The 223,349-nt window shown below is 72.1% G+C and carries 210 protein-coding genes, 4 tRNA genes, 1 other RNA gene and 2 pseudogenes (2 of these 217 cut by a window edge); 107 read left to right on the forward strand and 110 right to left on the reverse strand.

The genetic code is table 11. The features are described from left to right. On the reverse strand, positions 1 to 758 hold the beginning of the coding sequence (locus ACWEEU_RS11615; RefSeq protein WP_451731119.1) for a bifunctional [glutamine synthetase] adenylyltransferase/[glutamine synthetase]-adenylyl-L-tyrosine phosphorylase. Its footprint begins 2,242 nt before the window's first position; the window shows 758 of its 3,000 coding nt (coding positions 1-758); its start codon is at positions 756 to 758; the stop codon falls past the left edge of the window. 329 nt (positions 759 to 1,087) lie between these two features. Between ACWEEU_RS11615 and ACWEEU_RS11620 the strand changes: the two genes are divergently transcribed. Together ACWEEU_RS11620 and ACWEEU_RS11625 are read left to right on the forward strand one after the other, a co-directional pair. Then, positions 1,088 to 1,594 carry a pyridoxamine 5'-phosphate oxidase family protein gene (locus ACWEEU_RS11620; RefSeq protein ID WP_451731122.1) on the forward strand — a complete coding sequence of 169 codons (507 nt, stop codon included), beginning with the start codon at positions 1,088 to 1,090 and terminating at the stop codon, positions 1,592 to 1,594. Then, entirely contained in the window at positions 1,591 to 2,001 is a 411-nt protein-coding gene (locus tag ACWEEU_RS11625) for a VOC family protein (protein WP_385746670.1), read from the forward strand. Before ACWEEU_RS11620 ends, ACWEEU_RS11625 begins: the two co-directional genes overlap by 4 nt. A 21-nt stretch (positions 2,002 to 2,022) precedes the next feature. On the opposite strand, the gene ACWEEU_RS11630 is transcribed toward ACWEEU_RS11625, so the two are convergent. The 4 genes from ACWEEU_RS11630 to ACWEEU_RS11645 form a co-directional block, all read right to left on the reverse strand. Then, positions 2,023 to 2,460, reverse strand: coding sequence for a type II toxin-antitoxin system VapC family toxin (locus tag ACWEEU_RS11630; protein WP_385746672.1), 438 nt, complete (start codon positions 2,458 to 2,460; stop codon positions 2,023 to 2,025). Next, on the reverse strand, positions 2,457 to 2,726 hold the full coding sequence (locus ACWEEU_RS11635) for a ribbon-helix-helix domain-containing protein (RefSeq protein WP_451731126.1): 270 nt from the start codon (positions 2,724 to 2,726) through the stop codon (positions 2,457 to 2,459). The genes ACWEEU_RS11630 and ACWEEU_RS11635 overlap by 4 nt, the downstream gene beginning before the upstream one ends. 45 nt (positions 2,727 to 2,771) lie before the next feature. Then, positions 2,772 to 3,599, reverse strand: a complete 828-nt coding sequence (locus ACWEEU_RS11640) for a M55 family metallopeptidase (RefSeq protein ID WP_451731129.1) — start codon at positions 3,597 to 3,599, stop codon at positions 2,772 to 2,774. Positions 3,600 to 3,827: 228 nt separating this feature from the next. Then, positions 3,828 to 4,271 (reverse strand): hypothetical protein, encoded by a 444-nt coding sequence (locus ACWEEU_RS11645; RefSeq protein ID WP_451731132.1) that lies wholly within the window; start codon positions 4,269 to 4,271, stop codon positions 3,828 to 3,830. Between the two features lie 70 nt (positions 4,272 to 4,341). Here ACWEEU_RS11645 and ACWEEU_RS11650 point away from each other — a divergent pair, with 70 nt between their 5' ends. Next, positions 4,342 to 4,656 carry a hypothetical protein gene (locus ACWEEU_RS11650; RefSeq protein ID WP_451731135.1) on the forward strand — a complete coding sequence of 105 codons (315 nt, stop codon included), beginning with the start codon at positions 4,342 to 4,344 and terminating at the stop codon, positions 4,654 to 4,656. A gap of 273 nt (positions 4,657 to 4,929) precedes the next feature. Then, positions 4,930 to 5,667, forward strand: coding sequence for a PH domain-containing protein (locus ACWEEU_RS11655; protein WP_451731138.1), 738 nt, complete (start codon positions 4,930 to 4,932; stop codon positions 5,665 to 5,667). 124 nt (positions 5,668 to 5,791) lie between these two features. Here the strand turns inward: ACWEEU_RS11655 and ACWEEU_RS11660 are convergent, their stop codons facing one another. Beyond that, positions 5,792 to 7,153: a glutamine synthetase family protein gene (locus ACWEEU_RS11660; protein ID WP_385746678.1), complete on the reverse strand. Its 1,362-nt coding sequence runs from the start codon at positions 7,151 to 7,153 to the stop codon at positions 5,792 to 5,794. A gap of 732 nt (positions 7,154 to 7,885) precedes the next feature. On the opposite strand from ACWEEU_RS11660, the gene ACWEEU_RS11665 reads away from it, so the two are divergent. Beyond that, the gene (locus tag ACWEEU_RS11665; RefSeq protein ID WP_451731141.1) at positions 7,886 to 8,932 is read left to right on the forward strand and encodes a hypothetical protein; all 1,047 of its coding nucleotides are present in this window, start codon (positions 7,886 to 7,888) and stop codon (positions 8,930 to 8,932) included. Continuing rightward, complete coding sequence (locus ACWEEU_RS11670) at positions 8,920 to 9,534, forward strand: hypothetical protein (RefSeq protein ID WP_451731144.1); 615 nt, start codon at positions 8,920 to 8,922, stop codon at positions 9,532 to 9,534. Before ACWEEU_RS11665 ends, ACWEEU_RS11670 begins: the two co-directional genes overlap by 13 nt. A gap of 76 nt (positions 9,535 to 9,610) precedes the next feature. On the opposite strand, the gene ACWEEU_RS11675 is transcribed toward ACWEEU_RS11670, so the two are convergent. Further along, complete coding sequence (locus ACWEEU_RS11675) at positions 9,611 to 10,012, reverse strand: hypothetical protein (protein ID WP_385746684.1); 402 nt, start codon at positions 10,010 to 10,012, stop codon at positions 9,611 to 9,613. Positions 10,013 to 10,207: 195 nt separating this feature from the next. On the opposite strand from ACWEEU_RS11675, the gene ACWEEU_RS11680 reads away from it, so the two are divergent. The 4 genes from ACWEEU_RS11680 (at position 10,208) to ACWEEU_RS11695 (ending at position 15,538) form a co-directional block, all read left to right on the forward strand. Continuing rightward, positions 10,208 to 10,906, forward strand: a complete 699-nt coding sequence (locus ACWEEU_RS11680) for a DUF3105 domain-containing protein (RefSeq protein ID WP_451731147.1) — start codon at positions 10,208 to 10,210, stop codon at positions 10,904 to 10,906. After that, positions 10,903 to 11,529, forward strand: coding sequence for a DUF305 domain-containing protein (locus tag ACWEEU_RS11685; RefSeq protein ID WP_451731150.1), 627 nt, complete (start codon positions 10,903 to 10,905; stop codon positions 11,527 to 11,529). The genes ACWEEU_RS11680 and ACWEEU_RS11685 overlap by 4 nt, the downstream gene beginning before the upstream one ends. Before the next feature lie 203 nt (positions 11,530 to 11,732). Further along, positions 11,733 to 13,700, forward strand: a complete 1,968-nt coding sequence (locus ACWEEU_RS11690) for a S53 family peptidase (RefSeq protein WP_385746690.1) — start codon at positions 11,733 to 11,735, stop codon at positions 13,698 to 13,700. An 83-nt stretch (positions 13,701 to 13,783) separates the two neighbouring features. Next, on the forward strand, positions 13,784 to 15,538 hold the full coding sequence (locus tag ACWEEU_RS11695; RefSeq protein ID WP_451731153.1) for an NAD+ synthase: 1,755 nt from the start codon (positions 13,784 to 13,786) through the stop codon (positions 15,536 to 15,538). 70 nt (positions 15,539 to 15,608) lie between these two features. On the opposite strand, the gene ACWEEU_RS11700 is transcribed toward ACWEEU_RS11695, so the two are convergent. From ACWEEU_RS11700 to ACWEEU_RS11720, 5 genes are all read right to left on the reverse strand, one after another. Beyond that, positions 15,609 to 16,385, reverse strand: coding sequence for an MHYT domain-containing protein (locus ACWEEU_RS11700; protein ID WP_385750939.1), 777 nt, complete (start codon positions 16,383 to 16,385; stop codon positions 15,609 to 15,611). A gap of 165 nt (positions 16,386 to 16,550) precedes the next feature. Then, positions 16,551 to 17,792: an MFS transporter gene (locus ACWEEU_RS11705; protein WP_385750941.1), complete on the reverse strand. Its 1,242-nt coding sequence runs from the start codon at positions 17,790 to 17,792 to the stop codon at positions 16,551 to 16,553. 104 nt (positions 17,793 to 17,896) lie between these two features. Further along, positions 17,897 to 18,946 carry an endonuclease/exonuclease/phosphatase family protein gene (locus ACWEEU_RS11710; protein ID WP_385750942.1) on the reverse strand — a complete coding sequence of 350 codons (1,050 nt, stop codon included), beginning with the start codon at positions 18,944 to 18,946 and terminating at the stop codon, positions 17,897 to 17,899. Positions 18,947 to 19,127: 181 nt separating this feature from the next. Next, positions 19,128 to 19,763, reverse strand: a complete 636-nt coding sequence (locus ACWEEU_RS11715; protein ID WP_451731157.1) for a TetR/AcrR family transcriptional regulator — start codon at positions 19,761 to 19,763, stop codon at positions 19,128 to 19,130. 115 nt (positions 19,764 to 19,878) lie between these two features. After that, positions 19,879 to 21,465, reverse strand: coding sequence for an MFS transporter (locus ACWEEU_RS11720; RefSeq protein ID WP_385750946.1), 1,587 nt, complete (start codon positions 21,463 to 21,465; stop codon positions 19,879 to 19,881). A 185-nt stretch (positions 21,466 to 21,650) separates the two neighbouring features. Here ACWEEU_RS11720 and panB point away from each other — a divergent pair, with 185 nt between their 5' ends. Continuing rightward, positions 21,651 to 22,514: a 3-methyl-2-oxobutanoate hydroxymethyltransferase gene (panB, locus tag ACWEEU_RS11725; RefSeq protein ID WP_451731161.1), complete on the forward strand. Its 864-nt coding sequence runs from the start codon at positions 21,651 to 21,653 to the stop codon at positions 22,512 to 22,514. Between the two features lie 92 nt (positions 22,515 to 22,606). Here the strand turns inward: panB and ACWEEU_RS11730 are convergent, their stop codons facing one another. Next, the gene (locus tag ACWEEU_RS11730; RefSeq protein WP_385750951.1) at positions 22,607 to 23,341 is read right to left on the reverse strand and encodes a helix-turn-helix domain-containing protein; all 735 of its coding nucleotides are present in this window, start codon (positions 23,339 to 23,341) and stop codon (positions 22,607 to 22,609) included. A gap of 254 nt (positions 23,342 to 23,595) precedes the next feature. Between ACWEEU_RS11730 and ACWEEU_RS11735 the strand changes: the two genes are divergently transcribed. From ACWEEU_RS11735 to ACWEEU_RS11750, 4 genes are all read left to right on the forward strand, one after another. Next, entirely contained in the window at positions 23,596 to 24,261 is a 666-nt protein-coding gene (locus ACWEEU_RS11735) for a DUF4097 family beta strand repeat-containing protein (RefSeq protein WP_385750954.1), read from the forward strand. Between the two features lie 175 nt (positions 24,262 to 24,436). Further along, complete coding sequence (locus tag ACWEEU_RS11740; RefSeq protein ID WP_451731164.1) at positions 24,437 to 25,267, forward strand: alpha/beta fold hydrolase; 831 nt, start codon at positions 24,437 to 24,439, stop codon at positions 25,265 to 25,267. An 89-nt stretch (positions 25,268 to 25,356) separates the two neighbouring features. Next, positions 25,357 to 26,394, forward strand: coding sequence for an ATP-binding cassette domain-containing protein (locus tag ACWEEU_RS11745; protein ID WP_451731167.1), 1,038 nt, complete (start codon positions 25,357 to 25,359; stop codon positions 26,392 to 26,394). After that, positions 26,391 to 27,215 (forward strand): ABC transporter permease, encoded by an 825-nt coding sequence (locus ACWEEU_RS11750; protein WP_451731170.1) that lies wholly within the window; start codon positions 26,391 to 26,393, stop codon positions 27,213 to 27,215. The genes ACWEEU_RS11745 and ACWEEU_RS11750 overlap by 4 nt, the downstream gene beginning before the upstream one ends. Before the next feature lie 11 nt (positions 27,216 to 27,226). Here ACWEEU_RS11750 and ACWEEU_RS11755 read toward each other — a convergent pair whose 3' ends face one another. Both ACWEEU_RS11755 and ACWEEU_RS11760 read right to left on the reverse strand, forming a co-directional pair. Then, positions 27,227 to 30,505: a BTAD domain-containing putative transcriptional regulator gene (locus ACWEEU_RS11755; protein WP_451731173.1), complete on the reverse strand. Its 3,279-nt coding sequence runs from the start codon at positions 30,503 to 30,505 to the stop codon at positions 27,227 to 27,229. Then, positions 30,502 to 30,984, reverse strand: coding sequence for a DUF6578 domain-containing protein (locus ACWEEU_RS11760; protein ID WP_451731176.1), 483 nt, complete (start codon positions 30,982 to 30,984; stop codon positions 30,502 to 30,504). Before ACWEEU_RS11760 ends, ACWEEU_RS11755 begins: the two co-directional genes overlap by 4 nt. A gap of 155 nt (positions 30,985 to 31,139) precedes the next feature. On the opposite strand from ACWEEU_RS11760, the gene ACWEEU_RS11765 reads away from it, so the two are divergent. After that, positions 31,140 to 31,940 (forward strand): site-2 protease family protein, encoded by an 801-nt coding sequence (locus tag ACWEEU_RS11765; RefSeq protein ID WP_451731179.1) that lies wholly within the window; start codon positions 31,140 to 31,142, stop codon positions 31,938 to 31,940. Positions 31,941 to 31,952: 12 nt separating this feature from the next. Here the strand turns inward: ACWEEU_RS11765 and ACWEEU_RS11770 are convergent, their stop codons facing one another. Both ACWEEU_RS11770 and npdG read right to left on the reverse strand, forming a co-directional pair. After that, positions 31,953 to 32,138, reverse strand: coding sequence for a hypothetical protein (locus tag ACWEEU_RS11770; protein ID WP_385746887.1), 186 nt, complete (start codon positions 32,136 to 32,138; stop codon positions 31,953 to 31,955). Between the two features lie 75 nt (positions 32,139 to 32,213). After that, positions 32,214 to 32,939, reverse strand: coding sequence for an NADPH-dependent F420 reductase (gene npdG / locus ACWEEU_RS11775; protein WP_451731182.1), 726 nt, complete (start codon positions 32,937 to 32,939; stop codon positions 32,214 to 32,216). A 115-nt stretch (positions 32,940 to 33,054) separates the two neighbouring features. Here npdG and ACWEEU_RS11780 point away from each other — a divergent pair, with 115 nt between their 5' ends. Next, the gene (locus ACWEEU_RS11780; protein WP_385746891.1) at positions 33,055 to 33,651 is read left to right on the forward strand and encodes a hypothetical protein; all 597 of its coding nucleotides are present in this window, start codon (positions 33,055 to 33,057) and stop codon (positions 33,649 to 33,651) included. A gap of 118 nt (positions 33,652 to 33,769) precedes the next feature. Here ACWEEU_RS11780 and ACWEEU_RS11785 read toward each other — a convergent pair whose 3' ends face one another. Further along, positions 33,770 to 34,003, reverse strand: coding sequence for a hypothetical protein (locus tag ACWEEU_RS11785; RefSeq protein ID WP_385746893.1), 234 nt, complete (start codon positions 34,001 to 34,003; stop codon positions 33,770 to 33,772). Positions 34,004 to 34,061: 58 nt separating this feature from the next. On the opposite strand from ACWEEU_RS11785, the gene map reads away from it, so the two are divergent. After that, a complete protein-coding gene (map, locus tag ACWEEU_RS11790) occupies positions 34,062 to 34,919 on the forward strand; it encodes a type I methionyl aminopeptidase (protein ID WP_385746895.1) in 858 nt (285 codons plus the stop codon). Between the two features lie 20 nt (positions 34,920 to 34,939). On the opposite strand, the gene ACWEEU_RS11795 is transcribed toward map, so the two are convergent. Next, on the reverse strand, positions 34,940 to 35,584 hold the full coding sequence (locus ACWEEU_RS11795; protein ID WP_385746897.1) for a PhzF family phenazine biosynthesis protein: 645 nt from the start codon (positions 35,582 to 35,584) through the stop codon (positions 34,940 to 34,942). A gap of 214 nt (positions 35,585 to 35,798) precedes the next feature. Here ACWEEU_RS11795 and efeO point away from each other — a divergent pair, with 214 nt between their 5' ends. From efeO to ACWEEU_RS11815, 4 genes are read left to right on the forward strand one after another with little or no spacing between them, the layout of a single operon-like run. Next, positions 35,799 to 36,935, forward strand: coding sequence for an iron uptake system protein EfeO (gene efeO, locus ACWEEU_RS11800; protein ID WP_385746899.1), 1,137 nt, complete (start codon positions 35,799 to 35,801; stop codon positions 36,933 to 36,935). 23 nt (positions 36,936 to 36,958) lie between these two features. Then, complete coding sequence (efeB, locus tag ACWEEU_RS11805; protein WP_451731186.1) at positions 36,959 to 38,221, forward strand: iron uptake transporter deferrochelatase/peroxidase subunit; 1,263 nt, start codon at positions 36,959 to 36,961, stop codon at positions 38,219 to 38,221. Between the two features lie 3 nt (positions 38,222 to 38,224). Beyond that, complete coding sequence (gene efeU / locus ACWEEU_RS11810; RefSeq protein WP_385746903.1) at positions 38,225 to 39,073, forward strand: iron uptake transporter permease EfeU; 849 nt, start codon at positions 38,225 to 38,227, stop codon at positions 39,071 to 39,073. A gap of 32 nt (positions 39,074 to 39,105) precedes the next feature. After that, entirely contained in the window at positions 39,106 to 40,089 is a 984-nt protein-coding gene (locus ACWEEU_RS11815) for a hypothetical protein (protein WP_451731189.1), read from the forward strand. A 17-nt stretch (positions 40,090 to 40,106) separates the two neighbouring features. Here ACWEEU_RS11815 and ACWEEU_RS11820 read toward each other — a convergent pair whose 3' ends face one another. The 5 genes from ACWEEU_RS11820 to ACWEEU_RS11840 all read right to left on the reverse strand — a co-directional run bounded on the left by ACWEEU_RS11820 (position 40,107) and on the right by ACWEEU_RS11840 (position 45,979). Beyond that, positions 40,107 to 40,850 (reverse strand): bifunctional DNA primase/polymerase, encoded by a 744-nt coding sequence (locus ACWEEU_RS11820; RefSeq protein ID WP_385746907.1) that lies wholly within the window; start codon positions 40,848 to 40,850, stop codon positions 40,107 to 40,109. Between the two features lie 168 nt (positions 40,851 to 41,018). Next, a complete protein-coding gene (locus ACWEEU_RS11825; RefSeq protein WP_451731192.1) occupies positions 41,019 to 42,011 on the reverse strand; it encodes a small ribosomal subunit Rsm22 family protein in 993 nt (330 codons plus the stop codon). A gap of 34 nt (positions 42,012 to 42,045) precedes the next feature. After that, entirely contained in the window at positions 42,046 to 43,095 is a 1,050-nt protein-coding gene (locus ACWEEU_RS11830) for a serine hydrolase domain-containing protein (protein WP_451731195.1), read from the reverse strand. Between the two features lie 77 nt (positions 43,096 to 43,172). Next, entirely contained in the window at positions 43,173 to 44,582 is a 1,410-nt protein-coding gene (locus ACWEEU_RS11835; protein WP_451731198.1) for a multidrug effflux MFS transporter, read from the reverse strand. A gap of 125 nt (positions 44,583 to 44,707) precedes the next feature. Next, positions 44,708 to 45,979, reverse strand: a complete 1,272-nt coding sequence (locus tag ACWEEU_RS11840; RefSeq protein ID WP_451731201.1) for a D-alanyl-D-alanine carboxypeptidase family protein — start codon at positions 45,977 to 45,979, stop codon at positions 44,708 to 44,710. Between the two features lie 236 nt (positions 45,980 to 46,215). Between ACWEEU_RS11840 and ACWEEU_RS11845 the strand changes: the two genes are divergently transcribed. Both ACWEEU_RS11845 and cutA read left to right on the forward strand, forming a co-directional pair. Continuing rightward, complete coding sequence (locus tag ACWEEU_RS11845; RefSeq protein WP_385746917.1) at positions 46,216 to 46,761, forward strand: DoxX family protein; 546 nt, start codon at positions 46,216 to 46,218, stop codon at positions 46,759 to 46,761. Between the two features lie 57 nt (positions 46,762 to 46,818). Beyond that, positions 46,819 to 47,142 (forward strand): divalent-cation tolerance protein CutA, encoded by a 324-nt coding sequence (gene cutA / locus ACWEEU_RS11850; RefSeq protein WP_385746919.1) that lies wholly within the window; start codon positions 46,819 to 46,821, stop codon positions 47,140 to 47,142. Positions 47,143 to 47,170: 28 nt separating this feature from the next. On the opposite strand, the gene rnpB is transcribed toward cutA, so the two are convergent. Next, positions 47,171 to 47,570, reverse strand: an RNA gene (rnpB, locus tag ACWEEU_RS11855) — RNase P RNA component class A. Between the two features lie 105 nt (positions 47,571 to 47,675). Between rnpB and yaaA the strand changes: the two genes are divergently transcribed. Both yaaA and eda read left to right on the forward strand, forming a co-directional pair. After that, the gene (gene yaaA / locus ACWEEU_RS11860) at positions 47,676 to 48,458 is read left to right on the forward strand and encodes a peroxide stress protein YaaA (RefSeq protein WP_451731205.1); all 783 of its coding nucleotides are present in this window, start codon (positions 47,676 to 47,678) and stop codon (positions 48,456 to 48,458) included. Between the two features lie 64 nt (positions 48,459 to 48,522). After that, the gene (gene eda, locus ACWEEU_RS11865; RefSeq protein ID WP_451731208.1) at positions 48,523 to 49,161 is read left to right on the forward strand and encodes a bifunctional 4-hydroxy-2-oxoglutarate aldolase/2-dehydro-3-deoxy-phosphogluconate aldolase; all 639 of its coding nucleotides are present in this window, start codon (positions 48,523 to 48,525) and stop codon (positions 49,159 to 49,161) included. Positions 49,162 to 49,230: 69 nt separating this feature from the next. Here the strand turns inward: eda and ACWEEU_RS11870 are convergent, their stop codons facing one another. From ACWEEU_RS11870 to ACWEEU_RS11880, 3 genes are read right to left on the reverse strand one after another with little or no spacing between them, the layout of a single operon-like run. After that, complete coding sequence (locus tag ACWEEU_RS11870; RefSeq protein WP_451731211.1) at positions 49,231 to 50,631, reverse strand: bifunctional RNase H/acid phosphatase; 1,401 nt, start codon at positions 50,629 to 50,631, stop codon at positions 49,231 to 49,233. A 47-nt stretch (positions 50,632 to 50,678) separates the two neighbouring features. After that, entirely contained in the window at positions 50,679 to 51,422 is a 744-nt protein-coding gene (locus tag ACWEEU_RS11875; protein WP_385746943.1) for a zinc ribbon domain-containing protein, read from the reverse strand. Beyond that, positions 51,419 to 52,285 (reverse strand): Nif3-like dinuclear metal center hexameric protein, encoded by an 867-nt coding sequence (locus ACWEEU_RS11880; RefSeq protein WP_451731214.1) that lies wholly within the window; start codon positions 52,283 to 52,285, stop codon positions 51,419 to 51,421. The genes ACWEEU_RS11875 and ACWEEU_RS11880 overlap by 4 nt, the downstream gene beginning before the upstream one ends. A gap of 197 nt (positions 52,286 to 52,482) precedes the next feature. On the opposite strand from ACWEEU_RS11880, the gene ACWEEU_RS11885 reads away from it, so the two are divergent. From ACWEEU_RS11885 to ACWEEU_RS11920, 8 genes are all read left to right on the forward strand, one after another. After that, entirely contained in the window at positions 52,483 to 53,685 is a 1,203-nt protein-coding gene (locus ACWEEU_RS11885) for a hypothetical protein (RefSeq protein ID WP_451731217.1), read from the forward strand. 103 nt (positions 53,686 to 53,788) lie between these two features. Continuing rightward, on the forward strand, positions 53,789 to 53,983 hold the full coding sequence (locus ACWEEU_RS11890) for a hypothetical protein (RefSeq protein WP_385746930.1): 195 nt from the start codon (positions 53,789 to 53,791) through the stop codon (positions 53,981 to 53,983). A gap of 319 nt (positions 53,984 to 54,302) precedes the next feature. Next, positions 54,303 to 55,541 carry a sensor histidine kinase gene (locus ACWEEU_RS11895; protein WP_451731582.1) on the forward strand — a complete coding sequence of 413 codons (1,239 nt, stop codon included), beginning with the start codon at positions 54,303 to 54,305 and terminating at the stop codon, positions 55,539 to 55,541. 25 nt (positions 55,542 to 55,566) lie between these two features. Next, positions 55,567 to 56,178 carry a response regulator gene (locus ACWEEU_RS11900; protein WP_451731220.1) on the forward strand — a complete coding sequence of 204 codons (612 nt, stop codon included), beginning with the start codon at positions 55,567 to 55,569 and terminating at the stop codon, positions 56,176 to 56,178. Positions 56,179 to 56,328: 150 nt separating this feature from the next. Further along, a complete protein-coding gene (locus tag ACWEEU_RS11905; RefSeq protein WP_451731223.1) occupies positions 56,329 to 58,074 on the forward strand; it encodes an MFS transporter in 1,746 nt (581 codons plus the stop codon). A 104-nt stretch (positions 58,075 to 58,178) separates the two neighbouring features. Continuing rightward, on the forward strand, positions 58,179 to 58,826 hold the full coding sequence (locus tag ACWEEU_RS11910; protein ID WP_451731226.1) for a class I SAM-dependent methyltransferase: 648 nt from the start codon (positions 58,179 to 58,181) through the stop codon (positions 58,824 to 58,826). A gap of 57 nt (positions 58,827 to 58,883) precedes the next feature. Then, the gene (locus ACWEEU_RS11915) at positions 58,884 to 59,792 is read left to right on the forward strand and encodes an N-acetylmuramoyl-L-alanine amidase (protein WP_451731229.1); all 909 of its coding nucleotides are present in this window, start codon (positions 58,884 to 58,886) and stop codon (positions 59,790 to 59,792) included. A gap of 83 nt (positions 59,793 to 59,875) precedes the next feature. Continuing rightward, complete coding sequence (locus tag ACWEEU_RS11920; RefSeq protein WP_385746941.1) at positions 59,876 to 60,664, forward strand: DUF5336 domain-containing protein; 789 nt, start codon at positions 59,876 to 59,878, stop codon at positions 60,662 to 60,664. A gap of 99 nt (positions 60,665 to 60,763) precedes the next feature. Here ACWEEU_RS11920 and ACWEEU_RS11925 read toward each other — a convergent pair whose 3' ends face one another. Beyond that, positions 60,764 to 61,312, reverse strand: a complete 549-nt coding sequence (locus tag ACWEEU_RS11925) for a hypothetical protein (RefSeq protein WP_385746945.1) — start codon at positions 61,310 to 61,312, stop codon at positions 60,764 to 60,766. A 170-nt stretch (positions 61,313 to 61,482) separates the two neighbouring features. On the opposite strand from ACWEEU_RS11925, the gene ACWEEU_RS11930 reads away from it, so the two are divergent. Continuing rightward, a complete protein-coding gene (locus tag ACWEEU_RS11930) occupies positions 61,483 to 61,773 on the forward strand; it encodes a hypothetical protein (protein WP_385743885.1) in 291 nt (96 codons plus the stop codon). Between the two features lie 70 nt (positions 61,774 to 61,843). Here the strand turns inward: ACWEEU_RS11930 and ACWEEU_RS11935 are convergent, their stop codons facing one another. Genes ACWEEU_RS11935 through ACWEEU_RS11945 form a run of 3 tightly spaced genes read right to left on the reverse strand, consistent with a single transcriptional unit; the run spans position 61,844 to position 65,075 of the window. Then, on the reverse strand, positions 61,844 to 62,914 hold the full coding sequence (locus ACWEEU_RS11935; RefSeq protein WP_451731234.1) for a prenyltransferase: 1,071 nt from the start codon (positions 62,912 to 62,914) through the stop codon (positions 61,844 to 61,846). Then, entirely contained in the window at positions 62,911 to 63,651 is a 741-nt protein-coding gene (locus ACWEEU_RS11940; RefSeq protein ID WP_161179124.1) for a class I SAM-dependent methyltransferase, read from the reverse strand. Before ACWEEU_RS11940 ends, ACWEEU_RS11935 begins: the two co-directional genes overlap by 4 nt. Further along, entirely contained in the window at positions 63,645 to 65,075 is a 1,431-nt protein-coding gene (locus ACWEEU_RS11945; RefSeq protein WP_385743882.1) for a glycosyltransferase family 4 protein, read from the reverse strand. The genes ACWEEU_RS11940 and ACWEEU_RS11945 overlap by 7 nt, the downstream gene beginning before the upstream one ends. 474 nt (positions 65,076 to 65,549) lie before the next feature. Between ACWEEU_RS11945 and ACWEEU_RS11950 the strand changes: the two genes are divergently transcribed. The 7 genes from ACWEEU_RS11950 (at position 65,550) to ACWEEU_RS11980 (ending at position 72,767) form a co-directional block, all read left to right on the forward strand. Further along, entirely contained in the window at positions 65,550 to 66,764 is a 1,215-nt protein-coding gene (locus ACWEEU_RS11950) for a prenyltransferase/squalene oxidase repeat-containing protein (RefSeq protein WP_451731238.1), read from the forward strand. After that, positions 66,761 to 67,408 carry an SCO2322 family protein gene (locus tag ACWEEU_RS11955; RefSeq protein WP_451731241.1) on the forward strand — a complete coding sequence of 216 codons (648 nt, stop codon included), beginning with the start codon at positions 66,761 to 66,763 and terminating at the stop codon, positions 67,406 to 67,408. The genes ACWEEU_RS11950 and ACWEEU_RS11955 overlap by 4 nt, the downstream gene beginning before the upstream one ends. Then, on the forward strand, positions 67,401 to 68,480 hold the full coding sequence (locus ACWEEU_RS11960) for an energy-coupling factor transporter transmembrane component T (RefSeq protein WP_385743877.1): 1,080 nt from the start codon (positions 67,401 to 67,403) through the stop codon (positions 68,478 to 68,480). The genes ACWEEU_RS11955 and ACWEEU_RS11960 overlap by 8 nt, the downstream gene beginning before the upstream one ends. Beyond that, positions 68,477 to 70,159, forward strand: a complete 1,683-nt coding sequence (locus ACWEEU_RS11965; RefSeq protein WP_451731244.1) for an ABC transporter ATP-binding protein — start codon at positions 68,477 to 68,479, stop codon at positions 70,157 to 70,159. The genes ACWEEU_RS11960 and ACWEEU_RS11965 overlap by 4 nt, the downstream gene beginning before the upstream one ends. After that, complete coding sequence (locus ACWEEU_RS11970) at positions 70,156 to 71,031, forward strand: ECF transporter S component (RefSeq protein WP_451731247.1); 876 nt, start codon at positions 70,156 to 70,158, stop codon at positions 71,029 to 71,031. The genes ACWEEU_RS11965 and ACWEEU_RS11970 overlap by 4 nt, the downstream gene beginning before the upstream one ends. A gap of 364 nt (positions 71,032 to 71,395) precedes the next feature. After that, positions 71,396 to 71,809, forward strand: coding sequence for an aggregation-promoting factor C-terminal-like domain-containing protein (locus ACWEEU_RS11975; RefSeq protein WP_385743871.1), 414 nt, complete (start codon positions 71,396 to 71,398; stop codon positions 71,807 to 71,809). A 262-nt stretch (positions 71,810 to 72,071) separates the two neighbouring features. Continuing rightward, complete coding sequence (locus tag ACWEEU_RS11980) at positions 72,072 to 72,767, forward strand: YoaK family protein (protein ID WP_385743869.1); 696 nt, start codon at positions 72,072 to 72,074, stop codon at positions 72,765 to 72,767. 232 nt (positions 72,768 to 72,999) lie between these two features. Here the strand turns inward: ACWEEU_RS11980 and ACWEEU_RS11985 are convergent, their stop codons facing one another. After that, the gene (locus ACWEEU_RS11985; protein WP_451731251.1) at positions 73,000 to 75,069 is read right to left on the reverse strand and encodes a bifunctional glycosyltransferase 87/phosphatase PAP2 family protein; all 2,070 of its coding nucleotides are present in this window, start codon (positions 75,067 to 75,069) and stop codon (positions 73,000 to 73,002) included. A 391-nt stretch (positions 75,070 to 75,460) separates the two neighbouring features. Between ACWEEU_RS11985 and proP the strand changes: the two genes are divergently transcribed. Continuing rightward, entirely contained in the window at positions 75,461 to 76,834 is a 1,374-nt protein-coding gene (proP, locus tag ACWEEU_RS11990; protein WP_385743866.1) for a glycine betaine/L-proline transporter ProP, read from the forward strand. A gap of 166 nt (positions 76,835 to 77,000) precedes the next feature. Then, a complete protein-coding gene (locus tag ACWEEU_RS11995; protein ID WP_385743865.1) occupies positions 77,001 to 77,672 on the forward strand; it encodes an O-methyltransferase in 672 nt (223 codons plus the stop codon). Between the two features lie 368 nt (positions 77,673 to 78,040). Here the strand turns inward: ACWEEU_RS11995 and ACWEEU_RS12000 are convergent, their stop codons facing one another. Then, positions 78,041 to 78,430 carry an FHA domain-containing protein gene (locus ACWEEU_RS12000; RefSeq protein WP_385743863.1) on the reverse strand — a complete coding sequence of 130 codons (390 nt, stop codon included), beginning with the start codon at positions 78,428 to 78,430 and terminating at the stop codon, positions 78,041 to 78,043. A gap of 97 nt (positions 78,431 to 78,527) precedes the next feature. On the opposite strand from ACWEEU_RS12000, the gene ACWEEU_RS12005 reads away from it, so the two are divergent. Beyond that, a complete protein-coding gene (locus ACWEEU_RS12005; protein ID WP_451731255.1) occupies positions 78,528 to 78,935 on the forward strand; it encodes a DnaJ family domain-containing protein in 408 nt (135 codons plus the stop codon). 41 nt (positions 78,936 to 78,976) lie between these two features. Continuing rightward, positions 78,977 to 79,498 (forward strand): GNAT family N-acetyltransferase, encoded by a 522-nt coding sequence (locus ACWEEU_RS12010; protein WP_451731257.1) that lies wholly within the window; start codon positions 78,977 to 78,979, stop codon positions 79,496 to 79,498. Here the strand turns inward: ACWEEU_RS12010 and ACWEEU_RS12015 are convergent. Beyond that, positions 79,482 to 81,521 (reverse strand): MDR family MFS transporter, encoded by a 2,040-nt coding sequence (locus ACWEEU_RS12015; protein WP_451731260.1) that lies wholly within the window; start codon positions 81,519 to 81,521, stop codon positions 79,482 to 79,484. The genes ACWEEU_RS12010 and ACWEEU_RS12015 overlap by 17 nt on opposite strands. 125 nt (positions 81,522 to 81,646) lie before the next feature. Here ACWEEU_RS12015 and ACWEEU_RS12020 point away from each other — a divergent pair. After that, positions 81,647 to 81,762: pseudogene (locus ACWEEU_RS12020) on the forward strand (prevent-host-death protein); the annotation flags it as partial. Between the two features lie 198 nt (positions 81,763 to 81,960). On the opposite strand, the gene ACWEEU_RS12025 reads toward ACWEEU_RS12020, so the two are convergent. Both ACWEEU_RS12025 and ACWEEU_RS12030 read right to left on the reverse strand, forming a co-directional pair. Further along, the gene (locus tag ACWEEU_RS12025; protein ID WP_451731263.1) at positions 81,961 to 82,629 is read right to left on the reverse strand and encodes an HAD-IA family hydrolase; all 669 of its coding nucleotides are present in this window, start codon (positions 82,627 to 82,629) and stop codon (positions 81,961 to 81,963) included. 277 nt (positions 82,630 to 82,906) lie between these two features. Next, positions 82,907 to 83,488 (reverse strand): TMEM165/GDT1 family protein, encoded by a 582-nt coding sequence (locus tag ACWEEU_RS12030; RefSeq protein ID WP_385743854.1) that lies wholly within the window; start codon positions 83,486 to 83,488, stop codon positions 82,907 to 82,909. 524 nt (positions 83,489 to 84,012) lie between these two features. On the opposite strand from ACWEEU_RS12030, the gene ACWEEU_RS12035 reads away from it, so the two are divergent. Further along, the gene (locus ACWEEU_RS12035; protein WP_451731585.1) at positions 84,013 to 84,657 is read left to right on the forward strand and encodes an HNH endonuclease family protein; all 645 of its coding nucleotides are present in this window, start codon (positions 84,013 to 84,015) and stop codon (positions 84,655 to 84,657) included. 304 nt (positions 84,658 to 84,961) lie between these two features. Beyond that, the gene (locus tag ACWEEU_RS12040; RefSeq protein WP_451731267.1) at positions 84,962 to 85,423 is read left to right on the forward strand and encodes a DoxX family protein; all 462 of its coding nucleotides are present in this window, start codon (positions 84,962 to 84,964) and stop codon (positions 85,421 to 85,423) included. 87 nt (positions 85,424 to 85,510) lie between these two features. Here ACWEEU_RS12040 and ACWEEU_RS12045 read toward each other — a convergent pair whose 3' ends face one another. Then, positions 85,511 to 86,047, reverse strand: coding sequence for a superoxide dismutase family protein (locus ACWEEU_RS12045; RefSeq protein WP_451731270.1), 537 nt, complete (start codon positions 86,045 to 86,047; stop codon positions 85,511 to 85,513). A gap of 187 nt (positions 86,048 to 86,234) precedes the next feature. On the opposite strand from ACWEEU_RS12045, the gene ACWEEU_RS12050 reads away from it, so the two are divergent. Then, positions 86,235 to 86,813 (forward strand): YrhB domain-containing protein, encoded by a 579-nt coding sequence (locus tag ACWEEU_RS12050; RefSeq protein WP_451731273.1) that lies wholly within the window; start codon positions 86,235 to 86,237, stop codon positions 86,811 to 86,813. 107 nt (positions 86,814 to 86,920) lie between these two features. Next, a complete protein-coding gene (locus tag ACWEEU_RS12055) occupies positions 86,921 to 87,538 on the forward strand; it encodes a DedA family protein (protein ID WP_385743846.1) in 618 nt (205 codons plus the stop codon). A 126-nt stretch (positions 87,539 to 87,664) separates the two neighbouring features. Here the strand turns inward: ACWEEU_RS12055 and ACWEEU_RS12060 are convergent, their stop codons facing one another. Further along, positions 87,665 to 87,898 (reverse strand): DUF2277 domain-containing protein, encoded by a 234-nt coding sequence (locus tag ACWEEU_RS12060; RefSeq protein ID WP_451731276.1) that lies wholly within the window; start codon positions 87,896 to 87,898, stop codon positions 87,665 to 87,667. Between the two features lie 129 nt (positions 87,899 to 88,027). On the opposite strand from ACWEEU_RS12060, the gene ACWEEU_RS12065 reads away from it, so the two are divergent. The 3 genes from ACWEEU_RS12065 (at position 88,028) to ACWEEU_RS12075 (ending at position 90,166) form a co-directional block, all read left to right on the forward strand. After that, a complete protein-coding gene (locus ACWEEU_RS12065; RefSeq protein ID WP_451731279.1) occupies positions 88,028 to 88,933 on the forward strand; it encodes a ketopantoate reductase family protein in 906 nt (301 codons plus the stop codon). A 140-nt stretch (positions 88,934 to 89,073) separates the two neighbouring features. Further along, the gene (locus ACWEEU_RS12070; protein ID WP_385743839.1) at positions 89,074 to 89,412 is read left to right on the forward strand and encodes a hypothetical protein; all 339 of its coding nucleotides are present in this window, start codon (positions 89,074 to 89,076) and stop codon (positions 89,410 to 89,412) included. A 91-nt stretch (positions 89,413 to 89,503) separates the two neighbouring features. Continuing rightward, positions 89,504 to 90,166 (forward strand): HAD family hydrolase, encoded by a 663-nt coding sequence (locus ACWEEU_RS12075; RefSeq protein ID WP_451731282.1) that lies wholly within the window; start codon positions 89,504 to 89,506, stop codon positions 90,164 to 90,166. An 86-nt stretch (positions 90,167 to 90,252) separates the two neighbouring features. Here the strand turns inward: ACWEEU_RS12075 and ACWEEU_RS12080 are convergent. Beyond that, positions 90,253 to 90,324, reverse strand: a tRNA-Val gene (locus ACWEEU_RS12080). A 181-nt stretch (positions 90,325 to 90,505) separates the two neighbouring features. Here ACWEEU_RS12080 and ACWEEU_RS12085 point away from each other — a divergent pair. The 3 genes from ACWEEU_RS12085 to ACWEEU_RS12095 all read left to right on the forward strand — a co-directional run bounded on the left by ACWEEU_RS12085 (position 90,506) and on the right by ACWEEU_RS12095 (position 93,044). After that, positions 90,506 to 91,987 carry a hypothetical protein gene (locus tag ACWEEU_RS12085; RefSeq protein ID WP_451731285.1) on the forward strand — a complete coding sequence of 494 codons (1,482 nt, stop codon included), beginning with the start codon at positions 90,506 to 90,508 and terminating at the stop codon, positions 91,985 to 91,987. A 182-nt stretch (positions 91,988 to 92,169) separates the two neighbouring features. Further along, a complete protein-coding gene (locus ACWEEU_RS12090; RefSeq protein WP_451731288.1) occupies positions 92,170 to 92,790 on the forward strand; it encodes a DUF4383 domain-containing protein in 621 nt (206 codons plus the stop codon). A 38-nt stretch (positions 92,791 to 92,828) separates the two neighbouring features. Continuing rightward, positions 92,829 to 93,044, forward strand: coding sequence for an FmdB family zinc ribbon protein (locus tag ACWEEU_RS12095; protein WP_451731291.1), 216 nt, complete (start codon positions 92,829 to 92,831; stop codon positions 93,042 to 93,044). 85 nt (positions 93,045 to 93,129) lie between these two features. Here ACWEEU_RS12095 and ACWEEU_RS12100 read toward each other — a convergent pair whose 3' ends face one another. Genes ACWEEU_RS12100 through ACWEEU_RS12110 form a run of 3 tightly spaced genes read right to left on the reverse strand, consistent with a single transcriptional unit; the run spans position 93,130 to position 97,741 of the window. Beyond that, positions 93,130 to 94,017, reverse strand: a complete 888-nt coding sequence (locus ACWEEU_RS12100) for an HAD family hydrolase (protein WP_451731294.1) — start codon at positions 94,015 to 94,017, stop codon at positions 93,130 to 93,132. Continuing rightward, positions 94,017 to 96,521, reverse strand: a complete 2,505-nt coding sequence (locus tag ACWEEU_RS12105) for a phosphoribosyltransferase (protein WP_451731296.1) — start codon at positions 96,519 to 96,521, stop codon at positions 94,017 to 94,019. The genes ACWEEU_RS12100 and ACWEEU_RS12105 overlap by 1 nt, the downstream gene beginning before the upstream one ends. Before the next feature lie 53 nt (positions 96,522 to 96,574). Then, on the reverse strand, positions 96,575 to 97,741 hold the full coding sequence (locus ACWEEU_RS12110; protein WP_385743815.1) for an HpcH/HpaI aldolase/citrate lyase family protein: 1,167 nt from the start codon (positions 97,739 to 97,741) through the stop codon (positions 96,575 to 96,577). A 176-nt stretch (positions 97,742 to 97,917) separates the two neighbouring features. On the opposite strand from ACWEEU_RS12110, the gene ACWEEU_RS12115 reads away from it, so the two are divergent. Then, complete coding sequence (locus ACWEEU_RS12115) at positions 97,918 to 98,796, forward strand: TerD family protein (RefSeq protein ID WP_385743813.1); 879 nt, start codon at positions 97,918 to 97,920, stop codon at positions 98,794 to 98,796. A gap of 16 nt (positions 98,797 to 98,812) precedes the next feature. On the opposite strand, the gene ACWEEU_RS12120 is transcribed toward ACWEEU_RS12115, so the two are convergent. The 6 genes from ACWEEU_RS12120 to ACWEEU_RS12145 all read right to left on the reverse strand — a co-directional run bounded on the left by ACWEEU_RS12120 (position 98,813) and on the right by ACWEEU_RS12145 (position 103,564). After that, on the reverse strand, positions 98,813 to 99,550 hold the full coding sequence (locus tag ACWEEU_RS12120; RefSeq protein WP_385743811.1) for a TerD family protein: 738 nt from the start codon (positions 99,548 to 99,550) through the stop codon (positions 98,813 to 98,815). Positions 99,551 to 99,748: 198 nt separating this feature from the next. Continuing rightward, a complete protein-coding gene (locus ACWEEU_RS12125; RefSeq protein ID WP_385743809.1) occupies positions 99,749 to 100,894 on the reverse strand; it encodes a DUF475 domain-containing protein in 1,146 nt (381 codons plus the stop codon). Positions 100,895 to 101,071: 177 nt separating this feature from the next. Continuing rightward, a complete protein-coding gene (locus ACWEEU_RS12130; RefSeq protein WP_385743807.1) occupies positions 101,072 to 101,650 on the reverse strand; it encodes a TerD family protein in 579 nt (192 codons plus the stop codon). Positions 101,651 to 101,774: 124 nt separating this feature from the next. After that, positions 101,775 to 102,350, reverse strand: a complete 576-nt coding sequence (locus tag ACWEEU_RS12135; RefSeq protein WP_385743805.1) for a TerD family protein — start codon at positions 102,348 to 102,350, stop codon at positions 101,775 to 101,777. 154 nt (positions 102,351 to 102,504) lie between these two features. Beyond that, entirely contained in the window at positions 102,505 to 102,963 is a 459-nt protein-coding gene (locus ACWEEU_RS12140) for a peroxiredoxin (protein ID WP_199583643.1), read from the reverse strand. 160 nt (positions 102,964 to 103,123) lie between these two features. Continuing rightward, positions 103,124 to 103,564 (reverse strand): DUF3052 domain-containing protein, encoded by a 441-nt coding sequence (locus ACWEEU_RS12145; RefSeq protein WP_018545328.1) that lies wholly within the window; start codon positions 103,562 to 103,564, stop codon positions 103,124 to 103,126. 443 nt (positions 103,565 to 104,007) lie between these two features. Here ACWEEU_RS12145 and aceE point away from each other — a divergent pair, with 443 nt between their 5' ends. After that, positions 104,008 to 106,755 carry a pyruvate dehydrogenase (acetyl-transferring), homodimeric type gene (gene aceE, locus ACWEEU_RS12150; protein ID WP_451731303.1) on the forward strand — a complete coding sequence of 916 codons (2,748 nt, stop codon included), beginning with the start codon at positions 104,008 to 104,010 and terminating at the stop codon, positions 106,753 to 106,755. A gap of 145 nt (positions 106,756 to 106,900) precedes the next feature. Here the strand turns inward: aceE and ACWEEU_RS12155 are convergent, their stop codons facing one another. Further along, complete coding sequence (locus ACWEEU_RS12155; RefSeq protein ID WP_385743800.1) at positions 106,901 to 108,517, reverse strand: MFS transporter; 1,617 nt, start codon at positions 108,515 to 108,517, stop codon at positions 106,901 to 106,903. 114 nt (positions 108,518 to 108,631) lie between these two features. Between ACWEEU_RS12155 and ACWEEU_RS12160 the strand changes: the two genes are divergently transcribed. From ACWEEU_RS12160 to ACWEEU_RS12170, 3 genes are all read left to right on the forward strand, one after another. Continuing rightward, complete coding sequence (locus ACWEEU_RS12160) at positions 108,632 to 109,258, forward strand: TetR family transcriptional regulator (RefSeq protein ID WP_451731307.1); 627 nt, start codon at positions 108,632 to 108,634, stop codon at positions 109,256 to 109,258. 146 nt (positions 109,259 to 109,404) lie between these two features. Continuing rightward, positions 109,405 to 110,625: an alpha/beta hydrolase gene (locus ACWEEU_RS12165; RefSeq protein WP_385743796.1), complete on the forward strand. Its 1,221-nt coding sequence runs from the start codon at positions 109,405 to 109,407 to the stop codon at positions 110,623 to 110,625. A 66-nt stretch (positions 110,626 to 110,691) separates the two neighbouring features. Next, positions 110,692 to 111,564: a DUF4429 domain-containing protein gene (locus ACWEEU_RS12170; RefSeq protein ID WP_385743794.1), complete on the forward strand. Its 873-nt coding sequence runs from the start codon at positions 110,692 to 110,694 to the stop codon at positions 111,562 to 111,564. A 28-nt stretch (positions 111,565 to 111,592) separates the two neighbouring features. On the opposite strand, the gene ACWEEU_RS12175 is transcribed toward ACWEEU_RS12170, so the two are convergent. Next, positions 111,593 to 112,609 carry an aldo/keto reductase gene (locus ACWEEU_RS12175; RefSeq protein WP_385743792.1) on the reverse strand — a complete coding sequence of 339 codons (1,017 nt, stop codon included), beginning with the start codon at positions 112,607 to 112,609 and terminating at the stop codon, positions 111,593 to 111,595. Then, entirely contained in the window at positions 112,606 to 113,073 is a 468-nt protein-coding gene (locus ACWEEU_RS12180) for a MerR family transcriptional regulator (protein WP_451731311.1), read from the reverse strand. Before ACWEEU_RS12180 ends, ACWEEU_RS12175 begins: the two co-directional genes overlap by 4 nt. 96 nt (positions 113,074 to 113,169) lie before the next feature. On the opposite strand from ACWEEU_RS12180, the gene ACWEEU_RS12185 reads away from it, so the two are divergent. Both ACWEEU_RS12185 and ACWEEU_RS12190 read left to right on the forward strand, forming a co-directional pair. Then, positions 113,170 to 113,652 carry a GNAT family N-acetyltransferase gene (locus ACWEEU_RS12185; RefSeq protein WP_451731314.1) on the forward strand — a complete coding sequence of 161 codons (483 nt, stop codon included), beginning with the start codon at positions 113,170 to 113,172 and terminating at the stop codon, positions 113,650 to 113,652. 10 nt (positions 113,653 to 113,662) lie between these two features. Further along, positions 113,663 to 114,484 (forward strand): serine hydrolase domain-containing protein, encoded by an 822-nt coding sequence (locus tag ACWEEU_RS12190; protein WP_451731317.1) that lies wholly within the window; start codon positions 113,663 to 113,665, stop codon positions 114,482 to 114,484. A 106-nt stretch (positions 114,485 to 114,590) separates the two neighbouring features. Here ACWEEU_RS12190 and ACWEEU_RS12195 read toward each other — a convergent pair whose 3' ends face one another. Next, positions 114,591 to 115,250 (reverse strand): pirin family protein, encoded by a 660-nt coding sequence (locus ACWEEU_RS12195; RefSeq protein WP_451731320.1) that lies wholly within the window; start codon positions 115,248 to 115,250, stop codon positions 114,591 to 114,593. A 104-nt stretch (positions 115,251 to 115,354) separates the two neighbouring features. Here ACWEEU_RS12195 and ACWEEU_RS12200 point away from each other — a divergent pair, with 104 nt between their 5' ends. The 5 genes from ACWEEU_RS12200 to fabF all read left to right on the forward strand — a co-directional run bounded on the left by ACWEEU_RS12200 (position 115,355) and on the right by fabF (position 120,332). Then, positions 115,355 to 116,560, forward strand: a complete 1,206-nt coding sequence (locus tag ACWEEU_RS12200; protein ID WP_385744781.1) for a PucR family transcriptional regulator — start codon at positions 115,355 to 115,357, stop codon at positions 116,558 to 116,560. Positions 116,561 to 116,649: 89 nt separating this feature from the next. Continuing rightward, a complete protein-coding gene (locus ACWEEU_RS12205) occupies positions 116,650 to 117,597 on the forward strand; it encodes an ACP S-malonyltransferase (RefSeq protein WP_451731323.1) in 948 nt (315 codons plus the stop codon). 16 nt (positions 117,598 to 117,613) lie between these two features. After that, positions 117,614 to 118,645: a ketoacyl-ACP synthase III gene (locus tag ACWEEU_RS12210; RefSeq protein WP_385744777.1), complete on the forward strand. Its 1,032-nt coding sequence runs from the start codon at positions 117,614 to 117,616 to the stop codon at positions 118,643 to 118,645. 78 nt (positions 118,646 to 118,723) lie between these two features. Continuing rightward, positions 118,724 to 118,972, forward strand: coding sequence for an acyl carrier protein (locus tag ACWEEU_RS12215; RefSeq protein WP_018545314.1), 249 nt, complete (start codon positions 118,724 to 118,726; stop codon positions 118,970 to 118,972). Between the two features lie 97 nt (positions 118,973 to 119,069). Beyond that, positions 119,070 to 120,332, forward strand: coding sequence for a beta-ketoacyl-ACP synthase II (gene fabF, locus ACWEEU_RS12220; RefSeq protein ID WP_385744775.1), 1,263 nt, complete (start codon positions 119,070 to 119,072; stop codon positions 120,330 to 120,332). An 82-nt stretch (positions 120,333 to 120,414) separates the two neighbouring features. Here the strand turns inward: fabF and ACWEEU_RS12225 are convergent, their stop codons facing one another. From ACWEEU_RS12225 to ACWEEU_RS12240, 4 genes are all read right to left on the reverse strand, one after another. After that, positions 120,415 to 121,005: a hypothetical protein gene (locus ACWEEU_RS12225; RefSeq protein ID WP_385744773.1), complete on the reverse strand. Its 591-nt coding sequence runs from the start codon at positions 121,003 to 121,005 to the stop codon at positions 120,415 to 120,417. A gap of 4 nt (positions 121,006 to 121,009) precedes the next feature. Continuing rightward, positions 121,010 to 122,326: a DUF7224 domain-containing protein gene (locus ACWEEU_RS12230; RefSeq protein ID WP_451731328.1), complete on the reverse strand. Its 1,317-nt coding sequence runs from the start codon at positions 122,324 to 122,326 to the stop codon at positions 121,010 to 121,012. Further along, entirely contained in the window at positions 122,317 to 123,063 is a 747-nt protein-coding gene (locus tag ACWEEU_RS12235; RefSeq protein ID WP_385744769.1) for an ABC transporter ATP-binding protein, read from the reverse strand. The genes ACWEEU_RS12230 and ACWEEU_RS12235 overlap by 10 nt, the downstream gene beginning before the upstream one ends. A gap of 208 nt (positions 123,064 to 123,271) precedes the next feature. Beyond that, positions 123,272 to 123,766 carry a DUF3145 domain-containing protein gene (locus tag ACWEEU_RS12240; RefSeq protein WP_199583661.1) on the reverse strand — a complete coding sequence of 165 codons (495 nt, stop codon included), beginning with the start codon at positions 123,764 to 123,766 and terminating at the stop codon, positions 123,272 to 123,274. Between the two features lie 266 nt (positions 123,767 to 124,032). On the opposite strand from ACWEEU_RS12240, the gene ACWEEU_RS12245 reads away from it, so the two are divergent. From ACWEEU_RS12245 to ACWEEU_RS12255, 3 genes are all read left to right on the forward strand, one after another. Further along, positions 124,033 to 124,914: an SGNH/GDSL hydrolase family protein gene (locus tag ACWEEU_RS12245; protein ID WP_385744767.1), complete on the forward strand. Its 882-nt coding sequence runs from the start codon at positions 124,033 to 124,035 to the stop codon at positions 124,912 to 124,914. 15 nt (positions 124,915 to 124,929) lie between these two features. Further along, a complete protein-coding gene (locus ACWEEU_RS12250; protein WP_451731333.1) occupies positions 124,930 to 125,907 on the forward strand; it encodes an aldose epimerase family protein in 978 nt (325 codons plus the stop codon). Between the two features lie 110 nt (positions 125,908 to 126,017). After that, positions 126,018 to 126,452, forward strand: a complete 435-nt coding sequence (locus tag ACWEEU_RS12255) for a CBS domain-containing protein (RefSeq protein WP_451731336.1) — start codon at positions 126,018 to 126,020, stop codon at positions 126,450 to 126,452. 192 nt (positions 126,453 to 126,644) lie between these two features. On the opposite strand, the gene ACWEEU_RS12260 is transcribed toward ACWEEU_RS12255, so the two are convergent. Continuing rightward, positions 126,645 to 127,448, reverse strand: a complete 804-nt coding sequence (locus ACWEEU_RS12260) for an EI24 domain-containing protein (RefSeq protein ID WP_385744761.1) — start codon at positions 127,446 to 127,448, stop codon at positions 126,645 to 126,647. Between the two features lie 43 nt (positions 127,449 to 127,491). Next, entirely contained in the window at positions 127,492 to 127,947 is a 456-nt protein-coding gene (locus ACWEEU_RS12265; protein ID WP_385744759.1) for a MarR family winged helix-turn-helix transcriptional regulator, read from the reverse strand. Positions 127,948 to 128,041: 94 nt separating this feature from the next. Between ACWEEU_RS12265 and ACWEEU_RS12270 the strand changes: the two genes are divergently transcribed. Further along, complete coding sequence (locus tag ACWEEU_RS12270) at positions 128,042 to 129,064, forward strand: NADP-dependent oxidoreductase (protein ID WP_385744756.1); 1,023 nt, start codon at positions 128,042 to 128,044, stop codon at positions 129,062 to 129,064. A 90-nt stretch (positions 129,065 to 129,154) separates the two neighbouring features. Here ACWEEU_RS12270 and ACWEEU_RS12275 read toward each other — a convergent pair whose 3' ends face one another. Further along, entirely contained in the window at positions 129,155 to 130,312 is a 1,158-nt protein-coding gene (locus ACWEEU_RS12275; RefSeq protein ID WP_451731340.1) for a serine hydrolase domain-containing protein, read from the reverse strand. A gap of 357 nt (positions 130,313 to 130,669) precedes the next feature. Further along, entirely contained in the window at positions 130,670 to 131,725 is a 1,056-nt protein-coding gene (locus ACWEEU_RS12280; protein ID WP_451731343.1) for an SCO2400 family protein, read from the reverse strand. 234 nt (positions 131,726 to 131,959) lie between these two features. Between ACWEEU_RS12280 and ACWEEU_RS12285 the strand changes: the two genes are divergently transcribed. Beyond that, positions 131,960 to 133,801 carry a pyridoxal phosphate-dependent aminotransferase gene (locus ACWEEU_RS12285; RefSeq protein ID WP_451731346.1) on the forward strand — a complete coding sequence of 614 codons (1,842 nt, stop codon included), beginning with the start codon at positions 131,960 to 131,962 and terminating at the stop codon, positions 133,799 to 133,801. A 29-nt stretch (positions 133,802 to 133,830) separates the two neighbouring features. Here ACWEEU_RS12285 and ACWEEU_RS12290 read toward each other — a convergent pair whose 3' ends face one another. Next, a complete protein-coding gene (locus tag ACWEEU_RS12290; protein ID WP_385744749.1) occupies positions 133,831 to 134,481 on the reverse strand; it encodes a DUF4360 domain-containing protein in 651 nt (216 codons plus the stop codon). Positions 134,482 to 134,668: 187 nt separating this feature from the next. After that, entirely contained in the window at positions 134,669 to 135,127 is a 459-nt protein-coding gene (locus ACWEEU_RS12295) for an RrF2 family transcriptional regulator (RefSeq protein WP_385744747.1), read from the reverse strand. 75 nt (positions 135,128 to 135,202) lie between these two features. Between ACWEEU_RS12295 and ACWEEU_RS12300 the strand changes: the two genes are divergently transcribed. The 4 genes from ACWEEU_RS12300 (at position 135,203) to ACWEEU_RS12315 (ending at position 141,561) form a co-directional block, all read left to right on the forward strand. After that, a complete protein-coding gene (locus ACWEEU_RS12300; RefSeq protein WP_451731350.1) occupies positions 135,203 to 138,175 on the forward strand; it encodes a glycoside hydrolase family 35 protein in 2,973 nt (990 codons plus the stop codon). A gap of 140 nt (positions 138,176 to 138,315) precedes the next feature. Continuing rightward, positions 138,316 to 138,912, forward strand: coding sequence for a toxin-antitoxin system, toxin component family protein (locus ACWEEU_RS12305; protein ID WP_385744743.1), 597 nt, complete (start codon positions 138,316 to 138,318; stop codon positions 138,910 to 138,912). After that, positions 138,909 to 140,141, forward strand: coding sequence for an MAB_1171c family putative transporter (locus tag ACWEEU_RS12310; RefSeq protein WP_385744741.1), 1,233 nt, complete (start codon positions 138,909 to 138,911; stop codon positions 140,139 to 140,141). The genes ACWEEU_RS12305 and ACWEEU_RS12310 overlap by 4 nt, the downstream gene beginning before the upstream one ends. Then, on the forward strand, positions 140,134 to 141,561 hold the full coding sequence (locus ACWEEU_RS12315) for an FAD-dependent oxidoreductase (protein WP_451731354.1): 1,428 nt from the start codon (positions 140,134 to 140,136) through the stop codon (positions 141,559 to 141,561). The genes ACWEEU_RS12310 and ACWEEU_RS12315 overlap by 8 nt, the downstream gene beginning before the upstream one ends. 198 nt (positions 141,562 to 141,759) lie before the next feature. On the opposite strand, the gene ACWEEU_RS12320 is transcribed toward ACWEEU_RS12315, so the two are convergent. From ACWEEU_RS12320 to ACWEEU_RS12335, 4 genes are all read right to left on the reverse strand, one after another. Continuing rightward, positions 141,760 to 142,797 (reverse strand): rod shape-determining protein, encoded by a 1,038-nt coding sequence (locus ACWEEU_RS12320; protein ID WP_385744738.1) that lies wholly within the window; start codon positions 142,795 to 142,797, stop codon positions 141,760 to 141,762. A 197-nt stretch (positions 142,798 to 142,994) separates the two neighbouring features. Further along, positions 142,995 to 144,443 carry an acyl-CoA synthetase gene (locus tag ACWEEU_RS12325; RefSeq protein WP_451731357.1) on the reverse strand — a complete coding sequence of 483 codons (1,449 nt, stop codon included), beginning with the start codon at positions 144,441 to 144,443 and terminating at the stop codon, positions 142,995 to 142,997. A gap of 70 nt (positions 144,444 to 144,513) precedes the next feature. Further along, entirely contained in the window at positions 144,514 to 146,238 is a 1,725-nt protein-coding gene (locus tag ACWEEU_RS12330) for an insulinase family protein (RefSeq protein ID WP_451731360.1), read from the reverse strand. 56 nt (positions 146,239 to 146,294) lie between these two features. Next, positions 146,295 to 147,263, reverse strand: coding sequence for a hypothetical protein (locus tag ACWEEU_RS12335; RefSeq protein ID WP_451731363.1), 969 nt, complete (start codon positions 147,261 to 147,263; stop codon positions 146,295 to 146,297). Positions 147,264 to 147,438: 175 nt separating this feature from the next. Here ACWEEU_RS12335 and ACWEEU_RS12340 point away from each other — a divergent pair, with 175 nt between their 5' ends. After that, positions 147,439 to 148,311 carry an ATP-grasp domain-containing protein gene (locus ACWEEU_RS12340; RefSeq protein WP_385744729.1) on the forward strand — a complete coding sequence of 291 codons (873 nt, stop codon included), beginning with the start codon at positions 147,439 to 147,441 and terminating at the stop codon, positions 148,309 to 148,311. A gap of 6 nt (positions 148,312 to 148,317) precedes the next feature. Here ACWEEU_RS12340 and ACWEEU_RS12345 read toward each other — a convergent pair whose 3' ends face one another. From ACWEEU_RS12345 to ACWEEU_RS12370, 6 genes are all read right to left on the reverse strand, one after another. After that, positions 148,318 to 148,875: a hypothetical protein gene (locus ACWEEU_RS12345; RefSeq protein ID WP_451731366.1), complete on the reverse strand. Its 558-nt coding sequence runs from the start codon at positions 148,873 to 148,875 to the stop codon at positions 148,318 to 148,320. Between the two features lie 232 nt (positions 148,876 to 149,107). Beyond that, complete coding sequence (locus ACWEEU_RS12350) at positions 149,108 to 149,986, reverse strand: class I SAM-dependent methyltransferase (protein ID WP_451731369.1); 879 nt, start codon at positions 149,984 to 149,986, stop codon at positions 149,108 to 149,110. A 78-nt stretch (positions 149,987 to 150,064) separates the two neighbouring features. Continuing rightward, the gene (locus ACWEEU_RS12355) at positions 150,065 to 150,316 is read right to left on the reverse strand and encodes a chorismate mutase (protein WP_451731372.1); all 252 of its coding nucleotides are present in this window, start codon (positions 150,314 to 150,316) and stop codon (positions 150,065 to 150,067) included. Between the two features lie 26 nt (positions 150,317 to 150,342). Then, entirely contained in the window at positions 150,343 to 151,323 is a 981-nt protein-coding gene (locus tag ACWEEU_RS12360; protein ID WP_451731375.1) for a DMT family transporter, read from the reverse strand. Continuing rightward, the gene (locus ACWEEU_RS12365; RefSeq protein ID WP_451731378.1) at positions 151,313 to 152,851 is read right to left on the reverse strand and encodes a class I adenylate-forming enzyme family protein; all 1,539 of its coding nucleotides are present in this window, start codon (positions 152,849 to 152,851) and stop codon (positions 151,313 to 151,315) included. The genes ACWEEU_RS12360 and ACWEEU_RS12365 overlap by 11 nt, the downstream gene beginning before the upstream one ends. Beyond that, a complete protein-coding gene (locus ACWEEU_RS12370) occupies positions 152,848 to 153,867 on the reverse strand; it encodes an FkbO/Hyg5 family chorismatase (protein ID WP_451731381.1) in 1,020 nt (339 codons plus the stop codon). Before ACWEEU_RS12370 ends, ACWEEU_RS12365 begins: the two co-directional genes overlap by 4 nt. A gap of 145 nt (positions 153,868 to 154,012) precedes the next feature. Between ACWEEU_RS12370 and ACWEEU_RS12375 the strand changes: the two genes are divergently transcribed. After that, a complete protein-coding gene (locus ACWEEU_RS12375; RefSeq protein WP_451731384.1) occupies positions 154,013 to 155,002 on the forward strand; it encodes a LuxR family transcriptional regulator in 990 nt (329 codons plus the stop codon). A 157-nt stretch (positions 155,003 to 155,159) separates the two neighbouring features. Here ACWEEU_RS12375 and ACWEEU_RS12380 read toward each other — a convergent pair. The 3 genes from ACWEEU_RS12380 to ACWEEU_RS12390 all read right to left on the reverse strand — a co-directional run bounded on the left by ACWEEU_RS12380 (position 155,160) and on the right by ACWEEU_RS12390 (position 155,564). After that, positions 155,160 to 155,236, reverse strand: a tRNA-Ile gene (locus ACWEEU_RS12380). Between the two features lie 176 nt (positions 155,237 to 155,412). Then, positions 155,413 to 155,485, reverse strand: a tRNA-Asn gene (locus ACWEEU_RS12385). Between the two features lie 6 nt (positions 155,486 to 155,491). Next, a tRNA-Asn gene (locus ACWEEU_RS12390) sits at positions 155,492 to 155,564 on the reverse strand. A gap of 170 nt (positions 155,565 to 155,734) precedes the next feature. On the opposite strand from ACWEEU_RS12390, the gene ACWEEU_RS12395 reads away from it, so the two are divergent. The 4 genes from ACWEEU_RS12395 to ACWEEU_RS12410 all read left to right on the forward strand — a co-directional run bounded on the left by ACWEEU_RS12395 (position 155,735) and on the right by ACWEEU_RS12410 (position 161,655). Next, the gene (locus ACWEEU_RS12395; RefSeq protein WP_161182250.1) at positions 155,735 to 156,040 is read left to right on the forward strand and encodes a YtxH domain-containing protein; all 306 of its coding nucleotides are present in this window, start codon (positions 155,735 to 155,737) and stop codon (positions 156,038 to 156,040) included. A gap of 326 nt (positions 156,041 to 156,366) precedes the next feature. Continuing rightward, a complete protein-coding gene (locus ACWEEU_RS12400; RefSeq protein ID WP_385743593.1) occupies positions 156,367 to 157,818 on the forward strand; it encodes a xylulokinase in 1,452 nt (483 codons plus the stop codon). A 175-nt stretch (positions 157,819 to 157,993) separates the two neighbouring features. Next, positions 157,994 to 159,727, forward strand: coding sequence for an ABC transporter ATP-binding protein (locus ACWEEU_RS12405; RefSeq protein WP_451731388.1), 1,734 nt, complete (start codon positions 157,994 to 157,996; stop codon positions 159,725 to 159,727). Beyond that, a complete protein-coding gene (locus ACWEEU_RS12410; protein WP_451731391.1) occupies positions 159,727 to 161,655 on the forward strand; it encodes an ABC transporter ATP-binding protein in 1,929 nt (642 codons plus the stop codon). Before ACWEEU_RS12405 ends, ACWEEU_RS12410 begins: the two co-directional genes overlap by 1 nt. A 117-nt stretch (positions 161,656 to 161,772) precedes the next feature. Here the strand turns inward: ACWEEU_RS12410 and ACWEEU_RS12415 are convergent, their stop codons facing one another. The 5 genes from ACWEEU_RS12415 to ACWEEU_RS12435 form a co-directional block, all read right to left on the reverse strand. Then, on the reverse strand, positions 161,773 to 162,999 hold the full coding sequence (locus tag ACWEEU_RS12415) for an RNA polymerase sigma factor (RefSeq protein WP_451731394.1): 1,227 nt from the start codon (positions 162,997 to 162,999) through the stop codon (positions 161,773 to 161,775). Between the two features lie 75 nt (positions 163,000 to 163,074). After that, positions 163,075 to 164,982: a DNA primase gene (gene dnaG, locus ACWEEU_RS12420; protein WP_451731397.1), complete on the reverse strand. Its 1,908-nt coding sequence runs from the start codon at positions 164,980 to 164,982 to the stop codon at positions 163,075 to 163,077. A gap of 47 nt (positions 164,983 to 165,029) precedes the next feature. Beyond that, positions 165,030 to 166,295, reverse strand: a complete 1,266-nt coding sequence (locus ACWEEU_RS12425; protein WP_451731400.1) for an NAD(P)/FAD-dependent oxidoreductase — start codon at positions 166,293 to 166,295, stop codon at positions 165,030 to 165,032. Between the two features lie 156 nt (positions 166,296 to 166,451). Further along, positions 166,452 to 167,735: a deoxyguanosinetriphosphate triphosphohydrolase gene (locus ACWEEU_RS12430; protein WP_385743583.1), complete on the reverse strand. Its 1,284-nt coding sequence runs from the start codon at positions 167,733 to 167,735 to the stop codon at positions 166,452 to 166,454. Positions 167,736 to 167,786: 51 nt separating this feature from the next. Then, entirely contained in the window at positions 167,787 to 167,969 is a 183-nt protein-coding gene (locus tag ACWEEU_RS12435) for a hypothetical protein (RefSeq protein WP_385743582.1), read from the reverse strand. A gap of 166 nt (positions 167,970 to 168,135) precedes the next feature. Here ACWEEU_RS12435 and ACWEEU_RS12440 point away from each other — a divergent pair, with 166 nt between their 5' ends. From ACWEEU_RS12440 to ACWEEU_RS12450, 3 genes are all read left to right on the forward strand, one after another. Beyond that, entirely contained in the window at positions 168,136 to 168,825 is a 690-nt protein-coding gene (locus tag ACWEEU_RS12440) for a SanA/YdcF family protein (RefSeq protein ID WP_385743581.1), read from the forward strand. 346 nt (positions 168,826 to 169,171) lie between these two features. Beyond that, positions 169,172 to 169,744 (forward strand): hypothetical protein, encoded by a 573-nt coding sequence (locus ACWEEU_RS12445; RefSeq protein WP_385743579.1) that lies wholly within the window; start codon positions 169,172 to 169,174, stop codon positions 169,742 to 169,744. 129 nt (positions 169,745 to 169,873) lie between these two features. Continuing rightward, complete coding sequence (locus ACWEEU_RS12450; protein ID WP_385743577.1) at positions 169,874 to 170,500, forward strand: class F sortase; 627 nt, start codon at positions 169,874 to 169,876, stop codon at positions 170,498 to 170,500. A gap of 12 nt (positions 170,501 to 170,512) precedes the next feature. Here ACWEEU_RS12450 and ACWEEU_RS12455 read toward each other — a convergent pair whose 3' ends face one another. From ACWEEU_RS12455 to ACWEEU_RS12485, 7 genes and pseudogenes are all read right to left on the reverse strand, one after another. Beyond that, positions 170,513 to 171,346 carry a carbohydrate ABC transporter permease gene (locus ACWEEU_RS12455; protein WP_451731407.1) on the reverse strand — a complete coding sequence of 278 codons (834 nt, stop codon included), beginning with the start codon at positions 171,344 to 171,346 and terminating at the stop codon, positions 170,513 to 170,515. Further along, positions 171,339 to 172,241 carry a carbohydrate ABC transporter permease gene (locus ACWEEU_RS12460; protein ID WP_385743573.1) on the reverse strand — a complete coding sequence of 301 codons (903 nt, stop codon included), beginning with the start codon at positions 172,239 to 172,241 and terminating at the stop codon, positions 171,339 to 171,341. Before ACWEEU_RS12460 ends, ACWEEU_RS12455 begins: the two co-directional genes overlap by 8 nt. Further along, complete coding sequence (locus tag ACWEEU_RS12465) at positions 172,238 to 173,485, reverse strand: ABC transporter substrate-binding protein (protein WP_451731410.1); 1,248 nt, start codon at positions 173,483 to 173,485, stop codon at positions 172,238 to 172,240. Before ACWEEU_RS12465 ends, ACWEEU_RS12460 begins: the two co-directional genes overlap by 4 nt. A 198-nt stretch (positions 173,486 to 173,683) precedes the next feature. After that, positions 173,684 to 174,190: pseudogene (locus tag ACWEEU_RS12470) on the reverse strand (N-acetyltransferase family protein). Between the two features lie 2 nt (positions 174,191 to 174,192). Beyond that, positions 174,193 to 174,606, reverse strand: coding sequence for an arsenate reductase ArsC (locus ACWEEU_RS12475; protein ID WP_451731413.1), 414 nt, complete (start codon positions 174,604 to 174,606; stop codon positions 174,193 to 174,195). Continuing rightward, positions 174,599 to 175,699, reverse strand: a complete 1,101-nt coding sequence (gene arsB, locus ACWEEU_RS12480; protein WP_451731416.1) for an ACR3 family arsenite efflux transporter — start codon at positions 175,697 to 175,699, stop codon at positions 174,599 to 174,601. The genes ACWEEU_RS12475 and arsB overlap by 8 nt, the downstream gene beginning before the upstream one ends. Continuing rightward, positions 175,696 to 176,103: an ArsR/SmtB family transcription factor gene (locus tag ACWEEU_RS12485; RefSeq protein ID WP_385743563.1), complete on the reverse strand. Its 408-nt coding sequence runs from the start codon at positions 176,101 to 176,103 to the stop codon at positions 175,696 to 175,698. The genes arsB and ACWEEU_RS12485 overlap by 4 nt, the downstream gene beginning before the upstream one ends. Positions 176,104 to 176,181: 78 nt before the next feature. On the opposite strand from ACWEEU_RS12485, the gene ACWEEU_RS12490 reads away from it, so the two are divergent. Continuing rightward, on the forward strand, positions 176,182 to 176,652 hold the full coding sequence (locus tag ACWEEU_RS12490; RefSeq protein ID WP_451731420.1) for an ArsI/CadI family heavy metal resistance metalloenzyme: 471 nt from the start codon (positions 176,182 to 176,184) through the stop codon (positions 176,650 to 176,652). 172 nt (positions 176,653 to 176,824) lie between these two features. Here the strand turns inward: ACWEEU_RS12490 and ppdK are convergent, their stop codons facing one another. Next, a complete protein-coding gene (gene ppdK, locus ACWEEU_RS12495; protein ID WP_385743559.1) occupies positions 176,825 to 179,545 on the reverse strand; it encodes a pyruvate, phosphate dikinase in 2,721 nt (906 codons plus the stop codon). A gap of 692 nt (positions 179,546 to 180,237) precedes the next feature. Beyond that, positions 180,238 to 181,467, reverse strand: a complete 1,230-nt coding sequence (locus ACWEEU_RS12500; protein WP_385743557.1) for an ROK family protein — start codon at positions 181,465 to 181,467, stop codon at positions 180,238 to 180,240. 120 nt (positions 181,468 to 181,587) lie between these two features. Here ACWEEU_RS12500 and ACWEEU_RS12505 point away from each other — a divergent pair, with 120 nt between their 5' ends. The 3 genes from ACWEEU_RS12505 to ACWEEU_RS12515 all read left to right on the forward strand — a co-directional run bounded on the left by ACWEEU_RS12505 (position 181,588) and on the right by ACWEEU_RS12515 (position 187,468). Then, on the forward strand, positions 181,588 to 183,036 hold the full coding sequence (locus tag ACWEEU_RS12505; protein ID WP_451731424.1) for an amylo-alpha-1,6-glucosidase: 1,449 nt from the start codon (positions 181,588 to 181,590) through the stop codon (positions 183,034 to 183,036). Then, positions 183,033 to 184,976 carry an amylo-alpha-1,6-glucosidase gene (locus ACWEEU_RS12510; RefSeq protein WP_451731427.1) on the forward strand — a complete coding sequence of 648 codons (1,944 nt, stop codon included), beginning with the start codon at positions 183,033 to 183,035 and terminating at the stop codon, positions 184,974 to 184,976. Before ACWEEU_RS12505 ends, ACWEEU_RS12510 begins: the two co-directional genes overlap by 4 nt. A gap of 911 nt (positions 184,977 to 185,887) precedes the next feature. Then, positions 185,888 to 187,468: an alkaline phosphatase family protein gene (locus ACWEEU_RS12515; RefSeq protein WP_385743595.1), complete on the forward strand. Its 1,581-nt coding sequence runs from the start codon at positions 185,888 to 185,890 to the stop codon at positions 187,466 to 187,468. 66 nt (positions 187,469 to 187,534) lie between these two features. Here the strand turns inward: ACWEEU_RS12515 and ACWEEU_RS12520 are convergent, their stop codons facing one another. From ACWEEU_RS12520 to dusB, 3 genes are all read right to left on the reverse strand, one after another. Then, complete coding sequence (locus ACWEEU_RS12520) at positions 187,535 to 189,859, reverse strand: FdhF/YdeP family oxidoreductase (RefSeq protein WP_451731429.1); 2,325 nt, start codon at positions 189,857 to 189,859, stop codon at positions 187,535 to 187,537. Positions 189,860 to 189,944: 85 nt separating this feature from the next. Then, positions 189,945 to 190,463 carry an SRPBCC family protein gene (locus ACWEEU_RS12525; RefSeq protein WP_385743549.1) on the reverse strand — a complete coding sequence of 173 codons (519 nt, stop codon included), beginning with the start codon at positions 190,461 to 190,463 and terminating at the stop codon, positions 189,945 to 189,947. 347 nt (positions 190,464 to 190,810) lie between these two features. Next, positions 190,811 to 191,944, reverse strand: a complete 1,134-nt coding sequence (dusB, locus tag ACWEEU_RS12530) for a tRNA dihydrouridine synthase DusB (RefSeq protein WP_385743547.1) — start codon at positions 191,942 to 191,944, stop codon at positions 190,811 to 190,813. A 226-nt stretch (positions 191,945 to 192,170) separates the two neighbouring features. Here dusB and ACWEEU_RS12535 point away from each other — a divergent pair, with 226 nt between their 5' ends. After that, positions 192,171 to 193,619, forward strand: coding sequence for an MFS transporter (locus tag ACWEEU_RS12535; RefSeq protein WP_385743545.1), 1,449 nt, complete (start codon positions 192,171 to 192,173; stop codon positions 193,617 to 193,619). A gap of 58 nt (positions 193,620 to 193,677) precedes the next feature. Here the strand turns inward: ACWEEU_RS12535 and ACWEEU_RS12540 are convergent, their stop codons facing one another. Beyond that, complete coding sequence (locus tag ACWEEU_RS12540) at positions 193,678 to 194,565, reverse strand: helix-turn-helix transcriptional regulator (protein WP_451731434.1); 888 nt, start codon at positions 194,563 to 194,565, stop codon at positions 193,678 to 193,680. A gap of 179 nt (positions 194,566 to 194,744) precedes the next feature. Between ACWEEU_RS12540 and ACWEEU_RS12545 the strand changes: the two genes are divergently transcribed. The 3 genes from ACWEEU_RS12545 to ACWEEU_RS12555 all read left to right on the forward strand — a co-directional run bounded on the left by ACWEEU_RS12545 (position 194,745) and on the right by ACWEEU_RS12555 (position 197,772). Next, positions 194,745 to 196,175: an MFS transporter gene (locus ACWEEU_RS12545; protein WP_451731437.1), complete on the forward strand. Its 1,431-nt coding sequence runs from the start codon at positions 194,745 to 194,747 to the stop codon at positions 196,173 to 196,175. A gap of 168 nt (positions 196,176 to 196,343) precedes the next feature. Then, the gene (locus ACWEEU_RS12550) at positions 196,344 to 196,571 is read left to right on the forward strand and encodes a hypothetical protein (RefSeq protein WP_385743539.1); all 228 of its coding nucleotides are present in this window, start codon (positions 196,344 to 196,346) and stop codon (positions 196,569 to 196,571) included. A gap of 61 nt (positions 196,572 to 196,632) precedes the next feature. After that, positions 196,633 to 197,772 carry a serine hydrolase domain-containing protein gene (locus ACWEEU_RS12555; RefSeq protein ID WP_451731441.1) on the forward strand — a complete coding sequence of 380 codons (1,140 nt, stop codon included), beginning with the start codon at positions 196,633 to 196,635 and terminating at the stop codon, positions 197,770 to 197,772. A gap of 22 nt (positions 197,773 to 197,794) precedes the next feature. Here the strand turns inward: ACWEEU_RS12555 and ACWEEU_RS12560 are convergent, their stop codons facing one another. The 3 genes from ACWEEU_RS12560 to ACWEEU_RS12570 all read right to left on the reverse strand — a co-directional run bounded on the left by ACWEEU_RS12560 (position 197,795) and on the right by ACWEEU_RS12570 (position 201,016). Next, positions 197,795 to 198,385: a TetR family transcriptional regulator gene (locus ACWEEU_RS12560; RefSeq protein WP_385743535.1), complete on the reverse strand. Its 591-nt coding sequence runs from the start codon at positions 198,383 to 198,385 to the stop codon at positions 197,795 to 197,797. 77 nt (positions 198,386 to 198,462) lie between these two features. Then, positions 198,463 to 199,473: an aldo/keto reductase gene (locus ACWEEU_RS12565; protein ID WP_385743533.1), complete on the reverse strand. Its 1,011-nt coding sequence runs from the start codon at positions 199,471 to 199,473 to the stop codon at positions 198,463 to 198,465. A 160-nt stretch (positions 199,474 to 199,633) separates the two neighbouring features. Beyond that, positions 199,634 to 201,016 carry a glycine--tRNA ligase gene (locus ACWEEU_RS12570; protein ID WP_018545240.1) on the reverse strand — a complete coding sequence of 461 codons (1,383 nt, stop codon included), beginning with the start codon at positions 201,014 to 201,016 and terminating at the stop codon, positions 199,634 to 199,636. Positions 201,017 to 201,254: 238 nt separating this feature from the next. Here ACWEEU_RS12570 and ACWEEU_RS12575 point away from each other — a divergent pair, with 238 nt between their 5' ends. The 4 genes from ACWEEU_RS12575 to ACWEEU_RS12590 all read left to right on the forward strand — a co-directional run bounded on the left by ACWEEU_RS12575 (position 201,255) and on the right by ACWEEU_RS12590 (position 204,365). Beyond that, positions 201,255 to 202,217, forward strand: a complete 963-nt coding sequence (locus ACWEEU_RS12575; RefSeq protein ID WP_451731446.1) for a metal ABC transporter substrate-binding protein — start codon at positions 201,255 to 201,257, stop codon at positions 202,215 to 202,217. Next, entirely contained in the window at positions 202,214 to 202,993 is a 780-nt protein-coding gene (locus ACWEEU_RS12580) for a metal ABC transporter ATP-binding protein (RefSeq protein ID WP_451731449.1), read from the forward strand. The genes ACWEEU_RS12575 and ACWEEU_RS12580 overlap by 4 nt, the downstream gene beginning before the upstream one ends. Beyond that, positions 202,993 to 203,886 carry a metal ABC transporter permease gene (locus ACWEEU_RS12585; protein ID WP_451731451.1) on the forward strand — a complete coding sequence of 298 codons (894 nt, stop codon included), beginning with the start codon at positions 202,993 to 202,995 and terminating at the stop codon, positions 203,884 to 203,886. Before ACWEEU_RS12580 ends, ACWEEU_RS12585 begins: the two co-directional genes overlap by 1 nt. Before the next feature lie 62 nt (positions 203,887 to 203,948). Continuing rightward, positions 203,949 to 204,365: a Fur family transcriptional regulator gene (locus ACWEEU_RS12590; protein ID WP_307814894.1), complete on the forward strand. Its 417-nt coding sequence runs from the start codon at positions 203,949 to 203,951 to the stop codon at positions 204,363 to 204,365. 179 nt (positions 204,366 to 204,544) lie between these two features. On the opposite strand, the gene ACWEEU_RS12595 is transcribed toward ACWEEU_RS12590, so the two are convergent. From ACWEEU_RS12595 to ACWEEU_RS12640, 10 genes are all read right to left on the reverse strand, one after another. Then, positions 204,545 to 205,069: a YcxB family protein gene (locus ACWEEU_RS12595; RefSeq protein ID WP_385743525.1), complete on the reverse strand. Its 525-nt coding sequence runs from the start codon at positions 205,067 to 205,069 to the stop codon at positions 204,545 to 204,547. 14 nt (positions 205,070 to 205,083) lie between these two features. Beyond that, entirely contained in the window at positions 205,084 to 205,629 is a 546-nt protein-coding gene (locus ACWEEU_RS12600; RefSeq protein WP_451731454.1) for a YcxB family protein, read from the reverse strand. Positions 205,630 to 205,882: 253 nt separating this feature from the next. Further along, on the reverse strand, positions 205,883 to 206,737 hold the full coding sequence (locus ACWEEU_RS12605) for an isoprenyl transferase (protein WP_385743521.1): 855 nt from the start codon (positions 206,735 to 206,737) through the stop codon (positions 205,883 to 205,885). Between the two features lie 32 nt (positions 206,738 to 206,769). After that, positions 206,770 to 207,516 carry a DNA repair protein RecO gene (gene recO / locus ACWEEU_RS12610; protein WP_356096972.1) on the reverse strand — a complete coding sequence of 249 codons (747 nt, stop codon included), beginning with the start codon at positions 207,514 to 207,516 and terminating at the stop codon, positions 206,770 to 206,772. 49 nt (positions 207,517 to 207,565) lie between these two features. Continuing rightward, on the reverse strand, positions 207,566 to 208,525 hold the full coding sequence (locus ACWEEU_RS12615) for a hypothetical protein (RefSeq protein ID WP_385743519.1): 960 nt from the start codon (positions 208,523 to 208,525) through the stop codon (positions 207,566 to 207,568). 44 nt (positions 208,526 to 208,569) lie between these two features. After that, on the reverse strand, positions 208,570 to 209,535 hold the full coding sequence (locus ACWEEU_RS12620; protein WP_451731459.1) for an SCO2521 family protein: 966 nt from the start codon (positions 209,533 to 209,535) through the stop codon (positions 208,570 to 208,572). 1 nt (position 209,536) lies between these two features. Further along, complete coding sequence (locus ACWEEU_RS12625; protein WP_451731461.1) at positions 209,537 to 210,523, reverse strand: SCO2522 family protein; 987 nt, start codon at positions 210,521 to 210,523, stop codon at positions 209,537 to 209,539. Continuing rightward, the gene (locus ACWEEU_RS12630; RefSeq protein WP_385743513.1) at positions 210,520 to 211,437 is read right to left on the reverse strand and encodes an SCO2523 family variant P-loop protein; all 918 of its coding nucleotides are present in this window, start codon (positions 211,435 to 211,437) and stop codon (positions 210,520 to 210,522) included. The genes ACWEEU_RS12625 and ACWEEU_RS12630 overlap by 4 nt, the downstream gene beginning before the upstream one ends. 3 nt (positions 211,438 to 211,440) lie before the next feature. Beyond that, positions 211,441 to 213,282 (reverse strand): SCO2524 family protein, encoded by a 1,842-nt coding sequence (locus tag ACWEEU_RS12635; protein WP_451731464.1) that lies wholly within the window; start codon positions 213,280 to 213,282, stop codon positions 211,441 to 211,443. A 62-nt stretch (positions 213,283 to 213,344) separates the two neighbouring features. Continuing rightward, positions 213,345 to 214,094, reverse strand: coding sequence for an SCO2525 family SAM-dependent methyltransferase (locus ACWEEU_RS12640; RefSeq protein WP_385743509.1), 750 nt, complete (start codon positions 214,092 to 214,094; stop codon positions 213,345 to 213,347). A 289-nt stretch (positions 214,095 to 214,383) separates the two neighbouring features. On the opposite strand from ACWEEU_RS12640, the gene ACWEEU_RS12645 reads away from it, so the two are divergent. Continuing rightward, positions 214,384 to 214,845: a GNAT family N-acetyltransferase gene (locus ACWEEU_RS12645; protein ID WP_451731467.1), complete on the forward strand. Its 462-nt coding sequence runs from the start codon at positions 214,384 to 214,386 to the stop codon at positions 214,843 to 214,845. A gap of 98 nt (positions 214,846 to 214,943) precedes the next feature. On the opposite strand, the gene ACWEEU_RS12650 is transcribed toward ACWEEU_RS12645, so the two are convergent. Continuing rightward, entirely contained in the window at positions 214,944 to 215,396 is a 453-nt protein-coding gene (locus tag ACWEEU_RS12650) for a protein-tyrosine phosphatase family protein (RefSeq protein WP_451731470.1), read from the reverse strand. A gap of 110 nt (positions 215,397 to 215,506) precedes the next feature. Between ACWEEU_RS12650 and ACWEEU_RS12655 the strand changes: the two genes are divergently transcribed. The 4 genes from ACWEEU_RS12655 (at position 215,507) to ACWEEU_RS12670 (ending at position 217,334) form a co-directional block, all read left to right on the forward strand. Next, a complete protein-coding gene (locus tag ACWEEU_RS12655) occupies positions 215,507 to 215,881 on the forward strand; it encodes a PadR family transcriptional regulator (protein WP_451731473.1) in 375 nt (124 codons plus the stop codon). Next, complete coding sequence (locus ACWEEU_RS12660; protein ID WP_385743500.1) at positions 215,878 to 216,474, forward strand: HAAS signaling domain-containing protein; 597 nt, start codon at positions 215,878 to 215,880, stop codon at positions 216,472 to 216,474. The genes ACWEEU_RS12655 and ACWEEU_RS12660 overlap by 4 nt, the downstream gene beginning before the upstream one ends. 180 nt (positions 216,475 to 216,654) lie before the next feature. Beyond that, complete coding sequence (locus tag ACWEEU_RS12665) at positions 216,655 to 216,960, forward strand: hypothetical protein (protein WP_451731476.1); 306 nt, start codon at positions 216,655 to 216,657, stop codon at positions 216,958 to 216,960. Further along, positions 216,957 to 217,334, forward strand: coding sequence for a hypothetical protein (locus tag ACWEEU_RS12670; RefSeq protein ID WP_451731478.1), 378 nt, complete (start codon positions 216,957 to 216,959; stop codon positions 217,332 to 217,334). Before ACWEEU_RS12665 ends, ACWEEU_RS12670 begins: the two co-directional genes overlap by 4 nt. Positions 217,335 to 217,511: 177 nt before the next feature. On the opposite strand, the gene ACWEEU_RS12675 is transcribed toward ACWEEU_RS12670, so the two are convergent. Together ACWEEU_RS12675 and leuA are read right to left on the reverse strand one after the other, a co-directional pair. Continuing rightward, positions 217,512 to 218,180, reverse strand: a complete 669-nt coding sequence (locus tag ACWEEU_RS12675; RefSeq protein WP_385743494.1) for a TerB family tellurite resistance protein — start codon at positions 218,178 to 218,180, stop codon at positions 217,512 to 217,514. Between the two features lie 212 nt (positions 218,181 to 218,392). Continuing rightward, positions 218,393 to 220,114, reverse strand: a complete 1,722-nt coding sequence (gene leuA, locus ACWEEU_RS12680) for a 2-isopropylmalate synthase (protein WP_451731481.1) — start codon at positions 220,112 to 220,114, stop codon at positions 218,393 to 218,395. 323 nt (positions 220,115 to 220,437) lie between these two features. On the opposite strand from leuA, the gene ACWEEU_RS12685 reads away from it, so the two are divergent. The 3 genes from ACWEEU_RS12685 to ACWEEU_RS12695 form a co-directional block, all read left to right on the forward strand. Next, positions 220,438 to 221,505, forward strand: a complete 1,068-nt coding sequence (locus tag ACWEEU_RS12685; RefSeq protein WP_385742894.1) for a M4 family metallopeptidase — start codon at positions 220,438 to 220,440, stop codon at positions 221,503 to 221,505. A 21-nt stretch (positions 221,506 to 221,526) separates the two neighbouring features. Beyond that, positions 221,527 to 221,793, forward strand: a complete 267-nt coding sequence (locus ACWEEU_RS12690) for a protealysin inhibitor emfourin (RefSeq protein ID WP_451731484.1) — start codon at positions 221,527 to 221,529, stop codon at positions 221,791 to 221,793. A gap of 313 nt (positions 221,794 to 222,106) precedes the next feature. After that, a protein-coding gene (locus ACWEEU_RS12695; RefSeq protein ID WP_385742898.1) for a GH1 family beta-glucosidase crosses the window boundary here: on the forward strand, positions 222,107 to 223,349 show its 5' portion. The gene runs 86 nt beyond the window's last position; 1,243 of the gene's 1,329 nt are visible here — the first part of the coding sequence; its start codon is at positions 222,107 to 222,109; the stop codon falls past the right edge of the window.

A 223,349-nucleotide genomic window follows, 5' to 3' on the forward strand; every position in this document is an offset into this window, starting at 1 on the left:
GTGGTCTCCGAGCAGATGCGCATCATGTGCGAGGCGAGTTTCGTGGCGGATCTGAGGGCCTTCGCCTCGTCCGTTCCCTCCGCCGCCTCCGCTACGAAGATCACGTCCACGTCCGAGACGTAGTTCAGCTCGTGACCGCCGCACTTGCCCATCGCGATGACGGCGAGTCTGCAGGCCGCCGCGTCCTGAGGTGCGGCGGACCTCGCCATCGCCAGTGCGGCGCGGAGGGTCGCCGTGGCCAGATCCGCGAGTTCCGCCGCCGTCTGGGCCAGGTCCGTCGTGCCGCAGACGTCCCTCGCGGCGATGGACAGGAGGCAGCGGCGGTACGCGACGCGGAGGGTGACCGGGTCCGTCGCCTCCGCCAGTTCCCGCTCGAACTCCGCGACTCCCGGGTGCAGGTCCCTCGGTTCGTACGTGACCAGGGTCTGCCAGTCGTGCGGGTGGCGGGCGAGGTGGTCCGCGAGGGCCTCCGAGGCGCCGAGGATGCCCAGGAGGCGGTCTCGCAGGGGCTTGGACGCGATCAGGGTGTCGAGGAGTTCTCTTCTGTCCGTGGGCGCGGGCTGGGACTCCAGGAGTCTGACCAGGCCGTGCAGGGCGAGGTCGGGGTCCGCGGTCTCGCCGAGTGCTTCCAGGAGGACCGGGTCGTCGCGTACGGCCGCCAGCTCCGGCGTGTCCAGGCTGCGTTCCGCGGCGGAAGGGTCGGTGAAGCCGTGCCTGAGCAGTCGGGTGAAGGTGCTGCTTCTGCGGCCCGGCGTCATCTTCTTGGGCTCCCCATCTTCTTCGGGACGATCTGTTTCGGGACGGTCCTGGCCAGAGCGTAACGCCCGCGGCGCTTCGGGGTTGGGGGCCGTACGCCCACGTCGCGGCTGTGGGTCGGGGACGCGGCGGGGGGTATCCGTCCTCGGTCCGGCGCGCTGTTCGCTGAACAGGTGCTGTCCGCTTTCGCCGGCCGCTGCGGGCGGACACCCCCCGCCACGTCCCCTTCTCGCCGTACGCGGGTGCGGGTTCCGGTCCCCTCCGCCGGTTGCGATGAGTTTCGGGGGCGGGCAGGGTCCGAATTGGCGGGATTTCCTTGGAGGTGTTGCCCATGGCCGGGCCTGTCGGTGAGCTGGACGTGCGGTACAGCAGTGAGGGGACGGTCGCTCACTCCTGGGACGAAGTGGTGGAGGTGCTGGAGGCCGCGGAGTTGTTCTGGGTGTCCAGCGTGCGGCCGGACGGGCGGCCCCACGTCACTCCGACGCTGGCGGTGTGGAACGAGGGGGCCCTGCACTTCGGGACCGGGCCCGGGGAGCGCAAGGCCCGGAACCTCGCCGAGAATCCGCATGTCGCCCTGACCACCGGGGTCAACACCTGGACCGTCGGGTTCGACGTGGTCGTGGAGGGTGATGCGGTCCGTGTCACCGACGAGGGGCGCTTGCGGGAACTGGCGGCTGCCTGGGAGGCCAAGTACGGGGAGTTCTGGCACTACGAGGTCCGGGACGGCTGCTTCCAGCACGGGCCCGGTCCCGCCTACGTCTTCGCCGTCTCCCCGGTCACCGTCTTCGGCTTCGGCAAGGGCGAGCCGTTCAGCCAGACCCGCTGGAGGTTCTCGTGAGCGGGCTCGCCAGGGGGACAGTGGCTACGCGGCTGCCCGCCCAGGACCTGGAGCGGGCCCGGCGGTTCTACGCGGAGAAGCTGGGGCTGGAGCCCGTCGACGAGCGCCCCGGTGGGCTCCTCTACCGCTGCGGCGGCACCGACTTCGTCGTCTTCCGGTCCACCGGCGCCTCCCCCGGCACCTTCACCCAGATGGGCTTCCAGGTCGACGACCTCGACGCCGTGGTCTCCGAGCTGCGCGCCAAGGGCGTCGCCTTCGAAGACGTCGACTCCCCCGGCTTCCGCACCCGGGACGGCATCGCCGAGATCGAGGGCAACTACCCGAGCAAGGGAGCCCGGGGCGAGCGGGGGGCCTGGTTCCGGGACAGCGAGGGGAATCTGCTGGGGGTGGGGGAGCTGGTGCGGTGACGGCCGTCGACCATGGTGGGCTCAGAGGTCGTCCGGTAGCACGCGGAAGTGGGTGTGTCTGCCGTCCAGGGGGCGTACGGTCCGGAAGTCGCGCAGGTCCCGGGTGAGGACGGCGTCCGTGGCGTACTCGGCGGCCAGGGCTACGTTCACCGCGTCCACCAGGTCCAGGTCGAGGTCGGTGTAGCGGGCTCTCACCGTCAGGGCGGCGTCCAGGATCTCCGGGGTGGGGGGCGCCAGGACGAGGCGCAGGTCGCGTACGCGTTCGGTGAGGCTGCGGAGGATCGCGTCGGCCGCGCGGCGTCCGGCCCTGCTCGTGGCCACCTGGTGCACCTCGGTCAGGGCCAGGGGCGTGGCCACCAGGAAGCCGCACTGGTCGGCTGCCTTGCGGGCCGCGTGGTGTGCCGGGTCGGAGCGGTTGTACAGGGCGAGGATGCCCGAGGTGTCGGCGACGGCGATCACGCGGCGTGGCCCCGGTTGCGCCGCTCGCGTGCCTGGTGGCCCTCGGTGACGGCCCTGCGGATGTCGTCCGCCTCCACGGGACCGCCCAGGTCGAAGGTCTCCTCGTCCCTCACGAACGGCTCGTCCCAGACGCGGTGGGCCAGCGCGATGCGGTGAATGCCCTCGCGGATTATCTCCGCCTCCGAAAGGCCGAGGCGGCCGGCCGCCTCCTTGATCAGCGCCAGGTCGCTGTCGTCGGCGTAGACGTTCGTGCGCTTCAGTGCCATGAGTCAATGGTACAGGTCGTGTACCACCTGAGGCGCACCCGCTCGTCAGCAGTACGGCGCCTGGTTCGTCAGGGCCGTCGCCACCCGCATCCACACCCCGAACAGCCGGTACAGGTCCGGCAGTGTGCCCTCGGCGTGGACCGTGCGGCTGTCGGCCTGGGTGACGCCCGGGATGCCGAGGAGGGTCGAGGCGACCGAGGCCGACTGCCAGCGGACCGTGAGGGTGGAGGGGGTCGGCGTCTCCGACAGCGCCGGTAGCGAGGAGAGGCTGGCGGCGACCGCCTGTTCGATGGCCGTGCGCGCCTCGTCCACGGGGCGGAGGGCGGCGGTGAAGCGGTCGTGGGCGTGCTTCACGGGGACGGTCGTGACCGAGGGGTCCCAGTCGGTCATCTCCGTGCAGGCGTGGTCGTCGCCGGTCAGGGCGGCCACCGGGACACCGAGGGCCGCGGCCGTGGCGTGGGCCAGGCCGATCTCGCCCACGGGGCGGTCGTCCAGCCACATGTCCTCGATCTCGTGGCCCATGAAGCTGTGGCTCAGTACGCCGAGCGCGCCGGCCCGCGCGTGGTAGCCGACGCAGATCATGGCGTCGTATCCGGGGCCGAGCCCTTCGAGCATGCCCATCTGCTTGGGCCTGCCGCGGATGAGGCGGGCCGCCGGGTGCAGGGATTCGGGGAGGATGTTGCGCATGGGGCCGTGCGCGTCGTTGACGGTGATGTGCGTGGCACCGGCCGAAATGGCGCCCCGGACCGCCGCGTTGACGTCCTCCGCCATCATCCGGCGCCCGCGCTCGTAGTCCCTGCCGCCGGGCTGGACGTCGTCGGAGTCCACGAGCCCCGTGATCCCCTCCATGTCCGCGCTGATGTAGATCCGCACCGCACCGTCTCCTCACGCTTGATCACCAGGGAGACGTGGGGTGGTCTCCGGACGGTTCCCGCGCCCGCATCGCCGCCGGGCTCCGGGGCCACGGGCCCGTTTCCACGGCGGGGTCCCGGCCGGCGTTGCCGAGGACGAGCCCGGCCACCGCGACCTGCTTGCCCGCCCGAACCGCACGACCGGTGAGCTCGCTGGATGCCCAGCCCCTCGCGATCAAGAGCTGGACCGCTAACGCCATTCGGCCACCAGCCACTTTCCGTCGACCTTCGAAAGCAGCAGCTCGCTGATCTGGAGAGGGTTGTCGTCGAGGTTCACGTGTCCGAGGCCGCTGTCCCTTGCGAAGAACCGGGACGCGTAGGCGTCGGCCAGCCTGCCTCGCTCCGCGCCGCTCAGGGGTGACACCAGCGCTTCGACGGCCTGCGGACACGTGTCCTCGTGCTGGGCGGCGGCGAGTCCGGACTGCGCGGTCCGGGTCATGAGGGCGCAGGTGGCCTCGCCGTCACCTGAGCCGAGGGCTCCGAGGAACGCCTTGCCGGAGTCCTCCAGCGCCGCGAGGTCCCCTCTGGTGTCGCGGATCGTGAGGAAGATCCCTCCTCCTCCGATCGCCAGCGCTACCGCCACTCCCCCCAGGACCAGCCGGCGTCCCCTGTCCCAACCGTTCGTGTCGGTCAACGTGCCTCATTCCTCCGTGCCGTCGCGACGGTTGCCGCACCTCGCCGCCGTACGGCAGGAAGGGCTCTGCTTGGATCTGCCCATGATTTCCCTCGGCGCCCCGGACGAGACGCGAGAGAAGGCAGAGCTTGCGGTCTGGTTCGGCGGAGCGTCCTTGGCGTTCTGGTTCTGCTGTCCGTTCTGGATACTGGTCAGCTTCGTCGCGCTGCCTCTGGCACTCGTCGGCCTGGTGCGGGCCTTTGTCGAGCATCGCGCGTCGAAGTCGGGGCGAGCGAACGGGACACGAGCCGTGGTGGGAGGCGTGTTGTCCCTCGCGGGAGCGGCAGCGGCGATCGCCTACATGATCTTTCTCGCCACCCATCCTGATCTCCCGGTTCAGGGATAGCCGCCTCGCTTCCCTTCCCGTGCTGTCGGCGCTCGTCGGTACACCCCTCGCGCGAGACGACCAGGTCCGGGGGTGGAGACGAGACGGCTGATCGGTTGGTTCCGACGGGAGCAGCTCTCCTCGGCGGCCCGAGCCCGCGCGGTCTCGTCGCCGTCCTCGGCGGCACCCTGTGCTGACCTGCGGTCCACCCCCCGGGGTACGACTCTGCGGGAACGCCCCTATCCTCTGCCCAGTCGCGTACGTGTTCGTGCGCACCGGGTGGGGAGAACAGCGGTGGACAACAGCGCCATACCGTCGGCCGGCGTCGGGATCGTGCGGGAGTACCGCAAGTACAGGAAGACGCCCTTGGCGAGGATTCTGGGGCCGTTGGTCATTCCGGTCCTCGCCCTCTCCCAGACAACGCGGCACGGCGACCCGTTCCGGTGGCCGATGCTCGTCGTCGCCGTCGTGGTCGTGCTGACCCTCGCGCGGGTGGCGCTCTACATGCAGCGCGGCCGCACGCTGGTCGACCCGGACGGCATCACGGTCCGCCGCGCCCTCACCGAGCGCACCCGCACCTGGTCCGCCATCTACGACATCCGCGCCGAGCCCGTTCCGAACGCCGGCGGTTCCGGACGCCGCTGGCTCGCCTACCTCTACGACACCGAGGGCCGGCGCCTCCTCCTGCCGCACATCGACGACTGGCAGCTGGACAACCCGCCGGCCGAGGTCGCCGGTCTGCTGGCCGTCGGTGCCCCGTACCGCGGCAGGGCGTGGGAACGCCGGCCGGAGGTGGAGGCGCTGATCCGGCAACGGGCGGCGCACCGCAGGGCCTGGCTGTGGGCGGCCTACGGGGCGCTCATCGTCTTCGGCTGCATGACCGTGCTGTCGATCGGACTGCTGTTCACCTCGGACGGCTCGCCCGTGGTCCTGCTGACGACGCTGGTTCCGCTGGGCTCCTTCGTCCTGTTCGCCGCCCTCTTCCACGCGGGCTGGAAGTACCTGGTCCCCCGCGAGACGCGGGAGTCCTGACACCCGACGGCGATGCGGCCCTCCGGAAGCGGTGCGATCGGGCGCCCGCGAGACGCGCAGGGGCCGACGGTCCGCGACCGTCGGCCCCCGAGGTCGTCTCGGCGGTCACCCGCCCGACCTGCGCCTACAGCACCGGCAGGTTCTTCCGCAGCTCGAACGCCGTGACCTCCGAGCGGTACTCGTGCCACTCCGCGCGCTTGTTGCGGAGGAAGAAGTCGAAGACGTGCTCGCCGAGCGTCTCGGCGACCAGGTCGCTGCGCTCCATCAGGGTCAGCGCCTCGCCCAGGTTCTGCGGGAGCGGCTCGATGCCCATCGCGCGGCGTTCGGCGTCGGAGAGGGCCCAGACGTCGTCCTCGGCGCCGGGGGGAAGTTCGTAGCCCTCCTCGATGCCCTTCAGACCCGCCGCCAGGAGGACCGCGTAGGCCAGGTACGGGTTCGCGCCGGAGTCCAGGGAGCGGACCTCCACGCGGGCGGAGCCGGTCTTGCCGGGCTTGTACATGGGCACGCGGACCAGGGCGGAGCGGTTGTTGTGGCCCCAGCAGATGTACGAGGGGGCCTCGCCGCCCGCGCCCGCCGTGCGCTCGGAGCCGCCCCAGATGCGCTTGTAGGAGTTGACCCACTGGTTGGTGACCGCGGAGATCTCGGCGGCGTGGCGCAGGAGGCCGGCGATGAAGGAGCGGCCGACCTTGGAGAGCTGGTACTCGGAGCCGGACTCGTAGAACGCGTTCCGGTCGCCCTCGAAGAGGGAGAGGTGGGTGTGCATGCCCGAGCCGGGGTGCTCGGAGAACGGCTTCGGCATGAAGGTCGCCTGGACGCCCTGCTCCAGCGCGACCTGCTTCATGACCAGACGGAACGTCATGATGTTGTCGGCCGTGGAGAGCGCGTCGGCGTAGCGCAGGTCGATCTCCTGCTGGCCGGGGCCGCCCTCGTGGTGGGAGAACTCCACCGAGATGCCCATCGACTCCAGCATGGTGATCGCCTGGCGCCGGAAGTCCAGTCCGATGCTGGTCGGCGTGTGGTCGAAGTAGCCGGAGTTGTCGGCCGGGATCGGGCGGGAGCCGTCCAGCGGGCGGTCCTTGAGCAGGAAGAACTCGATCTCGGGGTGGGTGTAGAAGGTGAACCCGAGGTCGGAGGTGCGGGCGAGCGCGCGCTTGAGGACGTAGCGCGGGTCGGCGAAGGACGGGGAGCCGTCCGGCATGAGGATGTCGCAGAACATGCGGGCCGTGCCGGGGCTCTCCGCGCGCCAGGGCAGCATCTGGAAGGTCGACGGGTCCGGCTTGGCGATCATGTCGGACTCGTAGACGCGGGCGAAGCCCTCGATGGCGGAGCCGTCGAAGCCGATGCCCTCGTCGAATGCCTGCTCAAGCTCCGCGGGGGCCACGGCGACGGACTTGAGGAAGCCCAGCACGTCCGTGAACCACAGGCGTACGAACCGGATGTCGCGCTCCTCCAAGGTCCGGAGCACGAACTCCTGCTGCTTGTCCATCTTCCGCTTCCCCATCCTTGCTGGTCAGGCCGCCTTCCCCCGGTGCCGCGGGACGCGGTCGGGCACCTGAGCATCCCACCACAACCGCGTTTCGCGCGCGTTGCGGACCTCGGTCGCCCGGGCTTCCGCGGCCTGAACGGCTCTCGTACGGCGGGTGTACCGCTCTGCCGCCCATCTTGCCTGCTCGGACCCGTATCCGTAATGGCCGGCCGGATGGACGGAATCCATCGGATCACACCGCCGCGTGAGCGAGGACGGGCCCGCCGAACCGGATCGCGTCACCGGACCGACGACGACCGGACCGGCGCCTCGCCGGATCGCTCCTCCCGGTGACGGCCGGGACGGCACCGGCGGTTTCCGTCGGGCCCGACACGCCCCTCGGCGCGGATTTCCACCCCGGCATACCGGTCGACCCGTTTACGGGTCCACAATCGACACACCCCGCTCCGGATCACGCCGGACTTTCGCCGGCCATCTTTCCGGCATATCCAGAAAGCATACGCGGAGAGCATCCCGCGCCTTCCCCGGGCAATCCTCGGCCGCAAAAGATCGCACCAAAGAGCCGGAAAGATTTCTTTGCAGGAAGGAATGAATCCGCACTTGATCTTCACTTTTCACCGCCCCTACGGTTGGCGCCGGTTCAAAGGGGGGGGCGTCTCACAGCAGGCGCACAGTCCGCTCTGAATCATTCGCACGGTTCCATTTCATCTCCCACACGAGCAAAGGAACCTGATGTCCCGATTCAGACCACGCCGAGTGGTCCCGGTCGTGTTGTCCGCCTCGCTGCTCGCGCTCGGGGCGCCGGCGATCGGCGCGCACGCGGCGCCCAGCGTCTGCACCGACATGACCGACGCGTTCGCCCCGAGCACGGCGGGCCCCGGCTGCCCCGGGTCCACTCCCACGCCGACCCCCACGCCGACCCCGACGCCGTCCTCCACGGGCATTCCCGGAGTGAGCATCGGCAGCGACGGGTGGATCACCTACTCGGACGCCGCGACCGACCAGCTCGGCGTGACGGGCACCGTCACGACCCTCGACGGAACGGTCCAGGACGACGGCAGCTGCCAGTTCGACTACACCCACACCCTCACGGCGGCGGCCACCACCTATCAGCAGGAGGTCGGCTACAACCCGGCCACCTGCCAGGACCGCATCCTCACCGGCTCCATCACCCCCAGCCAGGAAGCCACCCTGATCTCCCCCGCCGACTCCAACACGGTGGACCCCGAGGTGCCCCAGAACAGCTCCGCCACCGGTGACGCCAGCGCCGGCGTCACCCCCGTCGTGCAGCCCTACAACGAGAACGGCGCGGCGGTGACGCCGGACTCGACGTCGTACAGCAACGCGCACACCAAGACGGCGTGGATCGACCCGATCAACGTCACCATCACCTCGCTCGCGACCAACCTCAAGTGGCCGCTGTACGGCGCCAGCGGCAGCGTCACCGCCCGGAACAACGCCTACAAGTTCAAGTACGACGGCTGGTCGACGTCCGGCACGCCGAAGCCGTCGATCAGCTCGGTGAGCGGAGGCTGGAAGACCGGGGGCGCCGAGACCTTCAAGAACACCGACTTCGAGGACCTGGTGATCGCCCTCCTGGGCCTGGCCGGGTACGCCGCCTGCGGCTTCAACTCCGACACCGCCGTCTTCAAGCACAACGTGCACGTCTACGGCTACCGGGACGGGTCCTCCTACCACACCTGGAGCGACAGCAAGTCCGGCGGATGCTCGAACCTGGTGCACCACCGCACCTCTCACGGCCACGGATGGACGAGCTGACCATGAGCCCGCTCGCCGGGCCGTCCCGCGCGCCCCGTCCTCGACGGGCGGGCGCGTGGGGCGTCGCCCCTCTCCTGACCTCGCTCCTCGTCGCGGCCACGGGCTGCTCCGCCGGCACCGGCACGCCGGGCGCGTACGGCGCGGCCGACGCCACACTCCGGAAGGATCCGGGATCAGTGGCCGTGCACTACTCGACGGCCCTTTTCTCCGGAAAGTTCGGTACGGCGTCGTCATTCGTCCTGCCGCGCGAGCGGGGGGTTTTGAAGGTCCTGTTCGCCGGAATGACCAGCTCATCGGTCCGGTCCCGGAAACTCGCCATCGGGTCCGTGCACACGAAGGGCGCCACCGGGACCATTGTGATGACCGGCGAAATATGCAGCTCGGGGGTCATTCCCAAGGGAGCGACCACTGCCCCGCACCACAACGAGAAATGCGTCGAGAATCACCGGCCCGACAGCAAGAACCCCGCCTTCCGGGTCGCGGTCTGCCAAGAGTCCGAAAAGTGGTACGTCTGCTTTCCGAAATTCGACGCGCTGATCCGCGGAGGCACGTCGTCCGCGACGGAACAACAGGCGGTTCCCAGCCCCTCGTCCGGCCGGTAGACGCTAAGGGGAAACCGGCGGAACGGAACCCCCTTCCGGTCGCGCTCGCCGCGGCGGCCGGAAGGGGGTTCGTCCGTCAGCGCAGCCCGCGGCGCCGACGGTCGAGCACGAGGAAGGCCAGGACGCCGGCGACGAGCAGGATCGCACCGGCGATCAGGAAGGGCTGCGGTGCGTACTCCTGGGTGCACGTGCTGGACCCGGCCGCGGAATGGCATACATCACCGGGGCCGTCCCAGTTCAGGTAGGCGAGATAGAAGAGCGGCAGGCCGAGACCCGCGATCGCACCCACGAGGGCGTTGCGGTGCCCTTTCCGCAGGAGCACCGCCGCGCCGACGGCACCCACGGCGATCAGGGCGACGCCCACCGACAGCAGTGCGGCCAGTCCGAGAGCCAGGCAACCGCCCACCGCGAGCCAGCCGAGGAACCAGCCCCACTCCGAGTTCCGATCGTTCCGAACCGCATCAGCCTTGCTTGGCACCGCGCCTCCCGTTGAGGGTGAGCCTTGCGACGAACGGATCCTGATGTCCCGAGCCCTTCATCGTATCGCCTGACATGCCTGCGACACAGCCCTGGAGATCCGTTCCGGCCGTCCTCGCCAACCACGCGGATCACCGCACTACGATCAGCGCGACCCGCCGTCCCGACGCCCCCGACTCAGAGAAGGACACACACCATGGGTTCCGCCAACCACACGACCGGCGCGGCGCGCAAGGCGCACATCGAGGAGATGCGGCGGACCGAGCACGCGCGCAAGCGACGCAACCGGATACTCGCCGTCGCCGCGAGCGTGGTGGTCGTCGCCGGGCTCGTGGTGGGCGGTGTGGTGCTGGTGCGGGCGCAGTCGGACGGCTCGGACGGCTCCGGGAAGAAGGACACCTCCGCGAGCGGTGACGCCAAGAACAGCGCGGGCGACTCGGGGCACTTCACCACCGGCAAGGACGGGGTGCGGACCTGGTCGGGCAAGCTCTCGCGCACGCACGTCACGACCAAGGTGACGTACCCGATGCACCCGCCGGTCGGCGGCAACCACAACCCGGTGTGGCTCGACTGCAACGGCACGGTCTACGACAAGCCGGTGCACGACGAGAACGCGGTGCACGCACTGGAGCACGGCGCGGTGTGGGTGACGTACACCGGCGCGGCCGGCAAGGCGGACGTGAGCGCGCTCGCGGCCAAGGTGAAGCAGACGCCGTACTCGCTGATGAGCCCGTACGAGAAGCAGGACGCCCCGCTGATCCTCTCGGCCTGGGGCCACCAGGTGGCGGTGAAGAGCGCGAAGGACCCCGAGGTGAACAGGTTCTTCGCCACCTATGTGCAGGGCAGGCAGACGCCCGAGCCGGGAGCCTCCTGCACGGGCGGGGTGATGCAGTGAGGCGTGCGCTGACGGGGTGGGCCGCCGGGGCCGCGGTACTCGCGGTGGTGGGCGCCGGGGCGGCGGGGTACGCCGCGGGCGGGGAGCCGGACACCACGGGTACGCCCACGGCCGCGTCCGCCGACGCCGGGTTCGCCCGGGACATGGCCGTGCACCACCAGCAGGCCGTGGAGATGTCGTACATCGTGCGCGACCGCACGAAGGACACCGAGGTGCGGCGGCTCGCGTACGACATCGCGCAGACCCAGGCCAATCAGCGCGGGATGCTGCTGGGCTGGCTGGACCTGTGGGGGCTGCCGAAGGTGTCGGCGGATCCGCCGATGACCTGGATGGGCATGGGCGACATGCCGCCGGGCCAGGACGGCGCGCTGATGCCGGGGATGGCCACCAACTCCGATCTGCGCAAGCTGAACTCACTGAGCGGCAAGCGGGCCGAGGTCTTCTACCTCCAGCTCATGACGGAGCATCACCGAGGCGGCGTCCACATGGCCGAGGGGTGCGTCCAGCGGTGCACGGTGGGTCCGGAGAAGCGGCTCGCGCGGGGCATGGTCGCGGCGCAGCGCTCCGAGATCCAGTTGATGGCCGAGATGCTCAAAAAGCGTGGCGTACAAGCGGGTTCGTAAGCCGCCGGGCAGACGAAGCGCCCAAATCCCCCACGAATAAGCTCACTTGGGTTTCTCTTGACCCTCCCGTTTACCTGACATGAACGGTTCATCACAAGAGTGGCCCCATCGTGTGATCGCTCCGCCGGTCCCAACCGCCGCGGGCAGGCGCGTCGCGCACGACGATCCGGCCACTACATGCGAATCGCATCGCAGGGGGTTTTATGAGATCCAACCGCGCCAGGACGCGCGCCGGTGTGAGCATGGCGGCGACGCTTCCGATGATCGCCGGCGCGCTGACGCTCGGCATACCCGCGGCCCACGCCGCGGACGGCCCGGCCCGTGACGCGCTGGCGGGCACCCGCCCGGCGTGGGCCACGGCCAAGGCGGACAAGGGCGCCACCGCCGACAGCGCCCGGGTGCAGGCCCGTGTCTACCTCGCCGGGCGTGACGCCGCGGGGCTCGCCGCCTACGCCAAGGCGGTGTCGGACCCGGCCTCGCCGCAGTACGGCAAGTTCCTCAGCGCCAAGCAGGCCGCGTCCCGCTTCGGGGCGACCAAGGCCCAGGTGTCCGCGGTGAAGTCCTGGCTGAAGTCGGCCGGGCTCGACGTCACCGAGGTCACCGCGCACTACGTCTCCGTGTCCGGCGATGTCGCCGCCACCGAGAAGGCGTTCGGCACCCAGCTCCACAACTTCACCAAGGGCAAGCACACGTACCGCGCCCCGCAGCGCACCGCCTCGGTCCCGGCCGCCCTCCGGGGCGCCGTGCTGACGGTCACCGGCCTGGACAGCGCGCCGCACAAGTCGCACCGGGCCGACCAACTGCCCGGCCCGGCGTCCGCGTTCAAGAACGCCGGTCCGCTCTCCTCGTACTACGGCGAGAAGGTCGCGACCAAGCTCCCGGACGCGTACGGCCAGAAGGTCCCCTACGCGATCAAGGGCTACACCGGCAAGCAGTTGCGTGCCGCCTACGGCGCCGGCGACTACACCGGCAAGCACGTCCGCGTCGCCATCACGGACGCCTACGCCTCGCCGACCATCGCCTACGACGCGGGCCGCTACGCCAAGCGCAACGGTGACGCGGCCTGGAAGACCAGCCAGTTGCACCAGGTGCTGCCGAAGAAGTACACGCACACCTCGGCCGACGAGTGCGACGCCTCCGGCTGGTACGGCGAGGAGACTCTCGACGTCGAGGCCGTGCACGCGGTCGCGCCGAACGCGGACGTGACCTACGTCGGCGCCGCCTCCTGCTTCGACGACGATCTGCTGGACTCGCTCAGCAAGGTCGTCGACCGGCACCTGGCGGACATCGTCTCCAACTCGTGGGGCGACATCGAGGCCAATCAGACCCCGGACCTGGCCGCCGCGTACGACCAGGTGTTCCAGCTCGGCGCGGTGCAGGGCATCGGCTTCTACTTCTCCTCGGGTGACAACGGTGACGAGGTGGCCAACACCGCCACGGACACCACTCCGGGCGTGAAGCAGGTCGACACCCCGGCCAACTCCGCCTGGGTGACCGCGGTCGGCGGTACGTCGCTGGCCGTCGGCCAGGGCGACACCTACCAGTTCGAGACCGGCTGGGGCACCGAGAAGGCGACCCTGTCGGCCGACGGCAAGAGCTGGACCGGCTTCCCCGGCCCCTTCACCTCGGGCGCGGGCGGCGGCACCAGCCGTACCGTGGCGCAGCCTTCGTACCAGAAGGGGATCGTCCCGGACGCGCTGGCCGACGTCCACCACAAGGCCGGCAACCGCGTGGTCCCGGACATCTCGGCCGTGGCCGACCCGAACACCGGTTTCCTGGAGGGCATCACCCAGGCCTTCCCCGACGGGACCGTGAAGTACGGCGAGTACCGCATCGGCGGCACCTCGCTGGCCGCCCCGGTCATCGCGGCGGTCCAGGCGCTGGCGCAGGAGGCGCGCGGCGGCAAGGCGATCGGCTTCGCCAACCCGTCGATCTACCAGCGCTACGGGAAGAAGGGCCTCTTCCACGACGTCACGGACAAGCCGACCGGCACCGACCTCGCGGTCGCCCGGCTCGACTTCGTGAACGGCGTCGACAAGTCCGACGGCGTGACCACCTCGGTCCGCAGCCTGGGCAAGGACAGCTCGCTGTCCGCGGTCAAGGGCTACGACGACGTGACCGGCGTGGGCTCGCCCTCGAACGGCTACGTGCGGTCGTACAAGGGGCACTGATCCCTAGCCGCTGACGTGGGGGCGTGAGGTGTCAGACACCTCGCGCCCCCACATCGCGTCGCTCTGACGATTACACTGGGCGCGTGCCTCAACTTCGTCTCGCCCTGAATCAGATCGACTCGCGCGTCGGCGACCTCGCGGGGAACGCCGAGGCGGTCGTCCGCCGGACCCGGGACTCCGCCGAGCGCGGCGCGCATCTCGTCGCCTTCCCGGAGATGGTGCTGACCGGGTATCCCGTCGAGGACCTGGCCCTGCGCTCCTCCTTCGTCGAAGCCTCCCGCGCCGCGCTGCGCGCGCTGGCCGCCAGGCTGGCCGAGGAGGGCCTCGGCGAGGTGCCGGTGGTCCTCGGCTATCTGGACCGCTCGGAGACCGCGCAGCCGAAGTACGGCCAGCCGGCCGGCGCCCCGCGGAACGCGGCGGCGGTGCTGCACCGCGGCGAGGTGGTCCTCACCTTCGCCAAGCACCACCTGCCGAACTACGGCGTCTTCGACGAGTTCCGCTACTTCGTGCCCGGCGACACCATGCCGGTGATCCGCGTGCACGGCGTGGACGTGGCCCTCGCCATCTGCGAGGACCTCTGGCAGGACGGCGGCCGCGTGCCCGCCGCCCGCTCCGCCCACGCGGGGCTGCTGCTCTCGATCAACGCCTCGCCGTACGAGCGCGACAAGGACGACACGCGCCTGGAGCTGGTGCGCAAGCGCGCCCAGGAGGCGGGCTGCACCACCGCCTACCTCGCCATGGTCGGCGGCCAGGACGAGCTGGTCTTCGACGGCGACTCGATCGTGGTCGGCGCGGACGGCGAGGTCGTCGCCCGCGCGCCGCAGTTCGAGGAGACGCTGCTGCTGCTCGACCTGGACCTGCCCGCCGCCGACGCGGACGCCCCGGCCGGTGTCGTGGACGACGGTCTGCGCATCGACCGCGTGGTGCTGTCCGAGGACCCGGTGCCCGCGTACGAGCCGGAGTTCCCCGGCGGGCACGCCGAGCACCTGGACGACGACGCCGAGGTGTACGGCGCGCTGGTGACGGGCCTGCGGGCGTATGTCGTCAAGAACGGCTTCCGCTCGGTGCTGATCGGTCTGTCCGGCGGCATCGACTCGGCACTGGTGGCCGCGATCGCCTGCGACGCGATCGGCGCGGAGAACGTGTACGGCATCTCGATGCCGTCGAAGTACTCCTCCGAGCACTCCCGGGGCGACGCGGCCGAGCTGGCCCGGCGCACCGGCCTGAACTTCCGTACGGTCTCGATCGAGCCGATGTTCGACGCGTACATGGGCGCGCTGGGCCTGTCCGGTCTCGCGGAGGAGAACCTCCAGTCGCGGCTGCGCGGCACGCTGCTGATGGCGGTCTCCAACCAGGAGGGCCACATCGTGCTGGCGCCGGGCAACAAGTCCGAGCTGGCGGTGGGCTATTCGACCCTGTACGGCGACTCGGTGGGCGCGTACGGCCCGATCAAGGACGTGTACAAGACCTCGGTGTTCCAGTTGGCCCGCTGGCGCAACAAGGTGGCCGAGGAGCGCGGGCAGACCCCGCCGATCCCGGAGAACTCGATCAGCAAGCCGCCGAGCGCGGAGCTGCGTCCGGACCAGGTGGACACGGACTCGCTGCCGGACTACCCCCTCCTGGACGCGATCCTGGAGCTGTACGTGGACCGGGACCAGGGCGCGGACGCGATCGTGGCGGCGGGCTTCGACCCGGCGCTGGTGACGAAGACGCTGCGGATGGTGGACACCGCCGAGTACAAGCGGCGCCAGTACCCGCCGGGCACGAAGATCTCCGCGAAGGGCTTCGGCAAGGACCGCCGTCTGCCGATCACCAACGGCTGGCGCGAGTCGGTGTGACGCGCAATAGCGAAGGGGCGCCCGGTCTTCCGAGACCGGGCGCCCCTTCGCCTTCGCCGTACGGCGGCCGTCAGCCGACCGGGGTGCGCGGGCGGGAGAAACGCGGGGCGGGTTCCTGCTCGTCACCGGCCACGAGCAGCGGGTCGAACATGACGACCACGGCCGCGAGGATCAGGAAGACGGCCGGGCCGAGCAGCATGGGCAGCACCAGGGAGGCGGCGTCGTCGCCGTAGCCGGAGGCGCCGGAGTGGACGTGGACGTCGACCGCCGCCATGCCGGTGTAGTGCATACCGGTCACGGCGACGCCCATCACGAGGCTGGCGACGAGCGCGGGGACGAAGCCCCGGATGGAGACGGCGGCCCACAGCGCTGCCGTCGCGGCGACCACGGCGATGATCACGGAGAGCGCGACGATCGGGTTGTCGTACGTGATGGTGCCGTTGACGTGCATCGCGGCCATGCCGAGGTAGTGCATCACCGCGACGCCGAGTCCCGTGATGACGCCGGCGGTGGCCAGCGGGACGGGGGCGATGCCGCGGTAGCCCACGATGAACATGCCGACGCTGACCATGACGATCGCCACGATCAGGCTGAGCACGGTCAGCGGGGCGTCGTAGGTGATGTTCGCGCCCGGGACGGAGAAGCCGATCATGGCGATGAAGTGCATACTCCAGATGCCGCAGCCGAGGGCCGCCGCGCCGAGGCCGAGCCAGGCGGCCTTGCGGCCCTTCTCCGCGTGCACGGTGCGGACCACGCAGCGCAGTCCGAGAGCGGCGCCGAGGCAGGCCATGAGGTAGGCGGCGAGCGGTGTCAGCAGCCCGTAGTCGAATCCGGCCGTGCCCTGCATCGGGGTCCTCTCCCTATTTCCAGTTGTGACAAGCGTGTCTTTTGCGACTGTTGTGACTGGAGTGACTTGTGTCGGTGATGTGAAGCTTCACGGGAGAGATCGTGAACTTCAAGCCACTCTGGCGGGAAACGAGTGAATGTTGCACAACTGTAGTTTGCGCGATCTTCACCGTCGTGAACGCTCGTTCTCCTGCGGGAGATGGGTAGCGACCAGCCGTCCTGTGGAGCGGTGCGCCATACCGGTTTGCGTAAGCGTCGCCGCCCGCTTGCGGTCCACGCCGTACGCCACCGCCGCCACCGCGAGACCGAGGACGGCGAGAGCCGCTCCGGCGAGCGCCGGGGAGGTGACGCCGAGGCCCGCCGCGAGGGCGAGGCCGCCGATCCAGGCGCCGCCCGCGTTGGCCAGGTTGAAGGCCGCCTGGTTGGCCGAGGACGCCAGCGAGGGCGCGGCCGCGGCCTTGTCCATCACCATCAACTGCAGCGGCGAGCCGGTGACGAAGGCCGCCATGCCGAGCAGGGCCACCGCGAGCGCCGCGCTCCACTCGGCCCGCATCATCAGCGGGAACAGCAGCAGGACCGCGCCGAGCGCGGCCAGGCCGCCGAAGAGGGTGCCGCGCATGGCGTGGTCGGCGAGCCGTCCGCCGAGCAGGTTGCCCGCCGTGGCGCCGACGCCGAACAGGGCGAGCAGCAGGGTCACGCTGGCCGGGTCGAACCCGGCGGCGCCGGTGAGCATCGGGGTGATGTAGCTGTAGGCGGCGAAGAGCGCGCCGAAGCCCGCGACCGTGGTGCCGAGCGCCAGCCAGACCGGCAGGGACTTCAGCGCGGCCAGCTCCCCGCGCAGACCGGCCGGGGAGGCGTGGGTGTGGTCGTGCGGGATGAGCAGCGCGAGCGAGGCGATGGCGGCCAGGCCGATGGCGCTCACCCCGAGGAAGGTGGCCCGCCAGCCCAGGTGCTGGCCCATGAGCGTGGCGACGGGCACGCCCGCGACGTTGGCGACGGTCAGGCCGAGGAACATCAGCGAGACCGAGCGCGCCTTGCGTTCGGGGGCGACCATGGAGGTCGCGACGACCGCGCCGACGCCGAAGAACGCGCCGTGCGGCAGCCCGCTCAGGAAGCGGGCGGCGAGCAGGGACTCGTAGCCGGGGGCGAACGCGGAGAGCGCGTTGCCCGCGACGAACAGGGCCATCAGGCCGATCAGCACCGTGCGCCGGGACATCCGCGCGGTGAGCGCGGCCAGCAGCGGGGCGCCGATGACGACACCGAGCGCGTACGCCGAGACCAGATGCCCCGCGGTCGGGATGGATATGTGCAGGTCGTCCGCGACGTCGGGCAGCAGGCCCATCATCACGAACTCGGTCGTACCGATGCCGAAGGCGCCGACAGCGAGGGCGAGCAGGGCCAGGGGCATGAGGGGACCTCTCAGAGCAGTGCCGTACAGGGGATGGGAAACGCCTATGTTCCCGTACGGAACAAAGTCTCTCAGGTCCAGTATTCCAGCGGATGCGAAGCGGGTTAAGACTCTGTGTCGAGACGGACCCGGGCGGCCACCGGGAGGTGGTCGCTGTCGGTGCGCGGCAGGGTCCAGGAGCTCTGCGGCTCGACGCCCTTGACCATGATCTGGTCGATCCGGGCCATCGGGAACGCGGCCGGCCAGCTGAACCCGAAACCGCTGCCCGCCGCGCCCTGCGTGGAGCGCATCTGGGAGGTGACGGCGTTCAGCGAGCGGTCGTTCATGGTGCCGTTGAGGTCGCCGAGCAGCACGACCCGCTTGAGCGTCTCGTCCGCGATGGCCTCACCGAGGGCGTCGGCGCTCTTGTCGCGCTGCCGGGCGGTGAAGCCCGCCTTCAGTTTCACGCGCACGGAGGGCATGTGGGCGACGTACACCGCGACGAGCCCGTCGGGCGTGGCCACCGTGGCCCGCATCGCGCGCTTCCAGCCGAGCTTGATGTCCACGGCGCGGACCTGGCTCATCGGGTACTTGCTCCACAGCCCGACGGTGCCGACCACCGCGTGGTACGGGTACTGCCCGGACAGCGCCTGGTCGTAGGTGCCGACGGCGGGCGCGGGCAGCTCCTCCAGGGCGAGCAGGTCGGCCCCGGAGGAGGCGACGTCCCGGGCGGTGGCGGCGGGGTCGGGGTTGTCGGCGTTCACGTTGTGGGTGGCCACCACCAGGTCGCCGCCGGTGCCGGACTTGTCGGTGAGCAGCCCGCCGAAGAGGTTCAGCCACACGATGGCCGGGAGCAGCACCGCGATCAGCGCGGTCGCGGACTTGCGCAGCAGCCCGACGAGCAGCAGCACCGGGATCGCGAGGCCGAGCCAGGGCAGGAAGGTCTCGGTGAGGCTGCCGAGGTTGCCGACCCGGTTGGGGATGCGCGAGTGCAGCAGCATGACCAGGGCGAGCAGCAGCGCCAGGACGGCCGTGACCGCGCCCCGGCGCCAGATGCGCGGATCGTCGCGCCAGCCGCCGAACAGACGGTGCGCCAGGCGCCGAAGCCGGGATGCCGGTCGCTCGGGCCCCGAGCCGCCGTTGTCCGTCTCCGTCATGTACGCCTGCTGCGCCATACCGTCTGCCTCACTGCCTGCCGTGCGCTCCGTCATCCCCCCGTGTGTGTCTACGACCCTAGGGGATGAACGGCTCCGTTCCGCCGTCCCATGACGGCCGTTCGGAAGTCGAGGACGAACGGATGGGCCGGGTAGTTCCGTTACGGCCGTTCCGCGTGGGTTCTGTGACGAAACGCGTACATCAGCGCTGATCGGAAGGCGTGCTGACGGGGCGTAGGCCCGCGAGGACAGTGTCGACGATCACGTCGGCGAGGTCCTCGGGCAGGTCGGCGTCGGGGCGCAGGACGGTGCGGGCCAGCATGGGGCCGACGAACATGTCGTTGGCCAGGTCCACGTCGACGTCGGGCCGCAGTTCGCCCTCGCGCTGGCCCCGGCGCAGCACCTCCGTCATCAGGGCGCGTCGGGGCGCTATCACCCCGGCCTGGTAGGCGGCCCAGATGCGCGGGCTGCACTTCGCCTGGACGAACACGTTGTGCATGATGGCCGAGGAGCGGCTGACCAGACCCCGGCGGCGCAGGGTCTCCAGGAGGACGACGAGGTCGTCGCGCATGGAGGTGCCGGGCAGCTCGGGATCGGCGGGTTCGGCGGCGCGCATGACGTCGACGAACAGTTCCTCCTTGCCGCTCCAGCGGCGGTAGATGGTCGCCTTGCCGACTCCGGCGGTCCGCGCGACGCGCTCGATGGACAGCTCCGCGAGGGGCACGCCCTCCTCCAGGAGCTTCATCGCGCCTTCCAGGATGGCGCGTTCCACGGCTTCGCTGCGGGGCCGGCCCCGGGCGGGGCCGGCCTGCGGGGGCCGGCTGTCGGCAAGGCTCACGTCGTCTCGTCCTCTCACTGTGCTGCGGCGATTGTCCCGCAGCCGCCTCCTCCCCCGTTGTCGTACCGTCCCTACCCGGCGCGTGGCGCGGTGATCCGTCCGCCGCGCCGCGTGATCAGTCCGCCGCGGCGACCAGTTCCTTCTCGCTGTCCTGCGCGGTTCCGGCGGGCGTCCTGCCCGGCAGGAAGAGCGCGGTGACCACGGCCCCGATCAGCGCGACGCCCGTGCCGCACAGGGCGGTGACGTGCATGGCGTGCAGGAAGGCGTCGTGGGCCGGGGTGATCAGACCCTGCCCCCGCGGGCCGAGCTTCGCGGCGACGCCGAGGGTGGCCTCGATGGACTCGCCCGCGGTGTCGCGCAGGGCGGGCGGAAGCAGGCCGAGCTTGCCCTCGATGCCGTTGCGGTAGGCCGTGGAGAGCACCGAGCCGAGCACGGCGATGCCGAGGGCGCCGCCGACCTGGCGGAAGGTGTTGCTGAGCGCGGAGGCGGAGCCCGCCTTCTCGCGGGGCAGCGCCTGCATGATGACGACCGAGGTCGGCGTCATGATGTGCGCCATTCCGGTGCCCATGAGGAAGAAGACGACCTCCAGGAGCCAGATCGGCGTGTCGGCCTCGAAGGTCGCGAACGCGGCCAGCGTGGCGGCGATGAGCACCAGACCGGCCGTAGTGGTGGCCTTGTTGCCGAACCGGTCGACCAGGAGCCGGGCGCGCGGCGCGAAGATCATCTGCGCGGCGGCCAGCGGCAGCATCAGCACGCCCGACTCCAGCGGCGAGTAGCCGCGCACGCTCTGGGTGTAGAAGACACCGAAGAACGTGACGCCCATGAGGGCGAAGAAGACCAGCGCGATGGCGCTCATGGCGGCCGAGAAGACCTTGTTGCGGAAGTAGGTGACGTCCAGCGAGGGGTGGTCGCTGCGCTTCTCGAAGATCACGAACGCGGCGAGGATCACCAGTCCGGCGATGATCGTGGCCAGCACCTTGGGGTCGGTGAAGTCGGCCAGCTCGCCGCCCTTGATGATGCCGTAGACGAGCAGCACCAGGCCGACGACGGACAGGACCACGCCGATCGGGTCGAGGCGGCCCGGCTTCGGGTCGCGGGAGTCGGGGACCAGCCAGAGCATCAGGCCGAGGGCGAGGATCACGATCGGCACGTTGATGAGGAAGACCGAGCCCCACCAGAAGTGGTCGAGCAGCGCGCCGCCGGTGATCGGGCCGATGGCGATGCCGAGGCCGACGCCGCCCGCCCAGATGCCGATGGCCTTGGGCTGCTCCTCGCGCTCGAAGACGTTCATCAGCACGGCGAGGGTCGCGGGCATGACGAAGGCGGCACCGAGGGCCATCACCGCGCGGTAGGCGATGAGCTGAGCCGGGGAACCCGCCTCGGCGGCCAGCGCCGAGCCGATGCCGAACACGACGATGCCGCCGAGCAGCACCTTCTTGCGGCCCAGGCGGTCACCGACGAGACCGGCGGTGAACAGCAGCCCGGCGAAGACGAGCGTGTACGAGTTGATCGCCCACTCGATCTCGCTCTGGGTGGCGCCCAGGCCGGTCGGCGCCGGGGTGGCGATGGTCTTGATGGCGACGTTCAGGATCGAGTTGTCGAGCACCACGATGAGCAGGCTCAGCATCAGCACGCCGAGGATCGCCCAGCGGCGCTTGTGCACCGCCTCCGGTATCCGGGGTGCGGGGACGGAAATTGTCATGCGTTCGAGCCTAGGGCCATTTCAATACGGAACCGTCTCGTATCTGAATTACTTTACCCAGCCCTTACACAAGAGGGCTTGCGAGGGCACCTCCCTCTGGCCAGGTCCGGCACGAGGTGCCACCATGGAGGCGATCCGGGGACGCCGAAAGGGCGCCTCGAGATGACCTGTAAGGAGCCGTTGCCATGACGCAGCTCTCGGCTGCCCAGACGAAGCCCTCCGACGGCAAGACGCTGTACGGAGGAAAGGGCACCCGTCGCATCACCGTCCGCGACATCGCACTCGCCAAGGAGCGGGGCGAGAAGTGGCCCATGCTCACCGCCTACGACGCGATGACCGCGTCCGTCTTCGACGAGTCCGGCATCCCCGTCCTCCTCGTCGGCGACTCGGCGGGCAACTGTCACCTCGGCTACGAGACGACCGTGCCCGTCACCCTCGACGAGATGACCACCCTCTCCGCCGCCGTCGTCCGCGGCACCAGCCGCGCGCTCATCGTCGGCGACCTCCCCTTCGGCTCCTACCAGGAGGGCCCGGTGCAGGCGCTGCGCTCGGCCACCCGGCTGGTCAAGGACGCCGGGGTCGGCGCGGTCAAGCTGGAGGGCGGCGAGCGCTCGCACGAACAGATCAAGCTGCTCGTCGAGGCCGGCATCCCGGTGATGGCCCACATCGGCCTCACCCCGCAGTCCGTCAACGCCATGGGCTACCGCGTCCAGGGCCGCGGCGAGGAGGCGGCCCAGCAGCTCCTGCGCGACGCCAAGTCGGTCCAGGACGCGGGCGCGTTCGCCGTCGTCCTGGAGCTGGTCCCGGCGGAACTCGCCGCCGAGGTCACCCGCGTCCTCCACATCCCGACGGTCGGCATCGGCGCGGGCCCGGACACCGACGCGCAGGTCCTCGTCTGGACCGACATGCTCGGCCTGACCTCCGGCCGGGTCCCCAAGTTCGTCAAGAAGTACGCGGCGCTCCGCGAGGTCATGACCGACGCGGCGAAGGAGTTCGCGGAGGACGTCGTGGGCGGCACGTTCCCGGCGGAGGAGCACTCCGTCCACTAGACCCACCCGCGCACCGGCACCATCTGGACCACTGCGGAAACACCAAGGACGGCCCCGTCGACTTCCCCCATCGACGGGGCCGTCCCCCTGTTTCAGGGGGTGTCGTCCGTGGCCGTCGCGGGCTTGGCGTGGAGGACTTCGCGGGCCTGTTCTGCGGCTCGGGTCATGCTCTCGCTGATGAAGTCGAGGAAGCGGGCGATGTTCTCCAGACGGGCGGCGGCGGGGGTGTCGCGGCCGAGGACCGCGGCTCCCTCCCTTGCGGTCCTGACCAGCAGGTCGTGGGACCGGGCGGCCGCGATGGTCGACTGGTAGAAGAGTTCGTTGTCGACGGTGTAGCGGTCGCGGCGGCGTTCGTCGCGTTCCCGGCGGACCAGGCTCTGGCCCTCCAGGAAGGTGATCGCCTTGGAGATGGACGCCGGACTGACCTGGAGGTGCCGGGCGAGTCCGGACGCGGTGAGGCTGCCCGAGTCGGAGGTGTACAGGCAGGTCAGCACTCGGGCCGTCATCCTGGGCAGGCCCGAGGCCATCAGTACGGTGGTGAACGTCTCCTCGTACTCGGCCACGGCCGCGGCGTCGCGCCCGTGCGGCTGCGGGGCCGCCTGAGGCTCTCCGGAGGAGGCGGGCCTGCGCCGGTGGGCGCGGCGTTCGGTGGCCCGGTGGGCCAGGTCGGCGCGGTAGGCGGTGGGGCCGCCGTTGCGCATCACCTCGCGCGTGACCGTCGAGGTCGGACGGCCGATGCGGCGGGCGATCCCGGCATAGGGGAGGCCGTCGGCCAGCCCCATCGCGATCTGCTGGCGTTCCTGCTGGGTGAGTCTGCCTCCCGGCATCGCGATCCCCTCACTCGTTCCCCGGCCTCGGCGCGGTCCCCCGCGCGGCCCGATTTCCCCCACCGTAGCGTTCACTTCTCGCTCATTGCAATGGAGGGCGCAGTAGCCGTTGCATTGAATTTAGAACCGTTGCAACACTTTTACCGCTTTCACCTGCACATATATAAGCGGGATGCAATAAGGACGTTGTCGCCATTTGGAAAGCAACGTAGCGTTTCCGATGTCAGAAAGAGCGAGCGACACGGGAGAGCATGATGCAGAAGTTCGACACCACCGCCCCGATCTCCGCCGTCCTGGACATCCCCGCCGGACGCGTCCAGTTCATCGCCGCCGACCGTGCCGACATCACCGTCGACGTCCAGCCCGCCAACCCCGCCAAGGGCCGTGACGTCAAGGCCGCCGAGCAGACCGCCGTCGCCTTCGCCGACGGCGTCCTGCGGGTCACCGCCCCGGCCGCCGACAGGCAGCTCTTCGGCCCCTCCGGCTCCCTGGAGGTCACCGTCCAGCTGCCCGCGGGCTCCAGCGTCGAGGTCAAGGCCGCCGCCACCGGGCTGCGCGGCGTCGGACGCCTGGGCGACGTCGTCTTCGACGGTGCCCACCAGCAGATCAAGATCGACGAGGCTGCCGGCGTCCGCCTCACCGTCACCGACGGCGACGTCGAGATCGGCCGGCTGAGCGGTTCCGCGGAGATCAGCACCGCACGGGGTGACATCCGCATCGCCGAGGCCGAGCGCGGCACCCTCGTCCTGCGCACCCAGTCCGGGGACATCTCGGTCGGCGCGGCCGCCGGCGTCTCGGCCGCCCTGGACGCCGGCACCGGCTACGGCCGGGTCGGCAACACCCTCAAGAACGACGGCACCGTCGAACTCGACATCCGCGCCACCACCGCCCACGGCGACATCACGGCGCAGAGCCTCTGAAGCGACGCCCGCGACACCTGAGAAGCAGCACCCGGACGGAGCGGCCGCGCCCACCGCGACCGAGATCCCCTCGGTCCGCGCCGAGGGCGCGGCCGCCCGTCCGGGGAACCCCGCGCTCCCCGCGCGAGTGCCTTGAGAAGCCGCGCACGACGCCTCACGAGACCAGGTGGAACACATGACGAAGCACAGCACTTCCGCGACCGGCTCCCCGTGGAGCGGCATGGTGCCGGTCGACGACACGGCCCTTGCCGTCACCGACACGGGCGGCCCCGGTGTCCCCGTGGTCTACCTCAACGGTCAGTTCGCCACCCAGGGGTACTGGCGGCGCGTCATCGCCGAACTGGGCCCGCGGTGGCGGCACATCTCCTACGACGAGCGGGCCCGCGGCAGGTCGCGGCGCTCGGCGGACTACTCCTTCGAGGCGGCCGTCCGGGACCTCGACGCCGTCCTGGCCGCCCGGGGTGTGGACCGGGCGCTGGTGGTGGGCTGGTCCTACGGGGCGGTCGTCGGCGCGCACTGGACCGCCCGGAACCCGGAGCGTGCCGTGGGCGCGGTTCTGGTCGACGGCGCGTTCCCCTACGACTGGCTCGACGAGGCCATGGAGCAGCGCATCCGCAAGCTGTTCCGCCGGCTGAACCTGTTCATGCCGCTGCTGCGTCCGACGGGTCTGACCCCGCGGATGAACGCCGGGCAGATGGCGGACAGCAACATCGAGCTCGGCAGGCTCTCCCGCGAGCGTGAACTCGGCCCCGTGCTGGACGAGATCACCGTCCCGGTGCGGTACGTGGTCGCTTCGGGGACGTCCTTCGGAAGCCGTGGCGACGAGCAGGAACGGATACGCGCCAGCCTCGACGCGGTGACCGCCCGCAACACGAACATCCGGATCGCCGCGAAGGTCGCCGCCCACCACGGCGCGCTCCTGAGAAAGGACTTCCCGGCCATCGCCGCGGCCGTGCGCGAGGTCGCCGCCCTCGACCGGGGGGAGCGGAGCCCGGCGGCGGAGTGAGGCGGAGCCGACGGGTGCCGGGAGCCGTGCCGGTTCGTCTGTCGGGCGTCTGTCGGTGGATTGTCGGTGGGGCGTGGGACCTTGTGGGCATGACACGAATCGATGAGAGTTCCGACGGGCGCCGGGTGGCGGTTTCCGTGCGGGGGCTGGTGAAGCACTACGGGGAGACCAAGGCGCTGGACGGGGTCGACCTGGACGTGCGGGAGGGCACCGTGATGGGGGTGCTCGGGCCGAACGGGGCCGGGAAGACGACCCTCGTGCGGATTCTGTCGACCCTGATCACGCCGGACGCCGGTGCGGCGATGGTCGCCGGGTACGACGTCGTACGGCAGCCCCGTCAGTTGCGCCGGGTGATCGGCCTGACCGGCCAGTACGCCTCGGTGGACGAGAAGCTCCCCGGCTGGGAGAACCTGTACATGATCGGCCGGCTGCTCGATCTGTCCCGCAAGGACGCCCGCGCCCGCGCCGACGAGCTGCTGGAGCGGTTCTCGCTGACGGAGGCCGCCAAGCGCCCCGCCTCCACGTACTCCGGCGGTATGCGGCGGCGCCTGGACCTGGCCGCGTCGATGATCGGCCGCCCGAGCGTGCTGTTCCTCGACGAGCCGACCACCGGACTGGACCCCCGCACCCGCAACGAGGTGTGGGACGAGGTGAAGGCGATGGTCGGCGAGGGCGTGACCGTCCTGCTCACCACCCAGTACATGGAGGAGGCCGAGCAGCTCGCCTCCGAGCTGACCGTGGTGGACCGGGGCAACGTCGTCGCCGCCGGTCGGATCGAGGAGCTGAAGGCCCGCGTCGGCGGCCGCACCCTCCGCATCCGCCCGGTGGACCCGCTCCAGCTCGGCCCGCTCGCCACGATGCTGGACGACCTGGGCATCACCGGCCTCGCCACCACCACCGTGGACCGCGAGAACAACACGCTGCTGGTGCCGATCCTGAGCGACGAGCAACTCACCGCCGTCGTCGGCGCGGTGACCGCGCGCGGCATCACCATTTCCTCCATCGTCACCGAACTCCCCAGCCTGGACGAGGTGTTCCTCTCGCTCACCGGCCACCGCGCCAGTGCCCCGCAGGACGCCACGCCCGCCGACTCCGACTCCGACGCCCGCGAAGAGGTCGCCGTATGAGCGCCAGCACCCTCACCGCCCCGGCCGACACCACGGCCGACAGCCGCATCACCCTGCGCGGCCACCTGCGGCACACCGGCGCCCTCGTCCGGCGCAACCTGCTCTGGATCAAGCAGGACCCCGAGTCGATGTTCGACGCGCTGCTGATGCCGATCATCTTCACCCTGCTGTTCGTGTTCGTCTTCGGCGGCTCGATCGGCAAGGCGCTGGGCGGCGGTCAGGACCAGTACGTCCAGTACGTCATCCCCGGAATGCTCGCGATGATGAGCATGACGATGTCGCAGGGCGTCGGCACCGGCTTCAGCCAGGACTTCAACAGCGGTGTGATGGACCGCTTCCGCTCGCTGCCGATCGGCCGCGGCTCGGTGCTCTTCGCCAAGATCGGCGTGGAGCTGGCCCGGATGCTGTTCGCGACGGTCGTGCTGATGATCGTGGCGGTGCTGGTCGGCTTCCACATCACCAGCTGGCCCGGCCTCTTCGCCACGGTGGGCCTGTCCACGCTCTTCGCGTCCTCGATCATGTGGGTGTTCCTCACCCTCGGCGTCGTGATGAAGAGCGCGCAGTCCGTGCAGGCGATGGGCTTCCTGGTGCTGTTCCCGCTCCAGTTCGGCTCGTCCATCTTCGCGCCGACACAGTCGATGCCCGGCTGGCTCCAGGCGTTCACCGACTACAACCCGCTGTCCACGCTCGCGGACGCCGCGCGCGGTCTCATGGTGGGCGGTCCGGTGACGCACGACCTGTGGGTGACGGTGGGCTGGTCGGTGGCGATCACCGCCGTGATGGCCCCGTTCTCGATCTACAAGTTCCGCACCAAGAGCTGACCTTGACGCGCTCACACCAGGGCGGTGGCCTCCACGAGGGAGAGGCCACCGCCCTCGGCGTACGCGGCGCCGAACGCGGCTTCGCCGAGGGCTTCGCGGACGAGGGCCTCGGCGCGGTCGTAGGCCGCCTGCTCCACCTGGGAGCGCAGATGCCCGTTCGGTATGAGGGCCACCGAGGCGCCGAGGCAGCGGGCGGCGTCCACGGCACGCGCGGGGTCGCCGGTGGCCGCCAGGGCCTGGGCGGCGGCGGTGAGGCAGAGGGACGGCATCTGCGGGACGACGACGTCGCACAGCGGGTCACCGGCCAGCCCCAGCGCACGGCGGACCGATTCCAGCGCGCGCTCCACGTGTCCCTCCTCGACGTCCAGCCACGTCTCCTGGGTGAGGATCATGGCGTCGAAGACGACGAACCGGGAGAGGACGAACTCCTCACGCAACCGCTGGAGTTGTTCGCGGGACTCGGCGGTCCTGCCGTCCACGAGGAGCCAGGCGGCCAGAAACAGCCGGGCCACCGGCATCGCCTCGCTGTGACTGCCGTCCAGCTCGTGGACGACCTCGCGCAGCAGGCGTTCGCCGCGCTCCTTCTCCCCCGCCTCCATCAGCATGTTGCCGAGGCGGGCGCCGAGGACGGCCAGCTGGGCGCGGGCGCCGAGGTGTTCGGCGTGCTCCATCGCGCCCTCGTAGTCGGCGGCGGCCTCGCGGCTCATCCCCTTGCGCTCATGGGCCTCCCCGCGCGCGGACAGCGCCTCGGCGATGCCCCACGCGTCGCCGAGGCGCCGGTAGATCTCCAGTGCCTCGTCGGCGTCGCGGGCGGCGTCGCCCGCCCAGCTGGCGCGGTTGGCGAGCAGGTTGGCGCGGGTCTGGAGGGCGCCCGCCAGTTCCCATTCATAGCCGGGGGTCTCCCGGCAGGTGCGCACGGCGGCGTCGGTGATCTCGGGCAGCCGGCCGGCGCCGTTGACGAGCATCTCCGCGAACCACCAGAGCATTCCGGGCGAGCGGCAGGTCTGGGGCATACCGGGGTGGTAGACCTCGGTGACGACGCGGAGCTTGTCCCGCGCGCCCGGGCTCTGCCAGGCCTCCAGGTCGGTGTCCATGCAGGCGAGGTGGGCGAGGTGCAGCCCGCGCCGGGCCTCGGCGAGGAGTTCGCCGGTGAGCGGGGGCGGGGTGTCGGTGCAGCGCTCCCACACCGGCTCGGCGCGCCGGATCGGTTCCGCGAAGGGGTCCGGGCCGAGCGCCATGACGTCCTCGCACCAGGCCCGGGTCTCCAGGCGCTGGTCCCGCATCTGCCAGTACCAGAGCAGGGACAGCACCAGGATCAGCCCCTCCTGCTCGTCGCCCACGGAGACGGCGTGCCGGAAGGCGGTACGCAGGTTCTCGTACTCCAGCTGGAACAGGCCGATGGCCTCGCGCTGGCGGGGGCCGCGCAGCAACGGGTCGGTGGTGCGGGCGAATTCGCGGTAGTAGGTGAGATGGGCGCGCTCGGCGGTGAGGCGGCCGCCCGTCTCGTCGAGGCGCTCCCCCGCGTACTCGGTGACGGTCTCCAGGAGCCGGTAGCGCATCCCGCCCCCGGCCGAGGGGGTGGCCACCACCAGGGACTTGTCGACCAGGGAGCCGAGCGCGTCGAGGGCGGCGGGGCCGCAGACGGCCTCGGCGGCGGCGAGGTCGCAGCCGCCCGCGAAGACGGACAGGCGGCCCAGGACCTCGCGTTCGTCCTCGTCCAGGAGTTCCCAGGACCAGTCGACCACGGCGCGCAGGGTCTGCTGGCGGGGCAGCACCGTGCGGCTGCCGGAGGTGAGCAGCCGGAAGCGGTCGTCGAGCCGGTCCGCGATCTGGCGGGGAGTCAACATGCGCAGGCGGGCGGCCGCCAGCTCGATCGCGAGGGGCAGTCCGTCCAGGCGGCGGCAGATCTCGGCGCACGCCTCGGGATCGGCCTGGATCTCGAAGCCGGGCCGGGCCGCGGCGCCCCGGTGGCCGAGCAGCCGCAGCGCGACCGGCTCCGGCAGCGGCTCGACCGGACGCACCAACTCCCCCGGAACGCCGAGGGGTTCGCGGCTGGTGGCGAGCACGGTCAGCCCGGGGCAGGCGGCCAGGAGGCGTTCGGCGAGCCGGGCGGCGGCGTCCACCACGTGCTCGCAGTTGTCGAGGATGATCAGCATCCGGCGCCGGGCGCAGTGCTCCACCAGGCGCTCGACGGGGTCGCCGAAGCGTTCGGAGACGGCGCGGGCGCCCTCGACGCCCGCGCCGTGCAGCACGGTCTCACGGGCGCCGATCGCGGTGAGCACGGCCTGCGGGACGGCTTCGGGCTCGTCCACGGGCGCGAGTTCGGCCAGCCACACGCCGTCGCGGACGGTGTCCCGGACCGCCTCGGCGGCCTCCTGGGAGAGCCGGGTCTTGCCCGCGCCGCCGGGGCCGAGCAGGGTGACCAGACGGGAGGCGGCGAGGTCGGCGCCGATGGCCTCGATGTCGCTCTCGCGGCCGACGAAGGAGGTGAGCCGGGCGGGCAGGTTGCCCGGCGCGGGACGCGGGGCGGCGGCCTGGACGGGTCTCGGGGGCGGCGGGGCGTCCTCGGTGAGCAGCTCGGCGTGCAGGGCGCGCAGTTCGGGCCCGGGGTCGGAGCCGAGCCGGTCGGCGAGCAGGCGGCGTACCTCCTCGTAGGCGGCCAGCGCCTGGGCGGGGCGGCCCGCGTCGCGCAGGGCGCGCAGGCGCAGGGCCTGGAGGGGTTCGTCCAGCGGGTGGCCGTCGCAGAGGGCGGCCAGCTCGGGCAGGGAACGCTCGCCCTGGCCGAGGGCGAGGGCGGCGGTGTGCCGGGCGCGCAGGGCGTCCAGGCGGCGGGCCTCCCAGCGGGCGGCCTCGGCGGTGCGGTCGGGCAGGTCGGCGACGACCTGCCCCTGCCAGAGGGCGAGGGCGTCGTCGAGCATCCCGGCGGCCTTGGCCGGGTCGCCGTCGGCGAGGGCGCCGAGGCCGTCGGCGGTGAGCCGGTCGAAGCGGGTGAGGTCGACGTCGTCGGGGGCGGCGGTGAGCCGGTAGCCGCCGTCGGCGGAGGCGATCGCGTCGGCGCCGAGGGCGCGGCGGAGGCGACCGATCAGCGCCTGGAGGGCTCCGGCGGCGTCGGCGGGCGGGTCGGCGCCCCACACCTCGTCCACGAGGACGGCGGCCGGTACGGTCCGCCCGGCCCGCAGCGCGAGCACGGTCAGCAGGGCACGCAGCCGCGCCCCGCCGACGGGGACGGCCGAGCCGTCGGGGCGGAGGGCCTGCGTGGTGCCGAGAAGCCGATAGCGCACGGTGTTCATTGTCTCCGGTCGGCCCGGCGGGATCGGCGGCGGGCACGGGATGCCGCGGGCGGGGACGCGGAGGGCCCGTCCGGGACCTCCAGGGTGACGAGGGCGCCGCAGGTCCGGTGGACCAGGGTGCCGGACTTCTCGGTGCCGGACTCGGAGGTGCCGGACTCGAAGGTGTCGCCGTCGAACCACTTGGGGCAGGTGTCCACCGCCTCCAGGCTCCAGGAGCCGGGCACCGGGCGAAGCGTGGGCGACTCCTGCGGGCGGAACTCGTAGGCCGTCCGGACCAGCTCGACCCCGCGGACCAGGCCCTCGGTCGCCGGACCCCGCCCGCCGTGGTTCTCCACCCAGGCCCCCGCGCCGTACGCCCCGCCCGGGTCTGCGGCCTTCCGCACGGCGACGAGGTTCCAGCCGACCCGGTCACCGACCGAGAAGGGGTCGCCGCAGCACCCCATCTGCCAGTCCTCGTAGAAGACCTTCATCAGCGCCATCCCCACAGCCTCGCGGAACCGGGGGCCGGTGGCGAGGCGTTTTCCCGGCGAGTCCCGGCCGGGTACGGTCGGGCACCCGACCGTCCGCCCGATCCGCGCCCCGCCCCGCCCGATCCGTTCCGCTTCACCCGGAACACGCCCTTCAGGAGCCGCCCATGACCACCGCAGCGACCCGTCCCGCCGACCGCCGGGTCAGTCCCGTCTTCGTCGGAATCCTGGCCGTGGCGGCGGTGACCGGCTGGGCGACCTGGACCGGGTTCGCCGCGCGGCCCGGGCTCGCGGTGTTCCTGTTCGTGACGGCGGCCTGGGTGGTCTCGCTGTGCCTGCACGAGTACGCGCACGCGCGCACCGCGCTGCACGGCGGGGACCTCTCCATCGGCGCCAAGGGCTATCTGACGCTGAACCCGCTGAAGTACACGCACGCGCTGCTGAGCGTCGTGCTGCCGGTGCTGTTCGTGATCGCGGGCGGGATCGGTCTGCCCGGCGGCGCGGTGTTCATCGAGCGCGGCCGGATCCGGGGCCGCTGGCGGCACAGCCTGATCTCGGCGGCGGGCCCGCTGACGAACGTGGCGTTCGCGCTGGTGTGCGCGGCGCCGTTCTGGCTGGGCGTGGCGGGCGGTGTGCCGCGCGACTTCCGGTACGCGCTGGCGTTCCTCGCCCTGCTCCAGGTGAGCGCGGCGATCCTGAACTTCCTGCCCGTGCCCGGCCTGGACGGCTACGGCGTGATCGAGCCGTGGCTGCCGTACGGGATCAAGCGCCAGCTGGAGACGTTCGCCCAGTTCGGCATGTTGCTCGTCTTCGCGCTGCTGTGGGTGCCCTCGGTGAACGCGGCCTTCTTCGACCTGGTCTACGGCGTGCTGCGCGCCCTGGGTGTCGGGGACGGGGTCTCCGACTGCGGCTACTGGCTCTACCGCTTCTGGAGCGAGGCCCCGGCGTACTGCTCGGTCGGCCCGTGACGGACTCGGCCGTCAGCCCGTGACGGACTTGGCGGCGGCGCCCCGGCTCCGCTTGAAGTAGAACCAGCTCATGTTGGAGGTCAGCCCCGCGAGCAGCACCCAGACGATCCCGAGCCAGCTCCCCTGGACGAACGAGACGACGGCCGCGGCCAGGGAGAGGACGCAGACGGCGAGGGTGACGAGGGCGATGCGGGGCATGGGGTCGGCTCCTGTCGGGGGACACTGCTACGCGCACCAGTGTCCCCCATGGGCCGCCCACGCCCGGCGCCGGTGTCACACGTCCGTGACGCGCAGCCCGGCGTGTGCCTTGTAGCGGCGGTTGGTGGAGATCAGGTTCGCGACGAGCCCCTCCACCTGGTGGGCGTTGCGCAGCCGCCCGGCGAAGACGCCGCGCATACCGGGGATGCGCGCGGCCAGTGCCTGCACGATGTCGGTGTCGGCGCGCTTGTCGCCGAGGACCATCACATCGGTGTCGATCTCGTCGATCTCCGGGTCCTCCAGGAGGACGGCGGACAGGTGGTGGAAGGCGGCGGTGACCCGGGAGTCCGGGAGCAGCGCCTCGGCCTGCTGGGCGGCGCTGCCCTCCTCGACGGTGAGCGCGTAGGCACCCTGCTTGTCGAAGCCGAGCGGGTTGACGCAGTCCACGACGAGCTTGCCCGCGAGGTCCTCGCGGAGCGACTTCAGGGTGTCGGCGTGGCCGTCCCACGGCACGGCGACGATCACGACGTCGCTGCGGCGCGCGGTCTCGGCGTTGCCGGCGCCCTCGACGCCGTGACCCAGCTCCTCGGCGGCCGCGTGGGCGCGCTCGGCGGAGCGGGAGCCGACGATCACCTTCTGGCCCGCCCTGGCGAGCCGGTACGCGAGCCCCTTGCCCTGCGGGCCGGTGCCGCCGATGACGCCGACGACCAGGCCGGAGACGTCGGGCAGGTCCCAGGGGTCCTTGGCCGGGGCCTTCGCGGGGGCGGATGCGGCGGTCTGTGCGCTGTCGCTGGTGGTCATGGCCCGACTCTACGTCCGCGCCGCCTCGCGCACCCGCGCGGGTGAGTCCTCGGTTCGGGCGAACCTGAAGTGAACTGCGGGACGAAGGGGACCGGTTGAGGCAGGATGCGGGCGCATGGACGCCGTACGGGTCGCGCTGCTGCGCGAAGTGCTCGCCGGGACGGAGTGGTTGGGGGCCACCCGCCGGTTCGCGGGGGTGCTGCGCGGCTCGGTGACGGCGCACGGCGGCGGGCTGCTGCTCGCCGGGACGCCGGAGTACGAGCCCTGGCATCTGGCGGCCCACCTGGTGGACGAGGCGGCCTGGTCGGGGACGCCGGAGCTGGCCCCCACCCTGGTGCGCCACCACGCCCGCCCCTCCGACCCCGCGCATCTGGCGGTCGGCCCGGGCCGGATCGCGGAGGCGCGCCGGGGCGAGACCCTGCTGGTGGTGGCCCCGGACGAACCGGCGGCGCTGCTGGAGCGGGTCCACACCGCCCGCCGCGCCGGGGTGACCGTGCTGGCGCTCGGCGCGGGCGACGGCGAGCTGGCCGCGATGGCCCACGACGTGCTGGCCGTCCCCGAGGGCGCCGAGCTGGACCTGGACAGCGTGCAGCACCTGGTGAGCGCGGCGGCGGGCGAGAACGCGGGCCCGCCGAGAGCGCGGCGGGGTTTCAAGGACCGGCTGTCGCGGCTCGCGGAGATCCTGACGGCACCTCCCGCGGCGCCCTGGTAGGACGCCGGGTCCGGCAGGCCGCCGCAGCCGGGAGAGCGCCGGAAGACACCGCCGCCCCGGCGGAGGCGGTCACGCGCGCTGTCACCGGGGCGGTCGGGTACGGGCAGGGACGCGACCGTCAGGCCGTGTCGCCGTCCTCGCCGGAGGGGGCGTTCTGCCAGCGGGGGTCCTTCTCCCACTCCTCGTTGCGCTCGTGGGCGGTCTCCATGGCGTTCCGGGCCTCGTCCGGCGTGGCGTACGGGCCGAAGCGGTCCTTGCCGGGGCAGTCGGGGCCCTCCTCGACCTTCTTGTGCTCCAGGCAGTAGTACCACTCGCCCGGCTTGCCCTGGGCGCGCTTCTTGAACACGGACATCAACGGCTCCTCTCGCCACACACATGTTCCCCCATGCCCGCTGGTTAGACTCGCTGGCATGTCTGGCCAGTCGCTGCTCGTACCAGGGGAGCTGTCTCCCACCCGTCCGGTGCCCGGAAACATCCGGCGTCCCGAGTACGTCGGAAAGCCCGCGCCTGTTCCGTACACCGGTCCGGAGGTGCAGACGCCCGAGACGATCGAGGCCATGCGCGTCGCCGGCCGGATCGCCGCCCGGGCGATGGAGGAGGCGGCGAAGATCATCGCCCCCGGCGTCACCACGGACGAGCTGGACAAGGTCGCGCACGACTACATGTGCGACCACGGCGCCTATCCCTCGACCCTGGGCTACCGGGGCTTCCCCAAGTCCCTGTGCACGTCCGTCAACGAGGTCATCTGCCACGGCATCCCCGACTCGACGGTCCTCAGGGACGGCGACATCGTCAACCTGGACGTGACCGCGTACATCGGCGGGGTGCACGGCGACAACAACGCGACCTACCTCGTCGGCGAGGTGGACGAGGAGTCCCGCCTGCTGGTCGAGCGCACCCGTGAGGCGCTGAACCGGGCGATCAAGGCGGTGAAGCCCGGCCGTCAGATCAACATCATCGGCCGGGTCATCGAGTCCTACGCCAAGCGCTTCGGCTACGGCGTCGTGCGGGACTTCACCGGGCACGGCATCAACTCGTCGTTCCACTCCGGGCTGATCGTCCCGCACTACGACTCCCCGCACGCCACCACCGTGATCCAGCCGGGCATGACCTTCACCATCGAGCCGATGCTGACGCTCGGCACCCACGAGTACGACATGTGGGACGACGGCTGGACCGTGGTGACCAAGGACCGCAAGCGCACGGCCCAGTTCGAGCACACGCTGGTGGTGACGGACAGCGGGGCGGACATCCTGACGCTGCCGTAGGCGGCGCCGCGGAAGCCGGGTCAGCGTTCCAGCACGACCCGGCCGCCGACCTCCACCCAGCCGTGCGGCTGGGGCGCGGTGAGGATCTGGGAGCCCACGCCCTGGGTGATGTTGAGCGCCCGGCCCAGTCGGTCGGTGAGGAGGAGGGCGGCCGCGCCGGTCGCCTCGTCCTCGTCGATGCCGTCGTTCCGGCCGGGGAAGGCGCGGGCGCGCACCCGGCCGGCCGCCTCGTCCTCCCACGCCCAGGCGTAGATCCACTCGCCCGGCGGCGGCACCTCCAGGGCGTCGACCTCGGCGGCGCTCGCGTACTGGCGCAGGGTGCGCGGCGGGGCCCACTCCGCGCGGGCCTCGATCCAGGTGAACTCGCCGTCGAGCCGGGTGCCGACCTCCCCGGCGGGCGTGACCAGTTCGGGCACGTCGAGCAGCCAGGCGGTGCCGACGCAGGGATGGCCGGCGAAGGGCAGCCGGGAGGTGGGGGTGTAGATGTCGATCACTCCGCGCTCGGGGTCGTCCACGAACACGGTCTCGCTGAAGCCGAGTTTGGCGGCGAGCTCCTGCCGGTCGTCACGCTCGGGCACCAGCGAGCCGTTGCGGACGACACCGAGTTCGTTGCCGTAGCCGCCGGTGGGTCCGCAGAAGACGCGGAGAACGTCGTAGTCAGTCACCCGCGCATTGAAGCATCGCGACCGCTTGGGGTGCTCTTTGCCTTTCCTTGGTGTCGCCTTTGAGGTGCCGACATCAAGTCGTGTCTGTGATCTTTTCGTGCGGTTCGAATGCCGTACCCGGCGGTTACCGCCGGACTAAGGCTCGGGTAAGTTAGGCAAGCCTCACCAAATCGAATGGGCGGGTTTGGCGCCGCCCTGACCGCATGGAGCCCGTATGCGAGCCGCCCGTCCGATCGCGATCGCCGCCACCCTGGCGGCCGCGGTGACCGCCCTGTCGGCCTGCACGGCCAAGAGCGACGCCAAGGACGGCGACGCCATCCAGGTCACCGCCGCCGACTCGACGTGCAAGACCTCCACGAAGTCCGTCCCGGCGGGCCAGGTCACCCTGAAGATCGAGAACACGGGCTCGCGGGCCACCGAGGTCGAGATCCTCTTCCCGGACGACCGGATCGTCTCCGAGAAGGAGAACATCGGCCCGGGCACCAAGTACACGCTCACCGCCGAGGTGAAGGCGGGCTCGTACGAGATCGCGTGCCGCCCGGGGATGCGGGGCCACGGCGTCCGGCAGAAGCTCGCCGTGACCGGCTCGGGTACGGCCGCCAAGCGCAACCCGGCGCTGGACGAGGCCGTCGCGGGCTACCGCCAGTACGCCCAGGACCAGGCGGACCAGACGATCCCCCGCGTCCGGACCTTCGCCAAGGCGATCGAGGCCGGTGACCTCGCCGCCGCGAAGAAGGCGTACGCGCCCTCCCGCCTCGGCTGGGAGCGCACCGAGCCGGTCGCGGAGTCCTTCGGTGACATCGACCCGAAGGTGGACACCCGCGCCGACGGCCTGGAGGACGGCCAGAAGTGGACCGGCTGGCACAAGCTGGAGAAGTCCCTCTGGCAGGACAAGAAGATCACCGCGGCGGACAAGAAGCTCGCCGCCGAGCTGGTCACCGACCTCACCGACTGGCAGAAGCGCGTCGGCAAGGCCGAGATCACCCCGACCTCGATGGCCAACGGCGCCAAGGAACTCCTCGACGAGGTCGCCACCGGCAAGATCACCGGTGAGGAGGACCGCTACTCGCACACCGACCTGGTGGACTTCAAGGCCAACGTGGAGGGCGCGCAGCAGGCGTACGAGCTGCTGAAGCCGGCCGCCGCCAAGAACGACCCGGCGCTCACCGCCGAACTGGACAAGCAGTTCGGTGCGTTGGACAAGCTGCTGGACAAGTACCGCGCGGACAAGGCGTCCTACGACTTCGTCTCCTACGACAAGGTCACCAAGGCCCAGCGCAAGGAGCTGTCCGACGCGGTGAACGCCCTCGCGGAGCCGCTGTCGAAGCTCGCCGCCGCGGTCGTCAAGTAGCAGCGCAAGCACAGGAGTCGGTGATGACCGAGAAACCGCGCAACGGCGGTCCCTCGCGGCGCGCGCTGATCGGCTGGAGCGGGGCCGGGCTGGCGCTCGGCGCCGCCGCCACGGGCGGCACGATGGCGCTGACCGGGAAGGACGACCACCTGGGTCTGGCGTCCGCCGACACGGGCGGCGCGGTCGCCTTCCACGGCGCGCACCAGGCGGGCATCGCCACGCCGGTGCAGGACCGGCTGCACTTCGCCGCGTTCGACGTGAAGACCGAGGACCGCGCCGAGTTCGTCCGGTTGCTGAAGGACTGGACCGAGGCGGCGCGCCGGATGACGGCGGGCAGGGCGGTCGGCGAGGGCGCCTACGGCGGGCTCGCCGAGGCGCCGCCGGACGACACCGGGGAGGCGCTGGGGCTGAAGCCCTCGCGCCTCACCCTGACGATCGGCTTCGGGCCCTCGCTCTTCGAGCGGTTCGGCCTCACCGACCGGCGCCCGGCCGCCCTCGCGGACCTGCCGAAGTTCCCCGGCGACAACCTGGAGAAGTCCCGCACCGGGGGCGACCTCTGTGTGCAGGCGTGCGCGGACGATCCGCAGGTCGCCGTGCACGCGATCCGCAACCTGGCCCGCATCGGCTTCGGCAAGGTCGCGGTGCGCTGGTCGCAGCTCGGCTTCGGCAAGACCTCCTCGACCACCCCGGACGCCCAGACGCCCCGCAATCTCATGGGCTTCAAGGACGGCACCCGCAACATCGCGGGCACCGAGACCGCCCGGCTGAACAAGCACGTATGGGTCAACGCCTCGGACGGGGACGCCAAGTCGTCCTGGATGACCGGTGGTTCGTATCTGGTCGCGCGGCGCATCCGGATGAACATCGAGACCTGGGACCGCACCTCGCTCCAGGAGCAGGAGGACGTGTTCGGCCGGGACAAGCGCGAGGGCGCCCCGGTCGGCAAGGCCAAGGAGCACGACGCGCCGTTCCTGAAGGCGATGAAGCCGGACGCCCATGTGCGCCTGGCCCACCCGGACTCCAACAACGGGGTCACCATCCTGCGCCGGGGCTACTCCTTCACCGACGGCACCGACGGGCTCGGCCGCCTGGACGCGGGGCTGTTCTTCCTGGCCTACCAGCGTGACGTGCGCGAGGGGTTCATCCCGCTCCAGCGCCGGCTCTCCGCGCACGACGCGCTCAACGAGTACATCCAGCACGTGGGTTCCGCGGTCTTCGCGATCCCGCCCGGTGTCCGGGACTCCGCCGACTGGTGGGGCCGGACGCTGTTCTCCGAGGAGGCGTAGTCCGTGTTCTCCAACTATCTGATCGGTCTGCGCGAAGGTCTCGAGGCGTCGCTCGTCGTCTGCATCCTGATCGCCTATCTGGTCAAGACCGGCCGCCGGGACGCGCTCCGGCCGATCTGGCTCGGCATCGGCGTGGCGATCCTGCTCGCGATGGGCTTCGGCTGCGCTCTCGAATTCGGCTCCCAGGAGCTGACGTTCAAGGCGCAGGAGGGGCTCGGCGGCTCGCTGTCCGTCATCGCCGTCGGGCTCGTGACGTGGATGGTGTTCTGGATGCGGCGCACCGCCCGGCACCTCAAGAGCGAGCTGCACGGGCGGCTGGACACGGCCCTCGCCATGGGCACCGGCGCGCTGGTCGCCACCGCGTTCCTCGCCGTGGGCCGCGAGGGCCTGGAGACCGCCCTGTTCGTGTGGGCCTCGGTGCACGCGGCCGGTGACGGCACCCCGCGCCCGCTGATCGGCGCCGCCCTCGGTCTCGCGACGGCCGTGCTGCTCGGCTGGCTGTTCTACCGGGGCGCGCTGCGCATCAACCTGGCCAAGTTCTTCACCTGGACCGGCGGGATGCTGGTGGTGGTCGCGGCGGGCGTGCTGGCGTACGGCTTCCACGACCTCCAGGAGGCGGGCGTGATCCCCGGCCTGACCGACCTGGCCTTCGACATCAGCGGCCTCATCCCGCCGGACAGCTGGTACGGCACCCTGCTCAAGGGTGTGCTCAACTTCCAGCCGGACCCGACGGTCGTCCAGCTCACCGTCTGGCTGCTCTACCTGGTCCCGGTGCTGACCCTGTTCCTGCTCGACCCGGGCGTCACGGCGAAGCTGCGCGGTCGCGAGCGGGTGGAGAGCACCTCCCGGTAGGGTTCGCCTCCGGGAAGGGGTGAGCGGTACTCATGGGCAGGAATCGGGTTCGGCGCCGGGGACGGAAGGCCGTCATAGCGGCCGCGCTGACCGCGGCGGTGTCGCTGACGGCGAGCGGCTGCGTGGTGGTGCACGGCGAACGCGCGATGATCCCCGCGGCCACCCGTACCGACGCCGCGAAGGCGCTGGCCCGGTTCACCGAGGCGTACAACAAGGCCGACCGGGCCTACGACAGTTCCCTGGACGAGGACCATGTCACCGGCGCCCTCGCCGACATCGACTCGGCCCGGCTGCGCGCGGGGCATGCCAACCATCCGGACGGCAACCCCGCGCACACTCCGCTGAAGCTGACGGACGCGAAGTTCACGATCCCGAAGAAGCCCGGCTGGCCGCGTTGGTTCGTCGCGGACGCCCTCGGCAACAAGGGCGGCTCCGCGCGCTGGCTGCTGGTGTTCACCCGTCAGTCGATGGGCGCGCCCTGGCAGGTGGCGTATCTGACCGTGCTCGCGCCCGGCGCCGTACCGAAGTTCAAGACGGACGCGGACGGCTTCGCGGAGGCGGTGCCCGCCGACGCGACCGGGCTCGCCGTGCCGCCGGCCGAGCTGAGCGGCACGTACGCCGCGTATCTGAAGAGCGGCGGGACGAGCTTCGCGAACGGCCCGAGCACCAGCGGGCTGCGCACCGTACGGCAGCAGCAGGCGCGCAAGCCGGGGCTGGTCCGGCAGTACATCGACGAGACGCTGGACCGGGGTGCCTACGCGCCGCTCGCGCTGCGCACCGAGGACGGCGGCGCGCTGGTCTTCTTCGCCTCCCGGTACTACGAGAAGCAGACCGCCGCGGCGGGCACGTCCGTGCCCGTGCCCAACCAGGACGTGCGCGCGCTGACCAAGGGCGAGGTCAGGCAGTCCCTGACGATGGAGTTCGTCTCCAACGAGACCGCACTGGTCCCGGCCGGCAGCGGGCGGGTGTCGGTGCTGGGGCGGGTGCAGGGGCTGACGTCGGCGCGGGGGGCGTAGCCGCTTCCGGGCGTCGGTCAGTGCCGCAGCGGCCAGGCGCCGGCGGAGTGGTCGGCTTCCGCCGTGCCCGCGTGCCGGGCGCAGGCGTCGGTCAGCGCCTCGAGGAGGGTCAGCGGCTCGGGCAGCGGGTGCTCGGGGCCGCGTACCCAGCGGACCTGTCGGTCGCCGTCGCCGCCGGGCAGGCGGGCGGGGGGCACCAGGACGTAGGAGCCCCGGCAGTGCCAGCGCATTCCGGGGTGTTCGTCCATGGTCTCGGGGTGGCAGTCCAGTTCGCAGGGCCACCACTCGTCCTCGTCCTCGGGGGTGCCCCGGGTGAGGGTGAAGAACAGCATCCGGCCGTCGTCGCTCTCGGCGACCGGGCCGACCTCGGCGCCGGAGGAGAGCAGCCGGTCGAGGGCCTCGCGTCCGGCGGCCAGGGGGACGTCGAGGACGTCGTGGACCATGCCGGTGGCGGTGATGAAGTTGGCCTCGGGCTGCTCGCGGGCCCAGCGCTCGATCCGGGCGCGGTCGGTGGTCGACTGGGTCTGCCAGGCGAAGGAGACCGGGTGGCGGCCGGGGGTCGGACAGCCGACGCGGTCGCAGGAACAGCCGTAGCCCGGGGCGGGGTGCGCGGCGGGGGCGAGGGGCAGTCCGGCAGCGGCGGCGGCGAGCAGCAGCGCCTCACGGCCGTCGTCGGCGGACGTCTCCTTGGGCCGGCGTCCGCGCAGCCACTGGGAGATCTTGCCCTGCCGGCCGGACCGGCCGCCGAACGTCGCGCTCATCTATCCCCTCGCATCGCTGTGGTGCGGACAGCATGTCTCATCGTCCCATCTTCCTGCTCCCCGGGGGACCGGAGCGCGTATGTGAAGGAATCCGGCGAGACATGCCTCACAATCGAGGCGGTTTGACCGCTTTCACCCACTGATTGTGAGGTTTGCCAGGGGATCGCGTCACGCGGGGTCGTACGGGGGCCAGGCGTCGCCCCACTCGGCGTCGCGGGCGGCCCTGTACAGGTCGCCGTGCCGCTTGGTGACCGTCGTACGGCCGAGCCGGTCGTCGGCCTCGCACAGGTCGAGCAGCACCTGTCCCTTGCGGATCTGGGGGCGCCGGACGACGCGGTTCAGGGCGGGTTCGGCGGGCAGCCTGGTGGCGGCGACGTAGCTGAACTTCTCGTCCTCATAGGCCAGGGAGCCGCCCTTGACCTGCCGGTGCAGCGAGGAGCGGCTGACCCGGGCGGAGAAGTGGCACCAGTCGGTGCCGGGCACGATCGGGCATCGGGCGCTGTGCGGGCAGGGCGCGGCGATGCGGAACCCGGCCGCGATCAGCCGGTCGCGGGCCTCGATGATCCGCGCGTACCCGGCCGGGGTGCCCGCCTCCACGATCACCACGGACCGCGCGGCGCCGGCGGCGGCGTCGACGAGGGCCGTGCGGTCGTTCTCCGACAGCTCGTTGAGCACGTACGACACGGTGACCAGGTCGGTCTCGGCGAGGTCGAGCGCTGCCCCGATGCGGGCCCGCTCCCAGCGCGCCCCGGCCAGACCGGGGTGGGCCGCGGCGATCTCCCGCCCGAGCGCGAGCGCGGGCTCGGCCCAGTCCAGCACGGTGACCGGTCGCGTGCCGTCCCAGGTGGCGGCGACGGCCCAGGTCGCGGCCCCCGTCCCGCCGCCGATGTCCACATGGCTCCCGGGCACCCACTGCGGCACCGCGTCCGCGAACGCGCCCAGCGCCGACCGCACGGCCTCGAAGGTCGCGGGCATCCGGTACGCCGCGTAGGCGGCCACATCGGCCCGGTCCCGCAGGATCGGCGCGTTCGTCGGGGTGTCCCCCCGGTAGTTGGCGATCAACCGCTCGACGGCCGCGGTCGCCTGGCGCGGCGGCAGCCCGTCGAGCACCCCGGCGAGGGTGGCGCGGAGGGTGTCGGCTGGGGAGGAGGGGGCGTTCACCTGTCGATTGTCGCAGGCGGTGGGCGGCCTCCGGTCAGGCGTCGCGGACCGCTCGGAACAGGTGGGTGGCCAGGCTCGCGCGGGGGGTGTTCGCGCGGGGGCGGCGGACGGGGTGGACCGTGTTGGCCATCAGGACGAGGTAGGTGTCCGTGGCCGGGTCCAGAACCAGGGAGGTGCCGGTGAAGCCGGTGTGGCCCGCGGCGCCCCGGCCCGCCAGCTCGCCCATGAACCAGGGCTGGTCCACGGCGAAGCCCAGTCCGGGGGCGGTGAGCAGGAGTTCCACGAAGTCGGGACCGAGGATGCGGGCGGGGCCGTAGCCGCCGCCCGCGAGGAGGGTGCGGCAGAAGACGGCGAGGTCGGGGGCGGTGGAGAAGAGGCCGGCGTGGCCCGCGACACCGCCGAGCGCCCAGGCGTTCTCGTCGTGCACCACGCCCCGGAGCATCCCCCGGTCCGCCTTGGCCCACGGCCGCCGCTGGTCCTCGGTGGCGGCCGCGCCGGGGCACGGTCCGAAACGGGTCGCGGTCATGCCGAGCGGGCGGGTGATGCCGTCCGCGATCAGGGTGTCCAGGCGGCGTCCGGTGATCCGCTCCAGGACGAACTGGAGCAGGATCAGGTTGAGGTCGGAGTAGAGATACCGGCCGGGCTCCGCGCTCGGCGCCTCCGCGCGCAGCAGGTCCATCCGCACGGCGGCGTTCGGGCAGTCGTAGAGCGGGAGTTCGGGGCGCAGCCCGGAGGTGTGGGTGAGCAACTGCCTTACGGTCACGCCGTTTTCGGCGACACCGGTGAACTCCGGGAGATACGCGCCGATCCGGGCGTCGATCCCGAGCGTGCCGCGCTCGATCTGCTGCACGGCGGCGACGGAGGTGAAGAGCTTGGTGAGCGAGGCGAGGTCGAAGGGCGTGTCCACGGTCGCCGGAACCCTCGCGGCGGGCGGGAGTTCGACACCGGCGTCGGCCTGGGGGTCGTACGAGGCGTAGCGCACCGCCCAGCCCGTCGCCTCGGCCACCGCGATCACCGGACCGCGCCCCGCCACCGCGACGGCACCGGCGGCCCAGGGGTGAGGGCCTTCGGTGAGGGAGCGCAACTCGGCTTCGAGGAGCGCGAGTTCGGCGGCGTCGAGCCCGGCCCGCTCGGGGGTGCCGGCGCGCAGTCTCGGGGTGCTCAGCTCTCCGCTCCCTTCGGGTGCGCGGTCATGTCGGCGGCGGGGTGCGTGTGCGTGTCGGCGGCTGTGACCTCGGTGAGCCCTGCCTCGGTGAACCCTGCCTCCGTGAGCCCTGCCTCCGTGGGTATCGGCTCGGTGAGCTTCGGCTCGGCCGTCCGCCACGGCCGGACCAGCCCCACGAAGCAGGCGGCGGCGACCAGCGCCCCCGCCAGCTGCACGACCGCCATCGGCACCGCCGTCCGCTCCCCCGCGATCCCGACCAGCGGAGACGCCACCGCGCCGATGAGGAACGAGGACGTACCGAGCAGCGCCGAGCCGGAACCCGCCGCGTGCCGGGTGCGCAGCAGGGCGAGGGACTGGGCGTTGGGCAGGGTGAAGCCCATCGCGGACATCAGCGTGAAGAGCGCGGCGGCGACGGGTACGAGGCCCACCCGGCCGAAGACCCCGGTGGACATCAGCAGCAGCCCGGTCGCGGCGAGCACGATCACCGCGAGTCCGCAGGCGAACACCCGGTCCAGCCGGACCCTGCCGACCAGCAGCTTGCCGTTGATCTGCCCGGCGGCCACCAGGCCCACCGAGTTGAGCCCGAAGAGCAGGCTGAAGGTCTGGGGGGAGGCGCCGTAGACCTCCTGCACGACGAAGGGCGAGGCGGAGACGTAAGCGAACAGCGCGGCGAAGGCGAAGCCGCCCGCGAGCATGTACCCGGTGAAGGGCAGGTCGGCCAGGAGCCCGCGCATCGTCCGCAGGGACTCCCCCACCCCGCCCCGGTGCCGGTCGGCCGGCGCCAGTGTCTCGGGCAGCCGCCACCACACCAGCGCGGTGAGCACGGCACCGATCCCGGTCAGCACGACGAACACGCCCCGCCAGTCCGTGAACCGCAGGATCTGTCCCCCGATCAGCGGGGCGACGATCGGCGCGGTGCCCGATATCAGCATCAGGGTGGAGAAGAAGCGGGCCATGGCCACGCCGTCGTGGAGGTCCCGTACGACCGCCCGCGCGATGACGATCCCGGCCGCGCCCGCGAGTCCCTGCGCCAGCCGGAAGGCGACCAGCGTCCCCACGTCGGGCGCGAACGCGCACAGCGCGGTGGCGACGAGATACACCGCGAGCCCGGTCAGCAGCGGCCGGCGCCGCCCCCACCGGTCGCTCATGGGCCCGACGACCAGTTGCCCGAGCGCCATCCCGGCCAGGCACGCGGTCAGCGTGAGCTGCACACTCGCGGCGGGCGCGTGCAGCGCGCGGGTGACCTCAGGCAGCGACGGGAGATACATGTCCATCGCCAGCGGCGTCGTCGCGGTCAGCGCGCCCAGCAGGAACGTGACCAGCATCCGCCCCCCTCGCCCTGCGCCGGCCGGCGCGCCACCGCCGGAGGCATGCCGCGTCCCCGGCGCCGCCATGTGCTCGGTCATACGTCCCCTCCTCGGACTCCCGGACGACCCCGGAGGCCCTCCATGTTCTCAGGAACCGGGGGCTCGGGGTCGGTGGCTCAGGAGTCGGAGACCAGGGGCCCTGGGGCCAGGCCCTCGGCAGGGGCTCAGCGGCGGTGGCGGCCGCCGGCGTCCGTCTCCGGCGTTTCCGCGGTCTCCGGCGACTCCCTCGGCGCGGGCGCGGAGTCCGGCGCAGGGGCACCCGTCTCGTCCGCCGGCGGAGCCGTACGGCCGCGGCGGCGGCGCAGCGCGGCCCACGTGCCGCCGCCGACGAGGAGGGCCGTGAGCGCGGCGCCCTCGGTGACGCGTACGCCGGAGGGGCCCTTGGTGTTCGCGGCCGAGGCGTGGGCGGCCGCCGGGGCTTTGCCGCCCACGGGCGCGGGGCGGGAGGTCGCGGGGACGCCCGGCTCGACGAGCGTGCCGATCGCGCGGGCCGAACCGCCGTGCGTGAAGCCCCAGTCGAGGAGCGCGGCGGTCTGCTCGTAGACGGCGTTGCTGCCCTCGGCGGGGTGCATGACGGTGACCAGCAGGGTGCGGCCACGCCGGGTGGCGGCACCGGTGAAGGTGTTGCCCGCGTGGCTGGTGTAGCCGTTCTTGACGCCTATCAGTCCCTCGTACGGGGTCAGCCCCCACGCGCCGGTGAGCAGGCGGTCGGTGTTCTGGATCTGGAAGGTCTTCTTGCCGCCCGCCGGGAAGTCGGCGGTGCGCGTGCCGCAGTAGGCGCGGAAGTCGGCGTCCTTCAGACCCTGGCGGGCGAAGAGCGTGAGGTCGTACGCCGAGGAGATCTGCCCCTTGTGGTCGAAGCCGTCGGGGCTGACGACATGGGTGTCGAGGGCGTGCAGATACTCCGCGCGCTCCTGCATCTCGGCGACGGTCTTCGCGACGCCGCCGTTCATGTGGGAGAGCACGTGCACCGCATCGTTGCCGGAGCGCAGGAAGACGCCCTGCCAGAGCTGCTCGACGGTGTAGGTGATGCCTGGCTTGATCCCGACCAGGCTGGAACCGGCCGGGATGTCGGCGAGGTCGGCCTCGGTGACCCGGTAGCGCTGGGCGCGGTCGAACTTCTTCAGCACCGTGTCCGCGAACAGCATCTTCAGGGTGGACGCGGGGGCGAGGTGCCGGTGCGCGTCGTACGAGGCGATGATCTCCCCGCTGTCGGCGTCGGCGACGAGCCACGCGCGGGCGGTGAGCTTCTTGGGCACTCCGGTGGCGCCGCGCACCTGGACGCCCTTGCGGGCGAGCTGCTCGCCGCCGACCACACCGGTGGTCTCGGCGGCGTAGGCGGGGGCTGCGCCCCGGGAGACGCTCAGGGAAACGGGGAGGGCGGCCGCAGTGAGCCCGAGGACGGCACGTCGGCTGAGCCGGGAACATTCACGCACCCCGGGACCGTACACCGCCTCGAACAGCCGTTTCCCTCCGGGAGGCGGGTTCCGGCCCAGGAATTTGCTCTCTTATGAAGATCGGCCCGGCGCCCCGTCGTCACATCGGCACCACCGTCTCCACCCGCCGCCCCCGCATACCTCTCCACCCGAACGCCCGTCCCGACGCGCCCGGCGCCCGAGGGCCTGCGACGGTGGAAACGGTGGTAGCCACGCGGAACCCGGAGGAGAGTCTCATGGGCTGTTACGACCGACGCGACGTTGGCCTGTTGCTGCTCCGCCTCGGCACGGGCGGAGTGCTCGCGGCGCACGGCGCGCAGAAGCTGTTCGGCTGGTTCGGCGGGCACGGCCTGGAGGGCACGGGCCAGTTCATGGAGTCCGTCGGCTTCGCGCCGGGCCGGCGCAGCGCGACGATGGCGGGCCTCGCGGAGGCGGGCGGCGGTGTCCTGCTCGCGCTCGGCCTCGCGACCCCGGCGGCGGGCGCGGCGGCGGCAGGCGCGATGGCCGGCGCGGCGGCGGTCCACGTCCCCAACGGCTTCTTCGCCCAGGGCGGCGGCTACGAGTACGCGGCCAGCCTCGGTCTGTCCGCCACCGGCCTCGCCGTCACCGGTCCCGGCCGTCTCTCCCTCGACCACGCGCTCGGTCACGTCCTCGACCGCGGCTGGATGGTCCCGGCCGCCCTCGGCGTCACGGCCGCCGCCACGGCCGCGGTGATCGGCGCCCGCAACAAGCGGCTGCGCGAGAGCGTGACGGTGGAGCAGGAGATGCTCTTCGAGGAGTGACCGCCACCCGGTCGCCCCGGGTACGGTCCCCGGAGACCGTACGAAGGAGACGCACCCGTGGCCGAGCACCTCACCGTCCTGACCACCACCGACGCCCCCGACAAGGCCCACACCCTGGCCACCGGCGCGATCGAGCACCGCGTCGCCGCCTGCGCCCAGATCGACGGCCCGGTCACCAGCGTCTACCGCTGGGACGGCGCGGTCCGCTCCGAGCACGAATGGCGCATCCACTTCAAGACGACCGCCGACCGCTACGACGCCCTGGAGGCGTACATCCGGGCCCATCACGACTACGACACCCCGGAGATCATCGCGACCCCCGTCGTACGGGGCAGCGAGGCGTATCTGGCGTGGGTGAGCGGGGAGACGGCGGAGGGCTGAGCCGGGGCCCTCGCGGGCACGGGGGCGGCAGACGAGTCGGGCTGTACGCCGGATTTTGTCGCCGGGCGGCCTCGCGGCCGGCCGGGAGACGGCCATCCATCTAGGACCGGCGTTGCCGCCGGCCTCGTGCGGTCTACCCGCGGACTCGGGCGGGCAGCCCTCGATCGTCCGCGCAGAAGCACCGGAGTGCTTCCTTTTGACCTTGCTCCGGGTGGGGTTTACCTAGCTGCCCAGGTCACCCTGGGCACTGGTGGTCTCTTACACCACCGTTTCACCCTTACCGAGGACCGAGGTCCCCGGCGGTCTGTTTTCTGTGGCACTGTCCCGCGAGTCGCCTCGGGTGGCCGTTAGCCACCACCCTGCCCTGTGGAGTCCGGACGTTCCTCGGGAAGCCCGCAAGGGCTCCACGCGGCCGTCCGCCCGGCTCGTCTGCCGTACCGACCATGCTACCGGGCGCGGGAGGCCGGGCCGACCGGAGCGGACCCCCTCGCACGCCCCGTACGCTGGCGCGGAGGCGAGATGAAGGAGTACCCGTGCTTGTCCTGCTGCCGCCCTCGGAGGGTAAGGCGTCCTCGGGCCGTGGCGCCCCGCTGAACCTGGAGTCGCTGTCCCTGCCCGGGCTCACCGACGCGCGGCGGGCCGTGCTCGGGGAGCTGGTCGAGCTGTGCGCCGGGGACGCCGACAAGGCGCGCGAGGTGCTGGGGCTGAGCGAGGGGCTGCGCGGGGAGGTCGCGAAGAACGCGGAGCTGCTTACCGCCGGGGCGCGTCCCGCCGGGGAGATCTACACCGGGGTCCTCTACGACGCCCTGGACCTCGCCTCGCTCGACCCCGCCGCGAAAAGGCGTGCCGCCCGCTCGCTGCTGGTCTTCTCCGGCCTCTGGGGCGCCCTCGGCGTCACCGACCGCATCCCCTCCTACCGTTGCTCGATGGGCGTCAAGCTCCCCGGCCTCGGCGCCCTCGCCGCGCACTGGCGCGAGCCGATGGCCGAGGTCCTCCCCGAGGCGGCCGACCGCGGGCTGGTCCTCGACCTGCGCTCGGCCGCGTACGCCGCCGCGTGGAAGCCGAAGGGCGAGGTGGCGGGGCGCACCGCGACCGTACGGGTGCTGCACGCGCCCACCCGCAAGGTGGTCAGCCACTTCAACAAGGCGACGAAGGGGCGGATCGTGCGCGCCCTGCTGTCCGCCGGGGCCGCGCCCGCCGGTCCGGCCGAGCTGGTCGTCGCGCTGCGGGACCTCGGGTACGAGGTGGAGGCGGAGGCGCCGGGCCGCGGCGGCAAGCCGTGGGCGCTGGACGTGCTGGTGGACGAGGTGCACTGACCGGCTGTTGCACCATGCGCAACGCCCGTTGCGGAGGCTGGTCGGGCTCGGCACGATGTCGGTCATGACCTCGCCCTCCTCCGTGCTGGACCTCGCGCCCGTCCTGCCCGTCGTGGTTCTCGCCGACCCCGCCGACGCCGTACCGCTCGCGCGGGCCCTCGTCTCCGGGGGTCTGCCCGCGATCGAGGTGACGCTGCGGACCCCGGCCGCGCTCGACGCCATCCGCGCGATCGCCGCCGAGGTGCCGGAGGCGGTGGTGGGCGCGGGGACCGTCATCACGCCGGGTCAGGTCGCGGAGTGCGCGGCGGCGGGGGCGCGGTTCCTGGTCAGCCCCGGCTGGACGGACGGCCTGCTCGCCGCCATGAGCGCGTCCGGCCTGCCGTACCTTCCCGGGGTCTCCACCGCCTCGGAAGTGGTCGCCCTGCTGGAGCGCGGCGTACGGGAGATGAAGTTCTTCCCCGCGGAGGCAGCGGGCGGCGCGGCCTATCTCCGTTCCCTGGCGGGCCCGTTGCCCCAGGCCCGTTTCTGCCCGACGGGCGGGATCGGGACGGGGAACGCGGACGAGTATCTGGCCTTGTCCAACGTGGGATGCGTGGGCGGCAGTTGGATGGTTCCGGGGGATGCGGTGGCCGCGCGGGACTGGGGGCGGGTGGAGGAACTGGCACGGGGGGCGGCGAGGCTCAGGGGCGCGGAGTGCCGTTGAGGAGCCGCGCGCCGAGGACCCGGACGCGTCGCGTCACCGCGGCGGCGCACGCCCTGGGCGCCGCCGAGCTCAGGGACGCAGGTGCGAGGTGTCGTTGAACAGACGCACGCTCGCGTTCCCGTCGCGGTAGTACGCCACCGCCGACAGTGAGGCGGCCGACAGTTCCATGCGGAACAGCGACTCGGGCGGGGCGCCGAGGGCGAGTCGGAGCAGGGTCTTGATGGGGGTGACGTGGGTGACCAGCAGGACGGTGCGGCCCGCGTGGGCGGCGACCAGGCGGGCGCGGGCCGCTTCGATGCGGTCGGCGGTCTCGGTGAAGCTCTCGCCGTCGCCTGTGGGGCGTACGGCCGGGTCGGCCAGCCAGGCGTTCAGGTCGTCCGGGTAGCGCTCGCGCACCTCTCCGAAGGTCAGCCCCTCCCAGGCACCGAAGTCGGTCTCGCGCAGCCCGTCCTCGACCGTCACCTCCAGCCCCAGCCGGTCCGCGACGATCCCCGCGGTCTCCCGGGTGCGGGCCAGCGGCGAGGCGACGACCGCCTGAACCGTCCCCCGGCGAGCGAGCGCCGCGGCGACCCGCTCGGCCTGCTCGCGCCCCACCTGCGACAGCGAGGGGTCGGTGCCTCCGCTCCCGGAGAAGCGCTTCTGCGGGGTGAGCGGTGTCTCGCCGTGGCGCAGCAGTACGAAGGTGGCGGGGGCGCCGAGGTCGGGAGCCGCGCTCCAGCCGGGGGCGGTAGTGGCGGCCCGGTCACCGGTGCCGGGGCCGGCGGCTGCGGGGGACGCGGCTCCGACGGTGCCGGAGGCCGACGCCGTGACGGCCCGCGCCGCGCGTCCGTCGGCAGCCGACGAAGATCCGGGTGGGGGCGCCTCCGGCGCGGCAGGCACGCCAGGTCGCTGCTCGGCCGCCGCGGCCGCCTCGACCCCCGCAGCCGGCTCGGCCCCGCGCACACCGGCCCGCAACGCCTCCCGGGCCCGAGCCGCCCCCGCGACCGCGTCCCCGGGCGGGCCCGAGGGCTCGAGCACGTCGGAACGCGTGGCCCGCGCCACCGACGGAGTCCACCGCTCGCCCCGCGCCCCCGCGTCCATCGCCTCGTTGGCCAGCCGGTCCGCGTGCTTGTTCTCGGCGCGGGGCATCCACGTGTACGTCACCCGGCCGGGCGGGAAGATCCGCGCCGCCTCCATCGCCAGCGGCTTCATGTCGGGGTGTCTGATCTTCCAGCGGCCCGACATCTGCTCGACGACGAGCTTGGAGTCCATGCGGACGCTGACACTGGCGTCGGGGTCCAGGGCGTGGGCGGCGTGGAGCCCGGCGACGAGGCCGCGGTACTCGGCGACGTTGTTGGTGGCGGTGCCGAGGTACTCGGCGGCCTCCGCCAGGGTCTCCCCCGTCGACGCGTCGCGGACGACGGCGCCGTACCCGGCGGGCCCGGGGTTGCCCCGCGACCCACCGTCGGCCTCCACGACGAACTCACGCACCGCGCACTCCCGTCACCGCGCCCGCTCCGCTGTCCGGAAGGAAGGGCCTACAGGCCCGACTCGGCCGTGCGCACGAGAATGCGCGCGCAGTTCTCGCAGCGGACCACCTTGTCCGGCGCCGCCGCGCGGATCTCGCTCAGTTCGGTGATGGCCAGCTCCTGGCGGCAGCCCTGGCAGGTGCGGGCGTACAGCTTGGCCGCGCCGATGCCGCCGCCCTGGGTGCGCAGGCGGTCGTAGAGCTTGAGCAGGTCGGCGGGGACGGACCCGGCGACGACCTCGCGCTCCTTGGTGACCGAGGCGGCCTCGGCGTCGATCTCCTGGAAGGCGGCGTCGCGGCGCGCGGTGGCGTCGTCGGTCTTGGCCTGCACGGAGGCGACCCGGTCGGTCAGCTCGGCGACCCGGGCCTGCGCGGACTCGCGGCGCTCCATGACCTCCAGGACGACCTCCTCCAGGTCGCCCTGGCGCTTGGCGAGCGAGGCGATCTCGTGCTGGAGGCTGGAGAGGTCCTTCGGCGAGGTGACGGCGCCGGAGTCCAGGCGCTGCTGGTCGCGGGAGGCGCGCTGGCGCACCTGGTCCACGTCCTGCTCGGCCTTGGTCTGCTCGCGGGCGCAGTCGCTCTCCTCGGTCTGCGCGGCCACCAGCAGGTCGCGAAGCTGGGTGAGGTCCTTGCCCAGCGTCTCGATCTCGGCGTGCTCGGGGAGCGACTTCCGCTTGTGGGCGAGCTGCTGGAGGCGGACGTCGAGGGCCTGGACGTCGAGAAGGCGGATCTGGTCGGCGGGCGCGGCGTTCAGTTGGGGGCTCCCAGGGGACTCGTGGTGGTGATGGACGCCGCGTGGGCGGTCCAGGGGTCGGTGACCGTCTTGGAGACGTGGACCCGAAGGCCCCAGTCGTGACGGTCGGAGATCTGGTCGAGCTGGGCTGCGGCCAGCTCGCACCAGGGCCACTCGGTGGCCCAGTGCGCCGCGTCGAGCAGCGCGAGCGGTCGGTGGGCGACGGACGCCTCGAACTCGGAGACCGGGTGGTGGCGCAGGTCGGCGGTGAGGAACGCGTCCACTCCGGCCGCGCGCACATGGTCGAAGAGGCTGTCGCCCGACCCGCCGCTGACGGCGACCCGGTGGACGAGGGCCTCGGGATCGCCGGCCACCCGGATGCCCTGCTGCGTGGCGGGCAGCCGCGCGGCGGCGCGGGCGGCCAGCTCGCGCACGGTCAGCGGATGGTCCAGCTCGCAGATCCGGCCCAGGCCCCGGCGGCCCTCCGGATCGGTCGGGTCGGGTACGAGAGGGGCTACGACACGGAGGTCGAGGGCACCGGCGAGCGCGTCGGAGACGCCGGGGTCGGCGGTGTCGGCGTTGGTGTGGGCGACGTGCAGGGCGACGTCGTTCTTGATGAGGGTGTGCACGACGCGGCCCTTGAAGGTGTCCGCCGCGACCGTCGTGGTCCCGCGCAGATAGAGCGGGTGGTGGGTGACCAGCAGTCCGGCACCCAGCTTCACGGCCTCCTCGACGACCTCCTGGACGGGGTCGACGGCGAACAGGACCCGGTCGACCTCCTGCTCGGGGTCGCCCGCGACCGTGCCGACCGCGTCCCAGGACTCGGCCCGCTCCGGGGGCCACAGGGTCTCCAGCGCGGCGATGACTTCAGACAGACGGGGCACGTGCCAAGGCTACCTGGCCGTTCCGGGAGGCCGTACCGGTCGGGCGCCGTACTCCCCCGCTGCCCGGCCGGGCAGCACATGAGTCGCTCTCCCTCAGAGGAATCGCTTCTGCGCCACCCGTATGTGTGAAGCCTGGCTCCGTCGGCCCCCCGCCTGTGCGTACGAAAACTAGCTTCGTCGCCGGAGGTGACCGAACGATGACGGCCTGTGCGATCGAAACCACGTCGGCCGGCGCGGACGACGGTGATCCGGAGAATCCGGAGAGCCGCGGTACGCGTCCGGCAGTACCAGCGGTGCCCGGGGCACCCGTGCCGCCGTACGCCATCACGGCGGACGGCGCGTACGCGGCACGCCTCGCGTCCGCCGGGGAGTCCTGGTTCCCCGAGCGCTGGACGCTGGACGGCCCGGAACCGTACGCGGTGCCGTTGCCCGGGAACCAGCCGGAGGAGCCCGGCACCCAGGTGCAGCCGATGGGCGACGGGCGGGTGCTGATCCACCGCCTGGTGGAGCGCCACCACGCCTTCTCCCTGCTGTACCCGACCGGCCCCGGCACGGGTGAGCTGGCGCTCGGCACGGTCGAGTGCCCCGAGCCGGAGACCCGGCTCACCCTGCTGCCCCCGGCGCCCTGCGGCACCCGCGCCTACGCCCTCGCGGTGGGCGCCCGCTCCACGGCGGTGTGGCTGGTGGCGGGCGGCGCGGCCGGGCCCGAGCGTCTGGCGGAGCTGCCGGGCCGCTGCTCGGGCGGGGTCTGGCTGGACGCCGCCGGGCGGATGCTCGCGGTGGACCGGGAGCTGGGCGGCCGTACGAAGACGGTGGTGGTGGACCTCGGGCGCGGGGGCGCGGTCACGCCGCTGCTCCAGATCGCCCCGGACAGCGACGACCGGCTGCTGCTGGCCGATCCCGACAGCGGTCTGCTGGTGATCGCCTCGGACGCGCCCTCGCCGGGGCAGGAACGATTGGGCTGGGGCGTCCTCGGCAGCACGCTGCCGGTGCGTTTCCCCAGCTCGCTGCGGTTGCCGGACTGCGCGGTGACGCCGTTCGCGATCCAGCCGGGGCAGGTGCTGATGCCGGAGAGCTGCGCGGTCGCGCTGCGTGTCGACGGCCCGCTGGGCACCTGGGTCGGTACCTGGCGCCCGGCGGAGCGCCGGGTGCGGCACCTCCCGGCCCCGGAGGGCTGGCTCGCGGGGGCGGGACTGTGGACGCCGGAGGGCGTGCTGCGGCTGCCGTACGCGACGGCGGAGACGCCCTGCGGGGTGGCGGAGCTGGCGGTGGAGGGTCCGGTCCCGACGGCGGAGGGGGCCGACGGGACGCCGGAGCGGGCGTCCGAGGAAACGGAGGCGGCCCGACCGGTTCCCCTGCAAAAGGCTCCCCTCGCCTCCTCATCGGTGGCCAACTCGTAACCGAATGGCACCGATCGGCGTGGCCGCCTGGTTTCGCCCCCTGTCCTGACGGTTAGACTCGCCCGGCCGTAAAAAGATCATGTTGACGGGGTGAAGACTTCCGATGACCGACACCAGTACGACGCAGGCGCCGTCGCCGGCCACGGACTCCGCTTGGCCGCAGCCCTACCTGGACGCGGCCGAGCCGGACGGCCACGGCAGGCACCGGGGCCAGGTGGCCTCCCAGGACGGTGAGGCGGCTCCGCGCGGCCGCCACCGCAGGCCGGGCACGGGGGCCGAGGGCCAGACGCAGGTCTGACCGGGTCGCGAGGGCGGGGGTACGGATGCGTACCCCCGCCCTTCGTCGTATCCGGGTCCCGCGCGGCGGTGACATTCGTCCCGCCCTCCCCCGGTACCCGCGTACCGCCACAGTCCGTACGTCCGCCTCTGCCGCCCGAGGGGCCCCCGCTCCTAACGTCGTAGGCATGACGGAAACGCGGGGCAGCGAAGCGACCGGATGCGGACAGAGGCGCTCATTTCCTACGCTGTACCGTCGCCCCGTCGAACGGACGGGCGAGGCGGCGGCGGGAAACACGGGGAACACGTACATGTCATGGTGGGCTGAGGCGCGGTGCGGGATGCGCGCGGCGGGTGCGGCGCGGCGGCGGTGGAAGGCCGACATGGCACACGCCAAGGCCGCGGGGAAGGCGGCGCGCTCGCGGGGCGAGAGCCCGGCGGAGGAACGCCTGGGCCCCCCGCCCACCGGGTTCGCGCTGCTGCCGTGGCTGCTGCTCGGCCTCGGCTCCTTCTCCAACCTGCTCCAGGGCGACGCCTCGAACCCGCTGATCGGCGGGCTGGGCCTGCTCACCTTCAACTCGCTCTACATCTACGTCACCTTCCGCGCCTTCGACCGCACCAAGCGCGAGGCGGTCTCCACCCGGATCGCGCTGGCGCTGATGGGCCTGCTGACCACCGCTCTGGCGCTCGGCTACGGCGGAAGCTGGCTGATGTTCTTCCCGCTGCTCGGCCTCGCCACCGGCGCCACCCTGCGCGGCCGGCTGCTCGGCCGGGTGGGGGTGCCGCTGGCGGCGTACGCGGCGGTGCTCACCGGGGTCGGCGACTCGTGGTCGAACGCGCCGAGCATCGGGTACGGCACCTTCCTGTCCTGCATGGTGACGGCCGCGATCCTGAGCCTGTCCGAGGCCGTGCGGCAGCTGCGCGCCGCGCGCGAGGAGCTGGCCCGGCAGGCCGTGGAGCAGGAGCGACTGCGCTTCTCCCGCGACCTGCACGATCTGCTCGGGCACACCCTCTCCGTGATCGTGGTGAAGTCGGAGGCGGCCCGGCGCCTGGCCGGGCGGGACCTGGACGCGGCGCTCGCGCAGATCGGGGACATCGAGTCGGTCGGCCGGCAGGCGCTGACCGAGATCCGCGAGGCGGTGACCGGCTACCGGGAGGGCAGTCTGGCCACCGAGCTGACCCGGGCCCGTTCGGCGCTGGCGGCGGCGAGCGTGGAGCCGGTCGTACGGCAGTCGGGCGCGCCGCTCGCCCCGCCGACCGAGGCGCTGCTCGGCTGGGTGGTGCGCGAGGCGGTGACCAACGTGGTCCGGCACAGCGACGCGGGCCGCTGCGAGATCACGGTCGAGGGCGCCGCCGAGCGGGTCCGGCTCACCGTGACGGACGACGGCACGGGCACTCCGGTCCCCCGCCAGGCCGGGGGCGTCGGCGGCACGGGGCTCACGGGTCTGACCGAGCGCCTCGCGGCGGCGGGCGGCACCCTCACGGCGGGCCCGGCGCCGCAGGGCGGTTTCACGGTGACGGCGGAGCTGCCGGTGGACCCGGCGGACCCGTGCCTGGCGGCTTCGCCGGCGGAGCGCTGAACCCCGGCGCCACTACGCTGACCCGGTGACGAACATCCGCGTACTGCTCGCCGAGGACCAGGGCATGATGCGCGGCGCCCTCGCGCTCCTGCTCGGCCTGGAGGAGGACATCGAGGTGGTCGCACAGGTCGCCGCCGGGGACGCGATCGTGCCGGCCGCGCTGGAGCACCGCCCCGACGTGGCCCTGCTCGACATCGAGCTGCCCGGGATGAGCGGCCTGGACGCGGCGGCGGAGCTGAGGAAGCGGGTCCCCGGCTGCCGGGTGCTGATCCTGACCACCTTCGGCAGGCCCGGCTATCTGCGCCGGGCCATGGAGGCGGGCGCGGCGGGCTTCCTGGTGAAGGACGGCCCCGTCGAGGAACTGGCGCAGGCGGTACGGCGGGTGCTGGCCGGGGAGACCGTGGTGGACGCGGCGCTGGCTACGGCCGCGCTGAGCGCGGGACCCAATCCGCTGACACCGCGCGAACGCGAGGCGCTGCGGGCGGCGGTGGACGGGGCGACCGTGGCCGACATCGCCGTACGGCTGCGTCTGTCGGAGTCGACCGTGCGCAACTATCTCTCCGCCGCCATCGGCAAGACCGGCACCCGCAACCGCGCGGAGGCGGTGCGGGAGGCGCGGCAGCAGGGCTGGCTGTAGCCATGCCCGCCGCACGATCGGACTTCTGACTCCGGATCAGTAACCCATGGATCGGTCAAGGATTCATTAGAGGCCCGAAGCAACGGAATAGTTGCCCGTGCATACGACGTTTCTCCCGGTGATTCATTCACGCGGGAGGAACCTCACTCAATGCCCCAGACGACCGATCGCCCCACCCGGAGGGCCGGCGGAGCCCTGGTCCCGGTGCTCGCCTTCGCGGGCATCGTGGTCGCGGTGATGCAGACCCTGCTCGTGCCGGTCATCAAGGACCTGCCGCAGCTGCTCGGCACCGAGCCGAGCAACGCCACCTGGGTGCTGACCTCGACCCTGCTCTCCGGCGCCGTGGCCACCCCGATCATGGGCCGCCTCGGCGACCTCTACGGCAAGCGCCGGATGCTGATCCTGAGCCTCGCCGTGATGGTGGCGGGCGCCCTGGTCAGCGCGCTGACCAGCCAGCTCATCGTGATGATCGTCGGCCGTACGCTCCAGGGCTTCGCCATGGGCGCGATACCGCTGGGCATCGGCCTGATGCGCGACATGCTGCCGCGCGAGAAGCTCGGCTCGGCCATGGCCCTGATGAGCTCCTCGATCGGCGTCGGCGGCGGTCTCGCGCTGCCCGCCGCCGCCCTGGTGGCCCAGCACACCGACTGGCACGCCCTGTTCTACGGCGCGGCCGGGCTCGGCGTGCTCTCCATCGTCCTGACCCTGCTCGTCGTCCCCGAGTCCCCGGCGCGCGCCGAGGGCTCCTTCGACCTGCTCGGCGCGCTCGGCCTGTCCGCGGGTCTGGTGCTGCTCCTGCTGCCGATCACCAAGGGCAGCGACTGGGGCTGGTCGTCGGGCACCACGCTCGGCCTGTTCGGCGCGGCCGTCGCCGTCCTGCTGCTGTGGGGCGTGTACGAGCTGCGCGTCGCGGCGCCACTGGTCGACCTGCGCACCACCGCCCGCCGCGAGGTGCTGCTGACCAACCTCGCCTCGATCATGGTCGGCGTCAGCTTCTACGTCGTCTCCCTCGTCCTGCCCCAGTTGCTCCAGCTCCCCACCGCCACCGGGTACGGCCTCGGCCAGTCCATGGTGGTCGCGGGACTGTGCGTGGCGCCGCTGGGTCTGACGATGATGTTCACCGCGCCGGTCTACGCCCGGCTGTCCGCGCGGTACGGCCCGCGCACGACCCTGATCATCGGGCTGCTGGTCATCGCCGCCGGCTACGCGGGCGGCCTCGGTCTGATGCACGCCGCCTGGCAGACGATCATCACCTCGGTGGCGCTCGGCGCGGGCATCGGCCTCGCCTACTCCTCGCTGCCCGCGCTGATCGTCGGCGCGGTCCCGGCCTCGGAGACCGGCGCTGCCAACGGCCTCAACACCCTGATGCGGTCCATCGGCACCTCCGTCTCCAGCGCGGTCATCGGCATGGTGCTCGCCAACACCGCGCAGCCGGTCGGCGGCGGGCTCGCGATTCCGACCATGCACGGCTTCCGGGTCTCGTTCCTGATCGCCACGGCCGCCGTGCTGGTGGGCCTGGTCCTCGCGTTCTTCCTGCCGCGCACCCCGCGTCCGGCCCAGCAGCACACGCAACTGCGGGCCAGCAGCGAGGAGGACGCCAACCTGGAGCACGCCCGCGCGGTGCTGCGCGGCTTCACCGGGCGGGTGCTCGACGCCGGGGGCGCTCCGGTCGCCCGGGCCAAGGTCACCCTGATCGACCGCCGGGGCCGCCAGGCCGGGGCCACGCTCTCCGGCCCCGACGGCGGCTACGCCCTCACGGTCCCGGCCGAAGGCGCCTACGTCCTGGCCGCCAAGGCCGCCGGGCACGGCCCGCTGGCCTCCTCGGCGACGCACACCGGGGACGAGCGGGCGGTGGAGCTGGACCTGGCGCTGCCGGGAGAGACCGTCAGCGCCTGACCTCCCCCTGTCACACCCCTCGCACCGCACCCCCCGCCGGACTCCGGCGGGGGGTGCGGCAGCATGGGGCGCCTGAGCAGCCGTGACGACCGAGAGGAACCCCCATGACGGCACCGAAGCCCGAGATCCTGGCCGCGTTCGAGGCGGCGAAGGGCTTCATGCCCGTGGACGAGGGGCTGGCGCTGTACGCGGCCGCGCGGGAGGCGGGGCGGCTCGGACTGCCGCTCCTGGAGGTGGGCACGTACTGCGGGCGCTCGACGGTGCTGCTCGCGGACGCGGCACGAGAGAGCGGCACCCTCGCGCTGACCGTCGACCACCACCGGGGCAGCGAGGAGCAGCAGCCGGGCTGGGACTACCACGACCCGGAGACGGTCGACCCCGAGGTCGGCCTCATGGACACCCTGCCCACCTTCCGCCGGACCCTGCACCGGGCGGGCCTGGAGGACCACGTGATCGCCCTGGTCGGCCGGTCCCCGCAGGTCGCCGCCCTGTGGGGGACGCCGCTCGGCCTGGTCTTCGTGGACGGCGGCCACACCGACGAGCACGCGAGCGCCGACTACGAGGGCTGGGCGCCGCATGTCGCCGAGGGCGGTCTGCTGGTCGTGCACGACGTGTTCCCGGAGCCGGAGGACGAGTTCACCGGTCAGGCGCCGTACCGGGTCTATCTGCGGGCGCTGGAGTCCAGGGCGTTCACGGAGGTGTCGGTGACGGGGTCGCTGCGGGTGCTGAAGCGCACGGGGCCCGGAATCTGACGCTCTGTCAGACGGGCGGGGTCGGGAGCGCTCCGGCGTTTCGTTAGGGTGGCAGGCGTGTCGTACGCAGGCCCGGAATTCGAACCCCCCACGCCCCGCCGCTCCCGGCGCCGTCCGCTGACCGTGACCCTGGCCGCGCTGGTGCCGGTCGCGCTGCTCGGCTGGGCGGCCTACGCGCACCTCGGCCGCCCGGACGGGGACGGCCGCGCCGCGGGAACGCCCTCGCCGTCGGTCCCCGCGTCCGGCTTCGGCGACGGCAAGGGTGCCTCGCCGTCCGCCTCCGCCCTGCCGCTCAAGGGCAAGGTGGTGGTCATCGACCCCGGGCACAACCCGGGCAACTTCCGGCACACCGCCGAGATCGCGCGCCAGGTGAACGTCGGCAACGGCCACAAGGAGTGCGACACCACGGGGACGGAGACCAACGCCGGTTACCCGGAGGCCACGTTCACCCTCGACGTGTCCCACCGGGTGCGCGCGCTGCTGGAGAAGCGGGGCGCGACCGTGAAGTTCACGCACGACGGCGACGGTCCGGCCTGGGGACCGTGCGTGGACGAGCGGGCGGAGATCGGCAACAGGGCGCACGCGGACGCGGCGCTGTCCATCCACGCGGACGGCTCGGCGCCGGGCAACCGGGGCTTCCACGTCATCCTGCCCGGCACCGTGCACGCGGGCGGCGCGGACACCCGCCCCATCACCGGCCCCTCCCGGGACCTCGGCAAGCGAGTGGCCTCGGGCTACCGGCACGCGACCGGCGAGCCGTTCTCCAACTACCTGGGCGACGGCACCGGCTTGGTGACCCGGACGGATCTGGGCGGGCTCAACCTGTCCAGGGTTCCCAAGGTCTTCATCGAGTGCGGCAACATGCGCGACGCCTCCGACGCCGCCGAACTGACCAGCGCCGCCTGGCGGCAGAAAGCCGCGCAAGGGATCTCCGAGGGAATCGTGAGTTTCCTGCGCGAGTCGTGACCGGCACGTGGAAGAGGCCGGACAGCCGGACAACGCGGACGGTACTGTCTACCGACGACGAGACGACCTACGAAGGACCTGAAGTGAATATCCGCTCCCTCACTAGAGGCGACGGCGTGGTGATCGGAGCAGCGGTGTTGCTGTTCATCGCGTCGTTCTTCGACAACTACTCGTACGACGGGCCGGACGGCATCGATCTGCCGAGCCTCTGGGAGAACGGACCGGTTCTGCTGAGCGTCGTGCTGGCGGGCATCATCGCCGCCGGGCTCGTCGTCGCGGCCCGGACGCTGCCGCAGCCGCTCAAGGTCGCCGGACTCGAACTCGGCTCCTTCGGCGTGGCGTTCGCGGTGTTCGCGGCGTGGAGCGCGCTGGGCAACGTCATCGACCCGGTCGGCGGTCTGAACTCGGGCTCCTCCGACCAGGCGCTGAGCGCGGGCACGGGCCTGATCCTCGCCTTCGTCGCGACGCTCGTCATGGCGGCGGCGGCCGTCGCCACCCCGCTGGTCCCGGCCCTCCAGGGCTCGCTGATCCCGGCCCCCAAGCCGGTCACCCCGCAGCCCTACGGCGCACAGCCGCCCGCCGGCTACGGCTACCCGGGCGCCCAGCCCCAGCAGCCGTACGGGGCGCAGCAGCCGCAGCAGCAGTACGCGCAGCAGCCGCAGCCGACGGCCGAGTTCTCGCCGTTCTGGTTCGCGGTGCCGGTGACCCGGCCGCTGTTCCCGGAGGACGGCTCGCCCGCGGCGGTGGCCGAACTGGCGCCCGGCACCTGGTACTTGGCGGTCGAGCAGCGCGGTACGGCGCTGGTGGCGCAGACGCAGGACGGACGCCGGGGCGTGCTCCAGGACACGACGGGCATCCAGCGCGGCAGCTAGCGCTCCCTTCGCACGCGAGGCCCTCCGCCCCTCATGGGCGGGGGGCCTTCGTCATCTCCCGTCGCACCGGCCGGTGTTGAGCGGCCGGCGCGACACTCCCTAGCCCTTGTTCAGTTCGGAGGCGGAGGGGACCTGGTCCTTGACCGGGGCGCCCGCGCTCTGGCCCGCGTCCTTGACCTGGTTGATGATCTGGTCGAAGGAACTCGCCGCGTTCGTATCGCCGTTGCGCAGCTTGGACGGCAGGTTCTTGAGCGCGTCGATGCCCGCGGTGAGCGGGGCGAGCGCCTTGGCGAGGGTGGGGTCGCCCTGGGCGTTCTTCTGGGCGGCCTTGAGCCGGTTGTAGGCGAAGGCTCCGGCGAGTCCGGCCTTGACGAGGGCGACCTTGCGGCCGTCGGCGCCCTTCTTGAACTTGCCCGCTCTCCAGGGCTTCACGATCCACTGGTAGGTGGCCCCGGCGGCAAGCCCCGCGTTCGCCACGAACCGCGTCTTGGCGAACTTCTGCTTCTCGGCGGAGGTGCTGGGGCTGGGCGAGGACGCGCTGCTGGACTGCTGCTTGCCGGAGTCGTCCCCACCGCAGCCGGCGGTACCGGCCATCAGCACGCAGGACACCATGAGCGCCACGAACAGGCGCCGTATCGGAACGGGCACGCGGTCCTCCGGACGTATCTCCCCGAGCGGCTGCTTCCACTGGGCAGCCTCACCCGCCCCCGGGCGTCGCGCCAGTGGGGCGACGCCGTCCGGGGGCGGGGCCGCGTTGCCGGGCGGCCGGTTCGCGCCAGGCCCGGTTTCACGGGGCGCGCAGCGGCAATCCGGATTCCATGTCGAGATATCGCAGAGGCGGGAACGAGGCGGGAACGGTGATCGCCGTGATCGCCGACGTCATGGCCGGGATCATCGGCCTGTGGATTCTGATGTACCTGCTGGACGCCAACCGGGCCAACGGCCTGGTGGAGTTCGTCCACGACACGGCCGCCTGGCTCGCCGGGTGGTCCCACGACCTGTTCACCTTCGACGAGACCTGGGCGCGCGTGGTCTGCGGCTACGGCCTGGCCGCCGTGGTCTACCTCTTCGTGGGCCACGCCATAGCGGGTCGCCTGCACCGGCATTGAGCCCCGGAGGGGGCGGACACCGGTGCCGGTGAGGAGGTCGTAGCTCTTCGGCCGAGGGGCCGGCGGACGCCTACTCGCAGCAGTCCGGGGGAAGTCCCGCCGGAAGGCGTTCGCCGCCGAAGACCGCGCAGGTGGCGTCGTGGCCGCCGAGGGCGGCGACGGCGAGGAGGAGGGAGCCGGCGGTCCAGGCGGTGAGTTCGCGGGGCCAGATCGCGTCGTCGTCGAAGACGTAGCCGGTCCAGTAGAGGCCGCTGTCGGCGTCGCGCAGGTGCTGGACGGACTGGAGGATCTCCAGCGCGCGGTCGGACTCGCCCATCGCCCAGAGCGCGAGGGCGAGTTCGCAGGACTCGCCGCCGGTCACCCAGGGGTTGGGGACCACGCAGCGCACCCCGAGTCCGGGGACGACGAAGCGGTCCCAGTCGCCCTCGACACGCTCCTGGGCCTCGGCACCGGTGAGAGCGCCGCCGAGGACCGGGTAGTACCAGTCCATCGAGTAGCGACCCTTGTCGAGGAACCGCTCGGGGTGACGGCGGATCGCGTGCCGCAGCGCGCCGACCGCCAACTCCCAGTCGGGCTGCGGCTCTTCACGCTGCTCGGCGATCGCGAGCGCGCAGCGCAGGGCGTGGTGGACCGAGGAGCTGCCGGTGAGCAGCGCGTCGTCCGTCGCCGCGCCGTCCGCGTCCACGCGCCAGCCGATCTGGCCGCCGGGCTGCTGGAGCCGGAGCACCCATTCGACCGCGGCGTAGACGACGGGCCACATGCGGTCCAGGAAGGTGTCGTCGCCGGTGGAGAGGTAGTGGTGCCAGACGCCGACGGCTATGTAGGCGACGAAGTTGGACTCCAGCGAGGAATCGGTGATGTCGTCGTGGGCGCCGTCGGCGTAGGCGGCGTACCAGGAGCCGTCCTGGTTCTGGTGCCGCGCGAGCCACTCGTAGGCGCGCTCGGCGGCCGCGTGCTCGCCCGCCGCGTCCAGCGCCATGGCGGCCTCGGTGTGGTCCCACGGGTCGAGGTGGTGGCCGCGGAACCAGGGAATCGCGCCGTCCTCGCGCTGCACGGCGAGGACGCCCCGGACGGTCGCGGCGGCCTGCTCTGCGGTGAGCACCCCCGGCAGCACGAGGTGGTCGGTCCGGGGAGTGGTCACTCGGCGGCCGCCTCGGCGCGCGGCAGGTGCGGCTTGGTCGCGTACGCCACGAAGCTCTTGCCGATGAGCGGGTTCAGCGCCTGCTCGGCGACCCGGGTGGCCAGCGGCTTCTTCATGATGTCCCAGACCAGGAGCTTGTGGTACGCCTTGACCGGCAGCGCCTTGTCGTTGTCCACGCCGAAGGCGCACTTGAGCCACCAGTACGGCGAGTGCAGCGCGTGCGCGTGGTGCGTGCCGTAGGGGCGCAGGCCCGCCTCGCGCATCTTGGCGAGGAGTTCGTCGGCCTTGTAGATGCGGATGTGGCCGCCCTCGACCTCGTGGTAGGCGTCGGAGAGGGCCCAGCAGACCTTCTCGGGGCCGTAGCGCGGGACGGTGACGGCGATGCGGCCGCCGGGCTTGAGCACGCGGACCATCTCGGCGAGCACACCCTTGTCGTCGGGGATGTGCTCCATCACCTCGGAGATGATGACGACGTCGAAGGACTCGTCGGGGAAGGGCAGTGCCAGCGCGTCACCCTCCATCGCGGTGGCGGTGGCACCGGCGGGCGCCTCCCCGGCCTCCTTCATCGCGGCGAACCACTTGGCGACCTCGCGGATCTCCTCGCCGTTCTGGTCGAGGGCCACGACCTGCGCGCCGCGCCGGTAGCACTCGAAGGCGTGCCGGCCGGCCCCGCAGCCGAGGTCCAGGACACGGTCGCCCGGGGCGAGCGGGAACCGGGAGAAGTCGACGGTCAGCACGTGGCCCTGCTTTCGGAGGATGCGGAGGATATGCCCGCGACGGGGGCGGCGACCGGGATCGCGGGTTCGGCGGCGGTCCGCGGGTCCGTGCGGTCCGCCGTACGCGGGCCGGTGCGGGCGCTGTCGATCGCCTCGCGGTAGCGGGCCACCGTGCCCTCGGCGGCGCGGGCCCAGGTGAAGCGCGCGAGCACCCGCTCGCGTCCGGCGGCGCCGAGCCGGGCGCGCAGGTCGGCGTCGCCGAGCAGCCGGGTGAGGGCGGCGGCGAGGGCGCCCGCGTCGCCGGGGGGTACGGCCAGGCAGGTCTCGCCGTCGCGGCCCGCGACCTCGGGGATCGCGCCGCCGGTGGTGGCGACCAGCGGAGTGCCGGTGGCCATGGCCTCGGCGGCGGGCAGCGAGAAGCCCTCGTACAGCGAGGGCACGCAGGCGACCTCGGCGGAGCGGATCAGGTCGACCAGCTCGGCGTCGGAGATGCCCTTGACGAACTCGACGGCGCCTTCTAGCCCGTAGCGCTCGACGGCCTGGGCGACCGGGCCCTCCTCGGGGCGCTTGCCGACGACGATCAGATGGGCGTCGGGGTGTTCGGTGCGGACCTTGGCGAGGGCCTCGACGAGGAACATCAGGCCCTTGAGCGGGACGTCGGCGCTGGAGGTGGTGACGATCCGGCCCGGCACCTCGGGCACCGCCGGGTCGGGGGCGAACAGGCCGGTGTCGGCGCCGATGTGGACGACGTGCACGCGGTCGTCACGGACGCCGAGGTGGTCCACGATCTCCTGGCGGGAGCTGCCGGAGACGGTGAGCACGGAGGGCAGGCGGCGGGCGACGCGCTTCTGCATCCGTGTGAAGGCGTACCAGCGGCGCACGGACAGGCGACGCTGACGGCTCTCGGCGGCGTCCAGCTCCAACTGCCGGTCGACGGTGATGGGGTGGTGGATCGTGGTGACCAGCGGCGCGCCGATGTCGCCCAACAACCCGTAGCCCAGGGTCTGGTTGTCGTGCACGATGTCGAACTCGCCGCGCCTGGCCCGCAGATGACGGCGGGCGCGCAGTGAGAAGGTCAGCGGCTCGGGGAAGCCGCCGGTCCACATGGTGGCGACCTCCAGGGCGTCCACCCAGTCCCGGTACTCGTCACGCTTCGGGGTGCGGAAGGGGTCGGGCTGGCGGTAGAGGTCGAGGCTGGGCAGCTCGGTGAGGCTCAACCGGCCGTCGTAGTCCTCGTGTTCGTCGAGCACGGGGTACGGCTGGGAGCCGATGACCTCCACGCGGTGCCCGAGCCGGGCCAGCTCGCGGGAGAGATGGCGCACGTAGACGCCCTGTCCGCCGCAGAAGGGATTGCCCTTGTAGGTCAGGAGCGCGATGTCGAGCGGTGCCCCGCCGTCGGCAGCCGGCCCCCGTCGGGAACCCGCCTGACTGGCCTCAGCGGTCACTCCGGGCCCCCTATCTGCCTGCGCGGTCCCGCGAGACTACGACGGGACGTCAATGTGGAACAAGTTTCAGCGATCATCCAGGAGGCTCCGAATCTACCGGCTGGTAGGACGGCTGTGACCGGTCGACCAGGTGATTCGCGCCACGACCGGGCGGTGCCGGTCACCTGCGTTCGGAACGCTCCTCACCTGGGGGGCGGTGTGGCGGCGGCCACTGCCGGGGTTTTGCCGGGTGCCGGTAAAGTGGCCAGGTCGTCATACACCCGTACGGGGGGAAGCCGGTGCGATTCCGGCGCTGAACCCGCAACCGTGAGCCGTCCGCAGGGGCGGTGAGCCGGAGCGCCCCTGCGGGATGTGACCGGCTCGCGTGTGCGGCGTCCCTGCCGCGCACGGCACCGTCGAGGTCTACGGAGCCGAGCCGCCCGGGGGTTCCCCGTGCGCTGCCCGGCTTCCCTGCAGGAGAGGCAGTCGCCGACCATGAACGTCCGCCGCAGTGCAGCGGCTCTCGCCGCGATAGGCGTGCTGGCCGCAGCCGCGCCCGCCACGGCCGCCGATGCGTCCCCGTCCCCGAAGGCGACGGTCCCGGCCGGGCTGTTCGGCAAGGGCGACCCCACCTACGACGGCGTCTGGCGCCAGTCGCTGGCCCTACTCGCCCAGCACACCGTCGGTGAGCGCCCCGCCGCCTCCGCCGTGAAGTGGCTCACCGGCCAGCAGTGCGCCGACGGCGGTTTCGCCGCCTTCCGCGCCGACACCGCCAAGCCCTGCGGCGGCAAGGGCGCCCAGCCCGACACCAACAGCACCGCCGCCGCCGTCCAGGCGCTCGCCGCGCTCGGCGGTCACCGCGCCGAGACCGGTAAGGCCGTGCGCTGGCTGAAGGCGCAGCAGAACAAGGACGGCGGCTGGGGCTACTCCCCCGGCTCCCCGAGCGACACCAACTCCACCTCCGTGGTCGTCGGCGCGCTGACCGCCGTCGGGCTGGACCCGGCGAAGCAGCACGCCAAGGGCAAGGCGCCGGCCGAGGCGCTGGCCGCCATGGCGATCCCGTGCGAGAAGGACGGCGGCGGCGCCTTCGCCTACCAGCCGGACAAGAAGGGCAAGCTCGCCGCCAACGCCGACGCCACCGCGGCCGCCGTGCTCGGCGCGCTCGGCAGGAACTTCGTGGTCGAGCCCGCCAAGCCCCGAGCCAAGGCCCCCGCCTGCACGGACTCCGGCAAGGCCACCCCCCGGCGCCTGGCCGACAACGCCGCCGCCTACCTGGCCGGTGCCGTCGCCAAGAGCGGCCATCTGATGTCGGCGATGCCCGGCGCCAAGAACCAGCCGGACTTCGGCAACACCGCCGACACGGTCGTCGCGCTCGCCGCCGACGGCTGGAGCGCGCAGGCGAAGAAGCCGTACGCCTGGCTGGAGAAGAACGCCGGTCCGTGGGCGCAGCAGAGCGGCCCCGCCGCCTACGCCCAGCTCGTCCTGGCCACCCACGCGCTCGGTGAGAACCCGAAGGAATTCGGCGGCACCAACCTGGTCCAGGCGCTGGACAAGCAGGGTCCCGCGCCCGAGCAGGCGAAGAAGGCCGCCGCCCACAAGGCCGCGGAGAAGAAGTCGAACCACCAGGTGTGGTGGTTCGTCGGAGCCTGCCTCTTCGCGGGCATCGGCGCCGGCTTCCTGATCAGCGGCCGGAAGAAGAACCGGGCGTGAGTGTCGTCCGCCGTGCCGCGACGCTCCTCGTCGCGGCCCTGCTCCCGCTCGTCGGGGCCACCGAGGCCCACGCCACCGGCTACCGGTACTGGTCCTTCTGGGACCGCTCCGGCGACCGGTGGACGTACGCGACCCAGGGTCCCTCGACGACCCGTCCCGAGGACGGCGACGTGCAGGGCTTCCGGTTCGCGGTCAGCGAGGACTCCGCGGACGCGACCCGTCCGCGCGGCACGGCGGACTTCGCCACCATCTGCGCCCGCACGCCCGCCAGGCACGGCACCAAGCGGATCGCGCTCGTCATCGACTTCGGCACCGCGGCCGACGCGCCCTCCGGCGAGAAACCGCCGCCGGTCCGTACGGTCTGCGCGCGCGTCGCCCCCGACGCGACCAGCGCCGAGGCCCTGGCCGCGACCGCCAAGCCGCTGCGCTACGACACCAACGCGCTGCTGTGCGCCATCTCCGGTTATCCGCACCGGGGTTGCGGGGAGCAGGTCGCGGCAGGCGGCAAGGCGCCCGCCAAGCACGACAAGCCCGCCGCCAAGGACTCCGGCGGTCCCTCCCTCGGGCTGCCCGTCGGCGCGGGTGTGATCGCCGTCCTGGCCGGGGCGGCGGTGTGGCAGGCCCGGCGGCGCCGGAATGCCTGAGCGGTCCCCTCAACTGCACCCCGGCGCCTGGTGGCTGTGGGCGCTCGGGCTCGGCACCGCCGCCACCCGCACCACCAACCCGCTCCTGCTCGCCCTGCTCGTCGCCGCGTCCGGCTACGTGGTGGCCACCCACCGCTCGTCCGCGCCCTGGGCCCGCTCCTACCTGGCCTTCGCCAAGCTGGCCGTCGCGGTGCTGTGCGTACGCCTCGCCTTCACGGTCCTCCTCGGCTCGCCCGTGCCCGGTACGCACGTTCTGTTCACACTGCCCGAAGTCCCCCTGCCCGACTGGGCGCAGGGGATCAGGCTCGGTGGCCCGGTCACGGCCGAGGCGCTGCTCTTCTCCGGCTACAACGGCCTGAAGCTGGCCGCCCTGCTGATCTGCGTCGGTGCGGCCAACGCCCTCTCCAGCCCCGCCCGGCTGCTGAAGTCGCTGCCGGGCGCGCTGTACGAGGCGGGCGTCGCCGTGGTCGTCGCGCTCACCTTCGCGCCCCATCTCATCGCGGACGTACGGCGGTTGCGCGCGGCCCGGCGGCTGCGCGGGCGTCCGGACCGGGGAGTGCGCGGGCTGCTCCAGGTCGGACTGCCGGTCCTGGAGGGCGCGTTGGAGCGCTCGGTCGCACTGGCCGCCGCGATGGACGCGCGCGGCTTCGGCCGCACGGCCGAGGTGCCCGCGCGGGTACGGCGGACGACGGCAGCGCTCACCCTCGGCGGACTGCTGGGCGTGTGCGCGGGGACGTACGGTCTGCTCACCGCCGAGGGCGGCGCCTACGGGCTGCCCGTCCTGCTCGCCGGCGCCGCCGCCGCGCTGGCCGGGCTGCGCCTCGGTGGCCGCCGCTCGGCGCGCACCCGGTACCGTCCGGCGCCGTGGGGCCTGCGGGCGTGGCTGGTCGCGGGCTCCGGCGCCGCGGTCGCCGCGCTGCTCACCCTGGCCGCCGCACGCGAACCGGACGCGCTGAACCCGGGTGTCGTCCCGCTCGCCGCGCCCGCGCTGCCGATGTGGCCCGCCGCGTCGGTCCTGCTCGCCCTGCTGCCCGCCTTCGTCGTCCCCCAGGAACCCAGGGAGCGCGCGTGATCCGCTTCGAGAAGGTCGCCGTCACCTACGAGGGCGCGGCCGAACCGACCGTACGGGACGTGGACTTCGAGGTGCCCGAGGGCGAACTCGTGCTGCTCGTCGGCCCGTCGGGCGTGGGCAAGTCGACCGTGCTGAACGCGGTGTGCGGTCTGGTGCCGCACTTCACCGGGGGCACGCTGAGCGGCCGGGTCACCGTCGCGGGCCGGGACACCCGCACCCATCGGCCGCGCGAACTGGCCGACGTGGTGGGCACGGTGGGCCAGGACCCGCTCGCGCACTTCGTGACGGACACGGTCGAGGACGAACTCGCCTACGGCATGGAGTCGTTGGGTCTTGCCCCCGAGGTCATGCGGCGCCGGGTGGAGGAGACGCTGGACCTGCTCGGTCTGGCCGGCCTGCGCGACCGCCCCATCGCCACGCTCTCCGGCGGCCAGCGCCAGCGCGTCGCCATCGGCTCGGTGCTGACCCCGCACCCCCGCGTCCTGGTCCTGGACGAGCCGACCTCGGCGCTCGACCCGGCCGCCGCCGAGGAGGTCCTGGCCGTCCTCCAGCGCCTGGTCCACGACCTCGGCACGACGGTCCTGCTCGCGGAACACCGCCTGGAGCGCGTGATCCAGTACGCCGACCGCGTCGTCCTCCTCCCCGCGCCCGGCGAGCCCCCGCTGACGGGCACCCCGGCCGAGATCATGGCCGTCTCCCCGGTCCACCCGCCGGTGGTGGAGCTGGGGCGCCTGGCGGGCTGGTCCCCGCTCCCCCTGACCGTGCGGGACGCCCGCCGCAGGGCTCCGGAGCTGCGGGAGCGGCTCGCGGGGCGGGAGCCGTGCGCCCCTACCGCCGAGGTGGCCGCGTCCCCGGCCGTCCCCCCTGCTCCCGCGCTCCCCTTCTACCGCCGCCCCTTCCGGCGTACCGACGACTCCCCCGCCGCCCCGCAGGTCGCCGAGGTCCACGACCTCGTCGTCCGGCGCGGGCGGGTCCGCGCCCTGTCCGGCGTGGACCTCGCCGTCCGCCCCGGCGAGACGGTCGCGCTCATGGGGCGCAACGGCGCCGGGAAGTCGACGCTCCTCGGCTCCCTGGTCGGACTGGTGGAGCCCACGGCGGGCTCGGTGCGGGTCGGCGGGGCCGTACCGCACCGGATCACGCCACGGGAACTCGTACAGAAGGTCGGCCTCGTCCCGCAGGAGCCCCGCGATCTGCTGTACGCCGACACGGTGGCCGCCGAGTGCGCCGCCGCCGACCGGGACGCGAGGGCGGAGCCGGGGACCTGCCGGGCGCTGGTGTCCGGGCTGCTGCCGGGCATCACGGACGACACCCACCCGCGCGATCTCTCCGAGGGCCAGCGGCTCGCGCTCGCGCTGGCCGTCGTCCTGACCGCGCGCCCGCCGCTGCTCCTGCTGGACGAGCCGACGCGCGGCCTCGACTACGCGGCGAAGGCCCGCCTGGTCGCCGTGCTGCGGGGTCTCGCGGCCGAGGGGCACGCCATCGTGCTGGCCACGCACGACGTGGAGCTGGCCGCCGAGATCGCGCACCGCGTGGTGCTGCTGGCCGACGGCGAGGTCATCGCGGACGGCCCCACGGCGGACATCGTGGTCTCCTCCCCCTCCTTCGCCCCCCAGGTCACCAAGATCCTGGCCCCCCAGCCCTGGCTGACGGTCACCGAGGTCCGGAGGGCCCTGTCATGACGCCGACCCCCGCACCACCGCTCACCGCGGCGGACCGTCCCCCGGCACCCGTGTCTCCCCGCCCCACCCACGCCGTCCGCCTCCACCCCCGCTCCCTCGCCGCCCTCGTCCTCGTGAGCGCCGTGGGCGTCGTCGCCTTCGGGTGGCCCTTCCTCGCGCCACCCGCCTCGCAGCTGAGCGCGCACGCCGAGGACGCGCCCTGGCTGTTCGCGGGGCTGCTGGTGCTGCTGGTCGCGGTGGCGGCGGCGACGATCTCCGAGTCGGGCCTCGGACCCAAGGCGGTCGCGATGCTGGGCGTGCTCGCGGCGACGGGCGCGGCGCTGCGCCCCATCGGCGCGGGGACGGCGGGCATCGAGCCGATGTTCTTCCTGCTGGTGCTCAGCGGCCGGGTGCTCGGTCCCGGCTTCGGCTTCGTGCTGGGCTCGGTGACGATGTTCGCGTCCGCGCTGCTGACCGGTGGGGTCGGGCCGTGGATGCCGTTCCAGATGCTGGCGATGGGCTGGTTCGCCATGGGCGCCGGCCTGCTGCCGGGCCGCTCACGGCTGCGCGGCCGGGGCGAGCTGCTGCTCCTGGGCGGCTACGGCTTCGTCGCCGCGTTCGCCTACGGCACGGTGATGAACCTGGCCGGCTGGCCGTTCATGGGCACCATGGCCTCCGGCATCGCCTTCGACCCGCACGCCTCCGTCCCCGCCAACCTGGCCCGCTTCCTGGCCTACTGCCTGGCCACGTCCATGGGCTGGGACCTGGGCCGGGCGGTCTGCACGGTCGTCCTCACCGTCGCCCTCGGCCCCGCCGTGCTGCGCGCGCTGCGCCGGGCCACCCGGCGGGCCGCCTTCGAGACGGCGGTCACATTCGACGCACCCGGAGCGTGAGGGGGCGCCTCCGGAGAGTCGGCGCCGAGTTGGTTGCCCGGTGAAGCACCCCACATGACGCACGTCACCTACGACGCCGCTTCGTAGACTTAAATGTCCGATACATGTGCATTTGCACCCCCTGTGACCTGCGGCTTGAGACGCCGGTCACACGGACGGCCGGCACCGGCGATCCGGCCACCACTAGTAAAAGGGGTCATTGCGGACATCCCGGAATCCTGTTTCTCTGGATGACGTCGCCAGGCGCCACGAGCCCCCACGGGCCGCGGCGCCGACGTATGCGGCCGGCGAGCGAAGCGCACGAAACGCGCCGCTCGGCCCGGACCTACGAGGCGCCGCCCTGTACCCAAGCAAAAGGATTTTCATGTCTTTCTCGTTCATCCGTCGCGTCGCCACCCCGAAGAAGGCCGTCACCGTCGCCGCCCTGGCCGCCGCCACCGCCGGCATCGCGCTGGGCACCGCGCCCGCGCAGGCCGCGCCGACCTCGTCCTCCTCGGCTCAGGCGATCGCGCACAAGATGATCCCGAACTCGGCGCAGTACGCCGCCTTCAACAAGATCGTGTCGCACGAGAGCGGCTGGAACCCCTCGGCCACCAACAGCTCCTCCGGTGCCTACGGTCTGGTCCAGGCCCTGCCCGCCTCGAAGATGTCTTCCGCCGGTTCCGACTGGAAGACCAACCCGGCCACCCAGATCAAGTGGGGCCTCAACTACATGAACTCGCGCTACGGCAGCCCCGTTCAGGCCTGGAACTTCTGGCAGTCCCACGGCTGGTACTGAGCCGCAACCGACTGTCCTCGCCCCTGGGCCCAGGGGCCGACGACGCCCGGCCGGACCGGCCGGGACGCACCACCCGATATCCGCACCCTTGCCCACGAGGCGAGGGTGCTCACGCATGTCCGGGGTCGACCGAGCCCGTTGAGCCTGTACTTGGGCGGTACCGGCGCTCCCCCTGATCCCCGCCTCGCGCCGCACCCCTCGTCTGCCCCACCCCCGTGATCCACTGGTCCCGCCCCGCCCGCGCGGACGACCGGAGGTAACGATGGCGACACCCACGACCGGTTCGGCCCCTCTGCCGCGCCCGCGCGGGATGCGGCTCACGGTCGTGCTTCTGCTGCTGACCGTGGTGAGCGGGCTGATCGACGCGGTCGGCTATCTGGGCCTCGGCCGGGTCTTCACCGCCAACATGACCGGCAACGTGGTCGTCCTCGGCTTCGCCGCCGTCGGCGCGCCCGGTTTCTCGGTACCCCACATCACCACGTCGCTGGGCTGCTTCCTGATCGGCGCGACGGCGGGAGGCCGGCTGACGAACCGGCTCGGCGAGGAGGCCCGGCGCGACCGGACCCGGCTGACCCTGGTGGTGGAGGCGCTGCTGGTGGGCGCCTCGGCGGCGGTGGCCTACGTCTGGCCGCACGCCCCCGGCACCCGGTACGCGCTGATCGCCCTCACCGCCCTCGCGATGGGCCTGCGCAACGCCACCGTCCGCAAACTCGGCATCCCCGACCTCACCACCACGGTCCTCACCATGACCCTGACCGGGCTCGCCTCCGACTCCCGCCTCGGCGACGCCACCGCCCCCGCCCGCCACTCCCCCCGCCGCGCGGCCGCCGTGATCGCCATGTTCGCGGGCGCCTGCCTCGGTGCCTGGCTGATCCTCGACCACGGCCTGGCCCTCCCCCTCCTCCTCGCCGCGGTGGCCTCCGCCGCTTTGGCGGTGGCGGCTTCGGACCGGGACTGAGAGGACGGAACGCAGGGTGCGGCCCTCTTCGGCGGCCTGCCCTCCCCGGCGGGATGGACGACACGGAACCGCACCCGTGCCCGCAAGGGGCTCGGGCCACTCCCTACGGCGCCTCGCGGCGGACCCGCCCCGGCGCACGGCCTCGTCCGGGGCGCACCCCACGCCCGCGTCCTCGGGAGCCCCGAGACCGCCTGTACGGGCCGCCCCCACCCGGACACAGCGCCGCGCCCCCTCAGCTCGTCGTCAGTGACCGTTCCTCGTCGGGTGCCGTCCTCGGTCCCGGCGGCCGCCCCACGCCCCCGGCGCCGGAGGGCGCCGGGGACAACACCCCGCGCGGGCCGATCAGCAGGTAGCCGAGGGCGAAGCCGCCGCTCACCACCACCGCGCCGCCGACCGCGTCGAGGACCCAGTGGTTGGCGGTGGCGACGATCGCGGTGACCGTGAAGAGCGGGTGGAGCAGGCCGAGCGCCTTCATCCACCAGCGGGGAGCCATGATCGCGATGACCAGGCCGCACCAGAGGGACCAGCCGAAGTGGAGGGAGGGCATCGCCGCGTACTGGTTGGTGATCGCGGTCATCGCGCCGTAGTCCGGGTGGGCGAGGTCCTGGACGCCGTGGACGGTGTCGACGAAACCGAGGCCCGGCATCAGGCGGGGCGGGGCGAGCGGGAAGAGCCAGAAGCCGATGAGGGCGAGGAGGGTGGCGAACCCGAGGGAGGTGCGGGCCCAGCGGTAGTCGACCGGGCGGCGCCAGTAGAGGACGGCGAGGACGGTCAGGGGCACGACGAAGTGGAAGGACTCGTAGTAGAAGTCGAGGAACTCGCGCAGCCAGCCGACGTGGACCACCGCGTGGTTGACGGCGTGCTCGATGTCGATGTGCAGGAAGCGCTCGGTGTCGTGGACCATGCGCCCGTGGTGCTCGGCGTTCGCGCGCGCGAGTTCGTTGCTGCCGCCCGTCGCCGCGAGCCGTACCTGCTGGTAGGCGGCGTAGGTGACGCGGATGAGCAGCAGTTCCAGGAGCAGGTTGGGGCGGGTGAGCGAGCGGCGCAGGAAGGGCAGCAGCGGTACGTGCCGTGAGCGGGCCGGGACCTGGCGGGCGTACTCGGTGGGCACGGGAGCCGCGTAATAAGGGGAGGAGCGCGGCAGGAAGGGCACCGCCACCGCGGCGGCCAGGGCCGCGAGCAGGACGAGGTTGTCGCGCAGCGGGAAGAGCACCGGCGTGTTCGGCAGCATCATCTTCGCCGGGAGCGTGGTGACCAGGACCACCGCGACCGGCCAGACGGTACGGTCCGCGGCCCGCGTGCCCACCCGGCCGACCACCGCGAGCAGCAGCCACAGGAGCTGGTGCTGCCAGCTCGTCGGCGAGACCGCGACCGCCGCGCAGCCGGTGACGGCGACGGCGAGCAGGAGCTGCTCGTCGCGGACATAGCCGATGGCGCGGCGCAGCGCGAGGACGGCGACGGCGGCGCCGAGCAGCAGGAAGAGCGCGATCTCCGGTGGCCCGGTGAGCCCGAGGCGGAGCAGGGCGCCGTGCAGGGACTGGTTGGCGAGCCCGTCCGCCTCCCCGCCGAGCCCGGCCCCGGCCATGTGGTGAACCCAGTAGGTGTACGAGTCGTGCGGCATCGCGGCCCACGCGAGCGCGGTGCCCCCGGCGAAGGTGATCCCGGTGCTCACCGCGGCCCGGCGGCGCCCGGTGAACCACAGCAGCGGCACGAAGAGCAGCACGGTCGGCTGGAGGGCCGCGGCAAGACCGACGAGGACCCCGCTCGCGCGTTCGTCGCGCACGGCGAGGCAGCCGAGCAGGACGAGCAGCACCGGGATGACGCTGGTCTGGCCGAGCCAGAGCGTGTTGCGCACCGGCAGGGAGAGCATCAGCAGGCTGATGGCGACCGGGGCCGCGAGCAGCGCCGTACGGCGGCTCACCGGCTGGGGCAGCGCGCGGGCGGCGACCAGGCCGAGCGCGACGACGAGGAGCAGGGTGCCGAAGGTCCAGCCCCAGCCGAGCGCGGACTCCGCCGCACGGGTGAGGGGCTTGAGGACGAGACCGGCGAAGGGGGTGCCGGTGAAGCGGGTCGAGTCGTAGAGCGACCCGTTGACGTGGAGGACGCCCTGCGGGCCGACCCAGGTCTCCAGGTCGGTGAGGCGTTTGCCGCTCGGACTGCCGAGGACGGCCGCCATCTGCCGTACCGCGAGGATCGCCGCCACCGCCCACAGCGCGAGCCGGGCCGCGCGCAGCCGGGCTCCGGGCCCGTCCGCCGGGCCGAGGGCGTCCACCGGTCGTCCGCTGTGCTCCACGTTCACCACGCCCCGTCGGCCTCCCGCCCCGTCACCCCGGGCGCCTGTGCCCGAGAGTTCCCCCGCGAACACTATGCGCTCACGGCCCCTCGGGGCAGGACGCGGGCAACCCCCGCTTCACCTGACGTCCGGACCCCGTTTCATCCGCAGGACGATAGCCCGGGAAGGGCGTGGTTGCACCCGGATCGAGCGATAAGGATCACAGTCACGGCTGGGATCACCTGCGACTTTGCGGGCAGACGTCCCTGCGTACACAAGGTTTACGTGCTCTATGCAACGACTTGTGCACAGGACGTAAGGGGCGAACTCCTCCTATCGTCGCTTTTCTGCCCGGTGCACAGCATCGCCGCCGTTCGGCCGGGCCTGCCCTGTTCCCGTCGAAAGGTAGGCGAGCTTCGTTTTGGCGACCGCCACTGCCGTCAGTCCCCGTCCCCAGACCCGCCGGGCCGCCCAGGCCAGGAACGTCACGGTCACCGATCCCGCGCTCGTCAAGCGCGCCGTGAAGGCGGCGGCGCTCGGCAACGCGATGGAATGGTTCGACTTCGGTGTCTACAGCTACATCGCGGTCACCCTGGGCAAGGTCTTCTTCCCCTCGGGCAACCCGACCGCGCAGTTGCTCTCCACCTTCGGCGCCTTCGCCGCGGCCTTCCTGGTCCGTCCGCTCGGCGGCATGGTCTTCGGCCCGCTCGGCGACCGGGTGGGGCGCCAGAAGGTCCTCGCCGTCACGATGATCATGATGGCGGCGGGCACGTTCGCCATCGGCCTCATCCCGTCCTACGCCACGATCGGCGTCGGCGCGCCGCTGCTCCTGCTGGCGGCCCGCCTGGTCCAGGGCTTCTCCACCGGCGGTGAGTACGCGGGCGCCTCGACCTTCATCGCCGAGTACGCGCCCGACAAGAAGCGCGGCTTCTTCGGGAGCTGGCTGGAGTTCGGCACGCTGGCCGGTTACATCGGCGGCGCGGGCCTGGTCACCCTGATGACGGCCCTGCTGTCCTCGGCCGACCTGGTCTCCTGGGGCTGGCGCATCCCGTTCCTGATCGCCGGTCCGATGGGCATCATCGGCCTCTACCTGCGGATGCGCCTGGAGGAGACTCCCGCCTTCGCCGCCGAGGTCGAGAAGGCCGAGGCCGCCCGTCCGAAGGTCCCGCTGCGCGAGATGGTCGCGGGCCAGTGGAAGTCGCTGCTGCTGTGCATGGGCCTGGTGCTCGTCTTCAACGTCACCGACTACATGCTGCTGTCGTACATGCCGAGCTTCCTCACCAGCGAGCTGAAGTACGACGAGACGCACGGTCTGCTGGTCGTGCTCGGTGTCATGGCGCTGATGATGATCGTCCAGCCGTTCGCCGGCGCGCTGACCGACCGGGTCGGCCGTCGTCCGGTCATCGCCGCGGGCTGCGCGGGCTTCCTGTTCCTGTCGATCCCGGCGATCCTGCTGATCCGCCAGGGCAGCCTGCTCGCCGTCGGCCTCGGCATGGGCGCGCTCGGTCTGCTCCTCGTCTGCTTCACCGCGGCCATGCCCGCCGCGCTCCCGGCGCTCTTCCCGACCCGGGTGCGCTACGGCTCGCTGTCCATCGGCTTCAACGTCTCCGTGTCGCTCTTCGGCGGTACGACCCCGCTGGTGGTCACCGCCCTGATCGGCGCTACCGGCGACCTGATGATGCCCGCGTACTACATGATGGCGGCCGCCGTCATCGGTGGGTTCGCGGTGTGGCGGATGAGCGAGTCCGCGGGGCGGCCGCTGCCGGGCTCCGCGCCGTCGGTGGAGCAGTCCTGACCCATCGGCGCATCACCGGCGGCCCGGTGTGAGCCGTGGGCGCCCGGGGTGGGTGCGGGGAACCGGTCACAAGGTTCCCCGCGCCCACTTCGTCGTTTTCGCGCTCGTCCCGGGGAGACTTGGCCTGAAGGGGCTTGAGCGGACACTCGGGAAGGACGGCAGGCGCATGGGCGACTCGCAGGTGTGGGACGACGTGGAGCACTACTTCACCAGTCGGCTGGCGGCGGACGACGACGTCCTGCGCGCGGCCCTGCGCGACAGCGACGCGGCCGGGCTGCCGCCCATCGCCGTCACCCCCACCCAGGGCAAGCTGCTGCAGCTCCTCGCCCAGATCCAGGGCGCCCGCACGGTCCTGGAGATCGGCACCCTCGGCGGCTACAGCACCATCTGGCTGGCGCGCGCCCTGCCCTCCGACGGGCGCCTGATCACCCTGGAGTACAACCCCAAGCACGCCGAGATCGCCGCCCGCAACATCGCCCGCGCCGACCTGGAAGGCATCGTCGAGGTCCGCACCGGCCCGGCCCTGGACTCCCTCCCCCAGCTCGCCGACGAGAACCCGCCCCCCTTCGACCTGGTCTTCATCGACGCGGACAAGGTCAACACCCCCCACTACGTCGAATGGGCCCTCCGTCTCTCCCGGGCAGGCAGCCTCATCGTCATCGACAACGTGGTCCGCCAGGGCGACGTCTCGGACCCCACCACCACCGACCCCGCCACCCTCGGCACCCGGGCCACCATCGACCTCATCGCCACCCACCCCCGTCTGACGGGCACGGCCCTGCAGACGGTGGGGCCGAAGGGGTACGACGGGTTCGCGCTGGCACGAGTCCTGGGGTGACCGGCGCGGCTCCGCCCGTCGGGAACCGGTTCCACCGACACCGGACGCCTGCGGCGCACCCTCCGGAGGACACGGGCGGGGCCCACCTCGCCGGTCCGGCACCCGAGTCAGCGCCACACCAGGCTCGTCAGGATGCCGACGCCGGACCGCCGGACGCGAATCCGGACCCGAGGGCGTGCCGAGACGCGGGCGCCGGGTCCGCTCCGTGAGGCGCGCGACGCCCGCCCGGCAGGGCAACGCGCCACATCCCCGACCCGCAAGTCCACGCACCCCCGCCCGGCCGGGGCACCGCGCCCGCCCGCGGGGCGACACCCGAGGCGCCGCTCCGGCGAAGGTCCGCGGCAGGACTCAGTCGAACCGGCGGAGCGTCACTCGTGGTAGAAGCCCACGTTCACGCTCCGCGGCGCCGTCCTGTCCTGGACGACCAGTTCGCCGCCCGTGCCGTGGGGGAGGCGGACGGTGCCGCCGTAGGGGAGGGTCTGGGCGTAGTCGCCGACGGTGAGGCGGACCTCGGAGGAGGGGTCGGGCTGGGAGCCGCGGAGCCAGGTGACCTGCCAGACGCCGTCGGGGCCGCAGAGGAACTCGAGGTGGACGCGGGAGACGAACAGCCACTCCTCCGGGGTGACCAGCCGGCACACCGACGCGTCCCGCCCCACCCGCAGCACCGCACCCGGCTCGCTCGGCGCCTCCGCCATGACCATGCCGGCCGTGGCGCCCGCTTCCTCCCTGGAGACGGCAGCCATGGTGAGTTCGAGCACGCGTTTCCCCCTACACGTCCGGTGCGTACGCCGGTCGCCGCACACCGCCGCCGCATGATAGAACGCCCGGCCCGGCCGCGTCCGGCACAATGGCCTCATGACCGAGCGAAAGCCACCGCGCGTGCCGTTCGAGTCCTGGGTGGACCACCAGATCGCCGCCGCGCAGCGACGCGGCGAGTTCGACCGCCTCCCGGGCGCCGGCGAACCCCTCCCCGCCGGCCTCGACTCCGGCTACGACGACCTGTGGTGGATCAAGCGCAAGATGGCCCGCGAGGGCCTGACCGCCCTGCCCCCGTCCCTCGCCCTGCGCAAGGAGGCCGAGGACGCGCTGGAGGCCGCGTACGCCGCCCCCTCCGAGGCCACCGCCCGCCGGATCATCACCGACGTCAACGTCAAGATCAGCGCCATGATGTTCCGCCCGCCGCCGGGACCGCCGCTCGGCAAGAAGCCGTACGACGTGGAAGAGGTCGTACGCGAGTGGCACCGCCGCCGCGAGCCCCGATAACCGCTTGCGGGACCGGCAGCCCTCCGCTGGCATTGGCCGCCATGACGACCTGGACCATCGAACCGGAGCCGTACGACTCCCCCGCCGCCACCGCCCTCTGGCGCGCGTACTACACCGAGGTCAGTGACCGCTGGTACCTCCTGCACCGTGGCCACCGCACCGACCCGGCCGAGCTGGAACGCGAGATCGCCGCCCGCCCCGGCGCCGAACTCACCCCGCCGAACGGCCGGCTGCTGATCGCCCGCTGCGACGGCGAACCCGCGGGTTCGGCGGGCGTACGACTCCTCGGCCCCCGAACCGCCGAACTCACCCGGGTGTTCGTACACCCGCACCTGCGCGGCCGGGGCGGAGCCCAACTCCTCGTCACCGCAGCCGAGTCGGCCGCCCGCGAACTCGGCGCGAGCCGGCTGGTCCTCGACACGCGAAGCGACTTGACCGAGGCGCGCGCCCTGTACGCCCGCCTCGGCTACACCGAGACCGCGGCGCACAACACCGATGTGTACGCAGAACACTGGTTCAGAAAAGACCTGTTGGCGGCTGGCGAGGTCAACTCAACTTCTTGACCGACCCGTTGTGCGGTCGTTCACTCGCCGCCCCGCACATCTCGGACGTCAGCTCCTTGACCAGCTGCGTGAGGTCGGTGGACCGTCCCGGCGCCCACCAGTCCCCGAGGAGCTCGGAGAGCGAATCCTCCCGCGCGGCGGCGAGCCGTTCCGCCGCCACCCGTCCGGCGTCGGTGAGCGTGAGGTCGAGACCCTGCCGCTCGACCAGCCGCCGCTCCTCCACCTGGCGCTCGGCGGCGAGGACCGTCCGAATCGGCACCGGACTGCGCTCGGCGAGCACATACGGCTCCACCGAGCCGTAGCGCCGGATGCGCAGCAGCAGCCAGCTCGCGGCGGGCAGCAGGTCGTACCCGGCCCGCGCGGTGATGTCCTGGTACACCTCCCGCCGCCCCTCCCGTGTGCCGAGCACGGACAGCGCCCGGCACACCTCGTCGTAGGACGAGCGCTGGACCGGGTTCGGCGGGATGGTCTCGGAGGCGTCCGGCGCGGTGACCGAGCCGCGCAGCGGATCCTCCTTGAGGAACCACGCCAGGATGAAGCCGACCAGCGCGACCGGCGCGGCGTAGAGGAACACGTCGGTGATCGCGGAGGAGAACGCGTGCAGCGCGGGCGGCCGCAGCCCGGCGGGCAGCGCGCCGATGCCGCGCGGGTCCGCCTCCAGCCCGCCGAGCGAGACCCCGGGCGGGAGGCGTACGCCCCGGAAGGCGTCGGCCAGTGTGTCGCCGAGGCGGCTGGAGAAGACGGTGCCGAAGATCGCGACGCCGAAGGACGCGCCGATGGAGCGGAAAAAGGTGGCGCCGGAGGTGGCGACGCCGAGGTCCTCGTAGGAGACCGAGTTCTGCACGATGAGGATGAGGACCTGGAGGACGAGTCCGAGGCCGAGCCCGAAGACGAAGAAGTACAGGCTCATCTCGGCGGTCGAGCTGTGTTCGTCCAGCCGGTGCAGCAGGAGCAGCCCGATCGCGGTGACGGCGGTGCCCGCCACGGGGAACATCTTCCAGCGGCCGGTCCGGCTGACGATCTGCCCGGACACGGTCGAGGTCAGCAGCAGCCCGATCACCATCGGCAGCATGTGCACGCCCGACATGGTGGGCGAGATCCCGTGCACGACCTGGAGGAACGTCGGCAGATAGGTCATCGCGCCGAACATCGCGAACCCGATGATGAAGCTGATCACCGCCGACAGGCTGAAGGTCCGGATCCGGAACAGCTTCAGCGGCAGCACCGGCTCGGCGGCCCGCCGCTCCACTCCGACGAACGCGACGGCGAGGACGACGCCGAGCACCGCGAGCCCGACGATCTGCCCGGAGGCCCACGGCCAGGTCGTACCGCCCAGCGAGGCGACCAGCACCAGACAGGTGGCGACGGCGGCGACGAGGAACGTACCGAGGTAGTCGATCCGGTGCCGGGACGTACGGCGCGGGATGTGCAGCGCGGCGGCGATCACGACGAGGGCGATGATCCCGAGCGGCAGATTGACGTAGAACACCCACCGCCAGGTGAGCTGCTCGGTGAACAGCCCTCCGAGCAGCGGCCCCAGCACACTGGTCGCCCCGAACACGGCCCCGAAGAGCCCCTGGTACTTCCCCCGCTCCCGCGGCGGCACGATGTCCCCGACGATCGCCATCGACAGCACCATGAGCCCGCCGCCCCCGAGCCCCTGCAACGCCCGGAACCCGATCAGCTCCCCCATGTTCTGCGCCATGCCGCACAGCGCGGACCCGACGAGAAAGATGACGATGGCGAGCTGGTACAGCCGCTTCCGGCCGTACTGGTCCCCGAGCTTCCCCCACAAGGGTGTGGCCGCGGTGGACGCCAGGAGATACGCGGTCACCACCCAGGACAGATGCTCCAGCCCGCCCAGATCGCTGACGATCGTCGGCAACGCCGTCGCCACGATCGTCTGGTCCAACGCCGCCAGCAACAGCCCCAGCAGGAGCGCACCGATCGAGACGAGCACGTTGGCCCCCACGTGCTCCCCGCCCCGCACGTCCCGCACCGCACCGTGCGTGTCCAGTGCCATGCGTCCTCCCGGACTCCCGACTCCAGTACCCACCTTCCATGGTCGAGGGTGGGGGCGATTACGGCCTGTCGAGAGGTGGGACGGGGTGAGCGAACGCGTGGCACCGGGCGGCGCACGGCGCCGCCCTGGCCGGTACGAGCGTTCAGCCCGACATCACCCGGCGGGATCCGCGCAACCGGTCCCGGGAGATCACGGACGCCATACAGGGGGCCAGTCCTTCACCGTCACCCGCGACGGTCATTCGACGCCGCCGCCGGTGTCCACGGCCGCATCTGCGCCGCGGTCGTCAGGGCGGGCCGCACACCGCGCCGCCGGGCCGCGGAAGGCTGACCGTTCGGTGAACCGCGGCGTCGACGAGAGAGGTTGCGCCGCTCGCGCCTCGGTCCTTCGGCATCGGCATCGGCATCGGCATCGGCATCGGGCGAGGGGTGCCGCGCCATCAGCCCACCGTCAGCCGGATCCCCCCGTCCGCCGACGCCTCCACCGTTACCCGCGTGAGGTCGGGGACCGCCACGTCCGGCCCGTACTGCCCGGCCCGTTCGCCGATGCCGACCACGTGCATTCCGGCGGAGCGCCCCGCCGCGATTCCCGCGCCGGAGTCCTCGAAGACCACGCAGTCGGACGGGTCGACGCCCAGGGCGGCGGCCGCCTTGAGGAAGCCCTCCGGGTCCGGCTTGCTGGCGCCGACGGATTCCGCGGTGACACGGAGGCCGGGGAGGGGGAGACGGGCGGCGGCCATGCGGGCGGTGGAGAGGGGGACGTCGGCGGAGGTCACCAGGGCGTGGGGGAGGTCGCGCAGGGCGGCGAGGAAGGCGGCGGCGCCAGGGACCTCGACGACGCCGTCCATGTCGGCGGTCTCCTCGGCGAGCATCCGGGCGTTGTCCGCGAGGTTCTCCTCGTGGGGGCGGTCGGGCAGGAGGAGTGCCATGGAGGCGTGGCCCTGCCGGCCGTGGACGACCTTCATCGTCGCGTCGCCGTCCAGCCCGTGCTCCGCGGCCCAGCGGCGCCAGATGCGCTCGACGACGGCGTCGGAGTTGACGAGGGTGCCGTCCATGTCGAGCAGGAGGGCGCGGGCGTCGAGGACGACGGGCGTGGTGGTGACCGGCATCGGCAGCTCCAGAAGACGCGAGGCCCCCGGTCGCAAGGGGGCCTGAGAGGGACAAGGCGGCCCCGCCCACCGGTCAGGGGAAGCGGGCGGGAGCCACTTTGTTCCTCCACGGTACAAAACTGCCCCCGCATCCCGCCAGCGCCCCACGAAAGCGTTCACCGCGCGTTCGCCCGCGGGCACGGCGGGGCGGGTCCACCGGGCACAGCGGGCTGTGCCGGCCGGCAGGCGGGGTCCGTCCGAGTTCAGCCGGACCCCGCCCGGCCTCAGCCCGTCGGCGTCAGCCGGCGATCGCCTCGTACAGGCTCCAGATCCCCAGCCCCACCATCAACAGCGCGGCGATCTGCGTGATCAGCCGCAGCGGCACCCGCTTCATCAGCGCCTTGCCCCCCACGATGCCCAGTCCGGCCACCGCCCACAGCCCCAGCACCGCACCGAGGCCCACCGAGAGCGGATCGTCGTACCGCGCGGCGAGATTCGCCGTCATGATCTGCGTGAGGTCGCCGAACTCCGCGACGAGGATGAGCATGAAGCCCGTGCCCGCCACCTTCCAGAAGGACTGGTCGGCGGGCTTCTTGATCTCTTCCTCGCCCTCGTCCTTCTTGAGCAGCAGTACGGCGGCCCCGCCGAGGAAGAGGACGCCGGTGAGGGCGTGGACGATCTGCTGCGGGAGCAGGGTGAGCACGCTGCCGGCCGCGACGGCCATCACGACATGCACCAAAAAGGCCGCGGCGACGCCGACGAAGACGTAGGAGGCGCGGTAGCGGGCACCGAGGACGAGACCGGCGAGCGCGGTCTTGTCGGGCAGTTCGGCGAGGAAGATGACGCCGAAGACGAGCGCCGTCACGGTGATGCTGATCAAGGTTCCTCAATCGGTCGGGGCTGCCCCGCCGAGATGGCTGCACCTCACAAGGGAGACCTCGGCACGGCAGCGCACTGGGACACCCGTGCCACTGGGCACAGGCGTGCACTGCTTGCCGAAGGTCTCGCTGGGCGGTCCCGTCAGGGACTCGCCTCCGGGCGCCGGCTCAGGCTGGCTGAGCAGTATGTCGACGGTCCGGCGAAGAGCTACTCCCCTTCTGCGTCCCCCATCGTACGTGACGTCACCCGATCGGTCGTGGGCGAGTGACGCCGGTGCGCTCGAACGCCCCCGCCCAGGCGCAGGTCGCGTTTCACCGAGGAGAGGCCGGCCCACTGCGCCGGAACACGTGAAAGTTCCGCACGCAATCTTGTCCTGTCATGGACGCGTCACTAGCTTCTAACCGAGCGCTCACCCCACAGCAACACCCCACCGCGAGCATTCCCTCGCGCACGTCCGCACACCCCTGTCCGGACCCCCCAAAACCCTCACCCCACAAGGGAGTTCAGATGTTCCGTATGCCCCGTATGCCGCGGTTCTACGCGCGTCGACGACTGGCCACCCTCGCGGCCGCCACCGGACTCATCGCCTCCGCAGCGCTGTTCAACTCCCCCACCGCCTCCGCCGCCCTGCCGACGCCGGTCAGCGGCGCCACCGCCCGCAGCTACCTCTCCCAGCTCACCGTGGCCACCGAGAACCGCACCGGCTACAGCCGCGACCTCTTCCCGACCTGGATCACCATCAGCGGCACCTGCAACACCCGCGAGTACATCCTCAAGCGGGACGGTACGAACGTCACCACCGACTCCGCCTGCGTCGCCACCAGCGGCAGCTGGTACTCCCCGTACGACGGCGCGACCTGGAGCGCGGCCTCGGACGTGGACATCGACCACCTGGTGCCGCTCGCCGAGGCGTGGGACTCGGGCGCGAGCAAGTGGACGACCGCGCAGCGCCAGGCGTTCGCCAACGACGTGACCCGCCCGCAACTCCTCGCGGTCACCGACAACGTCAACCAGTCCAAGGGCGACCAGGACCCGGCGACCTGGATGCCGTCCCTGACGTCGTACCGCTGCACCTACGTCCGCGCCTGGGTGCAGGTGAAGTACTACTACAACCTCTCGGTCGACTCCGCCGAGAAGAGCGCGCTGACGAACCACCTCTCGGGCTGCTGACCGGAGCGGACATCGGCACGGACATCGGAATCAGGACACACCGACGGCCCGCCCGCCAGGGCGGGCCGTCGCCATTCCCGCCCAGAAGCACCCACACCCACCCCGCACCCATCCCCTCTTGTGTCAGGCACATGACGAGAAGCGACCATGGCCGAATGTTGAACTTGCAAGCACAAATTAGGTTCACCTAACCTTTGCCCTCGTTCGGTACCCGCCGCCCCACGTCACCGGCCCGGCGGCCCCCGTCCGGCAGCGTCGCCGGACGCGCGGGGCGCGCCGTAACCGAAAGAGGAGAACCCCCCCCATGTCCGCTCGGCTCAACACAGCCCAGCCCTACGCCCTCGGGCTCTTCCGCATCGTCGTCGGCCTCCTGTTCGCCGTGCACGGCGCGGCCTCGCTGTTCGGCGTCCTCGGCGGTGCCGTCGGCACCCACGGCGGAACGGTCCCGGCCGGCACCTGGCCCGGCTGGTACGCGGCCGTCATCCAGCTGGTCGCGGGCGCCCTCGTCCTGCTCGGCCTCGGCACCCGGGGCGCCGCGCTGATCGCCTCCGGCTCGATGGCGTTCGCCTACTTCGACGTCCACCAGCAGAACGCCCTCTGGCCCATCCAGAACGGCGGCGAACTCTCCGTCCTCTTCTGCTGGTCCTTCTTCCTCCTCGTCTTCACGGGCTCGGGCGCCTTCGCCGCCGAGAGCCTGCTGCCCGGCCGTACGACGACGGCCACGGCGGCGGAACCGGCCGCTGAGGAAGCGCCGGTCGCGGCGTGACGACGCGTCTGTGAACGAGCGTGCCCCGGCGGGGACCTGAGCCCCCCGGGCCACGCGTGCGCGCAGGACCGGGCTGCCCCGCCGCCGTCACGACATCCCGGTGACCCAGCCGAACGGCACGGTGAAGCAGGCGACGCGCCGGACGCCCACCGTGCCGGGGCGGTCCTGGATCACGACGGAGGCGGCCTCGTTCCTCCGGAAGCCCCAGGTGTGCCGGACACTCGCCGCGCCCGCGCCGCGGGAGTCGGTGTTGAAGCCGAGCCGGACCTCGTTGGCGGCGGTGGACCCCGCGGCGGCGGCGTCGCGGTACCGGTCGCCCGCGTCGGCGCCGGTGGAACCGCAGGCACGCTGGTGGACGTACGCGCCGTAGGTGTGGCCGGGCCGCAGTCCGCCGACCTTCAGCTCCACGGTCGTGGCCGCGCCGGGCCCGGTGAGCTGACGCACCCGGATCGTGCCGGCCGCCGGGACGAGCGACTGGTCGTACGTCACCGCCGCCGACGGCACGAAGGCGGCCGGCGGCGCGAACCGGCCCTCCGCGTCGACGGTGTACCCGCCGGCGGCGGCAGGCGTCGCCGCCAGCACCACCACGGCCACGGCCCCCGCCCACAGACCAGCACCCACCATCACGCCCACCTCGCCTTTCCCCGGCCCTCGGCAACACGGCACCTCCGCCGCGCGGGCCTCTCCCCGTTGGTACGGCACGGCTGCGGGGTCGGCGCGCTGGACGCGCCGGGCGGGTGACGGCGTGACGGGCGGCGGGGCGCGCGAAATTCGGAAGCCTAAGCCGCGCCCCTTGCGGGAAGCTGCCCGCATGATCGGACGGGATGCCGCGATCCGGATCGTGGAAGAACAGTTGGAGCGCGAGGACCGGCAGTCGTGGGCCCTCGGCGTCGACACGACGCGCACGGTCGTGACCCATGTCGAGGAACACGAACTGGTGTGGATCGTCTTCTGGCAGTCGGAGGAGTTCGTCCGCACCCGGAATCCGGCAGCCATGCTGGTCGGGACGGGCCCGTATCTGGTCGACCGCCTCGACGGAGGACTGCACCGGATCGGGGTCCTCTCGGCCAGGACGGGTGCGTGGGAGACCGACTACCGCGCCCGGATACGCGGGCTGCCCGTGCGCACCGCGGTGGACGATCTGCATGACGAGATCCAGGTGGCCGCCGCCTCCCACGGACGCCCGCACGCCGCACGGTCCCTGCGGCGACGCCTGCCGGTGCTCTCGCCCGGCGACGCGCTCGCGTACGTGAGCGCCCTGCTGGACGGAGAGGCCCCGGCACGTCTCCTGGCCGTGGCCACCCGGCAGCTCGTGGCGCCCGTCGATCCCGTACTCGGTGTGGACACCGTGCGGCCGGGCTCCCGCAGCGGGTGCCCCTCGGCTCCGTGACCCCGTCGTGAACATGCCGTGTCTGTCACTTGATCCTCTTGTGAACCATCCGTCACCCCGTCAGGCGTACGCTGTACGGCTGTCATCGGGGGAACGAGGGAGTCGTGGTGCTGGAGAGTGTGGGGTTCCTGGCGGCCGGTCCCTGGATCTACGCCATGGTGGCCGTGTCGGTTCTGCTCGACGTCTTCGTACCCGTGCTGCCCAGCGGAGTGCTCGTCATCACGGCGGCCACGGCGGCCGCCGCCGGTACGGGCGCGGCGGCGGGCAGGGTGCCGCACGACGTGCCCGACACCGTCGTACTGATCATCTGCGCCGCCGTCGCCTCGGTCGCGGGCGACCTGGCCGCGTACCGCCTGGCCTGGCGCGGCGGCGCGCGTCTCGACCGCGCCATCGCCCGCTCCCGGCGCCTGACCAGCGCGCAGGAACGACTCGGTGAGGCGCTCGCGCGGGGCGGCGGCGCGCTGGTGGTGCTGGCCCGGTTCGCCCCGGCGGGCCGCTCGGTCGTCTCCTTCTGCGCGGGCGCCGCCCACCGCCGCGCCCGCGACTTCCTCCCCTGGTCCGCCCTCGCGGGACTGTCCTGGGCGGGCTACAGCGTGGCCCTCGGCTACTACGGCGCCCGCTGGCTGGGCGCGACCTGGCTGGCGACGGGGGTGTCGGTGGCGGCACTGTGCGCGGCGGGGTCGGGGGCGGCGTATCTGATGCGGCGACGTCCGGTGGAGGCGTAGGGCCTGTCTGACCATTCCCGTCGTCGCCCGGAGGGCGGCCGCGCGGCAGACGAGAATCGTCAGACCGGCACCAGGGTCGGGAGCGCGTGATTCCGGGCTGGGCCGAGCGCGGTCCGGTCCTCGCCGTCAGCCCGGCGTCGTCGCCTTCTTCTGCCCCCGTACCTCCAGGCTGTCCAGCAGCTCGGCGGTGGCCTCGGCGACCGCCGCGACCGCCCGGTCGAACGCCTCGCGGTTGTGCGCGGCGGGGGCGCGGAAGCCCGAGATCTTGCGTACGTACTGCAGCGCGGCGGCGTGGATGTCGTCCTCGGTGGCCTCACCGGGGAGTACGGGCGGGCGCAGCGTCTTGATACTCCGGCACATGGGTCAAGTGTGGCGCGGGGAGCCGGGGTTCGCCGTACGAACGGGCACTCCCCCGTCGCCCGCCCGCATGTCATGATCCTCCGCGGCGGCCACCGACTCCCGGGGCCGACCCATGACAGGAGTCATCTCATGACGGTCAAGCCCACCATCGCCGTACTCGGCCCCGGCGGAGTCGGCGGACTGCTCGCCGCGCTGCTCTCCCGTTCCGGGCACCGGGTGATCTGCCTGGCGCGCGAGAGTACGGCGGAGTCGCTGCGCAAGAACGGAATCCGGGTCCGCAGCCGCCAGTTCGGGGAGTTCACGGCGCCCGTGGAGGCGGACACCATGCTGCGCGAGCCGGTGGAGGCGTGCCTCGTCGCCGTCAAGCAGACGGGCCTGGACGCGGCCCTGTCCCGCGTCCCGGCGGAGGCGCTCGGCGACGCCCTCCTCGTACCGTTCCTGAACGGCGTCGAGCACCCGGCCGCCCTGCGCGCCCGCTACGGCTCCGCCCAGGTGGCCCCGGCCGCGATCCGGGTGGAGTCGACGCGGGTCTCGGCGGACCCGGTGGTGATCGAGCAGGGCAGCCCGTTCGTGGAGGCGGACCTCGCGAGCGCGACGGCACCCCGCGACCGCCTCGACGCACTCGCCGCCGCGCTCACCGCCTCGGGCGTGACGGCCCGGGTGACCGGGGACGAGACGGCGACGCTCTGGACGAAGCTGGCCTTCCTCGCCCCGTTCGCCCTGCTCACCACTCGGTACGCCGCCCCGTTGGACGTGGTGCTCGACCGGCACCGCAGGGAACTGGAGGCGCTGGTGGCGGAGACGGCGGCCGTCGGCCGGGCGTGCGGCGCCCCGACGGACGCGGCACGGCTGCTCGCCCGCTACGACACCTTCCCGCCCGGCGCGAAGTCCTCGATGCAGCGGGACGCGGAGGAGGGACGGCCGCTGGAGCTGGACGCGGTCGGCGGGGCGCTGCTGCGGGCGGCGGAGGCGCGGGGAGTGGCGGTGCCGGTGGCGACGCGGGTGGTGGAGGAGTTGCGGGCGGCGGGGTACTGAGGGAGGGCGGGTCGCGAAGGGGGCGGACCTTGCGGTTCCCGCGGACCGGGCCGTCAATCCAGCCCCTCCCGGAACACTCGTTCGACTGAACCGGCCGAGCGAACGCGTCGTACGGATTCGAACAGGCGTACCATTGCCGTGTGGCTACGACCCCCGAATTCCCCAGTGACCTCCTCGCCGGGCAGGCGGAGCTGCACCAGGTCCGGGCCGAGCTGTCGGCCCTGCTCAAGCGGCTCCCCTGGTCGGTGGAGCCGTTGGACGGCTTCAGCGACGACCTCGGCTGGCGCAAGATCGAACGACCCGCCTCCCCCGGCTGGACCCCCGACGAGCAGGCGGAAGTGGAGAAGCTCCGCCGCCGTGAGCACGAACTCGCGGTGTTCGTCACCGGCCACCGCTTCTGGTCCGAGACAACGGCGACGGACCGGGTGGACGCCCGCTCGAAGCTGAAGCACGCGGAGGAGGAGCAGCCGCCTGCCTGACGGACGGCCGGACGGTTCGCGAGGTGAGGGGCCGCTCCCCCGCCCCGCGAACCCGCTCCACCGGAGGACGACCGCTGGATACGCTGCCCCCATGATTCGCGCTGTGATCTTCGACGTGGGCGAGTGCCTCGTGGACGAGACCGCCGAGTGGGGCGCCTGGGCGGACTGGCTGGGCGTGCCCCGGCACACGTTCAGCGCGGTGTTCGGCGCGGTCGTGGCCCGGGGCGACGACTGGCGAGAGGTGTTCGAGGAGTTCCGCCCGGGTTTCGACCTGAGCGCGGAGCGGGAGGCGCGGGAGGAAGCGGGCCTGCCCCGGACGATCACGGAGGAGGACCTCTACCCGGACGTCCGGGACACCCTGGCCACCCTGCGCGCCGACGGCCTCTGGCTGGGGATCGCGGCGAACCAGGACACCCTCGCCGGCCGTCACCTGCGCGAACTGTTCGCGAGCGACGTGGACCTGATCGGACTCTCCGACGACTGGGGCACCGCCAAACCCGACCCCGCCTTCTTCGCCCGCCTCGTCTCGCTGATCCCCGCCGAACCCCACGAGATGCTCTACGTCGGCGACCGCCTCGACAACGACATCCACCCCGCCCACACCGCCGGCCTCCACACCGCCCTCGTCCACCGAGGCCCCTGGGCCGCCCTCCACCCCCACGACAGGAAATCCGACCGCCTCCCGACGTTCCACATCGAGAGCCTCCTCGAACTCTCCCCCCTGATCGCCCGGTTCAACGAGAACCATCGCTGACGGCGGGGTCACTCACAGAGGGGCAGAAGGACCCCGGACAAACGGGAAGAGGCCCCTCACCACGTCGGTGAAGGACCTCTGACCTGTGGGCGCGGACGGTTTCGAACCGCCGACATCCTGCTTGTAAGGCAGGCGCTCTACCCCTGAGCTACGCACCCGTGAAGACCGGGCACGTGGCCGGGTCGAGCGACAGCTTACCTTGACCGCGCCGCGTGACCGCAAACCCGTTCTGCGAGGCAGGAGGCGCGTGCAGGCAACTGACCGGGCCGTGTGTTCGTCTACGTCGGGTGGGAGAATGGCTCCACCCAGGGCGCCGCAGGACAGCACGGGAGAGGGATTGTGACGGGGACACCGGGCACGCCGTCAGGTTCGCAGCCGTACCCGCCGTCGACCGCAGGGGTCGGACACCGGCCCGGCGCCCCGCGCGACCGCATCGCCCGGCGAGACGCCGGCACCCGGCGCGACCCCTCGACGCCGCGCGCCGCCACCTCGCGTCCCCGAACTCCCTCCCCGCTCCGCGACACCGCCCTCCTGCTCGCTCTCCCCCTCCTCGTCCTGCCCCTCGCCTTCGCCGGTGGTGGCACCCGGCGCTGGTTCGGGGGCAGGGCCGAGAGTCAGCGGATGGAGGCGCAGGCGGCGAAGGACGCGGCGGCGGAGGCGTTCTACGAGCTGGACACCGCGCAGCGGGATCTGCTGATCGCCATCGAGACGATCGGGGCGGTCGACGACTCCGCCGAGGCCCGGCGCGCCGTGGACGGGTTCGCCGCGCTCGGACGGCGGATAGACGAGGCCAGTCACCGGTACATCGAGGCGGTCGACGCACAGGACCTGGACCGGGACGACCTGGAGGCCGCCGTCGCCGTGCGGGCGCGGGCCGAGCTGACCGCGGCCAAGGACGAGCTGGTGCGGGTCAGGCAGGAGCTGGACCGGTTCGCCAGTTCGCTCGGGCCGCTGCTCGGCAAGGCGGAGACGCAGCTCGCGCGGCTCGCCCCGGCCGTGGAGCGGGCGCGGCAGGAACTGCTGGGAGCGAGCAACGCGCTGGACGCCGTACGGGAGAAGCGGCTGCGGGCCGACGATCTCGCGGCGCGACTCGCCACGCTCTCCCCCGAACTGACCAAACTCAACCAGGGCGCCGGACAGCACGGCGCGGCCGCCACCCTGGAGCGCGCCGAGCGGGTACGGCGGGAGGCCGCGGCGATCCGCGCCGAGGCCGAGCGGCTGCCGGAGAAGGCCGCGGAGATCGACCGGCGACTGGTCAGCCTCGGCACCCGCGCCCAGGCGCTGACCACCCGCGCCGGACAGGTCGAGCCGATCCTGAGCGAGCTGCGCCGGCGCTTCACCGCCGCCTGCTGGCAGGACCTCCAGCACGTGCCCGAGCAGGCCGGGGAGAACGTACGGCAGGCCGAGCGCAAGCTCGCCGAGGCGCGCTCCGCGCGGGAGGCGCAGCGGTGGGCGGACGCCACCTCGCTGCTCTCGACCGTCCGCGCCCTGCTCAGCACCACCGACGAGGCGGTCTCCGCCGCCGGTGACCGGCTGAACCGGCTGAACGCCGTCCAGAAGGACCCCCGCGCCGAGATCGAACGGGCCAGGTTCGCGCTCCGCGACGCCCAGCGGCTCGCCATGACCGGCCGTACGGCGCCCGAGCCCCGGCACGCCCGGCCGCTGGACGACGCGGTGGCCCGCCTCGACCGGGCGATCGCGACGCTGGACAGCGGCCGCCATCCCGACTACTGGCACTTCCTGACCGAGACGGAGGCCGTACGGGAGACGGCGTCCCGGGTCGTCTCCCAGATCCGCGAGGAGCGCGGCTCCGGGCACTGAGTCCGCGGCGGCGGGCACAGGTCACCAGGCACCGCACCGGCCCCCGGTCACCCGTCACCGAACGCTCATCCCCGCCCCACCCACCGGGCCCGGATGCCCCACCTGTGTTGCCGCCACCGGCCCACCGGGCGGATATTGGGATGAACCGTATGGCCTGCCCCAACGCCCTGAGGGAGGCGGACATGGCCACACACGCAGAGCGCACCAGACACCGGCACAGTCGCATCCCGTTCGACGAGCACCTGCCCGTGGACCACAAGCTGAACAGGGTCTACCGGATCGGCGCCGGACTGATCGGTCTCTTCCTGCTGATCTTCGGCATCCTCGGCGTGATCGACCACATCGGGCCCTTCAACACCGGCGCCGACATGGTGGCGGGCCTCAACACCAACGGCGCGCTGAGCGTGCTCTCGATCGTCGTCGGGCTGGTCCTGCTCGTGGGCATGGTGATCGGCGGCAACTTCGCCTCGACGCTGAACATGGTCTTCGGCGTGCTGTTCATCCTGAACGGATTCATCAACCTGGGCCTGCTGGGCACGGACAGCAACATCCTGGCGTTCAAGATCCAGAACGTGTACTTCACCTTCGTGGTCGGCCTGTTGCTGATGACCTTCGGGATGTACGGCCGGGTCGGCTCGGTCCTCCCGCACGACAACCCGTACTGGCGCGCCCGGCACCCCGACCACCCGGACGCGCAGCCCGCGCTGACCGGCGCGGACCGGCCCGCCCTCACGGATCAGGAGTCGCCCCCGAAGGGGAGGGACGCGCAAGGGGGCACACGCCCGGACACGACCTCCGAGTGACCCGCCCCGCCGCGCGGTCCGGCGGCTAACCTGTCCCCATGCCTCGCTACGAGTACCGCTGCCGGACCTGCGGCGACACCTTCGAACTGAGCCGCCCCATGGCCGAGTCCGCCGCCCCCGCCGCCTGCCCCTCGGGCCACGACGACACGGTGAAGCTGCTCTCCGCGGTCGCGGTCGGCGGCACCTCCGCCGCCCCCGCGCAGAGCCCGTCCGGCGGAGGCGGCGGCTGCTGCGGCGGGGGCTGCTGCGGCTGATCCACGCCGCAGCGCATCGGCCACCGCTGCCCGGCACCCGTCGGCACCGCACACCGCAACCGCCACCCGGCGCACCCACCGGCCCCTACGGACGCACCTCAGCCGAAGCGGGGGCCGACGTGTGTGCGGAAGCCGGCGCCGGAACCGCCGCCGCGCTCGTCGCTGCCCCATTTCCCGCCGCGCCCAGGAACTCCCGGAGAATCCGCTCCCCCGCCAGCACCCCGCGCTCCGTCAGCGCCTGGACCGCCGGCGCCGTCCAGGCCGCCTCGGCCAGCTCCCCGTGCCCCGGCCGCCACGCGCGGTCGGCGGCGAGCAGCAGGTCGGCGTCGAGGAGCGAGTCCCCGGCCGCGAGCGTCAGATCCGCACCCGTACGCCGGGCGACCTCGTGCACGGCGGCGCTCTTGGTGAGCGGCCCGGGGACGGCGTAGAGCTTGCGCCCCTGGAGCGAGACGGTCCAGCCGCGCTCCGCCGCCCAGCCGGTCAGCTCCGCCACCCAGCTCTCGGGCGTCAGCTCGCGCTCGACGACCAGGTAGGCGAACAGGTCCTCGGCGACGCGCTGCTTGCGCACCCACAGCGGATCGCCGGTCGCGGCGAGGTGGTCCTGGACCTCCGCCAGCGGCGCGCACGCGGCGGCGAGCCGTCGCTGCACGTCGGCGTGCCAGTCCCGGTCGGTGACCCCGTCGACCAGCAGATGCCCGCCGTTGGCGCAGATCGCGTACGCCGGGGCCGGACCGGGCAGGTTGATCCGCTGGTACTGCTTGCGGCTGCGGGTCGTCGTCGGCACGAACACCGCCGCGTCCCCGAGCGCGGTCAGGAGCCCGGCCGCCGTCTCGGTCATGAAGGACAGCGGTCTGCTCTCGTGGACCTCCACGCACAGCAGCCGGGGCGCCCGGGCGTCGGGCATGGTCAGTCCGAGGGCCGCCGCGGAGTAGATCAGCGTGCGGTCGAGGTCGCTCGCCACCATGACCGTCATCAGACGCCCACCGCCCGGCCGTCGGCGCCCGTCGCTCCGCGCGTGTAGCGCGGGTGGATCAGGCCGACGCAGGTGTACGGCAACTCGTCGACCTCCTCCACCGGCACTCCGCGCTGCTCGGCGAGCAGGCGGACATGGTCGAGGTCGGCGCCCGCGCCCGCCTTGGCGAGGATCTTCCAGGGCACCCGGCGCAGCAGCACCCGGGTGGTCTCACCGACACCCGGCTTGACCAGGTTCACGTCGTGGATGCCGTACTCCTCGCTGATCCGCTCGACGGCCCGCCAGCCCTCCCAGGTCGGTGCGCGGTCCCCGGCCAGCAGTTCCTTGACCGCCACGTCGACGCTCTCCTCGACCTCGGGGAAGCGGGCGGAGACGGCGTCCAGGAAGGCCACCGAGACGTCGGCGCCCGCGAGTTCGCGGTAGAACTTCGCGCCGTGGAAGTCGTGCGGACCGACCAGGTCGGCGCGCAGCACGGTGCGCGAAATGAGGCCGGAAACCGTCGAGTTGAGGCAAGCGGAGGGTATGAGGAAGTCCTCGCGGGTGCCGTAGGTGCGCACGCAGGAGCCCGGGTCGGCCAGGACGGCGATCTCCGGATCGAAGCCGGTGATGCCCTCCTCGCGCTCGAACTCCTCTATGGCGGCGGCGAGTTCGCGGGTGATGGCACCCTTGCCGGTCCAGCCGTCGACGAAGACGACGTCGCGCGGGTCGTGGTGGGCGGCCAGCCAGCGCAGCGCGTTGGCGTCGATGCCCCGGCCGCGCACGATCGAGACGGCGTAGTGCGGGAGCTGGAGTCCATGACGGTGCTGGGCCCAGCGGCGCATCAGCACGCCGACCGGGGTGCCCGCGCGGGCGAGGGAGACCAGCACCGGGCGAGGGGTCTCGTCCGGGGCGCCGGGGCGCGGCCGGGCGGCGACCTCGGTGAGGACCGTCTCCGTGACCACGCCGACCGCCTGGGCGATCCGGGCGGCCGAGGCGTCCAGGGCGGCGTGGAACAGCTCCTGGTAGCGCTCGCTGGGCTGGTACTCCACCGGCAGCGACTCCGCGTAGTGCGCGCCGCCGCTCTGCACGGCCTCCTCGCGCTCCTCCGTCGGCGCCTCCAGGGTGATGTCCGAGAGGTCCTGGAGCAGCCAGCCGACCTCGTCGGGTGCGTACGAGGAGAAGGCGGGGCCACGGAGGGGCTCGGGCAGCATGGGCGGCCTTTCGGGAGTGGCGAGTGGCTCGGGGACGTAGGACGGCACGACCGCGAGCAGGACGTTCGGGACGTGGGCCGCGAGGCGGTCCAGCAGGCCGCCCGGGGCATGCAGCCGGGGGGTGTCGGCGGCGGAGTCGACGACGGCGAGGACGGTGTCGAAGCCGCCGCCCGCGACGTTGTACGCGTACCGCTCGCCGGGCCCGTCGGCCGGGTCGTCGTGGTCGGGGAAGACCAGGCTGCTGCGTATCGCGTAGCCCGGGTCGTCCACGGCGAGCACCGGTGAGCGGGTGGTGGTCGAGAAGCGGACCTCGGCGGGGACGAGCTGCTCCAGCTCGCGGGCTATGCGCAGCGGGGCGTACATCAGCTCCTCGAAGCCGAGCACCAGCACCCGCCGGGCGCCCTCGGGCAGCGCCTCGGCGGCCCGGGCGGCCATCGCGGGCAACGCGGCCTCCAGCCGGGCGCGGTGGGCGGGCGTGAAGCCGTGCCGGCCGCCGTCGGGCAGCCCGCGCGGCCAGTGCAGGTCGACGCGGGGGGTGCGGCCGTGCGCAGTCCCGTCCTCGCCGTCCGCCCGCGCGGCCGGGCCGGGTGCGGTGCTCCCGTGCCGGGCGACCAGCTCCTGTCCCTTCTCCAGCACGCCCTCCGGCAGCCGTACGGTCCCGGACGCGCCCGCCACCAGGTCCACGCGGGCGCCGATCCCGGCGGCGAACCGCTCCAGGCGTCCGGCGTCCTCGGGCGAGCGCATGTCGACCAGGGCGACCACCACGTACCGCTGCCGGGGGTGGCGTTCGTGCAGGTCGCGGATGGTGTTGAGGATCGTGTTTCCGGTGGAGAACTCGTCGTCCACGAGCACCAGCGGGCCCGCGCCCGCGAGCAGCGCCGGGTCGGCCGGGAGCAGCAGGTGGGAGGTGGCGTGCGAGTGGGACTCCTCGAAGCCGCCCGCGCGGTCCACCCCGGCCACCGGGCGGCGGGTGGAGTGCAGATACGGGGCGAGACCCAGGCCGTCGGCGACGGCGTGGCCGAGGCCGGTGGCGGTCTCCGCGTAGCCCAGGACGACAGTCCCGGCGGCCTCCGTGTCGCCGAGCAGCGCGCGCACCCGGCGGCCGAGCCGGAAGCCGTGGCCGTAGACGACGGTGGGCGACTGGGGCACGTGCTTGCCGAGGACGTGCGAGACCAGCAGATGCGCCCGCTTGGGGTTGCGGCGCAGCGCGAGCCCGAGGAGGGCGGGCAGTTCGTCGTCGCCCTCCAGCTCGACACCGAGCCGCTCCGCGACCCATCTGCCGGACCAGATGCCGTCGTTCACTGCGTTGTTCATGCGTTCCTTGGAGGTGGGGGGAGGTCGGCCGGGTCGCCCCGGCGGCGGGAGGGTCAGCCGGTGATGCCGGCGGCGAGCAGTTCCACGAAGCCGACGTCCTCGCCGGCCACGCCGAAGACCTCGGCGCGCAGCAGGGTGCGCTCGGCCCAGGCGCGGTGGGGCTTCACTTCGTTCATCTTGTTCGTGTAGGCCGACCGCAGCACACCCCCACCGCCGCGTTCCGGCCGCAGGATGTCCTGGGCGTCGCTGAACTCTTCGTGACTGACCACGGACAGCGCGTGGACGGGCATGACATGGGAGGGGTGGATGCAGGTCTTGCCGAGCAGGCCGTTGGCCTGGTCGAGGGAGATCTCCCGCAGGAGGCCGTCCATGGCGTGTTCGATCAGCTTCTCGCGCAGCTCGACGGCCCGCACCTCAAGGAAGGGGCTCTGCCTGAGCTGGGGCTTGAAGACCCGCTCGGGGACGCGGAAGTACTCCCAGACCGGACCGGTCACGGTGAATCCGGTGCCGTCGGCGCGGCCCAGCACGTTGACCACGTCGGCGATCACCGAGGCGACGATCTGGACGTCGTAGGCGGTCATGTCGGGGGCGCGGCGCAGGCCGTAGGAGGAGCAGAAGTCGGTGACGCCGAGGCGCAGGGCGAGGACCCGCTCGCGGTACTTGCCGACCGCGCGCATGATGCCGTCCAGCGTCTCCCCGCGGGACTCGCGGTAGATCAGCTCGGTCGACTCCAGGACGGGCATCGCGAAGAGCCGCCGGCCGCTCTCCTTCTCGGCCTCGCTCAGCGCCTCCAGGAACGGCATCCCGCGCTCCCCGGTGAACTTGGGGAGCACGAAGCCGGAGAGCAGCCGGGCGGTGGGACCCAGGCGCCGGACCAGGTCGGGGATCTGGTCGGGGGTGCGCACCCGGATGAAGAGCAGCGGCGGCTCCTCCCCGGCGCGCGCGTCCAGCTCTGCGAACTGCCGGACGAGGTTGTCCTCACCGGCCGGTACGTCCGCGTCGTCGATGGAGTCCTCCAGGCACAGCACCATGGAGACCACACCGGCCCGGCTCTGCTTGAGGACGTCGTCGGCGAGGCGGGGGCGGGTGGCCGGGCTGTAGAGCGTGGCGCCGAGGGCGGCCGACAGCAGCCGGGCCGGGGAATCGGCGGTGAACTCGCACGGCTCCTGGTGGAACAGACGCTCCCGCACCTCGGGGGCGATGTGCCCGAAATGACGCATAGGACTCCCTCAAGGCATACGCGGACCGATGATTTCGGCAAAGGGTGGCCGGTAATAGTACGTAGATATCCATGTCAGGGGTTCCCGGGAGGGCATGAATTTCCGGTAACCGAGGAGTGTCGGCGGCGGGCACCCCCGCATTGTCGTGCCCAGGACCGAGAAGGCAGGATGACCGCATGACGCACGCGATGCTGAAGGGGTCGAACATCCCGCTGGAGGCCGCCACGGTGCGCGCCGTGCTGCGCTGGACGCCCGGGCAGGGCGTGCCGGACGTGGACGCCTCGGCGCTGCTGCTGGGTTCCGACGGCCGTGTGCGCTCCGACGAGGACTTCGTCTTCTACAACCAGCCCCGGCACCCCTCGGGCGCCGTGTGGCGCCTGGGCAAGAAGCGGGTCACCGAGGGCCTGACCGACACCGTCCAGGCGGACCTGACCGGTCTGGAGCCCGGTGTGAGCCGGGTGCTGCTGGTCGCCTCGGCGGACGGCGAGACCTTCGACCGGGTGCCCGCGCTGTGCGTGCTGGTCTACGACGCGGCGACGGCGGACGCGGAGCCGCTGGCCCGGTTCGAGGTCACACCGGAGACGGGTGCGGAGACGGCGCTGATCTGCGGGGAGCTGTACCGACGCGGGGACGCCTGGAAGTTCCGCGCGCTGGGCGAGGGCTACTCGAACGGGCTGAAGGGGCTCGCCACCGACTTCGGCATCTCGGTGGACGAGTCGGAGGCGGTGGAGGAGCCGCCGCGCTCCGAGTCCCTGTCGCTGCCGCTGCCGCCCGAGCAGCCGCCGCCGGCCCCCGCACAGCCGCCCGCCTACGGCTATCCGCAGGCGACCTCGGCGCTGCGCTCGGCCTACGGCTACCCCCAGCCGGCCACCACCGCGCAGCCCGGCTACGGCTATCCGCAGCCCGCCGGACCGCAGCAGGCGACCGTCCAGCAGCCCCCGGCGACCCAGCAGCAGCCGGCCTACGGCTATCCCCAGCCGCAGCCGCTGCCCGCGGCGGCCCTGGACCCGGACTTCCGGCTGCCCCCGCAGGGCCCGCAGTTCCTGGGCCGCTGACGCCGCGCCCGGGAGGCTAGCGGTCCGCCTTGGACTTGTAGCCCCGGCCCCAGCTCAGCCCCCAGCCGTACAGCCGGTCCAGCTCGCCCTGGAAGCCGTAGACGAACTTGACCTCGCGGCGGACGAGCAGCTCCCCCTTGACGTTCTCTATGAGCACCACGGCGCAGGAGCGGGCCTGGGGGTGGCGTTCGTCCAGGCCGATCTCGATGCGGGGTCCGTTGCTCGGGTAGAGGGTGACCTTGGCGTGGGTACGGTCGAACGCCGGGGTCTGGTCGTAGATGTAGACGAACACCAGCAGCCGTTTGATGGCGTCGCGGTGATCGAGGTTGACGTACATGGTCTCGCCGGACGCCGAGCCGAAGCGGTCGTCGCCGCTGAGCTTGACGTACGGCGGGGCGTTGACGTCGCCGAAGTAGCCGCCGAGGGGCTGGACGACGCCCTTGGTGCCGTCCGCCAGTTCGTAGAGGCAGCCGAGGTCCAGGTCGACGTTGACCATGCTCTGGCCGTGGCCCATCACTTCCGGTGGCTTGAGCGCCTTGAAGGGGTGCCTGAACAGGCTCTCGCGCTGGATGCCGGCGATGTCGGAGGTCCGCATCTGCCAGGTCAGATTGACCCGGAGGTGGCCGGTGGCCGCGTCCTGCTTGGTGAGGGACACCTGCTGGTGCCGCTTGGTCAGTTCGATCGCGTTGCTTCCGGGACTGCCCGAGTCGAAGTCGGCGCCGCGTCCGCCCAGCAGTCCGTCGAGGAATCCCATTCCCGCCCCCAGGTACCCGTGCTCGTGGTGCTCGTGATGGAAAAGCCGCCGGGGCGGCCGACCACGTCGGCCGCCCCGTTCGAAGCGTTCCCTTCCGGCGCGGGGCGCCACACCCCGCCCCGCCCCCGATCTTGCCCCCAGGGGGCACCCGAGGGCGCACACACCGGGCGCGAGGGCGCACGCCCCGCACGGCCGGGGTCACACCCCCGAGGAGATCTCCGTCTTCTCCGCCGAGCCCGCGTCGCCGCCCTGTGCCGCGAGGGCGCGGTTGCGGCGGACCGAGGACCAGAACGACCAGGCGATCAGGACGACGCCGACGAGACCGGTGACGACCTCGTTGATCTCGTACTGGATGGTGACCATGAGGATCACGGCCAGGGCGCCGATCGCGTAGTGGGCGCCGTGCTCCAGGTAGACGTAGTCGTCGAGGGTGCCCTGGCGGACCAGGTAGACCGTCAGCGAACGGACGTACATCGCGCCGATGCCGAGGCCGAGCGCCATCAGGACGATGTCGTTGGTGATGGCGAAGGCGCCGATCACGCCGTCGAAGGAGAAGGAGGCGTCCAGGACCTCGAGGTAGAGGAACATGAAGAACGCGGCCTGTCCGGCGAGCAGCACCGCCGAGCGTGGCTTGCCGGCGCGGGCGGCCTCTTCCTCGGCCTCGTGCTCACGTTCCTCCTCGGCCTCCAGCTTGTCCTCGAAGTAGCCGGAGAGCCCGCCCACGATCATGTAGGTGATCAGACCCGCGATGCCCGCGATCAGCACCGTCTGCGCCTTGTCGGCGTGGGCGCCGCCGTGCTGGTGGGCGTGGGTGGCGAAGGTGAAGGAGGTGATCAGCAGGACGATCAGGGAGATGCAGACCGACAGCATGTCGACCTTGCCGAGCTTGGCCAGCGGCCGCTCGATCCAGCGCAGCCACTGGATGTCCCGGTCCTCGAAGATGAAGTCGAGGAAGATCATCAGCAGGAACATCCCGCCGAAGGCGGCGATCGCCGGGTGGGCGTCGGTGACGAGTTCCTGGTAGCGGTCCTTGTTGTTCAGCGCGAGGTTGACGGCCTCGATCGGGCCCATCTTGGCGCTGATCGCGACGATCACGACGGGGAAGACGAGGCGCATTCCGAACACCGCGATGAGCACGCCGACCGTGAGGAAGATCTTCTGCCAGAAGGCGTTCATCTTCTTCAGGATTCCGGCGTTGACCACCGCGTTGTCGAACGACAGCGAGATCTCCAGGATGGAGAGGATCGCCACGATGCCGAAGGCCTTCCACCCCCCGTAGAAGACCGCCGCGACCAGGCCGACCGCGGTCACCGCGAACGACCAGCCGAAGGTTTTCAGAAGCACTGGCTAACCCCATCGTGTGTGGAGGACGCCTTCGGGCGATTGCCCGAAGGAGGGTCTCCCCCTGCCGTACCCGGCTTTGCGAAACGTTGACCACGAAGTGTAGAACGTCTCCCTCCGGCCGTACCAGAAGGGGCGTCCCCCGGGAAAACACGCTGTTCCCGGACGTATGGCCCGGCTTTACGAAACGTTGACCCCGAAGTCCATGGCGATGCCGCGCAGACCGGACGCGTACCCCTGGCCGACCGCGCGGAACTTCCATTCGCCCTGATACCGGTACAGCTCGCCGAAGATCATGGCGGTCTCGGTGGAGGCGTCCTCGCTCAGGTCGTAGCGGGCGAGTTCCTGGTCGTCGGCGCGGTTGACCACGCGGATGAACGCGTTGGAGACCTGTCCGAAGGACTGGCCGCGCTCGTCCGCCATGTGGATCGAGACCGGGAAAATGATCTTTTCGCACTGTCCCGGAACGCGGGAAAGGTCGACCAGAATCGATTCGTCGTCGCCCTCGCCCTCACCGGTGAGGTTGTCGCCGGTGTGCTCGACCGAGCCGTCCGGGCTGGTGAGCTGGTTGTAGAAGACGAACCAGTCGTCGCCCAGGACCCGGTTCCCGGCGCCGCACAGCAGGGCGCTGGCGTCGAGGTCGAAGGGGGCGCCGGTGGTGGACCGCGCGTCCCAGCCGAGCCCGATCATGACGTTGGTGAGATTCGGCGCGGCCTTCGAGAGGGAGACGTTGCCTCCCTTGGCGAGCGTGACACCCATGCTGCTGGTCCTCCCCTGTGGCGCTTGCCTGTAGCGCTTCCCTGTGTCTGCTGCACTCCCCGGAGGGGATACCCCCAGGCGCCGCCCGCGAACGGAACGGCGCCTGGAGGGTGGAACCGCGGCGTCAGACGTTGACGCCGAAATCCTGGGCGATGCCGCGCAGCCCCGAGGCGTAGCCCTGGCCGATGGCCCGGAACTTCCACTCCGTGCCGTTGCGGTACAGCTCGCCGAAGACCATGGCGGTCTCGGTGGAGGCGTCCTCGCTCAGGTCGTAGCGCGCCAGCTCCTGGCCGCCCGCCTGGTTCACCACGCGGATGAAGGCGTTGCGGACCTGGCCGAAGGACTGCTGGCGGTTGTCGGCGTCGTAGATCGACACCGGGAACACGATCTTGTCGACGTCGGCGGGCACCTGGGCGAGGTTGACCTTGATCTGCTCGTCGTCGCCCTCGCCCTCACCGGTGAGGTTGTCGCCGGTGTGCTCGACCGAGCCGTCCGGGCTCTTGAGGTTGTTGAAGAAGACGAAGTTCTGGTCGCTGCCGACCTTGCCGGCGTTGTTCAGCAGCAGCGCGCTGGCGTCGAGGTCGAAGTCGGTGCCGGTCGTGGTGCGCACGTCCCACCCCAGGCCGACGATGACGGCGGTCAGGCCCGGGGCCTCCTTCGTCAGCGATACGTTGCCGCCCTTGCTGAGGCTGACTCCCACGGGTCCTCCATGTGGTGTCGGGGGCGGGAAGCCCCGTCGTGCTTCGGATAGGGGATCAACGAGCCGATCCTAGTGACGGGTTCCCGCCCCCCGCAGACCCTGGACCCGGGGGGTCACAGGTGTCGGGGCCCCGGGGCGCTCGCCCCGGACCGGCTCACAGCGCGTCGAGCGCCTTCACGTAGTCGTTGAGGTCGCGGGCGTCCGGCAGTGCGTTGACCACGGTCCAGCGCACGACGCCCTCCTTGTCGATGACGAACGTGCCCCGGACGGCGCAGCCCTTGTCCTCGTCGAAGACGCCGTAGGCGCGGGAGACGTTGCCGTGCGGCCAGAAGTCGCTCAGCAGCGGGTACTCCAGGCCCTCCTGCTCGGCGAAGACGCGCAGGGTGTGGATGGAGTCGTTGGAGACGGCGAGCAGCTGGGTGTCGCGGTCCTCGAACTGCGGCAGGTGGTCACGCAGCTCGCACAGCTCACCGGTGCAGACGCCGGTGAAGGCGAAGGGGTAGAAGAGCAGGACCACGTTCTTCTCGCCCCGGAAGCCGGAGAGCTTCACGGTGCGGCCGTGGTTGTCCTTGAGCTCGAAATCGGGCGCCTTGTCGCCGGCCTGGATCGCCATGGTCCTTGCATCCCTTCGGTGGGCTGACGGGGTGGGCGGGAGTCCCGCTCCCGTCCACCCTACGCAGCGCACAGCACGGGTTCCGGGGCGGGACGGGGGTGTGCCCGGCCCGCCCCGAAGCCCGAGGGCCCGGCGGTGTGTTCCGCTCGGCGGCGCCGTCCTAGCGCTTGCCGGACTTGGCGGCCTTCGGCGTCGCCAGACGCGAGCCGCTCCAGTCCTTGCCGACGCTGACGCTCTTGGACGCGGTCAGGCCGGCGGTCGTCGCGGCCTCCGAGATGTCGCTCGGCTCCACGTACCCCGTACGGCCGGTCTTCGGCGTCAGGAGCAGGATGGCACCGCCCTCTTCGATGTACGTGGTGGCGTCCACCAGCACATCCGTGAGGTCGCCGTCGTCATCACGGAACCACAGCACGACGGCGTCGGCCACGTCGTCGTATTCCTCGTCCATCAGGTCGCCTTCGACGGCTTCCTCGATGGCCTCGCGGAGTTCCTGATCGACGTCCTCGTCGTAGCCGATCTCCTGGACCACCTGTCCGGGCTGGAAACCCAGCCTGGCGGCAGGGTTGGTCCGCTCCTCCGCGTGGTCCGCGGTCGCGCTCACGGGTTGCCTCCTGATCATGTCTGGTGAAGTAACTCAGCCACGCGCGTACGCGAAGCATTGGCCGTAGTCCACACGGGCGGGACGGATCGCGCAAGTACCCGGCCGTCCAGACCGCCGAAACGGTGACTGCGGCGACCTCGCCGCAGCGGCTTAGGGCACCGTATCCCGTTTGCCGGGGAACCACATCACACCGATGTGCCCGTTATGCCCCCTTCAGAATCATCCTTGGTTACGACAGTCGAACAAATTTGCCGAGCACGTCACACCGCGGGCGTATCGTCGCGTTTTGCGCCGGGCGAACGCCGCGACCGGGGTGACGCGGGCCATGGCGAGGTACACGATGGGGAACGTCCAGAAGAAGAGTTCCCCGAGAAGAAGGCTCCGAAGTCCTCGAAGACTTCGAAGAAGAAATGCCCCAGGCCCTCCGAAAGGTGAGGAACAGCGTGGCTTCCGGTTCCGATCGCAATCCGATCATCATTGGCGGCCTTCCGAGTCAGGTTCCTGACTTCGACCCCGAGGAAACACAGGAGTGGCTCGACTCCCTCGACTCCGCCGTCGACGAGCGCGGCCGGGAGCGGGCCCGGTATCTCATGCTCCGGCTGATCGAGCGGGCCCGCGAGAAGCGCGTGGCCGTGCCCGAGATGCGCAGCACGGACTACGTGAACACGATCCCCACCAAGAGCGAGCCGTTCTTCCCGGGCAACGAGGAGATCGAGCGCCGCATCCTCAACGCCACCCGCTGGAACGCGGCCGTGATGGTCTCGCGCGCGCAGCGGCCCGGCATCGGCGTCGGCGGCCACATCGCCACCTTCGCCTCCTCCGCGTCCCTGTACGACGTGGGCTTCAACCACTTCTTCCGCGGCAAGGACGGCGGTGACGGCGGCGACCAGGTCTTCTTCCAGGGCCACGCCTCCCCCGGCATCTACGCCCGCGCCTATCTGCTCGACCGGCTCACCGAGAACCAGCTCGACGGCTTCCGCCAGGAGAAGTCGAAGTACCCCGACGGCCTGTCCAGCTACCCGCACCCGCGCTCCATGCCGGACTTCTGGGAGTTCCCGACCGTCTCCATGGGACTCGGCCCGCTCGGCGCGATCTACCAGGCGCGGATGAACCGCTACATGGAGGCGCGCGGGATCGCGGACACCTCCGACTCGCACGTGTGGGCGTTCCTCGGCGACGGCGAGATGGACGAGCCGGAGTCGCTCGGCCAGTTGTCCATCGCCGCCCGCGAGGGACTGGACAACCTGACCTTCGTGGTCAACTGCAACCTCCAGCGGCTCGACGGCCCGGTGCGCGGCAACGGCAAGATCATCCAGGAGCTGGAGTCGCAGTTCCGGGGGGCCGGCTGGAACGTGATCAAGCTGGTCTGGGACCGGACCTGGGACCCGCTGCTGGCGCAGGACCGGGACGGCATCCTGGTCAACAAGCTGAACACCACGCCCGACGGCCAGTTCCAGACGTACGCCACCGAGTCCGGCCAGTACATCCGCGAGCACTTCTTCGGTGAGGACCAGCGGCTGCGCGCGATGGTCGAGAACATGACCGACGACCAGATCCTGCACCTGGGGCGCGGCGGCCACGACCACCGGAAGATCTTCGCGGCGATGTCGGCGGCCAAGGCGCACAAGGGCCAGCCGACGGTGATCCTGGCGCAGACGGTCAAGGGCTGGACGCTCGGCCCGAACTTCGAGGGCCGCAACGCCACCCACCAGATGAAGAAGCTGACGGTCGACGACCTCAAGCACTTCCGCGACCGGCTGCACCTGCCGATCTCCGACCAGGAGCTGGAGTCCGGCGCCCCGCCGTACTACCACCCGGGCCGGGACTCGGAGGAGATCCAGTACATGCACGACCGGCGCCGGTCGCTCGGCGGGTACGTCCCGACGCGCGTCGTGCGCTCCCAGCCGCTGCAGCTGCCGGACGACACGGCGTACGCGAGTGTGAAGAAGGGGTCGGGTCAGCAGTCCATCGCCACCACCATGGCGTTCGTACGCCTGCTGAAGGACCTCATGCGGGACAAGGAGATCGGCAGGCGGTTCGTACTCATCGCGCCGGACGAGTACCGCACCTTCGGCATGGACTCGTTCTTCCCGAGCGCGAAGATCTACAACCCGCTCGGCCAGCAGTACGAGTCGGTCGACCGCGAACTGCTGCTCGCCTACAAGGAGTCCCCGACCGGCCAGATGCTGCACGACGGCATCTCCGAGGCGGGCTGCACGGCCTCGCTGATCGCGGCCGGCTCGGCCTACGCCACCCACGGCGAGCCGTTGATCCCGGTCTACGTCTTCTACTCGATGTTCGGTTTCCAGCGCACCGGAGACCAGTTCTGGCAGATGGCCGACCAGCTCGCGCGCGGTTTCGTCCTGGGCGCGACCGCGGGCCGTACGACCCTGACCGGCGAGGGACTCCAGCACGCGGACGGCCACTCCCAGCTCCTCGCCTCGACCAACCCGGCGTGCGTGGCGTACGACCCGGCGTACGGCTACGAGATCGCGCACATCGTCAAGGACGGGCTGCGGCGGATGTACGGCGGCGACGCCGAGCACCCGCACGGCGAGGACGTCTTCTACTACCTCACCGTCTACAACGAGCCGATCAAGCACCCGGCCGAGCCGGAGAACGTGGACGTCGAGGGCATCCTCAAGGGCGTCTACAAGCTCAAGGACGGTGACTCCGGCGCGATCCCGGCGCAGATCATGGCGTCGGGGGTCGCGGTGCCGTGGGCGCTCGAGGCGCAGCGGATCCTGGCCGAGGACTGGGACGTACGGGCCGACGTGTGGTCCGCGACCTCCTGGAACGAGCTGCGGCGCGAGGCGGTGGCCTGCGAGGAGCACAACCTGCTGCATCCCGAGGAGGAGCAGCGGGTGCCCTTCGTGACACGGAAGCTCGGCACCGGCGAGGGACCGTTCGTGGCGGTGTCGGACTGGATGCGGTCGGTGCCTGATCAGATCGCGCGGTGGGTTCCCGGGCCGTATCAGTCGCTCGGTGCGGACGGGTTCGGCTTCGCCGACACCCGGGGGGCGGCTCGGCGGTTCTTCCACATCGACGCTCAGTCGATCGTGGTCGCCGTGCTGACCGAGCTGGCGAAGGAGGGGAAGATCGACCGCTCTGCGCTCAAGCAGGCGATCGACCGGTACCAGCTGCTCGATGTGAAGGCAGCGGCTCCTGGCGCGGCTGGTGGAGATGCCTAGGCGCTGATGGCTGTGGCCGCGCGATCACCGTTGATGGTCCGGTGATCGCGCGGCCGTCCGACCGTCGTGGCCGGTCGCGCTCACGCGGCGGTAGCCGCATGTCGGCACAGCCCCGTGCCCCTGAGAAGCACGACAGCCGCCGGGCTCAGATGTGGCCCACTCCCGCGCCCGCCTCCGCGTTCTCTCCCCGGCGGGTCAGCAGGGCCACCAGGATCGCCACCGCCGCCACGCCTGCCGCCACCAGGGAGGCGAGGCTCATGCCCGAGATGAAGGTGTCGTGGGCCACGTCGGTGATCTTGGCGATGAGGGTCGGGGGCATCTCCTTGGTCACCGGGGGGACGCCGACCTGGACGGCCTCGCTGGCCTGGCCCAGCTGGGCGGGGGTGAGCCTGGGGAGACCGGCGGCGGCCCAGTTGCCGGGGAGGTCGTTGTCGACCTTGGAGGCCATCACGGCGCCGAGCACGGCGGTGCCGAGGCTGCCGCCGATCTGCATCGCCGCCTGCTGAAGGCCGCCGGCGACGCCGGACAGCTCCATGGGCGCGTTGCCGACGATGACCTCGGTGGCGCCGACCATGACGGGGGCGAGACCGAGGCCGAGCAGGGCGAACCAGATCGACATGGTGGCGCTGCCGGTGTCCGCCTGGAGGGTGGACATGCCGTACATGGCGACGGCGGTGAGCGTCATGCCGCCCGCGAGCGGGATGCGCGGGCCCAGCTTGGTGATGGCGAAGCCCGCCAGCGGGGAGCCGACGATCATCATGCCGGTGAGCGGGAGCAGGTGCAGACCGGCGTCGACCGGGCTGAGGCCGTGCACGTTCTGGAGGTAGAAGGTCACGAAGAACAGGCCGCCCATGAACGCGATGGCCATGAGGACCATCAGCACCACGCCCGCCGACAGCGGGACCGAGCGGAACAGCGTCAGCGGGATCAGCGGTTCGGCGACCTTCGTCTCCCACCAGGCGAACGCCGCGAAGAGCAGCGCCGAGGCGCCGATGAAGCCCCAGGTGCGTCCGTCGCCCCAGCCCCAGGCCGGGGCCTTGATGAGGGCCCAGACCAGGCAGAACATGGCGCCGGAGAGCAGCGCGATACCGGGCAGGTCGAAGGAGCGTGGCGCGTTCTCCGCGCGGTGGTCGAGCAGGATCAGCGTGCCGAGCAGCAGGGCGAGCAGGCCGACCGGCACGTTGATGAAGAAGACCGACTGCCAGTTGACGTGCTGGACGAGGACGCCGCCGAGGATCGGGCCGCCCGCGGTGGATGCGCCGATGACCATGCCCCAGATGCCGATCGCCATGTTGAGCTTCTCGGCCGGGAAGGTGGCCCGCAGCAGGCCGAGCGCGGCCGGCATCAGCAGTGCGCCGAACAGGCCCTGGAAGACCCGGAAGGTGACGACCGCCGGGATGCTGTCGGACAGTCCGATGGCGCCGGAGGCCAGCGCGAAGCCGGTCACGCCGATGAGGAAGGTCTGCCGGTGGCCGAAACGGTCACCGAGCTTGCCCGCGGTGATCAGGGAGACGGCGAGGGCGAGGAAGTAGGCGTTGGTGATCCACTGCACGTCGGAGAAGCTCGCGTGCAGGTCCTTGGCGATGGCCGGGTTGGCGATGGCCACGATGGTGCCGTCGAGGGCCACCATCATCACGCCCACGGCGACGGTGATCAGGGTGAACCAGGGATGGCCGCGAAGTCCCGCCGGGGTCGGTGCAGACGCGTCGGCGGATGCCCCGTCACCCGGACCCGCCTTGTCGATGGTGGTCTGACTAGTCATGAGATCGAGGCTAGTGACAGTCACTGACAGTTGACAAACCGATTCGCCCGCCGGTCATCGGCGTGTCTCCCAGCGCATAGGCTGAGCTGGAAGGACGTTCACAGGAGAAGGCCCATGGAGACGCTGCGCGAGCGCAAGAAGCGGCGTACGCGCGAGGCGCTGGTGCGTGCCGCCCTCGAGTTGTTCACCACGCGGGGGTACGAAGAGACCACCGTCGACGAGATCGCCGAGGCGGTCGACGTCTCGCAGCGCACCTTCTTCCGCTACTTCGCGGGCAAGGAGGACGCGGCCTTCGCGGTGCAGGACATGACGGAGGCGCACTTCGTGGCGGCGGTGCGCGACCGTCCGCCGCACGAGCCGCCGATGGTCGCGCTGCGCCAGGCGATCCTGGAGAACTGGGACGCCATCCGGGAGACGGTCGAGGCGTCCGTGCCGGTCGAGCTGTACTTGCGGATGTACCGCATGATCGGCTCGACGCCCGCGCTGCTCGCCGCCCATCTGCGCCGCTCGGCGTCGACGGAGCAGACTCTCGCCCGGGTGCTCGCCGAGCGCGAGGGCGTGGACGTGGACACCGATCCGCGGCCCCGGCTGGCGGTCGCCGTGTTCTGCGGGGTGATACGGGTCACCGAGCAGCAGTGGAGCACCGGCGAGGACTTCAGCCCGGAGTACATGCGGGGGCTGACCGCGTCGTACCTCGATCAGGTGGGCCCGGCACTCGTCGGGAACTGGGGGACCGGCTGAATTCGTTTCCGGATCACCGAGATCGTTCCGCGATTTCGATCTCGATCCGTCCTACGATCCGCGAAACCCGTCCCTCCCTTCGCGAAACGTGATCCCTGCCACTCGGTTACCCCGAGACCGTCCCGTTCTCCTAGTGTGTCCTCCCAGTGACTTCCTTCGGCACCTCCCCCCAGCTCAATGTCTGGCGCGCACTGCTGGCGCTGGCCGTCGTGTTCGTGATGCTCGCGACCACCGGCTGGACCGCACTGCACACCCACCGCGACTCGACCGCGCTGCGGTCCTCGCTCGCCCGGTGGGAGCGCGACAGCATCGGCGGCCACCGGCTGCCCGACCCGACCGCCTCGACCCCGGCGCGGCTCGCGGCGTTCTTCGGCTCGCTCACCGCGGCGGACCGCCTGACGCTCGCCGACCGCTATCCGCTCGCGGTCGGCAACATGAACGGCGCCCCGGTGACCCTGCGCTATCACGCGAACCGTGTCGCGCTGGACCAGGCGAGCGAGAGTGCGCGGCGCCGGATGCACGACAGCAGACTCAGTACCTACGGCCAGCAGGACGCCGCCCGCCGTATGCAGCGCTACGAGGCGCTGGCGCGGCCGGGGCGGCACATCCTGGCCTTCGATCCCGACGGCTCCGGCCGGGTGGCAGAGGTCTTCGGCAACCTGGACCGGGCGCAGCGGATCTCCGTGGTGGTGCCCGGCGTGGACACCGATCTGTTCACCTTCCAGCGGACCAACCGCAGGTACACCGCGCCGGTCGGCATGGCACAGGCGCTGCACGCGGCCGAGCGGAAGGCGAGCCCGGGGACCCGGACCGCCGTGATCGCGTGGGCCGACTACACCGCGCCCGACGGGCTCGGCGTGGACGCGGCGACCGCGATGCGCGCCGAGGACGGCGCCGTCCGGCTGAACGCGCTGCTCGACGCACTGCCCGGCCGGGCCCCGGTGTCGATGTTCTGCCACAGCTACGGCTCGGTGCTGTGCGGCGTCGCCGCGCGCGGTATGCCGCGGCGGGTGAGCGACGTGGCGGTGGCCGCGAGCCCCGGGATGCGGGTCACCCGCGCCGCCCAACTGGGCACCCACGCCCGGGTGTGGGCGATGCGGGACGCCACCGACTGGGTGCGGGACGTGCCGTATCTGGAGGTCGGCGGTCTCGGGCACGGGGCCGACCCGGTCTCCCGCGCCTTCGGCGCCCGTATCCTCTCCGCGAGCGACGCGCAGGGTCACGCCGGCTATTTCCAGCCGGGCACGGACAGCCTGCGCAACCTGGCCAGGGTCGGCGTGGGGGCGTACGACGCGGTCACCTGTGCGCACGGGGACGCCGGGTGCCGTACCGGTCTGCCGGAGTCGTCCCCGGCGGGACGCGCGTAGAAACAGCAGGAAGTGCGGTCCGCGAGGGTGGCGACGGAGGAGCACGTGCCGCATACGATGAGCCGCATGGGTGACGTACTGGCGGGTTTTCATGCCGTCTGGGAGTTCGAGTCCGACTCCGTGCTCATCCGTTACGAACGGGGGATACGGACACCGAAACTGTTTCAGGCCCTGGGCGAGCGGCGGGTCCCGCTGGCCGCCCTGGAGGGCGTGACGCTGACGCGGGGCAGACGGGGCACGGTCGCGCTGCAGCTCCAGCCGCGCACGGGCGCCGACCCGCTGATGGAGGCGGCCGCGGGCCAGTTGCCCGAGGGCGCCGATCCGTACCGGCTGGTGCTGCCCGCCGAGCGGGAGACGCTGGCCGAGTACTACGCGGACGAGCTGAAGGTGCTGCTGACCGAATCCGGTCCCACCGACGGGTACCTGGTGGCCGCGCCCGAGCCGCCGCTCCAGTTCAAGGCGTACGACGGCAAGGCGTCCTTCGACGGCACGAGCGTACGGTTCCGCTGGTCGTGGACCGGCGCGTCCTCGGCCAAGTGGAAGGCGGGGGACCAGAAGTTCGCGGTGTCCGAGCTGACCGGCGTCGAGTGGCGCTCGCCGGAGGTCTTCGAGGGGCACTTGCGGCTGCTGCGGCCGGAGAGCGCCGGGGCGGCGCCCGCGCAGGCCGACCAGGACCCGGCGGCGGTCGTCTTCGGGCTGGGATACGGGCCGGTGCACGAGTCGCTGCCCTTCGCGGCGGCCGTGCTCGCGGCGATCCGGGAGCGCGGCACCGCGCCGGTGCCCGCCGTGACCGCCGCCGCCCGCGCGGCGGACCCCGCCCGGCGCGACCCCGCCGACATCGCCGAACGCATCCGGCATCTCGGGGAGCTGCACCAGGCCGGGCTGGTGACCGACGAGGAGTTCGCGGCGAAGAAGGCCGAGCTGCTGGCGGAGCTGTGACGCTCCGCCAGGCGGGCCCTGGGGCGTCCTACTCGCGACCCGCCGAGCTGAACGACATGTCCGCGTACCGGTTGCCTGCCACCTGGCCGGCGATCGGCGCGAGCAGGGCCAGCTCCTCGTCGCTCAGCACGAGGTGCGCGGCGGCCACGTTCTCGGTGACCCGGCTCGGCTTGCGGGTGCCCGGGATCGGGACGACCGGCAGGCCCCAGACGGCAGCCTGCTGCTGGACCCAGGCGAGGGCGACCTGGCCGAGGGAGACGCCGTGCGCCTCGGCGACCGTGCGCACCGGCTCCAGCAGGGCCGCGTTGGCGGCGGCGTTGTCACCGGTGAAGCGGGGGTGGGTGCGGCGGAAGTCGTCGGTGGACAGATCCTTGGCGGCGTCGGTGAAGGCACCGGTCAGGAAACCCCGGCCGAGCGGGGAGTACGCCACCAGGCCCACGCCGAGCTCACGGGCGGCGGGCACCACGTGCGCCTCGATGTCCCGGCTGAACAGCGACCACTCCGACTGCACGGCGGCGATGGGGTGGATGGCGTGCGCGGTGCGCAGCTCGTCGGCCGTCACCTCGCTCAGGCCCAGGTGCTTGACCTTGCCCTCGCGCACCAGCTCGGCCATGGTGCCGACGCTCTCCTCGAGCGGCACGTTCACATCGCGGCGGTGCATGTAATAGAGGTCGATCTCGTCGACGCCGAGCCGCTTGAGGCTCGCCTCGACGGCCTGGCGGATGTAGGGGGCGTCGTTGCGGATGACGCGCTTGGACGGGTCGTCCGCCGGGATCGAGAGGGCGAACTTGGTGGCGATGACCACCTCGTCGCGGTGGGCGTGGAAGAAGGGGGCGAGGAAGCGCTCGTTGTCCCCGGCACCGTAGGCGTCCGCCGTGTCGAACAGCGTGACCCCCAGCTCCAGGGCGCGGTCGAGCGTGGCCCGCGAGGCGTCGGTGTCCACCGGCCCGTAGGCGAAGCTCATGCCCATGCAGCCCAGGCCCTGGACACCGACCTCCGGTCCGTCGGTGCCGAGGCGTACGGACGCGATCCTGGCGTCGCTCATCGGTTGGTTCCCTCCGTCGTGTAAACGCTGATCTTGAAGTCAAGCACGGCGAGCGTGTCGCGCAGTTCGGCGATCCGGGCCAGCACGTCCCTGCGGGTGTCCTCAAGGAGGGCCTTGCGCTGCGGGTAGGTGCCCTCCCCCTCGCGGACCAGTTCCGCGTAGCGCACCATGTCGGCCACCGGCATCCCGGTCAGGCGCAGCTTGGTGACGAGGTCCAGCCAGTCCAGGTCGGGGTTGCGGTAGCGGCGCTGGCCGGTGTGCGACCGGTCGACGTGCGGCATCAGGCCGATCCGCTCGTACCAGCGCAGGGTGTGCGCGGTCAGTCCCGTGAAGGCGACGACCTCGCTGATCGTGTAGCGGTCCTGGCCGTCGGGCCGGGGATGGCGCCCTCGCGGGGCGGGGGCGCAGATGTCGGGGGTGGTGACTTCCTCGGTGGCCGCTTGCATGGTCTGCATCACCGTCATGCCCCCACGCTATGACCTTCGAGCGCACTCCAGGCAAGCGCGCCCGGCCACAAATACCGGGACGGCGGCGGGAGTCGGTGATTAACGTGCGGTGCCATGAGTCTCGTACGACGGGCCCGGCCCGAGGACGCGCGGGAAGTGCTGCGCCTGCGCCAGGTGATGATCGACGCCGTCTCCCCGCATCCGGCCGCCGGGTCGTGGCACGAGGAGTCGCTGCCCACGCTGCGCGAGCGGCTGGCCGATCCGGCGGGACCCTTCGCCGCCTTCGTGGTGGACCATCCGGAGCGGCCGGGTGCGCTGGCCGCGCTCGCCGCCGGGACGGTGGAGTACCGGATCGGCAGCGCCACCAACCCCACCGGCGCGGTCGGCTTCGTCTTCAGCGTGGCCACCGATCCCGGCGCCCGCCGCCGGGGGTACGCCCGCGCCTGTGTGACGGACGGGCTGCTGGAGTGGTTCCGCGAGCGGGGCGCGGGCAAGATCCAGCTGACCGCCTCCGCCGAGGCCCTGCCGCTGTACGAGTCGCTGGGCTTCCGGCCGAAGCCGGACCCCTTCATGGAGCTGATCCTGCGGCCCGCATAGGCTCCATGGCATGTCGTCGCAGAGCTTGGCACTGATCGAGAACTGGCCCGTTCCCACCGCCGCCGCGGGCATCGTACGCGCCGACGGGACGGTCCTCGGCACCCACGGCCCGGCCGGGCACCGCTTCCCGCTGGCCTCGGTGACCAAGCCGCTGGCCGCCTACGCGGCGCTCGTCGCGTACGAGGAGGGGGCGATCGAGCTGGACGAGCCCGCCGGTCCGTCCGGTTCCACCGTCCGTCATCTCCTCGCGCACACCTCGGGCCTCGCCTTCGACGAGCACCGCAGTCTGGCCGCGCCCGGGGACCGGCGGCTGTACTCCAACGCCGGTTTCGAGCAGCTGGGGGACCACATCGCCAAGGCGGCCGAGATGCCCTTCGCGGAGTATCTGCGCCAGGCGGTGCTCGCACCGCTGGGCATGACCGCGACCTCGCTGGAGGGCTCTCCCGCGAAGGACGGTGTCTCCACGGTCGAGGACCTGCTGCGCTTCGCCGCCGAGGTCCAGGCGCCCCGGCTGCTCGACCCGCGCACGGTCGCCGAGGCGATGACCGTGCAGTACCCGGGCACCAAGGGCGTGCTGCCGGGCTACGGCCACCAGAACCCGAACGACTGGGGCCTCGGTTTCGAGATCCGGGACGGCAAGTCCCCGCACTGGACGGGCAGTTCGTCCTCGCCCCGCACCTTCGGCCACTTCGGCCAGTCCGGCACCTTCCTGTGGATCGACCCGGACGCGGGGCTGGCCGCGGTCGCCCTGACCGACCGGGCCTTCGGGCCGTGGGCCGTCGAGGCGTGGCCGGTCCTCACGGACGCGGTGCTGGCGGAGTTCCGGCGCTGAGCGGGGCCAGGGGGCGTGTCCCGCCAGAGGGAGACGCCCCCTAGGGCCTGTCTGACCATTCCCGTCTGCCGCGCTCCGGGCGACGACGGGAATGGTCAGACAGGCCCTAGGACTCCATCGACCACAGCAGGACCTCGGCCTCCGTCACCCCGGCCAGCTCCGGGCCCCGGGCGTCGGTGATCCGCGCCGAGTCGCCGGGACCGAGGGTGCCGCCGGTGCCGTCCGCGAGCCGTACCTCGCCGCGTACGACATGGAGGTAGAGGAGGGGGGCGTCGGGAAGCGCCGTCCGCTCCCCCGCCGCCGGACGCAGCACCCGCAGACTCGCGCCCGCGCCGGGCACCGCGTACGGCTCGGCCAGGTCCCGGACGATCTCGTACGACGGCTCCCCGCCGGAATCGAGCGGAGCCAGCCACATCTGGACGAAGACCAGCGGTTCCGTGCCCTCGTTGCGCTCGGAGTGCCGTACGCCCGCCGCCGCGCTCAGGTGCTGGACGTCGCCGGGGCGGATCACACTGGCGCGGCCCGTGGAGTCGCGGTGGGTCAGCTCCCCCTCGGCCACCCACGTGACGATCTCCGTGTGGCTGTGCGGGTGTTCGGCGAATCCGGCGCCTGGGGCGAGGCGTTCCTCGTTGCAGGCGATCAGCGCGCCGAAGCGCAGGTTGTCCGGGTCGTAGTGCGGACCGAAGGAGAAGGCGTGCCGGGAGTCGATCCCGGCCTCCGGGTCGCCTCCGTGATGCCGTTCGTCCGCATGCCGCACCTCGATCACGGGCCCCACGGTAGTCCCCCGCCGAGCGCCCCCGGCCCCGGCCCCGGGCGCTCGGCGGGACCCGGCGACGCACGGCCCCCGCCGGATAAGGCACTCTTGTCCCCGTGCCCGAACCCGAATCCCACAGCAGCGATCCCGCACGTCATGCCGCCCACCCGCACTCCGCGACCCTGAAGCGGCTGGAGAAGTCCTCCGGGAATCTCGCCGCGCAGGCCATCGCGCGCATGGACGACACCCTGCCGTGGTACCGGGCGATGCCACCGGAGAACCGCTCCTGGATCGGGCTCGTGGCCCAGGCGGGCATCGCCGCCTTCACCGAGTGGTTCCGGCACCCGGACGCGCCCCAGGCCATCTCGACCGACGTGTTCGGCACCGCGCCGCGCGAGCTGACCCGGGCGATCACGCTGCGCCAGACCGTGGAGATGGTGCGCACCACCATCGAGGTCATGGAGAGCGCCATCGACGAGGTGGCCGCGCCCGGCGACGAGCGTGTGCTGCGCGAGGCGCTGCTGGTGTACGCCAGGGAGATCGCCTTCGCCACCGCCCAGGTCTACGCCCAGGCCGCCGAGGCACGCGGTGCCTGGGACGCGCGCCTGGAGTCGCTGGTGGTGAACGCGGTGCTCAGCGGCGAGGCCGACGAGGGCGCCGTCAGCCGGGCCGCCGCGCTCGGCTGGAACTCCCCCGAGCATGTGTGCGTGGTGCTCGGCACCGCGCCCGAGGGCGACAGCGAGCTGACCGTGGAGGCGATCCGCCGGGCCGCCCGGCACGCCAAGCTCCAGGTGCTCACCGGGGTCCTCGGCGACCGCCTCGTGGTGATCGCGGGCGGCAGCGCCTACCCGCTCGCCGTGGCCAAGTCGCTGATCGGCCCGTTCGCGGCGGGTCCGGTGGTCGCGGGGCCCGTGGTGTCCGACCTCCAGGCCGCGACCCGCTCCGCGCAGGCGGCCGCGGCGGGACTCAAGGCGTGTTCCGCCTGGCAGGACGCCCCCCGCCCGGTGCTGGCCGACGACCTGCTGCCCGAGCGCGCCATCGCGGGCGATCCGGGCGCCCGGGAGCAGCTGGTGGAGGAGATCTACAGACCGCTGGAGGAGGCCGGCTCGGCGCTCCTGGAGACCCTGAGTGTCTACCTGGAGCAGGCGAGCAGCCTGGAGGGCGCGGCACGGATGCTCTTCGTTCACCCGAACACCGTCCGCTACCGGCTCCGACGTGTGACTGACGTCACCGGTTGGTCACCTTCCGATGTACGATCCGCGTTCACGCTGCGGATCGCCCTGATCCTGGGGCGGCTGACCGATGGAGACGCCCAGCTCTAGCTTTTTGTCAGGGCTCCACAAAAGCCCTTCGTGTTCTTCGTCCCTGTCCTCACGGGCGGCCCAGGCCGTCCCCAAGAGAGAGTGTGAAGGTGCTCGTACTCGTCGCTCCCGGCCAGGGCGCCCAGACGCCCGGCTTCCTGACCCCCTGGCTCGAACTGCCCGGTGCCGCCGACCGCGTCGCCGCGTGGTCGGACGCCATCGGTCTGGACCTGGTCCACTACGGCACCGAGGCCGACGCGGACGCGATCCGCGACACCTCGGTGGCGCAGCCGCTGCTGGTCGCCGCCGGAATCCTGTCCACCGCGGCACTGGGTGACATCGCGTCGATCGCGCCCGGCGCGGTCGCGGGCCACAGCGTGGGCGAGATCACCGCCGCCGCGATCACCGGCGTCCTGGACGACACCGAGGCGCTGCGCCTGGTGCGGCAGCGGGGTCTGGCCATGGCCGAGGCCGCCGCGATCACCGAGACCGGCATGTCGGCGCTGCTCGGCGGCGACCCGGAGGTCTCCGTCGCCCACCTGGAGAAGCTGGGTCTGACCCCGGCCAACATCAACGGCGCCGGTCAGATCGTCGCCGCGGGCACGCTGGAGCAGCTGGCCGCGCTGAACGAGGACAAGCCCGAGGGCGTCCGCAAGGTCGTCCCGCTGAAGGTGGCCGGCGCGTTCCACACCCGCCACATGGCGCCCGCGGTGGAGAAGCTGGCCGAGGCCGCAGCCTCCCTGACGCCCGCCGACCCGGCGTTCCCCTACGTCTCCAACAAGGACGGGCAGATTGTCGCGACGGGCACCGAGGTGCTCCAGCGGCTGGTCGGCCAGGTCGCCAACCCGGTCCGCTGGGACCTGTGCATGGAGACCTTCAAGGCGCTCGGCGTCACCGCGCTGATCGAGGTGTGCCCGGGCGGCACCCTGACCGGCCTGGCCAAGCGTGCCCTGCCGGGCGTGCGGACGCTGGCGCTGAAGACCCCCGAAGACCTCGACGCGGCGCGCGCGCTCATCGCCGAGACCGTGACTCCTGCCGCCGACGCGGCGGGCGTCTGAGAAGGAGCCCATGGCAATGGCGAAGATCAGGCCCAGCAAGGGCGCCCCGTACGCGCGCATCCTCGGGGTCGGCGGTTACCGGCCGACCCGGGTGGTGCCCAACGAGGTGATCCTGGAGAAGATCGACTCCTCCGACGAGTGGATCCGCTCCCGCTCCGGCATCGAGACCCGGCACTGGGCGGGCCCCGAGGAGACGGTCGCCGCGATGTCGATCGAGGCGGCGGGCAAGGCCATCGCCGACTCGGGCATCGACGCCGACCGGATCGGCGCCGTGGTGGTCTCCACGGTCTCGCACTTCAGCCAGACCCCGGCCGTGGCCACCGAGATCGCGCACAAGCTGGGCACCGACAAGGCCGCCGCCTTCGACATCTCGGCCGGCTGCGCGGGCTTCGGCTACGGCCTGACCCTCGCCAAGGGCATGGTGGTGGAAGGTTCCGCCGAGTACGTGCTCGTCATCGGCGTGGAGCGGCTGAGCGACCTGACCGACCTGGAGGACCGCGCGACGGCCTTCCTGTTCGGCGACGGCGCGGGCGCGGTCGTGGTCGGTCCGTCCGAGGAGCCCGCCATCGGCCCCACGGTGTGGGGCTCGGAGGGCGACAAGGCCGGCACCATCAAGCAGACCGTCCCGTGGGACCGGTTCGCGATCGGCGACGTCGCCGAACTCCCCCTGGACAGCGAGGGGAACGTCAAGTTCCCCGCGATCACGCAGGAGGGCCAGGCGGTCTTCCGCTGGGCCGTGTTCGAGATGGCGAAGGTCGCCCAGCAGGCGCTGGACGCGGCCGGGATCACCTCGGACGACCTGGACGTCTTCATCCCGCACCAGGCCAATGTGCGGATCATCGACTCGATGGTGAAGACTCTCAAGCTGCCGGAGCACGTCACGGTCGCCCGTGACATCCGCACCACCGGCAACACCTCGGCCGCGTCGATCCCGCTCGCGATGGAGCGGCTTCTGGCGACCGGCGAGGCCAAGAGCGGCGACACGGCGCTCGTCATCGGATTCGGGGCGGGTCTCGTCTACGCCGCCACGGTCGTTACCCTCCCCTAGGCACTCCGTGCCGGACCAGCGGTCCGATACGGGGACAATGCCACTTACTGTCTGAACACCGAAGAAGGAGCGCCTGACATGGCCGCCACCCAGGAAGAGATCGTCGCGGGCCTTGCCGAGATCGTGAACGAGATCGCCGGCATCCCCACCGAGGACGTCCAGCTCGACAAGTCCTTCACGGACGACCTCGACGTCGACTCCCTGTCCATGGTCGAGGTCGTCGTCGCCGCCGAGGAGCGCTTCGACGTGAAGATCCCGGACGAGGACGTCAAGAACCTCAAGACCGTCGGTGACGCCACCGACTACATCCTCAAGCACCAGGCCTGAGACTCGTAGGTCTCGCGGCCGCACGGCCCGGGACCACAAGGCCCCGCCACCCGGCGGTGGCGCCGTAGATTCCCGCATCGTTGGAGAAAGAATTCCCGTGAGCCCGACCAATCGCACCGTGGTCGTCACCGGTATCGGCGCAACCACACCGCTGGGTGGCGACGTGCCCTCCACCTGGGAGGCCCTGCTCGCCGGCCGGTCCGGCGTCGGCCGCCTTCAGGAGGACTGGGCGGAGGAGCTGCCGGTCAAGATCGCCGCGCGTATCGCGGTCGAGCCCGGCGAGGTCATCCCCCGCCCGCAGGCCCGCAAGCTGGACCGCTCGGCGCAGTTCGCGCTGATCGCGGCCAAGGAGGCGTGGCAGGACGCCGGTTTCACCGCCAAGGCGGGCGAGGACCAGGCCGTCAACCCCGACCGGCTCGGCGCGGTCATCGCCTCCGGCATCGGCGGTGTGACGACCCTGCTCGACCAGTACGACGTGCTCAAGGAGAAGGGCGTACGCCGCGTCTCCCCGCACACCGTGCCGATGCTGATGCCCAACTCCCCGGCGGCCAACGTCGGTATCGAGCTGGGCGCGCGCGCCGGTGTGCACACCCCCGTGTCGGCCTGCGCCTCGGGCGCGGAGGCCATCGGGTACGCGATCGAGATGATCCGCACCGGGCGTGCGGACGTGGTCGTGGCCGGTGGCACCGAGGCCGCCATCCACCCGCTTCCCATCGTGGCCTTCGGCAACATGATGGCGATGTCCAAGAACAACGACGACCCCGAGGGCGCCTCGCGCCCCTACGACGCGGCCCGTGACGGCTTCGTGCTCGGCGAGGGCGCCGGTGTGATCGTGCTGGAGTCCGAGGAGCACGCCAAGGCGCGCGGTGCCCGGATCTACGTCGAGGCGGTCGGCCAGGGCATCTCCGCCGACGCGCACCACATCACGCAGCCGGAGCCCTCGGGCAACGGCATCGCGCACGCGCTCCAGAACCTGCTGGACTCGACCGACCTGAAGCCGTCGGAGATCGTGCACGTCAACGCGCACGCCACTTCGACGCCGCAGGGCGACGTGGCCGAGGTCAAGGCCCTGCGCAAGGTGTTCGGGGACGACGTCGACCACATGGCGATCTCCGCCACCAAGTCGATGACCGGTCACCTCCTGGGCGGCGCGGGCGGCATCGAGACCGTCGCCTCGATCCTGGCCCTGGTCAACCGCACGGCCCCGCCGACCATCAACGTCACCGAGCTGGACCCCGAGGTCAACGCGGACGTCGTCGTCGGCGAGCCGCGCGCCCTCCCCGAGGGCCGCATCGCCGTGCTGAACGACTCGTTCGGCTTCGGCGGCCACAACGTGGTCCTGGCGTTCAGGACGATCTGAGTCGCCGTGACGCTTCCACGGCCCGGTCTCCGCTCGGCGGAAGACCGGGCCGTCGTCGTGTGTCGGGCGACCCCGCCCCGGATCAGCCCGCGTCGCGCAGCAGTGGGCCGGCCGGTGCGGCGAGGACACCGAGGGCCAGCGTCGCGGTGGCGGCGAGGGCGGCGGGCAGGTGGTCCGGGGGCATGAGGACCACCGTCCAGGGATACGGCTGCCCGTTGGCCCCGGCGTTGCCGATGAGCATCACCGTGATGACCCACGCGACGGGCGCGACGGCCGCCGGCTGAGGGCCCGCCAGTCGGCGCGCACAGAGCATCAGCCCGGTCAGGAAGGCGGTGTTGCGCCCGACGGTGTGCGCGGTCGGGGCGTCGAGGAACACCGCGACGGCGTACGCCACGACGATGGTGAGCAGGACGGTGGCCACGATCAGCGCCTGGTCGAAGCGGGCGACGGGCCGGCTGCCCGACGCCTCCGCGCCCGGCAGTGCGCTGCCCAGGCAGTGGACCAGCCCCGTGCAGACGAGGAGCGGGGCGAAGAGCACCAGCGGACGGGCGGCGGAACTGCCGAGCGAGGGCAGCGCGACCGCCGTGTCACCGGCGGCGGCGGTCAGCGCGGCACAGGCCACGAGGGCCAGTGCGAGGTAGGGGAACTGTCGTGCCGTCAGCCACAGACGCATCGGATCACGCCCCCTTCCCGGCACCGGCGGGCAGGGTCTCCGGGGCGGGCGCGCAGCGCCGGAGCAGCGTGACGTTGCGGGTGAACCAGGCCAGTTGCCGGTCGGCGGACAGCTTCGTCTCCCGCTTCACCACGGGCATCACCTGCGGGTCGGCGGCGAGCTTGTGGCCGTGCTGGCTCCGGATCTCGTCGGCTCCCAGGCCCGCGGTGGCCATGAGCCAGGCAGCGAGCGTGCCCGCGTGGCCGGTCCGTACGTCGGACGTGGTGGGGCACGGCGGGAGCGGGGGAAGCGCGGACGCCGCGACACTCGCCCGCAGATCCGCGTCGCCCATGTCCGCGTAGAGGGACAGCCGCCAGGTCCGCGGGCCGAGGGGGACCGCCTCGGAGACGAACGCGAGTTCCTCCGGCCGCTCCAGCCCCGCCGCGACGAGGCGCGGCACGACGTCCTTCGCGGCGGCGGACAGCGGCTCCAGGCGGTCGGCCGCCTCCACGGGGACGCAGATCCTCGGAGCCTCGCCCCTGCACACGGGTGCGTCGGTACGGGCCTGCGGCGGCGGGTCGCCCTTCCAGTCGCGCACGGGCAGCGCGGCCGCGACCGTGAAGGCGCTCAGACAGACCAGGGAGGCGGCGACCGCGGCCGCGGCGCGTACGGCACGGGGACGCCGCCGGCGGGCGATCTCGGCACTGACCAGGACGGTGGCCAGCACGCCCGTGGCGAGCACCGCCGGTACGGCGAGCGCCACCGGGTTCACGGTGGTGGTGAGGTCGCCGGAGGGGGCGTCGAGCCAGCCGGTGAGTTCCCGCAGCCACATCGGGTGCACGACCGTGACGGGCATGACGAGGCACAGATAGTCGACGACGAGGATCAGCGGGGTGGCCAGGACGCGCGGCAGCAGCGTGCCGAGCCCGTAGCCCAGGACGGTGTGGACGAGGACGAGGTAGCCCGCCATGGCCAGCACGCCCGGGTGCGGCCAGTCGTGCGCCGCGCCGGTCGCCAGGCGCACGGTCAGCAGGCACACCGCGATCGCCGCCGCGCCGAGGAGGGCGACGGGCCACAGCGCCCCGGCCGCGACGGCGTAGCGGCCGCGCACCGGTGCGAGCCGCCGGACGCCCGCCCGTCGCAGCCGCCCGGCCTCCCAGGCCGCGAACGCCGCGCAGGCGGGGGCGTAGAAGGGGAGGGTGTGGCCGACGAGGGCGGTGTTGCCCGCCCAGTAGGCCGGTTCGTTCGCGGCCTCGTGACTGCTGACCAGCCACACCCAGGCGAGGACCAGGGGCGCGGCCCAGACCACGCCGCTGGTGCGCAGCGCTGTCGTCAGGCGCATGACACCTCTTCCCGGACGGTGGCGTAGTAGGCGGCCTCCGCGAGGCGGGCGGGCGGGGTGCCGGGCGGCGCCAGGGTGTGGAACTCGCGTACCGGACCGGCGAAGCGGACGGTGCCGCCGTCGAGGACGACGACGTGGTCGTAGGTGTCCTCCAGGTCGGCGACGTCGTGGGTGGAGAGCAGGACGTGCTGGTCGAGGCCGCCGAGGATCTCGTGGAAGACGCGGCGCTGCCGGGGGTCCATCCCGGCGGTCGGCTCGTCCAGCAGGAGGACTTCGGCCGCGTGCACCAGTGACTGCGCGATGCCGACGCGGCGTTGCTGCCCGCCGGAGAGCTGGTGGACCTTGCGGCCCGCGAAGTCGGCCAGTTCGACCCGCTGGAGAGCGCCGAGGGAGGCGTCCCAGGCGTCGCGGCGGTTCATGCCCTTCAACCAGCCGACGTAGGCGACCTGTTCGCGGGCGGTGAGGCGGGGGACCGACTCGATCCGCTGGGGCAGCCAGGCGATACGGCGGCGGTAGGCGGCCAGGTCGCCGCGCCGGTCGGTGCGCAGCCCGTCGTGGGTGACGGTGCCGGAGCGCGGGAGCAGGACCGAGGCGGCCAGGGACAGGACCGTCGACTTGCCCGCGCCGTTGGGACCGAGGAACACGGTCCGGCCCGGCGGGAAGGCGAAGGTGAAGTCCTGGAGGACCGGGCTGCGGCGGCGGTAGCCGAACACGGCCGCGTGGAAGCCGATAGGCATGGGTGCGGGCTCTCTGACCGGGGGAAGTCCCGCACCGGCTCGGTGCGGGCGTGCCCTGAGGCGAGCCCAGCTTCACCCGCTGTGAAGATCGCGTGGAAGCGGCCTCCGGTCAACGTGATCCACTTGTGATCAAGTCCCGGTAAAAAACGTGTTGTTTTTTGGATATGCCGATCGCCGCGGATCGTGACGTTCCCGCCACCCGGCCGGTTCAGACCACCTGGTGCAGCCAGCGGACCGGGGCGCCCTCGCCCGCGTAGCGGAAGGGTTCCAGTTCGTCGTCCCAGGGCTTGCCGAGGAGCTTGGCGAGTTCGGACTCCAGGTCGGTCTCGCCGTGCTTGCTGCGCAGCAGGGCCGCGCGCAGGCGGTCCTCGGGGATGAGGATGTCGCCGTGGATGCCGGTGACGGCGTGGAAGATGCCGAGGTCAGGGGTGCAGCTGTAGCGCTCGCCCTCGGCGGTGGCGCTGGGCTCGGCGGTGACCTCGAAGCGGAGCATCTGCCAGCCGCGCAGCGCCGAGGCGAGCTTGGAGGCGGTGCCGGCCTCGGCCTTCCAGGAGAACTCGGAGCGCCAGGTGCCGGGGGCGGCGGGCTGCCGGATCCAGTCGAGGTTGACGCGCGTGCCGAGCACCCCGGCGACGGCCCACTCGACGTGCGGGCACAGCGCGCGCGGCGCGGAGTGCACGTACAGAACTCCACGTGTCGTCACCGGAACCTCCGGGCTGAGCGGGACATCTTGCGGACTGGCTGGCGGCAGTGGGGCGACGGCCGCGTTGATGGCGAGGCTACCGTGCGGCGGTGCAAGGAGTGTGACGTACCGTCGGTCCCGGTGCCAGGAAACCGTCGCCATTCACCCAGGGGGACGCTTGTACGGGGGTGTGCCGTTCCCGGGGTGACCGGGCGGGAACTCCGGCACGTTGTCCTGAGGGGGAGCACCAGCCGGAGCTGCACCGACGAGCGAGGGGACCAGCCAGGATGCGGAAGCGAGGCCACCGGGTACGGGCCGTCGTCGCGGTGCTGACGGCTGCCGTGCTGGCGGCGGGATGTGACTCCATCCGGGGTGATCACGCGGGTACGGGCGTGTCCCGGGCGCCCGCGAGGCCCGCGCCGGTGTGGAACCGCAGCCCGGACTCGATCGCCGCCGTCGGGGATTCCATCACCCGGGGTTTCGACGCGTGCGCGGTGTTCTCCGACTGTCCGGAGGTGTCCTGGGCGACCGGCAGCGACGCCTCGGTGGACAGCCTGGCGGTGCGCCTGCTCGGGCCCGGGAAGGCGGCCGCGCAGAGCTGGAACTACGCGGTGACCGGCGCCCGGATGGCCGACCTGCCCGCCCAGATGGCCCGAGCGGCCACGCGCGCGCCCGAGTTGGTGACCGTGATGGTGGGGGCGAACGACGCCTGCCGTGCCTCGGTGTCCGCGATGACCCCGGTGAAGGAGTTCCGCGCGGACTTCGCCGAGTCCCTGCGCACGCTGCGGACCACGCTGCCCAGGGCGCAGGTGTACGTCGCGAGCGTGCCCAATCTCCGGCGGCTGTGGTCGAAGGGGCGCACCGACCCGCTCGGCAAGCAGGTGTGGAAGCTCGGCATCTGCCCCTCGATGCTGGGCGCGGCCGACGACCTGACGGCGGCGGCCACGCGGCGGCGCGAGAAGGTCCAGCAGCGGGTGGAGGACTACAACTCGGCGCTGAAGGACGTGTGCGCGACCGACCCGCGCTGCCGGTTCGACGGCAACGCGGTCTTCGACTACCGCTTCGGCACCGGCCAGCTCAGCCGCTGGGACTGGTTCCACCCGAGCCGCAGCGGTCAGGCCAGGCTCGCGGAGATCGCGTACCGCACGGTCACGGCGGAGCGACCTTGACCTAAGGTTTCCCACATGGGCGAACTTTTCGGCACACTTTCCGACGGAGCCGAGGTGCACCGCTGGACGCTGGAGCGCGGTGGGACGCGGGTGCGCGTGCTGTCGTACGGCGGGATCGTGCAGTCCGTCGAGATCCCGGACCGGGAGGGGCGCCCGGCGGACGTGGTCCTCGGATTCCCGTCCCTGGCGGACTACCTGACGCACCGGGGGCCGTATCTGGGCGCCCTGGTCGGGCGGTACGCGAACCGGATCGCGGGCGGCCGCTTCCCGCTCGACGGGCGGACGTACGCGCTGGCGCGGAACAACGGCCCGAACTCGCTGCACGGCGGCGAGGAGGGATTCGACCGGCGGGTGTGGGACGTGGAGCCGGTCGAGCACGGCGTGCGTCTGAGCCGGGTCAGCCCGCACGACGAGGAGGGCTTCCCGGGGCGCCTCGAGGTGACGGCCACCTACACGCTGGACGCGTCGGGCGCGCTGCGGATCGCCTACGAGGCGGTGACCGACGCGCCGACGATCGTGAACCTCACCAATCACTCGTACTGGAACCTGGGCGGTCCGGGCGCGGGTCACGCGGGCGGCCACGAGCTGCGGCTCGCCGCCTCGCGGTACACCCCCGTGGACGCCGGCCTGATCCCCGAGGGCGCCCCGCTGGACGTGACGGGCACCCGTTTCGACTTCCGCGCCGCCCGCAAGACGGGCTCCGGCTACGACCACAACTTCGTGCTGGACAAGGGCGTCACGGCGGCCCCCGAGGAGGTGGCCGAGCTGCACGAGCCCTCCTCGGGCCGCACGCTCACCGTGTCCACGACCGAGCCCGGCCTCCAGCTCTACACCGCCGACCACCTGGGCGCCCCCTTCGCCCCCGGCGAGGGCGTCGCCCTGGAGACCCAGCACTTCCCCGACTCCCCCAACCGCCCGGACTTCCCGACGACCCGGCTGGACCCGGGCGAGGTGTACCGCTCGGAGACGGTGTACGGCTTCTCGGCGCGTTAGGCCACGCCGGTCCTCCGCCACCCGGCACGGGACCGCGGGGGATCGTCGGCGCCCGACGGGGTACCCGGGGTGGCGGACAACGTCGTACGCGTCTGTGAGAGGGGCCGGAGATGGACAACACTGTGCGCGAGGTCATGACGGGGAACCCCACGACGGCCGACAGCGGTGAATCGGTGACATCGGTGGCCCGGACGATGCGGGACGGCGGGATCGACATCGTGGTCGTCGTCTCGGACGGGAACCCGGTCGGGCTGGTCAGCGACCACGACCTGCTCAGCGGGGTACTCGCGGACGGCGCCGACGCCGAGCGGCTGACCCTGGGCGAGGCGGTCACGGAGGACCTCGTGGTCGTGGACGTCGAGGACGGTCTCGACGTCGTCACCCGGCGGATGCGCGAGCACTCCGTGCGGCAGGCCGTCGTCATGGAGAACGGGGTGCCGGTGGGCGTGGTGGACGCGGGCGACCCCGCCGTTCAGGGGCGTCCGGGGCGGATCGACGCGCCGACGCCCGAGCACGCCCGCAAGTCCGACGAAGAGATCCTCTGAGGGACGCACGCCGCCGCGCTGCGACGAGCCCCGGTCCAGCCGTCAGGTTCCGGACCGGGGCTGGCTCGTCGAGGGAACGTGTCCCGCCTCCGACGGTAACGGGCGGGGGCGGTCCGGGGGCCGCCCGGAGGGGGTGCGGGGGCGGTTCCGTACGAACCTTTCACACACCCGCACGACTTCACCGTGGACCGCTCAGGCGGTGACCGGGCGGTCCGCCTCGGGCTGCTCGGGTTCCGGGCGGTCCTCGGCCGTCTCCTCGCCGAGGAGGTCGCGGGCCAGGAGGGTGGCGCCCGCGACCGCGCCGGGCATCAGGAAGACGGCGACGACCGGCACCAGGAAGGCGAGCCCGAGCGGGACGCCGAAGCCCCAGACCAGGCTCTTGCGGGAGCGCAGCAGGGCGAGGCGGGCGCGCAGGTCGAGGCCCCGGCGCTGGAGGGCGACGGCGGCCAGTTCCTCGGTGAGGAAGAACCCGGTCACGAAGAACCCGACGACCGGGACCACCGTCTGGCCGACCACGGGCAGGAAGCCGAGCGCGAAGAGCAGCACGCCCCACACACCGGCCCGCACCAGGACCCGCAGGCTGTCACGGGCCGAGATCCACAGCTCGCGCCACAGCGGCAGCTCGGAGCGGGGCGCCGTGCCGTCGGGCGAGACGTCCTCGTCGCACCGCTCGGAGAGGCTCTCGTAGAAGGGTTGCCCGACGAGCAGGGTGACCGCGGTGAAGGTCAGGACCGCGAGGAGCAGCGCGAGGGCGAAGAGGGCGACGGCGAGGACGTCCCGGAACAGCTCCTGCCAGGGGCTGGACCAGTCGTCGGCGAACGGGGTCGCCCAGGTGACACCGTCGTACCCCCACAGGGCGAGCGCGACGAGCGCGGCCGTGTAGAGAACGAGGGTGATCAGGCCGGGCAGCAGCCCGAAGCCGTACCGTCCGCCGTTCCGGGTCACCCAGCGCTGGCCGCGCAGCAGATGACGGAACCCCACCCCGAGATCGCGCATGGCGAGGACTTTACCCAACCGGGGCGGCGGGGCCACGCCCGGTTCAGGACGCGAGCATCCGGCGCAGCAGATCCCGCAGGGAGCCCCGCTCCTCGTCCGAGAGCCCGGCGAGCGGTTCGCGGGCGAAGCGCAGGCCCTCGCGCAGGTCGCGGGCGACGCTCAGCCCCTCCTCGGTGGCGGCGGCGAGCTTGACCCGGCGGTCGCCGCTGTCGGGGCGGCGCTCGACCAGGCCGCGCGACTCCAGGCGGTCCACGATGCCGGTGACGTTCGACGGCTCGCACTTGAGCCGCTGGGCCAGGCGCCGCATCGGCAGCGGCTCCAGCGCGAGCAGGCTGAGCAGGCGGGCCTGCGGGCCGGTGAGGGCGTGGGCGGCCGCCGCTTCGTCGTAGTCCGCGTGGAAGCGGGCCACGACGTCACCGATCAGTTCGACGACCTCCATGGTGAGGGGGTCGGCGGCACGGCGCCGCTCCTGGGCGGATGACGCGGACGAGGGGGACATGCGCCCCAGGATACCGCGTTACTTGACAGCATGAAATATCAAGGCGCATGGTTATTTCAGGTACTGAAGCATTCTGGAAGAAGGTCAGCCCCTCATGTCCGACTCCCCCGCCCTGCCCGCCGTGAGCCGCGAGTGGCATCTGCTCAGCCGTCCGGTCGGCTGGCCCAAGCCCGAGGACTTCGCGCTCGTCGAGGTCCCCATGCCGGTGCCCGGCGAGGGCCAGGTCCTGGTACGCAACGAGTACCTCTCGGTGGACCCCTATATGCGGGGCCGGATGAGTGCCGCCAAGTCCTACGCCGAGCCCTTCGCCCTCGGTGAGCCCATGCAGGGCGGCGCCGTCGGCGTGGTCGTCGCCTCCAACGCCGAGGGCGTCGAGGTCGGGGACCACCTGCTGCACTTCCTCGGCTGGCGCGAGTACGCGGTCGTGGACCCCAAGAGCGCCGCCAAGGTCGACCCGCAGGCCGCGCCGCTCTCCGCCTACCTCGGCGTCCTCGGCATGACCGGCCTGACCGCGTACGCCGGTCTGCTGCGCGTGGCCTCCTTCAAGGAGGGCGACACCGTCTTCGTCTCGGGCGCCGCCGGTGCCGTGGGCAGCGAGGTCGGGCAGATCGCCCGGCTGAAGGGCGCCTCCCGGGTCATCGGCTCGGCCGGGTCCGACGAGAAGGTGCGGCTCCTGGTGGACGAGTACGGCTTCGACGCCGCGTTCAACTACAAGGACGGCCCGGTGGACGAGCAGCTCCGCGCGGCAGCGCCCGACGGCATCGACGTCTACTTCGACAACGTCGGCGGCGACCACCTCCAGGCCGCGCTCGGCTCGCTCCGGCTGCACGGCCGGATCGCCATCTGCGGCATGATCTCGGTCTACAACAACACCGAGCCCGCCCCCGGACCGAACAACCTCGCCCGGCTGATCCAGACCCGGGGCCGCATGGAGGGCTTCCTGGTGGGCGACCACTACGACCTCCAGCCCGAGTTCGTCCGCGAGGTCGGCCCCTGGGTCGCCTCGGGCGAGCTGAAGTACAGCGAGACGGTCGTGGACGGCATCGACAACGCGGTGTCGGCGTTCCTCGGCCTGCTGCGCGGCGACAACATCGGCAAGATGGTCGTCAAGCTCTGAGCCCTGGGCCTGTGGCCCTGGACCGGTACGCGCCGGAGGCCGCACCCCTGGACGGGGGGTGCGGCCTCCGGCGTACGGTCCTCACGGCTCTCAGCGTCCCAGCGCCGCCCGGTGCACCGCCGCCACCAGGCGGTCGTTCTCCGGGGCCGCGCCGCCGGGGTAGGCGAAGCGGCGGCGGGTGTAGCCGTAGGCGAGGCCACTGCGCGGGTCAGCGAAGGCCTGGGAGCCGGCGGCTCCGCCGTGGCCGACGGTGCCCGCGCCGAGGAAGGGGTAGTGGGTGTCGGCGGTGATCTGGAAGCCGAGACCGAACGTCTTGTGGACGCGGCCGACCAGGTCGTAGCCCACCGAGTGCGGCTGCCCGAACTCCGCGACCGTGTCGGCCTTCAGCAGCGGCGCCTTCTCGTCCACCTCGCTGATCATCGCCGCGTACATCCCGGCCAGACCACGCGCCGAGGCGACTCCGCCCACGGAGGCGGGACCCCTGGCGCGCAGGTTGCGGTCGTTGGGCACGGACTCGATGTCGGTGGGCTCGGCGGCGTGCTGGTTGTAGGCGATGGCCTCCAGGGTGTGCGGTCCCGAGGGCTGGGCGTCGTACTCCGCCTGCTGGACGGGGGTGAGCACCATCGGCTGGGTGCTGCGGAAGCGGGGCTCGCGGGAGGCGGGCAGGCCCAGGTAGAAGTCCAGGCCGTAGGGGACGCGGACCCGCTCCTCGTACAGCTCCTGGAGGGTGCGGCCCGTCGCGCGCCGGGCGACCTCGCCGGTGAGGGCGCCGATCACCACCGCGTGGTAGCCGAATGCGGTGCCGGGGCGCCAGAACGGGCGCTGGTCGGCCAGGCGTTCCGCCAGCGCCCGGTCGTCGGCCAGCTCCGCCGGGCTGAACCCGGTGTCCGTGCCGATCAGTCCGGCGCGGTGGGCCAGCAGATCGCGCAGGGTGAGCGCGCCCTTGCCCTCGACGCCGAACTCCGGCCAGTAGTAGGTGACCTTGCGGTCCAGCTCCAGGGTGCCGTCCTGCACCAGCAGGGCCACGACGAGATGGGCGGCGCCCTTGGTGGACGAGTAGACGCCGTACAGCGTGTTGCCGTCGACGCCGTCGCCCGCCCACAGGTCGACGACCTGCCTGCCGTGCACATACGCGCACAACTGGCCCTCGTAATCCGCGCGTTCACCGGAGACGAAGGCGGCGAACTCCTCGCGTACCGCCTCGAAGCCCTCGGCGACCGTGCCCTGGACGGTGATCTCCTGACTCATCCGTTCTCCTCCACTGAGCCGCTGCCGACGCCCTCTCCCCGTGCGGGGCGCTCCACTGGTTCGTGTACGGCGAGATGTACCTCTCCGACTCAACCGCCCCGGACCCCGGTTGGTGTCTCCGATACCCCGGATGGCCGATGGCACGGGGGTGGTACGGGGTGGCGAATGCCTGCGGAAGCGGGAGGCGCGTGCCGTGGCCGATCACCGTGCCCGCGACTCCCGGGACGGAGGAACCAAGGCGCCGGGCCCGAGTACGCGGCGTGGTCCACGCCGGCTCCCCGCCGGCACACGGGCGTGACCGGTCCGCCCCGGCTCAACAGCCGGGTGCGCGGGAAAGGGGAGACCGGCCCGTCGGCGTCAGGTGCACCACCACAGGAAGCGGTCGCAGGACTTGGACGGCTGCGGGGTCGTCGGGGTGGGGTCGGGCGCCTGGCCGCCGTGGGTCTGGGTGGCCGTCGGGCGCGCCGGGGTGGTGTCGGCGGGGGCCGGGGCCTCGGCGGCCGGGGCGGTGGGGGCGGCGTGCGTGGCCTCGGCCGGGGCCTCGGCGGACTGGGACGCCTTGTGCTTGGGCGTCTTGGACGCGGACGTGGAGGGCGAGGCGTCGGGGGAGGCGGAGGCCGGCGCGTGGCCGGACCCGGCGCCCTTGGCGCCCTGCGGGGTCGCGGCGGTCGGGTCCGGCCTGGCCGAGCCCGCGCCGCCGTCCGGGGTGGCGTCACCGGAGGCGGCGGGGCGGTCTATGGAGAACGGAGCGTCGGTGCCCAGCTCGGCGAGGCTCAGCGCGCCCGCCGCCAGCACGAACCCCGTGACGATCAGGAGGGTGCGGCGACGGCGACGCCGGTGCGCGGCGGCCTTGCGGTCGCGGCGGCTGAGGTCGGAGCCGGGGTCCGCGTCGGGATCGTCGTCGTCGAAGTCCGGGTCGGGTTCCGTGCCGGGGTCTTCGTCGGGGACGTGGTCGGGGCCGGACTCGGGGTGGGTGCCGTCCGGGGCGGGGGCGTAGGGCTCGGTGTCTCCGGGGACCGCGCCGTCGAGTCCGGTCTCGCCCCGCGGGGCGTGCGACTCCCGGGCGGCGGGATCGGCGCGGCGGTCGGCCTGGCGGGGGACTCGGACCTGCGCGGCCGGTTCGGCGTGGGGCTCCGGGTGGAGGGGTGCCGCAGGGGTGGCGTACCCCGGGGCGGCCTGGGGCGTCGGGCCGGGCGCACCGGCGTGACCCTGGGGCGCCGCACCGGCGTACCCCTGAGGTGCCGCACCGGCATAGCCCTGGGGTGCCGTCCCGTACGGATCGGGGGCCGCCCCCACCGGAGCCGGGGCGACGCTCACGTCCGCGGGCGCGACGGCGGAGGGCGCGGGGGCGCCGCAGCCGGGGCAGGCCAGGGCGCCGTTGAGGTGCCGTCGGCACGGGTGGCAGTAGTCCATGTCGCGGGAAGACTAGATTCCAGCGGGGTCACGTTCCTAGGCGCGGCTGTGAAGGTTTCGTGCGGGACCGGCAGAGTTCCCGCGCGCCGTGTTCGATCGGGGGGAATTCGGGGGAGGCGCCGCGACGGCGGAGTGAAGTGGCTCACGTGACGCCCGAGTTGAACGCCACCCCCGCCGGTTCCGTATGCATGGATGGCCCCCGCCCCAACGGGCCGCCCTTCGACGGAGGTTTCCTTGCCTGACAACGTCACCTCGTTGTTCCGCGGCACCGCCGCGCACAGCCCCTCGATGGCGGCGCTCAGGCGGGGCGGCGACGGGGCGGGCCCGGTGGACTTCTGCATTCCGTGCAACCCGTACTTCCCGACGCCCGAGATGTTCGAGGACATGGCGGCCCGGCTGCGGGACATCATCACGTACTACCCGAGCAGCGCGGACACGATCACCGCCGAGCTGTGCCAGTTGCTCCAGCTCCCCCCGCAGTGCGTGGCGATGGGCAACGGCTCGACCGAGCTGATCACCTGGATCGACCATCTGCTGGTCCGCGAGTCGCTGGCCGTGCCCGTGCCGACGTTCGGCCGCTGGACCGACCAGCCGATGGAGACCGGCAAGCGGGTGGACATGTTCCCGCTCCAGGAGGCCAACGGCTTCGCGCTCGACCTGGCCCGCTACGGCGAGTTCATCCGCAAGCGGGGCACCAGGGTCGCGGTGATCTGCAACCCCAACAACCCCGACGGCGGCTTTCTGTCCAGACAGTCGGTGGTGCAGTTCATGGACGCGATGGCGGACCTGGACCTGGTGGTGATCGACGAGTCGTTCCTGGAGTTCGCGGACGCCGAGGCCGAGCCCAGCGTCGTCCAGGAGGCCATGCTGCGCCCGAACGTCATCGTGCTGCGCAGCCTCGGCAAGAACTTCGGTCTGCACGGCATCCGCTTCGGGTATCTGGTCGCCAACCCCGCGCTCGCGGGCAAGGTCCGCTCGATGCTGCCCAAGTGGAACCTCAACTCCTTCGCGGAGCACGTGGTGTTCATGCTGAAGGAGCACGGCGCCGAGTACGCGCGGAGTCTGCTCCAGGTGCGCCGGGACCGGCTGGAGATGGCGAGCCAACTGGCCGGGCTGCCCGGTCTGACCGTCTACCCCTCGCAGGGCAACTTCCTCTTCGTGCGCCTCCCGCTGGGCGCCGAGGGCACCGTGGTCCGCGACCGGCTGCTCACCGAGCACCGGGTGCTGGTCCGCGAGTGCGGCAACAAGATCGGCTCGTCGAGCCGTTTCGTACGGCTCGTGGTGCGTCCCGAGCCCGACGTGCGCCGACTGGTGACCGGGCTGGAGCACGTGCTCTACGAGACGGGGAAGAAGACGGCCGTCCCCGAGCTGAGCGCCGGAAACGCCTACAGCTCGGGCACCGCGGCCGTGGACCGCCTGATCAACGAGACCAACGGGGCCGGGATGCGACTGCCCGCGCAGGCGATCGCCGCGGCTCCTTCCCCGGGGCTCCCCACGGCCCCGGCCGCCGGCACCGGTATGCCGCTCCCCGCCGCCGCGGCGCCGGCCGGCGGCGGGATGCCGGTGCCGGCGGCGGCTCAGGCGGGCCCGACGGCGCCGGCCGTACAGCCCGCCGTCGCTCCCCGGCAGCAGCAACTGCCCCCGGCCCCGCAGCCGCCGCTCCCGCCCGCGCCCCAGCAGATCCCGGCCGCGGCGCAGATCCCGGCGCAGCCGCAGCCGCAGCCGCTCGCGCCGCAGCCCGTCGTGCCCCAACAGGTCCCGGTGCAGCCGCAGATGCCGTCCGCGCCGCAGCCGATGGCCCCGGCGGCGATGGCTCCCGCCGCCCCCATGGCACCGGCGGCTCCCATGGCACCGGCGGCCGCGATGGCTCCGGTGGCGATGGCGCCGGCGGCGATGGGTCCCACCCCGCCCGGCGTCCCGGCCCGGGGCGGGCTCACCGCCGCCCAGGTGCGCGGCATGACCGCCCCCGGCACCCCGGCACCGGCACCGCCCGCCGGGCTGACCCCGGCCCCGGCGACCGGCTGGCCGAGCGCGCAGAGCTGGCCGAACGCGGCGGGGATGGGCCAGCCGGTCTGACGGGGCGCGCCCCGGGTCCGCTCAGGCGCTCAGCTCCCGGGGCACTGCTGCCACGCCAGGTGGTAGACGGTGCTGATGTCCCCGTCCGTCGAGTCCATCGTCATGAAGCTCACCTTGCCGGGCGAGGTGGTGCCCGCGTTCACCCGCAGCTCGGTGTTGATGTTGAAGTTGCGCTGCACCCCGCAGGGCGCCCAGACCAGTTGGGCCCAGTCGGTGGTGTCGGTGGCCTGCCAGTCGTCGTTGTACGCGCCGCTGAAGGGGTGGGTGCGCGAGGCGGTGCTGGAGGAGCCCTGGAAGTAGTACGACGCCTTCTGGGTCGCGCTCGCGCCGGGCTGGAGCGAGAGGAAGCCGCGGTAGTCGGCGCTGGCGATGGCGTAGGTGAAACCCTGCGGCACGTGCACGACCAGGTTGAGCTGGCAGTTCTTGCGGTAGGCCGTGGGGTCGGAGTTGCCGCCGGCCTGGGCGAGGTAGTCGCTGTAGGTGACGGTGAAGGCGGTGTTGTCCGGGGAGACGGCCACCGCGGCGGTTCCCTTCGGACAGCCGGACCCGTTCACCGTGGCCACGTCGATGACGATCTTGTCCGGGGGCGGGTTGTCGAGGACGGAGGAGGGAGCGTGCGCGGGCAGTGCGGTGGTCAGCAGAGCGGCGACGGCGCCGCTCAGGAGAAGTCCGCCGGTCATGTCTCTCCCAGGGTCGCGAGGGGTGGAGCCCCGCCCGCCGGTTGAGCGTCGGAGAACCTGTGTGACGGCTGTGAAGGCGGGGAGGCACGGGAAGCGTAGAAAGCCCCGTCGGCCTGCGGCAGGGCGCGCTCCGGCCATTCACACCGGCCTGTTCACGCACCCGCGCGGTGCGTGCCGCGTACACGGTTCACGGGTTCTCCCACGCCGCCGGCCGCGTCGTCAGCGCCCGGACCGGCTCCGGCAGGGCGTCGGCCGCGAGGTCCGCGAGCGTGACGCCCTCCAGCACCTGCCGCACCCCGGCGCGCAGGGCGATCCACAGCGGGAGCAGCGGCCGGGCCGTTCCGGTGTAGGCGAGTTCGGTGGGGCGTTCACCGCGTACGGAGACGATCGGGCCGTCCACCGCGCGGATGACGTCCGCGACCGTGACGGCGGCGGGGTCCCGCGCGAGCCGGTAGCCGCCGCCTCCGCCGCGTCTGCTGTCGACGATCCCGGCGCGCCGCAGGTCGCCGAGGATGCCCTCCAGGAACTTGTGCGGGATGTCCTGGACACCCGCGATCTCCTCCGCCTTCACCGGGCCGTCACCCTGCCGTACGGCCAGTTCCAGCACCGCCCGTACCGCGTAGTCCGCCCGCGCCGAGATCCTCATGCGTCCATTGTGGGTCGCCGGGGCGTGGAGAATGGCCGGACCCACGCCCCGTAGGATCGCCCGGGAGGATCGACCTTGGCGCTCAGCAGACGTACCTTCAGTGCCCTGACCGGCTCGGCCGCGCTCGGCCTCGCCCTGGGCGGCAGCGGCGGCACCGGGGCACCCTCGGCCTACGCGGCGCGCTCCGCGGCCACCGGCCCGGCGCCCGAACCGCCGCGCGCCGACGGCCACCGGCACACGATCGGGTACGACCGGCACTCGCTGCTCGTGGACGGCAGGCGTCTGGTGGTGTGGTCCGGCGAGATGCACCCGTTCCGGCTGCCGAGCCCGTCGCTGTGGCGTGACGTGCTCCAGAAGATGCGGGCCCACGGCTTCAACGCCGTGAGCGTCTACGTCGCGTGGAACTACCACTCCCCCGCGCCCGGTGAGTACGACTTCACCGGCGTCCGCGACCTGGACCTGTTCCTGCGCACGGCCGCCGAGACCGGTCTGTACGTCATCCTGCGGCCCGGCCCCTACATCAACGCCGAGGTCGACGGCGGCGGCTTCCCCGGCTGGCTCACGGTGACCGAGGGCAGCGCGCGCACCGCCGACCCGGTGTACCTGGGACACGTGGACCAGTGGCTGACCCAGGTCAACCGGATCGTCCGCAAGCACCTGTTCACGCACGGCGGGGGCACGGTGCTGCTCTACCAGATCGAGAACGAGTACGACGCGCACGTCACCGAGGCGACGGGCCGGGACTACATGTCCCATCTGTACAAGAAGGTGCGCGCCGACGGGATCGACGTCCCCCTCTTCCACAACGACAAGGGTCGCAACGGCCATTGGGTGCCGGGCTCCTTCGACACCGGCGGTGAGAAGGGCCGTTGGCTGTACGGCTTCGACGGCTACCCCTCGCCCTCCCAGACCCCGCCGGACTGGGGGACGTTCGGGCCCGGCGGCACGACCGGCGGGGCCTCGGCCTCGCCGCACACGCCCGGTTTCGTGCCCGAGTTCGGGGGCGGCTGGTTCGATCCGTGGGGCGGCGCCTGGTTCGACGGCAAGGGCTACGCGGAGGCGCGGCGCACCCGTGACTCGGCGTACGAGCGCCGGTTCTATCTGACGAACCTCGCCAACGGCCTCACGCTGCACAACGTCTACATGGCCTTCGGCGGCACCTCGTGGGGCTGGCTGCCCGCGCCGGTGGTCTACACGTCGTACGACTACGGCGCCGCGATCGACGAGGCCCGCAACGTCACCGAGAAGATCGCCCCGCTGCACCAGCTCGGCCATCTCCTCCAGCGCGTACCGGACTTCGCCCGCCTGGAGCGGGCCGAGGCGGTCGAGGCGGCGGGGCTGAAGGTCTACCACCTGACCAACCCGGACACCGGCGCGCACGTGTACGTCACGCGCAACGACGGAACCAAGCCCGTCACCACCGAACTGCCCACCACGGCAGGCAAGTTGCGCATCACCGTGCCACCGCGCGACGCCAGGATGCTCACCACCGAGCTGTCGCTGGGCAAGCGGAAACTCAAGTACACGACCACACAGCCCGTGTTGCGCATGACGGCGGGACGACAGGACGTCGCCCTGTTCGCGGGCCGCGCGGGCGACATGGCGGAACTGGTCCTGCACTGCCCGGTGGAGCCCACCACCACCCGGCTCGATCCCGAGGCCGGCTGGGCCTTCGCCGGTGACGAGCTGCACGTCAACGCGCCGCTGGGCCCCGCGTCCGGGCTGAGCCGGGTCCTGGTCGCGGGCGGCGAGACCGAGACCCCGCTGCTGCTGCTCTTCGCGGACGACGCGACCAGCACCAAGCTGTTCCCGTACGACACCCCCTCCGGCAGCCTGCTGGTCTACGGCCCCGAGCTGCTGCGCCACGCCGAGGTGCACGGCTCGGAAGTACGGCTCACCGGCGATCTCACCTCCAACTCCATGCTGGAGGTGTGGGGTCCGCGCGGAGTCTCCTCGCTGGTGTGGAACGGGCGCGAGGTACCGACCCGGGTCACCCTCTCCGGCAGCCTGATCAGCACGGTCACGCTGCCCGGCGTGCCCGAGGTGAAGCTGCCCGAGCTGGGCGGCTGGCGGATGCGGACGGAGAACCCGGAGGCGGGGCCCAACTTCGACGACGGCGACTGGACGAGGGCCGACCGCACCACCTCGCACAGCACCACCCCGGTCCCCGAGGGCGGTCCGGTGCTATTCGCGGACGACTACGGCTTCCACTACGGAGACGTCTGGTACCGGGGCGAGTTCGACGGCTCCGCCGGGATCGAGGAGGTCTCGCTCGCCTACAGCACCGGTACGCAGGGGCTGCTGATGGCCTGGCTGGACGGCGAGCCGCTCGGCACCCACCGGATGCCGGTGCCGGACAAGAACACCACGATCCGCAAGGGGACGTGGGAGGCGACGGCCGCCTTCCCGGTGCGGGAGCAGCTCCGCTCGCCGGGGCGCCATGTGCTGTCGGTGCTGGTGCGGCGGATGCAGCACGACCAGGACGGCGCGGCCCGCGACACCCACAAGGCGGCGCGGGGTCTGGTGTCGGCATCCTTCGAGGGAGCCTCGCCCGAGGTGGCTTGGCGCATCCAGGGCGGGACGCCCGACCCGGTGCGCGGGCCGCAGAACAACGGCGGTCTCTTCGGCGAGCGCGAGGGCTGGCATCTGCCGGGCTTCCGCGACCGCGACTGGGACACGGTGGACTTCCCGCGCGCCGAGCGGCGGCAGGGCGTCACCTGGTACCGCACCGAGTTCCGGCTCTCGGTGCCGGCCGACATCGACGCCTCGGTGGGGCTGACCCTGGAGGACGATCCGTACCGCGCCTACCGGGCGCAGATCTTCCTCAACGGCTGGAACCTGGGCCAGTACATCAACAACGTGGGCCCGCAGCACACCTTCGTGCTGCCCAACGGAATCCTGCGCACCCGGGGCACCAACACCCTCGCGCTGGCGGTGCTGTCGGAGTTCACCACGCTGTCCGGGCCGGGGAAGGTGGGCCTGACGCTGCTGGGGCGGTCGCTTGGCGGGGTGCCGGTGCGGGAGGTGGCGTCGCCGGGTCGGCGGTGAGCGCCAAGGCGGCTGTGCGGAACCCGAGTTGAGCCCACCGGAATTTTCGGGGCGCTCGACCCGGATCGGCATGACGGGGCCGCACGGGTCCGCGTAGGCTCTCCGTCGGTTTGGTCACCGGCGGGTGCGAAGGGGAACAGATGGGCGTCGCGGGCGCGCGGGAGCGGCTGGCACGCGTGGCCGCCCGGCTCGGCCCGCCCCGGCGGCGCCGGTCGATGCGCGCCCTGGCCACCGCCCTGGCCTCCTCAGTACATCAGCGGCAGCAACCCATCGGCGGCGTACGGGACTTGTGTCAGGCCCTGTGCAGGGCGATGAGTGCGCGCCGCGACGGGCGACCGGTCGAGCTGCGCTTCGAGCGGTTCCCGGACGAGATCGAAGTCACCGGTCTGTGCGTGGAGTTCGAGGACTTCGACCTGGTCATCGTGGAGGAGCGGGCGGAAGCCGTGCAGCAACTGGTGATTCTGGGACATGAGTTGTGGCATCTGCACGCCGGGCACCGGCATCATCCGCCGGCCGGTGCGGCGGCCCGCGCGCTGGCCGGTGAGCCCGGCTGGCGGAGCCTCGCGCTCACGGTGGCCGCGCGGGACGGTTCACGCGCGGACGAGGAGGCCGCCGCCGACGACTTCGGGCACCGGCTGGCCACCCTCTTCCGCGGCCACCTCACCGCGCCCGGGGCGCCCCTGGACCCGGTGCAGCGCTCGCTCGGCTACCGGGGCCGTGGCGGGGCCGCCCGGTGAGCGGGCCGGTCCTGGCCGACCCGGCCTCGCTGCGGGACTTCTCGATCTCCTTCTGGATACCGACGGCGGTGCTCGCCGCCGCCCTGGTCGTCAAGCTGCCCACGATCGTCCGGCTGTGGCGCGACCCGCTCCTGCGCGCGGTCGGCGGACTGCTGCTGCTGGCGTGCGGGGTCTTCGTCTTCTGCTCGCCGTCCACCATCGCCCGGGTGAACCGGCTGACCGGCGTGCCGAACATCTCGGCGCCCTGGTGCTACTCGCTGCTCACCGCGTTCTGCGGCTCCTGTCTGCTGCTGATCATCACCTGGCGCAACGGCCCGGCCGACCGCTCGGCGGTCACCCGGCGGGCCCGGCGCCGGGTGGTGTCGGTGTACTGCGGGGTCATCGTCCTGCTGTGGGTGCTCTTCCTGCTGGCCGACGTGCCGGTGGAGCGGCGGCGGGACCTGGACACCTACTACGCGAACACACCCTTCATGCGCGAGGAGATCCTGCTCTACCTCTGCGCGCACGCGGTGGCCTGTCTGATCACCTCGCGGCTGCTGTGGAACTGGGTGCGCGGGGAGGGCCTGGACGCCTGGCTGCGGTGGGGACTGAAGCTGCTGGGCGCGGGCTACGTGCTGAACCTGATCTTCGACGCGACCAAGCTGGTCGCGGTCGCCGCCCGCTGGCTGGACCGGGACCTGGACTGGCTGAGCACCGACCTCGCGCCACCGGTCGCCGCGATGTCCGCGATCCTGATCGCCGTCGGCTTCATCCTGCCGCACGCCGGGCAGTACGCCCGCGACCGCTGGCGGGTGCGGCTCGCACACCGCGAACTACGGGCGTTGTACCTGCTGTTGCGCTCCGCGACCGGTGAGGGGGTGCCGTTCGTGCTGCGGGCCACGCCCGAGCTGCGGCTGACCCGGCGCGAGACGTTCATCCGGGACGTGCTGCTGTCGCTGGCCCGGCACATCGACCCCGCCCTCGGCGCACGGTCGTACGCCGCCGGGCTCGCCCTCGGCCATCCGCCCGAGCGGGCGCGGGCGCTGGCGGCGGCGGTCGGCATCCTCGACGCCGTCGAGACGAGGAACCGTACGCCGGAACCGGCCGCCGCGGCCTGCGGCCCGGACACCACGAGTCTGCTCCAGGAGATCGGGGCCGTCTCCCGGGCCCTGCGCAGTCCCGACGAGATCGAGGCGGTGCGCGCCCGTGCGGCCGCCGAACCAGCAGAGAGCGTTGCCGTCCATGAGTGAACGCAAGTCCGCCGTCGTGCTCGGCGGCTCCCTCGCCGGTCTGCTCGCGGCCCGCGCGCTCGCCTCCACGGGCGCCCGGGTGACCGTGGTCGAGCGCGACGTGCTGCCGTCCGGGCCCGAGCCGCGCAAGGGGCTTCCGCAGGCCCGGCACGTGCACCAGTTGTGGTCGGGCGGCGCGCGGGCTCTGGAGGAGCTGCTTCCCGGCGCGGAGGCCCAGCTGCGGGCCGCCGGGGTGAACCGGGTGCCGATGACGACGGGCATGGTCGCGCTCTCCCCGTACGGCTGGTACCGCCGCTGGGCGGAGTCCGCGTACATGCTGCCCGCCGGGCGTGACCTGCTGGACTGGGTGATCCGTGAACTGGTCCTGGCCGACGAGGACATCGAGCTGCTGGACGGCGCCGAGGCGGTCGGGCTGACCGGCACGGCCGACGCGGTGACCGGCGCGCGCGTCCTGGTCGACGGCGAGGAACACCCCCTCCCGGCGGACCTGGTGGTGGACGCCACGGGCCGCGCCTCCCGCGCGACGTCCTGGCTCACCGCCCTCGGCGTGGCCGCCCCCGAACGCCGTGAGGTGGACTCCGGTCTGGTGTACGCCAGCCGTCTCTTCCAGGCGCCACCGGAGGCCCGGGACGACTTCCCGGTGGTCAACATCGAGCCGGACGTGCGGGGTTCGGGGGTGAGCCGGGGCGGTGTGCTGATGCCGGTGGAGGAAGGCCGCTGGATGGTGACGCTGTTCGGCACGGCGGAGGACGAACTCCCCCGCACGTCCGAGGACTTCGCCCCCTACGCCCTGACGAGGCTCCGCCACCCCCTGATCGGCGAACTCCTGGCGAACGCGACCCCGTTGACCGAGGTCACCCTCACCCGCACCACGGCCAACCGCCGCTGCCACTACGAACGCCTGCCCCGCTGGCCGGACGACTTCACCGTCCTCGGCGACGCCCTGTGCGCCCTCAACCCGGTCTACGGCCACGGCATGTCGGTCGCGGCCCAGTCGGCGCTGGCCCTGCGCGAGACGGTGAAGCGCAGGGGCGGACTGGGCACCCCCGCCCTCTCCCGCCACCTCCAGAAGGCGGTGGCCCGCACGACCACCGCCGCCTGGGACCTCGCCACCGGCGCCGACGTCTACTACCCCCACGCCACCCCCACCGGCCCCGCCCTCCGCGACCGCCTCCTCTCCCCCTACCTCACCCGCCTCCTCCGCACCGCCACCGGCAACGGCCGAGTCGCCCGCCGCGTGACCGACGTGACGTCCCTCCAACGAGGCGCGGAGACCCTCCTGACCCCGAGCATGTTCCTGGCCGCCCTGATCGGCCCCCTGCGGCCCCCGCTGACCAAGCCGCCACTGACACCGGAGGAACGGAAGGCGGCGGGACTGGTCCAGGACCACGACCCGGACGGCCCTGCCCCGAAACCGTGATCCGTTACGAAGTCGCCCGCTTCAACCTGCCCCTTTCTGGGCACCGTCCCCCTACCGGCGCTCGGCGTCGGCAACGGGAGGAGGGCGTCATGGAACGTCGTATCCGGGTACGGGTGAGCCGTCGCCCCGCGGCGCCGCGGGGGCAGGAGATCGACCGCAGGACGCCGTCGGGGCGCATCCTGCCGTACTGAACCCGCCTCAGGCCGCGAGGGGGTTGAGGACCAGCGGGGCGATCCGGCCCTCCAGCATGGCGCCCAGGCCCTGTACGGCGCACACGTCGGGGCGTTCCGCGATGTGGACCGGGACTCCGGTGGCGTCGCGGAGCATCTGGTCGAGACCGGGCAGCAGGGCCGTGCCGCCGACCATCATGATGCCGCGCTCCACGAGGTCCGCCACGAGGTCGGGCGGGCATTCGCGCAGCACCTTGCCGATGCCGTCGAGGACCGCGAGCAGCGGGGTGTGGATGGCGTCGCGCATCGTGGCGGTGTCCACGCGGACGCTGCGGGCGAGCCCGGTCGCCACGTCGCGGCCGTGGATCTCGGTGGACACCGGCCCCTGCGGGGTCAGCCCGTTGTCGGACAGGGCGATCTGGAGCGGCCGTACGGACTGGCTGGGCAGCAGCAGTTCGTGTTCGTGCCGCAGGTGCTGCACGATCGCCCGGTCCACCGCCTCGCCGCCCACCGGGATGCGCTCGGCGGTGACGATGGAGCCGAGGGAGAGCACCGCCACCTGCGTGGCCGCCGCCCCGCACACCATGATCATGCTCGCCTCGGGCCGCTCCACCGGCAGCCCGCACCCCACGGCCGCCGCGATCAGCGTGTCCACCAGTTCCACGCGCCGCGCGCCGAGCCCGACGAGCGTCTCGATGGTCGCGCGCTGGGCCAGCGGGTCCGCCTCGTGCGGGGTGCAGGCAGCCGCGCGCAGCCGGGGCTTGCGGCGCAGCGCGCGCCGCATCTTGTCCCCGAGCAGGTGCCGCAGCATCCGCTGGGCCATGTCGATGTCGACGACCGTGCCGCCGGACACGGGCCGCACCACCCGGATGTACGCGGGCGTCCGCCCCGTCATCTGTTCCGCGAACTCGCCGACCGCGATGAGCGCGCCGGTGCGGGTGTTCACGGCCGCCACCGACGGCTGGTCCACGACGAGCCCCGCGCCCTTCACGTACACACGGGTGCGCGCCGCCCCCAGGTCGACGGCGAAGTGGCAGCGGCGCAACTGCTCCAGGCTGACGGTCACGGCGGTTCCTCCCGAGTGCGAGTGCGCAGGCCATGGAGGTCCGCCCGGTCCGGCGGGCCCCACTGGAAATCCTGCGGGGGACCGGCACCGGGTGCCTTCTGGAGGGGGCCGGGCGGGGGGCCGCTGAACGGGGGTTTCGCGCGACGCGCCGGGCGTGGTGCGGGACAACGGCGCATCAGCTCACCATCAACAGGCGTTCAGGAACCCGGCTCCAGCGACCGCTTCATCACCTTCCCCATGTCGTTGCGGGGCAGCGCGGACAGCAGCCGCAGCACCCGGGGCCGCTTGTGCGGCGCCAGCCGCCCGGCCACGTGCGAGGCCAACTCCTGGAGCGTGGGGGGCGCTTCGGGGTCCGCCGGTACGACCCAGGCGACCACGCGCTCGCCCAGATCCGGGTCCGGTTCCCCCGTCACCGCCGCCTCCCGCACGGAGTCCAGCTCGATGAGCGCGTTCTCGATCTCGCCCGCCCCGATCTTGTAACCGCCGCTCTTGACCAGGTCGGTGGCCTTGCGCCCGACGATGCGGACGTAACCGTCGGGCTCCCGCACCGCCACGTCGCCCGTGCGGAACCAGCCGTCGGCCGTGAACGCGGCGGCCGTCGCGTCGGGCCGGTTCAGGTACCCGGTGAACAGGTTCGGCCCGCGCACCTGGATCTCGCCCACGCTCTCCCCGTCGCGCGCGGTGACCTCCGTGCCGTCGTCCTCCACCAGGCGCAGTTCCACCCCGGGCAGCGGGACGCCCACGGTGCCGGGGCGGGCCTCGCCGTCCGCGCGGACGCCGGTGTTCATCAGGGTCTCGGTCATGCCGTACCGCTCGAGGACCCGGCGCCCGGTCGCCGCCGCGATCCGCTCGTGGTCGTGCACGGGCAGCGCGGCCGAGCCGGAGACCAGCAGCCGCGCCCCGGCGAGCGCCTCGGCCAGCCCGGGGTCGCCGGGCAGCGCCTCGGCCAGACGGTGGTACATCGTCGGCACCCCGAACAGCATGGTCGCCCCGGACCGCAGCTCGCGGGCCACGCCCCCGGGGTCGAAGCGGCCCAGGTGCCGGACCTCGCCGCCGCGCCGCAGCGGGCCGAGCACACCGAGGACGAGTCCGTGCACATGGAAGAGGGGGAGCGCGTGGGTCAGGACGTCGTGCTCGCTCCACTGCCAGGCGTCGGCCAGCGCGTCCAGGGTGGTGGCCAGGGCGCGGCGCGGGAGGACGGCGCCCTTGGGCGGTCCGGTGGTGCCGGAGGTGTAGACGACGAGCGCGGGGTCCTCGGCGTCGTACGTGTCCTCGGGGACGGTGCCGGTGGCGTACGCGTCCACTTCCAGGAGGGGCACGTCGAGGACGCCCGGGGGGAGTTCGGCGCCCGGGGCCGTCAGCAGCAGGCTCGGCGCGCTGTCCGCCAGGATGTGCGCCAGCTCCCGCTCGCCCGACTTCGGGTTGAGCGGCACGGCGGCCACCCCGGCGAGCAGCGCGCCGGTCACCGCCACGGCGGTCTCCAGCCCGGGCGTGGCCCACACGGCGACGCGCCCCGCACCCCGCAGCCGCGCGGCGAGGGCGCCGGAGGCGGCGGCCAGTCCGGCGTAGGTCAGCGAGCGTGTGCCGAAGCGGAGGGCGGGCCGCTCGGCCGTCGGGGACGACAGGGCCGGGAACAGGGAGGACACGCCACGTACTCCTTCACCACGAGGGACGCGCCACGGGGGCGACCCCACCTACCTACCCCGGCCGGCGCCCTCAGACCCGCCGGGTCCGCCGCAGCACCCGCACCGCCGGCCAGGACACCAGCGCCGTGAAGCCCCACATCACGATGATCGTGATCAGCCAGTCGGTGAACCCGTACTCCGCGTCGTAGCCGAAGGCCGTGAACAGCAGGGAGACCAACGCCGAGAGGCCGCCGAACAGGCCGAAGATGATCAGCACGACCGTCTGGAGGGCGGTGCGCCGGGTCGGCGCGGGCTGCCCCGCACGGCCGCCGGAGCCGGCGGCGGCGGGGCTCTGCGGCTTCGGGACCTGCTGCCTCGGCGGCAGCGAGACCACGGCGGCGCGCGGCACGGCCACGTCGATGCCCGCCATGGTGGCCGCGTCGACGTCGTAGAGCAGGGGCTCGACCTCGACGACCATGCCGTCGGTGCCGATGAGCCGCCGTCCGCCGTCGGGCCAGGCCAGCATCGCGGCGCAGTCGGCGTACCGCACCGTCGCCGCGCACTCGGGGCCGCTGCCGTGCGGGCCGGTCACGGTGACGCCGTCGGCGCCGACGACCAGGATCGCGTTGCCCCCGCCCTGCTCGTGGAACGGGCGGCCGGTCACGGTGTACGGCGAGGTGGTGGGCGCCGCCGCGTACCCGGCCCAGTCCGCCGAGAGGCCGCCGGGCACCTGCATGAGGGCGGTCGAGGCCGCCTCCAGGGCGACCGCGTGCACCTGCTCGGTGGTCACGGCCGCCAGCTCGGCGCTCAGCTCCGCGGGGGTCAGCACCGGGCGGCCCGCGAGCAGGTCCTCCGCGAGCGCGGGCAACCGCAGCGCGATCGCGTCGGGCGCGGCCAGCCCCGACACGTACCGGCCGCGCACCGCGTCCAGCGCGCTCTGTCCGATCCGGCCCGCCTGGAAGGCGGCGAGGACGTCGACGAACCCGCCGAGCACCGCGCCCTGCTTGGCGGGCAGCGCGTCGGCGAAGGCGGTCAGGATCGCGTGGCCGTCGCGCCGGGGGGCGTAGTCGGTGGCCGCCGTGTACGAGTAGCCGCCCTCCTGGCGCAGGGCGCGGGTGAGTTCGCGCTCCAGGATGCCCGCGTACAGCCGGGCGGCGGCCGTGTCGGTGACGACGGCGTCGAGCAGGACGCCGCCCTTGCCGTCGGAGAAGTAGGCCGGGGTCTCGGGCAGCGCGGAGGTGACGGCGGGCATCGGGCGCCGCTCGCCCTCGGGCAGCCCGAGCGACAGGCCGGCCGGCATCCGCTCGCCCGCGATCCACAGCACGGCGTTGCCCCGGGTGAACCAGGTCCGCGCCCAGTCGCGCACGGCGTCCGGGCCGAGGTCGCGCACGCCCCACTCGGGGTAGCTGGCCAGGCCGTACCCCTGGGCGCCGTAGCGCCAGAGCGGGAGCTGCGGCGAGGAGCGGCGGGACTCCTCGGTGCGCAGGATCTCCTTCTCGGTCTCCAGGCGCTCCATGGGCAGCTCGCGCAGGGAGGCGGCGACGGTGCTCAGATACGTCGTGACCTCGTGCTCGGCGCCCTCGATGTAGAAGTGCGTGAACGCCGACTTGGTCTCGCCGTTGAAGTGGTAGTCGCTCACGCCGAGCCGGTGCAGGGCGAGGTGCTCGACCAGGTGGGTCACCCCGGTGCGGGCCAGCGTCTCGTCGGCGACTCCGACGCGGAAGACCAGCCCGGCGCGCAGCGGCCCGGTGGTCTCGGCGAAGAGCGTGGGTATGCCGTCGACCTGAGTGTGGAGGAGGGGGGTCTGGAGGTTCATGTCCGGATCTCTTGGGGCTGGTCGGTCTTCGGGGTGCCGCGGTCTTCGGATACCGCTCAGCCCTTGGCCAGGGCGGCGTTGCGGTGCTTGACGTAGGAGTCCGCGGCGTTCACGCCGTCCAGCTCGATCCACGGGTACTCGGAGGCGAGGTTGTTCAGCGAGCGGAAGCAGGCGGCGGCGCGGGGGTGATCGCCGATCAGGGAGAACATCGCGGCGAAGTAGCCCTGCACGGTGACCCATTGGTACTCGGGCCGGAAGTGCGGGCTCAGCGTGGACCGCTCGGCGGCCTCGACCAGCTCGGCGTGCACCTCCGGGCGGCGCAGGTACTCCTGCCTCTCGCGGGCTTCCAGCGAGACCCAGTGCTCCATGTGGACCTCGGCCACCATGCCGCCGCTCAGCGAGCCCTCGGGGGCGCCCGTGAGGCACTCGCGCGCGAAGGCGTGCGCCGCCTCCCAACTGCCGCTCCACTTGGGGCACAGCTGCTGGAGCAACCGGGCCTGGCCGGTGATGTGGTGCGGGTGGACGGCGGACAGCCGGTCGTACCGGCGGCGTGCCTCGGCCTGCCCCAGCTGCAGCCCCATCGCGGTGGTGAGCCGTTCGGCCCAGGCCGCGTCGAACGTCGGGTCGAGCGCGGTCGCGCGGATCAACGCCTGCTCGGCCAGCCGCAGATGGGCGTGCAGCCCCTCGAACTGCTTGCGGCTGACGTGCTTCGCGGAGGCGGCGGTGCGTATCTCCCAGCCGATCTTCACCTCGCGGGCGCCGAGCACGGTGAGCGCGAGCACGTCGTCCGGCGTGGCGGCGAGGATCTGCCGCATCCACTCCTCGCTCCCGCGCACCTCCGCCAGGATGCTCACCACGAAGCTGCGATTGGTCCCCTGCGGCAGTCCGTCGACGTACCCGCGCACGGACGCCCAGTCCCGCGCGGCCGCGACCTGCCGCAGCCAGGCGGCTTCGGGGTAGGCCGACACGATGTCGAAGTCGGGGCGTGCCAGGCGCGACGCGAAGGAGCCGGGTGTGTGCTGCATGTGCGGATCGTAAGCGGAGGGTATGACACGGCGGTCGGGCGGGGCATGTGCGAGGGGGTACCGGCGGGGATCGCCCACGCGGGCGGGACCGTCCGGGGTCGGCGGCCCTGTCCCGGCTCCCTCCGGGGTTGCTAGCCTCACGTTGATCGAATCGCCGTACGACAGGACGCCCGACGTGCCCCGTATAGCCCTCGCGACCTACGACCCCGGGACCGGTCCCACCCGGGACACCGACCTTCCCCGGCTGGTGCGGGAGTTGCGGGAGGCGGGCGCCGACGCGGAGAGCCGTTTCTGGGACGATCCTGGCGTGGACTGGGCCGCGTACGACCTCGTCGTCATCCGCTCGACCTGGGACTACGCCTGGCGCACCGCCGAGTTCGCGACGTGGGTGGACCGGGTGGACGCGGCGACCCGGCTGCTCAACCCGGCCGAGGTGGTCCACTGGAACTGCGACAAGCGGTACGTGGGCGACCTCGCGGCGGCGGGGGTCCGCACGGTGCCGACGCGGTACGTCGCGCCGGGCTCCCCGCCCGAGCTGCCCTCGGGGCACGAGTACGTGATCAAGCCCGCCTCGGGCGCGGGAGCCCGTTACGCGGCGCGCTACACCCCGGCCGAACACGACGTCGCCGTCCGGCACTTGGCGCGGCTGCACGCCGAGGGGCTCACCGCGATGGTCCAGCCGTACATGAGCGCCGTGGACACCGGTGGCGAGCGCGCGCTCCAGTACGTCGGCGGCCGGTTGCTCCACGCCAGCCGCAAGGGGGCGGTACTGACCCCGGGCACGGCGTTCGACGCGCCGCGCACTCCGCATCCGGGCCTTGAGCCGTGGCAGCCGACGAAGGACGAACTCGCACTGGCGGAGGCGGCGTTGGCGGCGGTGCCGGGCGGGGCGGACCGTCTCCTGTACGCCCGCGTGGACGTGGTGGACGGCGAGGACGGTCTGCCCCGGCTGATGGAACTGGAGCTGGTGGAGCCGAACTTGTTCCTGTTCCTGCACCCGGAGTCGCTGCCGGAGGTGGCGCGGGAGATCATCGCGGCCGCGTCCTGAGGGCCGTCAGTCCCGCAGGGCCGTGCGCTGCAGCAGCCCCCAGGTGAACTCGGCGGCGACCTCGTGGGGCGTCCCGTCGCGGTCCGGCGCCGTGAAGACCAGCGCCTGCCGGGTCGGCGCGGTGCTCTGCACGGGCCGTACGGGTGCGAAGGCCCGGGCGACCTCGTCCAGCGTGTAGGACCAGCCGGTGAGGTCCTCCAGCGTGCGCGGCGGCGGGACGGCCGCCTCGGGGCGCCGGACCAGCCACTCGGTGAGTACGGTCCCGCCCTCCCCCACCAGCACCTCGAACCGCAGGTCCGGCCACAGCGACAGCCCCCACTGCCACGCCTCGCACTCCATCTCGCCCACCTGCCGTGCCTCGACCGCCTCGGGCGCCCCCAGCACGACCCGGTAACGCTCCGCCGCCGACCGCCACTTCTTCGACCGCGCCATCGCCTGCCACCGCCGGTTGGTCTCCCGCATCTCGGTCGAGGACGCCCCGAGTCGCAGCCGGGCGTCCTCCGCCAGTTCGGGATGGTGGTCGGCCAGGCGCCGCAGCAGCACGAGCTGAAAGTCGAGATCCATGGGACCCATGCTGCCGCTCGGTGCCCGGGTTGCCGCAGACGGTGCGGGGCGTGCGGCGGTATCCGGACAGGCAGCTCACCCGGAGGAACGAGCCGAGACGCCCGTCCCTCCCCGAGCACGAGCACGAGCACGAGCCGCCTCTCGTCCCCGTCCCGGGAGCAGAGGGACACGTACGGCGGCGCCTTCCCCGCCCGCCCTCACGGCTCGACCCCGGCCTCCTCGACGAGCCCGCTCAGCCGCGCTCCGCCACCGCCACCGCCACCCGCCCCGATCTCAGCGAGATACGCCCCCGGGCCGGGCTGCCCACGGTCTCCGCGAGGGTGAGGAGGGAGGCGTCCGAGGTCACGCGGAAGCCGTGCTCGGCGAGGAGGGAGGCCATCTGCCCGGGGTTCCAGAGGGAGCGCCAGGGTTCGCCCGAGGTGATGGCGTTGCCGAGGAGGCGGGTCAGCAGGCGTCCCGCGGCGGCTTTGGCGGACGGGGACTGGTAGTTGACGACGAGGGTGCTGCCGGGGGCCGTCCTGGCGGTGAGTGCGGACAGGGTGGCGCGGATCTGGTCGCGGGTCAGGTAGGGGACGACGCCCTCCCACAGCCAGGTGGTCGGCAGGGCGGGGTCGTGGCCGGCGGCGTCCAGCGCGGCGCCGAGGTCGTCGGTGGCGAAGTCGACGGGGGTGAAGCGTACGGAGCGGGCGGCGGCCTCCGGTGCGGCTTCGGCCAGGCGGTCGCGTTTGTCCTGCTGGGAGGCGGGGTGGTCGACCTCCCACACGTCCGTCTCCCCGAGGGCGGACAGGCGCCAGGCGCGGGTGTCGAGTCCGGCGCCGAGGATCACGAGCTGGCCGGAGACACCGGCGCGCAGGGCGTCGTCGATCGCGACGGTGCGCGGGACGACCACCTCGGCACAGGCCCGCACGCTCTCGTACGCCGTGCGCGCCTGCCACCCCTCCGGCGGCGTGCCCGCGCGCACCTGGTCCACGGCCGTACGCTCCGCCGGACGCAGCAGCCGTACCGCCACCGGATCGCCGAACCGGTCCGTGACGAACCGGCCGTCCGCCGCCGCGCGGCCCTGACAGACCAGCACCGCGGTCCGGCTGGCGGTGCGCTCACTCTCGCTCATGGGCCTGTATTCAACAGCACCGCCGGGAAGAGGAAGGAGGCCCCCTGCGTGAGCGAGGGGCCTCCTGGGCGGGGCGGGTCAGGCGGGGTCGCGGAGGAGGAGCAGGGCCAACCGGGTGCCCGAGTTGCCGAGTTCCTCGCTGTAGCGGCGAACGACCGCGTTCTCCAGGGCGAGTTGGACGCGGGGGGCGCGGCCGGCCCGGCGGAGGGCCGCGAGTTCGGACGCCGCGCTGCGGCGCTGGTGGAGCAGCTCGATGATGGCGGAGTCGATCGACGCGATGCGGGCGTGCGGTTCGGCACCCTCCGGCTGCGTCTGCCGGCTCGGGGACATGGGGGTCTCCTGAAGAGAGGTGGGGGTCAACGGGCGCTCCCGGTGCCACCGGCGGTACCCGCCGCGGGCTCGGGCGCGGGGGTCTGCTCGGGTGTGACGGCCGGGGCCGGAGCCGGGGCGGCGCGCCGACGGGAGATGCCGACGCCCAGCAGGCACAGCAGGCCGCCGGCGATGGCGAGCAGGGAGGGCAGTTCGCCGAGGACGGGCCACGCGAGGACGACGGTGAGCGCGGGTACCACGTACGTGGTCGCGCCCAGTCGGCCCGCGGACATCCGGGACAGGGCGTAGGCCCAGGTCAGGAAGGCGAGGGCGGTGGGCAGCAGGCCGAGGTAGACGACGGCGCCGACGGCGGTGGCCGGGGCGTCCGCGAGGTCGTCGAAGAGCTGTCCGGCGAAGGGCAGACAGGCGACGGCGCCGACGGCGCAGCCGAAGGCGGTGACCTGGAGCGGGGAGGCGTGGCCGAGGGCGGGCTTCTGGCAGATCACGCCGACCGCGTGCCCCGCGGCGGCGGCGAGGCAGAGGAGCACGCCCCACAGGGCGGAGGAGCCGCCGCTGCCGGAGAAGCCGGCGAGCGCGGTCCCGGCGAAGGCGACGGCCAGTCCGACGAGCAGCGGGCGGGGAAAGCCCTCCTTGAGGACGGTACCGGCGAGCAGTGCCACCAGCAGCGGACCGGTTCCGACGACGAGGGCGGCCGTGCCCGCGTCGGTGTGCTGCTCGCCCCAGTTCAGCGCGACCATGTAGAGGCCGAACCAGAAGACGCCGGCCCCGGCGATGCCCGGCCAGGCCGCGCGCGGCGGCAGGCCCTCGCGGCGGACCGCCAGCAGGATCAGCAGGGCGACGGAGCCGACGAACAGGCGGCCGAGGGCGAGGGCGCCGGGGCGGATGTCCTCGCCCGCGTAACGGATGCCGACGAAGGCCGAGGCCCACAGCACCATGGTGAGCAGAGCGGCGGCGGTCGTCTTCGCGTCGACGGTCGTCTTCGCGCCGGTGGTCGAATCAGCGGACAAGGGGTTCCTCCTGGAGGGGGCCGCTCGCCCGCAGCGCGCGGCGCAGCAGCTTCCCGGTGGCGTTGCGGGGCAGGGCGGTGACGAAGACGACGTCCTCGGGGACCTTGTACCAGGTCAACTCGCGGGCGGCGGTGGCGAGAAGGGATGCCCTCAGTTCCTCCGGTTCGGCGCCGTCCTCGGCGATGACATGGGCCCGGAGGCTGGTGACGCCCGAGGCGCGGCGGACCGAGCAGACGACGATCTCCCGTACCCGGGGGTCCCGGCCGAGCAGGTCCTCCACCTCGGTGGGGTGGACGTTGGCACCGGCGACGATCTCGATGTCGTCCAGGCGCCCCAGGAGCGTCACGTATCCGTCGTCGACGAGGGCGGCGTCCCCGGTGGTGTACCACTCCTCGGGGCCGAGGCGGATCGGCGCGGCACTCCCCCGGCGGACCCCGTCGCCGATGGTGGGGCCGGCGATCTGGAGCCGCCCCTCCGTTCCCGCGGGCAGGGGGCGGCCGGTGTCGTCGACGACACGGACCCGGTAGGGGGCCAGCACACGGCCGACGGTGCGCGGGCGGGGAGCCTCGGGGCCGTTGGCGAGCACCGCGTGCCCTGTCTCGGTGGTCCCGCAGATGTTGAGGAGCCGGTCGCCGAGGAGGGCGCGCAGGGCGTCCTCGACGGGGTGCGGCAGGAATTCCCCGGCCACGGCGGCGACCCGCAGGGCGCTGACCCGGTCCCGGTCGGGATGGGCGAGGAGCCGGGCGTAGAAGCTGGGCTGGCCGTAGAAGACGGTGACGCGGTGGGCGGCGAGGGTGGCGAGCGCGGTGTGCTCGTCGGCCCGTTCGGCGGTGAGGACGGTGCGGGCGCCGCGCTGGAGGGGGAGGAGGACGGAGTTCCCGAGGCCGTAGGCGAAGTACATCCGCGACACCGAGTAGCAGACGTCGTCACGGGTGATGCGCAGGGCGGAGCCGATGGCCCGGTCGAAGACGGCGGCGTCGCCGTGGGCGTGGAAGCAGAGTTTGGGCGCGCCCGTGGTGCCGGAGGTGAAGGCCGCGAAGGCGATGGCGCCGGGCTCGACCGGATGGGGGTCCTGGCGCGGTCCGCCGGTGCGGGTCCGCAGGTCGAGGGGGTCGACCGTCTTTCCGGCGAACGCCGGGCGGGCCTCGTCTCGGCAGACGACCAGGACGGGTTCGGCGATCTCCTCGCTCCGGCGGAGTTCGGACTCGTGGAAGAGGGTGTTGACGGGGACGGCGACGGCGCCGAGCCGGAGGATGCCGAGGAAGACGGTGACGAAGTCGATGCCGTCGGGCAGGGCGAGCAGGACGCGGTCGCCGGGGCGGACACCCAGCCCGGCGAGGCCGGTCGCGGTGTCGGCGGCGGCGTCGAACAGCCCCCGGTAGGTGACCTGCTCGGCGCCTTCGACGTAGGCGGTGTCGTCGAGCCAGCCTCCGGCGCGGGCGAGCCCCTCCAAGCGGGAGACGAGGCTGCCGTCGGCGGTGGGCCCTGAGTCGGTGAGGGGGACCGTGGTCGTGACGGGTGCGCTCATCGGCAGACTCCCTCGATCTCGACGAGCAGGTCGGGGCGGCAGACGTCGACGTTGAACCAGGCGATCCGGGTGTGGGCCGGGAGGGCGGCGCGCACCCGGTCCCGGACCAGGGGCAGGTGCTCGGCGTCACGGACGTACACCCTGACCTGGTCGAGGTCCTTCAGCTCGAAGTCCCGCTCCACGCCGTAGCGGGCGAGGTTCTCCCGGCCGACCAGTACCTCGATGTTGCGGAGGGTCTCGTTGACCTGGCCGGTGATGTCGTCCACGTGGACGGTCTCGGCGCCGACGATGCTGGCGGTGCCGGAGACGAACAGCGTGCCGGGCTCGTCGTCGAGTCCGCGCAGCCAGGTCGCGCGGGCGAAGCTGGGCGACTTGGGGCCGTAGCGGACCGGGTACTCGTAGGCGGGTGTCTGCCGGGGGTTCTCGATGTGGGTGGTGCGGCCGGGGCGGACGGCGATGAAGCAGAGGTCGACGCCCTGGCTGAGGGTTCCTATGCCGGTGGCGGCGGGCAGCCGCCCGACGCGGTCGTCCCACGCCGCGAACGCCTCGGCCCGTCCGACGCAGAAATCCTGGTATATCTCGACGCCTTCGGCGTTGGGGTCGGTAATTCCGCCGACGAGATTCCACATGCGGGCCATCTCCGTGTATCCGCGTTCGAACGCGAATTCCAGGGCGGTTTCGTACATGCGGCGCACGGCGTCGCGATAGACCGGCCGGGCGTCGAGCCGGACGGCGTAGAAGAGGTGTTCGCCGTCCTCGGCGAAGACGGCCTCACCGGCCAGTCCGGCGGTCACCGGCAGGGTGCTGACCCATATTTCCTCGGCCGGTTCGGTGTGTTCGCCCACCATGTGCGTGGTCAGGCGCGGGGCGCCGTCGTCCAGCGACGTCCCGCCGACGCCGCCGGCGAAGTTGACCCGGGCGAGGACGCCTCCCGCCGGGGCGTCGATCGTTCTGTCGAAAGGGCATCTGTGCAGTTGAACGCTGATGTTTCCGCGGCGCTTCCGTCCGGTCGTCACGTTTCACTCCCCCGAAGACGCTCAAGATTCATAGAACGGAAATGTGGTCCAAGTGGGCGCCCCCGTATAGTTTCCGATCTCGGTATGGCGTAAAGCCGAGGGAAGGAAAACCGTGTCGAGACCGGACATAACGGAACTACCTGAGGTGCCGCAATCCGGCACCATCGCCAACCAGATCTACGAACTCGCCCTGCGCAACGAGTACGTGGACGCCCCGCACTGTGCCGCGGCTCTCAAAATCACCGAGGAGCAGGCCCGTGCGGCGATCGAGGACCTGGTGGGGCTGCGTCTGCTGCACCTGGTGCACGGCTGCACCTACGCGTACGTCGCGGTGAACCCGATGACCGCCTCACTCCAGTTGCTCGCCGTGCACGACGAGGAACTGCGCTCCCGGCAGCACCAGTTGGAGCAGCTGCGGCAGCGGATGCACAGTCTGATGCCGCTGTACCGCGCCCAGTTGGCCCGGGAGCCCGATCCCGGACCGGTGCAGCGGATCGAGGACGCCGAGGTCGCGCACGGGGTGGTGGCCGGACTGCTCGCCGACGCCGGCGGGGAGGTGCTGTTCGCCCGCTCCCACGAGGACGCGCTCGGCGACGCCGCCCTGCTCGGCCTGGACGCCCGGCAGCGGGCCGACGCCGACCTGCGGGTCCACCTGCTGCTGCCGCAGTCGGCCCGGTTCGATCCCGCGCTGCGGGAGTACGTCGGGCGGCTCGTCGCCCGCGGCGGCGAGGCGCGGACGACGACCGCGGGCGTCGCGTGGCTGATGCTCGTCGACGGGAGCACCGGTGTCGTCCCGCTGGAGCACGGGACAGGGGTCGCGGTCCTCGGCGACCCGGCGGTCGTGGCCGGCTTCCGCAGGGGCTTCGAGGGACTGTGGTCCCCGGCCGAGTCCTTCGACGGACACTACGACCCGGAGGCCGGGAGAGCGGCCTCCGCCGCGATCGACGCCGCGATCGTACGGATGCTCGTCAACGGGGTCGAGGACAAGGTCATCGCACGGACCCTCGGGATCTCGGCCCGCACCTGTCAGCGCCGGATCTCCGACCTGATGGAGTCGCTCGACGCCCGAACCCGGTTCCAGGCGGGCTACCTGCTGCGGACTCAGGACCCCGGCGACGAGTCCGCCGCCGCGTAGGCGCCCGGCGGCCGCCCGTACGGCCCGCCGTCGGCCTCCGCGCGCCGCGTGCGCGCGGAGGCCGACGGTCAGCGGTCCCCGAAGACGCAAAAGGCCCCTCGCGAGGGAGGGGCCACGCCGTGCCGCAGGCGAGAACGTTCCTGCAGCATGGCCTTGTTGGTGGGGCGGGTGGGACTCGAACCCACGGCCGACGGATTATGAGTCCGCTGCTCTAACCGGCTGAGCTACCGCCCCTCGCGGCGTGTCGCGCACATGTGTGCGCGCCGTCTGCCGCAGCATAGCCGCTCATACGATCTCCTGCTTCGGATGGTCGGCTTCCGCGCTGCTTCCTGACCTTGAGGACTTCGCCCAGGCCAGAGCGGTTCCCACGGACATGAAAAAGGACCCCGAAGGGGTCCTCGTTCAGCGCGCTCCCCCGACTGGACTCGAACCAGTAACCTGCCGGTTAACAGCCGGCTGCTCTGCCAATTGAGCTACAGGGGATCGAAGCTCCCCCGACTGGACTCGAACCAGTAACCTGCCGGTTAACAGCCGGCTGCTCTGCCAATTGAGCTACAGGGGATCGCTTCGTCTGCATCGAACGCATCCACCTGGGTATTCGCCAGGGGGCGGGCGCTCGCTGCGACACATACATTAGCGCAAGCAGGGGGGTGCTCCGCCAATCGGTACCCCCGGGGCCCCACACAGCACGATGAATCTGGGCAGGGACAACGGAAGGGAAGGGTGGCCGCCATGCGCTATCGGCTCACGTTCGTCGCCGGACTGGCCGTCGGCTACGTGCTCGGCACGCGGTCCGGGCACGAGCGGTACGAGCAGATGAAGAAGGCCGCTCGCGGGATCGCGCAGAACCCGGCCGTGCGCAACACCGCCGAGACCGCGGCCCACCAGGGCCGCGTCTACGCCGGCAAGGCGCTGCACACCGTCGGCGAGAAGGTCGGCGAACACGTCCCGGAACCGGTCGCCCAACGCGTCCGCTCCCTCCGCGAACGCAACGGCCACACCCGGACGGAAGACGACTGGGGCACGAGCAACACGTAGCCCCCGGCAAAGGGTCCGAGCGGTCACCTCGGTGCCGGCGCCGGTCCCCTCGACCGATCGGAGCCCGGGCCACCCAGCGGATGGGAGCCCGGGCCTCCTCATGCCGCCACCGTCCGACGGCGGGAGAGCCTTCGGCCCCCGGGCACCCCATCCCTCCGCCCGGCGCCGACCCCGGCTCAACCGTTCCAGGTACCTCCCGCCGCATGTCGCGCCGCACGTCAACGCCCCCCGTCCCCGCCCCGGCCGGCACCTCGCCCCACCCCCGTCCGCCCCGTACTCCCCCTCCCTGGCCCAAGCAAGCGCGGCGCTACGGCAGAATTCGGGGCATGGGGATAGTCGCCGGGCTGGACAGCTCACCCGCTTTCACTCGCATCGTCGTCTGTGACGCGGACACGGGTGCCGTGCTGCGTCAGGGATACGCGCCGCATCCGATCGAGGTGCCCGAGGGCGGGCGGCGGCCGAGTGATGTGGATCCGCAGGCGTGGCTGCTGTCGTTGGGCGAGGCCGCGGGGGGCGGACTCCTGGAGGGGGTGCAGGCCATCGGGGTCTCGGCGCAGCAGAACGCGGTGATCCCGCTGGACGCCCAGGGCAACACGGTGCGCCCCGCGATGACCGGCGCCGACAAGCGCGCCCAGGTCGCCGCCGCCGATCTGGTGGACGCGCTCGGGGGCCGGGAGGCGTGGGCGCAGGCCGTCGGGTGTGTGCCGCAGGCCGCCCAGCCGGTGACCAAGCTGCGCTGGATGGCCAAGAGCGAGCCGGAGAACGCCCGCCGTACCGCCCTGCTGCTCCAGGCGCACGACTGGCTGGTCTGGCAGCTCCTGGGGCGCCCGGTGCGCCGTACGACCGACCGGGGCGGCGCCTCGGGCACCGGGTACTGGTCCGCCGCGACCGGCGGCTACCGCCCCGACCTGGTCGAGCTCGCCCTCGGCCACCAGGTGGCGCTGCCCGAGGTGCTCGGTCCGGCCGAGGCGGCGGGGACGACCCCGGAGGGGCTGCTGATCTCCGCCGGGACCGGCGAGACCATGGCCGCCGCCTTCGGGCTCGGCATCGGCCTCGGGGACGCGGTCGTCTCGCTCGGCGCGTCCGGTTCCGTGATGGCCGTGCACCCGGGGGCGCTGGCCGACCAGTCCGGGATGATCACCTCCCTGGCCGACGCCACCGGCATGCACCTTCCGGTCGTCACCACCCTCAACGCCGTACGGGCCTTGCGCGGCACCGCCGAACTCCTCGGCCTGCCCGACCTGGAGAGCCTGTCCGAGCTGGCGATGAAGTCCACGCCGGGCTCGCACGGGCTGGTCCTGCTCCCCTACCTGGAGGGCGAGCGCACCCCGAACCTCCCCCACACCGCGGGCACGCTCGCCGGGCTCCGGCGCGAGTCCATGAAGCCGGAGCACCTGGCGCGGGCCTCGTTCGAGGGGATGCTGTGCGGCCTCGCGGACGCGCTGGACGTGCTGCGCGGCCGGGGCGTGGAGGTGCGGCGGATCTTCCTGCTGGGGCAGGCCGCCGAGCTGCCCGCCGTCCAGGCGGTGGCGCCCGCGCTGTTCGGCGCGCAGGTGGTCGTGCCGCAGCCCGCCGACTACGCCGCGATCGGCGCCGCCCGCCAGGCCGCGTGGGCGCTCGGCGCGGCCCAGGGCACGCTCGACCCGCGCACGCCGCCCGCCTGGCAGGGCGCGGCCGCGCAGGTGCTGGAGCCGGGCGACGACCTGGCCGTGGGCCAGGCGGTGCGCCAGCAGTACACGTCGGTGCGGGAGCAGACCCATCCGGGGGCGTTCCGGTAGGCCCGCCGACGCGGAGTCGTGGATCTCACCCGCCCGGAGGCGTTTCGGCGTTTCAGCCCACAGCTCAAACGGGCAGCCTGACGGGTTAATTCGGTTGAGGTAACACCGGTGGAGTGTCCGACGATAGGGCCAGGGGCAGACACGCCCGCCCCACCGCCGACTCCGAGAGACCAGCGTGCTCATACGACTTCTGCGGACCTATCTCAGGCCCTACAAGAAACCCATCGCCTTCCTGGTGGCACTGCAGTTCCTGCAGACCTGCGCCACGCTCTACCTGCCCACCCTCAACGCGCACATCATCGACAACGGTGTCGTGAAGGGCGACACGGGCTACATCCTGTCCTTCGGCGCCCTGATGATCGGCATCTCGCTGGTCCAGGTCGTGTGCAACATCGGCGCCGTGTACTTCGGCGCCCGTACCGCCTCGGCGCTGGGCCGGGACGTGCGCGGCGCGGTCTTCGACCGGGTGCAGTCCTTCTCCTCGCGTGAGCTGGGTCACTTCGGGGCGCCCTCGCTCATCACCCGTACGACGAACGACGTGCAGCAGGTCCAGATGCTGGTCCTGATGACGTTCACCCTGATGGTCTCGGCGCCCATCATGTGCGTCGGCGGGATCGTGCTGGCGCTCGGCCTGGACGTGCCGCTGTCGGCGGTGCTCGTGGCCGTCGTCCCGGTGCTGGCCATCAGCGTGGCGCTGATCGTGCGCCGGCTGCGCCCGCTCTTCCGCTCGATGCAGACCCGCCTGGACACGGTGAACCGGGTGCTGCGCGAGCAGATCAGCGGCAACCGCGTGATCCGCGCCTTCGTCCGCGACGACTACGAGCGCGAGCGCTTCGGCAGGGCCAACGGCGAGCTGACCGAGATGCAGCTCGCCACCGGCCGGATGCTGGCGCTGATGTTCCCGATCGTGATGACCGTGGTGAACGTGTCGTCCATCGCGGTGGTCTGGTTCGGCGCCCACCGCATCGACAGCGGCGGGATGCAGATCGGCGACCTGACGGCGTTCCTCGCCTATCTGATGCAGATCGTCATGTCCGTGATGATGGCCACCTTCATGTTCATGATGGTGCCGCGCGCCGAGGTCTGCGCCGAGCGCATCGAGGAGGTGCTGGGCACCGAGTCCAGCGTCGTCCCGCCGCTCGCGCCGGTGACCGAGCTGCGCGGGCACGGGCATCTGGAGATCCGGGGCGCGGGCTTCCGCTACCCGGGTGCCGAGGAGCCGGTGCTGCGCTCCATCGACCTGGTGGCCCGCCCGGGCGAGACGACGGCCGTGATCGGCTCGACCGGCAGCGGCAAGTCCACCCTCCTCGGCCTGGTCCCGCGCCTGTTCGACGCCACCGAGGGCGAGGTGCTGGTGGACGGCGTGGACGTGCGCGAGGCCGAGCCCACGCTGCTCGCGCGCACGGTCGGTCTGGTCCCTCAGAAGCCGTACCTGTTCGCGGGCACGGTCGCCACCAACCTGCGCTACGGCAACCCCGACGCGACCGACGAGGAGCTGTGGCACGCCCTCGAGGTGGCGCAGGCCAAGGACTTCGTGTCCAAGCTGGAGGGCGGGCTCAACGCCCCGATCGCGCAGGGCGGCACCAACGTCTCGGGCGGTCAGCGCCAGCGTCTGGCCATCGCGCGCACCCTGGTGCAGCGCCCGGAGATCTACCTCTTCGACGACTCCTTCTCCGCGCTCGACTACGCGACGGACGCGGCGCTGCGTGCCGCGCTCGCGGCGGAGACCTCGGAGGCGACCGTCGTGATCGTCGCCCAGCGCGTGGCGACCATCCGGGACGCCGACCGGATCATCGTCCTGGACGAGGGCCGGGTGGTCGGCTCGGGCCGCCACCACGAACTCATGGCGGGCAACGAGACCTACCGGGAGATCGTGCTCTCCCAGCTCACGGAAGCGGAGGCTGCCTGATGGCCGGGCCCATGGGACGCATGATGGCCGCGGGCGGCCCGGACCAGCGCTCGATGGACTTCAAGAACTCGGGCAAGCGGCTGCTGGCGGGGTTCCGGCCCGAGCGAGGCACCATCTACACCCTGCTGGCCTGCGTGGTCGGCAGCGTGGCGCTGAGCGTGATCGGTCCGAAGATCCTCGGCAAGGCCACCGACCTGGTCTTCGCCGGGATCATCGGCCGGCAGATGCCGGCCGGCGCCACCAAGGACCAGGTGCTGAGCAACCTGCACGCGCACGGCAAGGGCGCCATCGCGGACATGCTGCGCAGCACCGACTTCACCCCGGGCAAGGGGATCGACTTCGGCGCGGTGGGCGACGTCCTGCTGCTCGCGCTCGGCACCTTCCTGGTCGCCGGTCTGCTGATGGCGGTGGCGACGCGGCTGGTCAACCGGACCGTGAACCGCACGATGCTGCGGATGCGCGCCGACGTGCAGGACAAGCTGTCGCGGCTGCCGCTGTCGTACTTCGACCAGCGCCAGCGCGGCGAGGTGCTCTCCCGCGCCACGAACGACATCGACAACATCGGCCAGACGCTCCAGCAGTCGCTGGGCCAGCTCATCAACGCGGTGCTCACCATCGTGGGCGTGCTCGCGATGATGTTCTACGTCTCCTGGATCCTCGCGCTCGTCGCCCTGGTCACCGTGCCGCTGTCCTTCGTGGTGGCCACCCGGGTCGGCAAGCGCTCGCAGCCGCACTTCGTGCAGCAGTGGCGCACCACCGGCGCGCTGAACGCGCACATCGAGGAGATGTACACCGGGCACACCCTGGTGAAGGTGTTCGGGCGTCAGGACGAGTCCGCGAAGCAGTTCGCCGAGCAGAACGAGCAGCTCTACGAGGCCGCGTTCAAGGCGCAGTTCAACAGCGGGGTCATGCAGCCGCTGATGATGTTCGTCTCGAACCTCAACTACGTCCTGGTGGCCGTGGTCGGCGGTCTGCGGGTCGCCTCGGGCTCGCTGTCCATCGGTGACGTGCAGGCGTTCATCCAGTACTCGCGGCAGTTCTCGATGCCGCTGACCCAGGTCGCGTCGATGGCGAACCTGGTGCAGTCCGGCGTCGCCTCGGCCGAGCGGGTCTTCGAGCTGCTGGACGCCGGGGAGCAGGGCGCCGACCCGCAGCCGGGCGTGCGCCCCGACGAGCTGCGCGGCCGGGTCCGGCTGGAGAACGTCTCCTTCCGCTACGACCCCGACAAGCCGCTGATCGAGGACCTCTCGCTCAAGGTGGAGCCCGGCCAGACGGTCGCCATCGTCGGCCCGACCGGCGCGGGCAAGACCACACTGGTCAACCTGCTCATGCGGTTCTACGAGGTCTCCGGCGGGCGCATCACCCTCGACGGTGTCGACGTCCGCGACATGACCCGCGACGAGCTGCGCTCGAACATCGGCATGGTCCTCCAGGACACCTGGCTGTTCGGCGGCACGATCGCGGAGAACATCGCGTATGGGTCCTCCCGCGAGGTCACCCGGGGCGAGATCGAGGAGGCGGCGCGGGCCGCCCACGCGGACCGGTTCATCCGCACCCTCCCCGAGGGGTACGACACCGTCATCGACGACGAGGGCACGGGCGTCAGCGCGGGCGAGAAGCAGCTCATCACCATCGCGCGGGCGTTCCTCTCCGAGCCGGTGATCCTCGTCCTCGACGAGGCGACGAGTTCCGTCGACACCCGTACCGAGGTGCTCATCCAGAAGGCGATGGCCAAACTCGCCGACGGGCGCACGTCGTTCGTGATCGCGCATCGGCTCTCCACGATCCGGGACGCGGACACGATCCTCGTCATGGAGAACGGTTCGATCGTCGAACAGGGCGCGCACGCGGAGCTGTTGGCGGCGGACGGCGCCTACGCCCGCCTGTACAAGGCCCAGTTCGCGCAGGCGGTCGCCGAGGTGGACTGACCGACGCGCCGGGGTACGGGTGGGTGCCGCCGCGCCCACCCGTACCGCCGGGGCGGCCATGTGTGTTCGAGGACGCGGGGAACCGCGCGACAAGCCACGACGGACCCGCGTCCGGCATCAGTCCAGATAGCCCCGGAGCTGATCCGCGTAGGTGTGATCCCGCAGCTTGCCCAGGGTCTTCGACTCGATCTGGCGGATCCGCTCACGAGTGACCCCGAAGAGCCGCCCGATCTCCTCCAGCGTTCGCGGGCGCCCGTCGGCCAACCCGTACCGGAGCTGCACCACCTTCCGCTCCCGCTCCCCAAGAGTCGAGAGCACCGCGTCCAGATGCTGCCGCAGAAGCAGAAACGCGGCCGACTCCACCGGACTGGCCGCGTCCCCGTCCTCGATGAGATCCCCGAGGGCGACCTCGTCCTCCTCCCCCACCGGCGCATGCAAGGACACCGGCTCCTGGGCAAGCCGCAGCACCTCACGGACGCGCTCGGGAGGAAGTTCGAGATGCGCGGCGACTTCCTCGGGCGTCGGCTCGTACCCGCGTTCCTGAAGCATCCGGCGCTGCACACGAACGACACGGTTGATCAGCTCGACCACGTGCACGGGGACACGGATCGTCCGGGCCTGATCGGCCAGCGCACGCGACATCGCCTGCCGAATCCACCAGGTGGCGTACGTCGAGAACTTGTAGCCCCGCGCGTAGTCGAACTTCTCCACCGCGCGGATGAGGCCGAGGTTGCCCTCCTGGACGAGGTCGAGCATGGTCAGACCGCGGCCGACGTAGCGCTTGGCGACGGAGACGACGAGCCGCAGGTTGGCCTCGATGAGGCGGCGCTTGGCGATGCGGCCCATGACGACGAGCCGGTCGAGTTCGCCGGCGAGACGGCTGTCCAGGTCGGGGGTGCCGCTCAGTTTCTCCTCGGCGAAGAGCCCCGCCTCGACCCGGCGGGCGAGTTCGACCTCCTCGGCGGCGGTGAGCAGCGGGATGCGGCCGATCTCGCGGAGGTACTGGCGGAACAGGTCGGCGGAGGGCCCGCCGCTCTCGGTCTGGACGGCGGCGCGCGTCGCCGCGGGTTCGCGTTCGGGTTCGAGTTCGTCGCCGCTCAGGGCCTCCGCCGGGGGTTCGGCGGGCTCGTGGGTCTCCTCCGGGTCCGCATCCCGGCCGGGGCCGCCCTGCGGGGGTACGGCCATGAGTACGTCCGTCTCCGCGTCGGGCTCGTCACCGGGGGGTGTGACGGCTCCTGCGGTCTTGGTGAGGGTGTGGGTCCGCACGGGGGCGACCTCCAGGATGAGTCGCGGCCTGCGCTCCGGGGGGCTGGGGCACCGCACCCAGTGTGGGGTACGACACATCCCCGCCACGAGGGGCGTGCGGTGACTTTTTGCGTCCGGGCCGTGACCGCGTGGTGATCCTGGGGCGCCGAGGGACTAGAGCGCGTCCGCTCCGTGAGCACGCAATGCCTGGTCGTACTGCTGGAGGACCCACAGTTCGTTCTGCACGGACGCCAGCTGGACGGGGTCGCCGCCGGCGGCGAGTCGGGCCAGCTGGGACTGGACGTCCTGGATGCGGCGTTCGACCGCGCGCCGGCGGATGACGACGAGCACGGTGCCCGCGTAGATCTCGTCCACGGTGCGGCGCAGGATCGGCTCGACCGCCAGCTCGGTGACCATGGCGCGCACGGTGTCGTCGGGCGCCGCCTCGCGGACCCGGACCAGGTACTCCTGCGGGTCGGGCACGCCGTACTCGGCGCCGCCCGCCTCCGCGATGGCCTGGCGTACGGCGGCGTACGGCGGGGCGGTGAACTCGTCGATGCCGTAGGCGTCGAAGGCCGGGGAGACCAACTCGGGCCGCTGGAGGGCGAGTTTGAGCAGCTCGCGTTCGGCGGCGAAGACCGGGTTGCGCAGGGTGAGCGCGGGTCCTGAACTGACCGGCCGGGCGGTGGTCTCCCACTGCTGCCGGTCGGCGCGGTTCGTCTGCACGGGAGCGCCCTTGCCGCCGCGTTCCCTTGCCCAGCGGGCCAGTTGGGCGACACGCTTGACGACGAACTGGGTGTCGAGGATGCCGAGCATACCCGCGAGGTCGACGGCGACCTCGTGCTGGGCGCCGCTGTTCTTGATGCGGGCGACGACCGGCGCGGCCTCGTCCAGCGCGGCGGCGCGGCCCGCCGGGGTGTCGAGGTCGTAGCGCGCGACGATCTGGCGGAGCGCGAACTCGAAGAGCGGGGTGCGGGGCTGGACCAGGTCGGCGACGGCCTCGTCGCCCTTGGCGAGGCGGAGTTCGCAGGGGTCCATGCCGTCGGGGGCGACGGCGATGTAGGTCTCGGCGGCGAACTTCTGGTCGTCCTCGAAGGCGCGCAGCGCGGCCTTCTGTCCGGCCGCGTCGCCGTCGAAGGTGAAGATCACGCGGGCCGAGCCGTTGTCCATGAGCAGTCGGCGCAGGATCTTGATGTGGTCGTTGCCGAAGGCGGTGCCGCAGGTCGCGATGGCGGTGGTGACACCGGCGAGGTGGCAGGCCATGACGTCGGTGTAGCCCTCGACGACGACGGCCCGGCTGGACTTGGCGATCTGCTGCTTGGCCAGGTCGATGCCGTACAGGACCTGGGACTTCTTGTAGATCGCGGTGTCGGGGGTGTTGAGGTACTTGGGTCCGTTGTCGGACTCGTAGAGCTTGCGGGCGCCGAAGCCGACGACCTCGCCGCCGATGTCCCGGATGGGCCACATCAGGCGGCCCCGGAAGCGGTCGATGGGACCGCGGCGGCCGTCCTGGGCGAGGCCGGAGAGGATCAGTTCCTTGTCGCTGAAGCCCTTGCCGCGCAGATAGCGGGTGAGGTGGTCCCAGCCCTGGGGGCTGTAGCCGACGCCGAAGTGGACGGCGGCGGCCTGGTCGAAGCCGCGCTCGGCGAGGAAGATCCGGCCGGTTTCGGCCTCGGGGCTGGTGGCGAGCTGCTCGGCGTACCACTGGGCGGCGATCTTGTGCGCCTCGACCAGGCGGATGCGCTCGCCGCGCTGGTGGGCGGGGTTGTAGCCGCCCTCCTCGTAGCGCAGCGTGATCCCGGCCTGGCCGGCGAGGCGCTCGACGGCCTCGGAGAAGGAGAGGTGGTCCACCTTCATCACGAAGGTGATGGTGTCGCCGCCCTCCTGGCAGCCGAAGCAGTGGAAGAGCCCCTTGCTCGGGCTGACCTGGAAGGACGGGGACTTCTCGTCGTGGAAGGGGCAGAGTCCCTTGAGGTTGCCGCCGCCCGCGTTGCGCAGCTGGAGGTACTCGGAGACCACGGCGTCGATCGGGACCGCGTCCCGTACCGCCTTCACGTCCTCGTCGTTGATCCGTCCTGCCACGGATGAATTCTACGGGGGTCCGGCGGCACTCCCCGCTCGCGTGCGCCTCAGGGCACCAGCTCGGCGAGCGGGACGTGCGGGTCGGCGAGTGCCTCGGTGTCCACCACGGCCCGGGATCGCACCAGCCGCTGGATGGGCTCTGTGACGTCCCACACGTTCACGTTCATGCCGGCCAGGACGCGGCCCTCGCGCACCCAGAACGCGATGAACTCGCGCTTGCCCGCGTCGCCCCGGATCACGACCTGGTCGTAGGAGCCGGGGGGCGCCCAGCCGCTGTACTCCATGCCGAGGTCGTACTGGTCGGAGAAGAAGTAGGGCAGCCGGTCGTAGGCGGTGTCCTGGCCGAGCATGGCGCGGGCGGCGGCCGGGCCGCCGCTCAGGGCGTTGGCCCAGTGGTCGACGCGCAGCCGGGTGCCGAAGAGCGGCAGCGGGAAGCTGGCCACGTCGCCGGCGGCGTAGATGTCGGGGTCGGAGGTGCGCAGGTGCTCGTCGACCGCGATGCCGCCGCCGAGGGAGCGATCGGCGATCTCCAGTCCGGCGGCCTCGGCGAGAGCGGTGCGCGGGGCGGCGCCGATGGCGGCGAGCACGTCGTGCGCGGGGTGCTCCTCGCCGTCGTCGGTGCGGGCGGCCAGGACGACGCCGTCCTGGCCGACGATCTCGGTGAGGCGGACCCCGAAGTGGAAGCGGACGCCGTGCTCGCGGTGCAGCTCCTCGAAGAGGTTGCCCAGCTCGGGGCCGAGGGCACCGTGCAGCGGGGTCGGCTCCGGTTCGATCACGGTGACCTCGGCGCCGTACTCGCGGGCGGCCGCCGCGACCTCCAGGCCGATCCAGCCCGCGCCCGCGATCACCAGGTGGCCGTTGTCGCGGCCGAGGGCGGCGAGGACGCCCTTGAGCCGCTCGGCGTGGGAGAGGCGGCGCAGATGGTGGACACCCGCGAGCGAGGTGCCGGGGATGTCGAGACGGCGGGGTTCGGCGCCGGTGACGAGCAGCAGCTTGTCGTAGCGGACGAGGGTGCCGTCGTCGCCGAAGCGCACGGTCTTCGCGGCGCGGTCGACGGCGTCCACGGTCTGGCCGAGATGCAGCTCGATGTCGTGGCGCGCGTACCAGGCGGGCTCGTGCACGAAGACGCTCTCCCGCTCCTCCTTGCCGAGGAGGTAGCCCTTGGACAGCGGGGGGCGCTCGTAGGGGTGGTCGCGTTCGTCGCAGATCAGTATCACCCGGCCGGTGAAGCCCTCCGCGCGGAGCGTCTCGGCCGCCTTGGCCCCGGCGAGCCCGCCTCCGACGATGACGAACGTCTGATCCGCGTCGACCACTTGATGCCTCCTCGTAGGGTGTCGCCTGCCGCCACAGGGGAGCGTCCCGCACGTGGCGTGCCGCGGGAAGGGGGAGTGACCCGATCAGGCCACGCGCAGGCACGTTCCTCCTACATATGCCCCGTGCTTCCGCCTCATTCCGCCGGCCGTGTCCGGTCAGCCGCGCCCCATGAGTCTCGCGTGCAGCGAGCGGGCCGAGGCGTCGGTGAGGGAGGCGATCTGGTCGACGATCACCCGCTTGCGCGCCGGGTCGTCGGGCGCCTCGTCGAACAGCGCCCGGAACTGCGGCTCCAGCCCGTCCGGGGCGCGCAGGGTGAGCGCCTCGGCCAGCTCCGCGACGACGATCCGCTGGTCGGCGCGGAGCAGCTCCTGCTCGGCGCGCTGCATGACGTACCGGTCGGCGACCGCCTTGAGCACCGCGCACTCCATGCGCGCCTCGCGGGGTACGACGAGTTCGGCGCCGTAGCGGGTCAGGCGCCCGGTGCCGTACGCCTCCCGGGTGCCGGCCTCCGCCGCGAGGCAGAAGCGGCCGATGAGCTGGCTGGTGGCGTCCTTCAGCCGGGCCTGCGCGGCCGCCGTGCCGTCGTAGCCGTGCGGCCACCACTCCTGGTCCTGGAGACGGTCGAGGGCGGCGGCGAGTTCGGCCGGGTCGGTGCCGGCGGGGACGTACCGGCCGATGGCGACCTCGAACACGGCACGTCTCTCGGGCTCCGCCTGGAGGCAGTTGGGGTCGATGTGCCCGGCGTGCAGGCCGTCCTCGATGTCGTGCACCGAGTAGGCCACGTCGTCGGACCAGTCCATGACCTGCGCCTCGAAGCAGGTGCGGGTGCCGGGGGCGTCCTTGCGGACCCAGTCGAAGACGGGACGGTCGTCGTCGTAGACGCCGAACTTGGGGGACGCGGGGTCGGCCGGGTTCCCGCCGCGCGGCCAGGGGTACTTCGTGGCGGCGTCGAGGGTGGCGCGGGTGAGGTTGAGGCCGACGGAGCCCTCGGGGGTGAAGCGCTTGGGCTCGATGCGGGTGAGAAGCCTGAGGGACTGGGCGTTGCCCTCGAAGCCGCCGATGTCGTCGGCGAACTCGTTCAGCGCCTGTTCGCCGTTGTGGCCGAAGGGGGGATGGCCGAGGTCGTGCGCGAGGCACGCGGCCTCGACGAGGTCGGGGTCGCAGCCGAGGGCCGCCCCCAGCTCGCGGCCGACCTGCGCGCACTCCAGGGAGTGGGTGAGCCGGGTGCGGGGGCTGGCGTCCCAGGCGCGGCTGCGGGTGCCCGGGGTGACGACCTGGGTCTTGCCGGCGAGGCGGCGCAGCGCGGCGGAGTGCAGGATGCGGGCGCGGTCGCGCTGGAAGGCGGTGCGGCCGGGGCGCTTGTCGGGCTCGGGTGCCCAGCGCTCGGTGGACGCGGGGTCGTAGGCGTCGTCGGTCGAGAGGTGTGCGGTGCCTTCCATGCCTCGACAGTAAGCGGCGGCGGTGACGATCGGGGAAGGCGGTGCGGGCAGCTACCCGTTTGTGGCGCTTTTGCGGGGTTTTCGAGCGGTGGGCGGGGCGTCGGGGCGGCGGCGGCCCTGCGGGGTGACGTCCCTCAGCTGGCCGACGAGCCGGACCCCGATGCTGCTCATGAGGTGCGCCGTGCTGCCGAGGTCGGGAAGGAGGTCGTCGCTGAGCGAGTCCGGCACTGTCATAAGGGGCATCCTGCCGCAGCGACGTTGCGCGTCCGTTGCCGTGTCGTCACGGACACGCGGCGTACAGGGAAGTGGGGTGTGAACCGAGTCGACCAGCTCAGCCCCTGTGAACCGCATTCCCTCCCTACGCGTCTCCCTGGTCGGAACACGACCTCCGGGAGCCCGTATGAAGATCCGCCCGCCCCGCCTGCCGCGTCTGCCGCGCACCCGGCGCGGGCAACGACGCCTGCTCCAGGTCGTCATGGCCGGCTGCGTCCTGGCGCTGCTCCCCTCCGCCTGGCTGTACGTCTCGACGGCGGACCGCCTGCGGTCGGTCGCGGACGTGCCGCGCGAGAAGGTGGCCATCGTGTTCGGCGCCGGACTCTGGGACGGAGAGCCCTCGCCGTACCTGGCGCACCGCCTCGACGCGGCGGCGCGCCTGTACCGGGCGGGGCGGATCGAGGCCGTCCTCGTCACCGGCGACAACAGCCGCGAGGACTACGACGAACCCGACGCGATGCACGCCTATCTGACCCGCCACGGCGTGCCCGCCGCCAGCATCGTCGAGGACTACGCGGGCTTCGACACCTGGGACTCCTGCGTACGCGCCCGCAAGGTGTTCGGGGTGGACCGCGCGGTGCTGATCAGCCAGGGCTTCCACATCCGCCGCGCGGTCGCGCTCTGCGAGGCGGCGGGGGTGGACTCGTACGGCGTCGGCGTCTCCGACAAGCACGACGTGACCTGGTACTACGGCGGCACGCGCGAGGTGTTCGCGGCGGCCAAGGCGAGCCTGGACGTGGCGTTCCGGCCCGGTCCGCGGTTCCTGGGGCCGAGGGAGGACGGGGTGGAGCGGGCGCTGGCGTCGTCGCGGGGGTGACGGAAGGCGGGCCGGGGCTCACGGCAACAGGGCTCGCCGCAGCCGGAGAGCCACCGGGCCCGCCCCAGCCGGACCCGCTGACACCCCGTCGGCCCGGTCACCCGTTCATCGGTGCGCGGCGCTGCATTCGTGTGTTCTTCCCACCGCACTCCGTGCCCGCCCGCGCCCGCCCGTGACCTGCACCGACGTGCCGCCGCTAGCCCGTGTGGGGGTCCGCGGGCGCCACCCGTTCTCCGTAGTACGGGCCGGTTGCCGGGAGGCGGAGCGGGGGCTCTGGGCTTTACCTCGGTAGGGCAGGGGCGCTCGCCCCTGGACGAGTCGCCTCGGACAAGCCCTGGGGAGCACCATGCGTCGCACCGCCCGTCTGCTGACCGGTACCGCGCTCGCCGCGGCCGCGGCGGGACTCGCCATCGCCCCGACGGCCCACGCGGACGCGGGGCACGCCGGCGCGGTCCCGCTGTGGCCGGCCGTGGTGGCCGTCGCGTCCGGAAGCCTCCAGGTGTATCCCTCCACGACCACGCCGGGCAGCCACGTCACGGTGAACACGGCGGCGTGCGGCGGCCAGGGCAGCGCCCTCGGCGACGCGGGCGCGGTGGGCGCCGGGACGTTCCCGCTGGCGCCGAGCACGCACGAGGGCGAGGCCATCGGCCAGTTCCGGGTGCCGGAGAGCGCGCAGCCGGGGACGTACGAGATCGTCGCGCGGTGCGCCGACGGCGACCGGCAGGTGCGCGGCGACCTGACGGTGGCGCTGAGCGCGTCGGGGCCGCAGACGCAGCCGCGCGGCAGCCTGAAGACCGGGGTCGGCGGGGCACCAGCCCCCGGCCCCTCACAGACCGCGGCGGGCGTGGCGGCACTGGCCGTCGCCGCCGCGGGCGGTACCTGGCTCCTGCATCGCCGGGCGAGAGGCGACGGGATCTGACGGGCACCCTCCGCTGTCCGTCGACCGGTACCGCACGTCCCGCCCCCTCCGGGTCCGATGCCCCTCGCGGCCCGGAGGGGGACGGGGGTTCCGCCTCGTGGGAGGCGCTGCCAGGAAAGGGGGTTTTCGATGCGCAGAGCGGGTGACGCGGCGATAGCCGCCGTGACGGTGATGGCGCTGGTTTCCGGGGTCTGGCTGCTCGGCGGCGGCACCGGCGGCCACGCCCCGCCGCAGCCCTCCGCCGCCGAGGGCCGCCCCGAACCGGGCGCCGAACACCACGTGGCCCCCGCCCTCGACCCGTCCCCGCCGACCCGCATCCGTATCCCGGCGATCCGGGTGAACGCCCCCCTGATGGGCCTCGCCCTGACCCCCTCCGGCAGCCTGGCCGTCCCGCCCCCGGCGGAGAAGAACCTGGCGGGCTGGTACGAGGCCGGCACCGCCCCCGGCTCCGACGGCACCGCCATCGTCGCCGGACACGTCGACAACGCCGAGGGCCCCGCCGTCTTCTACGACCTCGGCGCCCTCAGACGCGGCGCCACGATCGAGGTCGCCCGAGAGGACGCCACGATCGCGGTCTTCGCGGTGGACGCCGTCGAGGTCTACTCCGCGAAGAACTTCCCCGACGAGAAGGTCTACGGCGCCGCTCCCCGCCCCGAACTCCGCGTCATCACCTGTGGCGGGGGCTACTCCAAGTCGACCGGATACCAGGGGAACGTGGTGGTGTTCGCCCACCTGACGGGCAGCCGGAAGGCGTGAGCCGGGATCGGCTCAGTCGATCCCGGAGCGCTCCACCCCGACCACGATCCACCGCTGGAAGACGAGGAAGACCAGCAGCAGCGGCAGGATCGACACCGCCGCCGCGACGAACAGCTCGTGCAGCCGGATGACCTGCGAGGTGGTGAAGGACGACAGCGCCACCTGGACCGTCCAGGCGCTCTGGTCCTGGCCGATGACCAGGGGCCACAGGAACGAGTTCCAGGCGCCGAGGAAGACGATGGTGCCGACCGCCGCGAACACCGGCCGCGCGTTCGGCACCACGACCAGCCAGTACGTGCGCCAGTACCCGAGCCCGTCGACCTGCGCGGCGTCCTCCAGCTCCCTCGGGAACCCCAGGAAGTACTGGCGGAACACGAAGCACGCGAACGCCGAGAACAGCGTCGGCACGATCAGACCCCGCAGCGTGGAGATCCAGCCCAGCGACGACACCATCACGAAGCTGGGGACGAAGGTGACGGCGGCCGGGATCAGCAGGGTGCCGAGGACGCCGTAGAAGACCTTGTTCGCGTGCCGGTAGGGGATGCGGGCGAGACCGTAGCCCGCGAGGGAGGCGAGCAGGAGGGTGCCGAGGGTGGTGGCGACGGCGATCAGCGCGGAGTTGAGCAGGGAGCGGGCGAAGGGGACGGAGGTGTCCGCGAACAGCTCGTGGACGTTGTCCCAGCGCAGGTCGCGCGGGAAGAACGTCCACTCGGGCGAGGTGATGTCCCGCTCGGTGGACAGGCCGTTGCGGAGCAGCAGGTAGAAGGGGATCAGGAAGAGCAGCGCGAGCGCGATCAGCACGGCCAGTCTGAGGGCCCGTCCGGCCCGTACGAGCGCGTCATCCATCGGCGTCGGTCCTCCCGAGCTTCAGCCAGCGCGCCTGGCCCACGGTGACGACCGCGATGATCAGCGCGAGGATCACGGCACCGGCGCTGCCCACGCCCAGGTTCTGGTCCTCGCCGAGGGCCGTGTAGTAGAGGTAGACGAGCGGCGGGCGGGCGTAGGGCGGGTAACCCCGCGCGCCGGAGAGCAGGTTGTAGAACTCGTCGAAGGCCTGGAAGGCGTTGACGACGAGCAGCAGGACCACCGCGACCGAGGTGGCCCGCAGTTGGGGCAGCGTGATGTGGCGCAGCACCGTCCAGCCGGGACGGGCGCCGTCCACGGCGGCGGCCTCGTACAGCACCGGGTCGATGCGCTGCAGGCCGGCGAGGAAGAGGATCATGTAGAAACCGGCCTGGAGCCAGAGCCGTACGGTCACGATGACGAGCCAGTACCAGGGCGGGTCGGTGGTGGACAGCCACGCCACGGAGTCGGCGCCGAACCAGCCGAGGACCGTGTTCGCCAGCCCGAACCGTACCCCGCTGAAGATCGACATCTTCCAGATCAGGGCCGCGACGACATAACTGCACGCGGCCGGCAGGAAGAACACCGACCGGAAGAACGCGCGCGCCAGGCGGACCCGGTTGACCATCAGGGCGAGCCCGAGGGAGACGGCGTAGGTGGCGGGCACGATGAACGCGGTGAAGACGAGGAAGGTCTTCAGGCTGTCCCGGAACGCGTCGTCCTTCAGCATCGCGGAGTAGTTGTCCAGCCCGACGAAGTGCGTGGGCGTGACGGTGTTGTGCGCGTCGAAGAAGCTCAGCCCTACGCTCCACAGCAGCGGAACGTAGGTGAACAGGGCGAGCCCGAGCGCGAAGGGGCCGACGAAGACCCAGAACCACAGCGCGTTCGTCCGCTTCACGACTTCTTCTTCACCCGGTCGAGCTCGGCGGCCACCTTCCTGACGACGGACCGGAGTTCACTCTCCGGATGCGCCCCGTCCTTGATGATCCGGCTCAACCCGTCCTGATAGGCGACCTGGTTGGCGGGGGTCCACAACAGGGGCTGTGCATGGCCGTGTTCGGTGGCGAAGCGGACGGCGTCGGCGGCGGACCCGGACCTCAGCTTGGCGGCCTTCCTGGCGAGGGAGATCCGGGCGGGGATGTGGAATCCGTAGGAGAGCGCGAAGTCCTCCTGGTAGTCGGTGCGTTCGACCCAGAGCCACTTCACGTACTCCTTGGCCGCCTCCCGGTGCTTGCCGCGCGCGCTGACCGCGGCCGCGTACGCGCCCACCGGCACCGCGGGCGCCCCCTGCGAGCCGTCCTTCGGGAAGGGCAACACCCCGAAGTCGTCCCCGAGTTCCTTCCGGACTTGCGGCAGCGCCCACAGCCCGGACCACTGCATCGCCGTCAGTCCCTGGAGGAACGCGGCCGGGTCCGACCAGTCGGCGGGCGCGCCGAGCAGGAGCGACTTGTCGGCGTACAACTGGTGCAGTTTGCCGAGGGTCCGGGCGGCGGCGGGGTCGTCGAACCCGACCTTCCCGTCCTCGGTGACGAGCTGAAGTCCGGCCGCGTTGAGAGGAGTTCCGCCGAGGACGCCCGCTCCGCCGTCGTTGCCGAGGAACAGCCCCTTCACCTTGCTGGTGGTGAGCCGCTTGGCGGCGTCCACGAGGGCGTCCAGGGTGGTGGGCGGCTCGACCCCGGCGTCCTTCAGCAGGCTCTTGCGGTAGTAGAGCATCTGCATGTCGATGGCCTGCGGAATGCCCCAGACCTTCCCGTCGTACGTCTTCGGGGTGAGCACGGCCGGGTTGAAGTCGTCCTTCACCCCGTCCAGCAGCTCGGTGAGATCGACGACCTGACCGCCCTGGATCTGGTCGAGCGTGGGACTCCCCTCGAAGACGTCCGGCCCGGAATCGGTGAGCAGCGCGGCAGCGGTCTGCCGGTCGTAGTCCCCCGGCCGCCACTGCACACCGACGTCGGCCTTGTCGTAGGCGGCGGCATACCGCTTCACGGCCTGCTCGACGCCGGCTTCGCCGTACTGGTGGTACCACTGCGCGAGCCGCGGGCCGCCGCCCCCGCCGCCCCCACGCCCGGTGTTGCTCCCGCAGGCGGCGAGAAACCCCGCCCCCGCGCTCGCACCCAACAACGCCCTGCGACTGACCGCCATGCGCGCACCCCCTGTCTTCTTCCGTCATCGATGCCCGCCCAGCGATCAACGATGCGGGACGATTGCGAAGGGGGTGTTGCGACGGCGTGTCACACCTCGGGCCACGAGGTCGCCGCGCTGAACCGCATGGCCGGCCAGTTCGGACGTCACCCGATCGTGCGGCAGACCCGTGCTCCGGGGCCTGACTGTGCGTTCGCTCTACGCGACAAGCGGGCTGCGGCGTTCGACCAGGACGACGTCCCGCCGTACGCCGTGGTGCCGGCCGATGCGCTCGCGAGTACCCATGACGCGGAACCCGACGCGTTGATGCAGAGCGAGACTGCTGGTGTTCTCGGGGAAGATGCCGGACTGGATCGTCCAGATGCCCGCCGCCTCAGTCGATCCGATCAGGGCCCGCAGGAGGGCGGAGCCCACTCTTCAGCCGCGGGCTTCGGGGTGGACGTACACCGAGTGTTCGACGACTCCGGCATACGCGCACCGGTCGGAGACCGGCACGGCGGCGACCCGGCCAAGCACCCGGCCCGAGTCGTCCAGGGCGACGTGGCGGTGCTGCCGGAGCTTGGCTGCGTGGAACTCCTCCCAGGTGGGAGCGGTGGTCTCGAAGGTGGCATGACCCTCGTCGATGCCGAGTCGATAGATCGTCAGTACCTGTTGGCCATGCTCGGCGTCCAGCGCGGCGATGCGGTACTCACCAGCCGTGCCCACCGTCAGCTCACCGGAGCGATCTCGTCGACCAGGCCACGGATGCGCTTCTCGATCTCGTCGCGGATCGGACGAACGGCGTCGACGCCCTGCCCGGCCGGGTCGGGGAGCTCCCAGTCGAGGTAGCGCTTGCCAGGGAAGACGGGGCAGGTGTCACCGCAGCCCATCGTGATCACGACGTCGGACGCCTGGACCGCCTCCACCGTGAGCACCTTGGGCACTTCGGCCGCGATGTCGATGCCCGCCTCCGCCATGGCCTCGACGACGGCCGGGTTGACGGTGTCGGCGGGCGCGGAACCCGCGGAGCGCACCTGTACGCGGTCGCCCGCGAAGTGGGCGAGGAAGGCGGCTGCCATCTGCGAGCGTCCGGCGTTGTGAACGCAGACGAACAGGACGGACGGGACGGTGGTGTCAGACATGGGCTGAATCTTCCTGAGGTGCGGGGAGAGCTGCTGGGGCGGTGAAGTAGCGGCGCGCGTACAGGGCGACGTACACGAGGCCGATCAGAGCGGGCACCTCGATGAGGGGGCCGACGACGCCCGCGAGGGCCTGCCCGGAGGCGGCGCCGAAGGTGGCGATGGCGACGGCGATGGCCAGCTCGAAGTTGTTGCCCGCGGCGGTGAACGCCAGCGTGGTGGTCCGCGAGTGGTCGAGGCCGACCGCTCGGCCCAGGGCCATGGACCCGGCCCACATGACGGCGAAGTAGACCAGCAGGGGCAGGGCGATGCGGGCGACGTCCAGCGGCTGCGAGGCGATCGCGTCACCTTGCAGGGCGAAGAGGATGACGATCGTGAACAGCAACCCGTACAGGGCGAAGGGGCCGATGCGCGGGACGAGCCTGGTCTCGTACCAGGCGCGGCCCTTGGCCTTCTCGCCGAGGCGGCGGGTGAGGTAGCCGGCCGCGAGCGGAATGCCGAGGAAGATGAGCACGCTGCGGGCGATCTCCCAGACGGACACGTCCAGTGCGGTCTGCTCCAGACCGAGCCAACCGGGCAGGACGGAGAGGTAGAACCAGCCCAGCGCCGAGAACGCGATCACCTGGAAGACGGAGTTCAGGGCGACCAGGACGGCGGCGGCTTCCCGGTGGCCGCACGCCAGGTCGTTCCAGATGACGACCATGGCGATGCAGCGGGCCAGGCCCACGATGATCAGACCGGTGCGGTAGGCGGGCAGGTCCGGCAGGAACAGCCAGGCCAGGGCGAACATGAGCGCCGGGCCGACCACCCAGTTCAGCAGCAGGGACGGCAGCAGCAGGCGGCGGTCGCGGGTGACGGTGCCGAGACGGTCGTAACGAACCTTGGCCAGCACCGGGTACATCATCACCAGCAGGCCCAGGGCGATCGGCAGGGACACCCCTGCCACGGTCACCCTGGCCAGCGCGTCCCCCAGGCCGGGGACCAGGCGTCCCAGTCCGAGTCCCACGGCCATCGCCGCGAGAATCCAGACGGCCAGGTAGCGGTCGACGAAGGACAGGCGTCCGGCCACGTTCCCTTCGGGTACGGCAGTGCTCACGAGGACGCTCCCGCCGGAGCGGTGCGCTCGGGCAGCGGCTCACCCGCGGGACGCGTGAGGATGCCGGCGAGACGGTCGGTCATCTCCGGTACGAGCCAGTAGTAGACCCAGGTGCCGCGCCGCTCGCAGTCGATCAGGCCCGCCTGCCGCAGCAGCTTCAGATGGTGCGAGATCGTCGGCTGGGACAACTCGAAGGCGGGAGTCAGGTCGCAGACGCACACCTCACCGCCCGCCCGCGAGGCGATCATCGACAGCAGGCGCAGACGCACGGGATCGCCCAGCGCCTTGAACACCTTCGCCAGCTCCACGGCCTGGTCCTCGTCCAGGGGCGCGGTCAGCAGCCCAGGGCAGCACGCTCCGGCGTCATCGCTCTGACCGAGCACCACCAGCTCTTGATTCGACATACCTCTATGTTGACAGCCTTCGATCCAGCGCGCAATGTTGCATCGACAGACGTCAATACAACCGGATGGGAGTCCGCCATGTCCCGCGCTCAGCTCGCCCTGCGTGTCAGCGACCTGGAAGCGTCGATCACCTTCTACTCGAAGCTGTTCGGCACCGAACCGGCCAAGCGGCGCGAGGGCTACGCCAACTTCGCCCTCACCGAACCCCCGCTCAAGCTCGTGCTGATCGAGGGCGAGCCCGGCGAGGAGACCCGCCTGGACCACCTGGGCGTCGAGGTCGAGTCCACCGACCAGGTCACCGCCGCCACCACCCGCCTCCAGGACGCCGGCCTGGCCACGTTCGAGGAGAACGACACCTCCTGCTGCTACGCCCTCCAGGACAAGGTCTGGGTCCACGGCCCCGGCAAGGAGCCCTGGGAGGTCTACGTGGTGAAGGCCGACGCCGACACCCTCGGCAAGAGCGCCGGCCCCGACGCCACCGGCGACGGATGCTGCACCAACCGTGACACCGAGGAGAGCCCGGCAGCGACCGGATGCTCCTGCGGCTAGCAGTCATCGGCCTGGTCAGCCCGCGCCCGTCCGTCTCGTTCTCCGCCCCCAGCCCATGCGCGAAGGGGCGGCACCCCCGCACAGGGAGCCGCCCCTTCTTTGTGGCGCCGGAGCCCGTCGTCGATCGGTGGTGAGGGTCGGGGACCGACGACGGGTCCGGGGTCGGGATGGGTCAGCGGTGGTCGCTGCCCGTGGACTGGGTGGCCGCGCGGCCGGCTTCGAGGCGGGCTACCGGGATGCGGAAGGGGGAGCAGGAGACGTAGTCGAGGCCGACTTCGTGGAAGAAGTGGACGGACTCCGGGTCGCCGCCGTGTTCGCCGCAGACGCCGAGCTTCAGGTCGGGGCGGGTGGCGCGGCCGGCCTTGGCCGCCGACTTGACCAGGGAGCCGACCCCGTCCTTGTCGATCGTCTCGAACGGGGAGACCCCGAAGATGCCCTTCTCCAGGTACGCCGTGAAGAAGGAAGCCTCCACGTCGTCCCGGCTGAAGCCCCACACCGTCTGGGTGAGGTCGTTCGTGCCGAAGGAGAAGAACTCGGCCGCCTCGGCGATCTGACCGGCGGTCAGCGCGGCGCGCGGGAGTTCGATCATCGTGCCGATCGCCAGCTTCAGCCGCGTACCCGTCGCCGCCTCCACCTCCGCGATGACCTGGTCGGCCTCCTCGCGGACGATCTCCAGCTCCTGGACCGTGCCGACGAGCGGGATCATGATCTCCGCACGCGGGTCGCCCTTGGCCGCCTTGCGCTCGGCCGCCGCCTCCGCGATGGCGCGGACCTGCATGGTGAACAGGCCGGGGATGACGAGGCCGAGGCGTACGCCGCGCAGGCCGAGCATCGGGTTCTGCTCGTGGAGGCGGTGGACCGCCTGGAGGAGGCGGAGTTCGTTCTCGTGCGGCTCCTGCCGGGACTCGGCGAGGGCCACGCGGACCGACAGCTCGGTGATGTCGGGGAGGAACTCGTGCAGCGGGGGGTCGAGGAGACGTACCGTCACCGGCAGCCCGTCCATCGCCTCGAACAGCTCCACGAAGTCCTGCTTCTGGAGCGGGAGCAGCTGCTTCAGCGACTCCTCGCGCTCCGCCTCCGTGTCCGCGAGGATCAGCCGCTCGACCAGCTCACGCCGGTCCCCGAGGAACATGTGCTCGGTGCGGCAGAGGCCGATGCCCTGGGCGCCGAACCGACGGGCGCGCAGCGCGTCCTCGGCGTTGTCGGCGTTCGCCCGCACCCGCAGCCGCCGCTTGCGGTCCGCGAAGGCCATCATCCGGTGCACGGCCTCGACCAGCTCGTCGGCGTCGTCCGCGCCCGGGTGCATCCGGCCCTCGAAGTATTCGACCACCGGCGAGGGAACGACCGGCACCTCACCGAGGTACACCTTGCCGGAGGAGCCGTCGATGGAGATGACGTCGCCCTCCTCCACGACATGGCCGCCGGGGACGGTCATCCGCCGCCGCTTGGTGTCGACCTCCAGCTCCTCCGCGCCGCACACACAGGTCTTGCCCATGCCGCGCGCGACCACGGCCGCGTGGGAGGTCTTGCCGCCGCGCGAGGTGAGGATGCCCTCGGCGGCGATCATGCCGTCCAGGTCGTCGGGGTTGGTCTCCCGGCGGACCAGGATGACCTTCTCGCCCGAGCGGGACCACTTGACGGCGGTGTACGAGTCGAAGACCGCCTTGCCGACCGCCGCGCCCGGCGAGGCCGCGATGCCCCGCCCGACCTGCTCCGCCTTCGCGTCCTCGTCGAAGCGGGGGAACATGAGCTGGGCCAGCTGGGCGCCGTTGACCCGCTGGAGCGCCTCGGTCTCGTCGATCAGACCCTGGTCCACGAGCTGGGTGGCGATACGGAACGCCGCGCCCGCGGTGCGCTTGCCCACGCGGGTCTGGAGCATCCACAGCTTGCCGCGCTCGATGGTGAACTCGATGTCGCAGAGATCCAGGTAGTGGTTCTCCAGCGTCTCCATGATCTGCATGAGCTGGTCGTACGACGCCTTGTCGATGTTCTCCAGCTCCGCCAGCGAGACGGTGTTGCGGATGCCCGCGACCACGTCCTCGCCCTGGGCGTTCTGGAGGTAGTCGCCGTAGACGCCCTGCTGGCCCGAGGCGGGGTCGCGGGTGAAGGCGACACCGGTGCCGGAGTCGGGTCCGAGGTTGCCGAAGACCATGGAGCACACGTTGACGGCGGTGCCGAGGTCGTGCGGGATGCGCTCCTGGCGGCGGTAGAGCTTGGCCCGGTCGCCGTTCCAGGACTCGAAGACCGCCTTGATCGCGAGGTCCATCTGCTCGCGCGGGTCCTGCGGGAAGTCGCGGCCCGCCTCGGCCTTGACGATCTTCTTGAAGGCGGTGACCAGCTTCTTCAGGTCGGCCGCGTCCAGCTCGGTGTCGACCTGGACGCCCTTGGCCTCCTTGGCCTGCTCCAGCGCCTCCTCGAAGAGGTCGCCGTCGACGCCGAGGACGGTCTTGCCGAACATCTGGATGAGGCGGCGGTACGAGTCCCACGCGAAGCGCTCGTCGCCGGCCTGCTTGGTCAGGCCCTTCACGGACTTGTCCGACAGACCGATGTTCAGGACGGTGTCCATCATTCCGGGCATGGAGAACTTGGCGCCGGAGCGGACGGAGACCAGCAGCGGGTCGTCGGCCTGGCCGAGCTTCTTGCCCATGCGCTGCTCCAGCGCGTCGAGGTGCGCACTCACCTCGTCACGCAGTGCCGCGGGCTCCTCCCCACTGTCGAGGTAGACCTTGCACGCCTCGGTGGTGATGGTGAAGCCGGGAGGGACCGGCAGTCCGAGGTTGGTCATCTCTGCGAGGTTGGCGCCCTTGCCACCGAGCAGGTCCTTGAGGTCCTTGTTGCCCTCGGTGAAGTCGTAGACGAACTTCGCTACGTGAGGCTCTTTGTTTTCCGGCACGGGTCTCGACTCCTTGAGGCCGCGGTGGCTGCCCTGACGGCCAGGAACATACCCAGATCGAAGGCACCTGGGTACGTCCAGTAGTGCGTCATAAGCCTGTAACCAGCCGTCTGCCACAGGATCTAAAGCAAAGGCAGGGCAACGGGGCGGCCACACGTGTTTTCAACTCTTGAACGCATACCTCTGTTCAGGATGACTGCTCCGCTCACATGAGCAGACTTCGGCGCGTTTGATTTCGATCATTGAACGACCGAAGGGTGGCACCGAGTGCCACCCTTTGGAGAAGTGCAACCGCCAGCAATCCGCTCATCTGAGCACTCCCCTTATCAAGGGTGGCGAGAATCACGCTGCCACAGCCCCCGGATTTTCACCATGCGGACGGCGACGCGAGCCGGAAACACGGCCGACACGGGGTGCGCTCCGCGGGCGCGTCGCCGGAACGACGCCCGCAGCCCCGCCGGGCGGGCCCCGCGTCTTCTTACGGAACCCCCGGCCATCCCTGGGCCAGGGCGCGCCACCCGCCGCCCGCCTCGGTGGGGGAACTCCCGCTTCCTCGGCTCAGCCCCGCGCCACCCCTCGCAAACCCCCTCCGCAGGCGCGGGACGTCCACTCGTCCACGGGACGCGGCGGGGCGCCCCCGGCGTCCCCAGGCGCACCCACACCACCGACCCCGCTCTGCGCGGAGCGCCCTCTCACACCCCCAGTGCCGCCAACCGCTCTTCCGCCCGCTCCGGCGCGTACAGGTGCTCCACCACCAGTGCCCCCGCGCCGATGACCCCCGCCCGTTCCCCCAGCCGTGCCGTCACCACGTCCAGGTGGGCCGTGGAGCGGGGCAGGGCGCGCTGGTAGAGGAGTTCGCGGACGCCGGTCACGAACGGCGTGCCCGCGAGGTCGCCCGCGATCATGAGGACGCCGGGGTTGAGGAGGGTGACGACGGTGGCCAGGACGTCTCCGACCTGGCGTCCGGCCTCGCGGGCGAGGGCGGCGGCCTGGGGGTCGCCCGCCGCGAGGAGTTCGCGCACGTCGGAGCCGGACTCGGCCGGCACGCCCGCCTCCGCGAGCCGCCGGGCCACGGCGCCCCCGCTGGCGACGGCCGCGAGGCAGCCGTAGGAGCCGCACCGGCACAGCGCGTCGGTGCCGACGCGGATGTGCCCGATGTCGCCCGCGCCGCCGTCGATGCCCCGGTAGAGCGCGCCGTCCACGACGACCCCGGCGCCGATGCCGGTGGACACCTTGACCAGGACGAACGCGGCGCAGTCGGGGTGAGCGGTGCGCTGCTCGCCGTAGGCCATGAGGTTGGCGTCGTTGTCCACGAGGACCGGGACGGCGGGGGCGCCGGTGTGCTCGGTGAAGGCGCGGGAGAGACGTCCCCTTATGTCGTAGCCGTCCCAGCCGGTCATCATCGGGGGCTGGATCACGCGTCCGGTCTCGCTGTCCACGGGGCCGGGCACGCCGAGCCCGATGCCGCAGACCTCCTCGGGGCGGTGGCCCGCCTCGGGGAGCAACCGGGCGAACCAGCGGCCGAGTTCGGCGAGGACCGCCTCGGGTCCCGCCTCCACGACGAGGGTGCCGGAGTGCTCGGCGAGGATCTCGCCGGTCAGCGTGAGGACGGCGGCACGGGCGTGCCGGGTGTCCAGGTCGGCGGCGAGGACGACCGCGTGGGAGCCGTCGAACTCCAGGGTGACGGCGGGGCGTCCGCCGAGCGGGGAGTCCACCGGGCCGCCTGCACCCTCGCGCAGCCAGCCCGCGCGGAAGAGCCGGTCCAGGCGGTGGCCGACGGTCGCGCGGGACAGTCCGGTCATCTGCTGGAGGGCGCCGCGGGTGACCGCGCGCCCGCTGCGCACCAGTTCGAGCAGGTCCCCGGCGCTCGCCTGGGCCCCTCCCCTGGCCGCCTTTCCCGTCCTGCCGACCCGTCCGGTCATGCACACCCCCTTGTGTTCCTCAAGCTTGCATTACATATTGAGTTTTGCGTGTTAAATAGACGTAACCCTGCGGTAGACACAACCAAACCTGGCCGGCCGGACGTCTTCGGGGAGCCCCGAGTGGATCGCACTGCCCAGCTCACTGCCCGTGTCGCGGAGCGCGAGATCGCATACGATCCGCCGCCCACGGCGTCGTTGCACGTCAGGGCCGCCCGCGTATTGCAGACGAACTGGACGGGTGCCTCGACGGTCCCCTCGCGGAGCCTGTATCCGCACCAGTGGTCCTGGGACTCGGCGTTCATCGCGGTCGGGCTGCGCCATCTGTCGCCGCTGCGGGCCCAGACCGAACTGGAGACGCTGCTGGCCGCGCAGTGGGCCGACGGGCGCGTGCCGCACATCGTCTTCCACCCCTCCGTGCCGCTCGACGCGTACTTCCCGAGCCCCGACTTCTGGCGCTCCTCGACCGCCGGGCGCGCCGCGGGCGCCCCGCGCACCGTACAGACGTCCGGCATCGTGCAGCCACCCGTGCACGCGCTGGCCGCGTGGCTGGTGCACCGGGCCGACCCGGGCCTGTCGCGGGCGCGTGGCTTCCTCGCCCGGGTGTATCCCCGGCTGGCCGCCTGGCACCGCTATCTGCTGCACCGGCGCGACCTCGGCGGGGGCGGTCTGGTGTCGGTGGTGCACCCCTGGGAGCAGGGCATGGACAACAGCCCCTGCTGGGACGCCCCGTTGGCCCGCGTCTCCCCCGCCCCGGCCCGCTCCTTCCGCCGCGCGGACCTCGCCCACGGCTCCCCCGAGGACCGGCCGACGGATCTGGACTACGGGCGGTACGTACGCCTCGCCGCCGACTACCGGGACGGTGAATACGCCGACGGCGGCGGCGAGTTCGCCGTGGAGGACCCGGCGTTCAACGCGCTGCTCATCGCATCCGAGCACGCACTCGCCGAGATCGCACGGGAGTTGGGCGCCTGCGGCACCGCGCGCCACGCCCGCGCCGAGCGGCTGACGACGGCCCTGGTGGAGCGGCTGTGGGACGCGTCGTACGGCATGTTCCTCTGCCGGGACCTGCGCGGCGGCGGCCCGGTGCGCGAGCGGAGCGTGTCGGGACTGGTCCCGCTGCTGCTGCCGGGACTGCCCCGCGAGGTGGCCGCCGCGCTCGTACGCACCCTGCGCGGCCCGCACTTCGGGCTCGGCGGCACCACGCGACTTGTGCCCAGCTACGACCTGCTGGCCGAGGCGTTCGACCCGCACCGCTACTGGCGCGGTCCGGCGTGGTTCAACACCGCCTGGCTGATCCAGCGCGGGCTGCGGGCGCACGGCGAGGGGCAGTTGGCGGACGGACTGCGCGCCGCCTTTCTGCGCACGGCGGATTCCTCGGGTTTCGCGGAGTACGTCGACCCGTACACCGGCGCGCCCTGCGGTGCGCCCGCGTTCGGCTGGACGGCGGCCCTCACCCTCGACCTGCTGCACGGCGAGCCGGGGAGCGACGGGCTTACGGACAACGGTGATTCGCACGACACGCTCCTGAGCCACACCGGCGGCAGGACGGACGAGGGAGGGGACCGATGACGGAGCGGCATCATCTGTTCGTGCGCGGGGCGACGTTCGCCGCCGTCGGGGACGGGGGCGACATCGGCGGGGTCCGCGGCGGCGGCTCCCCGGACGGGGTGTTCGTGCGGGACGCCCGGCATCTCAGCCGCTGGCAGCTCACCGTGGACGGCGCGATGCCGGAGGTGCTGACGCCGGTCGCGGACGGGGACACGGCGCGGTGTGTGCTGGTGCCGCGCGGGGGGCGTCAGGAGCCGCCGCCGTACACGCTCTGGCGCGAACAGGCCGTCGGGGACCGGGCGTTCGTGGAGTCGCTGAAGGTCACCAGCAATCTCGCGGTGACCACCACGGTGCGTCTCGGGCTCACCGTGGACGCCGACTTCGCCGACCAGTTCGAGCTGCGCTCCGACCACCGTACGTACGCCAAGGCAGGCGCCGTACGCACCCGCCAAGTCCTGGACGACGGCATCGAGTTCGGGTACCGGCGCGGTGAGTGGCGGTCCTGTACGGCGGTCACCGCCGAACCGGCGCCGGAGGCGGTGGAGGAGACCGGGACGGGGGCGCGGCGGCTGGTGTGGACGCTCGAACTGCCGCCGTACGGCGGCGCGGAACTGCTGCTGCGGGTGATGGCCCGGCCGCACGGCGACCGGCGTGCGGTACGGGTGCCGCGTTCACCCGGCGCCGTGCGTGAACAACTCCGTGATCTCCAGGTTCGGTTCGTGGAAGGCGTGGCCTTTCCGACCGGCTGGCCGGAGCTGGCGGCCGCCTGTGCGCGGGGGCTGGACGACCTGGCCTCGCTCCAGGTCCCGGCGACGGGTCCGGACGGTGAGGAGCTGCGTGTACCGGCGGGCGGGGCACCCTGGTTCCTCGCGCTGCTCGGCCGGGACGCCCTGCTGACCGCGCTGTTCGCGCTGCCGTACCGGCCCCAACTGGCCGCCGACACGCTGCCCGCGCTCGCCGCCGCCCAGGCCACCGGCACCGGCACCGGCCGCTCACCGCTCGCCCAGCCCGGCAAGATCGTGCACGAGGTGCGCCACGGCGAGCTGGCCCACTTCGGGCAGGTGCCCTACGGGCGGTACTACGGCTCGGTCGACGCCACCCCGCTCTTCCTCGTGCTGCTCGGCGCGTACGTGGAGCGCACGGGGGACGCCGCGCTCGCCCGGCGCCTGGAGCCGCATGCCCGCGCGGCGATCGGCTGGATGCTGGACCACGGCGGGCTGACCTCGCGCGGCTATCTCGTCTACCGCGCCGACGAGGGCGGCCTCGCCAACCAGAACTGGAAGGACTCCCCCGGCGCGATCTGCTGCGCCGACGGCACCCGGCCGACCGGCGCGGTGATGGCGGCGGGCGCGCAGGGGTACGCCTACGACGCGCTGCGCCGCACCGCGTGGGTGGCGCGGACGGTGTGGGACGACGGGACGTACGCCGCGCTCCTCGAACAGGCGGCGGCCGACCTCCGCGACCGGTTCCAGCGGGACTTCTGGATGCGGGAACGGTCCTTCCCCGCGCTGGCGCTGGACGGCGAGGGCCGCCGGATAGACGCGCTGGCGTCCGACGCGGGGCATCTGCTGTGGTCGGGGCTGCTGGACAAGGAGTACGGGGAGCTGGTGGGCCGTCGTCTGCTGGAGCCGGACTTCTTCTCCGGCTGGGGCGTCCGCACCCTCGCCTCCGGCCAGGCGGCCTACCATCCCCTCTCCTACCACCGGGGCTCGGTGTGGCCGCACGACAACGCGCTCATCGCCCTCGGACTCGCCCGCTACGGTCTCCACGACGAGGCGCGCGCGGTCGCGCACGGGCTGGTGGACGCGGCTACGGCGGGCGGTCACCGGCTTCCCGAAGTCCTGGCGGGGTACGACCGCGACACGCATCCGGAGCCGGTACCGTACCCGCACGCCTGCGTACGGGAATCCCGTTCGGCCGCGGCCCCGCTCGCGCTCCTCACGGCGGTCGGGGGCGCGTGACATCAGCCTTGACCGGGCGTTTGCCCGGTATTTGCCGAGCGCCCTGAACGGGGGTCGGCGGCGGACCGTACGGAAGGGCGGCGGGCCAGGCGGACCGGACCGGAACCGGTCCCGCCCAGCCTCCCCAGCGCGGCCCGCCCCCTCTCTCCCCGCCCCAGCCCGCGCACGGAAGGACCCCCGGGTTGCCTCAGCAGAAGAACACGAGCCAGTCACCGATCCCGGCGGGGGGAACCGACACCGTTGCAGCGGAGGCCCCTCCGGGGGGCGCGGACGAGAAGTCGGCTCCGGCGAGGACGGCCACCTCCGCGCAGGGCCCGAACGCCGGCGCCGACAGCCCTGCGGGGGGCACGGACGAAGGTGCCGCCCCGGCGAAGTCCCCCTCGGCCGGGCGCGCGACGGCCGCCTCCGTGGAGGACGGGGACTCCTCCCCGGAGGCCGCCTCCGAGGGGTCCGCCTCGGCCCGGAGCGCGTCCACCACCCCGGCGCGGGGGGCGAAGACAGGTTCCGCCCAGGGAAAGGCCGGCGAAGCGACCCCGGCCGACGTGGCCGCCCCCGCGCGGGACACGGACTCCGCCGAGGGCGCGGACAGCACTCCGGCCGGGAGCGCGGACCCGTCCAAGGACGATCCGGCGGGAGCGAAGGGCACCGCTGCCGCGGACGCCCCCGCGAAGCGCACCGACGCGACCTCTGCCGCGAGCGGCTCCGACGACGCGGCACCGGACGACACGGAAACCACCGCCGCCGAGGGCCACCCGGCGGAGTCCGACTCCGACACCGACAGGCGCCCGGCCACCGGCGACACCGACTCTCCCGCATCTCCCTCCCGGGCCGCCCGTTGGCGAGCGAACAACCCGGGTCCCGCCCGAGCCCTCTCCCTCGCCGTCACCGTCGTCGCCGCGATCCTCGTCGTCATGGCGCTCGTGATGCCCAGCAGCATCGTGGGGATCGGCCCGTCGAAGTTCCTCCGGCTCCCGGGGGAGGCGATCGTCGGCGCGGCCGTGATGCTGGCGCTGCCCCGGCGCCCCAGGGTGATCCTCGCCGCCGTCTCCGGGGTCGTGCTCGCCGCGCTGACGGTGCTGAACTGGCTGGACATGGGGTTCCACCAGTACCTGGGCCGGAACTTCAACATGGTCCTCGACTGGACGCTGCTCGGGGACGCGCAGTCGTATCTGGAGGACTCGCTCGGCCGGACGGCGACGCTCGCGGCGACGGCGGGACTGATCGTCGCCGTGCTGGCGATGTTCGTCGTGCTGGCCCTCTCCGTCGTGCGGCTGAGCGACATCGTCGCCCGGCACCAAAGCACCGCCACCCGCGCCACGTTGATCGCCGGGGTCGTCTGGATCACCTGCTCCTCCCTGGGGCTGGAGATCGCCGGTGTGCCGCTGGCGTCGGACACGACCGCCGTGGTGATGCGGAGCCAGACCGAGCGGGTGAGTGAAACGCTCAAGGACGAGGCGGAGTTCGGGAAGGTCGCGAAGGTGGACGCCTTCGGCAACACGCCCCCCGCGCAGCTCGTGCCCGACCTCCGGGGCAAGGACATGCTCTTCACATTCATCGAGAGCTACGGCCGCAGCGCGATCGAGGACCCGATCATGGCGCCCGGCGTGGACAAGACCCTGGACGAGCGCACCAGGGCGCTGGCGAAGGCCGGTTACCACGCCAAGAGCGGCTGGCTGACCTCCGCGACGTACGGCGGCAGCAGTTGGCTCGGCCACTCCACCAGCCTGTCCGGCCTGTGGATCAGCAACCAGCAGCGCTACCGCACGGTAATGGCCAGCGACCACCTCAGCCTCACCAAGGTGTTCAAGAAGACCGGCGACTGGGACACCGTCGGTGTGATGCCGGGCGTGCAGAAGGCGTGGCCGGAGCAGAGCTACTACGGCCTCGACAAGGTCTACAACGCCTTCGAACTCGGCTACAAGGGACCGAAGTTCAGTTGGTCCACGATGCCCGACCAGTACGCCCTGGAGCAGTTCCAAAAGCGCGTCCACGGCAAGAAGCGCACCGACGGCAAGGCACTGATGTCGGAGGTCATCCTGACCTCCAGCCACCAGCCGTGGGCGCCGATCCCGAAGATGGTCGGCTGGGACCAGCTCGGCGACGGCTCGGTCTTCAAGGGCATCGAGGCGGCGGGCAACAAGTCGGCCGACGTCATCGCCGACACCACCAAGTCCCGTGAGGAGTACGGCAAGTCGATCCAGTACTCGGTGACCGCGCTCACCCAGTGGCTGACCCGGTACGGCAGCAAGGACACCGTGCTGGTCTTCCTCGGCGACCACCAGCCCATCGCCCGCGTCAGCGGCAACCACGCCAGCCGTGACGTGCCGATCTCCATCGTCGCCAAGGACCCGAAGGTGCTGGACAAGGTGGCGGACTGGGGCTGGTCCGACGGCCTGCGCCCCGCGCACGACGCCCCGGTGTGGAAGATGAGCGCCTTCCGCGACCGCTTCCTGACGGCGTACGGCTCCACCCCGCACCCGAAGAAGGGCTGAACGAGCGGCAGGACGTACGGAGTTCGGGCCGGTCCCCCACGGGGGGCCGGCCCGAACCGTCGCTTCTCAGTCGCGGAACTCCGTGGGCTTGGTGCCGGGAGGCGCGGTGCCCGGTTCGAGGCGGACCACGATGCCCTTGGACGTGGGCTGCCTGCTGATGTCGGCGATGCTGTTCAGCGGGACCAGCGGCTGCACCTCCGGGTAGTAGGCCGCCGCGCACCCCTTGGTGGTGGGATACGGGATGACCTCGTAGCCGTCGACCCGCCGCTCCACGTCGTCGTCCCAGACGCCGATGATGTTGACGAAATCGCCTCTGGAGAGACCGAGTTCGGCCATGTCGTCCGGGTTGACCATGATGATGTTCCGGCGTCCGTGGATGCCCCGGTAGCGGTCGTTGTCGGTGTACGGGATGGTGTTCCACTGGTCGTGCGAGCGCATACTCTGCAGCACCAGATGGCCGGGCGGCGCGGTGGACATGTCCCAGTCGTTGCAGGTGAACATGGCCTTGCCGGTGGCGGTGGCGTAGACGCCCTCGTTCACCGGGTTCGGCAGCTTGATGCCGCCGGGGCGGGCGACGCGCCGGTTGAAGTCGTAGAAGCCCGGGATGATCTGGGCGACCCGGTCGCGGATGTTGCCGTAGTCCGACTCGAAGTCCCGCCAGGGGATGGTGGACTTGCCGTCGAAGGTGCGGTCGGCGAGCCGGCACAGGATGGCGACCTCGCTGAGCAGCAGCCGGGAGGCGGGGCGGAGCTTGCCGAAGGAGGTGTGCACCTCGCTGGAGGTGTTCTCCACGGTGACGAACTGCACGCCGCTCGCCTGGATGTCGATCTCGGTGCGGCCCAGACAGGGCAGGATCAGCGCGGTGTCGCCGGTGACCGTGTGCGCCTTGCTGAGTTTGGTGGAGATCTGCGCGGTGAGGCGACACTTGCGCATCGCCTCGTCGGTGACGTGGGTGTCGGGGGCGGCGCGGACGAAGTTGCCCGCGAGCGACAGGAACACCTTGACCTTGCCCTCGCCCATGGCCTGGATGGCCTTGACGGAGTCCATGCCGTGGTGACGGGGCGGGTCGAAGCCGAACTCGGCCTTGAGGGCGTCCAGGAACTCGTCGGGCATCTGCTCCCACACGCCCATGGTGCGGTCGCCCTGGACGTTGCTGTGCCCGCGCACCGGGCTCGCGCCACAGCCCACCCGGCCCAGATTGCCGCGCAGCATCAGGAAGTTGACGATCTCCCGGACGGTCGGCACGCCGTGCCGCTGCTGGGTGACGCCCATGGCCCAGCACACGATGACGCGCTTGGCGCGCAGCACGTAGTCCCGGACCTCCTCGATCTGCTCCTTCGTGAGCTGGGTTGCGGTGAGGATGTCGTCCCACGAGACGGTGCGGGCGTGCCGGCTGAACTCCTCGAAGCCGGAGGTGTGGTCGGCGATGAAGTCGTGGTCGAGCACGGTGCCCGGGGCCGCGTCCTCGGCTTCCAGGAGCAGCCGGTTGATGCCCTGGAACAGGGCGAGGTCGCCGCCGCTGCGGATGTGCAGGAACAGGTCCGAGATCTTGACGCCGTCACCGATGACGCCCCGGACCTGCTGCGGGTTCTTGAACCGCAGCAGGCCCGCCTCGGGCAGCGTGTTCACCGAGATGATCTTGCCGCCGTTGTCCTTGGTCTTCTCCAGCGCGGAGAGCTGGCGCGGATGGTTGGTCGCCGGGTTCTGGCCGACCAGGAAGACCAGGTCGGCCTGGTAGAAGTCCTCGAGGGCGACCGTTCCCTTTCCGGTGCCCAGCGTCTCGTGCAGGCCGAAGCCGCTGGTCTCGTGGCACAGGTTGCTGCAGTCGGGCAGATTGTTGGTGCCTAGGGCGCGGGCGAAGAGCTGGAGCAGGAAGGCCGACTCGTTGCTGGCACGTCCCGAGGTGTAGAAGACGGCCTCGTCGGGGTGGTCGAGCGCCTTCAGTTCATCGGCGATCAGGCCCAGGGCGTCGTGCCAACTGATCGGCTCGTAGTAGTCGGAGCCGGGCCGCTTGACCATGGGTTCGGTGAGACGGCCCTGCTGGTTCAGCCACAGGTCCGACTGCTCGTTCAGCCAGGACACCGGGTGGGCGCGGAAGAAGTCACGGGTGATCCGGCGCGCGGTTGCCTCGTCGTTGATGTGCTTGGCGCCGTTCTCGCAGTACTCGTTCATGTGCCGGTGGCCCGGCGCGGGGTCGGCCCAGGCGCAGCCGGGACAGTCGATGCCGCCGACCTGGTTCATCGTCAGCAGGGTGGTGGCGGTGGTGCGCAGCGTCGTCTGGTCGAGGGAGTACTCGAGCGCGTGCGTCACCGCCGGGACGCCCGCCGCCCACTTCTTGGGCGGGGTGACGACCAGGGGCTCGTCGGGCTCGTGCTTCGGCGCCTTCTTCATGGGAACTGCCTCTCGCTCTGTCCGGCGTCACGTCCGTGTCCCCCTGACCTGCGTGTTCGGCTATGGCGGGTGTGCGGTCCGGGCCTCAGCCCACGGGCCACTTGGGCACCCGGCTCCGGGGCGGGTTCGGCTCCGACGGGGTCACCCGGCCGTTGTGGATGGAGCCACGCCAGGCGCCGTTCGCGGCGCCGAGGCCCTCGATGACTTCCTTGAAGTTGTCGAGAGCCTCGCGGACGGCCTGTTTCACGCGCTGGGCGGAGCCGGGCAGCCTGTCCAGCAGGCCGTGCGGCTCGATGTGCAGATGGACCTCGATCACCGCCCGGTCCGGTCCTGCCGCGCGGAAGTACACCTCGCCCCAGTGCCTGGGGTGCCGCTCCGCGTCACGCCAGGCGATCAGCGAGTCCGGCCGCTGTTCGACGATCTCGGCCATGAACTCCCGGGGAAGCGGCCCGACCCGGACCTTCCAGCGGGTCATCGCGGGCCCCACCTGATCCACCCGCAGCACGGGTCTCATCATCCGGGGAAAGCTCTTGAACTGCGTCCACTGGTCGTACGCCGTACGCACCGGCACCTTGACCTCGACGGACTGCTCGATGGTGCTCATGATCCACCCGCTTCCAGGCACGGTTGCCTCAAGTCTTGCGGGAGCACCGAGGGGTCGCCACAGCGGAGACACCCTTTCCGGCAGGGCATGTGCGAGCTTTTACGGCGACGTTCGCGGCATGGGAGCGTGGGTGCCGCGGCGCGGCGCGGCCGGGGACTCGCAGATGCGAGGCGCGAAGGATCTTCCGGCGCGGGGTCCTGGACCGGCCGCCCGAGCCCTCAAACCGGCTGTGAGAGCCCTCTTCCCGGCCTGTCGGCCGGTGCGGTGCGTGCGAGGGAGCCGGGTCCGGGAACGGCGAAGGGCCGAGCCCCCGAGCGGCCCGGCCCTTCTCGCGCACCCGACGGCACTCAGCCGCCGGACGTGTCCAGTTCCGCGTCCTCACCGACGCCCGCGCAGTCGTACGGGTCCTTCAGCCAGCCGTCCGGCAGCACCACGCGGTTGTTGCCGGAGGTGCGCCCGCGCGGGCCGTCGGCACCGGTGGGCCAGGGCTGGTCGAGGTCCAGCTCGTCCAGCCCGGCGCGCAGCGCCTCCAGCGACGAGGTGATCGCGAGCCGCTTGCGCATCTCGGAGCCGACCGCGAAGCCCTTGAGGTACCAGGCGACGTGCTTGCGGAAGTCGACCACGCCCTTCGCCTCGTCGCCGAGCCACTCCCCGAGCAGGGTGGCGTGGCGGACCATGACGTCGGCCACCTCCTTCAGGCTCGGGCGCGCCAGTTCGTCCGTACGCCCCTCGAAGGCGGCCACCAGGTCCGCGAACAGCCACGGCCGGCCGAGGCAGCCGCGCCCGACGACGACGCCGTCGCACCCGGTCTCGCGGACCATGCGCAGCGCGTCCTCGGCGGACCAGATGTCGCCGTTGCCGAGCACCGGGATCTCCGGGACGTGCTCCTTGAGCCGCGCGATGGCCTCCCAGTCGGCGGTGCCGCCGTAGTGCTGGGCGGTGGTACGGCCGTGCAGCGCGATCGCGGTGACGCCCTCCTCGACGGCGATGCGGCCGGCGTCGAGGTAGGTGATGTGGTCGTCGTCGATGCCCTTGCGCATCTTCATGGTGACCGGCAGGTCGCCCGCGCCGGAGACGGCCTCGCGCAGGATGGCGCGCAGCAGGTTCCGCTTGTACGGCAGCGCGGAGCCGCCGCCCTTGCGGGTGACCTTGGGGACCGGGCAGCCGAAGTTCAGGTCGATGTGGTCGGCGAGACCCTCCTCCGTGATCATGCGGACGGCCTTGCCGACGGTGGCCGGGTCGACGCCGTACAACTGGATCGAGCGCGGCTTCTCGGTCTCGTCGAACCGGATGAGCTGCATGGTCTTCTCGTTGCGCTCGACCAGCGCCCGGGTGGTGATCATCTCGCTGACGAACAGGCCCTTGCCCCCGCTGAACTCCCGGCACAGCGTGCGGAAGGGCGCGTTGGTGATCCCCGCCATGGGTGCGAGCACGACGGGCGGCGCCACGACGTGCGGGCCGATGGAGAGGGGCTGGTTCATCAGGGGCTCCGGGTCGGATGTCGGTGGGGCGGCGGTGGCCCGTGGGGCGTGGCCCCGTCGCCGGTGGGCCGGGGGCCGTGGTGCCGGTGGGCGGGGCCGTGGTGCCGGTGGGGCGAGGGCCGCCGTCCATTGTCCCTCATGTCCCCCGGGTGGCCGCCCTTTCGCCGATATCCGTGCATTGGTAATTAGTTAGCCGCACTATTGAAATGGGCGTACGATGGAGCCCATGCCCGAGCTCAGCCACCGGCGGCGGCTGCTCGTGCTCGCGATCTGCTGCATGAGCCTGCTGATCGTGAGCCTCGACAACACCGCCCTGAATGTCGCGCTCCCCTCGATGCAGCGCGAACTCCACGCGACCACCTCCGGCCTCCAGTGGACGATCGACGCCTACACCCTGGTGCTCGCCTCGCTGCTGATGCTCGCGGGCTCGACCGCCGACCGGATCGGCCGCAGACGCGTCTTCATGACCGGCCTGACGATCTTCACCGTCGGCTCCCTGCTGTGCTCCCTGGCGCCGAACCTCGAACTGCTCGTCGTCTTCCGCATGATCCAGGCGGTCGGCGGCTCGATGCTCAACCCGGTGGCGATGTCGATCATCACCAACACCTTCACCGACCCGCGCGAGCGGGCGCGGGCCATCGGCGCGTGGGGTGCGGTGGTCGGCATCTCCATGGCGGCGGGTCCGCTGGTCGGCGGGCTCCTGGTGGAGTCGGTCGGTTGGCGCTCGATCTTCTGGGTCAACCTGCCGGTGGGCGCGGCGGCCCTGCTCCTGACGCTTCGCTTCGTCCCCGAGTCCCGCGCGCCGAAGCCGCGCCGCCCGGACCCGGTCGGCCAGCTCCTGGTGATCGCCCTGTTCGGCTCCCTGACGTACGCGATCATCGAGGCGCCGGACGCGGGCGCGGCGACGGTACTGCCCTTCGGCGCGGTCGCGCTGGCCGCGCTCCTCGCCCTGCTGATCTACGAACCCCGTCGCGCGGAACCCCTGATCGAACTGCGCTTCTTCCGCTCGGCCCCCTTCAGCGGGGCGACGGTGATAGCGGTGAGCGGCTTCGCGGCACTGGGCGGCTTCCTGTTCCTGTCCACGCTCTACCTCCAGAACGTCCGCGGCCTGGACGCGCTCCACGCGGGCCTCTGGATGCTCCCGATGGCCGCCCCGACCCTCCTGTGCGCGCCCCTCTCCGGCCGTCTGGTGGGCAGCCGAGGTCCCCGCATACCCCTGCTTCTGGCCGGCGCCGCGATGACCCTGAGCGGCATCCTCTTCGCCGCCTTCGAAGCGGAGACCTCCAACCTCACCCTCCTCGCCGGCTACGTCCTCTTCGGCATCGGCTTCGGCTTCGTCAACGCCCCGATCACCAACACGGCGGTCTCGGGAATGCCCCGCGCCCAGGCGGGCGTGGCAGCGGCGGTCGCCTCCACGAGCCGCCAGCTGGGCCAGACCCTGGGCGTGGCGGTGGTCGGCGCGGTCCTGGCGTCCGGCATCGGCGACTCCCCCTACCGCGACACCTTCGTCTCCGCCGCCCGCCCCGGCTGGTGGATCCTGACGGCATGCGGGGCGACGGTCCTGGTCCTCGGCTACGTCACGAGCGGCCGCTGGGCCCGGGCCACGGCCACCCGCACGGCGGAGCGGCTGGAGGCACCGGAGGTGCGGGAGTCGGTGGGGGCGGGGCGGGCCTGAGCCGCGTACCGGCCCACTCGATGCCGGGTCCGTCCCGCCGCCGACGGCTCCGGCCCGTTCACCCCGCCGCGCACGCCAGCTCGTACAGTCGCTCCAGCCGCTGCCGCGTCTCCTCGTTCTTCGGGGTGTAGATCACCATCCGGGGGCCCGGGTCGGGGCCCAGCCACAGGTCGGTGTGTTCCAGGGTGAGGTGACCGACGTAGGGGTTGAGGAACTCCTTCGTCTTGGAGCGGTTGCCGACGACCTCGTACCGCTCCCAGTGTTCGCGGAACTCGGGGAGTGCCTGGAGGCGCTTCAGCAGGACTTTCCAGGCGGGTTCGCCGAGGTGGCCGGCGAGGGAGGCGCGGAGGCGGGCGGCCATGAGGCGGAGGGTGTCGTCGAGGTGGACGATCGAGGAGCGCCAGTCGGGGTGGGTGTAGGCGAGGAGGACGCAGTTGCGGTCCTCCGGCGGGACGGCGTCCAGGTCGCAGAGCAGCCGGGCGTAGGCGCGGTTGTAGGCCAGGATGTCGTACCGGCTGTTCTGCACGGCGGCGGGGTACGGCTCCATCTGGCGCAGCGCGTCCCGCAGGGCCGGGGTGAGGCTCGGGCAGATCGCGGCGGGCGTGGGGTCGGTGGCCCCGGCCAGCTGGAAGAGGTGGGCGCGCTCGCTGGGGTCGAGCAGCAGGGTGCGGGCGAGGGCGTCGAGGACCTGGACCGAGACCTGGATGTTGCGCGCCTGCTCCAACCAGGTGTACCAGGTCACGCCCACCGCGGAGAGGTGCGCGACCTCCTCCCGGCGCAGTCCCGGCGTACGGCGCCGCGCGCCCCGCGGCAGCCCCACCTGCTCGGGGGAGATCCGCTCACGGCGGCTGCGCAGGAACGTGGCCAGCTCATGGCGCCGGATCTCCGCGCTCTTGGTCACGGGGGCGGTGGTTCCGGCGGTGATTTCCTGGGCCATGGTCGACATGGTTCCAGGATGCGGCCGCCCTCACCCAGTTTCCAGGTACTTCTGCCACCAGGATGAGCGGGAATCGGTACCAGGTTGCCTGCTCCGCCCGGCTCGGACGGAGGGGATTGGCGGGTAGTTCCGGTACCAGGATGAGAACACTCTGGTACCCGTCTGTGCCGCGCCGCAGGCTCGTGAACATGACCGAGACCCTCAACCGCGCGCCCACCGTGCGCGCCCCGGCGGCGGCACCCACCCTCACCGGGCCGGGCCTGCTCACCGTCCTGCTGGCCGCGGCACTCCCGCTGGTCGACTTCTTCATCGTCAACGTCGCCCTGCCCGCGATCGGCACCGACCTCCACGCGAGCGAGGCCGTACTGGAGCTGGTCGTGGCCGGGTACGGCGTCACCTACGCCGTCCTGCTCGTCCTCGGCGGCCGGCTCGGCGACCTCTTCGGCCGGCGGCGGCTGTTCCTCGCCGGCATGGCCGCCTTCGGGCTCACCTCGCTGGCGTGCGGGCTCGCGCCGGGCGCGTGGAGCCTGGTCGCGGCGCGGGCGGCCCAGGGTGCGTCGGCCGCGATGATGCTCCCGCAGGTGCTCGCCACCATCCAGGCCACGACGACCGGCGGCCGCCGCGCCCGCGCGATGAGCCTGTACGGCGCGACGGCGGGGCTCTCCATGGTCATCGGCCAGATCCTGGGCGGCGTCCTGGTCGCCGCCGACATCGCGGGCACCGGCTGGCGGTCGATCTTCCTCGTCAACGTGCCCGTGGTCGTCCTCGGCCTGGTACTCGCCGTCCGCCGTGTCCCCGACACCCGCTCCCGGCACCCCGAACCGGTGGACGTACCGGGCACCGTCCTGCTCGCCGTCGCCCTTCTCGCGCTGCTCGCCCCGCTGACCGAGGGCCGCGCGACCGGCTGGCCGCCGTGGACGTGGCTGTCGCTGGCCGCCTTCCCGGTCGCGGCCTGGGCGTTCTACGCCGTCGAGCGGCGCGCGGACCGGCGCGGGCACACCCCGCTGCTGCCGCCGAGCCTGTTCGCGGCGCCGTCGCTGCGGCGCGGGCTGCTGATCATCGTGCCGTTCTCGCTGGGCTTCAGCGGGTTCATGTTCGTGATCGCGCTGAGCCTTCAGCAGGGGGCGGGGCTCGGGCCGGTGAAGGCGGGGCTCGCGCTGGCGCCGATGGCGGTGTCGTTCCTGCTCGTCTCGCTGGCGGGGCCGCGGCTGATCGCCCGTTTCGGCACGCGGGTGGTGGCCACCGGGGCCGTGCTCCAGGGCATCGGCATCCTGCTCATCGCGCTGGCCGTGTGGCGGGACTGGCCGCACCTGGGTCTCGGCACGCTGCTGCCGGGCGCGGCGGTCGCCGGTGCCGGACAGGCCCTCCAGTTGCCCAACCTGCTGCGCATCGTCCTGTCGGAGGTACCGTCCGCCCGCGCCGGAGTGGGCAGCGGGGTCCTCACCACCACCCAGCAGGCGTCCCTCGCCCTCGGTGTGGCCACTCTGGGCGCGCTGTTCCTCGGCCTGATCCCTCACCTGGGGATGCGGGACGCGCTGCTCGCGGCGCTCGTCACGCAGTTGGGAGCGATCCTCGTCACGGGGCTGCTGAGCCTGCGGCTGCCTCGCGAGGTGGGGTGAGGAGGCGGGAGGCGTGAAGGCGCGTGAGGGGCAGCACATGGGCCGGGTGTGTGCCGGGCACGGCGGCTCCGCCCGGGTGCGCCCGGCCCCCGTTGCCCGCGCCCGCTGTGACGGTCCCCACCCTCCGTTCCCGCCCCCGCCCCACTCCCCGTGCTGCACACTCCGCCCATGGAGAGCAGGGGTACGGGGACTGTGCGCCGGTGGGACCGGCATGGGCGGGTGCACGAGGTGGGGGTACGGCAGGACGGGCTGCGCCGGGTGATCAGTTGCGGGACCTGCGGCTGGCGGGAGGGGGCGCGGTTCCTGCCGTGGGGCAGGGCGGAGGAGCACCTGGAGAAGGCGGCGGCACATCTGGCCGAGGCCCATCAGGCGACGGTCGACCCCGCGCGGCGATGAATCCGCGCCGCCGTGGGAGTCGTCACCAGTGACGTCCCACGCCGACCGGAAGGCGATCGCCATGACCGCACTGCACGACACCCTGACCCAGTACGTCGACGACGGCCGCCTCCCCGGCGCGGTCGCGCTGGTCGCGCGCGGAGACGACGTCGAGGTGGTGACCGTCGGACACGCGGACGAGGGCCGGAGCGTGCCGATGGCGCGGGACTCGCTGTTCCGGATCGCCTCGATCAGCAAGCCCCTCACCGCCGCCGCGCTGATGATGCTGGTCGAGGACGGCCGCGTCGCTCCTGAGGACCCGGTGGAACGGTGGCTGCCGGAACTGGCCGCGCCCATGGTGGTGCGGACACCGGAGAGCCCGGTGGACGACGTGGTCCCCGCCGAGCGGTCCATCACCGTGGAGCACCTGCTCAGTTCCCGGCCGGGCTGGGGCTTCCCCGCCGACTTCTCGCTGCCCGCGGTCACCGCGCTGCTCACCGTGCAGAACGGCCGCTTCCCGCACACCTACCCGGCCCTCGACACCTGGCTGGCCGAACTCGCCAAGGTGCCGCTGCTGAACCAGCCCGGCGAGGCGTGGCTCTACAACACCGCCTCCGACCTCCAGGGCGCCCTGATCGCGCGGGCGTCCGGCAGCACGCTCCCGGAGTTCATGGCCGAGCGGATCTTCGAGCCCCTCGGCATGAAGGACACCGGCTTCTCCGTGCCGGAGCCGGAGTGGCACCGGTTCACCACCGCCTTCCGCCCGGGCGAGGACGGCACCGCCGAGGTCTCGGACGACCGCGTGGACGACTGGAAGCGGCTCCCCGGCTTCCCCTCCGGCGCGGGCGGCCTGGTCTCCACCGCCGACGACTGGCTGGCCTTCGCCCGGATGCTGCTCGCCCGCGGCGAGAGCCCCGAAGGGCGCCGTCTCCTCTCCCCGGAAGCCGTGACCCGCATGACCACCGACCGCCTCACCCCGGCCCAGCGCGAGGCCAGCCCGCTCTTCCTGGAGGGCCAGGGGTGGGGCTACGGCGGCTCGGTGGACATCGCCCGCACCGAACCCTGGACCGTCCCCGGCCGCTACGGCTGGGTCGGCGGCACCGGCACCACGGCCCACCTGATCCCGGCCACCGCCAAGGTCACCGTCCTTCTCACCCAGGTCGCCATGACCGGCCCCACCCCACCGGCGGCGATGCGCGACTTCTGGCGCGTCACCGCCTGAGCGGCGGCCGGCGCCCGGCGGACTACCCGGCCGCCCGCAGCCCCCGTATCAGCAGCCCCACCACCGCCTCGAAGTCCGTCTCGATCTCCGGGCGCTGCCAGTCGCGGGCGTGGCAGGGGTCGTGGAAGCGGGCCGTGGCCTGGAAGACGGCTCGGGCTTCGGCGGTGGGGTCGGCCGGGCGGAAGGTGCCCGTGTCGACTCCGGCCCCGATGATGGTGGCGAGTTGGCCGGTGAGGTCGGTGATGTGGTCGCCGACCGTGGCGCCGTTCTCGTCGGCCAGGACGCTGTAGGTGGCGAAGAGCTCGGGGTCGTCACCCGCCTTGTGCCGCTTGGCCTCGAACAGGGCGGACAGCCAGTCGCGCAGCCGTTCCTCGGCGGGGCCCGGGCCCCCGGCGATGCCGGCCAGCTTGAGCGAGGTGCGGTCCAGCCAGCGCTTGGTCACCGCCTCGCGCAACGCCGCCTTGGTACGGAAGTGGCGGTAGACACTGCCGTGGCTGACACCGAGCGCGCGGGCCACGTCCACCACGGTGGCTTTGGCCGGGCCGTGGCGGCGCAGCACCTCCTCGGTCGCTTCGAGGATGCGCTCGGCGGTCAGGGTCTCGGTCGCTGCCATGTCCTAGACCGTACCTGGCGGGAAGGCGGCCGTGACCGGCGGAGACGGGTCCTTTCGCCGGGCGCCCGGGCCGCGTCTCACCGCTCGCTGTCGAGCATGGCCATCTGGGCCGGGGCGTACCGCTCCCCCGCCGCCGCGTCCGCCGGTACGGCCTCCTCGATGGCCGCGAGGTCGGCCGTGTCCAGGGTGACGTCGAGCGCGCCCAGTGCCTCGGAGAGCCGCTCGCGGGTGCGGGCGCCGACCAGCGGCACGATGTCCTCGCCCCGGGAGAGCACCCAGGCGATGGCGATCTGGGCGACGCTGGCGCCCTTCTGCTCGGCGATCTTGCGCAGGGCGTCCACCAGGGTCAGGTTGTGCTGGAAGTTCTCGCCCTGGAAGCGCGGCGAGAAGGCACGGAAGTCGGTGGCCTCGAAGTCGCGGTCGGCGGTGATGTGGTTGGAGAGGAGTCCGCGCGAGAGGACGCCGTACGCCGTGACGCCGATGCCCAGTTCGCGCAGGGTGGGCAGGATCTCGCGCTCGGGACCCCGGGAGATCAGCGCGTACTCGATCTGGAGGTCGGAGATCGGGGCCGTCGCGGCGGCCCGGCGGATGGTGTCGGGGCCGACCTCGCTGAGGCCGATGTGCCTGACCCAGCCCTTCTCGACCAGTTCCGCGACGGCGCCGACCGTCTCCTCGATCGGCACGTCCGGGTCGAGACGGGAGGGGCGGTAGATGTCGATGTGGTCCACGCCGAGGCGCTGGAGGGAGTAGGCGGCGAAGGTCTTCACGGCGGCGGGGCGGCCGTCGAAGCCCAGCCAGGCGCCGTCCGGGTCGCGCAGGGCGCCGAACTTCACGCTCAGCACGGCGTTCTCCCGCAGGTGGGCGGGGGCGGTGCGGAGGGCTTCGCCGACCAGCAGCTCGTTGTGGCCCATGCCGTAGAAGTCGCCGGTGTCGAGGAGGGTGACGCCCTCCTCCAGGGCGGCGTGCACGGTGGCGAGGGCCTCCGGGCGGTCCGCCTCTCCGTACATGCCGGACATGCCCATGCAGCCGAGGCCGAGGGCGGAGACCTGGGGGCCGGTGGTTCCGAGATTGCGCGTGGGGATCGTCATGCGTCCAGCCTGGCACGACGACTGACAGAATTCAATATCTGTCATCTGTTATTTGTCATCCGCTCGCGGGTAGGAGCCCCTCGGGCGCCCGGTGCGGGCACGAAAAAGCCCACCCTCCGGCCCGGAGGACCGGACAGGAGGGTGGGCGGAGATGAAGAGGTCAGGCGCCGATGAGACGGGCGGCGAGGTAGCCCTCGATCTGGTCGAGGGAGACGCGCTCCTGCTTCATCGTGTCGCGCTCGCGCACGGTCACCGCGTTGTCCTCGAGCGTGTCGAAGTCGACGGTCACACAGAACGGGGTGCCGATCTCGTCCTGACGGCGGTAGCGGCGGCCGATGGCGCCGGCGTCGTCGAAGTCGATGTTCCAGTTCTGGCGCAGCGCCTGGGCGAGACCCTTGGCCTTCGGGGACAGCTCGGGGTTGCGGGAGAGCGGGAGCACCGCGACCTTGACCGGGGCCAGGCGGTGGTCGAGGCGCAGCACGACGCGCTTCTCCATCTTGCCCTTGGCGTTGGGCGCCTCGTCCTCGGTGTAGGCGTCGAGGAGGAAGGCCAGCATGGTGCGGCCGACACCGGCGGCGGGCTCGATGACGTAGGGGGTCCAGCGCTCGCCGGCCTCCTGGTCGAAGTACGAGAGGTCCTGGCCGGACGCCTTGGCGTGGGCGCCGAGGTCGTAGTCGGTCCGGTTGGCGACACCCTCGAGCTCGCCCCACTCCGAGCCGCCGAACGAGAAGCGGTACTCGATGTCGGCGGTGCGCTTGGAGTAGTGGGAGAGCTTCTCCTTCGGGTGCTCGAACCAGCGCATGTTCTCCTCGCGCAGACCGAGCCCGGTGTACCAGTTCCAGCGCTGCTGCATCCAGTACTCCTGCCACTCCTCGTCCTCACCCGGCTTGACGAAGAACTCCATCTCCATCTGCTCGAACTCGCGGGTGCGGAAGATGAAGTTGCCGGGCGTGATCTCGTTGCGGAAGGACTTGCCCATCTGGGCGATGCCGAACGGCGGCTTGCGGCGCGAAGTGGTCTGCACCTGGGCGAAGTTGGTGAAGATGCCCTGGGCGGTCTCGGGACGCAGGTAGGCGACGGAGCCGGAGTCCTGGGTCGGGCCGAGGTGGGTGGAGAGCAGACCGGAGAACTGCTTGGGCTCGGTGAAGGTGCCCTTGTTGCCGCAGTTGGGGCAGTTCAGGTCGGCCAGGCCGTTCGCCGGGGCGTGCCCCTTCTTCTCCTCGTACGCCTCTTCCAGGTGGTCCGCGCGGAACCGCTTGTGACACGAGGTGCACTCGGTCAGCGGGTCCGTGAAGGTGGCGACGTGACCGGAGGCGACCCAGACCTCGGGGGCCAGGATGACGGACGAGTCGATACCGACCACGTCCTCGCGCGACGTCACCATGTAGCGCCACCACTGACGCTTGATGTTCTCCTTGAGCTCGACACCCAGCGGTCCGTAGTCCCAGGCGGCACGCTGTCCGCCGTAGATCTCACTGCACGGGAAAACGAAGCCACGGCGCTTGCTCAGGCTGACGATGGTGTCGATCTTGTCGGCGGCCACGGTGCTCTCTTCATTACGACGACGGGCGTTGAAGCGAGATGCTTCCAGCGAATGATTCAGGTTACCGGCGCAGGCTCCCCCTCGGCCAAATCGGCCCCCGCCCGCAGGCGCCCCGGGACTGGGCAAGATCACCCAAGGCCACCCAAGCCCCTCCCAAACTTCTCCCGCGAGCGCCCGCATCGCAAGACGCCGGGAAGCTTGTTGACAACGGTTTCCATCTTTGTTGAAAATGACTGTCATGAACGTACGACGACGCCTCATATCCGGGTCCGCGTGCGCGGCCGCCACCGCGCTGGGCCTCGGCGTGCTCACCGGCTGCTCGGGCGGTGCGAGCGCGACGGGCAACACGGACAAGCTGGACGTCGTCGCCTCCTTCTATCCGATGGCCTTCCTGGCGGACGAGATCGGCGGCTCCCACGTCCACGTGACGACGCTGACCACCCCCGGCCAGGAGCCGCACGACCTGGAGATCAGCCCCCGGCAGATCGCGGGCCTCCAGGACTCCGACGCCGTCCTCTACCTCAAGGGGCTCCAGCCGTCGGTCGACAAGGCCGTGGCCGAGTCGCCGGTCAAGACCAAGATCGACGCGGCCGCGCTGACCACGCTGGAGGAGCACGGCACCGAGGTCGGCGGCCACGCGGGCGAGCACCCCGCGGGCGGCCACGACGAGGAGGAGTCGGGCAAGGACCCGCACATCTGGCTCGACCCGGTGCGCTACGCGCAGGTCGCCCAGGGCGTCGGCCGCGCCTTCGAGAAGGCCGACCCGAAGCACAAGGCCGCCTACGCCAAGAACACCGACGCCCTGGTCGAGCGGCTCGGCGAACTGAACACGCGGTACAAGGACGGGCTCGCGCACACCCGATCCAAGGTCTTCGTCACCACCCACGCCGCCTTCGGCTACCTCGCCGAGCGCTACGGCCTCACCGAGGAGGCCATCAGCGGCCTCGACCCCGAGTCCGAGCCGAGCGCGGCGCGCGTGAAGGACCTCCAGAAGCTGGCGAAGGCCGACGGCGTCAGCACCGTCTTCTACGAGACGCTGGTGAGCGACAAGACCGCAAGGACCATCGCCGGGGACGGCCGCCTCAGGACCGATGTGCTCGACCCCCTCGAAGGCATCACCGAGAAGTCCCGGGGCCGGGACTACTTCGCCGTCCAGGAGGCCAACCTCAAGGCCCTCCAGAAGGCGCTGGGGGCGAAGTGACCGGCACCGGCACCGAGCGCGTACTGGAACTGCGCGCCATCCGCGCCGAACTCGGCGGCCGCCCCGTCCTGCGCGGCGTCGACGTGACCGTGGGGCGCGGTGAGGTCGTCGCGCTGCTCGGCGCCAACGGCTCCGGCAAGTCCACCGCCGTACGCACCGCCATCGGGCAGGTGCCCGCCCTCTCCGGCGCGGTGGAGTTGTTCGGGACGCCGCTGAAGTCGTTCCGCGCCTGGTCGCGCGTGGGGTACGTGCCGCAGCGCACCAGCGCGGCCGGGGGCGTGCCCGTCACCGTGACCGAGGTCGTCTCCTCCGGGCGGCTGTCCCGTACCCGCTTCGGCCTCTTCCGCAAGTCCGACCGGGAAGCGGTGCGCCGCGCCCTGGAACTGGTCGGCATGGCGGACCGCGCCGGGGACTCGGTGACCGCGCTCTCCGGCGGACAGCACCAGCGGGTGCTGATCGCGCGGGCGCTGGCCGCCGATCCCGAGCTGCTGATCATGGACGAGCCGATGGCGGGCGTGGACCTCGCCAGCCAGGAAGTGCTGGCCGCGACGCTGCGCGAGCAGGTCGCGGGCGGGGCGAGCGTGCTGCTCGTGCTGCACGAACTGGGCCCGCTGGAGCCGCTGATCGACCGCGCGGTCGTCCTGCGCCACGGCTGCGTGCTGCACGACGGGCCGCCACCGAAGGCCGTGGGTCAGCACGCGCTCCCGGGCCACGACCACGTACACCCGCACGCCCCCGAGGGCGCCGGACCGAGCCGGACGGGACTGCTGAGCTGATGGACCTCCTGAACTACGCCTTCATGCAGCGGGCGCTCCTCGCGGCCGTCCTGGTCGGCATCACCGCGCCCGCGATCGGCATCTACCTCGTCCAACGCCGCCAGCCCCTCATGGGCGACGGCATCGGGCACGTGGCGATGACCGGCGTCGGCCTCGGCTTCCTGCTGCACTCCTCGCCGGTGTGGATGGCCACGCTGGTCTCGGTCGCGGGCTCGGTCCTCATGGAGCTGATCCGCTGGTACGGCCGCGCGCGCGGTGACATCGCCCTCGCCATGCTCTTCTACGGCGGCATGGCGGGCGGCGTGATGCTGGTCAACCTCGCTCCGGGCGGCTCCAACGCCAACCTCACCTCGTACCTCTTCGGTTCCCTGTCCACGGTCTCGCCTGCCGACGTGACCGCGATCGTGGTGCTGGCCGCGCTGGTGGTCGCGGTGACACTGGGACTGCGGCGGCAGTTGTTCGCCGTCAGCCAGGACGAGGAGTTCGCCCGGGTCACCGGGCTGCCGGTGCGGGCGCTGAACCTGCTGACCGCCGTCACCGCGGCCGTCACGGTCACCGTGGCGATGCGCGTGGTCGGTCTGATCCTGGTCTCCGCGCTGATGGTCGTACCGGTGGCCGCCGCGCAGCAGCTCACCCGGGGCTTCGCGGCGACCTTCGGCCTCGCGGTGGCGATCGGCGTCGCGGTGTCCCTCGGCGGCACGGTCACGTCGTTCTACGTGGACGTTCCGCCCGGGGCCACGATCGTGCTGCTCACCATCGCCGCGTTCGTCGTCCTCGCGGTGCTGGCGGCCCCGCTGGCCCGCCGACGCGCCCGTACGGCACGGCTGTCCGGCGACCCGGCGGAGTGCACGATTCCGGCCGCGCGGACGGCCGGGGACGAGGTCGGCGTCTGACCCGGCGGGGTCCGGGCTGGCACAATGGCCCGGTCAGAGGCGCAGACTTGAGGAGGCACCCGGTGACGACCGCTGGACCGCCCGTGAAGGGCCGCGCGACCCGGCAGCGCGCAGCGGTGGCGGCGGCCCTGGACGAGGTCGACGAGTTCCGCAGCGCGCAGGACCTGCACGACATGCTCAAGCACAAGGGCGACTCGGTGGGTCTCACGACTGTCTATCGCACCCTGCAGTCCCTCGCCGAGGCCGGCGAGGTCGACGTCCTGCGCACCTCCGACGGCGAGTCCGTCTACCGCCGCTGCTCCACCGGCGAGCACCACCACCATCTCGTCTGCCGCACGTGTGGCAAGGCGGTCGAGGTCGCGGGCCCGGCGGTGGAGAAGTGGGCCGAGGCCATCGCCTCGGAGCACGGCTACGTGAACGTGGCCCACACGGTGGAGATCTTCGGCACGTGCGCGGACTGCGCGGGGGCGCGCTGCTGAGTTCGGCGGGGGTGACGTTGCCGGCCCCGGACCCCCGGACCCCGGCAACGCCTACGGACCGAGTGGACCTCCGTCCACGCCGTCGGGCCAGGGTGCCGCGGGCTCAGCCGCCGCCACTTCGGCACTCGCGTCCGTACGTCAACTCGACACCTCCCGCGTCCCCCTGTCCGCGCTGAAACTCAGCAGCGCACGAGGTGGCGGTCCAGCAGCGCCCGCAGGCGGTCGACGTCCGCGCGGTCGGGCAGGCCGTCCTTGGGGAGCATCGTGAAGCCCGTGGCGTCCTTGTCGTCGCTGACCAGGACGAAGACGCGGTCCGTCTCGCAGTACCGGGGCTGGGCCTGCCAGGTGACCGAGGTCGTGGTGGTGTCGGTCGCCAGCGAGATCCCCGTCTCCGTCACGGTGACCCGCCATATCCCCTGCCGGTCGGCCAAGCGCTGGAGCGGGCGGGCCGCCAGCCAGGGGGACAGCAGGGTCAGCAACGGAACAGCCACGCTCCCCACCAGCAGCACGAGCGGCACGCCCGGCTTCCCGGCGGCCAGGAGGACGACCTCCAGCACGAGGAAGAACCCGGCGGCGAAGGAAAGGGTGCGCAGGCGCCGCCCGGTCCGGCTCAGCCGCATCTGTGCCCGCACGGCCGAGACGAAGTCCGCCGCCACCGGGCGGCACGTCAGCTCCACGACGTCGCCGGTCATGTCCTTGTCCATGTCCACTCCTTGACTCAGCAGCGCGTGAGGTGGCGGTCGAGAATCGCGCGCAGACGGTCCACGTCCGCGCGCTCGGGCAGGCCGTGCTTGGGCAGCATCGTGAAGCCCGTGGCGTTTCCGTCGTCGCCGACCAGGACGAAGACGCGGTCCGTCTCGCAGTACCGGGGCTGGGCCTGCCAGGTGATCGACGCACTGATCGTGTCGGTCGCCACCGAGATCCCGGCCTCCGTCACGGTGGCGTGGAAGACGCCCTGCCGCTGGGCGTACCGGGCGAGACGGCGGCCCGCCAGCCGGGGCGACAGGGGGAACACCACCGCGAGGATCAGCATCGACAGGAGCGCGCCCGATGACAGGTGCCCGTCGACGCCGGCGAGGCGCAACGCGACCTGCACAACGACGATGCAGGCCAGCACGACGGGCAGCCGGCGGAACATCCACTTCAGGGGAGTGACCCGTGTCCGGGCCCGCAGCGCCGAGGCGAAGTCCGCCGCCACCGGCCGGTACGTCAGCTCCACCACGTCCCCGGCCGACTTCTCGACAACATCCGGCCCTTGCTCCACAGCCCCACCCCTCACCATGTCCGTGACCGTGAGAGGGATCGTAAGACCAGATGATCTTCCGCCACGAGCCCTTTACGACGCTCAGTCGAGCCCGGCGTGCCGCTCCGGCAGCGCGCGCAGCCGCGCGGTGTCCGAGTCCGCGCCCCGGCCCCGCCGGCGCGACGCAATTCCCCGGCGACTCCTCCCCGGACCAGTGATCAGCGGTCGTGGTGATCAGTGATCACGAGGAGGGATCGCGAGGGGCGAGGCAAGGTCACGCCTCGGCCGGGTCGTTGCCCTTCATCGCCGCCTCCATCGCGAGCAGGTCCTCGTTCGGGACGGCGCCGCCGAAGCGGCGGTCGCGGGAGGCGAACTCGACGCAGGCGCGCCACAGGTCACGCCGGTCGAAGTCGGGCCACAGGACGTCCTGGAAGACCAGCTCGGCGTAAGCGCTCTGCCAGAGAAGGTAGTTGGAGGTGCGCTGCTCGCCGCTGGGGCGGAGGAAGAGATCGACGTCCGGCATGTCCGGGTAGTACATGTACTTCTGGATCGTCTTCTCGGTGACCTTGGACGGGTCGAGGCGCCCCGCCTTCACGTCCTCGGCGATGGCCTGCGCCGCGTCGGCGATCTCGGCACGGCCGCCGTAGTTCATGCAGAAGTACAGGGTGAGCAGGTCGTTGTCCTTGGTCTGCTCCTGGGCGATCTGGAGTTCCTTGGCGACCGACTTCCACAGCTTGGGCATACGGCCCACCCACCGCACCCGGATGCCCAGCTCGTCGAGCTGGTCGCGGGTCTTGCGGATGAAGTCGCGGTTGAAGTTCATGAGGAAGCGCACCTCGTCGGGCGAGCGCTTCCAGTTCTCGGTGGAGAAGGCGTAGAGGGAGATGTTGCGCACGCCGACCTCGATGGAGCCCTGGAGCACGTCGAGCACGCGCTCGGCGCCCACCTTGTGCCCCTCGGTGCGCGGCAGCCCGCGCTCCTTGGCCCAGCGGCCGTTGCCGTCCATGACGATCGCGACGTGCTCGGGGATCAGCTCCCCGGGAAGCTTCGGCGCACGCGCGCCCGAGGGGTGCGGCTCGGGCGCCTTGTACTCGCGCTGCCGCCGCCCCAGAAATCCGCGTACGACCATGTGCTTCTCGTCTCCTCAGCCGTGCTAGCCGCTTACTTCTCTACGTACCGAAGGGAGCGCAGCCCGCGCTCCAGATGCCAGTGCAGATAGGCGGACACCAGGCCGCTCCCCTCGCGGACGTGCCGCGCCTCGGCCGCGTCCGCCGTCTCCCAGTCTCCCGTAAGCAGCGCGGCGAGGAGCACCAGGGTCTGCGGGGACGGCACGACGCTGCCCGCGACCCGGCAGTCCACGCAGACCGAGCCGCCCGAGGCGACCGAGAAGAACCGGTTCGGCCCTGGCATCCCGCACCGCGCGCAGTCTCCGAAACTGGGCGCGTAGCCGTTCACCGCGAGCGAGCGGAGCAGGAACGCGTCGAGGACGAGATGCGGGGCGTGCTCACCGCGCGCGAGGGTGCGCAGGGCGCCGACGAGGAGCAGATACTGCTGCACGGCCGGTTCGCCCTCGTGGTCGGTGAACCGCTCGGCCGTCTCCAGCATGGCCGTCCCGGCGGTGTAACGGGCGTAGTCGGTGACGATCCCGCCGCCGTAGGGCGCGATGGTCTCGCTCTGCGTGCACAGCGGCAGACCGCGCCCGATCAGCTCGCTGCCCCGTGCGAAGAACTGCACGTCCACGTGCGAGAAGGGTTCGAGCCGCGCCCCGAACTTCGACTTCGTCCGCCGCACTCCCCGCGCCACGGCCCGCACCCGCCCGTGCCCGCGCGTGAGCAACGTGATGATCCGGTCCGCTTCCCCGAGCTTCTGGGTGCGCAGCACGATGCCGTCGTCGCGGAACAGACTCATGGGGCCATTCTCGCGCACGCGCCCGGTGCGCAGGCCCGGTCCGCCCGCTTCAGGACGCGGCGGGCTCCGCGTCGCCGTCCGGCGCGCCGCCCGCGCCGGCGTTCCACAGTTCGGTGAAGCGCCTGATCCGCTGCTGTACGTCGTCCTCGCGGGCGTTCACGGTCGTCCAGGAGTTCACGCTGAGCTGGTCGGCGCCGATCTCGTAGGACAGGGCCCCGTCGAAGATGATGAAGTCGATCATCTTGCCGCGCCGGACGTGCAGCGGGAGCGAGGAGAGGGCCACCACCCGGACCTCGATGCGCACGTCCCGCTGTTCCTTGAAGACGTCGTCCAGGCGCGGGATGTCCTCGGGGTCCTTGACGACGAACAGGCGCCGGACCTTGATGCCGCGCGCCTCGATCGCCTCGCGCTGCGCCTCCAGATAGCGTCCGGCCGGTTCGGTGCTCCAGAAGTTCTGGTCGACGGAGGTGCTGATCGCGTCGATGCTCCGCTGGGCGCACTTGGTGAGGCTGAGCAGCCAGTCGTGGTTCTCACCGGGGCACTCGGCGGTGAGGTTGGTCAGGTCGTCCATCTGGAGGGCGAGCCGGTTGATCTCCTCGTGCGCGAAGTCGTGGAGGATCTCGGGGCCGGTGGAGACGACCAGGGTGGCGCTCTCGGCGAGCCGGGGCACCGCGTCGCCGCGCAGCTTCTCGACCTCGTTGAAGAGCTTGGTGGCGCGGCCGATGTCCACGAAGCGTTTGTCGACGGAGCTCTTCAGATCGTTGAGCTGGTGCGCGAAGGTCACCATGAACTGGACGATCAGTACCGCGCCTCCGCACAGCACCGACAGGACCAGTTGCCAGACGTCCTCGGCGGTGGGCGCGAGCACCGTGGTCAGGACGTACACCACGCCGCCCGCCACGACCGTGACCAGCAGCTTCTGCAATAACCGGCGGCCCGCGTCCTCCCGGCCCCCGGTGTCGGAGACATGGTGGCCGTGGTGGCCGCGCGTTGTGATCGTTCCTGTCATCCCGCTTCTCCCCCCGTCGGGATCATGTGGGCTTGCCTGTCGGTTCAGGAGGCGGCCAGGGCGGCGGCCTCCCGGGGCAGCAGGGCCCGCAGGGCCATCTGGTCGCGGACGCGCTGTACGAGGTTGTGCCACTGGCGGCTGAAGCCGGGGTGCTGCTCCAGGGCCGACCAGAGCGGGCCGAGCGCCGGGTCGACGCGGGCCATGGGCATCCAGAGGTGGAGCAGGTGGTCGACGAGCGGGCGCAGCACCTTCAGGGCGGCGGCGCCGTCCGCCCGGGCGAGCGGCAGCCCGTCGAGCTTGCCGCTCACGGTGGTCAGCAGCCAGTCGTGCAGGGCCAGGTCCTCGCAGAACCCGGCGACCGCGGCGGGCGGCAGGTCCTCGGGGACGCTCAGTTCCGCGGTGCGCAGTCCGTCGGTGTCGTCGACGGTGAGGCTCACGAGCCGGGCCGGTGTCCCGGCCGGGGTGGGCAGGGCGACCCAGCGGAGCCGGGTGGTTCGGGCGCGCAGCGGGGTGTCGTGGTCGAGGAGGCGGTGGTTGCGGGAGATCCGGGCGAGCATCCCCTCGGCGACCGAGCCGGTGTCCAGCAGGTCGGGGGCGTGCGCCTCGCGCAGGAAGCCGTCGGCGACGGCGCGGACCGGGAGCCGTCCGAGGGGGACGAGCACACCGGGGTGGACCAGGTACTCCCCCCAGGGGCGCCGTCGGTCGGGTCCGCTCGCGGGGGCGGTGAAGTGGGCCGTGGCCTGGAGCACCCTGCCCTCGGTGAGGGCGGCGCGGGCGGCGAGGGTGCCGATGGCGCGGGCCTTGGCGCCGTTGGCGGCGGGCAGCCGGCAGTCGACGCCGGTGAGCACGTCCGGGGAGAGGGCGTGCGGGTTGGGGCGCCGGGAGAGGCGGACGCGTTCGTCGGGGCGCAGCCGCAGCAGCCGTTCGGCGGTGCGCTCGCTCACCGCGTCGCGCGTGGGCAGCAGGCAGGTGCGGACCTCGCCGCACATCAGTGCCGGGGCGGCGGCCATGTCAGATCCCCGGCGGGAAGAGGTAGGAGGTGCGCTCCACGACGCCCTCGGGCAGCGTGACCTTCTCCTGGCCGGCGCGTCCGACGGCCTGGCCGACCGCGTCGGCGTCGACGTGGACCTGGCCGAGGATGACGCGTACGGCGTGTTCGACGGGCAGGAAGCGGACCGGGAGCACGCTGCACGTGTAGTAGGCGGTGAAGGGCGCCGCGGCCGGGTTGAGCCGGAGCAGGGGCGGCAGCGCGTCCCAGTCGTCGGGGAAGGGCGTGTCGCGGTCCCAGGGGGTCGGGGTGAGGACGGCTCGGCCGTCGTCGCGCAGGAGCCCGAGCCGGGCGAGCTGCCAGACGGCGGCGAGGAAGGCGCAGGACCAGGTGCGGTGGGGTCCGTTGTCGTCCCAGAGTTCGACGTCGACGAAGACGGAGTGGCCGCGGGCCTCGGTCTCGGCGGGCGGCTGCCAGGCGCTGTCGGCGTCGAGGGCGGCGGAGGTGCGCCGGGTGGGGGCGCGGCGGCCGTTGGTGAGCCAGCCGGTACGGCTGACGGGCGGGCGGAAGCCGTTGCTGCCGGGCGGGGGCGACTCGACCAGGCGCTGCATCACGGACTCGGCGAGCCCGGCCCGCTCGGGCCGGGCGGGGTCGGCGAGCGCGCAGCCGGACTCGCGCGCGAGGTAGTCGATGGTGAGCCCGGCCCGCTCGGCGGCCTCCAGCAGGGTGGGCACGAGCTTGGCCGGGGTCGACAGGCGGCTGAAGTAGTCGTCGATGAGGAAACAGGTGCTGATCCGGGGCCGTTTGCCCGCGGGCAGTGTGCCGGCCCAGGCGCGGGCGGTGTCGGCCCAGGGGCGTACGGCGGTGAAGTGGCGGACCAGCCGGTCGGCGCCCTCGGCGAAGTCCTCCATGTACAAGTGGCCCAGTTCGAGGGAGAGATGGGAGTACGGGACGGACTCGGTGACCGGATCGGCGCTGGTCTCCCGGAAGACGGCGGCGGCCTCCGTCACAGTTGCCCCCAGTACTTGTCGTCGGTGAGCCGCTCGGCCAGTTCCACCAGGGCCTGCCGGGTGGTGAAGTTGGCGATCTTGCTGTCGAGCACGTCCTCGTCGGTGATGAGCTGTTCGCGCATCTGGAGCACGGGCTCCAGCGGGATCGAGGCGAGGGCGCGGGTCTTGCCGATGCCGAGGGAGGCGGCGAGTTCCTCCAGGCGTTTGTCGCACTGGCGCATCCAGGCGTACTGCGCGGCGGGCATCTGGGCCCACTGCGGGGACTCCAGGTCGGGCACGGCGGCCCGCACGAAGCGCACGGAACCGAGGAGCGCGGTGCGGTCGTGACCCATGGCGATGCCGGAGCCGAGGATGCCCTGACGGCCGGAGAGGAGTTCGGCGGCGGCCATCACGTGCTGCCGGGTCCAGCGGTGGTAGAGGAGCCAGCGGAAGCGGATGTGCCGCAGTTCCTCGCGGGCGGTGGCGGTCAGGGCGAGGTCCATGGCGTAGCTGCGTCCGGCGCTGAGGTCGACCACGACGAGGTCGAACTCGCGGTGCAGGCGCAGGAAGAGGTCGACGCAGCGGTGCAGGTTGTCCTCGTCGGTGACGAACTCGCCGCCCCCGCGGTCGCCGGGGAAGAGGACCAGGCGTCCGGAGCCGCTGGGGCGGTCGCTGAGGACGGGGTGTTCGGTGCGGCTCCACACGTCGATGCGCAGCGGTTCGCCGGTCTTGCCCTTGAGGTAGGCGTGCAGGCCGCGGCCCTCGGCCTCCTCCATGACGTTCGGGGTGTCGAAGACGGCGGTCGCGGTGGGCGAGCCGAAGTCGAAGTCGAGGTAGCAGACGTCGTCGCCGTCGAGGGCGCGTCGGTAGGCGAGGTTGGCACTGGTGACGGAGCGTCCGGTGCCCCCCTTGTCGGAGGCGGCGAAGACGAGCACGGCTCATACCCCCTGGGATCCGGCCGCGCGGGCGCGGGCGAGGTCGTCGAGACGGCTGAGCACGTTCAGGGCGAGGGCGCAGGACGTGCCGGGCTGGGTGTCGAGCAGGGAGCGGGCGCGGCGCAGGTCGGCTTCGATGCCCTTGAGTTCCGCGCCTTCCTGGCTCTTGGCGATGGGCGCGGGCTGTTCCAGTTGCTCGGTGCCGAGGAGGTGGGTGGCCTCGCTGAGCAGGGCGCGGGCGAGTGCGGTGGGTTCGGCGCTGCGGATGGGCGGCTGGTTGTAGAGCTGCTGGGCGGCGACCAGGCACTCGGTGACGCGTTCGGTGATGGTCCAGGAGGGCTGCGTCTGGCGGTCGGCCGAGTCGGGGAAGACGGCGTGCACGTTGTCCCACAGACCGACGCCCTCGCCGTCGGTGATGCGCCGCAGCCACAGGTGGTCCATGGTGCGCTCGGCGAGCCGGAGCAGCCGGGAGTGGGCGGGGACGTTGCGCGAGAGGGCGCACAACTGGATCGTGCGCTTGAGGAGTTGGGCCGAGAAGTCGGTCATGGTCCACCGCATGGGTGGCCCGAGCGGATGGTCGGAGGCGAGCGGCAGGCCGAGTCCGGGGTTGTGCAACTGAACGGCGAAGTCCTGGCGGGTGGTGCTCGCGGTGACGCGACCGCGCTCGGCGAGGCGCTCCATGATGCCGACGGTGCGGTTGAGGTCGTCCTCGGTGGCGCGGCGGCGGACCAGGTCGTGGACGAGGATGGAGGCGACGCACAGGGAGAAGTACTCGGACTCCATGCGCTGTCCCGTGGTGCGCCAGGGGATGTCCTCCAGGGGCCAGCGATCGTCGTCGAAGCGGGCGATGCCGGACCAGTACTGCTGGGTGATGGTCCAGCGCAGCCGGAGCGCGTCGGCGAGTTTCTGCTGTTCCTGGTTGAGCAGGCCGAGGACGAGGGTGCGGTCGGAGAACAGGTCCTGGATGCCGTCGAGGGCGACGACGGTGAAGTAGAGGTAGGGCACGGCGCGGGCCACGCCCGTGGGCTGTTCGCCGATGGACTCGGAGGTCTCCACGAAGGGTGCGCCCCGCACGACGCTCCAGGCCCAGCCGCATTCGAAGAGGCGGTTCTCGTTGCCGAGCTGTTCCTCGACGTCGACGCCGAGGACGACGCTCTCGCGGATGACGGCGCGCAGGGCACGGAAGCGTTCCTGGAACTGCTGGAGGACCATGCGGTCGGGGGTCCGGCCCTGGCCGATGAGGCGGCACAGCGCCTGGCCCTGCGGGGAGTCGACGGTGTACACGTCGACGGTGAAGGCGCGCAGCAGGTTCACCATGGCGGCGGTGAGCCGGTCGCTGGTCGCCTCGCGCAGCGATTCGATGAGCTGGAGCGTGCCGGGCCGTTCGGTCTTGGTCTGGTAGACCTTCAGGAAGCCGAGGGTGGCCAGGCAGAGGGTGACGGAGAGGCTGTAGGAGTCGACGACGCCGAGGGCCCGCTGTTCCTTGGACAGTTCGTCCTCGGGGCCGAGGGCGGCGAAGTAGCTTCCACCGGAGAAGGTGGGGGTGTCACCGGCGCGGTGCCGCTCCATGAATTCGGTGAGCACGCGGACGAGCGTTTCGGGGATCTCGGTGGCGTCACCGACCAGCCGCAGGGATTTCTCCACGTCGGGCTGGGTGGTGTCGGGCGCGTCGAGGCGGAATGCGGGTGCCTCGGTGGCGGGGTACAGCAGGCAGAGCAGCCGCTCGGCGTCGGCGACGCTGCTCAGACCGCCCGTTTCCCCCCATTCCCAGGCTCCCCCGGCGAAACAGTGGCGCGCTACGGCCTGCCAGATCGACAGCAGATTCTGTCTGGGTTGGATCTGCATCCCCATGCCCCTCACACAGGTATGTCATCCCGACGGTGAAGACGGTGAATGGATCTCCGCATTTACCGGTCGCTCCGATGACCCGTGGCGACGATCATTCCCGTGTAGCCCTCGCGCAGCAAGCCCCCCGGCTTTCCCAGCCGGTGCGTCCGGACATTCGACGCGTGAATGTCGAGTGTCGCACGGACCCCCTGCTCGTCGATGTCGAGTGCGGGGAAATCACTCTCCCCCACCCGGTATCCCCGCGAGTGTTCCATGAACGCGGCGGCGAACGGGGCGCCCGGTTCGAGAGCGGCCATGAAACAGCCCACGGCCTGCCGGAACTCCTCGGGCGAGGCGGTCATCGACTCGGCGACGAAGAACATGGTGCCCATCGCCCAGCGCTCGTCACCCCTGGCGAGGTCGAAGAGGTTGCCCTGGCGGGGCTGGACGGTCTGCGCGAACCGCGCGCGCGGGTCCTCGACCCGCCGGGGGTACGCCTCGTCCCGGCACAGCACGTCCCAGAACTGGTCCCACTGGGGGCCGTACGACTCGAGCTGGGCGTTCAGATACTGCACATTGGCCGGCGAGCGCTCCAGCAGCGTGATCTTGTCGCACCAGGGGAGCATGCACAGCGCCGGATAGATGTTGGGGCCCGCTCCCGCGTCGATCCCGGAGGCCACCGAGCCCGAGCCGCCGAAATGACCGCTGAAATGATCTCGGACGACGGTGATGATCGCCTCGTCGTCCGGGTGCAGGACGCGATAATTGTGCTCGATGTACGCCTGGGGGTCGAAATCCTCCCACGCGACTTCACCATTCAGCTTCTTCACGCCAGCAGGCGATCCCGAGGTCATTAACTCAGCGTAGCAGGATGAGCGCACAACGAAACCCACGCCACGCAAGATTCATCAACGGGCGAGGTAAGATCAATATCGGAACTGCGCGCGATTTCGATCGCGTGACACAGTGAACCACATTTGGTCCGGATCTCTACTTGGATGACCGAAAAACAGCAGGTAACCATGGGAGAAGCCGCACCGATCACGCCTCGGATGCGGCTGCATACTGTCGCATCAGTGCGGATATCGCACGAATTTCGGGGACCGGAAAGGGGACGGAATGATTCCTCTTCACGGAGACCGCTTCCTGCGAAAAATCACCGAAGCGGATCTCCCTGACGTGCTGCGGCTCGACCGCGAGACCTTCCCGGAGGACCCCTATCCCTACTTCGTGCTGCGCCAGTTCCACGACGCCCTCGACGACCACCTCCTCGTCGTGGACGACGGCACCACGCTGCACGGATACATCCTCGCCACCCCGCCGCACCACGCCTCGAGCTGGATACTCAGCCTCGTCGTCAGCCCGGCCCTGCGGGGTAACGGCCTCGGCCGCGAGCTGATGACCGAGATGCTGCGGCAGCTCCGCAAGGAGGGCGCGGGGGAGGTCCTGCTCACGGTCGACCCCGCGAACGGCTCCGCCGTGGCTCTCTACCGCCACCTCGGCTTCACACCGTCCGGCGAGCCCCATCCCGCGTACTTCGGCCCCGGGGAGCCGAGGCAGCGGATGCGGCTCCTGTTCTGACCGGGACGCTCAAGAGCGGTCACGACAGTGGCGGGACCGGCGCCGCCGCAGCCGACGGGTTCAACCGGCCCGCACCCCTCTCCAGTTGACCTCACCCCTCAACGAGCCGCGAACCTGCGCACATACCCCCGCTGCCAAGGCGTCTCCACCGCACGCCGGTCGTAGTGCCGCCGTACGAAGTCCACCGCCTCCCCCGCCGGCACGCCGTCCAGGACCGCCACACAGGCCAGCGCCGTGCCCGTGCGCCCCCGGCCGCCCCCGCACGCGAACTCCACGCGGTCGGTCGCCGCCCGCTCCCACGCGTCGGTGAGGACGGCTCGGGCGGCGACGTGGTCGGCGGGGAGGCGGAAGTCGGGCCAGCGGAGCCACTGGAACTCCCAGGGGACGCCGGGGGGCCGCTTGCCGAGGAGGTAGACGCCGTAGGTGGGCGGGGGCGCGGCGGGGTCCAGGGGTCCGCGCAGGCCCCGGCCGCGCACCAGGCGCCCGGAGGGGAGCCGGAGTACGCCGGGGGTGTGCTGGTCCCAGGGGGGTGTCGACGGGTCGTCACTCATGGCCGTGATTATTTCGGCGGGGCGCCGGGCGGGCGGTGCCGACACCAGGGGCGCCGGGAATCCCGCCGCACCCCTTCTCCCCACTTGTTCCGCCAGGTATCTTGCATCGCATGGAACCAGGTGATTCGACCAAGCAGGCCCGGGCGGCCGCCCAGTTGCGCAAGGGGGTGCTGGAGTACTGCGTGCTCGCTCTGATGCGGGACCGCCCGCGCTACGGCGTGGAACTCCTGCAAGCGCTGGAGGGCTCGGGCACGCTGGCGACCAGTCAGGGGACGGTCTACCCGCTGCTCTCCCGGCTCCGTCGCGACGATCTGGTCACCACCACCTGGCAGGAGTCCCCCTCCGGACCGCCCCGGCGCTACTACGCGCTCACCGACAGCGGCCGGGCCGCGCTGGACGAGTTCACGCGCGTCTGGCCCGGCTTCCGCGACGCCGTCGACGCCTTTCTGGCCACCGCGCCCTCCCCGACCGGAGATTCCGCATGAAGACTTCTGCCGATGCCGTCCGCGACTACCTCCTCGCCGTCGAGCGCGAGGCGTCCGCGCTGCCCGCCGACCGGCGTCAGGAACTTCTCGCCGACCTGGCCGAGCACATGGAGGTGACACGCGCCGAGCGCCCCGACGCCCCGGTCGGTGAGGTGCTGGCGGAGCTGGGCGACCCCCGCCTGATCGCGGCGACGGCGCTGGCCGAGGCGGAGGGCGGGGCAACCCGCGTGCCGGTCGTGGGCGTCGACGCCGCCCCCGCCGAGCGCGGCAAGGTGCATCCGCTGGTCCCGCTGCTGATGCTGACCCTCTCGCTGCCCTTCATGATGATCTTCCCCGACCTTCCGGGGCCCGCGTTCGGCGTGCTGTTCCGCATCGTCGGCGCGGTGCTCCTGTGCACCTCGGTGCACTGGACCGCCGTCCAGAAGACCACCGGTGTCCTGCTCACCGCCGTCCTGCCGAGCGCCGTCTTCGCCACCGCCAACCTCTCCGGCAACGGCCCGGCGACCGGCACCCCGGCTCTCCTGGCCAACCTGGCGGCGCTCGTCCTGCTGGCGGGCGTGGCGACCTGGCTGTGGCGGGCGCGGCGCGGCTGAGGCGAGGGCCCGGCACCGGGGTCACCGGCACCGGACCCGCCCGGCCGGTCCGCGGGCTCAGGGACGGCCGAAGAAGAGGCTGCCCGGCGCGTCCGGGTCGTTCGAGAAGCAGTGCTCACGGATCGCGCGGGCCCCCAAATCCGCTTTACCGCGCGCCCCCGTCCCCGCCAAGCTGGCCCCATGCCTCGCAGACTCATGTTCGTGCAGCTGAAGACGGGCTACGACACCGACCGCGGGCCGTCCTGGATCGGCTGGGTGGAGTTCTCGAAGACCTGGAAGACGGCGTACTTCCAGGGGCGGACCCTGCGGCGCGGCACCGGCCTCGGCCTGTCCGACGCGAACTTCCACGACGTCGACACGGACGACACCTTCTGGCTCTCCGGCCCGAAGCGCGACCGCACCGACACCCGGTACGGCCCGGGCACGCCGACCGTGGAGCCCGACGCCGCGGACGCCTACCGCGCGTTCCTGCGGGGCGACCAGTGAGCGGCCCGGCCCCGCTCCCTCCCGCGACCGTGCTCGTCCTCGACCGGGACGACTGGCTGTACGTGTACACGTCCTTCGCGCACGTCACGAACGACCTGGAGGCGATCGACGTCGCGGAGGGCGAGTACACCGCCTACGCCCCCGACGGCCGCGTACTGGCCCTCACCGCGCCGGGCGGCCGGCGGGGTCCGGTCGTCCTGGCCCGCACGGAGGAGTTCGACCCCGTCGGGCTGGAGCGGCGGGTCGCCCGCTCCTGGCGGCGCCACCACCCGCGCCATCCCCCGCTCGGCCCGGCGGAGACGGCACGCCGGTTCCTCGACGAGGAGAGCCGCCCCCGCGAGGGGTGGCCCGCCCGGCTGCCGAAGCGGGGCTGACCTCGGCACGGGCCGGCACTCCGTCGTCCGCGACCCGGCCGACGGCCGCCTCACCTGGTCCGACCAGACCCTGGCGGCGTTCGACGAACCGGAGCACGGGCAGCCGTGAGCGGTCCGGCCGTGAGCGGTCCGGCGGGAGCGGTGCGGCCGGGCGCGGCGGCGCTCCCGGCCGCCCGGTCAGAACCTCCGCCGCGCCACCTCCAGCAGCCGCCCCGTCTCCCCCGCGCCCAGCAGCAGCGCCGCGCCGATGGCGGCCAGCGCGCCCTGTTCCGCCGGGGTGTACGGGCCGTCCGCCAGGGCGATGCGGGCCGCGTCGAGGAAGAGGGCCTCGCGGCCGGGGGCGGCGAGGTGGGGGGCCAGGGGGTCCAGGGTGGTGTGGAGTTCGAGGGCGAGGCCCGCGCCGTAGGGGCCCGCGGCGTCGGCCAGGGCCGCCAGTTCCTCCTCCGCGCAGTCCTCGACGCCGCCCGCGCGGACGGTGGCGGCGGCCTTGGCCACGGGGGCGCGGGAGGCGGTGCCACCGGCCACCAGGACTGCGAGGGCGACCGTGTGGACCGCGTCGCGCAGCATCACGGAGAGACGGCGCGAGGTGGGATGGTCCAGGGCGTCGAGGCCGTAGTGGCGCCGGCAGGCCGCACACTCCACCACCGGGCCGGTCTCGCCGCGCGAGAGGACCGGTACGCCGAGGAGGGTCAGGCGGACGTGACCCGTCATCCGCTGGTAGTTGCGGTCGCCCCCGCAACCGGGGCAGAAGAACTCGCCGTCCCCGGCCGGAGTCCAGGTCGTGCGGGTGCCCAGAACGCGCGCAGCTCTGGCGGCACGGCCGTTTCGTCCCCGTACTGGCAGCACGTCGCACCTCCGCACGTAACGACGCGGCAACATCGCCGCGCTGGCGTGATGTTAGCCACACTGCGGAGCCCGAGTCAGTACCTCGAACGAGACCGGACCATTACCCCGGGTGAACCATGGCCGGTATACGCCACCTGAACAGCGGCGCCCGGGCCGTCGTACGCAGGTCGTATACGACGGCCCGGGCGCCGAAAGGCCCGGTCAGGCAGGGGTCAGCGGGTCGCGCGGTTCACCGCGGAGACGACCGCCTTCAGCGACGCACGTGTCGTGTTCGCGTCGATGCCGATGCCCCACAGAACCTTGTCGCCGATCGCGCACTCGATGTAGGAAGCCGCCTGCGCGGAGGCGCCCTCGCTCATCGTGTGCTCCTGGTAGTCCAGCAGGCGTACGTCGACGCCGATGGACTGCAGCGCGTCGAAGAAGGCCGAGATCGGACCGTTGCCCGAACCGGTCAGGACGGTGTCCGCGCCGTCCACGGTCGCCTCGACGGTCAGCGTGTCCACGCCGTCGGTGTCGGTGGTCGACTGGCCCATGCGCACCTGGATGCGGCCCCACGGGTTCTCCGGGTTCGGCAGGTACTCGTCCTGGAAGACGGCCCAGATGTCGCGCGGCGTGATCTCCCCGCCCTCGGCGTCCGTCTTGGCCTGGATGATCTTCGAGAACTCGATCTGCATCCGGCGCGGCAGCTCCAGCTTGTGGTCGTTCTTCAGGACGTACGACACACCGCCCTTGCCGGACTGCGAGTTGACCCGGATCACGGCCTCGTAGGAGCGGCCCACGTCCTTGGGGTCGATGGGCAGGTACGGCACCGCCCACTCGAGGTCGTCGACCGTGACGCCCTTGGTCTTCGCGTCGGCCTCCATGTGGTCGAAGCCCTTCTTGATGGCGTCCTGGTGGGAGCCGGAGAAGGACGTGTAGACCAGGTCGCCCACGTACGGGTGGCGCGGGTGGACCTCCATCTGGTTGCAGTACTCCCACGTGCGACGGATCTCGTCGATGTCGGAGAAGTCGATCTGCGGGTCGACGCCCTGCGAGAACAGGTTCATGCCCAGGGTGACCAGGTCGACGTTGCCGGTGCGCTCGCCCTGCCCGAACAGACAGCCCTCGACGCGGTCGGCACCCGCCATCACGGCCAGTTCGGCGGCGGCCACCGCGGTGCCCCGGTCGTTGTGCGGGTGCGCGGACAGGACGACGTGCTCACGCCGGGAGATGTTGCGGTGCATCCACTCGAAGCGGTCGGCGTGCGTGGAGGGGGTCGAACGCTCCACCGTGGCGGGCAGGTTGAGGATGATCTCGCGGCCCGGACCCGGCTGGTAGACGTCCATCACCGCCTCGCAGACCTCCAGTGCGAAGTCCAGCTCGGTGTCGGTGAAGATCTCCGGGCTGTACTGGTAGCCGAACTCGGTCTCGGGGCCCAGCAGCTTCTCCGCGTACTCCATCACCAGGCGGGTGCCGTCGACGGCGATCTGCTTGATGTCGTCCTTGGAGCCGCGGAAGACGACCCGGCGGAAGACCGGTGCGGTCGCGTTGTACAGGTGGACGGTGGCGCGGCGGGCGCCCTTCAGGGACTCCACGGTCCGCTCGATCAGGTCCTCGCGGGCCTGGGTCAGGACGGAGATCGTCACGTCCTCGGGGATCGCGCCCTCTTCCTCGATGATGGAGCGCACGAAGTCGAAGTCGGTCTGGCCGGAGGCGGGGAAGCCGACCTCGATCTCCTTGTAGCCCATCCTGACCAGCTGGTCGAACATGCGGCGCTTGCGCTCGGGTGACATCGGGTCGATCAGCGCCTGGTTGCCGTCGCGCAGGTCGGTGGAGAGCCAGCGGGGGGCGGTGGTGATCCGCTTCTCCGGCCAGGTGCGGTCGGGGATGTCGACCTGGTCGTACCGGCCGTACTTGTGGATCGGCATCGGGCTGGGCTGCTGGCGGTTCGCCATGATCGCGTGGGCTCCTCGGAAGGTCCGGATGGACGGCCGACGACGCAACACCAGAGCACCGCGGGGAGGGGGTCGGCCTCTGTCTACAGGCCCTCGCCGCGGCAGCTAAGGAGAAGCAGCCCGAAACGCATGATGCTCCGCAGCCTAGCCGAGCCGTCCGGGAGCCGCCGGGGCGTATCAACATGCGGAACCGGAGGGGGTATCCCGGCTCGGACGCGTCCATACCACCCCGTGACGCGGAGTGACGACGGAAATCACCGCATTTCATCAATCACGGTTGCAACTAGTGACTTTGACGTCACGCAGTGCGAGCATTTTCAGGTATGAGCACCCACGGGGGCTTCGAGCCCGTCTTCTGCACCATCGTCCCGCCACACCTCCTCGACAAGCTCGCCCAGGACTCCGACCCGGCCCTCGCGGGCCCGGCCCGCCGCTCCCTGGAGCGCGACGCGTTCGAGCGCACCCGCCGCCGGCTGACCACCGTGATCGGCGCCGCCGCCGTCGCGCCGCACGGCGCCGGCACCGACCAGCCGCACCGCACGATCTACGACGCCCGGCACACCCAGAACCTGCCCGGGCACCGGGTGCGCACGGAAGGCTCCGAGCCGGGCTCCGACGCCACCGTCAACCGCGCGTACGCGGGACTCGGCGCCACCTTCGAGCTGTATCTGAAGGCGTACGGCCGCCACTCCATCGACGACAGCGGACTGCCGCTGAAGGCGACCGTGCACTTCGACAAGGATTACGACAACGCCTTCTGGAACGGCGAACAGATGGTGTTCGGCGACGGGGACGGCGAGATCTTCCTCGACTTCACCATCCCGGTGGACGTCATCGGTCACGAACTCACCCACGGCGTCACGCAGTACACCGCCAACCTCGCCTACTTCGGCCAGTCCGGCGCGCTCAACGAGTCGCTCTCCGATGTGTTCGGCTCGCTGATCAAGCAGTACACGCTCCGCCAGACCGCCGCCGACGCGGACTGGCTGATCGGCGCGGGCCTGCTCGCCCCGCGCGTCTCCGGCAAGGCCCTGCGCTCCATGAAGGAACCGGGCACCGCCTACGACGACGACGTCCTCGGCAAGGACCCCCAGCCCGCCGACATGGAGCACTACGTGCACACCGGCCGGGACAACGGCGGCGTGCACATCAACTCCGGCATCCCCAACCGCGCCTTCTACCTCGTCGCCTCCGCCATCGGCGGCTACGCCTGGGAGAAGGCCGGCCAGATCTGGTACGACGTGCTGACCGGCGGCGAGCTCGAACAGGACGCCCAGTTCCGCGACTTCGCCACCCTCACCGTGAAGGCGGCCCGCGCACGGTACGGCGCCGGGGCGGAACTCCAGGCGGTGGAGAAGGCGTGGGAGGGGGTCGGGGTGCGGACGCTGTAGTTCCGTACTAGACAAGTCCCCATGCGTATCCAAGTACGGCGCACGGGCGGCTTCGCGGGCATCGAGCGGCGGGCCGAGATCGACACCTCGACCCGCCCCGACGCCACGGAGCTGCGCTCCCTGGCCGAACGCGCCCTGGCCTCCGGCCACGCGGCCCCGCCCACGGGCGTCCCCGACGGCTTCCACTACGAGATCACGGTCGACGGCCGCACCATCCATGCGGCGGACCCCCGACTGAGCGACGCACAGCGGGAATTGGTGTCCCGGGTGCTGAAGGAGGGTGCGTAGCCACGCCGTTGGGTTCAGCCGCTCGGCCAACTCGGCCCAGGCCCACTTGCGGGTGAGGGCGAGGTGTCGCTCGCACGGGCAGGCGCGGGCCGCCTTGCCCACGCCCGGCCTGGTCTCGGCCTCGGGCGCGGCTGCTCCCTGGTGTCGGCCTTCGCCTTCGCCTTGGCGGCCGACGGCCGGATCTCGGGCATCGGGGTCGAAGCTGCCCGGAGCGTCTCGACGCGCCGGGCAGCGCCACAGCGGGGCGGTGACTCCGTGCCGGGAGGCATCGGCGCCGTTGACGCAGCGGCGCGACCCCGCGGATGATCCCCGCATGGTGACTGACGCGCGCGGTCCTGTACCCCGGTTCCCCGACGGGTTCCTGTGGGGGGTGTCCACCTCGGCGCATCAGATCGAGGGGGCGGTCGGGCTGCGGGAGCCGTCGGTGTGGGACGTGTTCACCGCGGAGCCGGGGCGGGTGAAGGACGGGTCGACGGCGGCGGTCGCGTGCGACCACTACCACCGGTGGCCGGAGGACGTGGCGCTGCTCGCGGATCTCGGGGTGGACGCCTACCGGTTCTCGGTGTCGTGGCCGCGGGTCGAATCCCCTGGTGGCCTCGACTTCTACGACCGGCTGGTGGACGCGCTGTGCGCGGTGGGCGTGCGGCCGGTGCCGACGCTGTTCCACTGGGACCTGCCCGCCTCGCTGGACTGGCTGGAGCGGGACACGGCGTACCGGTTCGCGGATCACGCGGCCCGGGTCGCGGAGCGGCTCGGGGACCGGGTGGGGCAGTGGATCACGCTCAACGAGCCTGCCGAGCACACCCTGTTGGGGCACGCGCTCGGCATCCACGCGCCGGGCAAGCGGCTGCTGTTCGACGCGCTCCCCGCCGCCCACCACCAGCTCCTGGGCCACGGCCTCGCGGTACGCGCCCTGCGCGCGGCCGGGGCGAGCAGCGTCGGCATCGCCAACTCGCACGCCCCCACCTGGCCCGCCTCCGCCGACCCCGCCGACCAGGAGGCCGCCGCCTTCTACGACCTCCTGCTGAACCGGCTGTTCTTGGAACCGGTCGTCCTCGGCCGGTACCCGGACGGCATGGGCGAGCTGATGCCGGGCGACACCGAGGCGGACGCCCGGATCATCGGGGAACCGGTGGACTGGTACGGGATCAACTACTACGCGCCGGCCCGGGTGGGCGCTCCGCAGGGCACCGACACCGAGTTCGGCGGTGTCACCGTCCCGGCCGAACTCCCCTTCTCGCTGAAGGAGATCGAGGGCTACCCGGTCACCGACTTCGGCTGGCCCGTCGTACCCGAGGGTCTGACCGAGCTGCTCACCGGGTTCCGCGACCGCTACGGCGACCGGCTGCCTCCGGTGGTCGTCACCGAGAACGGCTGCTCGTACGAGGGCCTCGACGACCAGGAGCGCATCACCTATCTGGACGCCCATGTCCGCGCCCTGCACGGCGCGTTGACCGCCGGGGTCGACGTGCGCGGCTACTTCGTGTGGTCCCTGCTGGACAACTTCGAGTGGGCCGAGGGGTACGCCCGCCGCTTCGGTCTGGTCCACGTGGACT

The organism is Streptomyces sp. NPDC005004 (genome assembly GCF_053600675.1).

Excerpts from the sequence above, each read along its gene's own strand:
- ACWEEU_RS12660 (WP_385743500.1), top strand. The coding sequence starts at position 215,878 with ATGAAGACTTCTGCCGATGCCGTCCGCGACTACCTCCTCGCCGTCGAG.
- ACWEEU_RS12585 (WP_451731451.1), top strand. The coding sequence starts at position 202,993 with ATGGACCTCCTGAACTACGCCTTCATGCAGCGGGCGCTCCTCGCGGCC.
- ACWEEU_RS11905 (WP_451731223.1), top strand. The coding sequence starts at position 56,329 with ATGCCCCAGACGACCGATCGCCCCACCCGGAGGGCCGGCGGAGCCCTG.
- ACWEEU_RS11770 (WP_385746887.1), bottom strand. The coding sequence starts at position 32,138 with ATGCCCCGCATCGCCCTCGTCACCCTCGCCGTCTGCGTCCTCTCCCTG.
- ACWEEU_RS12040 (WP_451731267.1), top strand. The coding sequence starts at position 84,962 with ATGTCCGCTCGGCTCAACACAGCCCAGCCCTACGCCCTCGGGCTCTTC.
- ACWEEU_RS12025 (WP_451731263.1), bottom strand. The coding sequence starts at position 82,629 with ATGCCGGTCACCACCACGCCCGTCGTCCTCGACGCCCGCGCCCTCCTG.
- ACWEEU_RS12305 (WP_385744743.1), top strand. The coding sequence starts at position 138,316 with ATGGGCGTCGCGGGCGCGCGGGAGCGGCTGGCACGCGTGGCCGCCCGG.
- ACWEEU_RS12290 (WP_385744749.1), bottom strand. The coding sequence starts at position 134,481 with ATGACCGGCGGACTTCTCCTGAGCGGCGCCGTCGCCGCTCTGCTGACC.
- ACWEEU_RS12330 (WP_451731360.1), bottom strand. The coding sequence starts at position 146,238 with ATGAACCTCCAGACCCCCCTCCTCCACACTCAGGTCGACGGCATACCC.
- ACWEEU_RS12550 (WP_385743539.1), top strand. The coding sequence starts at position 196,344 with ATGGAGAGCAGGGGTACGGGGACTGTGCGCCGGTGGGACCGGCATGGG.
- ACWEEU_RS12560 (WP_385743535.1), bottom strand. The coding sequence starts at position 198,385 with ATGGCAGCGACCGAGACCCTGACCGCCGAGCGCATCCTCGAAGCGACC.
- ACWEEU_RS11885 (WP_451731217.1), top strand. The coding sequence starts at position 52,483 with ATGACGGCCTGTGCGATCGAAACCACGTCGGCCGGCGCGGACGACGGT.
- ACWEEU_RS12180 (WP_451731311.1), bottom strand. The coding sequence starts at position 113,073 with ATGACGGTGATGCAGACCATGCAAGCGGCCACCGAGGAAGTCACCACC.
- ACWEEU_RS12225 (WP_385744773.1), bottom strand. The coding sequence starts at position 121,005 with ATGCGTCTGTGGCTGACGGCACGACAGTTCCCCTACCTCGCACTGGCC.
- ACWEEU_RS11620 (WP_451731122.1), top strand. The coding sequence starts at position 1,088 with ATGGCCGGGCCTGTCGGTGAGCTGGACGTGCGGTACAGCAGTGAGGGG.
- ACWEEU_RS11635 (WP_451731126.1), bottom strand. The coding sequence starts at position 2,726 with ATGGCACTGAAGCGCACGAACGTCTACGCCGACGACAGCGACCTGGCG.
- ACWEEU_RS12525 (WP_385743549.1), bottom strand. The coding sequence starts at position 190,463 with ATGAGCACCATCGAGCAGTCCGTCGAGGTCAAGGTGCCGGTGCGTACG.
- ACWEEU_RS12685 (WP_385742894.1), top strand. The coding sequence starts at position 220,438 with ATGAGCACCCACGGGGGCTTCGAGCCCGTCTTCTGCACCATCGTCCCG.
- ACWEEU_RS12545 (WP_451731437.1), top strand. The coding sequence starts at position 194,745 with ATGACCGAGACCCTCAACCGCGCGCCCACCGTGCGCGCCCCGGCGGCG.
- ACWEEU_RS11670 (WP_451731144.1), top strand. The coding sequence starts at position 8,920 with ATGGACGAGCTGACCATGAGCCCGCTCGCCGGGCCGTCCCGCGCGCCC.
- ACWEEU_RS12655 (WP_451731473.1), top strand. The coding sequence starts at position 215,507 with ATGGAACCAGGTGATTCGACCAAGCAGGCCCGGGCGGCCGCCCAGTTG.
- ACWEEU_RS12255 (WP_451731336.1), top strand. The coding sequence starts at position 126,018 with ATGGACAACACTGTGCGCGAGGTCATGACGGGGAACCCCACGACGGCC.
- ACWEEU_RS12485 (WP_385743563.1), bottom strand. The coding sequence starts at position 176,103 with ATGTCGAATCAAGAGCTGGTGGTGCTCGGTCAGAGCGATGACGCCGGA.
- leuA (WP_451731481.1), bottom strand. The coding sequence starts at position 220,114 with ATGGCGAACCGCCAGCAGCCCAGCCCGATGCCGATCCACAAGTACGGC.
- ACWEEU_RS12015 (WP_451731260.1), bottom strand. The coding sequence starts at position 81,521 with ATGGCACTGGACACGCACGGTGCGGTGCGGGACGTGCGGGGCGGGGAG.
- npdG (WP_451731182.1), bottom strand. The coding sequence starts at position 32,939 with ATGACCACCAGCGACAGCGCACAGACCGCCGCATCCGCCCCCGCGAAG.
- ACWEEU_RS12615 (WP_385743519.1), bottom strand. The coding sequence starts at position 208,525 with ATGACAGGAACGATCACAACGCGCGGCCACCACGGCCACCATGTCTCC.
- ACWEEU_RS12430 (WP_385743583.1), bottom strand. The coding sequence starts at position 167,735 with ATGGAAGGCACCGCACACCTCTCGACCGACGACGCCTACGACCCCGCG.
- ACWEEU_RS12400 (WP_385743593.1), top strand. The coding sequence starts at position 156,367 with ATGGGGATAGTCGCCGGGCTGGACAGCTCACCCGCTTTCACTCGCATC.
- ACWEEU_RS12175 (WP_385743792.1), bottom strand. The coding sequence starts at position 112,609 with ATGAGCGACGCCAGGATCGCGTCCGTACGCCTCGGCACCGACGGACCG.
- ACWEEU_RS12075 (WP_451731282.1), top strand. The coding sequence starts at position 89,504 with ATGATTCGCGCTGTGATCTTCGACGTGGGCGAGTGCCTCGTGGACGAG.
- ACWEEU_RS12665 (WP_451731476.1), top strand. The coding sequence starts at position 216,655 with ATGCCTCGCAGACTCATGTTCGTGCAGCTGAAGACGGGCTACGACACC.
- ACWEEU_RS12565 (WP_385743533.1), bottom strand. The coding sequence starts at position 199,473 with ATGACGATCCCCACGCGCAATCTCGGAACCACCGGCCCCCAGGTCTCC.
- ACWEEU_RS12335 (WP_451731363.1), bottom strand. The coding sequence starts at position 147,263 with ATGCAGCACACACCCGGCTCCTTCGCGTCGCGCCTGGCACGCCCCGAC.
- ACWEEU_RS12140 (WP_199583643.1), bottom strand. The coding sequence starts at position 102,963 with ATGGCGATCCAGGCCGGCGACAAGGCGCCCGATTTCGAGCTCAAGGAC.
- dusB (WP_385743547.1), bottom strand. The coding sequence starts at position 191,944 with ATGAACCAGCCCCTCTCCATCGGCCCGCACGTCGTGGCGCCGCCCGTC.
- ACWEEU_RS11735 (WP_385750954.1), top strand. The coding sequence starts at position 23,596 with ATGCAGAAGTTCGACACCACCGCCCCGATCTCCGCCGTCCTGGACATC.
- ACWEEU_RS11820 (WP_385746907.1), bottom strand. The coding sequence starts at position 40,850 with ATGAGCGCGACGTTCGGCGGCCGGTCCGGCCGGCAGGGCAAGATCTCC.
- ACWEEU_RS12100 (WP_451731294.1), bottom strand. The coding sequence starts at position 94,017 with ATGACGGTCATGGTGGCGAGCGACCTCGACCGCACGCTGATCTACTCC.
- ACWEEU_RS11995 (WP_385743865.1), top strand. The coding sequence starts at position 77,001 with ATGGGCGACTCGCAGGTGTGGGACGACGTGGAGCACTACTTCACCAGT.
- ACWEEU_RS11760 (WP_451731176.1), bottom strand. The coding sequence starts at position 30,984 with ATGGCGCTGATGAAGGTCTTCTACGAGGACTGGCAGATGGGGTGCTGC.
- ACWEEU_RS11755 (WP_451731173.1), bottom strand. The coding sequence starts at position 30,505 with ATGAACACCGTGCGCTATCGGCTTCTCGGCACCACGCAGGCCCTCCGC.
- ACWEEU_RS12455 (WP_451731407.1), bottom strand. The coding sequence starts at position 171,346 with ATGGATGACGCGCTCGTACGGGCCGGACGGGCCCTCAGACTGGCCGTG.
- ACWEEU_RS12050 (WP_451731273.1), top strand. The coding sequence starts at position 86,235 with ATGATCGGACGGGATGCCGCGATCCGGATCGTGGAAGAACAGTTGGAG.
- ACWEEU_RS12130 (WP_385743807.1), bottom strand. The coding sequence starts at position 101,650 with ATGGGTGTCACGCTCGCCAAGGGAGGCAACGTCTCCCTCTCGAAGGCC.
- ACWEEU_RS12365 (WP_451731378.1), bottom strand. The coding sequence starts at position 152,851 with ATGAGCGCACCCGTCACGACCACGGTCCCCCTCACCGACTCAGGGCCC.
- ACWEEU_RS12060 (WP_451731276.1), bottom strand. The coding sequence starts at position 87,898 with ATGTGCCGGAGTATCAAGACGCTGCGCCCGCCCGTACTCCCCGGTGAG.
- ACWEEU_RS12250 (WP_451731333.1), top strand. The coding sequence starts at position 124,930 with ATGGGCGAACTTTTCGGCACACTTTCCGACGGAGCCGAGGTGCACCGC.
- ACWEEU_RS12295 (WP_385744747.1), bottom strand. The coding sequence starts at position 135,127 with ATGAGGATCTCGGCGCGGGCGGACTACGCGGTACGGGCGGTGCTGGAA.
- ACWEEU_RS11740 (WP_451731164.1), top strand. The coding sequence starts at position 24,437 with ATGACGAAGCACAGCACTTCCGCGACCGGCTCCCCGTGGAGCGGCATG.
- ACWEEU_RS12230 (WP_451731328.1), bottom strand. The coding sequence starts at position 122,326 with ATGCGCCTGACGACAGCGCTGCGCACCAGCGGCGTGGTCTGGGCCGCG.
- ACWEEU_RS12035 (WP_451731585.1), top strand. The coding sequence starts at position 84,013 with ATGCCGCGGTTCTACGCGCGTCGACGACTGGCCACCCTCGCGGCCGCC.
- ACWEEU_RS12635 (WP_451731464.1), bottom strand. The coding sequence starts at position 213,282 with ATGCAGATCCAACCCAGACAGAATCTGCTGTCGATCTGGCAGGCCGTA.
- ACWEEU_RS12190 (WP_451731317.1), top strand. The coding sequence starts at position 113,663 with ATGTCGTCGCAGAGCTTGGCACTGATCGAGAACTGGCCCGTTCCCACC.
- ACWEEU_RS12440 (WP_385743581.1), top strand. The coding sequence starts at position 168,136 with ATGAAGATCCGCCCGCCCCGCCTGCCGCGTCTGCCGCGCACCCGGCGC.
- ACWEEU_RS12520 (WP_451731429.1), bottom strand. The coding sequence starts at position 189,859 with ATGAAGAAGGCGCCGAAGCACGAGCCCGACGAGCCCCTGGTCGTCACC.
- ACWEEU_RS12605 (WP_385743521.1), bottom strand. The coding sequence starts at position 206,737 with ATGGTCGTACGCGGATTTCTGGGGCGGCGGCAGCGCGAGTACAAGGCG.
- ACWEEU_RS12260 (WP_385744761.1), bottom strand. The coding sequence starts at position 127,448 with ATGCGCGATCTCGGGGTGGGGTTCCGTCATCTGCTGCGCGGCCAGCGC.
- ACWEEU_RS12155 (WP_385743800.1), bottom strand. The coding sequence starts at position 108,517 with ATGACTAGTCAGACCACCATCGACAAGGCGGGTCCGGGTGACGGGGCA.
- ACWEEU_RS11815 (WP_451731189.1), top strand. The coding sequence starts at position 39,106 with ATGGGCAGGAATCGGGTTCGGCGCCGGGGACGGAAGGCCGTCATAGCG.
- ACWEEU_RS12090 (WP_451731288.1), top strand. The coding sequence starts at position 92,170 with ATGGCCACACACGCAGAGCGCACCAGACACCGGCACAGTCGCATCCCG.
- ACWEEU_RS11845 (WP_385746917.1), top strand. The coding sequence starts at position 46,216 with ATGGGCTGTTACGACCGACGCGACGTTGGCCTGTTGCTGCTCCGCCTC.
- ACWEEU_RS11710 (WP_385750942.1), bottom strand. The coding sequence starts at position 18,946 with ATGGCGCAGCAGGCGTACATGACGGAGACGGACAACGGCGGCTCGGGG.
- ACWEEU_RS11890 (WP_385746930.1), top strand. The coding sequence starts at position 53,789 with ATGACCGACACCAGTACGACGCAGGCGCCGTCGCCGGCCACGGACTCC.
- ACWEEU_RS12395 (WP_161182250.1), top strand. The coding sequence starts at position 155,735 with ATGCGCTATCGGCTCACGTTCGTCGCCGGACTGGCCGTCGGCTACGTG.
- ACWEEU_RS12010 (WP_451731257.1), top strand. The coding sequence starts at position 78,977 with ATGACGACCTGGACCATCGAACCGGAGCCGTACGACTCCCCCGCCGCC.
- ACWEEU_RS12415 (WP_451731394.1), bottom strand. The coding sequence starts at position 162,999 with ATGTGTCGTACCCCACACTGGGTGCGGTGCCCCAGCCCCCCGGAGCGC.
- ACWEEU_RS11765 (WP_451731179.1), top strand. The coding sequence starts at position 31,140 with ATGACCACCGCAGCGACCCGTCCCGCCGACCGCCGGGTCAGTCCCGTC.
- ACWEEU_RS12475 (WP_451731413.1), bottom strand. The coding sequence starts at position 174,606 with ATGTCTGACACCACCGTCCCGTCCGTCCTGTTCGTCTGCGTTCACAAC.
- ACWEEU_RS12645 (WP_451731467.1), top strand. The coding sequence starts at position 214,384 with ATGATTCCTCTTCACGGAGACCGCTTCCTGCGAAAAATCACCGAAGCG.
- map (WP_385746895.1), top strand. The coding sequence starts at position 34,062 with ATGTCTGGCCAGTCGCTGCTCGTACCAGGGGAGCTGTCTCCCACCCGT.
- eda (WP_451731208.1), top strand. The coding sequence starts at position 48,523 with ATGACCTCGCCCTCCTCCGTGCTGGACCTCGCGCCCGTCCTGCCCGTC.
- ACWEEU_RS12690 (WP_451731484.1), top strand. The coding sequence starts at position 221,527 with ATGCGTATCCAAGTACGGCGCACGGGCGGCTTCGCGGGCATCGAGCGG.
- ACWEEU_RS11680 (WP_451731147.1), top strand. The coding sequence starts at position 10,208 with ATGGGTTCCGCCAACCACACGACCGGCGCGGCGCGCAAGGCGCACATC.
- ACWEEU_RS12005 (WP_451731255.1), top strand. The coding sequence starts at position 78,528 with ATGACCGAGCGAAAGCCACCGCGCGTGCCGTTCGAGTCCTGGGTGGAC.
- ACWEEU_RS12350 (WP_451731369.1), bottom strand. The coding sequence starts at position 149,986 with ATGAGCGAGAGTGAGCGCACCGCCAGCCGGACCGCGGTGCTGGTCTGT.
- ACWEEU_RS12465 (WP_451731410.1), bottom strand. The coding sequence starts at position 173,485 with ATGGCGGTCAGTCGCAGGGCGTTGTTGGGTGCGAGCGCGGGGGCGGGG.
- ACWEEU_RS11960 (WP_385743877.1), top strand. The coding sequence starts at position 67,401 with ATGCCTGAGCGGTCCCCTCAACTGCACCCCGGCGCCTGGTGGCTGTGG.
- ACWEEU_RS12450 (WP_385743577.1), top strand. The coding sequence starts at position 169,874 with ATGCGCAGAGCGGGTGACGCGGCGATAGCCGCCGTGACGGTGATGGCG.
- ACWEEU_RS11980 (WP_385743869.1), top strand. The coding sequence starts at position 72,072 with ATGGCGACACCCACGACCGGTTCGGCCCCTCTGCCGCGCCCGCGCGGG.
- ACWEEU_RS12410 (WP_451731391.1), top strand. The coding sequence starts at position 159,727 with ATGGCCGGGCCCATGGGACGCATGATGGCCGCGGGCGGCCCGGACCAG.
- ACWEEU_RS12650 (WP_451731470.1), bottom strand. The coding sequence starts at position 215,396 with ATGAGTGACGACCCGTCGACACCCCCCTGGGACCAGCACACCCCCGGC.
- ACWEEU_RS12245 (WP_385744767.1), top strand. The coding sequence starts at position 124,033 with ATGCGGAAGCGAGGCCACCGGGTACGGGCCGTCGTCGCGGTGCTGACG.
- ACWEEU_RS12510 (WP_451731427.1), top strand. The coding sequence starts at position 183,033 with ATGACGGAGCGGCATCATCTGTTCGTGCGCGGGGCGACGTTCGCCGCC.
- panB (WP_451731161.1), top strand. The coding sequence starts at position 21,651 with ATGACGCAGCTCTCGGCTGCCCAGACGAAGCCCTCCGACGGCAAGACG.
- ACWEEU_RS12235 (WP_385744769.1), bottom strand. The coding sequence starts at position 123,063 with ATGCCTATCGGCTTCCACGCGGCCGTGTTCGGCTACCGCCGCCGCAGC.
- ACWEEU_RS11720 (WP_385750946.1), bottom strand. The coding sequence starts at position 21,465 with ATGACAATTTCCGTCCCCGCACCCCGGATACCGGAGGCGGTGCACAAG.
- ACWEEU_RS11660 (WP_385746678.1), bottom strand. The coding sequence starts at position 7,153 with ATGGACAAGCAGCAGGAGTTCGTGCTCCGGACCTTGGAGGAGCGCGAC.
- ACWEEU_RS12540 (WP_451731434.1), bottom strand. The coding sequence starts at position 194,565 with ATGTCGACCATGGCCCAGGAAATCACCGCCGGAACCACCGCCCCCGTG.
- ACWEEU_RS11750 (WP_451731170.1), top strand. The coding sequence starts at position 26,391 with ATGAGCGCCAGCACCCTCACCGCCCCGGCCGACACCACGGCCGACAGC.
- ACWEEU_RS11910 (WP_451731226.1), top strand. The coding sequence starts at position 58,179 with ATGACGGCACCGAAGCCCGAGATCCTGGCCGCGTTCGAGGCGGCGAAG.
- recO (WP_356096972.1), bottom strand. The coding sequence starts at position 207,516 with ATGAGTCTGTTCCGCGACGACGGCATCGTGCTGCGCACCCAGAAGCTC.
- ACWEEU_RS11950 (WP_451731238.1), top strand. The coding sequence starts at position 65,550 with ATGAACGTCCGCCGCAGTGCAGCGGCTCTCGCCGCGATAGGCGTGCTG.
- ACWEEU_RS11690 (WP_385746690.1), top strand. The coding sequence starts at position 11,733 with ATGAGATCCAACCGCGCCAGGACGCGCGCCGGTGTGAGCATGGCGGCG.
- ACWEEU_RS12555 (WP_451731441.1), top strand. The coding sequence starts at position 196,633 with ATGACCGCACTGCACGACACCCTGACCCAGTACGTCGACGACGGCCGC.
- ACWEEU_RS12490 (WP_451731420.1), top strand. The coding sequence starts at position 176,182 with ATGTCCCGCGCTCAGCTCGCCCTGCGTGTCAGCGACCTGGAAGCGTCG.
- ACWEEU_RS12215 (WP_018545314.1), top strand. The coding sequence starts at position 118,724 with ATGGCCGCCACCCAGGAAGAGATCGTCGCGGGCCTTGCCGAGATCGTG.
- ACWEEU_RS11785 (WP_385746893.1), bottom strand. The coding sequence starts at position 34,003 with ATGTCCGTGTTCAAGAAGCGCGCCCAGGGCAAGCCGGGCGAGTGGTAC.
- ACWEEU_RS11665 (WP_451731141.1), top strand. The coding sequence starts at position 7,886 with ATGTCCCGATTCAGACCACGCCGAGTGGTCCCGGTCGTGTTGTCCGCC.
- ACWEEU_RS12210 (WP_385744777.1), top strand. The coding sequence starts at position 117,614 with ATGGCGAAGATCAGGCCCAGCAAGGGCGCCCCGTACGCGCGCATCCTC.
- ACWEEU_RS12620 (WP_451731459.1), bottom strand. The coding sequence starts at position 209,535 with ATGGCCGCCGCCCCGGCACTGATGTGCGGCGAGGTCCGCACCTGCCTG.
- ACWEEU_RS12115 (WP_385743813.1), top strand. The coding sequence starts at position 97,918 with ATGACGCACGCGATGCTGAAGGGGTCGAACATCCCGCTGGAGGCCGCC.
- ACWEEU_RS12045 (WP_451731270.1), bottom strand. The coding sequence starts at position 86,047 with ATGGTGGGTGCTGGTCTGTGGGCGGGGGCCGTGGCCGTGGTGGTGCTG.
- ACWEEU_RS12435 (WP_385743582.1), bottom strand. The coding sequence starts at position 167,969 with ATGACAGTGCCGGACTCGCTCAGCGACGACCTCCTTCCCGACCTCGGC.
- ACWEEU_RS11835 (WP_451731198.1), bottom strand. The coding sequence starts at position 44,582 with ATGACCGAGCACATGGCGGCGCCGGGGACGCGGCATGCCTCCGGCGGT.
- ACWEEU_RS12185 (WP_451731314.1), top strand. The coding sequence starts at position 113,170 with ATGAGTCTCGTACGACGGGCCCGGCCCGAGGACGCGCGGGAAGTGCTG.
- ACWEEU_RS12355 (WP_451731372.1), bottom strand. The coding sequence starts at position 150,316 with ATGTCCCCGAGCCGGCAGACGCAGCCGGAGGGTGCCGAACCGCACGCC.
- ACWEEU_RS12265 (WP_385744759.1), bottom strand. The coding sequence starts at position 127,947 with ATGTCCCCCTCGTCCGCGTCATCCGCCCAGGAGCGGCGCCGTGCCGCC.
- ACWEEU_RS12280 (WP_451731343.1), bottom strand. The coding sequence starts at position 131,725 with ATGGACTACTGCCACCCGTGCCGACGGCACCTCAACGGCGCCCTGGCC.
- ACWEEU_RS12515 (WP_385743595.1), top strand. The coding sequence starts at position 185,888 with ATGGCGCTCGTGATGCCCAGCAGCATCGTGGGGATCGGCCCGTCGAAG.
- ACWEEU_RS12160 (WP_451731307.1), top strand. The coding sequence starts at position 108,632 with ATGGAGACGCTGCGCGAGCGCAAGAAGCGGCGTACGCGCGAGGCGCTG.
- ACWEEU_RS12535 (WP_385743545.1), top strand. The coding sequence starts at position 192,171 with ATGCCCGAGCTCAGCCACCGGCGGCGGCTGCTCGTGCTCGCGATCTGC.
- efeO (WP_385746899.1), top strand. The coding sequence starts at position 35,799 with ATGCGAGCCGCCCGTCCGATCGCGATCGCCGCCACCCTGGCGGCCGCG.
- ACWEEU_RS12500 (WP_385743557.1), bottom strand. The coding sequence starts at position 181,467 with ATGACCGGACGGGTCGGCAGGACGGGAAAGGCGGCCAGGGGAGGGGCC.
- ACWEEU_RS11700 (WP_385750939.1), bottom strand. The coding sequence starts at position 16,385 with ATGCAGGGCACGGCCGGATTCGACTACGGGCTGCTGACACCGCTCGCC.
- ACWEEU_RS11930 (WP_385743885.1), top strand. The coding sequence starts at position 61,483 with ATGTCGAGATATCGCAGAGGCGGGAACGAGGCGGGAACGGTGATCGCC.
- ACWEEU_RS12595 (WP_385743525.1), bottom strand. The coding sequence starts at position 205,069 with ATGGACAAGGACATGACCGGCGACGTCGTGGAGCTGACGTGCCGCCCG.
- ACWEEU_RS11780 (WP_385746891.1), top strand. The coding sequence starts at position 33,055 with ATGGACGCCGTACGGGTCGCGCTGCTGCGCGAAGTGCTCGCCGGGACG.
- ACWEEU_RS12275 (WP_451731340.1), bottom strand. The coding sequence starts at position 130,312 with ATGAGTCAGGAGATCACCGTCCAGGGCACGGTCGCCGAGGGCTTCGAG.
- ACWEEU_RS11975 (WP_385743871.1), top strand. The coding sequence starts at position 71,396 with ATGTCTTTCTCGTTCATCCGTCGCGTCGCCACCCCGAAGAAGGCCGTC.
- ACWEEU_RS12095 (WP_451731291.1), top strand. The coding sequence starts at position 92,829 with ATGCCTCGCTACGAGTACCGCTGCCGGACCTGCGGCGACACCTTCGAA.
- ACWEEU_RS11705 (WP_385750941.1), bottom strand. The coding sequence starts at position 17,792 with ATGCCCCTGGCCCTGCTCGCCCTCGCTGTCGGCGCCTTCGGCATCGGT.
- ACWEEU_RS12105 (WP_451731296.1), bottom strand. The coding sequence starts at position 96,521 with ATGAACAACGCAGTGAACGACGGCATCTGGTCCGGCAGATGGGTCGCG.
- ACWEEU_RS12575 (WP_451731446.1), top strand. The coding sequence starts at position 201,255 with ATGAACGTACGACGACGCCTCATATCCGGGTCCGCGTGCGCGGCCGCC.
- ACWEEU_RS11895 (WP_451731582.1), top strand. The coding sequence starts at position 54,303 with ATGCGCGCGGCGGGTGCGGCGCGGCGGCGGTGGAAGGCCGACATGGCA.
- ACWEEU_RS12065 (WP_451731279.1), top strand. The coding sequence starts at position 88,028 with ATGACGGTCAAGCCCACCATCGCCGTACTCGGCCCCGGCGGAGTCGGC.
- efeB (WP_451731186.1), top strand. The coding sequence starts at position 36,959 with ATGACCGAGAAACCGCGCAACGGCGGTCCCTCGCGGCGCGCGCTGATC.
- ACWEEU_RS11745 (WP_451731167.1), top strand. The coding sequence starts at position 25,357 with ATGACACGAATCGATGAGAGTTCCGACGGGCGCCGGGTGGCGGTTTCC.
- ACWEEU_RS11970 (WP_451731247.1), top strand. The coding sequence starts at position 70,156 with ATGACGCCGACCCCCGCACCACCGCTCACCGCGGCGGACCGTCCCCCG.
- ACWEEU_RS12110 (WP_385743815.1), bottom strand. The coding sequence starts at position 97,741 with ATGCGTCATTTCGGGCACATCGCCCCCGAGGTGCGGGAGCGTCTGTTC.
- ACWEEU_RS12315 (WP_451731354.1), top strand. The coding sequence starts at position 140,134 with ATGAGTGAACGCAAGTCCGCCGTCGTGCTCGGCGGCTCCCTCGCCGGT.
- ACWEEU_RS12270 (WP_385744756.1), top strand. The coding sequence starts at position 128,042 with ATGTCCGACTCCCCCGCCCTGCCCGCCGTGAGCCGCGAGTGGCATCTG.
- ACWEEU_RS12345 (WP_451731366.1), bottom strand. The coding sequence starts at position 148,875 with ATGGATCTCGACTTTCAGCTCGTGCTGCTGCGGCGCCTGGCCGACCAC.
- ACWEEU_RS11730 (WP_385750951.1), bottom strand. The coding sequence starts at position 23,341 with ATGCCGGGAGGCAGACTCACCCAGCAGGAACGCCAGCAGATCGCGATG.
- ACWEEU_RS12120 (WP_385743811.1), bottom strand. The coding sequence starts at position 99,550 with ATGGGATTCCTCGACGGACTGCTGGGCGGACGCGGCGCCGACTTCGAC.
- ACWEEU_RS12170 (WP_385743794.1), top strand. The coding sequence starts at position 110,692 with ATGGGTGACGTACTGGCGGGTTTTCATGCCGTCTGGGAGTTCGAGTCC.
- ACWEEU_RS12445 (WP_385743579.1), top strand. The coding sequence starts at position 169,172 with ATGCGTCGCACCGCCCGTCTGCTGACCGGTACCGCGCTCGCCGCGGCC.